Source organism: Lacticaseibacillus paracasei subsp. paracasei (assembly GCF_000829035.1).
Classification (GTDB): domain Bacteria; phylum Bacillota; class Bacilli; order Lactobacillales; family Lactobacillaceae; genus Lacticaseibacillus; species Lacticaseibacillus paracasei.
This window is the reverse complement of the sequence record NZ_AP012541.1, coordinates 1,614,479-1,845,164: the sequence shown is the minus strand read 5'-3', so window position 1 is coordinate 1,845,164 and position 230,686 is coordinate 1,614,479. Positions and strand designations below refer to the sequence as shown.

Below are 230,686 nucleotides of genomic sequence, written 5' to 3'. Positions count from 1 at the left end.
GACGCGAGTCGTTGCCTCAGGTGATTTAACCACAACCAACCTTGCCAAACTTGAAAAGCAGGCTCCTACCTTAGGTGCACAATTAGCCAAAGCTGCCGGAGTCAGTCAGGAGTCATTTGCCAAAATGGTTGCTGACGGGAAAATAAAGTCTGACGACTTCATGAACTTGGTTTATAAAGTTGGGACAACAAGCAAGAGCACATTTGACCAATTTGGGAAAACCAGTGAAGGCGCAATGGCTCAAATGTCAGGCGCTTGGACCACATTAAAAGCTAAAATGACCGCGCCACTCTTTGATGTTAAGAATAGCGGCATGCAATCTCTTTCAGGTATTCTAACTTCACCAGTTGTACAGCAAGCGGCTACCGATCTTGGTAAAGGCCTAGCTAATATTGCTAATCGAGCGAAAGACATTCTTGACTATGTTTCCGCACACAAAAAAGATGTTACTGGTATTGCCGGAGATATGTGGGACATTGCCAAAATTGCTGGCGAAGAAGTCTGGTCCCTGTTCAAAACTGCAATCAAAGACATTGCCGGGTGGCTAAACGTTGGTGGTACTAATGCAAAGACGATGAAAGACCCGCTAAAGGCTATCCATGATGTGCTAGATGATATTGTCAAAAACAAATCTGGTATTCAAACTACCGTCAAAGTGATTGCAGGGCTTTGGATGACAAAAAAAGCACTGGAATTTGCAGCAGGATTAGGTCATGTGTACAGCGGTCTGAAAGCTTTAAGCGAAACAAGTCTGTTCGCCAAAATTGCGTCTAATTTTTCACTGCTAAAAGGCTCTGGTAATTCATTAGCCACTGCAGAAAGTGGGGCGAGCGCGGCTGCAAGCACAGTCGAAAAAGCCAGTTTAGGTAGCCGAGTTGTAGGCGGCTTAGGCAAACTAGGCGGCATTGGTGCTGGAATTGATGTTGCGGGCAGTATTGTACAAGCACTTACTTCGAATAGCTCACAGGAAAAGATTAAGGCGGCTTCAAAAGGAACAGGAACAACAATTGGCGCTGGAATAGGTGCTGCTTTAGGCTCTGTTATACCGGGCGCCGGCACTGCTGCTGGTGCTGGTATCGGTGCAGCGATTGGTGATGCATTAGGATCAACTAAGACTGTGCAGGGATGGGCCAAGTCAATTAAGAAGGCCATGAATGATGCTAGCAAGGGCGTCACAGTTAGGGCTCCTAAACTTAGCTCTGATACCAAGGCCTTGGGAGATTCATTTGCCAAATACACCAAGGCTTTATCCAAGAAGCTGGTTGTTTCGTTTAGCACAGACCCTAAGTCCATTGCACAGGCACAAAAGTCTGTAAAAGATACCTACTCAAAGATGAGCAAGAGTGTTGACAGCTACTATGCCAAAAAAGAAAAGGCTTCCGCATCTGATTTAGCAAAACTGGTTAAAGAAGGCGTCTTAACTCAGAAACAAGCCGATGAGCAACTTGCTAAGACTAAAAAATCTGATCAAGCGGCAGCTAAGGCAAAGAAATCTGCTTATGCTCAAATGGCTAAAGATGCCAATGCCTACTACACGCAAACGCAAAATATTGCTAACGGCAATACTAAAAAGCTACAGCAAATTGCGCAAAAGTACGGAACTAATTCTAAGAAATATGAAAACGAAAAGAACAAGGAACTACTAGCGGCCTACAAATCCTACGCAAATCAATATGCAAAGGATCAACTTACCAACAATAGTAAAATTACAACTCTTGTTAAGAAGGGTGCAGACCAGCAAGAAAAACTGCTTAATGAATTTAACAAGAAAAAGAGCAGTATGAGTCTTGCTCAAATTGATAGCACCGCCAAAAATGCCAAGAAAGAATATGACGCTGCAGTCAAACCTGCACAGCATGCACGTGATGACATTATCAAGGCTGCTGATGATCGCTATAAGAGTACCAAATCAACGGCAGACCACGAGTACAAAGACTTGGGAACTATTAGCAAGTCTCAGTATGAAGACATCGTATCAAAGGCGAGACAGCAGCGAGATGACACTTCGGGCGCTGCTAAAGACCAATACAACAAAGTCACAAAGCACGCTACTAATCAGTATAAGGAGACAGTAAAAGCAACTGACAGTCAACGTGCCGAAGTGACTAGACTTTCTTCTCAGCAGCACGATTCGGTGAATGGCTATGCTTCAGATCAATCGCAAACGGTTGTTAGCCACATGACTAAGCAGGCCAACAGTTCAATGTCAGCTGCATCAAAACAAGCGAATGGCACTGGCGACATCTTCAGTGGATTAGCTGGTTGGTGGAACAAAATTGTTGGTTTCTTCGGTGGACACAAAATGCCAGCAGCCAAGCCAACTTATGGTTATTCACAGGTTCAGCAACTTGCATATGCAAATGGTGGTGCCGTTCAGAATGGCATGGCACTAGTTGGTGAAGCCGGCCCCGAACTTCAATACAAGCCTTATGCTGGTACGTATAAACTGTTGGGAGCTAACGGTCCCGAGCTGACGAAAGTACAGCAAGGTGACTACATCTTAAACGCACGCGATACTTCTAAGGTGTTGGCTGGAGAATTGGGACATGTTTTGCCTGGCTACGCCAATGGTTTAGGTGGCCTTGACGGCATTATTGACGGGATTAAGAAGACAGCATCAAAAGTATGGGACAAGGTAAGCTCAACAGTTGGCAATATTCTGACACAAGTTGGGAATCCATTGAAGTTTTTCACCAATTTAGCGGGGAAGATATTCAACGTTAATTCGGTTGCTGGCGCTGGTTCAATGGCTCAACACACCTCAGCTGCTTTACGTGATGAAGATGTAAAAGGCGTAGCAGGCTTCTTTGACCGCATTAAAAAGTTGGAAGAAGAAATGAGTGCGGCCAATCCCGGTGGCTCAGGCGTGCAACGTTGGAAGCCATATGTTATTCGAGCTTTAAAGGCTAATGGATTTGATGCCTCGGCATACCAAGTTGCTGCATGGATGCGAGTTATCCAGCGTGAATCAAATGGTAATCCTAAGGCAATTAACTTGTGGGATAGCAACGCCAGAGCCGGCATACCTTCAATGGGGCTTGTACAAACCATTGGGCCAACATTCAATGCGAACAAGTTTCCAGGTCACGGCGATGTCTATAACGGCTATGATGATCTGCTTGCCGGTATTCACTACATGAAATCAATTTATGGCTCTGGAAGTTCTGCCTTTGCTCGTGTAAGCGGCCGTGAAGGTTACGCCAATGGTGGCTTGATTACACAGCCAATCCATGCGCTTGTTGGCGAAGATGGTCCAGAAACAATCTTGCCATTAACTAAAACAAGCCGTGCTTGGCAGCTGTTGGGACAGGCTGTTACCAACATCAATCACAACTTGGGTAATGGTTCCGTTGCTGAAAGCGAAAGCGGCGATACAGATGGTTTAGGAAAGAAGCTGGACAACATTGCCGACCTTCTCACGAAACTTAGCTTTGTACTGCAAGTTGGTGACGATCAGTTTTATCCAAAAGTTGCGCCAAAAGTTAAGCAGTACAACGACAGAAAAGACAGGTTCAATGCTTATTGGAAAGGAGGAACCGTTTAATTGAAACAAGCAGGCGTGACCATCACATACGCTGGAGTAGATATTAGCAAGTATATGTATGTACAGATGGTCGAACGTGATGTAGGAACTAATCACGTCAACACAATGCAAAAGGTCGGGATTAGCGATGGTCAGATGTTGCAATACATGTCACGGGACGTCAAGACGATTTTGGTAACTGGGATCGTTATGAATGACGATTTGGTACCACTAAGGCGTTCCTTGGCCGCTGCTATTGATGCGGACGAACCACAGCAACTAATCTTTGGGGATGAACCGGATAAATATTATCTTGCCATCGTAGATAGTCAGCCTACCTTCACCGAAGGTTTCCGATCAGGGACAATCTCAATCAGCTTCGTCTGTCCCGATGGTGGCATTGCGCACTCTGTAGCCACGCAGACGGCTGACAACACGCCATACAAGGACGTGCCAGTTAACGTGCTGACAGATTCTGGCTTTGAATCTGGGAAAACCCCAGCAAACTTTGCGTGGGGTGACATAAAAATGAAGGATAGGATTTTCTCCGTAAATGCGGGACCTGATGGAACATTTCCACAACCAATGGGTAAATTTATGCTTGAAGTTGGAAACTTCAGCAAAGATTCATCAGTCGATCCAGATCAATATGTACAATATCAATTGGCTGAACCAGTTGCCATTAAAGCAGGAGAAACATGGACATACAGCTACTACTATGCAAGCGCATGGTCAGCTACTGGACAAGCGTCAGACTATTTGCTGATGAGTGATTATTCCCCAATTGGGGGTCTGTCAATGGGCCATGACCAACGGGAAACTTCTGGAGGTCGAACAACGTGGCATCGTTTTGTAAAAACGTGGACAGCGGATAAAGACGTTACTGTAACCGCTTTGCGATTTGGTTTTGTTAAAACATCAGCAAGTCCGGGCTGGATTTGTATTGATAATATCAAATTAGGAAAAGAGCCAATTGCTTCTCCTTGGTCGCCTAACCCAGCTGATCCTGAATATTATACCGACACCATCACGGTGCACAATGGCGGCACCTATCCTGTCGAGCCAGTTATTACGGCAACTATGCACGCTGATAATGGATTTCTAGGATTTGCCAATAGTCAGGGTGGCGCGCTTCAGTTTGGCAACCCTGAAGAAATTGATGGCTATACCAGCGAAGAAAGTGAAGTGGCCTTGAATTTGGCAGCCGTTCAAGGCTCGCATATGGATAATCAAGCAGCTTCCAATAATCTTTACTGGGGAGACAATCCAGCTACGCCGAATGAACAGATTGGCAATGCGATTTGGACACAGGACAGCTATGATGGCTGGAAGGTTGAGCCTAATTGGCCCAGCATTACTGGCGACCACAAGTATTGGAATGGGCCTTCAATCAAACACAACCTTGCTCAGACACATAACGGTAACTTCAAGAGCAATCTCACGTGGGATGTTATGACACGTTTTCAAACTGGGGTAGCAAAGGTAGGTGCACTCGAAACAACCTTAGAAAGTGACGGCAAGCCAATCTTTCAGATGATACTGAAAGACAATAGTGCACTGTCTGACCAAATATGGTGGATGTGTTACTACAAAGACCAGCTAGTTGTCAATGAACAGTTGGATCGCAATATTTTCACTAATGACAAGTTCATTCAGTTGGAATTGCAGAAATTTGGTAATTCAGTTGTTTTCCGAGTGTCACCATGGGTTGGCAATAGAGGGAGAGAGACGACTATTAACCGCCAGTTTACCTTTGCGGATGCTGCCAATGTTGAGACTAAGCAATTCTCAACATGGTTCATGCGTGACAAGACATGGGGCGAATCGACTATGTATCTAATTGCGTCTACCGTTAAATGGCAGAACGTCAATTGGTATACAGATATTAAGAATCGTTTCAGCAATGACGATGTAATTACAATTGATGTGGCTAGTACCAAAACTTATTTCAATGGCAGCGAGGATCGCACCTTGCATACATTAGGCAACCAGTGGGACAAGTTTCTTTTGCCACCTGGTGACACTACCATTCAGCTCATGCCATCATCATGGGCAAAACCGTTTGCATGTGAAGTTAATTTGAAGGAGGCGTGGCTGTAAATGGAATACTATTTCTCAGACCGCAAATTCAACGTCATGGGCGTTGCAAGGACTAATGGCAAAGGCGAATGGCTTGTTAGCGCGGATAGTGAAGTTAAAACAACTGATGACAGGCCTGCCATTGCCTTAACCTTGACAATACCATTTAAAACTGAGCAAGAGCAAGCTATTGATGAAATGGCGGCTGAAAACAACTTTGTCTTATATCAAGATGAGGAAGGCAATGGACATCAAATGGTCATTGCCAGTGTTACTCATGATGCATTAGCACATATTCATACAGTCGTTTGCACGGATGCGGGTAACGATTTGATGAATGAGGTGGTGGGTGCCTATAAAGCTGACAAAGCCCATACTATTGCTGATTACATCCTCATGTTTACAAATGATTCTGGCTGGGAGATCGGTATTAATGAATTTCCTACAGACGTCAGAACACTTACATGGACAGATGAAGACACTTCACTTAGCCGCATTAAATCAGTCGCAAAAGATTTTGATGCAGTGCTTAGCTTTGGCTTTGTTTTTGTAGGTACGACTGCCGTAAAACGTGTTATCAATATCAGACACGAGGACGCTTCCGACAGTTTAATTTCCTTTGAGATGAACAAAGACATCAACAATATTGTAAAGACAGTTGATATCTACGACATGGAAACATCGGTGAAGGCCTATGGTGCTACACCTGACGGTTCAAACGATCCAATTAATTTGATTGGGTATAGTTGGACTGATCCAACCGGACAGTTTGTGCTTGATCAGTACGGATTCTTGCACGATACCATTGCCGTACAGAAATATTCACGTTTGTTAAGCAACAGCAACCCTAACCCAACACATTCTGACTGGAATCGGGTTAAAACGTTTGATTCAAACTCGCAGGCAGCACTTTTGCAAGCGGCTTTGGCAGACTTGAAGAAGTATAACCACCCAAATGTCAACTATGAAGTTGATTTGGCAAATGCGCCCTATGTGCCATTGAATCAAACGGTACACATTGTTGACGAGAACCAGAATCTATTTCTTTCCGCGAAAGTGCTGTCGGTTGAACGCAGCCGCGCTGGTCATTATACCAAGCTCACTTTAGGGGATTACGCAAATGAGCAGCCTAACTTGTACTCTGCACTCAAAGATATGGCAGTTAAGATTGAAAATATTCCCAAGGCCATTCAGTTTTATCCATGGATTCGTTACGCCGATGACGATAAAGGCACTAACATGTCAGCACTACCAGCCGGAAAGAAGTACATGGCGATTGTTCCCAATGCCAAGTCATCCGTTCCAAGTGACAATCCGGCAGATTATGCTGGCAAGTGGGCATTGATTCAGGGCAAAGATGGTGCTGATGGTGTTCCCGGTGCAAAAGGCGCTGATGGCCGTACAAGCTATTTTCACACTGCTTGGGCGAATGATGTAAGCGGCCAAAGCGGGTTCACGGTATCCGGTGGCGATGGCAAAAAGTACATTGGCACGTACAGTGACTTCACAAAGGCAGACAGCACCCATCCGGCTGATTACAATTGGGCGCTTTTTAAAGGCGCAGACGGTGATGTGGGGCCCAAAGGTGATCAAGGTTTGCCAGGGAAACCGGGTGCTGATGGTCGTACTGCCTATGCTCACTTTGCTTATGCAAATAGTCAAGATGGGAAGACCGACTTTTCAACCACTGATCCTAACCGTAAGTACATTGGTTTCTACAGCGACTTCGTATCTGACGATAGCACCAATCCAAGCAACTATAGCTGGTCACTGATTAAAGGTGCAGATGGCGCGAATGGTAAAGATGGGGTGCCGGGGAAACCGGGTGCAGATGGCAAAACATCGTACTTCCATATTGCCTATGCTGACAGTAGTGATGGTAGAACAAATTTCTCATTGGACACTCCGGGTTCTAGAAAATACATCGGTAGTTACACAGACTTCACACAAGCTGACAGCACTAATCCGGCTGTTTATAGTTGGCAACTAGTGCAAGGACCACAGGGACCACAAGGTGATAGTGGTACCGACGGTAAACCGGGTAAGGATGGCGTAGGCATCAAATCAACGCTTATCCAATACGCATCAAATACCAGCGGTACAGTAGCTCCAACAACTGGCTGGACAACAACGATTCCTGCAGCTTCACCCGGCTATTATGTTTGGACTAAGTACACATGGGCGTACACCGACGGCACTACAGAAGCAGGATACTCAGTGGGCAAGATTGGTGAGACTGGCCAAACTGGACAGAAGGGTGATACTGGTCCGCGAGGTCCTCAAGGGCCACAGGGACCTCAAGGCCCTCAAGGTATTCCTGGAAGCAAGGATGTGCCATACACTTACATTCAACTTGGCACGCCTGCTAGTCCCAAGAAAGGCGACCTATGGTGGCATGGCACAACACTCAACGATGCCACAGCATTACAGTATTACAATGGATCAACTTGGATTGACCAAAGTATCCAGCAAGCGGTTCTAAATATTGAAAAACTTGTTGCAATTGAGGTTGACAGTGCAATCATTAATTCTCCTGACATTAATGCACCATTCAATCACACTGCTCTTAGTGATGCCAATTTAGGAAAGTTTAGCAGTGGCAACACCAGTATGCAATATGGTCACGTGAATATCACAGGCAACCTTGAAAATGATCAAGGAAAAGCAGACGGACACACGCTGATTAGCGACTTAGGACCATCAGGATTTATCAGTCGGGAACGAACACCTGACAATGCCGGAGATACCCAATACGCTAACCTTCAAGGCGGCAAGCTCAATCTTTCAACATTAATTAGCGCTGAAAATGCAGCCACAAAAAAATATATCCAATCTAAATTCACTTCGGCAGACAACGTGACATTTTTCTACGTCAATACAACCGCGCTAAGAAACATTGATATTGATTACGCATATATTTACTACACGCGACGTGGAAATTTGGTGACCGTCAACTTTCAAATTCACACAATAGCTAATCAGTACAATTATTTGAGGCTCGCAGATATTAGACCCGGTTATACACCTCTTTTGACAAACAAAATTGTTGCAAGCTGCTTGAGCTTTTCAGATCCCGGACAATCTACAGCTATGTATTCAAGCACGCCAAGCGGAGGAACGGTCGGCTGGTATAGCAACATTTCCAAAGCCTCTGGCAGTTATGGGGGATCTGTTTCTTATATAACAAAAGACGATTATCCAACGGGGGATTCATTTTTTGCGTAACTGGGAGATGACATTATGAAAATAAAAGTGTGGACGGATAGCAATAATAGACTGCTTAATTGGGCATATGCCGATGAAAACAGACCAGTAGGGCCAACCAATGAAGGATTCGAAGTTATTGAAGTTAATGAGGCCATTGGCTTGTATGAGAACCATGCAAGTATTGTTGACGGTCAAGTCGTTCCTGATGCTGATTATGACCCAGACGCTGACAGACCTAAACCTGATCCGTCTGCAGCTGACTTAGCAAATGCTGAAACTATGAAGATGGTTGCTAGTCTAACTATGTCAAACGCAGCTTTGATAAAGCAGGTGGCAACATTGACCAAGGAGGCAAAATCGTGAACGCATATAAACCATTAATTATCAGCTACTATCAGCAAGGAATCTACAGCAAGGATGATTTAGCCTTGTTCGTGAGTGTCGGCTGGATTAGCCAAGCAGAAGTAGATGAGCTTGTTAAGCAAGTCGCCAGCAAAATCTAGCGGCTATATTTGTGGAGGGAAGTGAGAAAGTGACATTTTTTGGATACACGATTGGTGACTGGGCGGAGTTCATATCAATCATAGGGGTGGGTGTAAGTGCGGGCAGCTGGCTGTTCAAAAAGATTGCCTTAGATCCATTGCGTTCTGATATTCAAGTGCTTTCAGGGACAATTAATCGTCAGCTAAAACTGCACGAACAATCGCTGGCAGACTTGAATGCTCATCTGAAAACACACGATGACGAGCTTGGCAGTCACTCGGTTAGGATTACTCGATTGGAAGACCATGTAGGCATTAAAGGAGATAATGATGATGAATAATTGGACAGAACTTTTGGTATCACTTGCAGTAGCAGCAATCCCAATCATTGGGGCTTGGATCTCAAAACAGTTGCTGGCTAACAAGCAAGCACTCACTTTGGTAAAGGTATTAGGCCCATTGGCAAATGCTGCGGTAACAGCGGCAGAACAGCTCGGTGTGACACAGGCTATTGACGGTGCGGTTAAGAAATCGACTGCCATTCAAGCTGTGAAAGACGGCTTAAAATCGCTTGGCTTCACCAGCACAGACGAGCAGACAATTGCCAACGCGGTTGAGAAAGCTTTTGCGGACTTGAAAGACAGCCTAGCAGAAACATATCCACAAAAAACAGTTGATCAGGAAGCATCTAATCAAGATAAGGTAGCTGCCGCAGCTCAGGCGGCCGCAGACGCAGTTAAGGCTCAGCTGGCACCAGAATCTGTTGCTCCACAGCAATAAGGAGGGCACCATGAAATTTAAAACTAAACTAATCACTTTGGTAGTCGCCTTCTTGGCGGCTATTTCTTTTGCCCTGCCATCGCAGGTCAATGCGGCAAATACCGACATGGTGGATACTTCTAATAACAACGGATTGATGACGTATGACAATTACTATGACATGTTGGTTCATTACGGAGTCAAGGCAGTTGTTCAAAAGGTTAGTGAGGGGACTACTTATGTAGACCCAACAGCTAAGTATAATTTGGCGAGTGCGAAGCAAGCCGGACTTTATCTTAACGGTTATCACTTTGCCCGTTACACCACAGTTGAGGGAGCACGTGCAGAAGCACGATTTGCCGTAGCCGCAGCTCAGTCTGCAGGCCTTCCAATTGGAGCTGTTCTAGCAACCGATGTGGAGGCAAGCGAGCAAGCTAATAATAGTTATGCAGCGAATACCGCAAACAACAAGGCATTTATGGAGGTTGTTCAAGCAGCTGGGTATCGGTCAACTATCTATACAATGGGTAGTTGGGTTGGTACAAAAATGTCTGTTGATAAAGGCTGGATTGCTGATTATCCATATAACACGAGTCGTGATCGATACACGAGCCATCATGCTTGGCAATTTCGGAGTGATCAACAATTCGCCGGTAGCTATGGTAATTTTGATGTCAGTCAGCTATATGATGATTTCTTTACTGCGAATCAGACACTCAGCCCGTCAACACATGTAACAACGGCACCAAGCCAGCCAGCAGAATTAAATGCAGCCAGCGATTCCGACTATGCGCAAACTGGTGTTTTCAAGCCTTCCACGGCTGTTAACATCCGCACTGGTGCTGGTACAGGATACACGGCAGTTGGCAGCTATGTGCCGGGTGAGAGCCTTGTGTATGATCATGTGTATATTCGCGGTTCATACGTCTGGGCACGGTACCTCAGCTATTCAGGCAGGTATCATTATGTTGCCTTGGGCGTAAATGGTGGTGAGAGCTATGGTTCGCGTTCGTCTGGATACACCTCACCGGTAAGCCACACGTCCTACACTGTCCGCTCTGGTGACAGTTTCTGGAGTATTGCCAGCAAGTACGGTATTAGCATGTACACACTGGCAGCCAATAATGGGAAATCAATCTACAGCCTGATCTACCCTGGCGAAAGTCTATACATCAGGTAGCAAAAATGCCTCCTACCAGCAATGGCGGGAGGCTTATTTTTGTGTTCTAAATCATCAGTCACTGTAAAGCCGTTGAAACACGATTTAATAACTTACTTCTGGATGCTTCTAGATTTGCCGGCAAAAGGGGACAAAAAGGGGACAAAAAGGGTGCAGGCACTGATGCATAGCAAACTATAATGCCTGCAGCCGGCATCTTTTCATGAGTGATTCTTCGTGGAACGTCACTCGTTGAACACGTTAGTCCTTCCAGTTATTAACTGGAAGGATTTTTTTGTTCAATGTGTAGCTTCATTCGAGCGACATGCCGCCATTAACTCAGCGTGAAGAGGTCAAAACTGATTCGTGACAGACGTTTGTCATCAACATTTCTTCGGTTAAGCACTGAACTAACCACCACGCTTTACATCTATCGCTCGCGCACTCATGCTACTTTCTATGATATCATCATACGGTAACTTAATTGTTTGAAGGGGTGCGGCATGCATAGACAGGAAACAAAATCGAAAAAGGGACTCATCTGGGGTATTGCCATCTTGGCCGTTGTGTTATTGGGCGGCGGTATTTGGTTTGGTGTTCATCAACAGGCACAAGCAAAGGCGGCGGCCGCCTCTGCTTCAAGCTCTAAAGCAGCGGTTCGCTCGCGAGCTTCGGCTAAAAAGATGCGGGAGGCAACACAAGCTTCTGAGAAGGCCAAAGATCCAGTTTATAAAGACTTTGCCGCTGACGGCCTCAGTTTTAATCAAGTGCAAGCGGCCAAGCAACTGGATGTGACAGCAGTGGGTGATTCGGTCATGCTGGGTAGCGAATATTTATACAAGGAACTTTTCCCGAAGATTTATTTTGATGCTGGTGTGAGTCGACAAATTTATGAAGCACCGGATTTGTTCAAATCATTAGCGGCTTCAGGCAAGCTTGCTGACACGGTGATTATCGGCTTGGGAAGCAATGGCACATTTACCGATGCTGAGTTCGCGTCAATTATGAATACTCTTGGCAGCAAGCGGCAGGTATATTGGATTAATGTCCATGCAGATACGACTTGGACAGATGAAGTTAATCGCGATCTTGTTTCAATGAGTCATCGTTATCAAAATCTGCACATTGTTGATTGGCACAAGGCGTCAGAAGGCCATGATGATTGGTTTGTAGCGGACAAAACGCATCCGACCACAGAGGGCCAGACGCATTATGTCGCAACCGTTGCAAAAGCGGTTTTGGCGAAAGTTAAATAAAGTCAATTGGAGTCACGATTGGCGTCTGTGCGCAGTACTTGAGACTGATCACAGACGCTTTTTCAAATCCTATGAGCAATGCCATGTATGCAAAAGTGGCCTGTCAGATTAGCATTTGTTTGATTTTTTTCCTTGCTCGTGCGAAAACATGCTATGCTACCAGTAGCACAAAATTGGTGACGAAAGCGGGATGAGCGCGATGCAGGCCTTGATAGATGTACGGGAATCGGGCGCTTACTTACTGATGAGCGTTGGTGGCAGTGGCGCTTTGCGGCGGCATCTTGCCGAAATGGGCTTAGTCGTGGGCAAAAAAGTGACCGTGGTTTAGCCTGCAAGCAAGTTGTCAGGCATGGTGATTTTTTTTCAAGGTCAGCGATTAGCAATTAGCGATGAAATTGCCTAGTTACTCGTGGTTCGACCGTTTGCCATGGATGCTGATACCCCTGCCATTGCCTTGGCTGATCTGCCATTGCGGCAGGCAGGCTTGATCCGCACGATTAAAGGGGATCCACCGTTGCGTCACCGCCTAATGGATATGGGTCTCACCAAAGGCACGTTGGTCAAAATTCATCAGATTGCGCCTTTGGGTGATCCGATTGAGCTAGCGGTCCGTGGTTACAAATTGAGCATTCGCAAGCAGGATGCGGCACATGTGCTGGTGACGGAGGTGACAAGCGATGGCGATACGTGAAACGTTAGCATTGGTAGGCAATCCTAACAGCGGGAAAACCACGTTGTTCAATGCCTTAACCGGCGCTAAGCAGCATATTGGTAACTGGCCAGGGGTGACAGTTGAGCGTAAATCTGGCCGGCTGAAAGCGGATAATGCCTTAGTCATTCAAGATCTTCCAGGTACCTATTCATTGTCACCTTATAGCAGTGAAGAAATCGTGACGCGCGACTTTTTACTAAATGATCAACCGGACTTGGTCTTGAATGTGGTGGATGCAACCAACCTTGAGCGCAATCTTTATTTGACGTTGCAAGTTATGGAAACCGGGCGGCCGTTAATTGTCGCTTTAAACATGATGGATGTGCTGGTCAAAACGGGCCATCGAACGATTAATTTAAAAAAGCTGAGTTATGCATTACAGGTGCCTGTCATTGCCACGACAGCAACTAAACCGGCTGCCTTACAGGAGTTGGTGCAAACCATTCAGGCGCCGCTACCAAAGCCTTATGCCTTTCCTGAGTATGATGCGCGACTCGAATCGGCGCTGACGATGCTTGAGGATGTGATTGACCAGAAGGTGCCTGCCGATCGGTTGCGGTGGTATGCCATTAAGGTTTTTGAAAAAGATCCGCAAGTGGTCAAGCAATTGGCCTTTTCTTCAGACGAGCAACATCAGATGAATGAAATTTTACGGACGGCGGAGCATGTGTTTGATGATACAACCGATAGCATTATTGTGAATGCCCGCTATGACTTCATTGCGCGCGTCATTGCGATGTGTGTGGTTGACAAAGATGACTTTGTGATGTTGATGAGCGACAAAATCGATCGCATTGTGACAGATCGGTATTTGGCTTTGCCAATATTCGTCTTGGTCATGTGGGCCGTTTATTATTTATCGATTCAAACCATTGGCACAATCGGCAGTGATTATCTCAATGACACGGTTTTTGGTGGCTGGCTGCCAAGTGTCGTCGGCGGCACCTTGAAAAGTTGGGCCGTTGCCCCATGGCTATCCGGTCTGATTGTCGATGGTCTGATTGGCGGTATTGGATCCGTATTGGGCTTCTTGCCGCAGATTATGATGCTTTTTCTATGTTTGGGTATTTTAGAAGACTGCGGCTATATGGCTCGCATTGCGTTCGTCATGGATCGGCTGTTTCATCGGTTTAATCTGAGCGGTAAAAGCTTCATTCCAATTTTAATAGCGACTGGTTGCGGGGTTCCTGGGATTATGGCGACGCGGACGATTGAAAGCGAAAAAGATCGGCGAATGAGTATCATGTTGACGACGTTTATGCCCTGTTCAGCTAAGTTGACGGTGATCGCGCTGGTCAGCGGCACGTTCTTTCCAAGCAACAGTTGGGTGGCACCATCCGCTTATTTCATGGGGATCATTGCCGTGATCTGTTCGGGGATTTTTCTTAAAAAAACAGCCTTATTTGCTGGTCCACCAGCGCCGTTTGTGATGGAGCTGCCAGCCTATCACTTGCCACGCCTAACCAACTTGTATCGCAGTGTCATGTCGCGGGCACGCGCTTTTGTGCAGAAAGCAGGGACTATTATCTTTCTGTCATGCGTGTTGCTGTGGTTCTTATCTAATTTCAATTTCGGTTTACAGATGGTTGACGAAAATGACAGTATGCTGCGCGCGTTAGGAACCATCATTGCACCGGTTTTTGCACCGCTGGGTTTTGGCGACTGGCATGCTACCGTGGCCACTTTAGCCGGTTTGATCGCGAAGGAAAATTGTGTCGGTACCTTACATATCAGTTTTGGGGCAGGCAGTGCTAGCGGCTTTGGTCAGGCTTTGCGCGCTACCTATCCGGCGATGGCAGGATATGCCTTTTTGGTTTTCAATCTGCTGGGTGCCCCATGTTTTGCGGCGATTGGTACGATGTACAAGGAGTTTGGTGATGCACGGTGGACATGGCGTGCCGTGGGCTATCAAACTGGCGTGGCTTATCTTCTCACGATGTTGATTTATCAAGGCAGTCTCGTGGTATCCGGCCAAGCCAGTGTCATGAGCATCGGGCTAGTTTTAGTCGCAATTTTGCTCATTGTTTATGGGCTGCTAATCAAACGGCCGGTTCCGGCAATTGCTGCAAGTTTTTAACTTGTCAACTCATTTAAAAAAGGGAGTCTTAGCTCATGGCAACATGGATTATTGGCGGTATCGTTGTTTTAATTATTGCGGTTGTAGCATACCGTACATTTTTCAAAAAAAATAAGGCTGGTTGTAGCCAATGTGAAGAAGTCGGATGCCCGCTGATCGATCATGCAAAAATGGTGCAGGCGAACAATCGGCGGAAGGCTTAACCCGCATGATTTTTTAACGTATCACAGCTAACAACGCGCGAGCCCAAACTAGTGAAGCAAATCGCTAGTTTGGGTTTTTTAAAACTCGCGTCCGCTGCTTCGTCTCGGTATAATTGAACCATGCAAATATTTTCATTTGACATCCATGTTGTTAAAAAGATAGTGCGTGATTCAGCGTGGGCTGAAGAGCACGTTCAAAGAGGGGGATTCAACCATGACAAGTAAGCAAAGTTTTTCAAGCAGTGACATCACCAGTCAGAGCGGCTATTTTTCAGCGCTTAAGGCCACGGTTGAAACAGCATTTTACGGGGAGAATGTGAAGCAGGTTACTACCATCGCCCAAGCCTATGCTTTAGCCAAAACAGCGCCGGGTGTGATTATCACGGATTTACCGATCAAACATACGGCTGAACTGGGATTGCCGCCAGATGCCAAGGTGTTAGTGGCTAATGACGGCCGTGTAGTTGGTCGGACGGCAGCTGCCCGCCAGATTATTGGTCAGCCTGACGTTGATGAGACTAAACTGGCGGCGATTGCTCGGGAAGCTGTCTTTTTAGGGAGTCGCAAGACTTTTCTCCGTGGGGATGTCACGGTTGGCTTGTCCTCTGATTTTGCTATCAAGGCGCATTTGATGCTGCCTGAGGCGTATGCAAATAATTTGTATACGTACTTGCTGAATTTTCAAATTGATACGCCACAACGCAATGCTGAATATGAACAATCGCGCCCACTTCCAGAAGATGACATTTATCTTTATGCCGATCCCGATTGGCATGATCCGGCGTATCCAAACGGTTTGGCCGTGTTTGATCCAACGCATAATGCCGCCATCGTGTTAGGCTTACGCTACTTTGGCGAGTTGAAAAAAGGCACGTTGACGCTTGCGTGGGCGACGGCGCATCGGAATGGTTTTGTCGCCTGTCATGGCGGTATGAAACAATATACGCGACAGGACGGCGATTTTACGATGGCAGCGTTTGGCTTGTCCGGTTCCGGCAAGTCAACGATCACGTTGGCCAGTCACGGCGATCAGTATCCCGTGAAGGTCTTACATGACGATGCCTTTGTGATTGATCGACAAACGGGTGCAACAACGGCGCTTGAGCCTTCATATTTTGATAAAACTCAGGATTATCCGTTGAGTGATCCGGGCATTCAGTATTTTCTGACGGTTCAAAATGTTGGAGTGACCCTAGATGCCGCTGGTAAGAAAACACTGGTGACGCAGGATATTCGCAACGGCAATGGACGAACCGTGAAGTCACGTTACGTCACGCCGAATCGCGTGGATCATCTTACGGAGAGTATCGATGCTATTTTCTGGATCATGAAGGATGATACCTTGCCGCCGGTGGTGAAACTGGAAGATCCTGATCTTGCCGCTGCTTTTGGCGTGACGCTGGCAACCAAACGCTCAACAGCGGAAAACGTTATCGGTGATGTTGATCGTGATCATCTTGTCATCGAACCGTTTGCGAACCCATTCCGCAGCTATCCGTTGGGGGAGGATTATCAAGATTTCCACCAACTCTTTGAACAACGCCAAACAGCTTGTTATATTTTGAATACTGGTTCTTACAACGGTCAAAATGTGAAACCAGCCGATACGTTAGGCGCGATTGCCAAGATTGTTGACGAAACAGCTGCCTTCAAACCATTTGGCCTGCTACCAAAGATGCGGTATCTGCCGTTATCCGGTTTTAATGTTGATTTTGGCGACAACGATTATCGCGCTCGTCTCCGTCAACGTTTGGAAGATAGGTTGGCGTTTATTGCGACTAAAGACGTTGACCATGATGGTTATGATCGTTTGCCTATTGATGCCAGCCGTGCGCTTGAAGACGTCATCGCTGCCCTTGACCAACAAGCCGCCGCAATGTGAGCAAGGTAGACCCACCCCCAAATTTTAGGATGGTAACCATCGTCATTTAACCCTGAACAAACCCATACGCATTGCATGAATGATTAAAATAGGGGATAGTAAAGCTAACCTCAATACACGCAGCCCATTGCACTAAAAAGATGGCAGCGTCATGCAAAGGAGTGCAGCGTATGGCGATTCATTTTGTGATTTATGAAAAGCCTAACTGCGAGTCATGCCGGCTCACCAAACGCTGGCTCGCAGAACACGGTCAACATTTTCGTACGACGAACCACCGAGGTGAATCAAACCTTGTTGATATTAACGCCAATGATCCGTTAAAACGGGCGTGGAGTCACCAAAAAATTGTAAAATTTCGTGAGGCCGGATATGATCGTTTTCCAGTTGTGCGCGTTCGCGACGATGCGACGGGTGATGTATTGGCAACATGGGGCGGTTTCCGACCTGAAGCGTTGGCTAGCTGGACAGCTATTAATCAACTTGGGTAAGGCTTCAGCTACTGACATGAAAAAGCACCTGACCGTTTTTGTGCGGTCAGGTGCTTTTTGATTTGCATGATCATGACGAGGAAACTGGGCATGATTTTAGATACGCCACTACCTATTGCTTAACTGTTGAAGAATGCTGAGCTGGGCAGATGGTATTTGGCCGTTCATATCCGGACCAACATTGAGTAAAAGTCGACCGCGTTTAGACCTAAGCTCTGCGATCAATTGCTTGATGTCATCTGCAGTAATATAGTCCTCTGGCCGACTGAGGCGGTTATAACCAAAACTTTTGTCCATGCCGCGTGTCATTTCGAAATAACGATTTGTTTGCGGCCAGTCAGTACGATATTCAAGGGTGCGGTAGTCATAGTACTTAACCTCGCTGAGATCGTCTGAGTGATGTTGGTCACGTTTAATGACCTGCGCCGCAACGAGATTGAAAATAGGTCGTATCCAACTGGTTCGCATCCAATCAGGAAATTGTTGCCAGCGGTCATTCACTAAACCTTCTGGGACTTGTTGATAATAATACTTGAACAGCGTTTCCAAGCGGTGATCATCTGGGTAGCCGATATCGCTCCAAAGCACATCTGGGTGATACCGATCAATCAATTCGTGCCACTGATGCCATACATAATCTTTGTAAGTTTGGCTTTTGTCGTTGCCCAATAGAAAGCTGCCGTAATCTTTGATTGGCAGATGCGGGAAAGTCCAGTCCAATAAAGATGAATAATAGGTTCCAAAACGCATTCCGTGGGCGCGAACAGCTTGGGCCAGTTCACCGACAAAGTCGAAGTTCAAATGATAGTCAGGTTCGTACGGGTTATTGGTGTGCGGATCAAACATGACAAAACCGTCGTGGTGCTTTGTAACGATCACGACATATTTGGCGCCAGCATTGGCAAATGCTGCGGCCCAGGCCTGCACATCGACATTCTGGGCGGTCTGTTTGAACGTTTTTGCGAAATCTGCATAAGAGGTGTTGCCATAATGCGTCCGGTGATAGGCTGCTACGGGGCTGTTTGGCAATAACATGCTGTTGCCATACCACTCCGCATAAGGTTGATGTTCAAACAAATAACCTAATGATTTGGTTTTGATTAAAGTGCCGTAATCAGGAATATTGACTGGCGCGTAAGCTGGCACACTATAGGGTCCCCAGTGAATGATGATACCGAAATCCGCTTGTTTAAACCAGTCTGGTGGATTAGTGCGATGAATATTAACAGCTGAAGGTCTGGTCATGAAGATCGTCTCCTTGAGAGCATGATACACGTCGAAAGCTGTCACTTCTGCTCAGGTCGAAAAAGTGTTGCCAGTTAAATGATTGATCGATGCATCATTTAGATTTTGATGACTGCGTATTCGTCACCCGTTTAGCAGCTAGAGCAGCGTACATCTCATCACGAGCGGCACCTTGCAATGGATAATGTCGGGCAATCAGATAGGCTAAAAAAGAAAACACAGCAGGAATAGCGAAAAGGACAACGCCTAAACTTTGCAACAAGTTGTCTGGCACATGCGTTGCCTTTTCAAGCGTTTGGGCGTTGTAACCAACGATCAGTAGTGCAGCACCGACGCCGATTGTGGCTAGTCCTGATTGTAGTTTTTGCAGAAACATATTCACGGCATTGATAGTCGCTTCCATACCAGCATTGAGTTTGAGTCGGTTGTAGTCCATTGTTTCCATAATGATTAAATTGGCAGGGACAAACTGTGCTCCGGCGATGGTCATGACAATACCGATGAGTAAGTAGAAGACCCACGGATTATCAATGACATGAATTTCATTAATGATAAACATGATGACTAGAAACGGTGCCATGGCCAGATAGCACCACTGAACACCGCGAATAGCCGAAATGTACTGCATTGCTTTTTGAGAAATAAGAGTGCCTGCGACCAGTGTGATCAAGGTTAGCAGGCCAAAATACATGGACTGTGTGCCGAGATTTTTCACCCCAAAGGCATACTTGATGTAATAAAGCGAGGTTGCGGTCAGTAATGCCCAAACAAACCCACCGACAAAGGTAAAGTACAAGTTGATACGGAAAGGGTGATTGATCTTGATCATCTGACCAATATCTCGCAATCTTGGCGGCTTAGCCTCCTCGGTAACCGGACCTTCTTTGACCATGACAATGCCGATCAACGACAAAATCAGAAATGGTATGACGATCAGATCGACGGTTAAGGGAATATTGGGGTTGCGCTTTGTTCCTAGATACGTTGCGATCGCCATGAAGAAGGCGAAAACCACCCCGACAATATTGCTGGTGATCCGTGGCCATGAAATTAACTTTGCACGCACTTCCTGGTCGGCTGACATGGTACTGGTCAACGGAACCGTCACAATAATCGTGGCAGCAAACATAAAGAGAAAATAAACGATATAGAGGTAAACCTCTTTACCGAAATTGGAGAAGTTTTGGGGAATGTGAAAAAGCATCATACCCAAAATACCGGCTAATAAACTGCCTATTAACACGTATGGTTTAAACTTTCCCCACCGGGTTCGCGGCGATATATCGATCAGATAGCCAGTCCAGAGGTCGTTAACAGCGTCCCATAACCGGCCAACAAATAACAGGGTCGTTGCCACAGCAGCGGCTTTGCCGGGTACACCCGAATAGATCCCTGAGTAGTCAGTTATGAACATCATCAGAACTGCCGTGTATAAATAATAAGCTGTTGTGCTCATTAACCCCATAGTGTTGATCCCAAATAAAGTCTGTCGATCAAGCGGATATTGCTTTGGATAACCTTTCATAACGTTCCTCCCAGATAGCCGTCTCGGTGCGCTTGCAAAAGCCAGAGTGCGTAACCCATGTTTGTATGGATAACACCGAACAGCTTGATTAAATTATAGGTGATGTTCTGCGAACTTGCGAGGAAACGTTGTTGAAAGGTTCTTTTAAATTGACTGAATTAACAACTAATGGCGCAAAATTCAAATTGCCAATCAGATCAAGCATCCGGAAGTCAAATATTAAGATATAAATTGTCAATATTTAAAAAATATTTTTGTTATCTTATTTTCAGTGCAACTGGCCATGAAACATGAAAATCACAATTAGTTGTCAGTCAAGACATGGGGGCACAACTCAAATAAAACAAGTTTTCATAATTGAATAGATTGCGTGCAATATCAAAGAAAAAGGTTTTCACAGACTGCTGTCATGTTTGCAAATCGTAATAATAATAGGCTTTTGGAGGGTTATATAACGTTAGGTATTTAAATATTAGACAATAATTATATTGATTATAAGACATTAGTGGGTATAATTAAGAGCGTAAGTTGATGAAGTCACAAGACTAGGGGGGACTATGAAATGCATACACGATGCCAAGAACCAAACTATGTTGAAGTTGTGAACCAGAACTTGGAACGACTGCTTGTTTTTGAAACCGTTTTTAAGGAATATGTGCACACGTGCAAAAACATCGAGAAAGGAAATTGCTATGCAAGTGAAAGTCTCGATCATTTGCGTTTGTACTTCACCAAGAATGTGATGAAATTTTGTACATTCGTTGACAGTGTGGATGCGGAAGCAGCACCTTGTAATTATGCGGCCTTCCACAAAGTACTGGTGAATGGTTTGCGCGGTATTCGTGGCGGTGTTTTGAACATGCTTCAAGCAATCGGCACTGACAAAGTAGATCATGACCGATTTGCCGCTGGTTTAGCCGAACAACAGGCTGCTCGAGCTGAGATCGATACAGCTTTCTCAAAAATCCTCGACCCAATTTTTTAAGCCGATCACCCGCTTCTTTGTGGCATAATAGAGGCAAAGCTAGAACTGGCGCGGTTAGAAACCGAAGTCTCAACGTGATTGAGATCGTGCCACGCAGGTTTCTGCGCCAGCGAGTGCGTTCAAAGAAGGGGATGACGGCATGGCAGTTTGGCGCATGATGTTTGCGCGGCCACAGTTTAAGCACAGACAAATTAAGCGCATGGTCGATGATCTCAATCGTGAAGGTAATTTTGGCGGCATGCCGATTCATCGCATCACGCTTACTCGACAAACCCGCGAACTCATTTATGTCGACTTGGAATTTCAGCTAACCACTGGGCTCACACAACCTTTATTTGAGCAGATGGCAAAGTATATTCTGGTCGCAGTCGCTGGGTTGGCTCACGCTCCGCAACCCATTTATCTTGCCGCAATGGCGAATCCTTTCGCAAAATTAAATATTAGTTATTACATCTATCCGGATCATAGTCTGGATTTGATTTATTGGCAGCCGTTACTGAGGAAGCCCACTTAATCAGTGCTGACATATGCATTCACCGAACCGCAAACCTGTTGAACAGGTAGCCCGGCTCGGTTTTTTCGTATCCACTTTTTGCTCATGACCGGTATCGACTCATCGTTGGTGTTTAAATGCAACGATAGTTAGCGGCATGATTAGTTTGCGTGTGACATCTCATTGAGAAACAGTAGCGCGTTTCTAGACTAGCGCACCAATTCAGACTATGGGCTGATTATCAAGTAGTTCATAAGTATGCTAAGATATGGCAAGTTATTTCATTCCAAAGTATAAACAGGCACCATTAATATAACGCGTGATTTGGCGTAGGCAGAAAAGTGCGATCAGTGATTAGCCGTTAACACCCGCTTGGGGATCGCGATTGCGAGCGAACGTTTCAACTATTTTCTATTTCAGAAAAGGCATTAAGGGGAGAACAACGATTGCTAGACTTAAAACATATTAAAAAATATTACCAGACAGGCGACTATACGACCAAAGCGCTTGACGATGTCTCAGTTCAATTCCGGGAACAAGAATTTGTCGCCATTTTGGGTCCCAGTGGTTCGGGGAAAACGACGTTACTGAATGTGATCGGTGGCCTTGATCGTTATGATTCCGGTGATTTGCTCTTACACGGGCGATCAACCAAAAATTTTAAAGAAGCCGATTGGGATGCCTATCGTAATAACTCGGTTGGGTTTATTTTTCAAAGCTACAATCTGATTATGCATCTGAGTATTTTGGAAAACGTTGAACTTGGTCTGACTTTGAGTGGTGTGTCAGCAGCAGACCGCCGTAAAAAGGCCGAGGCTGCTTTGACGAAGGTCGGTTTGAAGGCACATATGGGTAAGCAACCCAATCAACTTTCCGGCGGCCAGATGCAACGGGTGGCGATTGCGCGTGCAATTGTCTCGGAGCCGTCGATTCTATTGGCCGATGAGCCGACGGGAGCACTAGATACCGAAACTAGTGAAGAAATTATGCGCTTAATCGCTGATTTATCTCGCGAGCGGTTGGTAATCATGGTCACGCATAATCCTCAACTGGCGCATGAATATGCAGAACGGACGATTGAATTCAAGGATGGCAAAATTCTTTCTGACTCACGGCCATTCAAAGATGAAGAAAAAACTGCCAGCTTTGACCTGCATCGCACCAAAATGAGTTATTTCACGGCGCTTAAATTGTCATTTACTAATATTATGACCAAAAAAGGTCGCACTTTTTTGACGGCATTTGCTTCCAGTATTGGGATTATTGGCATTGCCGTGGTTTTAGCACTTTCCTCGGGCTTTCAAAAACAGATTGATAATACGCAAGCGGAGACTTTGGCGCAATTCCCGATTACGATCTCGACTAACGCCACTAGCTTAACAGCGGGAGCGGCGGACAATACAAAGACATCGACTTTTAAAACAACCTCAACAGTTGTGGCTAAGCAAAGTGCTAGTGATAAGGCGCAGCACACCAATAAGTTAAATCAAAAGTATATTGATTATGTGAATGGCATTAGCAAGAAACTAACCGACAACATTGGCTACACTTATGGCACTGGTATGAATCTGTTACGTGACGTGAATGGTACCATCAAGCCAGTCCAATTTTCGACAGCTAAGCCAAGCAGTAATCAAACTCAACGTGGCTTGGCAAGCGCTAGTTCATCAGTTTATCCGGTTGATCGCGAAGGCGGCACCAGTTATCTGAAGAAAAATTATGAGGTTGTTGCCGGTAGTTATCCGAAGCATGATGGGGATGTTATTCTGATTGTTGATCGGGACAACTCGACGAACATCAATGCTTTGAAGAACCTCGGTTTTGATGTTAAAGATGGTCAAAAAGTGAAATTTAACCAGATTGTTGGCACTAAGATCAAGGCAATCTCGAATAATGCCTATTACCAGAATGTTGCTGGCAATGTCTATGTCCCAACGAAAGATTACGCAAATGCTTATAAACAAAACGACAACCGCGAACTGACGGTTGCTGGTGTTCTGCGGACGCGCTCGAAAACAAGTGATGGCTTGCTTAGCCAAGGGTTTGCTTATTCTGATCGGTTAACAAAAGATCTTGTGGCATTGAACAAAGACTCTGATGTCGTCAAGGCACAACGAGCCAGTGACGTGAACATCTTTACCAATCAAAGTGTGGACAAAGCGACTAAGGATCAGTTGATCACGGCATTAGGCGGTTCGGAAACACCCACGCAGATTACGATTTATCCAACCAGTTTCAAGGATAAAGACAAGATTCTGAGTTATCTTGATAAATTCAATCGCGGTAAGAAAAAAGCCGATCAGGTTGTCTATACAGATTTAGCGGGGACAATTTCCAGCATGACCGGTGGCATTATGTCAGCCATTACTATCGTCCTAGTTGCCTTCGCTGGCATCTCACTGGTGACCTCGATGATCATGATTGCAATTCTGACGTATACTTCCGTGCTTGAACGGACGAAGGAAATTGGGGTGCTGAAGGCTTTGGGTGCACGGCGTAAGGATATCACGCGTGTGTTTGATGCTGAAACGATTATCCTTGGCGTTAGTTCCGGTATTCTAGGGATCATTATCGCGTGGTTATTGACCTTCCCAATCAATGCCATTCTTTATAGCATGACAGAGTTGCCGAATGTCGCTCAACTCAATCCGATTCATGCCGTGATCCTCATTCTTATTAGCACCATCCTGACTGTCCTCGGCGGTCATATTCCTGCCCGCATGGCAGCCAACAAAGACGCTGCGATTGCTTTACGCGCGGACTAACGCATAATTAGGTAAAAGAACTGAGCAACATATCTCGATGATTTGCGCCACACACCGTTTTTTGGCGGACAGGCGGTCATCTGGGAATGTTGACTCAGTTTTTTGCTTTGGTGCTGGTTTTTTAACTGGACCTGCCTACGCTTCACATAAACGTGTTCGCTGGCCCAGAAACCTACACATAAGGACCGCGGCAACTTTATGCTCCGGTTTATACTCGGACCAGCTCGCGCTCCTCATAAACGCGTTTGCTGGCCCAGAAACCTACACATAAGGACCTCGGGCGCAATGGCCAAAACCTGGCCATCACACCCAAGGCCGCTTATGCTCCGGTTTCTACCCGGTCCAGCTCACGCTCTTGCCTATTTGTCTTCACCAAAAAATACATCTATAATGATAGTTTATTGATTGGCATTTTGAGGGAAGTGCCATGAGAGCAGCTAGGGGATCATTTCCTAGTGAGAGGATGTATTTCAATTGAATAATTCAAAGGATCGCACGTTTATGGGGCATCCCCGGGGGCTATTAACCCTGTCGATGACTGAATTCTGGGAGCGGTTCAGTTACTATGGCATGCGGGCAATTCTGATCTATTACATGTATTACGCGGTGGAGAAGGGCGGCTTGGGTTTTGATCAGCCGACTGCGTTATCGATCATGTCGATTTATGGGTCACTGGTTTATTTAAGTGCTACAATCGGCGGCTTCATTAGTGATCGGTTGTTAGGCTCACGGCGAACCGTTTTTTGGGGCGGCGTGTTGATCATGCTAGGCCACATTGTTTTGTCATTGCCAATTGGGGCGACTGGACTGTTTGGTTCGATTGTTTTAATCGTTCTGGGCACGGGCTTATTAAAACCCAATGTGTCTGAAATGGTCGGTAGTCTCTATCCGGAAGATGACCTGCGACGCGATTCTGGCTTTAGTATCTTTGTCATGGGGATCAACTTCGGATCGCTCATTGCACCTATTTTTGTTCCGTGGATGGCGGATAAAGTCAATTTTCATGCTGGCTTTTCGCTAGCAGCCATTGGTATGTTTGTCGGCCTGATCTTTTACGTGATTGACGGGCGTAAATATATTAACCCAGCTGACAATACTGCTCCTGATCCGTTGAAGCCTGAAGATGTTCGCCCATTGGTGATCCGTGTGGTGGTAGCAATTGCGGCTGTTGGTGTCATTTTACTGGCGATGGCCGGGTTCAATGCGCTGACGATTGCCAACGTGATCAGCCTGATTACCTTAATCGCGATTGGCTTGCCGATTTGGTACTTTGTGCTCATGATTCGTAGTAAAAAAGTTACGAAGACTGAACGATCACGGGTGATTGCCTATATTCCGCTGTTTTTAGCAGCAATGATTTTTTGGGCCATTGAAGAACAAGGGTCTGTCGTGTTGGCGCTTTTTGCGGCCCAACAGACAAAGCTGGATTTTGGCTTTTTTAAAATTCTCCCTGGTAATTTTCAAACTTTAAATCCATTGTTTATTTTGCTTTATGGGCCGCTTTTTGCATGGTTATGGATGAAACTCGGTAAACGGCAACCGACATCGCCGAAAAAGTTTTATCTTGGTTTAATTTTTGCGGGTGCCTCTTATTTATGGATGGTTATCCCAGTGATGCTGTTTGGCAGCAGCGCCAAAGTTTCACCATTATGGCTGGTCATGAGTTGGGCGATTGTTGAAATCGGGGAAATGTTAATTTCTCCGGTTGGCTTGTCAGTCACAACCAAACTGGCACCGAAAGCTTATTCGTCACAAATGATGAGCATGTGGTTCTTAGCTGATGCCTCGGCACAAGCCGTGAATGCGCAGATTGTCCGGTTTTATACGCCAAATCACGAGGTGGCTTATTTCGCCATTGTGGGTTTGGTGTCCGTTGGCTTTGCGGTTGTCCTGGCCTTCTTCACACCACGGATCGAAAAATTAATGCAAGGTGTTAATTAGGCTTCGAAGCTTCAACGTCATTTGGTCCATGCTGCTGACAAAATTTGGTGGAGGTGCGCTGATGGTGAAAATTGCGTTCAGTGTTGACAACCATTTTGATGTGAATCGCGTCGATGGCTTTGAGATGCTGAAGAAGCAGGCCGCTTATCTGGTTGAACATGATTATCAGATCTATGTGAATGCCGGTGATACTTACAATGACTTCACCAAATCTTTGGCTTATTTTCGCGCACTGCAGGCAGAAGTTGGGTCTGCAGTCACCATTCGCTTTTTGGCAGGCAATCACGATATGGTGAATGGCGCAACGTACGATGAAATTCAATCAGCGGTTGATCCGCTGTATCTGCATGAAAAGATTTTGCCAGTGCCTGGCACCAATGCTGTCATTATTGGCAACAATGGCTGGTATGATTATTCGCTAGGACAGCTGGGCAATATGAAAACCGATGCGGAATATGCTCAATGGAAACGCGCCTTTTGGATTGATAGTGCCATTGACGCGCCTGTCACTGATGCTGCGCGAATGCAACGGGTTTTGACCACCACGAAGGCAGCGCTGCAAGCGAATCAGACGCACCAGATGATTTATGTGACGCATTTTGTGCCGATTCGTGAGGCAATGGAGTACACAGTTGATCGGCCGCCTTGGCAGATGGCAACGGCGCTAATGGGGTCGGCCAAACTCGGCGATTTGCTGACAGGTAGAGTGTCGGCAGTGGTGTTCGGCCATGAGCATTTTCGCGATGCGCCTAAGCTTTTAAGCGGTACTACGTATTATCATCAGCCGCTTGGATATGGCTTAAAACGATTATTCGAGTGGCAGAGTCAAGATTGGTGGACTGAATGGCGGCAGACGCTTGTGACATTAACCGTGCCAACGTTGTCTTGAACGCTATCACCTTTAAGAATACGAAAAATGCGGTCAAAAATCAGACAAATGCTGTTGATTTTTGAATCGCATTTTTGTATGCTATTTAAGTTGATTCGCAGCAATCACACGGAGGAGTAGCGAAGAGGCTAAACGCGGCGGACTGTAAATCCGCTCCTTCGGGTTCATAGGTTCGAATCCTATCTCCTCCATCCAGTATTAAAGTTCGATAGAAGACGTAAACGCATGGCGGAGGCCATGCGTTTTTTTTATTTCAAGCGGTCCAGCTAATTGACATGGTATAGCCCAACCGCTACGCTTAAAGCAATATGAGGAAGGGCGTGATCGTATGGCAATTAAAGCGACAGATCTTTTTAAATTGGTATCATTGTCGTATCCAAGTGCGACAGATGATGGCTACTTTGTTCAGGAAAATCGCATTTCGGAGGCCGATAATACTTATTATCAGCGCATTTGTTTCGTCAATCATCGTGGCGGCACTATCGCGTATGGCTTTGATCAAAAACATGATCGGCATCCGCTGCTTAGTCCAGATCAGCAGTGGTTGGCCTTTTTGAGTCAAGCATCCGATAAAACGACTCAAGTTTTCTTACAGGCGGTCAATGGCGGTACTGCCAAGCAATTTTCTGCTGAAAAAGAAGGCGTGTCCTACTTTGGTTGGCAAGCGGACAGTCAAGCACTGTTTATTCAGACGACAGTTGGCGCAAAGCCGAAAAAGACGGATAAGCAGTGGCCACAACCGGTGACGGTCTCACGTGTGCCCTATAAGTTAAATGGGGTCGGCTTATTACCAGAACATGTCGCTTATGAATTACGAGTCCAACGCCTGCGTCAAAAGACCAGTCGTTTGGTAATGGGCCGGGAGCATGAATTTGAAGTCGGGGCGATTTCTCCAGACGGACAGACCTTGGCATTTACTGCAGAGCGCCTGCCCGATGACCCAAATGATTTTAGCCAGGCAACTTATTTGTTAAATTTAGCTGATCAACAGGTAACCATGGTTAATGATCAGTTACCGCAAGCGGCCTTATCGCCAGAAGCATTTTCAGCAGATGGCAAGCAATTGCTGCTTGTGGGGTCGGACAATCATCTGCCAAATGTGTCGCAAAGTCACTTGTGGCATTATGATTTAGCGACCAAAACGTTGCAAGATGTCGCCGATGATATTGATTTTGATATTCCGGGACACGTTAATGGCGATTTTCAACAGGATTTATCTGAAAAAGTGGCTGATTTTGCCACCGCCGACTATTATCTGACGATTGGTTTTGACCATGGGAAAACGAGCTTGTATGCAGGCGGTCCCGACGAGCAGCTGACACCTTTGATTGGCGGACGTCGGCATGTAACTGATTACGCTTTAACGCCGGATCATCACGGGGTTGTTTTTACGGAAAGCACAATGACGGTTCCAAGCCGATTGAGCTACTTTGATTTGGCGACTGAAGAAGAACACGTGATTTATGATCCTAATCGTCGGGTAACACGCGATATGGGGTTGGTGACGCCACAAACATTTAACTTCCAGCGCGATGGTTTCGAGATCGAAGGTTGGTATTTCCCGCCACAGCAGGCGACAGCTTCTCATCCAGCCATTTTATATGTTCACGGCGGACCGGCAGTTGGTTATGGGTATACCTTCTTCCACGAAATGCAGTTCTTGGCTGCTCAAGGCTACGGCGTCATCTGCCCGAATCCGCGCGGTGGGTTAGGGTATGGCGAGGCCTTTACAGCGGCCGTGATTAAACATTACGGCCAAGGCGATTATGAGGATTGTATGGCATCAGTGGATGAAGCCTTGAAGTTGGATACCACCATTGATCCTGATCGTTTGTATGTGGCTGGCGGATCATACGGCGGCTTTATGACGAACTGGATTGTGACGCATACTCACCGATTTAAGGCTGCTGTTACCCAACGATCTATTGCTAACTGGTTGAGTATGTACGGTACAAGTGATATCGGCTACTTCTTCACACCTTGGGAACTCGAAGGAAAATGGACCGGTGATTTATCTGATGTGAAAAGCCTTTGGGATTTTTCACCGCTAGCCCATATCGACTTTGCCCAAACCCCGACGTTGGTCATGCACAGTGAAAATGATCAACGCTGTCCGATTGGCCAAGGCGAAGAATTTTATATTGGCTTGAAGTTGCATGGCGTTGATACTAAGTTCATGCGCTTTCCCAATGCCACGCATGAACTGTCTCGCAGCGGGCTACCGAATCTGCGACTAGCGCGATTAGCAGCCCTCGTCGATTGGTTCAAGACCCATTCAGCAACAGAAGAAAGTCATCAAGCATAAAGGAGGCAGGCCATGACAATTGGATTTATTGGTGCCGGCAATATGGCACGGGCGATCATCACTGGTTTGTTAGCTAAAAATGCGGTCACGCCTGAGGAAATTGTTCTGCATGGCGGGCAACCGATTCACTATGAACCGTATGCCGCCAAAATTGGCGCCAAAGCGGTCGCGAGCAATCAGGCAGTTGCAGACACTGCCGATATCGTTTTCCTAGCTGTTGCCCCCAAACTTGGTGTGCCGATTCTAAAGACAATCGGGCCAACGCTCAAACAACGGCAGGTACCGATTGTTTCGATGCTTACCGGTGTTTTACTGGCGACCCTTGAAGATGCCCTTGGCAGTCAAGATCAACCGATCCTGCGAATTATGCCTAATGTGAATGTGGCTATCAACGCGGGGATGACGGCTTACGCGGCTAATGATAGTGTTGCGGGTCAATTAGATGGCTTACTGGACTTATTGAACGTCTTAGGTAAAACTATGGCGTTACCTGAGGATCAATTTTCGACATTTGTCGCGTTGGCAGGGTCATCACCAGCTTTTGTTTACTTATTCATCGATAGCCTATCGCGGGCTGGCGTTAAGTATGGGTTAACTAAAAAACAGGCAACAGCCATTGCTGCTCAAGCAGTGATGGGGAGTGCCCAAAATGTTTTGGCCAGCGAGCAATCGCCATTTGATCTGATTGATCAAGTCTCAAGCCCAGGTGGTACAACAGTAGCTGGCTTGTTGGCGATGGAGCAAGCAGGGCTCATGTCTGCCGTTATCAAGGGAGTGGACGCAACCATTGCTAAGGATCGTCAAGGATAAGTATGACGTTGTACGACGAAGGTATAGCTTGTAATCTTGGTCTATACCAGTTATACTGGTATATGTTATCTGTCGAATGAAGCATTAAACAATTAGGAGTGGTATTGTGACGGTTACAGTATTGAAACACGCAACGATCTATACTGGATTAGAACGCATCGATGACGGCTATGTTCGTTTCGATGACAAAATTTTGGCAGTTGGCGACATGTTTGATTATCGCGCCCAATCTGGTGAACAGACTTTTGACCTTCAAGGGAAAACCTTGATTCCAGGGTTTATTGATGTTCACGCTCACGGCGGTTATGGCTTTGATGCCATGGACGGTGATGCAGATCAGATTGATGAAATGGCAACGAAAATGATGACGCACGAAGGGGTGACGACCCTTTTTGCAACGACCATGACGCAGTCAACTGAGAATATTGACAAAGCCATGCGTGGCGTTAAACAGGCGGCTGAACGCAACCACATTATTCAAGGCGTGCATCTTGAAGGCCCATTCATCAGTAAGGTCTTCAAGGGTGCCCAACCTGAAGAATATATCAAGAATCCTAATGTTGATTTAGTGAAACAGTGGCAGGAATTATCCGGTGGTCTGGTTAAGCTCATCACCTATGCGCCAGAAGACGAAGGGTCACAAGCATTTGAAGACTACTTGTTGGCGCACAACATTGTGCCTTCTGTTGGTCACAGTAACGCTACCCGCGAACAGATGCTGCATAGCAAAGCAACACATGTGACGCATCTCTACAATGCTCAACGCGGCCTGCGCCATCGCGAGCCTGGTGTTACCGGTCATGCGATGCTTGAAGACAACATGTATTGTGAATTAATCTGTGACGGCTTCCACATCGTGCCTGATATGCTCCGCCTCGCTTTTGACCAAAAAGGACCAGAACGAATCGAATTGGTTACCGACTCCATGCGTAGCAAAGGCATGCCAGAAGGTAAGAGTGAATTAGGCGGTCAAACAGTTTATGTCAAAGATAAGCAGGCAAGGCTTAAAGACGGCACACTTGCCGGCTCAGTTCTGATGTATAAAGATGCCTTTAAGAATGCGATGAGCTTCATGGATGCTTCCTTGTTTGATGCCGTTGAAATGTCATCGGTTAACCAAGCACGGGAATTCAACCTGACATCAAAAGGCACGCTTGAAGTCGGGAAAGATGCCGATATCAACGTTTTGGATCGCAATAACGATTTGGTTGCAACCTACAGCTATGGCGTTAAACACGACACCGAAGACTGAACCACGATTTGGAGGCGATCATTCATGGATGCACCAGTTTATATTCAAATTCATAACGCGATTCGGGCAGATATTGAAGCAGGCAAATGGCGCGTTGGCGACCGAATTCCTTCTGAGCGTGATTTAGCTGTCACGTTTAAAGTGTCACGGATGACGTTGCGCCAAGCCATTCAAACATTGGTCGATGAAGGCATTCTCGAACGGCGCGTCGGGTCCGGTACCTATGTTGCCAACCAGAAAGTCCAAGAGAAAATGTCTGGCGTCACAAGCTTTACGGATCTGATGCAAGCACAAGGCAAGGTGCCATCCAGTAAGACAGTCTCCTACCACGTGGCCCAGCCAACAAGTTCTGAAGTTGAAAAACTTAAACTTGAGCCTAAAGAACAAGTCTTGCGCATGGAACGGATTCGTTACGCGGATAAGATTCCGATTAGCTTTGAAACGGCGGCTGTTCCATACAACCTCGTCAAAAACTTTACCAAGAAAGAAATGACAGCCAGTTTTTACCATACCTTGGAGAAAAAAGGCGGTTATGTGCTTGGCGGTGCGCAACAGACTGTCAGTGCGATGCTGGCAAGCGAACGAATCTCAGAGTATCTGGACATCAAACGTGGCGAAGCGATCCTACGTTTGCGTCAGGTATCATTCTTGCAGGACGGTACGCCGTTTGAATACGTTCGAACGCAGTATGTTGGCGAAAGATTTGAATTTTATCTAGAACGGTAATGTTTGCTGCTTGGTTATAAACGCTAGGCATTTGGAAAGGTCAAAGAGCAAGATGGCATCTTGTTCTTTGGCTTTTTTCGTTGGTTTTGATGCTATTTGAAAGGGAATCTGAGCCTAAGCTATGCTGATTTCGAAATGCGCGAACAGGCGCAGAAACCTGCACATAAGGACCTCAAGCCTAAATGGCCAAAGCCCAGCCATTTTAGGCTTGAGGCCACTTATGCTCCGGTTTCTAACCGCGCCTGTTCGCGCTCTGTCCCATTTTCTCTGAATGGTATATAATGATGAACTATAAATTAAGCATCACTGCGCCTATACGAGCGCTTGTTTGTTGTTGCCACTTATCCGGAAGGGGAGCCATGATGACCACACAGTTGGGTGAAGGACTTACACTCCACACCGATTTTTACGAATTAAATATGATGAATACCTTTTTTGAACAGGGGATTAGCGAACGCAATGCCGTGTTTGAAGTCTTTTTTCGGGATTTACCGTTTGGTTCGGGGTTTGCTGTTTTTGCGGGATTGGAACATGTGATGGACTACCTGAATCATCTTAAGTTTTCTGAAGATGATTTAGCTTATCTGCAGTCGCAAACAGACTATTCGGATGCTTTTATTGATTATTTACGGCATCTTAAGTTCACTTGCACTGTTAAGTCCGCTTTAGAAGGCGACTTGGTATTCAACAACGAGCCGATTTGGCAAATTGAGGGACCATTGGCGCAAGCACAGCTGGTTGAGACAGCGGTTTTGAATATGATCAACTATCAAACATTGGTTGCGACCAAAGCCGCCCGTATTCGCAGCGTTGCTGGTGCGGACCCCCTGATGGAATTCGGCACACGGCGGGCACAGGAAACGGCGGCTGCTTTGTGGGGCACACGGGCCGCTTATATTGGCGGCTTCAATGCGACTAGTAATGTATTGGCGGGTAAGGAATTCGGTATTCCTATCAGTGGGACCCACGCTCATTCGCTGGTTCAGGCCTATGGCAATGATTACGATGCTTTTAAAGCATATGCCCGCAGCAATAAGGATGTTGTTTTCCTCGTTGATACATATGACACCTTGCGTTCTGGTGTGCCTGCAGCAATCAAAGTTGCGAATGAGTTTAAAGGCAAGATCAACTTTCTTGGTGTCCGGATCGATAGTGGTGACATGGCTTTCATCTCCAAGCGAGTTCGGCAACAATTGGACGATGCCGGTTATGAATCTGCTAAAATTTACGCCTCAAACGATCTTGACGAAAATACGATTCAGAACTTGAAGATGCAAGGTGCCAAAATCGATATTTGGGGTGTTGGGACACGTTTAATTACCGCCTATGATCAGCCGGCATTGGGCGCCGTGTTTAAGTTGGTATCAATTGAAGATGCAGCCGGCAAAATGCGCGACACGATCAAATTGTCGAACAATGCTGAGAAAGTTTCAACGCCGGGCAAAAAGCAGGTTTGGCGTATTACGCGTCAAGATGATGGCAAATCTGAAGGCGATTATGTTGCCTTGGCAGATGAAACCATTGATACACAACGAAGTCTTTATATGTTCCATCCGAACTTTCCGTACATCAATAAAACGGTTAAAAATTTTGAAGCCAAGCCACTTCTACAGACGATTTATGACAAAGGCCAGCAGGTTTATCACACACCACCGTTACAAGAAGTCCAAGCATATGCCACTCGGAGTACCAACGCATTATGGGATGAATATCGACGCATTCTGAACCCACAGGACTACCCGGTAGACTTGTCGCAACGGGTTTGGGACAACAAGATGGATCTGATCAAAGCAGTCAAATCAGCGGTGGCTGACCGCGAGGAATAATCTATGAGGGCATCGAAAAGGCGATCGCAGCATCGTTGGCTAATCCTTAGCTTACTAGTCGGTCTTGTAGTTGGAATAGCTGCTTATGCGAGTTACGATCATTTTTATTTGAAGCCACAGATTGAGGCTAAGGAAGAGCGGACTCGGCGTAAGTATGAAACAGAATTGAACCGACATCGGGCGGTTGAGCAACGCCTCCAAAATGAAACGCGAACAGCGACATCCGCGACTGACAAGCTCATGCAGCCAGTTAATCAGGCGGAGCCAAGCCGTTTATGAAAATATTGGAGGCTAATCATTTTAGTGGTACTGCGTTGATGATCAGACGTGGCAAAATTATTTTGAACACAGGACTTGGCTATGCCGATGCTGAATCTGGACGTTTAAATGGTCCGGAGACACTTTATCAAATTGGTTCGATTCAAAAAGGGTTGACTGCCGTGTTGCTTATGCGACTAGTTGAACAAGGCAAAGTGCATTTGTCTGACCCGATCAGTAAGTACTTGACTGGCATTAGGACAGGCAAGCAAGTTACCTTGCGCATGATGCTCAACATGCGTAGCGGCTTATCATTGACGCGTGCGCAGAGTGCTTCGCTTTCTGACGCTGGCATTGTCCGTTGGTCGATTGCCAACTTAAATTATGGAACGGTTCGTTATGATTACCAACCAGTGAATTATGTTTTGTTGGCTGGTGTGATTGAGAAAGTGACTGGCCGACTGTATGCCGATTTGATTCAACAGGAAATTTTCAAGAAGTTGAAATTGACTCACTCTGGGTTTATGCCAGAGTTGTTTCACGAGTCGAATCAGGCGTTTGGTTATAGTGGTCCCATTAATAATCCCTACGCAAAACGGTACACAGAGCCTTCTGTGAACTATAATCGGGAACTGGGTACTGGCAATATTTATACAAGTGCGGGTGATTTGTATCAGATCATCAAGGCGGTGAATCAGGGGAAAATCATTTCAACTGCTTCATTGAAGGCACTGCGGAATTTGGATAATGGTCAGTACACAGCGGGGGTTTATAATTTTGGAGGCTACACCTTAACGCACGGGGTGGTGGCTTCGCAATCTGCAGGTACCATGATTGATACCAGCGGCCAAAACGCGGTTGTCTTGCTTGCCAACACGGACAAGATAACCCAAAGTCTCATTAAAAATTTGTATCTGAATATGATTAAAGGAGTTTGACTATGCGTCCATTACAAGCAGAAATCATCAAAGCATTGGGTGTTCAAGCAACAATCGATCCGGAAACTGAAGTTCGTCGTAGTGTAGACTTTTTAAAAGCTTATTTGAAAAAGAACACTTTTTTAAAAACTTATGTCCTCGGCATTTCGGGCGGGCAAGATTCGAGTCTTGCTGGCGCTTTGACCGAAAAGGCCATGCAGGAAATGCGAGCAGAAACCGGCGACGATGCTTATCAATTTATTGCCGTTCGTCTGCCTTATGGTGAACAAGCCGATGAAGCCGATGCTATGGCTGCTATCGACTTTATGCACGCTGATGTTGTCAAGCGTGTGAATATTAAGCCGAGTGTTGATGCAATGGTCGCGGCGGTTGAGGCTGATGGGTCAAAGATTTCTGATTTCAACAAAGGCAACATCAAGGCTCGGATGCGGATGATCACGCAATATGCGATTGCTGGCAATAATGCCGGTGCGGTGATTGGCACAGATCATGCCGCTGAAGCCGTGACTGGCTTTTACACCAAATTTGGTGATGGTGGCGCTGATTTGACGCCATTGTATCGATTGGACAAACGACAAGGCGCCGCGCTTTTGAAGGTATTAGGCGCACCGGCACACCTGTATGAAAAGGCCCCTACAGCTGATCTTGAAGACAATCGCCCAGCGCTGCCTGATGAAGTTGCGTTAGGCGTCAAGTACAAAGACATTGATGATTATTTGGAAGGAAAAGACGTCACTGATCAAGCTGCTGAAACGATTGAAAAGTGGTACCAAAAAACCGCCCACAAGCGGCATTTACCAATCACGGTTTTCGATAATTTTTGGAAATAACGCTTAAAGACAGCCAAGGCATCACCGATAGCAATCAGTGATGCGACGGGCTGTCTTTTTGCTGGATAATGTGGTATTTTTGCGTCCAGAAAAGTTAAATTTGGAAGAGCGTGAGCTGAGCCGGTTTTCTGGGCCAGTGAGCGCGTTTAGATAAGAGCGTGAACTGAGCCGGTTTGAAACCGAAGTATAGGAGCGGCCATTTAGGTTTAAGGTCCTCACATAAAGGTTTTGCGCTCGTGAATGCATTTAAAGGAGTAGGTTTTAAGATGTCGGGGAAGCATCGTTATATTTGGTTGGGCGTCATGCTGATTTTATGTGCAGTCAGCATTGGTGCGGGAACGTACCTTTGGCAGCAAAACAGCCGATCCGCCGTGAATACGAAGTCAAAATCCGCAAAGACAGTCACAAAAGCGGTACGTCAGGATCGGGGTAAATCAAAAGAAGAAATATTGGCCATGACCTTGGATCGTGCCGCGACGACGACTGAAGGCCAACCACTTGAGCAAGAGTTGACCAATGACAAGTTTATTGGCAGTGCCCTGATCATTAAGCACGGCAAAGTCGTGTTTAACAATGGCGTTGGTGATGCCGATACGACGACACATCGCCGCAACGGTCCAACCACGCTGTTTCAGATTGGTTCAATTCAAAAAGCCGTGACTGCGGTTGCGCTTGCGCAATTGGCCGCTTCTGGCAAGCTCAGCTTGGATGATCCGGTTGGCAAATATCTAACTGGCATCAAAACCGGCGATCAAGTGACTTTGCGCATGATGGTGGCTATGCGCAGCGGCTTTAGTTTGCGTAAGTATCAACCAACTGTAATGGATGATGCTAATATTATTCAATGGTCGATTGCCAACTTAACCTATCTGCCGCAGGATAATTACGCTTATCAAGCAGTTAATTACGTGTTACTTGCTGGTGTGATAGAAAAAGTTGCTGGTCGTTCATACGAGCAGCAAGTCAAAAACAATATTTTCGATCGGCTCAACCTGAAGCACACAGGCTTTTTACCCGCAATGCTGACAGATCCTGAGCGAGCTATCACTTACACTGGCCCGGCTGCTAATCCTTATCAAACTGCGATTGGTGAACCAGCAGTTTGGTATAATCGAGAACTAGGCACGGGCAATGTCTATACTTCCACCGGTGACTTATACCGGCTGTTGCGTGGTATTGATACAGGGAAAGTATTACCACTTTCAACTCTAAAAACATTGCGTAACCGCAACGATGGTGTTTATAACGCTGGTATTTATAACCATGCTGACTTTTACTCAACCAACGGTGTCGTCGCCGGTCAGATGGCCTCAACCGCGATAAGTCATGATGGCCAAAATGCCGTCATTTTGCTCAGCAACTACAATTCGCATGCACTGAATCTGCATGACTTAGCGGTTCACCTATTTAGTGAGTTGGGCTGAATGGCTGCCTAATAAGGCCACTTATGCTGGTTTCTAACACGACTTGCACGCTCTGCTCTGATTAAACGCGTTTGCAGGCCCAGAAACCGGGCCTGTTCACGCTCTTCGCAAGTAAGCCTTGCGAAGCATGACCCGCACCTGATATACTTTAACCAACATAGGGGAGTAACTAGCAGAGTATTCTGCGACAACGTCACCAACAAGGCTATGTCTGGTGTTGTCTTAAATAGTGAGACTTATGGATCTACTGCTGGTAGTCCATAGGTCTCTTTTTGGCTACCGGCCCAAATACGAAGGAGGCACTACTTTGGCAAACAAACCGCCATATGCATTAAGCAGTGAGGCAGTCTTAAAGCAAGAACAGACTAGTCTAACCGGGTTAACGAAAGAAGCGGCACAAACACGGTTAAATGAGAATGGGCCAAATGAACTTGCGCAGGCAGAAAAGAAGGGCATGTTAGCCCGTTTCTTAGATCAGTTCAAGGATTTTATGATTATTGTCTTGTTGGTTGCCGCTTTGATTGCCGGCTTTTTACTCAGTGAGTGGGCGGATGCCGGGATCATCTTGGCCGTTGTCTTATTAAATGCGGTTTTCGGCGTTTTCCAAGAAAGTAAAGCTGAGGAAGCGATTGATGCGCTGAAGGAAATGTCGACCCCTAACGCCCATGTTCGTCGTGGTGATCAGGTGCTGACCATTCCTAGCAGCCAACTGGTTTTAGGGGACATCGTGTTACTTGAAGCTGGAGATGTCGTACCGGCAGATTTACGACTAGTTGAGAGTGCCAACCTTAAAATTGAAGAGAGTGCGTTAACAGGTGAAAGTGTGCCGGTCGATAAGACGACGGCGCCGTTGGATGCTGATGATGTCGGAATTGGCGATCGCACTAACATGGCATTCATGAACAGTAACATCACATACGGCCGTGGCGTCGGTGTTGTGATCGCTACAGGAATGCAAACTGAAGTCGGCCGCATTGCCGGGATGATTAATTCGGCCGAAGAAACCAACACGCCGTTGCAAGAGAACCTCAAAAGTCTCGGTAAAACGCTGACGGTCATGATTTTGGTGATTGCGGTGATTGTGTTTGCAGTCGGTATCTGGCGTCAAGCGGCAAGCTTGCCAGAAATGTTCCTGACAGCCGTTTCATTAGCTGTGGCGGCCATTCCTGAAGGGTTGCCAGCCATTGTCACCATCATTTTAGCATTGGGTACGCAGAAAATGGCCAAGCGCCATGCACTGGTTCGTAAATTGCCTGCTGTTGAAACCCTCGGCAGCACGGATATCATTGCGAGTGATAAAACTGGAACGCTTACTCAAAATAAGATGACGGTTGAAAAAGTTTATTACGACGGTCAGCTTAATGATGCAAGCGCTGGTATTCATGGCGGCAATCCATTAATGACCATCATGAACTTTGCCAACGACACACAGGTGCAAGACGATGGTAAGTTACTAGGCGATCCAACCGAAACTGCGCTTGTTGCTTATGGAAAAACCCAGAATTACGATGTTGCCAAAGCACTCACTGGCGAACCGCGGATCGCAGAAGTACCGTTTGACTCTGAACGAAAATTAATGACGACAGTTCATCGACGCGCAGATGGCAAGTTGCTAGTCGCCACAAAGGGTGCGCCTGATGAATTACTCAAGCGGGTGACTGACCTAGCAACTGGCGAAAATACGGCGCCGTTGTCAGACAGTGAACGCGATGCCATTTTGAAAGCCAATAAAGACATGGCGACACAGGCGTTGCGTGTGCTGGGGATGGCTTATAAGGTCATCGATACTTTACCGGAAAAAGTTGATTCCGATACGGTTGAAAATCACATGATTTTTGCTGGATTGGTCGGCATGATTGATCCCGAACGGCCAGAAGCGGAAGCTGCGGTGGCAGAGGCAAAAGCGGCTGGTATTCGCCCGATGATGATCACCGGCGATCACCGCGATACGGCTGAAGCAATTGCCGTTCGGTTGGGAATCATTGACCAAGGCGATGATGATGCTGTCATCACCGGTGCTGAGCTAGATCAGCAAAGTGATGATGAGTTTGCAAAGAACGTGGCAAAGTACAGTGTATACGCCCGTGTTGCGCCAGAGCACAAGGTACGGATCGTCAATGCTTGGCAGAAAAAAGGCAAGGTTGTGGCAATGACCGGCGACGGTGTGAACGATGCGCCTGCTTTGAAAGCTGCGGATATTGGGATCGGTATGGGCATCACTGGGACCGAAGTTTCCAAGGGTGCTTCTGATATGGTTTTGGCTGATGATAACTTTGCAACCATTGTTGTGGCGGTGGAAGAAGGCCGAAAAGTCTTTTCCAATATTCAAAAGGCAATTCAGTACCTGTTGTCGGCCAACCTTGGTGAAGTCTTGACCTTATTCATGATGACCATGCTAGGTTGGGATTTGCTGGCACCGGTGCATATTCTCTGGATTAACTTAGTGACAGATACGTTCCCAGCGATTGCACTGGGGGTTGAACCAACTGAACCAGGTATTATGAAGCAAAAGCCGCGCGGTCGGAAGTCAAACTTCTTCTCAGGCGGCGTTGGCCCCGCGGTTATCTGGCAAGGAATTCTCGAAGGTCTGCTGACGCTTGGCGTTTACTGGATTGCCATTACCTATCCAGTGCACAGCGGCTCAGCTGCGATTCACGCCGATGCTTTGACGATGGCCTATGCTACGCTGGGCTTGATTCAGCTGTTCCATGCCTTCAACGTGAAGAGTATCCATCAAAGTCTGTTCACGGTCGGCGCGTTCCGGAACAAGGCCTTTAACTGGGCGATTCTGGCTTCCTTCGTGTTGTTGGCAGTCACGATTTTAGTGCCAGGTTTCAATGGTCTGTTCCATGTGACATCGCTTGATTGGCATCAATGGATCACCGTTCTCGGGGCTGGTGTGGCGATGATCGTCATTGTTGAGATCGTTAAAGTTTTCGAACGTGCTCGACGCAAGCAACGCGCATAAGACACCACAAGATTGCTTAGAGTCAAAAAACAATAGGAATAGCCTTGACCGTGATGTCCGTGTTGTAACGGTCATGACAGTCAAGGCTTTTATGCGTTAATTACCGGCTAATGAGCCGATGAAAAGGATGAAGCACATGAATAAACAACAAATGAAGTTAGCAAACTATGGGACGACCATTAATGCGGTCGTTGAAGCCACACAAGACAACCAAGAGAAAATGGCGCCGTTGTTTGAACCGCTGCGCAAGGCGATTGATGAGAACAAGTTGGCCGATTACGACCTTGAGGCTTACCAACAAACGCAAACCGTGTTTAGCGAGGGGACAAGTAACTATGAAGCGTTGCTTGTCAAGTTGCAGCAAGTCGCGGCGCCAGTCAGATTGTTGGGGCCCCATCATACACTTGTACGTGATTTTGCCGCTTTCACAGAGGCATGTAAGGCGATGACCGCAAGTTTGCACGCGGATCGGCAAGTTGATGTGGCAGCTTTCAACGCAGCTGAAAAAGCTCAGGACGAGGCAATTCAAAAATTCACCAAGCAAATCCAAAAAATTTCAGTCATGTTGTCTTAAGCTGGTCAAAATTGTCAAAAAAAGTTTAAGCTTATACTTGACATGAGAACTTTACTCACGTATCTTTAATCTAACAACAAATCAATTAACTAGGACGGAGGAAACCGACATGACAGCATTGCTTACCTTTTCTGCTTGGCAAAGCCAACTTTAGGTAGGTTGCAGACGCAACCTGCCAGACGCGCAGGTTGTGTCTATGTTGGCTCTCTGTTCAATTTGTCCGCATAGATACCCCAAAAGTGGGACTATGCGGACTTTTTTTATTGCCGCGACGAGTCCTCACCTGTCGCGGCAATTTTTGTAAGCGTGAGCCAGCCCGTTTAGAAACCGGAACATAAGTGGCCTCAGACAGAAACGGCTGGGCTTTGGCCATTTCTGTCTGAGGTCCTTATGTTCCGGTTTCTGGGCTGACGAGCGCGTTATGAATCATAACTGATTAAGTCCAAGCGGGCACAGCATGAATTAATTTAAAACGGAGGCGGAAACATGAAACGAATGCTAGGGTTGATCTTCATTATGGCAGCATTCTTAGGGATTGCCTATTTTCAAACCGGCACGACAACACCACAGACACAGGCAACACCAACTGTGGGTATCCTGCAATTGACCACACATCCCGCATTAGATGCGATTCACAAGGGGATTATTGATGGCTTGAAGGAGAAGGGCTATGTTGCAGGGAAGAATGTGAAGATCGATTTTCAAAATGCCGAAAATGATCAAAGCAATCTGAAGTCCATGTCCGAACGCTTTACTGAGGAACATGCGGCGGCAACAGTTGGGATTGCTACGCCATCGGCTCAGGCACTTGCCAATGTCAATCAGAAAACACCGATCATTCTTGGCGCGATTACCGATCCAGTTGCGGCAAAGTTAGTAAAGAATGTTAAACGGCCAGGTGGCAATATCACGGGGGTATCTGATCAGGCACCGATTGCCGCGCAGCTGAAATTAATCCGGCAAATTATGCCGAATGCCAAAACTCTCGGTGTGATTGCAACGTCGAGTGATGATTCCGCTCAAACACAGGCTAAAATGGTCGAAAAACTTGGGCCAAAGCAAGGCTTCACGGTTAAGCGGTACGCGATCAGTTCAACAAATGACTTAAATCAGGTGGCCACACAAATGGTTAGTCAAGTAGATGCGATTTTTGTGCCGACTGACAACACTGTTGCCAGTGCTATGCAAACTTTGGTTGCGGTGGCTAATACGCGGAAGGTGCCAATTTTTCCAACAGTGGACACTATGGTTGAACAAGGCGGATTGGCAACGATTGGTCTTGACCAACATCATCTCGGCGTTTTAACTGGCCGGATGCTGGCAGACATCTTGAGTGGAAAGACAAAACCAGCAACGACGCCGATTCATTTTGAAACCACCGGTAAACTGATCTTGAACGAAAAACAAGCAAAACTGTTAGGCATCGACTTACCTAGCTCGTTAATCAAAACGGCAGAGGCGAAAGGAACGGTGATCAAATGAGTATTGGCGTATCAGCGATTGGTCAAGGTTTATTATATGGTTTAATCGGACTTGGCTTATTCTTAACATTTCGGGTATTGGATTTCCCGGATATGACGGTTGAAGGTACCTTTCCATTTGGCGCGGCAGTAGCCGTGAGTGCCATTACTCATGGCATTTCCCCGATTGTCGCAACGCTGTTGGCTACCGGTGCGGGGATGCTTGCTGGATTGGCGACTGGGTTGTTGACCACGAAAGGCAAAATTCCAGTTTTGTTGGCCGGTATTTTGGTGATGACCGGGTTGTTTTCAATCAACTTGCGGATTATGGGACGCGCCAATCTATCGCTGTTGCATCAAGCCAATCTTTTCCAGACAGCGTTCTTAAAAGATTTACCGCCATACTTCAATAGTGTGGTTATCGGCGTTATCGTTGCTGTTGTGGTGGTTGGCTTGCTAATGCTGTTTCTAAATAATCAGTTAGGCCAAGCGTTTATTGCGGCAGGGGACAATCCAAGTATGGCGCGCAGTCTCGGTATTGATCCTGATCATCAGATGGTACTTGGTCTGATGGTGGGTAATGGTCTCGTCGGTTTGGCTGGCGGTTTGCTGGCTCAAAACAATGGCTATGCTGATGTCAATATGGGCATTGGGATCATTGTCATTGGCCTCGCCGCGATTATCATCGGGGAAGTTGTATTTGGCGAATTAACACTCTCACAGCGTTTGGTTGCCGTGATTCTCGGTAGCATTCTTTATCGCTTCGTTTTGCTGGTTGTGCTTGCACTAGGGTTCAATGCCGACGACTTAAAACTGATCTCAGCGGTTGTTTTGGCTATCGCGATCATGGTGCCACAAATTGATCATCGCTTGAGATTACGGCGCGTGTTGCAGAAAGGGGTGCAAGCACATGGCTGAGCTAACCTTAACCAACGTTACGGTGAATATTCCCGTTGGTACAGAAGTGAAAACTTTGCTTCAGGACGTGAACCTCACCGTTGCTAAAGGTGAATTTGTAACGGTTTTGGGCAACAACGGGGCTGGTAAATCGACATTATTCAACGCGATTACAGGCGATATGCCAGTCAGCGGTGGCACCATTACGCTGGCTGATCAAACTTTGAATGGCAAACGACCGGAGCAACGTGCGCGGCATATTGCCAGAGTTTTCCAGGATCCTAAAATGGGGACAGCACCACGAATGACAGTTGCCGAAAACTTGCTCTTAGCTAGTCACCGCGGTCAGCGGCTAACGTTGCGATCACGCGGCATGACGGCTAGCAAAGCGGCGCTGAAGACCTTAGCAGCGAAGACGGGCAATGGCCTTGCTGATGCCCTTGACAAGCCGACTGAGCAGCTCTCTGGCGGCCAACGGCAAGCACTCAGCCTATTGATGGCAACTATGCGGAAACCGGATCTGTTGCTGTTAGATGAGCATACGGCGGCGCTTGATCCGCATACCAGTCAGGCGATCATGCAACTGACGAACGAAATCGTCTCCGATCAGCAGCTGACCTGCTTGATGATCACTCACCAGGTTGAAGACGCCTTACGTTATGGTAACCGCTTGATTGTGTTAGATGCTGGTAAAATTGTGGCTGATTTTGACCAAGCCAAAAAAGCGGCGATGAGCCGTGATGATGTTTTGGCCTTTTTCAGTTAAACTAAAAACGAGTCCTCGAGATGGCTATTTAGCCATTTCTCAGAGGACTCGTTTTTGATATTTTAAGACCATTTTGAGGAACCAAAATGTCATGATGCAACTACGGGTGACTTGGAGTAAACTATTGGCTCGGAGGTAGATATGACAGATCAAGAATTACAGGCCCGCGTTGAGACGATCTCGTTGAAAGCATTCCATCAACCTTTTCGCCATCACGCTGTTTTTAATAATCGGCTGAAAACGACGGGTGGCCGCTTTCATCCGGCTGATATGAACTTAGACTTCAACCCCAAGCTATTTGCGGTTTATCCTGCGAGTGTCACCGATGGCATTATTAAACATGAGCTGGTGCATTACCACCTATATGATCACCATCGCGGCTATCAGCATCGCGATCACGACTTTAAGCAGCTCTTGACTGCAGTTGGCGGGTCACGTTTTGCGCCACCGTTGCCAGTGAACGGCCATCAGTACGTGTATGTATGCACCCATTGCGGTCGCCAATTCGTTCGTCGCCGTCACATTGATGTTCGGCGGTACGCGTGTGGTGTCTGTCGCGGTAAATTGCGCCTGCAAAAGACGTTGGCTAGTTAAGCGGTTTTTGCAAAATCAGACTTACCGGTTCAAACCCAGCTTTGGCATAGACTTGTTGGGCAGTCTGATTGGCATTCAAAACGTTTAACTGAATGAAAGTGGCATCATGGCTTTTGGCAAAAGCCGTAACCGCGTCCATAAGCTGTTTAGCCAATCCCTGATGCCGTTGCGCAGGGATCACATAAAGATCGATCAGCTGGGCAAAATGTTGCGGAACAAATTCCGCATTGTCGCCAGTGCGAGCCAAAACGACAAGTGCAAACCCACTTAAAGTACCAGCCGTTTCGGTCACGAAAAGCCGAGCAAGGTCATTTTGCAAGTAGTCGGCAAAATATTGACGATTGTCGCTAGTTAATGGACGATAAGTTTCAGGGGCCATCGTCGCCATTTCAGCGGTTAGTTGTTGATAGAGGTGAACAATGGCACCGAGATCGATAAATTGAGCTTCGCGAAGCATAGAGAAACTCCTTTCAATGACTTGTGTGACATGATAATTGATTAAAACAGCTGCTAGAGAGCCTTGCCGGTAGTTAGAAAATCTAAGGTGGCAAAAAAGACCCGACCAACAAGATGTCCTGTTGGTCGGGTCTTTTGTGATGCGGGCAAGAAGACTCGAACTTCCATGAGCAATAATGCTCACAAGATCCTTAATCTTGCGCGTCTACCAATTCCGCCATGCCCGCATGGCTAATTAAGCACAAGAAATATTATAGGAAATTAGGGATTTAAAGTCAAACTTTATTTTTCAAGAGCGTTCGCCACCCCGGTTAGAAACCGGAGTGTAAGCGGACTTGACCGTGATGGCCTGGGTTTGGCCATTGCGGTCAAGGTCCTTACAGGCAGGTTTCTGGGGTGGCGAACGCGTTTAGAAACCGTAGTGTAAGTGGGATGGCCGCACAATGGCCATTGCGACCAAGGCCCTTACACGTTAGTTTCTGGGCTGGCTCACGTGTTTAGAAACCGGCGGATAAGTCAATGACCGATTTTCAGTCATTTATTTATGAGGTCTTTATGTGTAGTCTCCTCCAACTAGGAGCGTGTTTTGTGCAACGCCATCGCGGGAATTCTTTGACAGCCAACCTTTTCCCTAGCGTTTCCGGTAAAAGTCTTCCTCCCAGCATCACTTTCCTCGAACGTGTATAATTTGATAAAATCAAACTTAGACAATTTGGAGGTAGCAGCGCATGACGCAACGCGGAAAAGCTTATAATATTGCGATTATTGGTATTCTTGGTGCTTTGATTATTCTTCAGGCTTATATTCCAATGCTCGGATATGTGCAGATTTTTCCGGCTTGGCCTGCGATTTCAACGATTCATTTGACTGTCATCATTGGTGGTATTGTATTAGGCTATGGCGGCGGTGCCAGCCTTGGCTTATTATGGGGGTTAACCAGTCTGATTCGGGCGTATACATCAGCGACTGATCCAGTGACCCTGCTGCTGTTTAGAAATCCGATTATCGCCATCGTGCCGCGTGTCATGGTTGGTTTGGTGGCGGCATTTATTTTTCATCAATTGTTCAAGAAAAAACAAACACCGTTAGCGCAAACCGTTAAAATGGTTTTCGCCGGTGTTGTCGGTGCTTTGACGAACACCTTGCTGGTCATTGGGTTTACATGGTTGATGTTTGCCAGTAAAGCAGCGCAAATTGTGCCGGGTGCGGATGCGACCAACCTAGGATGGTTATTGATGACGGCTTTGGCGATTAACGCCGTAGCCGAGGCCTTGTTGGGCGGTATCGTGACGCCAATTTTGGGTCATGCATTATTACGATTCAGACGGAAATAAGCGTTAAATGTTGTGCTGAGCGGCTGTCCGAAGCCAAACAAAAGCAGAATACAAACGATCATAAGTGGAGGCCTTATCTTGACAGAAGAAGAACAAGTCGTTGATTTACTCAGTGCCATGGTAAAGATACCAAGTGTGGCAGCAAAAGAAGGTCAGGTAGCAGACCTGATTGAAACCTTTTTAGCCCCTGAGTTGAAAGCCGGATTGATTAAACGGGAACGCATCAGTTATGCGCCCGGTCGTGATAATTTGGTGCTGACGATCGGTAATCCTAATGCCCAGCGCTGGCTCGGTGTGGATGGCCATATGGATGTGGTTGACCCTGGGAACGTCAATAAATGGCAGTTTCCACCATTCTCAGCACATGTAGAAGATGGCAAGTTGTACGGTCGTGGTGCAACTGACATGAAGTCTGGACTGGCTGCAGCGGTTGTGGCATTCAAGCAAGCTGCCCATGAAAAATTGGATCATGGAATTCAGTTGATGGCGACAGTTGGTGAAGAAGTTGATAATGACGGCGCACGCCAACTGTCTGCCGCCGGTTACGGAGATCGTTTAACTGGACTGCTTGTGGCCGAACCCGGCAATAGCAATGTTGACGCTGCTGAACGCGGTATTATTGATTACACATTGACCGCGCACGGGAAAGCAGCACATTCGTCTCGGCCAGATTTAGGGGCAAATGCCATTCATGGGTTGTTTGCATTTGCGAATGCAGCGCTAACTGCAACAGCGCCGTTGCAGGCAAAAGAGGACCCCATTCTTGGTCATGCCACGCATAATATTGATATTATCCATGGTGGCAATCAGATCAACTCGATTCCGGAGTCCGCATATTTGCGCGGTAACATCCGGACAACCATGATTGCGGATAATGATGCGTTTATTGCGGCGTTGAAACAAGCAGCTAAAACGACAGTGCCTAAGGGTGTTCGGTTGAGTCTGTCAATTGATTCCGTTTTAGGGGCAGCTGCGGCTTCACCTGATAATGATTTGATTCAGTTGGTACAGACAGCCCGTCAACGTGCGGGGCTGAATCGTGGTCAAGTGGCCTATCGCACCGGCATCACGGATGCGGCGTTGTTCTATCATGACGGTCTTGATTTAGCTATTTATGGCCCGGGAAATGAAACGTCTCATGAGACGGATGAATACGTCACTTTAAAAGACGTCTTTGACAGTGTTAAAGTCTTCAAGGATGTTTTTATGAACTATTAATCATCAATGATTGGAAAAAAGGTTTGACCCCACAACAGATACCGTGGGGTCAAACCTTTTTAGTTTGCGTTGCTAGATAAGTGAAATTCCGCATGATGCCGCCAAGTTGCACCGGCTGGCAACACCCACGGCAGAGCGTCTTGGTTCATTTCCGGCGAAAAGCCGACTGCTACATTGGGTTGGCCGAGAATACCGTTAAAATTATTTTCGGAGTTGATGCCAGCGTAAGAATCAATTCTCGTGAATGAAGCATCGCTTAGATATGCCAACTGCCAATCGGCGGCCGCAAGGGAATAGCGTTGCGCAGTCTCACAGCGGGCAGTTTTAGGGACAGGGGTAACATGTTCATCGGCAGTCAACTTGGCTGAAAGCATTGTTTGGGCAGGGTCGGCAGTGAGCAGCCAAGGCAAATTGAGCCGGGGATGTATTTTCAAGTCGGCAGTGGTTGCCACCTGCATGTCAATCTGCCACAAATTGTCATTTGTCAATCGGTGGGTAATACTGAGTTCTCGCTGGCCTGGCTGACCGTCAGCATTTTCAGGTAATGTTAGGGTGAATGTGATGGCTAGATCGGTTTCTTGACTGGTTTTAACCGCCCAATTCCAGTTTTGCCATGAACCCGGGGCTAGCTCAGCGTCAGCTGCCTGTAAAGGGCCGGTAAAGGAGCCTAGGTAACCGGGTTGGTGTAAGTAGTCTTCCAGCGTGACGAACCCGAGCAGCAGATTAGGATCGTCACCTGCAGCATTTGGCAGGCGAACCTGTTGAACCCGAGCACCAAACGTTAAAAAACGTAGCGTCATCTGATGGTCATTGACTAAAGAATACTGGGTAATCCGTTCGCTACCGACTTTGGCAAAGATCTTGGCACTTAGTTGCATGACGAAAACGCTTCCTCTCTCAATCCCTTAAGCGTACAGAAAAATTGGCAGAGATTCAATGCAATTACGCGGTGAATCTGCTAGGCTTAAAGGGAAAGAGAGGGGTAGACCCATGAGAACGTTACTCAAAAAAGCCTATCAGCTGTTGTGGGGGCTCTTTATTTTGGGACTCGCTTACAGCTTTTGGGCCCGCAGTTTTCTGCCCCGCCAACTGCGGCAATATGGTGATCCGGCTAGTTTTGGAATCATCAGTCTTTTTGTTGTGATCAATGCCATCATGCTTTATCATCATCATTTTCGTTTTCGTGATTTGAAAATGGAAACTGTCGATATCATGGAGGGTGAAAAGTTTGAATCTTTTTGCGCGTATCTGTTGAAGCGCAATGGGTTTAATCACATTCAACTGACGCAGGCTTCAGGTGATCAAGGAATTGACATTATTGCCCGCAAAAAAGGTAAAACGATTGGCTTTCAGTGCAAGCGTTACACAGGTTTCGTTGGCAACAAGGCCGTGCAGGAAGTTTGGGCGGGCCATCATTTTTACCAGCTCGACGAAGCGGCGGTGATCACCAATAGCGAATTTTCTGATTCGGCGATCGCCTTGGCCGATGACTTGGGTGTGATGCTGATTGATCGTAAAAAGTTGAAACGTTTAATGCGCCGGTTGCCAAGTTAAAAAGACAACTGAAATTTGAAAGTACAAGTAGGAGCGCTTCGAAAGCGTAGCAGAAGCCGCTTAGAGCCTTGGTCAGCGATGCTTAACGTTCTTATGAGCAATTTTTGGGATCATGAGCGGGTTTTGAATTAAGGAGGAAAAGTGTACATGCTATTAGGCTTAAAGGCTAGTACAGATGAGCGGCAGATTCGTGATCGGCTGCAATATCATCCTGATGTATTCGAATTTCATCTCACCGAAAATGATTTTACCGAAGCTGGATGGTCGCATTTTGTACAGATGGCAGCATTAGTTCAGAGTCAGGTGCCAACGGTGGTTTTTCATCATCCGATGCGGTTTCGCGGCCAGCGTAATGAGCTTGCCATGAATCCGACGAAGTATCCTACACGCTATGACTTTTTAATGACAAGTTCGGTTAAACTCATGAACTTTGCCAAAAAAGCTAACGCCACGGCTTTGATTCACGGCGGATACCGCGTTGACACGCCTGGTGATTATGCTGGCTGGACAGATGTGGGCAAAGCACAAGACATTGCCTTGGCGCGCATGATTGCTTTTGCTCAGGAAGCACCGGGCCATGTCGTGTTTGAAAATTCCATGTCACCGATTTTCCGATATGGTGATCCCACCTTTGAAGACCGTTTGTTGCGCTGGCATTTACCTTTAGCCTATGATACCAGTCATACATTTATTGTGTTACATGGCGATAATGATCGGCTCATGGCCAGCCTAGCGCATCTGAAGCCGCTGATTCGGCACTATCATCTTGTTGATTCCATGGGGCAAACGCATGATAGTTTACCGCTTGGCCGCGGACGGATTGATTGGGCGCGGGTCTTGCCACTATTGAATCAAGATGCGAGTCGGATTTATGAAATTGGCTTAAAGGATCAGTTTGATTGTCGGGAAATGATTGAAAGTCATCATTATTTGGAAAGCGTTGCTAAACGGTTAGCTGCGACCAAACATCCAGCGTAATCAATTGAGCAGCAAGCCAATTTGCCGTTTAACAAATCCAAATAACGCACGCGGTTCATCAACATCAGCTAGATAAACGAATCGTTGCTGTAAATCAGGTTGGTTCAGTAAGAGTTGCAATTCCCAAACGCGCAATGCGGCTTTGCGCTCAGGATTAGGCTGAAAGACCAGTTGCGGTTGATCATTAACGGTTGTTAACTTAAAATCGTCAAAACGACTTGGTGTCGGCTTTGTGTCGAGTAACACCGAGGCGTTTTTATTTTGATCGGCTAGTAAAGCCAGCAAATCGGTGACACGCATGAGGTAGCCTTCTTTCGAAATGATTCATTAAGGATTGGTCAAGATGGTTGTTGCTTTGGGGAACAATCGCATACAATCTATTTAGTAAACGGAGATGAGTAGCGTTTTTAGGCGATCGCCAACCCAAAAGTCGGTGTAACCGGGTTGGCTCACGCTCTTATTATATCAGTGCGTCATCTGAACGACTGTGATAAACTGAAACGGTTTATCTCAGCATATGCTTGTCGAAACGCGTTCATAGCCACAGAAACCGGCACATCAGAACCACGAGAACAATGGCTCGGCCATTGCCCTCGTTCTTGATTATGCGCCGGTTGGCTGTTCACGCTCTTTAGGAGGTCATCATGGAAGAAGTTGTGATTCTAAGTGCCAAACGGACGCCGATTGGTAAGTTGGGTGGTGATTTGGCTGGCGCCAGTGCCGTTGATTTAGGGGTTGCGGCAGCGCAGGCGGCGATTAAGGCTGCACGAATTGACCCAGCGTTACTCAACCAGGCGATCTTTGGTAATGTCATGCAGGCTGGTTCTGGGCAGAATGTTGCCCGACAAATCGGATTAAAAAGCGGTATGGCCACTAGCAGCACGGCGATGACTGTCAATGAAGTCTGTGGCTCAGGCCTGAAGGCAGTGCGGCTTGGGCAAGCTGCCATTCAACTCGGCGAGGCTGACGCGGTGCTTGTGGGCGGTACCGAAAGCATGAGTCAAGTACCTTATTACGCCGAAGCGGTTCGTTCAGGCCACAAATTTGGCGATACAACGCTGGTTGACGGTTTGAGTCGCGATGGATTAAATGATGCCTTCAGTCAACAGCCAATGGGAATCACGGCGGAAAATGTGGCGACACAATTTAACGTCAGTCGTCAGGAGCAAGATGAGTTTGCTCTCCGTTCGCATTTACGCGCCGCGGCCGCCGCAGCTGAGGGTCGGTTTAAGAGTCAGATCGCCCCAGTGACGATTGCTGCCCGTCACGGGGATGTCATCGTAGATCGTGATTCAGCCATTCGGCCCGATACGTCATTGGCTAAATTAGCCCAATTACCGCCTGTTTTTGAAGTCGGCGGTACTGTTACAGCAGGTAACGCAAGCGGCATTAATGATGGCGCAGCCGCCTTGATCCTGATGGCAAAATCGAAAGCCGAACAACTGGGGCTCCATTATTTAGCGACGATCACTGGTTTTGCCGAGGTGGGTATTGATCCGGCAATTATGGGGTATGCGCCAAAACTGGCGATCGATAAAATACTGCAGGCAACCGGCGGCTCTATCGCGGCAATTGATCAAATTGAATTGAATGAAGCATTTGCCTCACAAAGCGTTGCTGTGGCTCGTGACCTTGGTTTAAAGGATGAACAATTCAATATCAATGGTGGCGCCTTAGCGTTGGGTCATCCATTGGGAGCTTCAGGTGCCCGAATTTTAATCTCATTATTGTACGATCTGGCTGAACGTAATCAACGCCAAGGCATTGCCGCATTGTGCGTTGGCGGTGGCATCGGTATCGCCATGCAAATCGCGATGCATGTCTGAGGGAGATCGTGATGAAATTTTACGAGTTGTCTCCAGAAAAACGGCGTGACCAATTGGTTCAAGAAGGGTGGTTAACAACACAGGATGCTGCGTTGTTAGCTGGTACGCATAGCTTGCCTGAAGTCACAGGAGCGCGTCTGATCGAAAATGCTATCGGCGAGTTTCCTTTACCCCTAGGCGTTGCTCGCAATTTGTTGGTCAATGGACAGCTACATCAAGTGCCTATAGCGGATGAGGAACCTTCTGTGATTGCAGCTGCCAGTAATGGGGCCAGGCTTGCGACTGCAAACGGCGGCGTTAGGACCCATGTAGCGGCGCATCGAGTGGTCGCTGAAGTAGTCCTGACTAACTTGACCGACTTAGTGCAAGCAAGGCAAACGATTTTGGCTCATCAGACTGATATTCAGAAAGTCATTGCGGTTGCGCATCCTTCGATGATTCAACGTGGCGGTGGTCTTGATCAGTTAACAGTCGAATCACTAGGAGCGCAGTTCTTGAAAATCCGTTTAACGCTCGATCCGCAACAGGCAATGGGGGCCAATTATGCGAATACAGTTGCCGAAGCGGTCGCAGCGGCGGTGACAAGCTGGGTAGACGGTGATGTGCTTGTCAGTATTCTAACCAACGCGCCAACAGAACTCGTGACGGCTGAGGTTTCGCTTGAGCCGGTTTCTTTAGCGACGAAAGCTGTTTCTGGAGATGTGATTGCTAAGAAAATTGTTCAGCTTAGCGATTTAGCCTTTGTCGATGCTGAGCGGGCAGTGACCCACAACAAGGGCATTCTTAACGGTATTATTGGTGCTGTATTGGCTACTGGCAATGATACCCGCGCTGTCGCAGCAAGTATCGGTGCATTTGCATGTGCGTCTGGCAGGTATCAGCCTTTATCGCGCTGGTATATGGATCAGGGCCATTTAGTTGGTCACTTACAGCTGCCCTTGCCGATGGGGGCAGTTGGCGGGGCGATCGGTGCTTTACCAATGGCGCAGGTTGTCCGTCGGCTCGGTGGGTATCAGAATTTAGCTATCATGCAGCAAGTTATTGCCGCCCTCGGGTTGGTGCAAAATCTTGCTGCGATGCGAGCATTGGCTGGACCGGGGATTCAAGCTGGTCACATGAAGTTGCAAGCTAATGCCCTCGCCATTGCTGCCGGGGCAACAGAAACAGAATTGCCGATGCTTGTGAACGCACTTCGTCAAGGTAGTATGGATTTAAAACATGCGCAACAATATTTAACAACCATTCGTTTAAACAAGAAAGTAGGCCAATCAAAAGATGAAAATCGGGATTGATGCAATCGCTATGGACACCCCAGATTTCTACGTTGATTTAGTAAAACTCGCGCAGGTTCGAGGTGATGATCCGGACAAATATACGATTGGCATTGGCCAAGACGAGCAAGCGGTACCACCTTCTAGCCAAGACATTGTCACGATGGGTGCGAATGCAGCGACAAAGTTGTTGACGCCAGCGATTCGCGCTAGCTTGGGCATGGTCTTGGTTGGTACTGAAAGTGGTGTTGATGCCAGTAAATCGTCTGCATTGTTTATTCATGATTTATTGGCACTCCCTGAGTGGGTGCGGGCCGTTGAGTTAAAGGAAGCTTGTTATGGCGGTACTGCCGCACTAATGATGGCGCGTGACTACATCGCCGCTCACCCAGATAAAACCGTTTTAGTCATTGCTGCGGATATCGCCCGGTACGGTTTGGCAACAGCAGGAGAAGTCACACAAGGTGCGGGCGCGGTTGCCATGTTAATCAAAGCAGAGCCGCACATCATGACCATTGAAGACGATTCGGTTTATCGGTCTGAATCTATTGACGATTTTTGGCGGCCGGTTTATCAAGACACAGCAATTGCACAAGGAAAGTATTCAACGGAACAATATTTAGCTTTTTTTCAAGCAATTTGGTCACGATACCAGACCCAACGCCATCACACAGCAAGTGATTTTGCTGCGATGACATTCCATTTACCGTATACCAAAATGGGCAAGAAAGCTTTAAAGCTTGTTCTGCCGGACACAGATGAAGCCACTGGCGAGCGACTGCAACGGCGCTTTGAGGCAAGCACTCGGTACTGCCGGCGAGTTGGCAATATTTATACCGGTTCTTTGTATTTGGGTCTGCTGTCGTTGTTGGACAATGATACTAGCTTGAAAGCGGGTGACCGGATCGGTTTATTCTCGTATGGCTCCGGGGCCGTGGCAGAATTTTTTAGCGGCATCTTGCAACCGGATTTTGCCGCACAACTGCATGCAGCCAATCACGCTAAAATGTTGGCTGATCGTCAGGAATTAACCGTTCCTGAATACGAAGCTGTTTTCAGCGATAAGGTGCCTTATGATCCAGAAGATTATCGTAGTGATCCGACTTATTATCATGGTCAGTTTGTTTTGACCGGTGTGATCGGTCAAGAACGTCAATATCAGCAGCGGTAATGCTTGACAGCTAATAAGATGATGAACAGGACCGTCCCTCGACGGTCCTGTTTTTTGATCCATGATCCTGATCATCATGAAGTTAATTTGTGAAAAAGATTTACCAAGCATGTTATGGCGTGGTGATGCTGTATTAGTTCACTTGTTTGACTGTTATGGTGTCGTCGCTTGCTAGTTTAAGCGTTTTATACGCTAAGGTCGCAATTTGGGCGTTAAGGTTGCTTAAACCAGATGAAAGGGCTTGCATTGTTATCAATAAATTGTTATACTCGTAATCGTAAAGAACTTACAAAATGTAAGTAATAATATTGGAGGCAAGTGTCATGACAGAAAAAATAAACGCCGCAGACGCAATGATCAAGGTGCTCGAAGACTGGGGTATCCATAATATTTATGGGTTACCGGGCGGTTCCTTTGATAGTACCATGAATGCGCTGTACAATCGCCGTCACACCATTAATTATGTTCAGGTTCGCCATGAAGAAGTAGGCGCATTGGCTGCTGCAGGTGAAGCTAAGGTAACGGGTCGAATCGGGGCGACGTTTGGTTCTGCCGGTCCTGGTGCTGTTCATCTTCTGAATGGGTTGTATGACGCACAGTATGATAATGTGCCAGTTTTGGCATTGGTAGGGCAAGTACCAACTGCTGCCATGAACACCAATTATTTCCAAGAAATGAACGAGAACCCAATGTTTGCTGATGTGTCTGTATACAACCGTACAGCCATGACTGCTGAGCAATTGCCTCATGTTGTTGACGAGGCGATTCGTCAGGCTTATAAGCATAACGGGGTTGCCGTTGTGACTATTCCAAAGGATTTAGGTTGGACCCAGATTGATGACAATTATGTATCATCAGCCAATCTGTACCAGAAGCCGCTTTTGCCTGATCCAGACCCGGATCAGGTTGCCGCAGCTTGGGATATCTTGAAAGATGCGAAGAAGCCAATCTTGTATGTTGGAAATGGCGCGCGGGGTGCGCGCGACGAGATCATCGCTTTCTCAGAAAAAACGCATATTCCGATCATCACGACTGCCTTGGCTAAGGGAATCGTGCCTGATGATTATAAGGCAAACATGGGCTCGGCCGGCCGTGTGGCTTCTAAACCTGGCGTTGAAGTTGCGCGCGGTGCTGACACCGTCTTGTTCTTGGGATCGGATTTCCCATTCCAGCCATACTTTATAGCACCAAATGCTAAATACATTCAGGTTGATATTGACGGTAGCAAGTTTGGCCGTCGTCACACGGTTGACTTAGCTGTTTTGGCCGATGCTAAGAAGTTCATCAAGGCACTGAGCGAAAAGGCTGATCAATTGCCAGAAAGCGCTTGGTATCGGGCTGCTCTGGCCAACAAGGAAAATTGGCGCGAGTGGATGACTTCATTTGAAGATGATGGCTCCACGCCACTGCGCGTTGAACCAATCTTCAAATTGATCAATGAGATGGCCGAAAAAGATGCCATTTTCCAAGTAGACGTTGGCAATGTTACCATCAATGGGATGCGTTATCTGAAGACCAATGATGATCAAGTGTTCACGACGTCTGGCTGGTATGCGACAATGGGTTATGCCTTGCCAGCAGCGATTGGTGCGCAAGCGGAATTCCCTGATCGGCAAGTTTGGTCAATTTCTGGTGATGGTGGATTTGCCATGGTCATGCAGGATATTCTGACACAGGTCAAATATCATATGCCAATCATCAACGTTGTTTTGACGAATGAGAGTTTGGGCTTTATTGAAGCTGAACAGGATGACACGCAACAGCCGCACTCCGGGGTTGATTTAATTGATGCCGATTATGGTAAGGCAGCTGAAGCGTTAGGTGCTCAAGGATTTGAAGTGCACAATCTGGACGAATTGAAAGCCGCATTTTCTAAGGCAAAAGATCGTAAGGGTCCGGTTGTCATTGATGTGAAGATTTCTGATCTTCGTCCAATTCCGGTTGAACAACTTGTTTTGGACAAGCAAACTCAGGATCCTGCTGCTGTGGATGCTTTTGTGAAGAAATATCATGCAGAAAGTCTGATTCCATTCCGACAGTTATTGGAAGATGCGGAGAAACCGGTAACAAATGCTTAACTGGTTGACTTAAAATATAAATTATAAAGCTTTCCAGCAATTAATATGCCTTGCTGGAAGGCTTTTTTTTGCTTATCGCTATTTGAAGTCTTCATTATCAGTTGCCGGCCTTTTGCGATAAGGCGTAGAGACAAAATTTCAAAAAGTTCAAGAAATCGTTTACAAGAAAGCGATTTCTTGGTATTATAAAAGTCGTTCGAACGAATAGTCATTCGAATGACTTCTGATATGGCTCGTTAAGCTAGCGAGTATGCTGATATTAAAAAGTCATTCTGTGGTGAACAATAACTTTGAAATTTTGAAAGCGAGGAAAAACTAATGGGTAAGAAGACAATTATGTTAGTTTGTGCAGCAGGTATGTCAACCAGTATGTTAGTCAAAAAAATGGAAGATGCAGCGACCAAAGATGGTATTGAAGCAAAAATCTTTGCTACTTCGGCTTCAGATGCCCATGACAAGTTAGATTCAGAAAAGCCAGATGTCCTGATGCTTGGACCACAAGTGCGTTATTTAGAGGGAGATTTCAAAAAGGATCTTAGTATCCCAGTTCAAGTGATCAATATGCAGGATTACGGCTTAATGAAAGGCGAAAATGTTCTAAAAACGGCGCTTAAGCTGATTGACGAGCAGTAGGAGGTCAGGATGAACGAGCAAGAGCAACTAGTGATCATGCAGCTAATTATGGCCGGAGGAAATGCAAAAGGATCTTCTTTTGAGGCAATTAAAGCTGCAAAAGTCGGTGATTTTTCTACCGCAGAAGCAAAACTGAAAGAGGCAGACAGCTTTCTGTCAGATGCACATAATGCACAAACAGGTATGTTAACCGAAGAAGCTCAAGGGAAAAAACATCCAGTATCATTATTGATGGTGCACGGACAGGATCATGTTATGAATGCAATCACATTTCGAGACTTAGCAGGGGAAATCGTTGACCTCTATAAAAAGTTAGCTACGAAATAAGTCTAAGCGAAAGGAATGTGACACGCATGTCAGACCAAAATAAAGCAAGATATGACAAGAGTCGGAGAGAATTAAGCTTAACTAGTATGTACTTTAATCGCTATTTATTAATCCGTTACGTGACCGCCGGTTTTTTCTTTGCAAATTTATATTGGTTTTTTCTTAGTTTGGGCACACAGGGCGCGATGAAATGGGTACCGTTTTGTTTGACCGTTATAAATGCAGTGGTAGCGGTTGAACAAGTAAGTAAGTACTGGCGAAGAGATAGCAAGTTACCATTTACTAAGTTCGGTTATGTAGTTCAGTTAATAAGCAATTTCCTGAGCTTATCCATAATTGTCGCTGGATCTGGGACAAAACTGTTTCCATTTTTAGGACAAAAGGGTTTATCTCTGGCAACGACTGTTCTGTTAATTGGTCTAGGCATATGTTTTTATCTCTTAGTGCGTATCCGTTTGATTGAAAAAAATCAGGATCGGTATTTACAACAAATAAATAAATTTGCTCAAAGCATACAATGAGCTCAAACAAGGAGACAAAACTATGGATTCAAGTAATAATAAATTGTTTAAATTTATGAACAATCATTTGATGGGACCAATGGGAAAACTTGCCTCGTTCAGAATCGTTCGCGGAGTCATGGCTGCCGGAATGGCATCCATTCCATTTACCATCGTTGGATCAATGTTTTTAATTATTAATGTTCTCCCCCAAAGTTTTCCGGCATTAGTCGGTATTTGGAAGGGTTCTTTTGATAAGGTTGCAAATTTGTATATGCTTGCCAATGGCGCGACCATGGGCATTTTAGCACTTTATTTCTGTTTAGTTTTTGGTTATGAATATACTCGCATTCAGGCTCAGGAAGAAAAAATTGATATTAATCCTCTAAATGGTGCATTGCTTTCTATGATGGCGTTTTTTATGTGTATACCTGAATTAGTCTTTAAAGGTGGGACAGCGACCTTGGTCACCGAAATCACCAAGGACAACAAGATTATAGATGGTTATGCCATCGCAGGTGGGGTAACTCGGCTGGGAACGACTGGTATCTTTACGGCCATTATCATGTCGATTATTGCAGTAAAACTTTATGCGTGGTTTGTTAAAAAGAATATTGTGGTCAGTATGCCGGATACCGTCCCAGCTGGTGTTTCACGTTCCTTTACAGCTTTGATTCCGACCGCTGCGATTGCCTTAACTGTCATTATCATTAATGGTATTTTGATGGCATTCAACACCGATATCTATAAGATTGTTGCTATTCCGTTTGGTTTTGTTACTAACCTGACCAGTACATGGGTAGGACTAATGGTCGTCTACTTTATCATGCATGCGCTTTGGATCGTTGGCATTCACGGCGCAACGATTGTGACCTCGTTCCTTACCCCAATTGTTCTCTCCAATATGCAGTTGAATCAGAAGGGGGCAAACATCCCATTTGCCGGAGAATTTAATAACTGTTTTGTGACTATAGGTGGATCAGGCGCTACGCTTGGAATGGTTATTTTTATCGCCTTCTTTGCAAAATCGGCACAGCTTGGTGCATTAGGCAAGGCATCTGTTGTTCCAGCTTTCTTCAACATTAACGAACCAATTCTTTTCGGTATGCCAGTTGTTTATAATCCATATACAGCGATTCCATTCTTCTTAGCACCGATGGCATCCATGAGTATGGCTTACTTCGCAATTTCAATGCATTGGGTTAAACCGATGATTGCACAGCCGGCATGGCCAACACCACTTGGTCTTTCAGGGTTCATCGGCACGGCAGGCGATTGGCGAGCAATTGTTTTAGCTTTCGTTTGTGCGCTTGTAGCCTTCCTGATTTGGTTCCCATTTATTAAGTTCTATGATGGCAAACTATATAAAGATGAGCAGGCAAAAGGTGCAGCGGAGGCGGCGGCTTAAGAAGCGGCAGACCAATTGTAAATGGTTCGAGGACTAAATAAGGAGGATTATTTTGACAGCATTTCCTAAAGGTTTCTTGTGGGGCGGCGCAGTCGCTGCTCATCAATTCGAAGGTGGGTGGCAAGCAGGCGGTAAAGGGGTCAGCATTGCTGATGTGATGACCGCAGGCGATAATGAAACTAAACGCAGAATTACAGACGGTGTTCAATCAGGCGAGAATTATCCCAATCATGATGCTATTGATTATTATCATCGCTATCATGAAGATGATCAGCTCTTTGCTGATTTAGGCTTGAACTGTTTTCGGACAAGCATAGCTTGGACTAGAATTTTCCCGAATGGTGATGAAGAACAGCCGAACGAAGCAGGGCTGAAATTTTATGATGACGTGTTTGATGATCTTTTATCGCATCAGATTGAACCAGTGATTACCTTGTCACATTTTGAAATGCCTTATCACCTTGTCAAAAAATATGGTGGTTGGCGTAGTCGTAAGGTGATTGATTTCTTCGTCAAATTTGCGACTGTTGTGTTTGATCGGTACAAAGACAAAGTTAAATATTGGATGACTTTTAACGAAATCAATAATCAGGTTGGCATGATGAATGAATGGTCTCTGTTCACCAATTCTGGGCTACTGATCAAGCCTGATGAAGATAAAGAAGCAGTCATGTTTCAAGCCGCTCATTATGAGGCCGTTGCAAGTGCCTTGGCAGTCCAAATTGGGCATCGGATTAACCCCGATTTTCAAATTGGCTGTATGGTTGCGATGGGTCCTGTTTATCCCGCAACACCGAATCCAAATGATGTGTTTAAAGCTGAGCGAACGATGCAGACTAATTATTATCTGGCAGATGTCCAAGTAAAGGGCAAGTATCCTGCATTTTTGGATCGTTATTTTGATCGACATGCGTTTAACTTGGACATCACACTTGAAGATCGTGATGTTTTATTAGCTGGGAAAGTCGATTATATTGGATTTTCTTACTATGCTTCCCATGTCACTGAAGCCTCACAAGATGAACCTACAGACTTTATTACCATGGGACACAATCGAGAGGTTAAGAATTCGACGCTTCAACGTTCAGACTGGGGTTGGGAGATTGATCCAGTCGGGTTGCGTTATGCACTCAACTGGTTTAGTGATCGATATGAGGTACCCTTATTTATTGTCGAAAACGGTTTTGGGGCATTTGATAAGATCAATCAGGATGGCCATATTCAAGACGACTATCGAATCGATTATTTACGTCAACATATTAATCAGATGCGACTTGCGGTTGAGGTCGATGGTGTCAAGCTGATGGGTTATACACCGTGGGGCATTATTGATTTGGTTTCGGCGGGAACCGGTCAAATGGAAAAACGTTATGGCGTGATTTATGTTGATAAAGATGATCAAGGTAAAGGCACACTTGCACGAAGCAAAAAAGCCTCTTTTGATTGGTTTCAAAAAGTGATTCGTAGTAACGGGGATGATCTCGCCTAGCATGAAAATGCATGTAGTCAAAAAAACGCCTTTCGAAGGGCGTTTTTTTTACTGGAGACGTGGAGCTAGTCCGGAACAGTAAATGGCGGTATAATAACATGAAATGACTGAGCTTGGAAGCAAAGTTGAAAGGCGGAAATAAATTGTCTCAGCGGGAAAGTAGCTATGATATTAAAACACTCGAGAATCAATTAATCAAGGCGATTCAACAAGGTGCTATTCAAGATGAAGATGGTCAACTACCTGCTGAGCCGGAATTGATGCGTCAATATCAAGTCACTCGTTACACGTTACGACAAGCCTTAAAAGATCTTGCCAATTTGGGCTACATTTATCAGGCACATGGTAGCGGCACTTTTGCTCGCCCACACCACGTTGAGGGGGCCATATCGCTTCAAAATAACGTTGGGTTGACGGAAGAAATGGCGAGACAGGGACGAGTTGTTAAAACAACGGCAATTCATCAACAAGTCATTACGCTAGATCAGGCAGATTTTTTGCCTGAAAGCCAGAAATTGCCGAATGAGACGACATTAATTTCGGTGACCCGGCAACGAACACTAGACGGTCAACCGTTCTTAGTAGAACACTCGTATTATTTAAGATCGATTGTGGACAACATTCCGAATAGTGCATTAAAGGGGTCCCTATTTGCTTTTATTGATCAAAAGCCTGGTCTGAAAGTTGGATTCATTGACTCTGTAATTGAGTGTGAAATGATTTCTGGCTTACCAGCCAAATTCTTTGGGATTGCAGACGGAAGTCCAAGTTTAGTTGTTCGTGACGATTCGTATCTAAGTTCTGGAAAATTATTTGCGTTTTCGAAAATCTTTTATGACTTTCGTAAAACCAAATTTTTTATGCTTAAGAAAATGCATTAATTTTCTTAATTCGGCTGATAGTGACATGTAAAAAAGCCTGCTAACATATTAGCAAGCTTTTTTACATGTCACTAGAATCGGATTTAAGCACGGGATTTGATACTGGCGATCAAGCTATCCTCATCAGTTAAAATGGCGCCGTTAAGTTTAATTAAACCAGTGGTATACAGATTGAGATAGTGAAACTGGTTTTCTGCAACTTGTTGCAAAGCACCGAGTTTTTGTTGATTGGCGGCGCCTAACCGTCGACTGTCCGTGTAAAGACCCAAAATAGGAATCTTAGCAGCATAGGCAACGCCGATTTCACTAGCGACCCCGTTATCGATCACGGGGCCATCGAGAATGGCAATCATCAAATCAGCTGACAGCAGCCGCTTGGTGTCGGCTTCGGCAATCATTTTCGAATCGGCGTATGCCTCTTTGTTGTTGATCGCGGCATTTTCTTGAGGCACATACATGTCAACATCTGGTAAGGCGCGGCGAATTTGGGCAGCGAGTTGCGCATTGTAATTAAAATCAGCATGACTGAACAAGGCGTTAGCAAAGTAAATTTTCATTTTTTAAGACCTCGTCTGTAGTTTGCGGGATTGTTGGTTTAGGTGGGGTGCCGTGAAGTGGTGGCCTGATGAAACGCGTTCACAGTCGCAAAATCTGACACATACAGACCTTGAAACTAAACGGCCGTATATGGCTCGGCTTCTAAACGCGGCTGTTCACGCTCTTTTTGAAACGCGTTCACAGCCGCAGAAACCTCCACATAAGGACCTCAAGCCGTAACCAGCCGGGCTTTGGCTGGTTACGGCTTGAGGCCGCTTATGTTACGGTTCCTAAACGCAGCTGTTCACGCTCTTGTAAATTTTACCACTGCTTCGCATCGTGCTGTTTGTGGAAACATGTCGATGCTTTGAATCCAGTCGACTTTGTAGCGTTTAGTGAGGAAAACGAGATCACGGGCCAAGGTGGAAGGGTTGCAGGAAATGTAGACAAATTTGGGTGGATCGAGTTCAAGGAGGGCGTCGATGAAGGCACGCTCTAGTCCAGCTCGTGGCGGGTCAACGATGACCGCGTCTGGTTTCATGCCTTCCTGAACCCATTTTGGAAAAATGTCTTCAGCCTTGCCCACTGAATAATGGGCATTGGTGAGGCCATTTGCTTTAGCATTTGCCTCGGCATCGGCAATGCCTTCCGCAATGGTGTCCATTCCGTAAATAGGTTGATTGCCTTTTGCTAAACTGATGCCGACTGTTCCGATCCCACAGTACGCATCAATTAAGGTGTCGTGCGGCCCTAAATCAAGTGCTTTTGCGGCCAATGTATAAAGTGTCTCTGTTTGTTTTGGGTTCAGTTGGAGAAATGCTTGTGGTGAGAGTTGAAAAGTCCGGCCTAACAGTGTTTCTTGGATATAAGGGAGACCTGCCAGCAGGCGACTTTCTTTGCCCCAAATTAAGGATGTTTCGCCAGGATTGATATTCTGGGCGATGCTGACCACCATGGGAAGCTGAGTGGCGATGCCATTGAGCAATTCGCCTTCGTGCGGTAATTTTGGACTGTTCGTGATGAACGTGACCTGGACTTCTTTCGTTGCAAATGATTCGCGAACAACCAATGTTTTGACAATTCCGGAGCGCTTTTTCTCGTTATAGATCGGGATCTGAAGCTGTTCGAGAATCTGACACAAGGTTGTCACGACTTTCATTGTCAGCGGTGCTTGGGTCAGAAACTTGGTTAAAGGGATGAGATGATGTGAGTTTGGAGCATAAAGACCTGCGCGTACGTGACCATCAATGACCCGAACAGGAAATTGGGCCTTGTTTCGATAGTGCGTTGGTTGTGCCATGCCAATCGTCGGCCGCAAATCATAATGGGTCCAGCCAGTCGGTTTAAATTTGGCAAGCGATTGTGCGACGACATCTCGCTTAAATCGCAATTGCGCCGGATAAGCGAGATGATTGAGTTCGACCCCGCCGATTTGTCCAAATAGCGGTTCTGCCGGGGTTACGCGATTTGGTGACGCCGTCCGAATTTTATGAACTTTGGCCTCAAGATAACGGTCGTGAATCCCAGTAACCTCTGCGACGACGACCTCTTGAGGTAGTGCACCGGTAACAAACGTAATTTTCCGTTGATAATAACCGATACCTGCGCCATTAATGTCTAGACGCTTGATGGTCAGGGGAAAACGCTGACCGATTTTGACAGTGACTGCCATGAAATGCTCCTTGCTTTGAGAAATGGTGACGAGGCTTAAGAATGTTTAGTATAATGAATCATCGGGAGGATTTAATGTGAAAATCAATTATTCGAATACGATGAGTAGAAAAATGACAGCAACGGTGTGGCAAAATGACACGCCGCATACGATACGAGTTGGCGAGACGCTAGACTTAAAGGTGCAACGCGGCGATAAGATTACTTATAAAGTTGGTCGGTTTAATGCGATCCACACGATTGACTATCAAAGTCCGGATGCCCAATTTGAAATTCAAATCAATCGCAGCCTACAAAATGCCTATTTTGTTGTGATGTTTGCGATGGTAGTCTTTCTTTGGTTTAATCGCAACTTCAGTCAAACGATTCTAATTGCAGCGGTCATTTTGGGACTTGCCGGGTATGAAGCCCTAGTCTACTTTGTCGGCTACACGGCAAAACCGATTCACTGACGAGTCTGATTCGTATCGGCTGCTGTTCGTTGCTCGCGCTGTAGGCGTTTTAAGCGTTGAAAAAGGTGAAAATAGTCTTGATCGCTGGGTTCCTTGGACCAAGTGATCAAGGGAACAGTTGGATCAAACGGGTGGCCCATGCAAGGGATCACCCGTTTTGGCTTTGTCAGCGTTGTAATGATCAAATCAGGATTGATTGCCTCGGTTGGAGGCACAACGCGAATAAAGCCTAAATCGTTTAAAAAGTTTAAGAGATCCCGTTTGACGAAAGAATCATGTTCAATCAAAACGTTAACGACCATTTGCATGTCACGATTGAGTTCAGGATAATTATCATTGACTAATATATAGAGACCATTAATAAATTGGCTTGTAAAGTCTGCGTAGATTGACTCAGGCGCCATTTTGGGAATTCGTTTCAAACAGTCGCGAATTTTGGCCGTCAATTGGCTTGTTCGTGCTTCGTCATGCAATGTCGAAGCAAAATCAAGCCTCTGACTAAAATGACCATTCAGCACATACTCGGTGAAACTTAATCGGTAAAGATTGGCTATCATGACTTGATTTTCGGCAATTAACTGACTTTTGGTTTCTTTTAATTGGTTATTCAAAGAAGTGACCAGATGTCGCACAAATCGATTCACTAAGTTATCTTTACTTTGAAAATGGGTCATGATCTGATAATCAATTTGATGTGGTTGCCGAGTGACGGTCATAAAATACATACGCGAAAAATAGTAATACTGTTTTTCTGCTTTTAATTCAGAAGCAGATAAATTGGGAAAGTAGTCTGGCGTAAAAATCAAATCTGGCAATTCAGTTTCACCGTCAAACAACAGCTGCATTCGCCGATTTGGTAAAAGGGCGTGCCCACAGTTGATTCGTAACATCTGAATGGCGAGAATCAGTAAAGCTTCTTTGGACATTGGTTGGATTGGTGACACCAAGAAAGCCTGTTTTGTTTGGTTGATTACCTTGAGAAGTGCTTTTGGTTCCCGCTCTTCTGCACTTGAAAATGGCCATCCTGCCCCGCGATAGGCTAATGTAAAGAAGGTGAACATGGCTAAGCGTATATGCAATTCATCGCCTTCAATGGCCCAAGTAGTACTATTTAGCGTGACACCATTGTCAGCTAAGTAGTCTCGAAACGGCGAAATTCGGCGCCGTAACGTTGAAATACTTGTTTGATGGTGCTGCTTGAAGGCGTGAAAGTCCGAATGCGGATTCTTGAAAACCCCATCGAAAAATTCAAATGGTAGACTGTTTTTTAATAGCGAGAACCGATAACGATCAATCGAAACATCAGGCAAAACTGCTGCGAAGCTTGATTCGTCAATCTTTTTGTCAGGTAAGATTTGGTTGAGCTGTGCTAAAACGGTCTGAAATGCCGTATAAGTCTGCGAATACGAAAGCCCAGTATTGCGGCTAAGCGTATTGATCGACATTGTCGTCTGTTGTAGGGTCTTCATTGCCCGGAATAGTTGATAATTAATTAAGCTGTGCCGGTCAAAGAAACTGGCTTCAAACATAACGAGCCTCCAAATTTATTTATAAAAAGTATAACATAGAATGGCAACGTGATTAGAGAGGTGACAGGGGTTCATGAGTGAAATTACAAAGATAACCGCCCAAAAAAGGCGTGGGCGCTATAATATTTTTATTGACGGGACTTACGCATTTCCGGTGAGTGAAACCACGCTGGTGGATTACCGCTTGGCCAAAGGAATGGTATTGACAGCAGAGACCATTGCCCAAATCAAGAGCAGTGAAGTCACCGCGATGGGACTAGAGATCGGGCTGACCTACATTAGCCACCAAAGTCGCACGAGCAAAGAGGTCAGTGATCGGTTAGCTAAAGAAGACTTACCGGCTGATGTGATTCAAAAGGTGCTGACGCGTCTGACCGATCTGGGCTTTTTGGATGATGCAGATTATGCGCATCGTTACATTGAAGAGCATCTGAAAATGGGTGAACTTGGGCCGCGAACGCTGCAACATAAGCTACAACAAAAAGGCCTCAAGCCAGACTTGTTGGCCAATGAGTTAGCTGCTATTCCAACAACAGCATGGCTAGATGCGGCTGTTCGCGCTGGTCAGAAGAATCTTCGGCACCACCAGCATCGCGCTTATAAAGACCAACTGCAACGTCTCAGAGTCGCTTTAATGCAAAAGGGATTCGATGACACTACTATCCAAACAGCTATCGCAACCATCGACCCGCAACCCGATCCTGAGGCAGAAAGCGACTTGCTTAAGCTGGAGGCAGCCAAACAATGGCGTCTAAAAGCGAAATATGGTGATCGGGAGCGCAAACAAAAAGTTAAAACAACTTTGTTTCGTAAAGGCTTTGATGTGGAAGCTATTGATGAAGTGCTAAACGACTTGGCGGAAAGTTGATCGTGGTTTTTTGGAAGATCAAGCTATCCTTTTGCATGCCCTTGTAAGCTGCCGACTCTTGCTGAAAAGCGTTCACTGCTGCAATAAGTCAACCTCAGGCACAAATGAACAAAGTCTGGCTATCACACATGAGGCTGGCTTATACACCGGATTTTTATCGGGCTGTTTCACACGCTTGCTAGTTTCTAAGCGCGCCTGTCCATGCTCTGCTATAATGAAGAACGAAATTTCCAAGAAAGCGGGTTTTGTATGCGGATCCCTAAAGAAGGCGACTCGTTCGCTATTCAAAGTTATAAACATGACGGTAGTCTGCATCGCACCTGGCGTGACACGATGGTCTTGAAAACCAGTGAAGATGCCCTGATCGGGTGCAATGATCACACCTTGGTGACGGAGTCGGACGGACGCCGTTGGCTGACGCGGGAACCGGCGATCATTTTCTTTCATAAGCATTACTGGTTCAATGTGATTGCGATGATCCGTGAAGGCGGCGTGTCGTATTACTGCAATCTGGCCACTCCGTACACGATGGATCAAGAAGCTTTAAAATATATTGACTATGACTTAGACGTCAAGGTGTTTGCCGATGGTGAAAAACGGTTGCTGGATGTGGATGAATACGAGGCCCATCGCAAACTTTGGCAGTATCCTGCAACCACTGATCGGATTTTAAAAACTAATGTGAAGGTGCTTGTCGATTGGATCAACCACGGCAAAGGACCCTTTTCACAAGCCTATGTCGATTTATGGTACCGTCGTTACATTCAGTTAGCGCACCGGATCTAGCCCAACCGGTCAAACTTGGAGGCAAAAATGAAACAAATTCCAAAACAACCTGCTCAACTTTTTGCGGGTCATGCCTATACCGTCGAAAACAGTGATCAGCTTGGTACATTTCAACCAGCGTGGCAAGACTTTGAGGCGCAACTTGGGTTTAAAACGCTCGATGATTTAGCCGAGATACCCAATCGATCGGCGATGGTTGTCTTTTCGCCATATGACACCTTTTTATATTGGATCGGCAGCTTGTTACCGGCTGATGCAGCGGTTCCCAAACCTTATGAAGCGTTTCGCCTACCTGAAGCAACGGCTGGTCAGGTCAGGCAGCCAGCTACAAGTGTGCTGTTGAAACAATTACCACTTGCAACAAGCTTTAATAAGGGTCTGCAAATCATTGAAAAGGCAGGGTATCCTTTGCCAGAAAGACTCGGGCAAACAGATCATCCTTATTATCTTGAAAGCTATCTGATTCAAGATGGCGCGGTTCATCAAGTGGCTTATCGTCTATATATTGATCCTCATCAGTTAAAAGGTGTGGATGAGTATGAGTAAGGTGCATGAAAAATAAAAACAAGCAGGGGATTAGCCTGCTTGTTGAATTGATGCGATCCCGATATCTTCGTGTTGGGATCGCATTTTTCTCACATACTCATGGTTTAATCAAGTGAAGCTGATAAATTTGAATGATCGTCAAGCCAGCTTGAGTATCATTTCACGGTGGCGGATGCCGGCATCAAGAAATTCAGGGCGATCGGTCAATTGAAAACCGAGGGCTTTGTAAAAGCCAATCGCCTGAACTTGCGCACCTAAGCGTAGCGCTTGAATTTGCTGGGCGCGGGCATAAGTCATGATTGCTTCAAACACCATCTTACCAAGGCCATGCTTGCGATAGGCTTTTTCGACTGCAACACGCTGAACGTGGTAGGCGTCGCCCTCAGGCAGAATGCGCGCCGTAGCAACAGGCACACCTGCATCGCAAATGACAAAATAGGTCGCCTTTGCTTCATCGGCGTCGACTTCGAGCTCTGGTGGCACATGTTGCTCTTCCACGAAAACGTGGGTGCGAATCTGGACGCTGTCTTGATGAATCTGTGAATCGAGGGTTGTTGTCGTTTTGACTTCCAAAAGTTGAACCTTCTTTCCGTTTTAATAAATTGTTTGCTATTATAGCACTAGTAAAATGCTGCTGGGGAGGTCGAATATGTTTGATAGGTTACGGCATTCAAAATTAATGTTTTGGTCCGTTGAAATTCTGATTTTGATTTTTGTGGTCATCGGGTTGACACAGGTTTCGTTCTTGTTTGCACCTGTGGCGACTTTTTTCTCAACGCTACTCATTCCGATTTTATCTGCTGGGTTTTTGTTCTATCTCTTCAATCCGATTGTTAAATTATTGCAGAAGTTCCACATCAGTCGCAATATTTCGATTTTATTGATTTTCTTGGTGGTCATCGGTGCCTTGGTTCTGGTATTCATGGCCGTACTGCCAAACTTGATCTATCAGGTCACTCAGTTTGTTACGAATATTCCGGATTTCTTAAAAGGCGTCCGGTTATTCATTAGTAAGGCGTCACACTATACTTGGTATCAGCGGCTAAATATTGGCAAATATGTTGCCAGTCTTCAAATTTCGCCAAGCAAGGTGTTGAGCAAAGTTCTGGGCGGTTTTTCCACCGGCTTGCCAACGGTTATCGGATCAGTAGCCAGCATGATGATCAGTATCATTACAATCCCGGTGATGCTATTTTACTTTCTCAAAGACGGTGAAAACTTTGTGCCAAGTATTCAAAAGATGTTGCCTCATCGGTATCACGAAGAGGTTGCAACTGTTTTTACGCGTTTAAACTCGACACTGTCTCACTATATTGGCGGGCAGGCCATTGAATGTTTATTCGTTGGCACTTTTACTTTTATTGGTTATCTGATTATTGGCATGCCGTATGCGTATCTCTTAGGCTTTATTGCGGGGATCGTTACCATTATTCCGTATTTGGGACCCTATATTGGTATTGCACCAGCTTTGGCAATTGCTGCCACTGAGGGATGGACAAAGATGCTACTCGTTGTTGTCGTTGTCGTCATTATCCAGATGACGGATGGTAATTTTATTTATCCGAATGTGATCGGCCGCTCACTGGACATTCATCCTTTAACCATCATTATTTTGCTGATGGTTGCAGGCAATCTATGGGGATTGTTAGGCACCATTCTAGCTGTACCGACATATGCTGTCATCAAAACAGTTGTGACATACTTATACGAGCTTTATCGTTTCCATCAGGAACATAAGCATGACGAGGATGCTGACAGTGATGAGGAAAATGCTGGAGAAGCTCATCAGATCAAGGATCAAGCCGATCCACAATTGAAAAATAAATAAAGACTTGGTATACTGAAATAATCGAACGAAGCGGGGATGATTCCCCGTTTTTTTTACGAAAGGTTGTGTTTTTGCATGGGCAGTGACCCAGACGGTCAGATATGGGGACAATTGATCCTCATTGTGATTTTGACCTTAATCAATGCAGGATTTGCCGCGGCGGAGATTGCCGTGGTTTCAAGTTCCCGTACTCGTATGAAGGCGCAGGCGGATAAAGGCGATCGTAAGGCCGCCAAGCTTGTGACCATCATGAAGGATTCGAGTAATTTTCTGGCAACAATCCAAGTCGGGATCACTTTTGCCGGTTTCTTTGCGTCTGCTTCGGCCGCAACAACGCTGGCAGATCGGGTTGCACCAATTTTTGGCGGCTGGTCATTTGCGCATGAGGCAGCGGTCATCTTAGTCACGCTGATCTTGTCTTATTTTTCGTTGGTTTTTGGCGAATTATATCCCAAACAGGTAGCGTTACAAATGACAGAGCGGGTTGCTAAAATGAGTGTGACCCCGATCAGTTGGCTAGCCAAAGTGATGCGTCCGTTTGTTTGGCTGCTTTCTGCTTCAACCAAGTTGTTAATGAAACTGACGCCGATGGAATTCAATCATGAAGGGGAAACCGTGACCCGTGACGAAATGGTTTCCATGATCGAAAGTGGTCGAAATTCTGGGGCGATTGATCCCGATGAGTATCAAATGTTTGAGGGAATTATATCGTTGTCCGATACGATGGCGCGCGAGGTCATGGTGCCGCGAACGGATGCTTTTATGGTTGATGCGCAAGAACCTGATCACACGGCGATTGACGCGATTTTGAACAATATCTATTCACGAATTCCGGTTTATGAAGAAGACAAAGATCACGTGGTTGGCATTGTTCACATCAAGAATCTGCTAAAGGAAGCACGCCGCGTCGGCTTTGATCATGTTAAAATCGAATCGGTCATGACCGCGCCGGTTTTTGTTCCCGAAACCATTACAGTCGATGATTTGTTGACTGAAATGCAAGTGAAGCAACAACAAATGGCGATCTTATTGGATGAATATGGTGGCGTTGTCGGCATCGTGACCATTGAAGACTTGCTTGAGGAAATCGTCGGTGAAATTGATGACGAATCGGATCAGGTTGAAAAATTGTTCACGAAACAAGGGGACCATGATTTCGTTGTCTCAGGGCGGATGCCGATTTCGGACTTCAATGATTTGTTTAAAACTGATTTGGATGCACCGGATGTTGACACGATTGCGGGTTATGTTCTGACGCAACTCGGTGCCATTCCTTCATCGCATCACAGCGAAAAAATGCAGCTGGCACCAGGTGTGTTATTGGCGACCGGCAAAGTTGAAGGGTCACGACTCGTCAATGTTCATGTTCATCTATCATCAGAACCAGAAGAAGCCTCCCACGAGGCCGATAGCTAGCGATGCAGTCTGTGTAAATAGGCAACGTTGTTAGCAAATTTTGTCAATTTTGGAAGGAAAGCACGATGAAACCACAGGAACTAGCAAAAGAAGTCGCAAAACGCCGCACATTTGCGATTATTTCACATCCAGATGCTGGGAAAACAACGATTACGGAACAGCTTTTATTGTTTGGCGGCGTGATCCGCGAGGCTGGAACAGTTAAAGGCCGAAAATCCGGACATTTTGCGAAATCGGACTGGATGGAAATCGAAAAGAAACGTGGTATTTCGGTTACCAGCTCTGTGATGCAATTCAATTATCAGGGCAAACGCATTAATATTCTGGACACCCCTGGGCATGAAGATTTTTCTGAAGATACCTATCGGACCTTGATGGCGGTTGATGCCGCAGTCATGGTCATCGACTCGGCAAAGGGGATTGAAGCTCAGACCAAGAAACTGTTCAAAGTTGTCAAACAACGTGGTATCCCGATTTTTACATTCATGAATAAGTTGGATCGTGATGGTCGCGAACCATTGGATTTGATTGCTGAACTTGAAGACTTGCTGGGTATCGAAGGCTATGCGATGAACTGGCCGATTGGTATGGGTAAGGGACTCAAGGGTCTCTACGATCGAGTGAATCAGCGAATCGAGCTTTATCGGCGTGAAGGTGATGATCGATTTTTGCCGTTGAATGACCAAGGTCAGCTTGATCCAAGTCAACCATTGACGCAGGATTCGATTTATACGCAAACATTAGATGATATCGAATTATTGAATGACGCGGGCAACCAGTTTAATTTGAAAAAGATCATGGCTGGTGAGCAAACACCAGTGTTCTTCGGGTCGGCGTTGACTAACTTTGGCGTTGAGACATTTTTGAATAGCTTCGTTCAATATGCACCCGAACCGGGACCGAAGAAAACAGAACAAGGCGGGGAAGTGAATCCGACTAACCCAGAGCTTTCCGCATTTGTCTTTAAGATTCAGGCAAACATGAACCCTGCTCATCGCGATCGCATCGCTTTTGTCCGAATTGTTTCAGGTGAATTTGAACGGGGGATGGATGTCATCCTTCATCGAACCGGCAAAACGATGCGACTGAATAACTCAACCGAATTTATGGCTGACACCCGTGAAACGGTTTCAACTGCGGTTGCCGGTGATATTGTTGGGTTGTATGATACCGGTAATTTTCAAATTGGCGATACCATTTATCAAGGCAAGGAACCGATTCAATTTGAAAAATTACCGCAGTTCACCCCTGAATTATTTGTTCGCGTTACGCCGAAGAATGTGATGAAGCAAAAATCATTTCATAAGGGGATGCAGCAGCTTGTCCAGGAAGGGGCAGTCCAGCTTTACAAGACCTATAACACGAATGATTATATTCTAGGAGCAGTCGGGCAACTTCAATTTGAAGTTTTCCAATTCCGGATGCTGCATGAATATCATTCAGAAGTGATTATGACCCCGATTGGCTCGCGAACGGCTCGCTGGATCAATCCAGATCAATTGGATGAAAAGATGAGCAGTTCCCGGAACTTATTGGTTCAGGATATCCACGGCGACCCGTTGTTCCTATTTGAGAATCAATACGCTGAACGCTGGTTTGCAGACAAGTATCCTGACGTTAAATTAACTGCCAAAATGTAATAGGGTGCTTGGGTATGAGTATCGTGGCACACAAAAAGCGGCTGAGCAATGTCAGTCGCTTTTTGTGTGCGCTTATTAATCTAGCAATGTGCAAAAATCGGCGCTACGATATTTGGAGTTGATAGGCAGCTTGCCTACCAGCTCCTTTTTCTATACCATTTCTATATTTGAACGCGCAAAAAGGACATTACACTTTCTGCTCGTTCACTGTCCCGACCAAAGAATAGAGAATAGGAGTTTGTGTAATGTCCCTTACAGGTAAGTCTATCCGAATGGTTCTAGAAATCAAGGACCCTAACATTATCTTTACGCAAGACGCTGTCATTGAAGAAATTCGGGGCGCTAAAGCCCTTGTCTTCTATGCCGAACTTAAACTCCAACCAGAGCATTGCCCTGCCTGTGGCTTTGCCAGCAAACTAGTTCGTTATGGGTTTGAACGTACCTGCGTACTTATGCCCAGTTACAGCTACCGTCCCACCTATATGAAGCTTAGCCGTCAGAGATTTCGTTGTGAGTTGTGCCGGTCGGTCTTTCAGAGTGAGACTGATTACGTCCGACCGCGTAGCACCATCAGCACCCCAGTCCGCCAGATGGTGCTATTTGAAGCCTTCAGCAACTGTTCATTAACCGACATTGCGCGACGCTTCCACGTGGCTGATAAGACCGTCCAGCGGATTATTGATGAAGAAGCGGCGAAGCATAACTACCATCAAAAGCTATGGCTCCCGAAGCATCTGGCTTTTGATGAGTTCAAAGCTACCAACAAAATGAGCTTCATCTGGGGTGATGGCGATCGACACCAGATTGGCGCAATTCTACCGAGCCGGACGGCATACGCAATAACGAAGTACTTTGAAGGCTTTCCACTCAGTGTCCGCCAGCAAGTGCAGACCGTGTCGTTAGACCTGAACGCCGGCTATATCAAGCTAGTTCCACGTTTGTTTCCAAACGCCAAGATAGTTGTGGATCGGTTCCATATCGTCCAGATGGTGTCGACCGCCCTCAACATGGTCCGTATCCAAGTAATGAAGGGTCTATCTAAGCGTAGCAAGGAATACCGATTCATGAAACGCGAGTGGAAAATCTTTCTTAAGGACTTCAACGAACTTGAAGCAATAAAACCCACGTATCACACCAGCGTCGGCTATTACGAAACAACTGTAAATCTGGTCGCCAAGTGCTTAGACCTGAGCCCGGAGTTCCGGGCAGCATATGAAGTCTACCAGGAGATTATAGGAGCGGTTAGAAAGCGTGATGCGTCAGCACTCGCAGCCGCACTAGAGAGCTATCGATCATTAGGAAACCGAATGGATCAGTCTATCAAAACGTTAAAGAAGTACAAGAGACAAGTCATCAATGCATTACGCTATGAGTACTCAAATGGCTTCCTTGAGGGTATTAACGGCATCATCAAGAAGATTAAGAACACTGCGTACGGCTATACGAATTGGAACAATTTCATCAATCGTATATTCCTGCAACGGGTTTGGTTCAGAACTAAGAGCAGCAAGGCAGCAGCATAATAAAAGCACCTAGACCAATTAAGGCCTAGATGCTTCACAAAAGATCTATCAACTCTACTTGACGAAGAGCCCAAAAATCTCATTGGTATTGGCAAGCATGGCACTATCCTTCTTCGGGTTACTCTGCTTGCCGCTCAAGCTTGGGAACAGTCACTTCTGCCAGATGATGACCCATAATCGGCGAAACATCGCCAATGTCCTTTTGCAAAAGCCGTTCGAGTGTGAAAGCAATTTCCGCACGCTGAATATTGCGGCGCTCATTGGTGAAAAGAAGTTCGATATGGGAAGGTGCCTCCGTATAAACAACTGTCGTTTGGCCAAGTGAGAAGACCTTGACCAGCCGGGCATCGGTACCACTCAATTGTTGGCTTACTAGATTTCTGAAACTGTTGGTCACGTTAATCAGTCGCATGCTCATGCCCTCCATTTCTCTCCCTCTGTTTTTATTATAAAACAGTTTAACGGAAAATAATAATATGTGAATTGAAAGCCCTCGAACGCAATGAAGTTCGAGGGCTTTCTTAAAACAAATTACTTTTTAGATTTTTGAGTGGTTTCAGCCTTGGCAGGTTCACCAACCGTAATCTCACCATTACTGATGCGGGCTTCAAGTTCCTTAGCCTTTGGATGGTCAAGGTAGAAGTCAGCAACGCGGTCTTCAATCTGTTCCTGAATGACTCGACGCAGCGGCCGAGCTCCCATGGCAGGATTGTAACCGAGATTAACCAGCTTTTCCTTAACCGGATCGGTAACATGAATCGTCAAGCCCTGATCCTTGATGTTATTGTTGGTATCTTGAATCATCAGTGACACAATCTTCAACAAGTCGTCTTTAGACAATGACTTGAATTCAACGATGTCATCAAAACGGTTCAGGAATTCAGGCTTGAAGTAATTACCAAGCTGATCCAGCACACTGTGCGTCTTACCGCTTAAAGCTGCGCCAAAACCAACGTTTGCTTCGGCATCGGTTGAGCCAGCATTGGATGTCATGATAATGATCGTGTCCTTGAAGGAAACGGTACGGCCTTGAGAATCAGTCAATCGGCCGTCATCCAAGATCTGCAAGAACATATTCATCACATCTGGATGGGCTTTTTCAATTTCATCTAACAAGATGAGGCTATAAGGATTTCGGCGAACTTTTTCAGTTAATTGACCGGCTTCCTCATAGCCGACATAGCCTGGCGGTGACCCGATAAGCTTGGAGACACTGAATTTCTCCATGTACTCCGACATATCAAACCGGATCATGGCGTCTTCAGAACCAAACAGCTCTTTGGCAAGCTGTTTAGCCAGTTCAGTTTTGCCGACACCTGTTGGGCCGACGAATAGGAAGGACCCAATCGGCCGACCGGACTTGTTAAAGCCGATCCGGTTACGACGAATAGCGCGAGCAACTTTATCAACTGCTTCATTCTGACCAATGACATGCTTTTCAAGGTCACCAGCCAGATTCTTCAGCTGTGCTTGCTCCTGCGCCTTCAGTTCACCAACTGGAATGTTGGTTTTTTCTTCAACAATCTGTTCCATATCTTTTTCGGTGACAGTCGGAATTTCATTTTCAGGCAGATTAGACTGTTTCTTAGCCATATCTTCTAACTTAGTAACTTGGTCACGATAGAAGGCAGCTTTTTCGTAATCCTCCTGCTTCAGAGCAGCTTGCTTTTGCTTCTCGGCGTCGTCAATCTTGGTCTTGATCGTTTCTGGATCGACAGTGGCAATGGTCAGATTCTTCCGGGAACCTGATTCATCCAGAAGGTCAATCGCTTTGTCAGGCAAGAAACGATCTTGAATGTAACGATTGCTCAAAGTTGCAGCTGCTTCAATGGCGGCATCTGTATATTTAACATGATGAAAATCTTGATACCGCGGCTGCAGGCCTTTTAGAATCTTAATCGTCTCTTCTACAGTTGGCTCCTCAACGAGGACTGGTTGCAGACGACGAGCAAGGGCTGAATCTTTTTCAATTTGACGATATTCATTGCTAGTAGTGGCACCAACGAGCTGCAACTCGCCACGTGCTAATGCTGGCTTCAGAACATTGCCGGCATCCATACCGCCTTCAGCATTGCCAGCGCCGACGATTTCATGGATTTCATCAATAAATAAGATAATGTTCTTATTCTTTTTAAGTTCGTCAATCAATTGTTGCATACGTTGTTCGAATTGACCGCGAATGCCAGTTCCTTGAACTAGTGAAACGACATCGAGTCGGATGACATGCCGATCTTGAAGTTTTGACGGAACATCGCCATTAGCGATCTTCAATGCCAAGCCCTCAACAACAGCAGTCTTGCCGACACCGGCTTCACCAATCAGGACTGGATTATTTTTTGTTCGGCGGTTTAAGATCTCGATCACCCGTGAAATTTCTTTGTCACGACCAATGACCGGATCAATTTGACCATTCCGTGCTTGTTCAGTCAGATCAACGCCGAATTGTCCCAGCAGTCCCTTGCCACGGTTGCCATTGCGGCCGTTATTACCATTGCCGCCACGGCCTGCCTGAGTTGGCGGGGTCTGAGCATTTGGTTGTTGCGGTTGATCCATTCCCTGATTCATCGCACGGAAAATATCATCTAAGCTGCCGAAACCAAATGGATCGGTTGCATCAGTTGGTCTCATATTTCCTCCTGCTTGGTTCTTGAGTAATTGATAACAGTTTTGGCAGAGATTAATTTCCTGTCGAGTGCCATTAACAACGGTTGAAAGATGAATAGTGGCTGGATTCTTATGACAGTTTTCACACAGCATTTTGTCACAACCTTCCTATCTGTTTAGGTGCCACGTGCAGTCAAAAAAGGTTTGACCTTTCTTGACCTATGGCAATAGTATACACCCACATTTCTGGAATGCAAGCACTCTGCCACTAAGAGTGCTAAAAAGTTGCAAAAATTTCAGTGACAGCAAGCACTTGCGCTTTTTCCTTACCAGCTTTTATGCTACTCTTATTAGGTGAGGTGAGGCAAATAGATGACTCAGGATTACGTCGCTTTAATAGATGAGTTAAAGACTGGTCAGCGGGACAAAATCACGGTGACGCCAGAAACGTTCATGGCGTTTCGCGCGGCATGGACGAATTATCCTGATCGTGAAGAGATCGTGGGAATGGCTAAACGTGATGGTGTCATTGAATACCATTATCGATCAGTTGATTCTCGTTAATATAGGCGCCAAATCTGATGTGGCGCTTGTGACAAGCTTCAAAAAATGGTAAGGTTTACATGAATTGTTTTGGGTACGAATGCGCACACAAACTATTCGGAAAAAAACTAGAAATCTAGTTAATACGAAGGAGCAGATCAGTCATGGAAAAACGCGAATTTAATATTATTGCAGAAACCGGGATCCACGCACGTCCGGCAACCTTGTTGGTACAGGCAGCAAGCAAGTTCAACTCAGATATCAACTTGGAATACAAGGGTAAGAGCGTTAACTTGAAGTCTATCATGGGCGTCATGAGTTTGGGTGTTGGCCAAGGTGCCGATGTTACCATTTCTGCTGAAGGTGCAGACGAGGCTGATGCTATCGCTGCTATTACAGACACAATGAAAAAGGAAGGCTTGGCTGAATAATGGCTGAACATTTGAAGGGAATCGCTGCTAGTGATGGGATCGCCACAGCGAAGGCCTATTTACTGGTTCAACCTGATTTGTCATTCCAAAAAAAGACGGTTGATGATCCTTCAAAGGAAATCGATCGCCTGAAGCAGTCACTTGATCAAAGTAATGATGAGTTAAAGGTTATTCGAGCAAAGGCCGCTGAATCGCTTGGCGAAGAAGAGGCTCAGGTTTTTGATGCGCACATGATGATTTTGGCTGATCCTGACTTTACTGGTCAGGTAGAGACTAAGATCAAGGATGAAAAAGTCAATGCTGAGCAGGCTTTGAAAGAAGTCTCCGAATTCTTTATTAAGACATTCGAAGGTATGACCGACAATCCATATATGCAGGAACGTGCGGCTGATGTCCGCGACGTGACAAAGCGGATCATGGCACACTTGCTCGGTCGCAATTTGCCAAATCCAGCATTAATTGATGAAGAAGTCGTTGTGGTTGCGCATGACCTGACCCCTTCGGATACCGCACAATTGAATAAGAAGTATGTCAAAGCATTTGTCACGGATATTGGCGGTCGGACTGCGCACAGTGCGATTATGGCACGTTCGTTGGAAATTCCGGCTGTTGTTGGGACAGATGACATTACCAAGAAGGCTAATAACGGTGATCTTATTTCCGTTGATGGCTTAACTGGTGAAGTTGTTGTTGATCCGACCGATGATGAAGTAGCTAAGTTCAAGCAGGATGCTGAAGCATTTGCTAAGCAAAAAGCTGAATGGGCTCTTTTGAAGACGGCCAAATCAATCACAGCTGATGGCAAACACTTTGATGTTGCTGCCAACATTGGCACGCCAAAGGATCTTGATGGTGTGCTGGCAAACGGTGCTGAAGGTATCGGTTTGTATCGGACAGAGTTCTTGTACATGGATTCTGCTGAATTACCAACTGAAGACGATCAATTCGAGGCCTACAAGAAGGTTGTCGAAACGATGAGTCCGAAGCCTGTTGTTGTTCGGACGATGGATATTGGTGGGGATAAACATCTGCCATATTTGCCGCTTCCTGAAGAACAGAACCCATTCTTGGGTTATCGTGCGATTCGGATCAGTCTTGATCGCCAAGATATCTTCCGGACACAGTTGCGCGCCTTGTTGCGTGCATCTGCCTTTGGCAATCTGCGGATCATGTTCCCTATGATTGCTACCATTGCTGAATTCAAGCAAGCAAAGCAGATTTTCACTGAAGAAAAAGATAAGTTAGTCAAGGATGGCGTCAAAGTATCTGATGATATCCAACTTGGCATTATGATCGAAATTCCTGCAGCTGCAGTTTTGGCTGATCAGTTTGCTAAGTATGTTGACTTCTTCTCCATTGGTACAAATGACTTGATCCAGTACTCTATGGCCGCTGATCGTGGGAACGAGCATGTTTCCTACCTGTATCAGCCATACAACCCATCCATCCTTCGCCTAATCAAGCATGTGATTGATTCGGCACATAAGGAAGGCAAGTGGGCCGGTATGTGTGGCGAAGCTGCTGGTGATCCAATCATGGTACCACTGTTGCTTGGTATGGGTCTTGACGAATACTCAATGTCCGCAACTTCTGTCCTTAAAGTACGCAGCTTGATGAAGAAGCTTTCGACAGCTGATATGGCTAAGATGGACGAAATTGCTCTGAACCAAAATATCACTAATGATGAAAACGCTGATCTGGTTAAGAAAACAACTGGTCAGAAATAAACTTTCATTATCAGAAAGAGGCTATTGACTGAATAAGTTGACGGCTTCTTTTTTTGACCAAAATTTGATTTTGATCGGGCTCGCTAGCATTGATTTTTCTGAAACCCGCTCGAAAATGGGACTTTATCTTTGCCATGCAAAAAGGTGATTGCGCGACTATTCGTCGGCATCTGAACAGTGACTGACTGCAGACTTTTCAGAAAAGTGTTAAGGTTATTATGTAAACTAAAAATTGAGTTACTGATTCATGGTATGACACTGTGAGCGGTGGTTCATTTGGACTTGTAGGGGGAATTGCATGTATCAATCAAAAACACACAATCATCGATTTACCGGTCACCTTGCGAGTGCGAAGACACGGTTGCGGCTAGTAGCTTTGATTTCAACGATGGGTGGCCTGCTTTTTGGCTATGACACTGGGGTGATCAATGGCGCATTGCCTTTTATTTCTTCGGAACTGAAACTTGCCCCTGGATCACAGGGTTGGGTCACCAGTAGTTTGACGCTGGGTGCTGCTTTTGGTGCCATCTTAGTCGGTCGTTTAAGTGATCGCTATGGGCGCAGGCGGCTCATCACCATGTTAGCGGGCTTATTTTTTCTGGCAACGGTAGCCTCGTCACTTTCCCCGAGTGCTGGCTGGCTGATTGGCGCACGACTGATCCTTGGATTAGCCGTTGGTGGCGTCTCTGTGCTGGTTCCGAGCTTTTTAGCAGAGATTGCCCCAACGAGTCATCGTGGGCGGTTAGTCACACAAAATGAGCTGATGGTCGTGACTGGCCAGTTACTTGCTTTTGTTCTCAATGCCTTTTTAGGAACTACTTTTGGTAACGTTCCTGGTATCTGGCGCTGGATGATTGTATTGGCAGTCATTCCGGCAATTATCTTAGGTATCGGGACTTATTTTGTTCCGGAATCTCCTCGTTGGTTAATGATGAAAGGACGGCCGGCAGCAGCACGGTCAAGTTTGGAAGTGTTGCGATCTGCTGCTGAAGTGCCAGCAGAGATTGACCATTTGAAACAGAATCTTGCCGAAGATACTAAACATAAGCAGGCGAGTGTTCGAGCATTGAAAACCAAATGGATTCGCCGACTGGTTCTGATTGGCATCGGCCTAGGCGTCATTCAGCAAATTGCTGGTATCAATGTCATGATGTATTATGGCACCTCAATTTTACAAATGACGGGTTTTGGGCGAGATAGTGCCTTGATCGCCAACATTGCCAATGGGGTTACTGCCGTTGCTGCAACGATTGTGACGTTGCAATTGTTGAAGCATGTTCCGCGGCGGCCAATGCTGATTGTGGGATTGATTGGCTCAACCGTGGCGATTACTGGTGTCACCTTCGCTAGTCGACTACCAGCGGGTTCGTCATTCCGGGCATTTGCGACAATCGGGATGATGATGCTGTTCTTGGCGTTCTTCCAAGGCGCTATCAGTCCAATGACTTGGCTGCTGATGTCTGAAATCTTCCCTGAACAGGTTCGGGGTATAGGGATGGGCGCTGCAACTTTCTGCTTGTGGTTAGCTAACTTTGGTGTTGGCGTTCTGTTCCCGGTTGGTCTGGCCCAAATAGGCATGTTCTGGACATTCGTTTGCTTCATCGGGACAAATTTGATTTCATTGCTGTTCGTTCTGATTTTTGTGCCGGAAACGGCTGGACGCTCCCTCGAAACTTTGCACCGAGAGGAGAAAGCCCGCTTAAATCATTAATGACAAGCGATTTGTTCAAGACCAAAAAGTTGCGCTTTACAAAAAGTTTGATACCATAAAGGTGTATCAACAATTCGATGAACCTTCACAAAGGGGAGCCATTGGCTGAGAACGGGGAAACCCGGACCCTTCGAACCTGTTCGTTAATGCGAGCGTAGGGATTTGTGAATGGTCGGAAGCGACCTTCTTTGTGAACGGGGACTCACTAGGAGGCTTTTTTTATGCAACAGCACAAGCAACTTGTTGTCATTTTGGAAACTGCGATCATTGCAGCTTTTGCGATGGCATTAACTTATATTCCACATACCACGGGTGTTTCGGCAATTGAACTGAATTATGGTCTGATTCCAATTGCTGTTTTGGCTATGCGGCGTGGGTTAGTTCCTGCAGCATGGGCAGGCTTTGTCTGGGGGATTTTGGATCTGATTTTGCGTGGTATTGGCGGTGGCAGTGTCTTGAATCCTTTACAAGGTATTCTTGAATATCCGATTGCGTTTACCTTGGTCGGTTTAATGGGGTTGACGTTTGCATCTTTCCAAAAGGCAGTGCGCGGTAGTGAAAAAGTGAAGGCGAGCGGCTATGCCTTTGCTGGTATTATTATCGGCACGTTTGCTAAATACTTTATCCATTTCATCGCTGGCGTTGTTTTCTGGGGTGCGTATGCGCCTAAAGGAACGAATGTCTGGGTATACTCGTTGATCGTCAATGGTGGATCAGCGTTATTCAGCACCGTCTTAACAATTGTTGTTGTTGGTGTATTGCTAACCGTTGCCCCGCAACTCTTTGTTGCTAAGGACGGCAAATCATTTTCAACGAAGGCTGCCTAAGTTTAAGACTTCAACAACGCATATCTGATGAACGCACATCGCTCTGTGATGTGCGTTTTTTTGTGCGCGGGCGGCAGTCTTTGGCGATGGCGACTGCAATAAGTTGTCAAAAGGAATATTAGCAACACAGATGTGATTTCAGACATTGAAAAGATGACGGGTTAAGATTTTAAAAGATAAACACGAACGATTATTAATATAACATTGAGAATTGTTCTCATTTTTATTGAATCTGTCGCGCTGACGTGCTATTCTCAAAACATCTTAAAGAAAGCGGGGAACGAGATGCAAAAAGTAGCAGTGGTCATGGGGTCAACCTCTGATTGGCCGACCATGCAGCAAGTGACGGCTCAGTTAACGTCATTGGCTATTCCTTATGAGAAGCGGGTTATTTCGGCTCATCGGATGCCAGACGAGCTGGCGGATTTTGGTAAACAGGCAGTGGCACTGGGGTTTGGTGCAATTATCGCCGGTGCAGGCGGCGCTGCTCATTTACCTGGAATGCTCGCCGCTAATACATTGCTGCCAGTTATCGGGGTTCCCATCAAAACACGAACATTAAATGGGGTTGATAGTCTCCTGTCAATCGTGCAAATGCCTGGCGGGGTCCCGGTTGGCACGATGGCCATCGGTGATGCCGGAGCTGTCAATGCGGCGTTGTTCGCTGCCGCTATTTTAGCGCTGAACGATTCAGAACTGGCTGACCGACTGCAAGCTTTTCGCGATGCTCAAACTAAGCGTGCCAAAGAAAGCGAGGCCGCGCTTCAATGATTGATGTAGTGACGTCCCCAGCAACAATTGGCATCATTGGCGGCGGTCAGTTGGGACGCATGCTGACACAAAGCGCCAAGTCGATGGGTTATCGCGTCGGTATTTTAGAGCCGACACCCAATTCGCCAGCCGGTCAGGTAGCGGATTTTCAAATCACTGCGCCCTATAACGATCAAGCCGCCTTAAAGCAACTGGCTGATGCGTCAGATGTGCTGACGTATGAGTTTGAAAACGTTGACTTAGCCGCGTTGGAGGCGGTTCGCAGCGAGACGCGGATTCCTCAAGGCACCGCCATTTTGGCGATAACCCGCGATCGGATCAAAGAAAAGACTTTTTTAAAGACACATGGGGTACCGGTGACGCCTTTTGCCGCTGTCAACCGTGCCGCTGAGTTGGCACAAGCAGTCGCGACCATCGGCTTGCCAAGCATCCTGAAGACGACCACTGGCGGTTATGATGGCCATGGTCAGCAAGATATCAATACACCAGATGATTTTCCCGCCGCCCGCGAACTTTTGACGCATGGTCCTTGCATTCTCGAAAAACGGCAGCAATTTGATCGTGAAGTCTCCGTTATGATGACACGTGATGGCCGCGATCAAGTGCGTGTTTTTCCGATCGTTGAGAATCGCCATCAGCACCATGTTTTGCATCTCACGCTTGCGCCTGCACCGAACATTTCGCCGGTGTTAGCCAAAAAGATTGATGATCTCGCGACTAAAATTGCGCTTGGCCTGGATCTTCGTGGTGTGTTGGGCGTTGAGCTCTTTATCGAAGGGGACAATGTGGTGGCCAATGAGTTGGCTCCGCGTCCGCACAATTCCGGACACTACTCGATTGAGGCATGCAACTTTTCACAATTCGATGCACATATTTTGAGTATTTGTGGCTTACCGATACCGCCGATTACATTGAAGCAGCCAGCGGTTATGCGCAACCTGCTCGGCGACGATTTAACCATTGCCAAGCAGAAATGGCCTCAGCATCCTGAATGGCACATGCATGATTATGGTAAAGCCGAGATTCGCTCCGGTCGCAAAATGGGTCATCTTACGGTAACTGATGATCGTAATGTGTTGGACATACTTAAACAAATGGAGGCAGCATGGTGAACAAAACAACATTATTGTATACCGGCAAGGCAAAACAGGTTTATGCAACCGATGATCCTGATGTGTTGTGGATGGCATACACCAATCAAGCCACAGCATTAAATGGCGAGAAAAAAGCCCAGATTGCCCACAAAGGCGAATTAAATCGAGCGATTTCGACGTTGCTATTTAAGGAATTGACAGCTGCCGGTATACCAACGCATTATCTTGATTCGCCGGACAGCACGACGATGATCGTCAAAAAAGCCGCGATGTTGCCGCTTGAAGTAGTTGTGCGTAATTATGCATCCGGTCATTTTGTCACCAAGTTCAATGTTAAGCCGATGATGAAGCTCGACCCGCCAATCCACGAATACTATTACAAGTCTGATGAACTTGGCGACCCGTTCATGAATGAAGCCCAAATTTTCGCCTTGCACGAAGCTACGCCTGAACAACTCAAGCAAGTGCACGCTTTAACTGATCGCATCAATACTTATTTGACGCAACGGTTTGCGGCGATTGGGATCACCTTAGTTGATTTCAAACTCGAATACGGCACGCTCAAGGATGGCACCTTGGTACTGGCTGATGAATTGTCTCCGGATAATTTTCGCTTAGTTGATCAACAAACCGGGGCATCGCTCGATAAAGATGTTTTCCGACAAAACCGTGGACCATTGACCCCGGTTTATGAAGAAGTCCTTTCACGCCTGCAAGAAAAAGGAGCTGCTCATGTTTAAAGCTAAAATTTACGTAACCTACAAACCTTCCGTGCTGGATCCCAAAGCCGAGGTCATTAAAACTGCTTTGGGACGAATGGCTTATCACAATGTTGAAGATGTATTGTATGGCAAATACTTTGAATTAACGTTAGCAGGCAGCGAAGCGGAAGTTCGCAAGCAAGTCGATACGATCTGCGACCAATTACTGGCTAATGTCAACATGGAAACTTATCGCTTTGAGCTAGAACCGATGGCGGAGGTTAACGCATGAAAGCGGCTGTGATTTCTTTTCCGGGCTCGAACTGTGATCTTGATTTGCAATGGGCGGTGCGTGCCATTGCTGGAGCCGAGTGTGACTTGATCAAGCCAACTCAAACCGACTTGACTGCTTATGATGTTGTGATGGTGCCAGGCGGTTTTTCCTATGGTGATTACTTACGCAGTGGTGCGATTGCACGCTTTTCACCAGTGATGGCTGCCCTAAAGCAGTTTGCTGCGGCTGGCGGCTATGTCATTGGCATTTGCAACGGTTTCCAGATTTTGACCGAAGCCGGTTTGCTTCCCGGCGCCTTGCAATGGAATCGCGACTTGAACTTCATCTGTGAACCAGTTGCATTGACGGTAGAAAATGCCGGGACGGCGTTTTCAAATCAATACCAAGTTGGTGAACATTTGACATTACCGATTGCTCATGGTGAAGGCAATTATTACGCAGATCCGGAAACGTTGGCGGCTCTGGAAACTAATGGCCAAGTGGTTTTCCGTTATGCAAATAACCCTAATGGCAGCATGCACGATATTGCCGGTGTGACCAATGAGACTGGTAATGTGTTAGGCATGATGCCCCATCCGGAACGGGCTGTTGAAGCACTGCTGGGCGGTACGGATGGCTTGGGCGTATTCCAATCGCTGATTAACCAAACGGAAGGAGCCGATGTACGTGGTGCACGTTGAGATGAGCCCCGAGGCTATTGCAACCCAGAAACCTTATTTAGACCTTGGGCTGACAGAGGCTGAATATGATCGTTTTGCAGAACTAATCGGCCATCAGCCAAACGATACCGAGATCGGGTTAGCTAGCGGGATGTGGAGCGAACACTGCGCTTACAAATATAGCAAGCCGGTGTTACGCCAATTTTGGACCAAAAATGAGCGCGTGTTAATGGGGCCAGGTGAAGGTGCTGGCGTGATTGATATCGGCGAAGGCAAAGCAGTGGTCTTCAAAGCCGAAAGTCATAATCATCCCTCGGCAGTTGAACCTTATGAAGGCGCAGCAACAGGTGTGGGCGGCATTATCCGCGACATTTTCTCAATTGGTGCCAAGCCGGTTGCGATGTTGGACTCGCTAGCTTTTGGCGACATTGAACAGCCACATACCCAACATTTGGTTGATCGGATCGTCGCGGGGATTGGCGGTTATGGCAATGCAATTGGCATTCCGACAGTTGGCGGCGAAACAAACTTTGACGGGAGCTATACCCGAAATCCGCTGGTCAATGCCATGTGCGTTGGCATCATGGACAAAGATCAAATTCAAAAAGGTAAAGCTGCTGGTGTTGGCAATGCTTTGATTTATGTCGGGGCCAAAACAGGGCGTGATGGTATTAACGGTGCGAGCTTTGCTTCTGGGGATTTTTCTGACGAAGAAGCAGCCGATCGCTCGGCGGTTCAAGTTGGCGATCCCTTCATGGAAAAGCTGTTGATGGATGCTTGTCTCGAAATTACCGGGCATCATCAGGAGGCGCTTGTTGGTATTCAAGATATGGGTGCAGCTGGATTGGTATCGTCAAGCGTGGAGATGGCTGGTAAGGCTAACAGCGGGATGGTGTTAGATCTCGACCTGATTCCGCAGCGTGAGACCGAAATGACGCCGTTTGAAATTATGTTGTCTGAGTCTCAGGAACGGATGCTGCTGTGCGTTCGGGCCGGCTTTGAGCAAGAAGTTTTGGCTGTTTTCGCTGATTATGATTTGGATGCGGCGATTGTTGGTCATGTGATTGCTGGTCATCAGTATCAGCTTTATCACCATGGCAAATTGGTTTGCGATGTGCCTGTGAGTTCGTTGACCGATGATGCGCCGATTTATCATCAACAAGGGAAAATGCCAAAACGACTGGCCCAACCGGCTGCGGATTTTGACCCTATCATCACTGATCCGGTGCAAATATGGACGGACATGATGGCGATGCCGACGATTGCTGACAAGTCATCTTTGTACAAGCGTTACGATGCGCAGGTGCAAACTAATACCGTCGTCTTGCCAGGCAGTGATGCAGCCGTGACTCGGATTCGCGGTACTCACCGAGCACTGGCGATGACCACCGATAGTAAGGGCCGTTACTTGTATCTTGATCCGCAGGTGGGTGCGGCAATGAGTGTGGCTGAAGCTGCGCGCAATTTGGTTGCTAGCGGGGCGGAACCGCTTGGGATCACCGATTGTCTCAATTTTGGCGACCCAACTAAGCCTGAGGCCTTCTACGAACTGGCTGAGGCGGCGAAGGGAATCATTGCGGCTACCAAAGCCTTTAACGCCCCAGTTATTTCAGGAAATGTGTCGCTGTATAACGAAACGAATGGTGAGGCGATCTATCCAACCCCAATGATTGGCATGGTTGGCTTGATTGAGGATTTGAGCACGATTACCACGGCGGCTTTCAAGCAAGCAGATGATCTGATTTATCTGGTGGGGGAGACTCATGGTGATTTTAACGGCAGCGAACTGCAGAAGCTGCAAACAGGAGAAGTCACTGGCAAGCTGTTCGATTTTGATTTAGAGGCTGAAAAGCAGCATCAGCACTTTGTTTTGAAGGCCATTCGTGAGCATCTAATTACTGCAGCGCACGATTTAAGCGATGGTGGGTTATTGGTCGCCTTGGCAGAGATGGGGTTTGATGCCCAACTTGGCGCCCAGATTAACGTCACATTGCCAACTGCTTGGGGATTTTCCGAGACGCAAGGCCGCTTCTTGCTCACGGTGGCCCCTGAAAATCAGGCAGCATTTGAAGCATTGCATGGTCCGGCCCAATTGATTGGTCGAGTTCAGGCCGCACCAGAATTTGAAGTCACAACCGTTAATCAACATTTTTCTGCATCGTTGCAACAGCTACAGACAGCATTCGAGGAGGCGCTCCCATGCCACATGAACCAAAAGGCTTAAATGAAGAATGCGGGGTTTTCGGTGTTTGGGGTAATCCTAATGCCGCCAGCATCACGCATCTTGGGTTACACACACTACAGCACCGCGGTCAAGAAGGCGCCGGTATTGTTGGGCTGACCAAAGACGGGATGCGGCGGCATTATGGGTTGGGGTTACTGAGCGAAGTTTTCACGAATACCGATCAATTGACGCCATTAATCGGACGCGCCGCCTTGGGCCACGTGCGCTACTCGACAGCAGGGGGACGCGTGCTGGAAAATATTCAGCCGTTGCTTTTCCGGTTTTCGGATGAAGCCATTGCCTTGGCGCATAATGGCAATCTGACCAATGCGATCAGTTTGCGGCGGCAGTTGGAAGATCAAGGCGCAATTTTTCAGTCCACCTCCGATACGGAAGTTTTGATGCATTTAATCCGACGGCAAGTTGGCCAGCCTTGGCTGACACAGTTGAAGACCGCTTTAAATGAAGTTCACGGTGGTTTTGCGTTTGTCTTACTGACGGAACATGGTTTATATGCCGCAGTTGATCCGTATGGCTTTCGGCCGATGGTTGTCGGGGTGTTGTCAGATGGCGGCTATATTGTGTGCAGCGAAACAGCGGCTTTGGACGCGGTTGGCGCTGAATTCGTCCGTGATGTCCAGCCAGGGGAATTAATCACAATTGATGATGCTGGTTTGCACATTGATCATTTCACCACGAATACCCAATTAGCAGTTTGTTCGATGGAATACATCTACTTTGCCCGCCCCGATTCGGATATTCACGGCATTAATGTCCATCAGGCCCGTGTACGGATGGGTGAACGGTTAGCAAAAGAACAACCGGCGGAAGCGGATATTGTCGTCGGCGTGCCAAATTCATCGCTGTCTGCTGCCATTGGTTACGCGAAGGCCAGTGGAATCCCTTATGAGATGGGTTTAATGAAAAGTCAGTATGTGGCGCGAACCTTTATCCAACCGACACAAGCATTGCGGGAAAAAAGCGTCAAAATGAAGCTCAGTGTGATCAAACCAGTTGTTGCCGGTAAGCGAATTGTTTTAGTCGATGATTCGATTGTTCGTGGAACGACTTCCAAACAAATCGTGAAGTTGTTGAAAGAGGCTGGCGCAGCTGAGGTCCATTTACGTATTGCCAGCCCACCGTTGCGCTTTCCTTGTTTTTACGGGATTGATTTTCAGACGACCAGCGAACTTTTTGCTGCGAATCATAGCGTTGCTGAAATGCGGGATCTTTTAGCGGTCGAGTCGCTTGGATTCCTTTCAACCCAGGGGCTGGAAGAGAGTGTCGGCTTATCGGCCACGGCACCTAATGGCGGTTTGTGTGTCGCTTATTTCACCGGCCAGTACCCAGCACCGTTAGATGATTATGCCTTTGCCTTGGATAAGGAAGTGGCATCCCTCAAAGTCAATGTTGAGGAGGTTAGTGCATGACTGATTATAAAGACGCCGGCGTGGATATTGAAGCTGGCGAAGCAGCTGTTCAACGAATCGCGGCGTTGGCAAAAGAAACAACGAATGCCAATGTGTTAGCCAGTGTTGGCGGGTTTGCCGCAGCTTATCGGTTGCCGGAGATTTCGGAGCCAACCTTGATCAGCGCCACGGATGGCGTTGGTACCAAGTTGCTGTTGGCATTGCAATGTGACGCGCATGAAACCGTTGGGATTGATTTAGTCGCCATGGTTGCGAACGATTTATTGGCGTCAGGCGCCCAGCCACTTTTTTTCCTTGATTATATGGCGGTGGATCATTTGGATGTTGACCGCACTGAAGCCGTTGTTCGCGGAATTGCTTATGGGTGTCAGCAGGCTCAGATGGCATTAATTGGTGGCGAAACAGCGGAAATGCCCGACATGTACCCACAACATCATTACGACTTGGCCGGTTTCGCAGTTGGTTTGGTTTCCGCTTCAAAACGCCTGCCGCAAAAAGTGGCGGCTGGCGATGTTTTGATTGGTCTGCCAAGTTCAGGTGTGCATAGCAATGGTTATTCACTGGTGCGTAAGCTGCTGGCAGAAACCGACTTAGGCAGTCAATCGCTTGATGACGGATCGGAAATGCTGAATGCGCTGATGCGGCCAACTCGGATTTATGTGAAGCAGGTGTTGCCGCTCATGCAGCAAGGATTGATTCACGCGGCTGCCCACATTACCGGCGGCGGCATCACTGAAAACTTGCCGCGGGTGATCCCTGACGGTTTGGTAGCAAACATTGATCCGCTAGCATGGCAACGGCCAGAGTTGTTCGATCGTTTGCAACATGCCGGACATTTAAGTGAAACAACGATGCGTAGTACCTTCAATCTTGGAATTGGCATGATCCTTGTCGTGCCAGAACAAGCGGTTAGTCTTGTTCAAGACGCGATTCCTAGTAGTAAAGTGATTGGCACGGTTGGCGAAGATCCTGTCGAAAAGCTGCACTGGCAGGTGAGTCGTCGATGAAAGATCTAGCTGTTTTTGCATCTGGTCATGGCACCAACTTTGAGGCGTTGGCAAATGCCGCTGATCAACCAGATAGCGGTTATCGCATCGCCGCACTGGTTTGTGATCAATCACAGGCGCCGGTGATTCAAAAGGCTGCCGCACGCAACATTTTGACGATCGTAGTTGATTTTAAAAGCTATCCTAATAAAACGGCGGCAGAGACGGCCATCTTAGAACAGTTACCGCCAGTATCTGCCTTGATTTTGGCCGGTTACATGCGTATCATCGGGCCAACCCTTTTAAGGGCATTCCCTAAAAAAATCATCAACTTGCATCCAGCTTTACTACCTAGTTTTCCAGGGCGCCAAGGTATTCAGGATGCTTTCGACTACGGGGTGAAAGTCACCGGCGTCACGGTGCATTTTGTGGATGCTGGCATTGACACCGGCGAGATTATCGCCCAAGTGCCAGTCAATATCACTGATGGTATGAGCTTAGCCGAGCTTGAGCAGGCGATCCATCGCCAAGAACATCAAATTTTCCCTGCAACTGTGAAGAACCTCATTCAAGAAGGAGCGATTTAAGTGAAGCGTGCATTGTTAAGTGTTTCGGATAAAACAGGTTTGGTCTCTTTTGCCAAAGGTTTGATTGATCGAGGATTTGAATTAGTCTCAACCGGCGGCACGCATCGCGAACTGGCTGCGGCCGGTATTGCGGTGACCAGCGTTGAAGAGGTGACTGGTTTTCCCGAGATGCTCGATGGTCGGGTGAAGACACTGCATCCAAAGATTCATGCTGGCATTCTTGCACGCCGCGATGATCCAGCCCATATGGAAGCGTTAGCTGACCACGACATTCAACCGGTCGATTTGGTTTGTGTCAATCTCTATCCGTTTGCCGCCACAATCAAACGCCCAGATGTTACAAGGGCAGAAGCTATCGAACAAATCGATATCGGTGGCCCTTCTGCCTTACGTGCAGCAGCTAAAAATAGCGACAGTGTCTGGGCAGTCGTTGATCCGGCCGATTACGAGGCTGTTTTAACCGGCCTTGACCAAGACGATGCTCATCTGCGTCAAAAGCTGGCTGCTAAGGTCTTTGCCATCACAGCGGCTTATGATGCTCAAATTGTGCATTATCTTGATCCTGAGCCATTTCCCGAGCACTTCACACCGACCTACACAAAGCGCCAAGATTTGCGCTATGGTGAAAATAGCCATCAGCAAGCTGCGTTTTACGTTGAACCTGATCCGAATCCAACTAGCCTTGCCGCTGCCAAACAGTTGCACGGTAAAGAACTGTCCTATAACAACATCAAAGATGCTGATGCTGCGCTAGCGATGCTTCGTGAATTTTCCGAGCCAGCGGTTGTGGCTGTCAAACATATGAATCCTTGTGGCATTGGTCTTGGAAAAACCATTGAAGGCGCTTGGGACAAAGCCTATGCTGCTGATCCGATGTCGATTTTTGGTGGCATCATCGCCTTGAATCGGCCTGTAGATCTAGCAACTGCCGAAAAAATGCACAAACTTTTTCTTGAAATCATTATGGCACCGGCATTTGATGATGATGCTTATGCTGTGTTGGCCAAAAAGAAAAACGTCCGGCTGCTTACAATCAATACAGCTGATACGCCGGCTGAATTAGGAACAGAGACGACAGCAATTTATGGCGGGTTACTGATTCAAACGCGGGACAATCAGACAGAAACACCGGCTGATTTGACTGTTGTGACAACGGTGAAACCCACAGACGAGCAGCTCAAGGCACTTGCTTTTGCGCAAACAGTCGTCAAACACGTGAAGAGTAACGCGATCGTTGTTGCCCAAGCTGATCAGACGTTAGGCATTGGGGCAGGACAAATGAATCGGATTGGTTCGGTTGAGTTAGCCCTCACCCAGGCCCAACAAAACGACAACTTTGCTGGCGCCGTCATGGCCAGTGATGCCTTCTTCCCAATGGACGACTGCGTTGATTACGCGGCTAAGCATGATATCAAAGCCATCATCCAACCAGGCGGCAGTATTCGGGACAAAGATTCTATAGAAAAGGCTAACCAGTACGGTATTGCGATGGTGACAACTGGTGTCCGTCATTTTAGACATTAAAAAGAAGAGCGTGAACAGGCGCGTTTAGAAACCGGAGCATAAGTGGTCTTGAGGTGAACTGGCTGGGTTTTGGCCAGATAGCTTCAAGGTTCTGATGTATAGGTTTCCGCGCCTATGAGCGCATTTAAGAGAAAAACAGGCGCGTTTATAAAGCTTCCCCACCAGCAAATACACTAGGAGGTTACGATGAAACAGGTTTTGATCATTGGCGGCGGCGCCCGGGAAAGTGCCCTTGCTTTAAAATTCAAACAGTCTCCGCAAGTTGATCATGTCTATGTGGCGCCAGGTAATCCGGCAATGACCTTGCTGGGAGTTGATCCGATCAACATTGATGACAATGACTTTACCAAGTTGATTGACTTTGCTGAGACCCACCAAATTGATCTGACTTTTGTGGGTCCCGAAGTGCCGTTAGCCGCTGGGATTGTCGATGCTTTTCAGGCAGCTGATCAACCGATTTTTGGCGTCACCAAGAAAGTTGCCCAGTTAGAGGCCAGCAAAACGTTTGCCAAGGATTTTATGGCGCGCCATCAGTTGCCGACTGCCGGCAGCAAGACGGTTCACAATGCTATTGATGCCCATGCCGAAGCCGCGACAATGGGCTTGCCACTAGTCTTGAAAAAGGACGGTTTGGCAGCCGGAAAAGGCGTCGCTATTGCCCAAGATGCTGAAACGCTGGATGAAACGATCGAAAAAATGTATGCCGATTCTCCAGATGCAACGGTGCTACTTGAGCAATATCTTGCGGGTGAAGAAGCCTCTGTCATGGCCTTGTTTAATGGCGAAAAGCGTGTCATTCTGCCGCTTTCTCAGGATCACAAGCGGCGTTTTGCCAATGATCGTGGTCCTAATACAGGCGGAATGGGGGCGATTAGTCCGTTACCGCAATTTAACGATGATCAAGTAGCCGCTGCCCATCAGCTTGTGGATGCAACGTTAAAGGGCATGCAGGCTGATGGCTTAGATGGTCAAGGGGTCATGTACATTGGACTGATCTTCACACCTGACGGACCGAAGATTTTGGAATATAACATGCGTTTTGGCGATCCAGAAACGCAAGTCCTGCTGCCGCAAATCACAAATGATTTTTATCAACTGATTAGCGACTTATTAGCAAACCGCCAACCTAGTTTGACGTTGAGCGATAAGGCCTATGCTTGCTTTGTTGCCGTTAATCCTGCGTACCCGAGCAGCGCGCTCAAGACAGTTCCCGTCATTGTGCCGACAGATTGGCCAGAGGGAACTTGGCTTCCAGCAGGAGTGGCGAAAAGTGACCACGGCTGGGAAAGTCATGCTGGTAGAATCTTCTCCGTAGTAGCTGGGGCGGAGTCTTTGCCGGATGCCGTTAAAGCGGCAAAAACAGCCATGGAGAAAATTCAAGGCGTTTTGGATTATCGCACTGATATTGGGTTCCACACACTGTAAAAGTGAATGAATACAATCGCGCCTCGGCTGGCTAGCCGGGGTATTTTTGTGCGCTCAAGAAACTGCGGTTGACTTTTATGGTTTACAGTTGTAAATTAAAGGTGTTGATAGATTACAGATGTAAACGGAGGCAAGCGATGGAAACACCGAAAGTTGAAATTTCCCAGTCTGAATGGGAGGTTATGCGAATTATCTGGACACTTGGTCCACTGACAAGTAGCACGCTTGCAACAATTCTTGCTGAAAAAATGGGCTGGAAAGTGGCAACGACCAAAACCTTTTTAGGACGGTTAGTCAAAAAAGGCGCCTTAACCACTGAAAAAAATGGACGTGAATTTCTTTATCACACTGCAGTGGGTGAACAAGAGTCTATGGATGCCGCCGTGGCGGAATTATTTAGCCACCTTTGTCAAATGAAAATCGGCACGGCCATCAATCACTTGATGACGAACGTCACCCTTTCGAAACATGATATTGAGATCTTGCAACAAACGCTTTTAGCGAAGCAGCACGATGCGCCGAAAACAGTTAGTTGTAATTGTTTACCAGAAGGTTGTAAGGAGGCTGCACATGAATGACGATGAAATGAAAGCGATGAACGATACGAAAAGATCACAGACTGACAAAAAAGATCAAATGAACCACGATCATATGGCGATGGGTCACCATGGCGATATGGACCACATGCACATGGATCACGACTCTGAAGAAGAGCATGCTGGCATGGCGAAGATGCAGATGGAACCGGGTTCAATGGATCATGCAGCAATGGATCAGATGCACATGAATCACGGCGCGATGGATCACATGCACATGCATATGGATCACGGCTCGATGGATCATGGCGGGGGTCACATGATGCATATGGGAAATCTCAAGCAAAAGTTTTGGGTGAGTTTGATCGTCATGATACCCGTGTTGTTGCTTTCGCAGTTCATGGGGATGGATATCCACCTCGGCGTTTTGCAATTGCCAATAGTTTTTCCTGGGTCTGATTGGCTTGTCCTGATTCTTTCGTCATTTCTATTCTTCTATGGCGGTTGGCCATTTTTGACCGGCGCTAAATCAGAGTTGCAAAGTCGCCAGCCCGCAATGATGACTTTGATTGCAATGGGGATCACCGTTGCGTACGGTTACTCGCTTTATGCTTTCGTCATGAATCACTTTATCGCGCCACATGCTATGGTGATGGACTTCTTCTGGGAACTGGCCACTTTAATTGTGATCATGTTGCTGGGTCACTGGATTGAAATGAATGCTGTGATGGCGGCTGGTAATGCGGTTGAAAAATTGGCTGCATTATTGCCAAATCAGGCGCATGTGGTTCATGGCGACAGTGTGATGGATATGCCATTGTCAGAGGTTCAGGTTGGCACGCGATTACGGGTTTTGGCTGGTGAACAAATGCCAGCTGATGGCGAAATCGTAAGCGGCAGCAGTAGTGTCAATGAATCGCTTGTCACAGGCGAAGCCAAGGCTGTTCGTAAGGCAGGCGGTGATAAAGTTATTGGTGGTTCCATCAACGGAGATGGGGTCATTGAAATCCAAGTGACAGGTACTGGTGAAAGCGGCTATTTAGCCCAAGTAATGAAGCTTGTACAAAGTGCGCAAGCAAATAAAAGTAAGGCCGAGGGCATGGCCGACAAAGTTGCCGGCTGGTTGTTCTATGCCGCGTTAGCTATTGGTATTCTGGCGTTTATTCTCTGGATGCCAAGCGGCCTGGCCACCGCTTTTGAACGGATGGTCACCGTCTTCATTATTGCTTGTCCACATGCATTAGGGTTGGCGATTCCGCTTGTCATTGCTCGGAGTACCAGTATTGGCGCCACGAATGGGTTGTTGATTCGCAATCGCCAAGCGCTTGAAACAGCCAAGCGAGCCAAGTACATGCTAATGGATAAGACAGGGACGCTGACTGAAGGCAAGTTTACGGTTGCCACAACGTTGCATTTTGCTGATCAGAGTCAGGAAGAAATTCTAGCAACCATGGCCGCCTTGGAAAGTCATTCCGAGCATCCGCTTGCAACTGGGATTAAAGCGGCAGCAATTGAGCAAAAGCTAACAGTGCCAGCTGCTGAAAATGTTCAGGTCATGAAGGGTGTCGGGCTGTCAGGCACAGTCGACGGCATTCAGTATGAGATTGTGAATGCCCGATATTTACAGGATCATCAGTTGACCTACGATAAAACCCAGGCTGATCAGTGGGCTGCTGCCGGAAATTCGTTAGCCTTTTTGCTGAAAGGTCAGCACGTTTTGGGCATGGTGGCTGAAGGCGATCAGTTGAAGTCTTCCAGTAAGGCATTTGTTGCCGAGTTGAAACAGCAGGGGATTACGCCTGTGATGCTGACTGGTGATAACCATGAAACTGCTAAGAAAGTGGCCGGTCAGCTTGGTCTGACGGAATTTCAGGCAGAGTTAAAACCTGAAGACAAAGTTGCGCAAGTGAAGGCTTATCAACAGCATGGCGTTGTCATGATGGTTGGTGACGGGGTCAACGATGCGCCTAGTTTGGCTCAAGCAGACATCGGTGTTGCAATTGGAGCTGGGACGGATGTCGCGATTGATACCGCCGATGTTGTCTTAGTTCATAGTGACCCGGCCGATATTCTCAACTTCTTGTCATTGGCAAAAGCAACTAACCGGAAAATGGTTCAAAACCTTTGGTGGGGTGCTGGTTACAATATTCTGGCGATTCCGCTTGCTGCAGGGATTCTTGCCCCCGTTGGCTTCATTCTCAGTCCTGCGGTCGGTGCTGCGATCATGTCGTTGTCAACGATTGTTGTGGCTTTGAATGCAATGACACTGCACTTAAAGCGCGCTTAATAAGTCACGTGTATGACGTATAGCATCAGAGAATGCCGGCCTGGCGTCAAGATATAGATGACAGGCCGGCATTTTGTGTACAACTGATACTACATCTTGGGGGTGAAACGTGATACGATGAAAAAAGTGGATTCACAAGACTAAACAGCTGGGTGCGTGACACCACGTGGGTTGGCACACCCTCAAGGAAGGCAGACATATGATCGAAAATAAATTACCCCAAAATCCCAAACCTAAAGAATGGCTTGCCAGTGAGCTTTCACAGCAACGCATCGCCGATTACAAACCGTTTAACTTTGTTGACGGCGAAGGGGTTCGGTGTAGTTTATATGTCTCCGGTTGCCGTTTCGCTTGCCCTGGTTGCTACAATCGGGTTGCACAAAATTTTCGTTATGGTAAACCTTATACACAAGAACTTGAGGATCAAATCATGACCGATCTTAGTCAAAGTTACGTACAGGGTCTGACGCTGTTAGGCGGCGAGCCTTTCCTAAACACGCAAGTCTGCATTCGCTTGTGCAAACGAATTCGTCAAGAATTCGGGCATGAGAAAGACATTTGGAGCTGGAGCGGCTATACGTATGATGAATTGATTCAGGATTCAGACGATAAACTTGAGTTGCTAAAATTGATCGATATTTTGGTTGACGGTCGCTTTTTGTTGGCGCAAAAGGATCTGACCTTACAGTTTCGTGGCAGTGCTAACCAGCGCATCATTGACGTACCAGCAACAATGGCGGCTGGCGAAGTCAAGTTGTGGAAAAATCTGATTCGTTAGTTCGTTCAGGCAATTCGAAGGACGATAAGATAATCTATTAAAAAATCGGCATCAGAGGCTGCTTGCCTCTGGTGCCGATTTGGTTGAATAGGTGGCTCTCAATTTTGAGATCTAGGGTTGATTCAACTACTTGATGCTATCTTATTCGTCAGCTGTCTGGATGTGACCTAGTCTGGGTTTGCACAGCAATCGCGTGGGATTCAGGATGGTGCACAGTTTGATCGGCCTCACCATAATAGCTCACGTAAGGAAAATGGATTGTGACCGTGGTACCTTGATTGATTACCGAGGTTAACGACAAGTGATGGCCAAGTTTTTCAGCTAACTTTTCAGCCAAGAACAAGCCTAATCCCGTTGACTTATGATTCGAAAGGCGCCCATTACTGCCCGTGAATCCCTTCTCAAAAACACGATGTTGCTCATCTTTGGGGATGCCGATACCGGTATCAGTAATCTGTAGTTGCGTTTCCTTCCCGGTGTTACGAATGAGAGCCGTGATTCGGCCTCCTTCTGGCGTATATTTGACCGCATTGGAGATGAGCTGAGCAAGAATAAAGCGAAGCCACTTGTTGTCTGTCAATACGATTTGATCGGTGCCATTCAGTCTGAAAGATAGTCGTTTATTGATAAAGCCGTTCCGCTGGTTGGCGACTACGTCATTGATGAGCGGGCGCAATGATGTCTCATGCAGCAAATAATCCTTTGAAAAGCTGTCGAGACGCGAGTAATACAAGACTTGCTCGACATAAAATTCGATTTGATCCAATTGCAGATTCAAATTATCCAGTTTGTCATCAGGTACTTGCCCCTCAAAACTTTCGGCCAGCAACGTCACTGCCGCGAGCGGTACTTTGATTTCGTGCACCCAAGAATCAATGAAGTCTTTTTGATCTTGCTGTTGTGCTAGCAGGGCAGTTACTTGTTGGCGATGCTGGGTCAAAATTTGATTGTACGTTTTCGTCACAAGTTGTTCGGTTGCGGATTCACCGCCAGGCAAGGGCCAATCTAACGCAGCCTCCTGAGCATCGATCCGTTCCTGAAGCCGAGCTGCGAACCGCCGTACGCGCCAATACCGTGCGATCAAAAAAGCGCTGGCCAATAGTGTCACTAACAACACAGCGTACCAAAGCGTCATGGCCTTAACGCGATGCTGCGGGTCAAGCCAGATGATCAAGGCCGCCAGACCAACACAAAGAATATAGCCACCAATCGGGCTTAAATGATCCTTTAAATAATCACGAAACCGCATCTGCCAGCCTCCTAAGGAACGATGTAACCTTGTCCAACCTTGGTTTGAATATAATCTTTCAACCCGGCTTCCTCGATTTTTTTGCGCAGGCGATTAATGTTGACGGTAAGTGTATTGTCATCAACAAATCGCTCGTCTTGCCATAAGTCCTTTAATAACCGGGAACGGCTGACGATTTGACCGTGTTGCCGGATCAAGATTTGTAACAGTTTATATTCATTTTTTGACAGGTTAATTTCGTTTTCGCCAATTTGTGCCGTACCGTTTTTGAGGTTCAACATCAAGCCGTTGTGTTCCAAAACATCGGTTCCTTGATCAGCATAATTGTAGGTTCGTCGAAGCAAGGCGTTGATTTTTGCGATCAACACTTCCATGGCAAACGGCTTATTCAAAAAGTCGTCAGCGCCCATATTCATTGCCATGACCATATCCATATTCGTGTTACGACTAGAAATGAAAATCACAGGGACCTTTGATACTTCACGGATTTTTTGAACCCAATAATAGCCGTCAAAAACTGGTAGATTAATATCCAATAAGACTAAATGGGGTTTTTCTTGCAAAAAGTCATCAAATACAGCATTAAAATCGGTTACCACAACTGGATCAAATTGCCATTTTTTTAAGTTATCAGCGATCAGCCCACTAATCGTCAGATCGTCCTCTACGATCATGATTTTAAACACGTGACCAACTCCATTTCTGCTCTAATGGTATAAGTTTTGGGAAGGAAGCACAAGCGCGAACAAGGTCAATAAGACCAGTTTTTATGAGCTGGGTTTGTCCGGCTTTTAGGAAGCCGCAATCTTCTAATAAATAAGTTTTCAGGATTTACTTTAAAATGTAAACTAAGAGCAACAAACCCGAGATTCTTTGTCTAACGGGAGTTGGCAGCACATGCATAACACGTTTTTGGTATGATAATGGCGGAGGTGCGCGATGGCAATTCTTGAAGTATCTAACTTGAGCAAGATTTTTGGACAACGGCATGATCGAGTTCGCGCTTTGAACGACCTTAGCTTTCAGGTCAACGCGGGTGAGTTCGTCGGCATTATGGGACCAAGTGGCGCCGGAAAGTCAACATTGCTCAATATTTTAGCAACGATTGAGACGCCAAGTACCGGAAAAGTCAATATTGCAGGGAACGATCTTGAGGCCCTTAATGAACGACAACAAGCGGCTTTTCGTCGAGATCATCTTGGTTTTGTGTTTCAAGACTTCAACTTATTGGATGATATGACGGTGACGCAAAATGTTTTGTTGCCGCTAACCTTGCAGCAAGAGCTTCAGCCTGATCGTGCTGAACGATTACAGACAGTCGCGAATCACCTTAACTTAACTCCCATTCTGCAGGCTTTTCCGGGGGAGTTAAGTATGGGACAACGACAACGCGTCGCGGCTGCTCGCGCTGTGATCACCCAACCCGATCTTTTGTTGGCAGATGAACCGACTGGCAGCCTCGATTCATTAGCAGCAACTGATTTTTTAAACTATCTGCGTCAATTAAACGAAAAAGAAAAAACCACGATATTGATGGTGACGCATGATCCCTTCACCGCGAGCTTCGCAAGTCGCATCATCTTCATCAAAGATGGGGCATTTTTTGCTGAAGTAACGCGTGGTAAGTCCCGCCAGCAGTTTTTTGACCGAATTATTGATATGGAAGCAACTGTCAGTGGAGGAGGCCATACCCGTGTGGCATCTGATTAAGACAAATTTACGGCGCCATCGTCACGAGGATGGCTTGCAGGTACTAGTGGCAGCATTGATCAGTGCCGTTATGTATGCCATTGGGGCGGTTGCGAATAATGAACCGATTTTGAGCGATGCCAGCAAGCGGCTTGGGGATCTGGATATTGTTCCGATTCTATTGATGATTGTGATGATGGTCTTAGCACTTTTTGCGATCAGTTTTTTGCTTTATTTCAACACTTTACTCATTGCTCGTCGTGATCGAGAAATTGGGCTATATCGTTTGCTTGGTTTGTCTGGGGCCAAATTAGGATTGTTAGTCTGTATTGAGAGTTTAATGATCGGTATATTCGGAATGGCTCTGGGTCTCTTACTCGGATTGATTATCTCACCTTTATTGGGCATGGTGCTGATTCGATTGATGGCCTTGCACACACCGATTAGTTTGATGCTCTCTTTCCCAGCTATGGTTGATGTCGTGATTTTAATGGGCGTTGTCTACCTATTAGTGGGCAGCATCAATGCCATTTATGTTCAAAACCCATTGCGTAATTTTATTCGCCAGCAGGATGTCTCGGCCGCTCCCAAACCGCAAACATGGTGGCGGTTTTCCCTTGGCATTGCTGGCGTCGTTTTGTTGGCTGGCAGTCTGTTTACGATGGTCCATTTGTTACCAGTTAGTGGCGTGTTGATGCATATACTGCCGCGAACTCAGGGGCGTTTGATTCCACCATTGTTAATGGGATTCATGCTAGTGGCTTTGTTGCTGGGACTTTTCCTCGTTTTTGAGGAGTTTCTGCCTGGCATAGTGGCTTGGTTCCAGCAACGAAGTCAAATGAAGACGCGCAATGCGCATGCCATCTCAAGACATTTGATCATTAAACGACTTCAAGGGAACGCGCATTCATTGTGGCTAACAACATTGCTGTGTGCGATTACGATTACGATGCTTGGCAGTTCTGCTATGTTGTTTCAATATAATCAGGATCTGGTTCAGCGCGAGATTCCGACGACTGTGGTTGCAGCAGGGGCAGGCGTGGATAATGTCACGAAAATTTTAGCAAAAGCTAAGGTCAAACCAACTCAAGCAATTATCCTATCTTCGAAACTTGTGTATGCCGAAATTCGACTAAGAGATCAGGCCGATCAGGTCCGAAAACAACCTGGTGTTTATAATGTGATTGCGATGCGGGATTATCAACGCGCTGCCCACTTACAGCACTATTTAGCTCCTGTTAGACTTCGTGGGAACGAAGCACTTCTAATGCTGCCAACGCGAACCAGTTTCCGACCAGTCGGTGCCCGCCGCAATCCTGATCGAGCCATCATATTGCCGGGTAGCGATGCGTCATTATTGTTAACACGAACAACCAATCTTTTCCCGACCGGCAGAAACAATTTTTTTGACCGGGGGTTGCTTGTCAGTGATCGGACGTTTGACATGCTTGAAGGAACGACTGATCGATTGTATATGGCTCGCTTACCTAAGTCCAAAGCAACCGCCGCTGCGTTGCGACAATTACAGCACTTGGAGAATAGTCAAAATCTTCAAGAGTATGTCAATATTGGCAGTTCTGAGCGGGATGGCAATGATTTGAGAGTGACAGATCGAGCCAGCACTACCTTGAACTTTTGGCGCAATCCGTTGGGAATTCAGTCCTTCCAGCAGGGAATTGTGAACACTTTGTATGGCTTTTTGTTCTTTCTGATTTTATTGCTCGGCGGCGTTTTTGTTGTGGCTACGGGTAGCATTTTACTTTTAAAACAGGTGATTGCAGCTCGCCAAGAGGCCCGACATTTTCAAATTTTAAAACATCTTGGTATGGATCCAAGGCAACTCCGTATAACGATTTATCGGCAAGCTGCGGTTGTCTTTGCGGTACCGTTTCTTTTCGGGACAACAATTGGGCTTTGTATGATTAGTGTTTTGACAACTTATCTTGATAATCCGCCTTCGCGTTATTTGGGTTTGATGATTTTGATCTATGCAATTATCGATTGGCTTTTTTATGAGGCAACTGTGCACATTACTGCCCGCATGGTAGATGAACCTGTTTCCCGTTGGGCGATTGATTAGCTACGGCGCTATCCGTGGGCTATCTGAATAATTACACAAGCGAGTGCATTCTTAAAAAGCGCATTAGGCGCCAATAAAAAATCCGAAGTGATTGACTTCGGATTTTTCATAGGCGTTAACAAGCCGTCTATGTAACTTATTTAGTTTTTCTGATGCGGATCAATCACCGCATAGCCAGCCTGATGGAAGCCGTTTGCGGAGGCCGCGCGACGAATGAACTCCTTGACTGCTGACAAGGCCGGCGTATTCTTAAACTCGTAGTAGTCGTTACTGGATTGCCAACCTGATACGACCACAAAGTCGTCTGGGTGTTTGACTTTCTGGGCGACTAAGACTTGAGTTTGACCAAGAAAAATATCATGCTTATCAATGAGATCCTTAATTTTGGCAAGGAAAACTTTCACGTCATCGCTACTCAAATTAAAGTACATGAAGTGAATATAACCATTGTCGGCGGGCGTACCTAAATCCGCAAGGGTTTCATATTGCAAGGGCGCGGAAAAGTGTGCTTTTCCGCTGGGGTCATAGATCATGTAATCCAAACCCTCTTCAGCTGGTTTCAACAGTTTCAATTGCGGGTCATGACGTTCGTCTAGCAGTTTGACAAGGAACGACTTGCTGCCGAAGACTGTTTGTATTGTGGACATTCTGACCACCTCCAAATCCATTATAAGCTTTTTGAATGGTTTCACATTGAAAGGAAGGAAAAACAAGATGAAATTGACAGTTTTAGGTTATCTTGGCGGCTACCCAGATGCGGGTCACGCGACCAGCACTTACCTTATTGAAAGTGGTGACTATCATTTATTGATGGATTTAGGTAGCGGCGGCTTGCTTTCACTAGAGCAGCAGTTTGATCCATTAAAATTAGATGCAGTTTTATTGACTCACTACCATCATGATCACATCGCGGATGTCGGTGTTTTGCAGTACTATTATCAATTGCGAAAAGGGGACAAAAAGTTGTCACCGTTGCCGATATATGGGCATACAAAAGACCCGTTGAACTTTGCTAGTTTAACGTTTGGCCCTTATACAACGGCTAAAGGCTATACGGCAGACAGCACTTTGCATCTCGGCCCTTTAACGTTAACTTTCCTTGAAACCCAACATCCGGTGCCAGCGTTTGCTGTTCGAATCGTTGAAGACGTCACTGGTAAAACACTTGTCAATACAAGTGATACGCGTTGTTTCCCGGCACTGGCACCGTTTTCTAAAGATGCGGATCTTTTGATGGCAGATACCAATTTTCTAGCAGATCAGCCACAACCGCGTTGGCATCTCACAGCACCAGAAGCGGGAAAACTAGCCAAAGACGCTCAAGTAAAGCGCTTATTATTGACACATTTGCCGCAACAGCTTGATCTTGTCACCTTGAAACAGCAAGCACAGACTGCTGCTGGGGGTATACCAATTCAATTGGCAGAGGATGACTTGACAATCTCAATCTGATACTCTTGATAAGCCTTACTTTAAAATGATAACAAGATGTGTAAATCGAGGTTATTATAACGTGTATTATTTATTGCAAATGAATAAGCATAATTGTTGATAAAATGGACAATAGTCAATATTCGTTAATATGGAATTTCAGCTTTTAAAAAATTATTTTTATAAATGTGATTGCTTAGCGCCGGTCCAATCTCTTATACTATACCTGTAGAGATGAAAAGTACCTCGTCACGAAAAAGGAGCGAGCGCTAATGGTTATTTTATATACATCCCCAAGTTGCACATCTTGTCGGAAGGCGCGCGCCTGGTTGAAGGAAAATAAAATTCCATTCGAGGAACGTAATATTTTTTCTGATCCATTGAACGTAGATGAAATCAAACGGTTACTGAGAATGACCGAAGATGGCACTGAAGAAATTATTTCAACACGTTCGAAAATCTTCCAGGAGCTGGGTATTAATATTGATGACTTGTCAACTGGTACGTTAATTAAGCTGGTTGCCAAGTATCCTGGCTTGCTACGTCGCCCGATTATGATGGACGATAAACGTCTGCAGGTTGGTTATAACGAGGATGAAATTCGGCGTTTCTTGCCGCGTTCTGTCCGAACAATGGAGCTGCAACAAGCACAACTACTTGCAGGTTTTTAAAAAACTAATTATAAATGAGCCAATCATTTGCAAAAACCGTACCTAATTTGGTGCGGTTTTTGCGTATGAAAGGCGCAAACGCGATGTTACTGCAGGTTGATAAAACAAGTGTTACTAGAGTGAAGGTTGAACCAAGTTTGAAGACCGCGCGCTTTACTTGATACTCACGCTAACCTGCGGTAGAATGCCTTGACGTACGAAATCTGCTATAATGTAGTAAGTGGTAATGTGATATTCACAGAAGCCAGGGTTCCGTGACTAAAGTGAGGTGCAGCAATCATGGAAATGGAACGGATTAACGCAAATACGATCCGGGTCATGTTAGGCAACGATGATCTAGCGCAGCGTGGGATCACGGTTTTGGATCTGTTAGGCAATCATAAACAGATTGAGAGCTTCTTCTATAGTATCCTCGATGAGGTCGATAAAGATCATACGTTTGCTACAAATGAGGCCGTGACGTTTCAGGTCATGCCGAGTCAGTCCGGACTCGAATTGCTGATCAGTAAAAGTGGTCAAAAAAACGATGATAGCGCAGCCGATCAGACTGATGACGAAGGTACGGATACCCAAGTGCCTGATTATATTCGTCAGCAACTGCAAGGACTTGATGCCAGTGATCAACAAGATCATCAGGCAGTTGATGAAGGCGGCTATATTGATGCCGACAAAGCACCACAGACTGAGCTTGTTTTGAAATTAAAGGACTTTGAAGATTTTATTAGTTTAGCAGATACATTGCGGCTCGAAGGCGGAAAGAGCGATCTTTATCGTTATAAGAACGCTTATTATCTGGTACTGACCTTTTATCCAAATGAGATTTCGTCTGACGAGGCGCACGATCAAATGGCCGTCGCGATGGAATTTGGCGATCGGTCACCGTTGTCATCAGCGGTGCTGTCTGAGTATGGCAAACGCTTGATGGAAACCAGCGCATTAGAAACAGCTAGGTATTACTTCAAGTAAATGACTAAAAAGACCATCAACGAATAAAAGTTGATGGCCTTTTTTGGTGCCTTTATTTGTAGATAGCTAGTTTTCAGCATCATCAGAAAAGCTCGTCAGATATTGCAAAATCTGATCAGCATAACTTGGATGGTGGTTCATTTGATATAGTGTTGTTTTTAATTCACCCAATTGATCTGTGATAATCCCATCCGCATCCATGAAAGCTACTTTTTCCATATCATCGCTGTCATTGACAGTCCAAGCATAGACTTTTTGATCACGATTATGCGCTTCGTCAATCACCCGCATGGCTAACGTGGTTGTTTCAAGTGTGTAACCACTAGCTGGTGTTTCAGGAAAGACGAGCGTATACGGCAAAATGAAAAAAGTTTTCAACTTTGGCACTTGTTTGCGCATGGTTGTGACAACTTGATAATCGAGCGAATGCAACTGATCATGATCGGCTAGAAGTCGTTGCCCGTATAGTTGAATAAAATGATTCATCATTTGTGGGCTGTCTTCAGGTGTGGTCTTAATTTCGATCAATAACTTTTGATGCAGTCGTTCCGCAGCCGCCAAATACTGGTCAAAACTAGCGACTTTGGCGGTGTGCCCATTCTCGCGAGCTGTCAGTTTGGTCATCTCTGATAAAGTCAGCTGATGTGGTTTGGCATCGACACCGGTTAGATCTTTCAGGTTCTCGTCATGCATGACGACAAATTGATGGTCTTTGGTTTCGTGCAAATCCATCTCAACATAATCCGGTTTTTCTTTAGCGGTGGCTTGTAACGCTGGGATTGTATTTTGGACTCCGTTACCATCATCAACCCCGCGGTGTGAGATAGTTAACGGCTGACTTGCCAGTGCACCAGTCAGATAAGCGTAGTAGAAAAGACTGCTGCCACCGATGACTAACGCAATTAAGCCAACGGCGCCAATTCGGAAAAGAAGATTGCGCCGACGTTTTGGGACTCGGGCAATCAAGTCTTGGTTGGGAATGAGTTGAAATGTCTCTGCCTGCGAGGTTCCCAATTGATAAAGCATAACGGTAAAGAACACTGTTAATAGCAGCATAACCACTTGCAACACACCAAGGTTGATGGTTGCTCCAAGTAAGGCCCAATGTTCCCAGTGACTGTCCAAGTATGACTGAAGTAAATATAGGCCAATGGTCAGCAAAGTGGTCAGAACAGCTACCGGTATGAAGATTAACAAGACTGCTAACAATGTGCGCCAAGTTTGGCCGCGCGTCATCCGCCAAGTTTTGGCAACCGCTTTTCGAGGAGGGGTTTCGCTCAAAATTAAAGCAGGTAATAACGGCAACAAGCGAACGGCGAGCCAGGTACCCATCATGTAAAGCGCTATGACCAGTAGGCCGAGATACCATCGGGCAAAAATAAAATCGACGATGAAATCGGGAATGGTTAATTTGGCCAGCAAGCTTGTTTTGAAAACAACGCTTGAAAATGGAAAGATTAAAACAAAGTAAGCGATTAAGACAGCGATGGTTGTCGGTGTTAGGCGGTGGGTTTTTTTCAAAGTCGCGATTGCTAATTGAAAGAAGCTTAAGCGAGTTTGCCGATGAATGTTTTGAATACCTAGAATCAAGAAGGTGAACTGCCAGTAAACGAATAACAGTAGTAGCAGCCCCAACAAGGTGAGAACTGCAGCAACTCCGGGATCATGAGTCAGAATTTGTCCGAGGTTCGTCAAGGTAATGTAAGGCACGTGACCAATTCGCAACGTTTGCTGAGCAGCAAAATTAAAAAACGGGATCACAGCTAACCCAATAAATAGATTAGTGACGCTGATGAGCATGATATACGCGCCCCAATGCCGGCTAAAGTCGCCAGCGTTGTGTTTAAAGTATGCCCAAACCTTCATTTTTTCGTTCGTCATTGGGTTTTCAATTGTCCTTTAAAGTCGCTAAGGTTGGTATATCCCTTGGTCTGCATGACAGCCTGAAGTTCACGGCTCAGGCGGGTGAATACGGCCGGTCCTTCTTCTTGAAGCAAGGTGCCAACTTGAACCAAACTCGCACCGGCGAGGATGAGATCATAGGCATCACGGCCATTGGTCACACCACCAGTGCCGATAAGCTGAATCTTCGGGTCCAGCCGCTGTGAAAAGGCACGGACATTGGCTAGTGCGATTGGTTTCGCATAGGCGCCGCCAATACCGCCAAAGCCGCCTTTTGGCTTAATTAACGCTGTGTCAGTTTCGGGATCGATCATGAGGCCGTTGCCGAGACTGTTAATAGAATTCACAAATTGCAACGGGAACTGATTTAAGATGGCAGCCATTTGGTCGAATTGCGCGAGGTCAAAATAAGGTGGCAATTTAACGCCTGCTGGTTTGGTAAAGAACGTGAAGAGGTTGGTAAGCACTTCCTTGGTTCGGTCAAAATCGTAACCGGTTTGGGGTTTACCCGGAACATTTGGGCAGCTCAGGTTAAACTCGACCAAGCCATTAAAATCGGAGTCTTCGATAGTGTGTGCCATGGCGAGATTTTCTTCCATTGTCAAGCCGGCAACTGACAGAAAAATCCATTGACCTGGATGCTTTTCCTGAAACTTCAAGGCGTAGTTGAGATAGTAATCGAGGCCCTCATTAGGTAAGCCCATCGAATTGATAGAGCCGAGTTCTAGTCGAGCATAGCGCGGGCTGGGATTGCCGAGGCGTTTTGCTTGGGTAGCACTTTTAGTGACAAAGGTCCCAGCATCACTTTGTGCCAACGCATCTAAGTCTTCCTCGGTGTAGCAGCGTACACCGCTTGCGTTCATGAACACATTATCAAATTGAAAGTCGCCAATACTTGTTTGCAGGTCAGTCATAAGCCCACTCCTTCATTATTTGCTGTTCCTATTTAAGCATAGAAATACAATAGAAACCAGTCAACGCCTCAGAGCGTGAGCTGAGGCGTTTAGAAACCGGCGTGTAAGCGGCCTTGGACGTGATGACCGGGCTTTGGTCATTGCTTCCAAGGTCCTTACACACCAGTTTCTGCGGCAGCGAACGCGTTTTTGAAGCAACAACGTTCAATTTTCATTCTCGATTTGATTGCACGACCATTCCGTGCAATCCCAAACAAAAAACACTCCCATCACTGGCAGTGCTCTTCTTGAAATGATGACTTAAGAATTATCGCTTAAATCAAAGTTGTTTACGTAAACGCGTTGACAATCAGCGCCGCAAGCGCCACTCCGCCGCTCAGCCAAGTCAGTCGCCGCATCGGTTTTGTTTCGCGGTGTCGCAATAGGGCAATCAACCAACTTACTAGGCCGATCAAAGCTAACCCAACGCCAACAAGAAAAATAACTAACAACAACATTCGAAAAGTTTGCATGTTGAATACCTAGTTACAAAGCCAAGTTATCATTTGGCGTCACTAATCCAGCCAGTTTAGCTGCTTTTTGTCGAATATCGGCAGGCGGTGTTTGTGGCAAGGTAAAATGTGTTTCCATTTTGTGCGGATCAAAGTCAGGCGTGACGCTCACCAATGAATAGAAAACATTGCTGGAAACCGTATCCGGAATATCGGAAAGCGTGTAGGCACGAATTTCCGCTTCTTGTTTTGGCAGATGGCTCAGGAAGTCAGCCAAGACCCGATATGAATAATAAACGGTCTCTTCGTATGTTGTCCCGACTGCCTCAGCGTTAGGAATATTTGGAAAACTAATGTGATAACCTGTTTTGGTTTTCTCGTTGCGCGCCACGAAATAATAGTGACGTCCCGTTTTTGCCATCTCGACCACTCCTTCTTTACTAATATTATAGCACGGTGAGAAACATTAACAAGAAAATTGCCGGTACTCATTTTTAAGATTTTTTCTCATCAAATTCATAGAAAAAGTCACCTTTGATGACCTTTGCAAAATGTAGCCCTCGTGATATACTTATATCCGTTGATTTGCGGTCGTAGTTTAGTGGTAAAACTCCAGCTTCCCAAGCTGGTGTCGCGAGTTCGATTCTCGTCGACCGCTGTATAAGGTTCTGTGAGAAAGAGGAAATAAGGTCAGTTGGCGGTTCTTAGTGAGATCGGATAGTGCAAACGATCACGTCGGACCTGATGGCGCGCTTTTGAGAATCAGTGCTTTGAGTGGACATATTGTCAAGCAGAGTGGTACCGCGGGCTAGGGCTCGTCTCTTCGAACAGGAGAGATGGGTCCTTTTTTCGTGGCATCATCATTTTAGGAGGAAGTTATGGATTTTAAAGAACTTGTTGTTAAGGCACTTGAACCAGCACTTGCCGGTCAATTAGACGCGGCTGCGATCAAGTCCTTGATTGAAACACCCAAATCATCAGACTTAGGAGATTATGCTTTTCCAACCTTTTCCTTGGCGAAGATCATGCATCGCGCACCAAAGATGATTGCGAGCGATTTGGTCGGTCAAATTGATGTGACCCCGTTTGAAAAAGTGAAGGCTGTTGGTGGCTATGTTAACTTTTATCTGGATAAAATCAGTTTTGCCCACGATGTGTTGAAAGTGATCGCGCAAGCTGGCGAGCATTATGGTGATGCTAATATCGGCAGCGGGAATGTACCGATCGACATGAGCAGCCCGAACATTGCTAAACCAATGTCCATGGGGCACTTACGCTCAACCGTGATTGGCAATGCCTTAGCCAACATTCTCAGCAAAATCGGGTATACACCGATTAAAATTAATCACCTTGGCGACTGGGGCACACAATTTGGTAAACTGATTGTGGCGTACAAGAAGTGGGGATCCGAGGACGCTGTCAAAGCCGATCCGATCAAAAATCTATTGCATTACTATGTGGAATTTCATGAGAAGGCCGAGGCAAATCCCGAGTTGGGCGATGAGGCCCGTGCTTGGTTTAAGCGGCTGGAAGATGGCGATGAAGAAGCCATTGCGCTTTGGCGCTGGTTCCGCACAGTTTCACTGGCTGAGTTCAATCGAATTTACAAAATTCTCGGTGTTGATTTTGATTCTTACAATGGCGAAGCCTTTTATAATGACAAAATGGCTGATGTGGTGAAGCGGCTTGAAGACAAGCATTTGCTGAAAACTAGTCAAGGTGCCGAAATTGTGGATTTGAGTGCGTATAACTTGAATCCAGCGCTGATCAAGAAGTCAGATGGCGCAACGCTGTATATGACGCGTGATCTCGCTGCTGCGATTTTCCGGAAAGAACATTATCATTTTGTTCAAAGCCTGTACGTTGTTGGTAATGAACAACGCGAACACTTCCAGCAGTTAAAAGCCGTCTTGTTAGAAATGGGTTACGACTGGGCGAATGATATTCACCACATTCCATTTGGGCTGATTACGGCGAATGGCAAGAAGTTGTCAACGCGTAAAGGCAACATTATCTTACTGGAAAATGTTTTGCGCGATGCTGTCGGTCTGGCGAAACAACAAATTGCTGAAAAGCATCCCGATTTACCAAATGCGGATAAAGTTGCGCATGAAGTCGGTGTCGGCGCCGTCATTTTCCATGACTTGAAGAACGAACGCTTAGACAACTTCGACTTCAACTTAGAAGAAGTCGTGCGTTTTGAAGGTGAAACTGGTCCATATGTACAGTACACGAACGCGCGGGCTAATAGCATTTTGCGGAAGGCTGCGATTGACCCGGCGCCTGAAGTGGCTTTAAGTGATCCAGCGGCTTGGGACGTTTTGCGCGCCCTTGGCGATTACCCAAGCATGGTCTTGCGTGCAGCCAAGGAATATGAACCTTCTGTGATTGCTAAGTATGCACTACGCTTGGCAAAAGCTTTCAATAAGTATTATGCCAATGTCAAAGTGCTGGTTGAGGACAGTGAGCTGCCAGCTCGATTGGCGATGGTTAAGGCGACGACACAAGTGCTAACAAATGCGCTGCAACTGTTGGGTGTCGGTGCGCCAGAAGAAATGTAACCTTGCGCGTCAGCAACCGGCAGTGACGATAACGCGCTCGTCAGTCCAGACACCTACGCATAAGGACTTTGGTCACAATGGTCAAAGTACGGCCATCACATCTAAGGCCGCTTACACGCCGATGTCTCTTGGACTGACTCCCGCGCAACAATAATGGTGGAGGCCATGTGATGAATAAAAGTGAACGCCAAGCGGCCTTAACACGAATCATTAATCAAAAGCCAATCGCCACGCAGGAAGAGTTATTGGCAGCATTAAAAGCGGCTGGTATTGATGCGACGCAAGCCACGATTTCGCGCGACATTCGCGAGATGAAGATCGTCAAATCGCAGGACGCAACCGGGACGTTACGTTATACCATTTTTCGCGGCTCTTCAGAGTCCCAGTTAGAACGGTTAGGTCGCTCAATTCGCGAAGTCGGGCTGTCAATTACTCGGGTGCATTTCATGAACGTGATCAAAACGTTACCGAGCAACGGCAATTTATTGGCAGCGATTATTGATGACATCGGTTTTGAGCAAGTTGTCGGCACCATCGCTGGTCATGACACGATTGTCGTGATTAGCCCGGATGAGAAGCAGGCAAAATGGTTTGAAGCGGCTTATCGGCAAGCCTTCAATTCGTAACCATCTGGCAACATCACAAGCAAAAGAGCTGGGCAACAAGGTCAACCTTGTCAAACCCAGCTCTTTTCGTTGTCACACAATTAGTGGCCCGCTGCTTGCCATGGTATGTGCCATTACTTTGGCTCAAAATTGTTCAAAAAGGCAGGGGACTGGTCACCGTCAACGTTGTGTCTGATAGCGGCTTTGTGAAGCGAACCTGAAAGGCGTGCAGATACATGCGCTGATAGGTTGTCTGATCAGGGGCATAAAGCGGATCACCTAGGATTGGATAGCCAATGCTAGCTAAATGTACCCGAATTTGATGGGTGCGGCCGGTTTCGAGTCTGAGCGCAACCGTCGCAGTTGTTGACGTTTCTGCGATCCGGCGAAAATGAGTAATGGCCGATGCCCCGTCCGGTCTAATCATGCGTTTACGCTGATCATCAGGATCATGCCCAATCGGAGCCGTTATGGTGCCACTGGCCGCAATTCCCTGCGGTACTAACGCTATATAATCCCGATGCATGGTTTTAAGAGCCAACTGTCGGTTAATGATGGCTTGCGTTAAAGGGTTCTTCGCGATGACCAATAAACCACTGGTCGCCATATCTAGCCGATGGGTAATTAACGCCGGAAAAGGGGCCAGATAAGCGGCTGCCTGGTTCATTAAGGTACCGGTTTCGCCTGGTAAGTTTGGGTGAGTTTTCATACCAGCCGGCTTATCGACAATGAGTAGATCATCATCTTCATAATGAATTGTGAGGGCCGGCGTTTCCGGAACGTAGGCAAGTGGCGTGGGTTCATCATAAGTCATCGTGATAACATCACTAGGCTGTACTTTTTCATTAAAATTACGATAATGACCATTAACTAAAATTGTTTTGGCAACGCGCAATTGGTGTTGCCGTTTACGTGGTATCAACCATGCTTGAAGTTGATCACGAAGGCTGGTGGGCAGCGTGGCGCGTGCAGAAGTTTGAAACAACAAGTGATTTCCTCAATTCATTTGACCATAAAGTTTGCTTAAAAAGATGTCGATGAAATTTTGGCGGTTGTCGCCTATGCTACAATAAACAAGATTCACATTAGGAGGACGGAAATGCAGTTCTTATCACGAATTTGGCAGGGAACACGGTGGTTTTTCCGCCGGTTTCAGGTGATTCGTTGGCTGATTTTAATTGGTCTGACAGTCATGCTCGGGTTCTCTGCTTGGTTTACTTATAAAGCCAAAACCGCCGATGTTGAAAACATCAAGAGTACCTTACAAACAAAAACCGTCATTTATGACGCTAACAACGAAGAAGCCGGCACACTGTACGGCCAAAAAGGGACCTACGTCGAGTTAAAGGCGATTAGTCCGCAAGTACAAAATGCCGTTATCTCGACGGAAGACCGTACGTTTTATACCAATGGCGGTTTTTCAATCAAAGGGATTCTTCGCTCTGCTTTGAATTATGTCATCCACCATGGCCAAATCATGGGTGGTGGTAGTACGATTACCCAACAATTGGCGAAGAATACCTTGCTGACGCAAAAGCAGACGGTGATGCGCAAGGCCCAAGAACTATTTATGGCCATCCAGTTGAATAAAGTTTACTCCAAACAAGACATTCTTGCGATGTACCTCAATAATGCTTATTTTGGCAATGGGGTCTGGGGGGTTCAAGATGCTGCTAAGCGGTATTTTGGCAAAGATGCCAGCCAGCTTGATGCGAGTGAAGGGGCAATTCTGGCGGGGATGTTACGGAATCCTAGCTACTATAACCCCGCTGATCACATGGACAATGCTTTGTCGCGCCGCAATGTCGTTTTGCAATTGATGGTGGACAATAAGAAGCTCACGCAGGCGCAGGCCAATGCGGCAAAAGCGCAGTCAGTGCAGGTTGTCGATACTTTTTCAACGGCCAACAGTCAAAAATATCCGTCTTATTTTGACTCCGTCATTGAAGAGGCGCGCAGTGAAGGTATTAGTGTCGATGATATTTTGAACAAAGGTTATAAAATTTATACCAATTTGGATCAAACTTATCAACGCAACCTTCAAAACAGCTTTGCTCAAGACTGGGCGTTTCCGGCAAATGCCGCAGATGGTAAGCAGGTTCAAGGGGCTTCCATCGTGCTTGATCCGAAAACAGGCGGTGTCAGGGCGGTCGTTGGTAATCGCGGTGAGCATACCTTCTTAGGGTTTAACTACGCAACACAACTTCGCAATTCGCCGGGTTCCACGATCAAGCCGTTGATGGTTTATACACCAGCACTTGAAAATGGTTATCATTATGATTCTGTCTTGAAGGACGAGAAACTTAGTTACGGTAAAAATAATTATACGCCGACCAATGCAACCGGCACCTATTTAGGTACTGTCCCGATGTATAAAGCGTTAGCCGATTCGATCAACGCGCCGGCTGTTTGGCTGCTTAATAAGATTGGTGTACAAAAAGGGGTCACTAGCTTAGATCGGTTTGGCATCCAACTAAAAGAAAGCGATCAGAATCTTGCTGCTGCACTTGGTGGCCTTAAAAATGGGGTTTCACCGCTGATGATGGCACGGGCCTATGCGGTGTTTGCGAATGGCGGTAAATTGCCAACGACTCACTTCATTCGCAAAATTGTTGATGCGTCAGGTCAAACGGTGGTCGACAACTCACATCCAACGATGCGTCAAATCATATCAAAAAAAGTGGCTCAGGAAATGACGAGCATGATGATCGGAACGTTTAACGAAGGGACCGGTCAAACTGCTAAACCAGCTGGCTACACAATCGCCGGGAAAACTGGCAGTACTGAGGTCCCAAGTAGTTGGGGCTATGGCACTAAGGATCAGTGGGTCATTGGCTATACGCCAGATATTGTAAATGCGACCTGGATTGGCTACCCGACAACTGACAGTCAGCATTTCCTTCAAGGCACCAGCACGTCTGGGGTGGCACCGTTATTTAAACTCGAAATGACGAACCTAATGCCGAATACGCCACAAACCGCGTTTGACACGAAAGATGCCGCACAAATGGCTAGCATCCAAACACCATCCAGTGGCGACAAAACATGGCAAGGAATTCAGGATAGTATCGAGAAAGGCATAGACAGTGCCAAGCAAACTGTGGGACAATGGTATGATAATATCAAGGGCTGGTTTAAATAGGCTCAAAAAGTGAGGTAAAGTATGGCAAATGTTTACGACACCGCTAATCAGATGGCGGCAGATATCAAGACAACACAGGAATTTCAGGATCTCAAGAAGGCGTTTGATCTCTTGAAGCTGGACGCCGTTGCTTACGGTTTGTTCCAACAATTCCAACAAAAGCAATATGAGATGCAGCAAAAGTCAATGCAGGGACAAGATTTCACGGATGATGAAGTTAAGTCATTGCAAGAACTTGGCGACAAGATGCGCGACATCCAGCCGATCCAAAATTTGATGGCAAAAGAACAAGGCCTATCTCAGATGATGGACGAATTGAACAAAATTATTTCCCAACCAATTATTGATGTCTATCAAGGCAAGTAATGACTGGTGATTGAAGGATTTCCGTTGATTGCGGAGATCCTTTTTCTTTGGAAATTCATGCGCATAGAGAAGGCTGAGCGTGTCGCGACAATGTTTGAACTAAACTTGCTGGCAAAAGGCAATTCATAGGTGGTGCATTTTCTTTTGCAGTATCCAACCATTATTTTTAAAAAGGGTTAGGTGCCAGCTCTTACCCGAGCGCTGACTCGTCCTTGGATGTGCCTAACATTTGTATGACAATGAAGCATGGTTTCTCATTCACTCAAGCACCAACCTTCCTTGTACTTTATCATTGATATCTGTATGATTTAAGTAGTGTGAAAATTCAAGGAAAAGGTGACGACCTTGGTAAAACGGCTTTTCGATTATCATAATGAAGAAGATGTTCGGCTTCCTGTGCTGATTAAATCAGCTGAAGTGCGTGTCGCAAAGAATGGCAAAAAATTTATTGCGATGATTTTTCAAGACAATTCAGGACATATTTCAGGTAAGTTCTGGGATGCTAGCGACAATGACATTGCTCAGTTTAAGGCTGGCGAAGTCGTCCAATTGTCGGGTAAGCGTGAATTATATCAAGGCAATCCGCAAATTAAGATTTTTTCATTGCGGTTGGCAACCCAAGAGGAAGGCAATGATCCTAAAGCCTTTGTTGAGCGGGCGCCAGAAGCACCCAGTGATATGGAAGAGGAACTGAACAGTTACATCTTCGAAATCACCAATGCTAACTGGAATCGAATTGTCCGTAAACTGATCAATGATCACAAGAAGGCATTTTTCAGTTATCCGGCCGCCAAGTCAAATCACCATGCTTTTGCTGGTGGTCTCGCTTTTCATACGCTAAGCATCTTGCGACTTGCTAAAAGTGTCGTTCAACAGTATTCGAGCTTGAACAAAAGTTTGCTATATGCAGGCGCAATTTTACATGATCTCGGTAAGACCATTGAGTTAAGCGGGCCAATCTCAACTGATTACACGGTTGAAGGCAACTTGATTGGTCACATCGTTCTCATTGACGAACAGATTGTCTTAGCAGCACAGCAACTTAAAATTGATATCAACGCTGAAGATATGCTCTTACTACGTCATGTCGTGCTTGCACATCACGGATTGCTTGAATACGGCTCGCCGGTGCGGCCAGAGCTGCTTGAAGCGCAAGTGTTGCATGATTTAGACGAATTGGACGCATCAATCAATATGATGACAACCGCCTACCAACATGTTGATCCTGGTACCTTCACAGAACGACTTTTCGGTATGGACAATCGTCGCTTCTATCGACCTAAAAATGGTCAAACTTTTCCGGATCCGCACTAGGCGAATTCAGTCAGTTTAGTTGTAGTCATGTGGTTGTCAAAAGGCTGATAAAGATGGGATAGCGCCCATCTTTATCAGCCTTTTTTGAGTCCTACAAACAATCACTTGCCATTCATTGCGTCATGTTTGCAACACAAATAAAAGCCTCGCAAAATTAATTGCGAGGCTTTCAAGTGCTAACACTGATTTAATTTTTAGTTTGAAGTACTGGTACTTGAGCTGGTGCTCAGATAGCTTGAAAGAACATCCTTCAAGTCGTTATCCTTAATGGAAACATTTTCCTTCTTAAGCACTTTGGTGATGATACCGTTCATCACGGTTTGGTCGCTCTGCCATGTTGTATAGAGCTGGTTTTCCAAATCTTTCTTGTGTTCCTTCATCGTGCCTTTTTTACCAACGGAGATAACGCGGATAACATGATAGCCATACTGCGTCTTAACCGGTGTTGTGGTGATATCGCCGGCCTTGGTTAACTTAAAGGCTGCTTTCTTGAAGGTTGAATCCAAGCTAGTATCGGTGTTGTCAAACGCCGTCAACTTACCGCCCTTATCTTTTGTTCCAGTATCGATTGAGTTCTTCTTGGCAAGGGCCTCAAAGTTCTTTTCGGTTGGGTCTTTTTGGTAGTCGGAAATGATTTGTTTAGCTTCATCTTCGGTCTTGACCAAGATATGTTGCACGGTGATCTTCGGTTGATACTTCTTCCACTGAGCAGCAATTTGTTTTTCTGTTGGCTTTTTGAGGGCCTTCAAGGCAACTTCTGAGTACAAGGTTGTCCGAATTTGATCCTTAAAACTTGATTCGGTATACCCATTTTGTTCAAGGGTTGTATCGAATGAAGAACCATATTGTTTCTTCAGTGTATTGAACTGACTGTTGACCTTCTTATCAGACACCTTATTCGGGTATTGTTGTTCCAATGCCTTCAAAACAATCATGTTACGCAATGTTGCTTGGCCAGTGGTGGTCTTCTTCATGGCGTCATAGTACTCGTCTTTGGTGACCTTGGCACCTTTCATGTTTGCAACCGTGCTGCTTGAACAACCAGCTAACGTCACTGCTACAAACAAACCAACAACGCCGAGAATCCATTTTTTCATGCAATCACACATCCTAATCTTAAAAGTTTCGGTTAACACTGCCGTCTACTATACCATAACTTACTGCCGCACGCGGATCTTCACATAAGTTTCACGAAACCGTCACGACTTAATTGATGGACATCGCCGGCAATTTTCAATGTTTTGGTAAAGGTTCACGCTGATCGGCAGTCGGCATAGCATCAAGATTGCTGACAGCATCATTGATATTTTCAACATGCTTTTGGATCGCATCAACGCGCGGGGCCGTTTCAAATTCAAAAGTCTCGACCCGATCTGTGATATCTTTCATGGCAGGTTTCAAAGTATTGTTGAGTTCGTCAGATAAATGGGTGAGGGATTGACTGAACTGAGCAACACTCTCACGCACCTGACCAACTCCGTCTGATAAGCCTTCAAAGTAGGCCGCGATCTCTTGTTGAAGTTGTGGACCGGTTTTTTTTGCAGTCAACAGCGCATAAACTGTTCCGGTCAGTGCTCCGAGTAAAAAGCCGTGTTTAAATTTCATGCTTAGGCCTCCAGCTGGGTACGAATTTTGTCAGCGACCGCTTCAAGTTTCTCTGTGTCATACTGTGCACTGTGATCGCCAAAGTGCATGCCAAAATCATCTTGATCGCTATAGCGAGGAATCAAATGGATATGTGAGTGAAAAACGCTTTGATAGGCGACCTTGCCGTTGTTATTCAAAATATTCATACCTTTAATTGCCGGGTCACTGGCCTTGATGGCGCGGGCAATTTTTGGCAGACGTTCAAAAACCGCTGCGGCAAGTTCAGTGTCATAAGCGAAAATATCTGGAATGTGAACTTTGGGGACTAATAAAGTATGTCCCGGTGTAACCTGCGTGATATCCAGAAAGGCTTTGACAACGTCATCTTCATATACGGTAACATTGGGGATTTCGTTACGGACAATTTTGCAAAAAATGCAATCATTCATGTTGCTGCCTCATTTCTGCTTGCGCTTTTTAAATAGAAACCTTGATTTCATGCTATCATATCACTAACTGAAATTATACAGATTGGGACTGGTAAGATGACTTTAACAATTGAAGGATTGACCGGTGGTTACGGCAATTTAACGGTCTTGAAAGATATCAACTTTACCGTACCGGCAGGCAAAATTGTCGGGTTAATTGGTTTGAATGGTGCGGGCAAGTCAACGACCATCAAACATATTATAGGATTGTTGACCCCACAAAGCGGGACGATTTCACTTGATGGCAAAACATTACACGATGATCCCACTGGTTTTCGAGCTGACCTCGCGTATGTGCCTGAGACACCGGTGCTTTATCCGGAATTGACGTTGCGGGAACATCTTGAAATGACCATCATGGCTTACGATCTTGATGCGACGGTTGCATGGCAAGATGCCGATAATATGCTGAAAATGTTCCGACTCGACAATAAGTTGGACTGGTTTCCAGCAAAATTCTCAAAAGGGATGCAGCAAAAGGTCATGATTGTGGCGGCGTTTATGACGCATGCACAGCTTTTTATCATCGACGAACCTTTTTCTGGACTTGATCCACTGGCCGTCCATGATCTGTTGGACTTGGTGACAGCAAAAAAGGAGCAAGGAGCGTCTATTTTGATGTCAACCCATATTTTGGCAACCGCTCAACAATATGCTGACGAATTCGTTTTGATCAAAGCAGGTAAAGTCAGAGCAACTGGTGATTTACCTTCTTTGAAGCAGCAATTTGATCTTCAGGATGGCAGCTTGGATGACATCTATATGAAAATGACGGAGGAACAGTAATGGTCGCGTTATGGCGAACTCGACTTCGACAACATGTCCAAGAACAGCAAAAATATTTGCGATTGGTGTTCAATGACCATTTTGTACTGGTCTTGCTAATACTTTTTGGTGGTGCCTTATATGCCTACAGTCTGCTAGTGAAAACATTGCAACCATCTTGGTGGTTAGCTTTGTGTCTGGCTGTCATTTTTACGGCTTTAATCGCGCTTGGCCAGTTAGCCACGTTGGCGCAGGCGCCCGATCAAGTCTTCTTACTGCCAAAAGCAGAGGCCTTCAGTGACTATTTGTTGAAGGCACGGCGATACAGCATGATGTTACCGGCAACTTTATTGGGTTTTGCGGCTTTGGCGATGTGGCCATTATTTGCACAATTGGGTCAAGATCCAATCAGTGCGACGGTGACGCTGCTACTAGCTGTGTGGTTATTCAAAGATCTCGACTTGTGGCTGCAATTGCTTCAGCGCTATCATCTGCCGATCAATTGGCGACATCCACGACTTGTACTGCTTGTCATCACATTCGCAGCTCTTTTTCTAGGTTTTTACTTGCATCCGGCTGTGGCCTTGTTAGTGGCGCTGACTCTGAATTTGGTCTTCAGATGGCTGCGAAGTTCCTTGTTGGCAGATGGGTTATTGAATTTTGAAGCTTTAATTGACCTCGAAGCAGATCGCATGGGTCGACTGTATCGATTTTATAATCTATTCACGGATGTGCCAGGTTTGGCCAATAGCGTCCATCGTCGCCGGTACCTCGATCCACTTTTGAAGTTGGTTAAGCCAAGCAAGACAGAGACGTGGGCATACTTGTATCTGCGCGGCTTTTTGCGTGGCGGTGAGTATCTTGGGTTGTACTTGCGGCTACTGGTGATCGGCGCGATTATCGTGGCGGTTTTGTCTCAGTGGTGGCTGTTGCTTGGCTTTACGATTCTATTCTTGTATATGGTTGGCTTTCAGCTGTTGCCATTCTTCTTCCAATATGATGAAATTGTCTTCACGCACTTGTATCCAGTAGCACCAAATCAAAAACTGGCGGCCTTTGAACGGCTTTTGATGACGTTGTTGCTGCTTGAAGTGGTTGTTTTCACACTGGTTGCGTTGATCCGACTGCAGTGGCTCGCCGCGTTGACAATATTTGTTGGCGGGACTGCATTTGTCTGGGGCTTCACGCGATGGTATGCACGTGTTCGGTTGAGGGTACATGATGCGATGCGTTGAATGACAGATGCGCCAGTTCGCACTCTGCCTAAACGCGCTCACAGGCGCAGAAACCTTCACATAAGGACCACAAGCACAATGGTCAAAGTACAGCCATCGCACTTGTGGCAGCTTATGCTCCGGTTTCTAACCGCGCCAGTTCACACTCTGCCTAAACGCGCAAACTGGCCCAGAAACCTACACATAAGGACCTTAAGCCTAAATGGCCAAAGACCGGCCGTTTAGGCTTAAGGCCGCTTATGTTCCGGTTTCTAAGCGGGCCAGTTTGCGCTCTGCTCTTGACGTGAATTTCGCAAGTTAGTAATATTGAGCGTGGACGCACGAGCGCCTGGGAGTGTCTTTTTGATGTTGTGAATCATTCCTGCGGCCAGAAGTAAGGAGTAGTGCCTATGGAGTTTGAATTAGATTCCGGGTGGTCCCTGCAGCCTGCAGGTGGATCCACCGGAAGTGCGTTTCTTGGGGTTTATGCCAATCAAAAATATTTCCTTAAGCGCAATGCCTCGCCGTTTCTTGCGGCACTATCAGTTGAACACATTACCCCGCGGCTGTTGTGGACGCGGCGGGTGAGTACGGGAGACGTGCTAACCGCTCAAGAGTGGCTGGACGGTGAAACGTTAACGCGGCAACAAATGATGTTGCCAGTCGTGGCCAAAATGTTGGCACAGGTGCACCACTCAAGTCTGTTAAAACGGTTATTACGTCAAGTAGGCGGTCAAGTCCTTGATCCTGAGCAATTACGAATCGCACTACTTCAGGATTTCCCAGTCGATGTGGCTGCGCAGCCTAAGATCAAAACGGCTCTGCACGATTTAAAGCAGTGGTTACCGCACACGGATGTGCAAACGGTTTGTCATGGCGATTTGAACCACAAGAATTGGTTACAGGCAGGCGGTCGGTTGTATTTAGTAGACTGGGAGCAGGTGGCGCTGGGCGATCCGGCTTATGATCTTGCGGATGTACTTGCCCACTATGGCAGTCCAGCCACAAGTCACCAGTTTTTGGATGCTTATGGCGCACGACTTGATGAGGATTTGAAACGCCGACTGTACTGGTACGGTGATCTGCATTTGCTTCATGATATTAAGGTAGCAGCCACGCATCAACGATTCGAAGAAGTTGCGCAAGTTTTGCATCAATTCGAATGTTTACAAGCGAGTCGGTAAGCTGTGCTGCAAACAAGCAAGGTCATTCATCAAAAAAGGCCTGAGGCAAAAAGTGATTTTGTCCCAGGCCTTTTGAGCGGTCACGGTGTACTTTGACCTAGCCAATGTTCAAGTTAAGGAGAAATTTTATGCGATTACGTAACAAACAGTGGGCGAAACCGCTAATCTTGGCTCATCCTGAGATGATTTTGGTTCGCCCAGAAAAGATGCAAGGTCACTGGCAATCGCGATTTGACCAAGCACGGCCATTGTATCTTGAGGTTGGCTCTGGAAAGGGCCAATTTATTGTCGAAATGGCCAAGACCCATCCAGATCGAAACTTTATTGCTTTAGAGTTACAGGAAGCCGCTGTAGCGATGATTCTGAAAAAACAGGTTGCCTTAAAATTGCCAAACTTGCAGCTTGTGCTGGGCGATGGTGCGGACTTAACCGATTATTTTAGTGAAGGTGAGATTGATGGCTTGTTTTTAAACTTTTCCGATCCGTGGCCAAAAACCCGTCACGAAAAAAGGCGGCTCACTTATCGTGACTTTTTGCGACAGTATCAAGCCATTATGAAGCCAGATGCTTTGCTGCAGTTTAAAACGGATAATCAAGGGTTGTTTGAATATTCCTTGGTCAGCATGAATCATTTTGGGATGACGTTCGATTTGGTTTCCTTGAACCTACATCACGACAAACGCGTCACGGATAACGTGCCCACTGAATACGAAGAGAAGTTCAGCGCTGATGGCGGTCGAATCTACGAACTTGTCGCGCATTTTAAGCATTAATCGGTTCGTGAAGTTGTTTTAATTGTCTTAAGGTACCATCGGGCTCAACAGCAAAGGCAAACTGATTGAGGCGGTCGCCTTCACGCACGGTCAACCCGCCAGTATACACGCGATAGCGATCACGGCCAGTCCCGCGTTCGGTTGGCTGCATGTTGATCCAGCTATTTTCGATGGTGCCGCGATTTGTAAAGTTGGTCTTGACGATGGACAAAATGCGATTAGGAATGGTTCGATAATACAGGCGCCGATAAACAATCGAAGCCATGCCGGCCGTCACCGCAGCAGCGGCTATCCAGACACGCCAATTCGACTTCTTTTTGAAAATTGCCAAATTTGTGACCCCCTTTAGTGATGAAGACGAACCTGTCCAACCTATTCCGGACGTTCTTTTAAAACTGATATAAAGGCGAGACATTGCTGACGTCTTCTGCTAATCTCTAACTGATCTGACGATGTGTGACTTGGCTTTTGTTGACCTGTTCAAGCTTTATCACCTTGAGTATAATGTAACACAGCACGAGCATCATTGATCTTAAGACGATTTCCTGTTATAGTTACTTATAAATAGTAAGCGAAAGGATGTTGGCTATGAAAGAATTAGGCTCTAATGCAGCAATTTTAAATGAGGTCAAGCAACCAGGTAAAAAAATGTTGTTCTTTTCTGCAGATTGGTGCTCGGATTGCCGTTTTATCAAACCAGCTATGCCTGAAATTGAGAAGGACTTTTCAGATTATGAATTCATCGCGGTTGATCGCGATAAGAATTTAGAAGTTGCTCAAGATATGGGTGTGTTTGGCATTCCGAGCTTTATTGCCTTTAACGATGGCAAGGAAACCGGTCGTTTTGTGAATAAAGATCGTAAGACGAAACAACAAGTCGAAGATTTCATTAACGGCTTGCATTAATTTTTGGAGGTTTATATGCTCATTACCAGTTATAATCAACCAGCGTTTGGCGACACCTTGCTTGCCATCACAGGTCAGGATACGGCAACACAAACAATTCAGCGACGTGGTGACATTGTTGCGATTCTCAATGATAAAGGCAACGTGATTGGCTACAACTTTTTCAACGTGACACAGTGGCTGGGTCAGTTAACTGGCCAAGGTCGCCTTGTGTTGACCGCAACACAAATTGCCGAGCTTAATCAGGCTATTCAGACGGCAGGGCTGCCGGGTAAACTAGCGGTCGATGAAACCCCTAAGTTTGTGATTGGCAAAATTGTTGATTTTAAGGATCATCCTGATGCTGATCATCTTCATGTGACGCAAGTTGATATTGGTAATGAACAGGTTCAAATCGTTTGCGGTGCACCAAATGCAGCACTCGGCCAAACGGTTGTTGTTGCTTTGCCAGGTGCCATGATGCCAGATGGCAAAATTATCTGGCCGGGCTCGTTGCGTGGTGTTGACTCTTACGGCATGATCAGCAGTGCTCGTGAGTTAGGCATTCCTGGCGCGCCACAACGTCGCGGTATCTTGGTGATGCCTGATAGTTTACCTGCAGGCACACCATTTGATGCTAAAAAAGCCGAGGCCGTTGTTGCTGTTCAAGCATCATAATTTGTGCCCATCTGAACAGCCGGTTGTAATTGTTTTGATCGCGAATAACGAAAAAATTTGACGTAAGCCTCGTGCTTACGTCTTTTCTTTTGTCTCCAATTGCAAAATCACTGGTCTTAACATGAATCTTTTTCCAATTGCTGGTGATATTTTTAGGGATCAAGGATTATTGGTTGCGGTGCTTATGCTAAAATAGAGGCACTGCTAGAAACATGAATAGAAGGGGATTCAATCATGGCGCATTATGATGGCCCGGCATTTCTACATCAAAATAAAGTGCCGGAACCCCAATCTGAGTTGAATACTTCGGACTGGACACAGGCGCAACACGAGGAACAATATCAGTTGCCACCGCAATTGGCGCACGAACCAAAGCCTGATGTGGATCCGCGCAAGGTCGCGGAGGCTCAGGCCGATTTGCGTGCCTTTGATTATCCGCAACGACCGCGGGGCCGCGATGAGTTGTCGCGCCTATCGACACCAAACAGCACAGCTCATCGGCGTCCCGTTGATCGTACCGATTACGCACAAATTGCTGAGATTTTGCGACCAGATTCGCAAACGGTTTATCTTTTTGCGGGCCATGGCATCGAAAATAAGATGGCCGTCAATCATGATATTTCGCTGACACCGTCTGATACGAATACAGCCAAATCGACGACGTCATTTATAGAAAAACAAGATGAAAATGAGGCTGACAGACGAGCGAACGCTTCTAAAGCACCGCAGGAAGATACCTTATTAGCAGAAAAATCGGATGAAGCCGGGACGCAGAACCAAAAGCCGCTTGATGAGACTTTGCCAGAAGCAACCGCACCGTCAGTTGCCGCCAAACCGGTAACACCAACCGACACGCACCAATTATCGTCTTCGACACCGGCAACATCTGCTGTTGAACCACAGGCTAAGTCAGCGGAGACCGAAAAAAAGACATTACTGACCGCTGTGACCGCTGATGAGGCAGAGGAGGCTCCAGCATCGGTTAACAAGCCGTTTGTTGATTCGTCCTCACAGTCTGTCATCAATAAGCCACATGCGCCTAACAGTCGCAAGGCAGCGAGAATTGAGGCGTTGCGGCGCAAACATGCGGCCAAAAAGCTACGGCGTGAATTAGCTGCCCAGAAGGCAAAGGCAAAGCAAGCTCAGGCAGAGATGCAAACATCACCAAAAACATCAGGGCCACCTTCAACGACGGCTGAAACACCATCAGCCAATGATGCCGACTATTCAACGTCAGCACTAACGCAATCACCGTCAACTGGTATTTTACCTTCATCAATGGCTGCGGCTGAGGACACAGGTTCCGCACCTACAGGGCCAATACCGGGGGTTAGCACACTGCCACCGCTCAAGCTACTTGCTTCGCCGGTCAAAGTTGATCAGGCTGCCCAAGAAGATTGGGTTGTGGCACAAAGCGATCGGTTGGATAAAACGTTGCAAGCCTTTAACGTGGATGCACACGTGGTCGCTCACACTGTTGGCCCGACTGTCACCCAATTTCAAGTCCGCCTGGCCAGTGGTGTTAAAGTCAATAAAATCACAAACCTCAATGATGACTTGAAATTGGCCTTAGCAGCCAAAGACATTCGGATTGAAGCACCGATTCCTGGCAAAAATACGGTTGGCATTGAAATACCAAATCTGAAACCGCGACCAGTGATGCTACGCGAAGTCCTAGATACCCCGGCTTTTCAGCAGGCAAAATCGCCACTGACGATTGCTTTAGGTGTGGATCTTTTTGGCCAGCCTGTGGTCACCAACTTGGCTAGGATGCCACATGGCTTGATCGCCGGAGCAACTGGTTCGGGAAAGTCTGTCTTCATCAACAGTCTGTTAGTATCCTTGCTCTATAAGGCTACACCGGAACAAGTGCGGTTATTACTGATTGATCCAAAAGCAGTGGAGCTTGCCGGTTATAATGGCTTGCCACATCTGGTATCGCCAGTTATTTCCGATCCCAAAGCTGCCAGTGCCGCTTTGAAGTGGGTCGTGTCAACAATGAATGATCGCTATAAGAAGTTGGCGGCGGCTGGTGTCCGTAATTTGGAACAGTTCAATGCAAAGGCCGAGCGTTTTCACGAATACGCACAAGTCCTGCCATACTTAGTGATTATCATTGACGAGTTGGCCGATCTGATGCTAGCTGCGGGCAGTGAGATTCAAGATGACATTGCGCGAATCACGGCGAAGGCCCGGGCGGCTGGGATTCATTTGTTGGTCGCCACTCAACGGCCAAGTGTGGATGTGATTACTGGTACCATCAAGAATAATATTCCGACGCGCATCGCCTTCATGACCGCCAGCCAAATTGATTCACGAACGATTATTGACACGGCAGGCGCAGAACGGCTGCTTGGTCGTGGTGATATGCTGTATCTGGGCAATGGCGCTAGTCAGCCGATCCGCCTGCAAGGAACCTTCGTGGATCGCGAAATTGATGCGATTGTTGATTATGTCAAAGCTCGGCGCGGACCACGTTATCTTTTTGATCCGGCTGGCTTGGTCAAATCGGCTGAAGCCAGCGTGTCACATGAAGACGAGTTGATGCCTGAAGTTCTAGACTATCTATCTGGTGAACGGCATATCTCGACTTCAAAGCTTCAACGGGTTTTTTCTATCGGTTACAACCGCGCGGCTAATTTGATTGATGCGCTTGAAGCGAAGCATCTCGTTTCGCCAGCTAAAGGCGCAAAGCCGCGGGAAGTTTATTACAGTCAAGCAAAGAAAGAGGAACAAACGTCATGACAGAGGCAACCTATTATTTTATTGGTATCAAGGGATCAGGTATGAGCGCATTGGCATTGGTGCTCCATGATTTAGGGCATCAGGTTTTGGGCAGTGATATTACTCAATATACGTTTACCCAAAAAGGACTTGCCGCTGCCGGCATTAAGATGCTGCCGTTTGATCCGGCTAACCTGAAACCGGGTTACACTGTCATTGCTGGCAATAGTTTTACGGACGATCATCCTGAAATCAAACGGGCCAAGGAATTGGGACTCACGATTTATCGTTATCACGAATTCTTGGGCAAGCTGATTGAAGGTTATACCAGTATTGGGGTTGCTGGTGCGCACGGAAAGACCAGTACAACCGGTTTGCTGGCCCATACCTTAAGCGGCGTTGCTAAAACCAGCTATTTGATCGGTGATGGCACAGGCAAGGGCATTCCCGACTCCAAATTCTTTGTATTTGAAGCTGATGAATATCGCCGGCATTTTCTGGCCTATCATCCTGACTACATGATTATGACCAATATCGATTTTGATCACCCTGATTACTACACTGGTTTTGAAGATGTATACGATGCTTTCGAAACTGAGGCCAATCAAGTTAAAAAAGCAATTGTAGCTTGGGGGGATGATCCTTGGCTGCGGAAGCTAAAGGCAAAGGTGCCGGTTTATTATTATGGGATTAGTGACCGTGATGATTTTCAGGCTCGCAACGTTGATCGCGATACGAAAGGCAGCAGCTTTGATGCTTACTTCCACGATCAACTGATCGGTCATTTCTTTGTGCCGCTGTTTGGTGAACACAGCGTCCTAAATGCACTGGCTGTGGTCGCGGTCGCTCACATGGAAAAGCTGGATGCAAAGTTGATTGCCCGCGAGCTCGGCAACTTCAGTGGCGTTAAGCGTCGGTTTGCCGAAAAGGATCTCAAGGACATGATCATCGTCGACGACTATGCTCATCATCCGAATGAAATCAAAGCAACCTTAGATGCTGCTCGTCAAAAGTATCCTGACAAGGCGATTATTGCTGTCTTTCAGCCGCACACCTTCAGCCGCACGCAGGCCTACGAGCCACAATATGTTCAGGTCCTAAGCCAAGCTGATCAAACATTCTTAACCCCGATTTTCAGTTCTGCTCGTGAGAAAACTGGTAAAATCCGATCCGAAGATATCACCGCGCAGATCAAAGGCGCTGCAGTGATTCATCAGGAAGACATGAAGCCTTTGCTGCAATATCATAATGCAGTGGTTGTCTTTATGGGGGCCGGTGATATTCAAAAGTATGAAAAAGCTTACGAAACCATATTGGCTGAAGAATAGACCGTGTGATCATGATTTGTTGGACATCGAAAACTGTGTCTAAAATGATCGAAAACTGCTCATAATAAAGATCGGTCTTTCGCCTGACTGACAAATATCATCATTCCGGTTATAATGGTCTTCAGATACTCGAAAGAGTTACTTGAAAGGAATGAACGCTATGCAAGAACGCCGTGTTGTAAACGAGGCCGGCTTGACACAGTTCTTCTCCCGCATCTATACCTTGATGGGGAGCGGGCTGGTCGTGACGGCGCTCGTCAGTTATTTGTTAGGATTTCCATTCAGAGCTGAGTACACCAGTTTTGTGAGTGGGCATCCGATTGTTTTTTGGATCATGGCTTTTATGCCGATCATTTTGTCATTTTTTGTGACAGGGCGTCGCGCACAGGCAAGTCCGGGGTATGCAACAGTGATGTTTTACCTCATGTCCGCTAGTTTTGGCTTCACGTTCGCTTCAGTTGCCATGGTTGCGGACGGTACTAACCTTGCCGTTGCTTTAGCTACGACAGCGGTTGTCTTTCTGGTCATGTCGATGGTTGGCCATTTTGGCAAGCGTGACTTGAGCAAAGCCGGCAGTATCGCGATGGTTGCCTTGTTTGGGATCATCATCATGTCATTTGTGAATATGTTCCTTGGCTCAAATGGGATGCAACTGCTGATTTCATACGGTGTCCTGATTATCTTCATTGTATTAACGGCGTGGGATACGCAGCGGCTGAAGAACCTGTATCTCACCACTGGCAATGATGGACAAGCTGCCGTTTCGGAAGGCTCGCTAGCGGTTCTCGGTGCGTTAATGCTCTATCTCGACTTCTTGAACCTGTTCACCGCAATCCTACAGATTCTCGGTGTTGGGAATAACAATAATTAACTAAAAATGTTCAAGAGAACTGGTATTTGCCAGTTCTCTTTTTGTTTTCTGCCAGTTTTCCCCTGACCAGCAAGTCACCGGTTAGCAGAATTTGGTACAATGACTATGACAACTAACTCAGGTCGCGGTGACAGCAGCGGCCGTAGAAAAGGAAGCCCACTTATGGCGAGCAAAACAAAATTATTATTAGTCGATGGTAACTCAGTCGCATTTCGTGCATTTTTTGCTTTATATAATCAATTAGACCGTTTTACGAACCAAGATGGCTTGCACACCAACGCCATTTATGCGTTTAACAACATGCTCGAGATTGTTTTAAAGGCAGTCCAACCAGATGCCGCTTTAGTAGCATTTGATGCAGGCAAGACGACTTTTCGCACAGCCAAATATGCTGATTACAAAAGTGGTCGCGCCAAGACACCGAGCGAATTGCTGGAACAATTGCCTTATATCAAGGAATTATTGGATGACATGGGCATCGCGCATTATGAATTAAAGGATTACGAAGCCGATGACATTATCGGCACAATGGCTAAGCGTGCGGATGAGGCCGGCTGGGAAACGACGATTGTCACGGGTGATCGCGATTTGACGCAGCTGACGACCGATCGGACCACAGTTCAAGTGACAGTGAAGGGTGTCAATGAGCTTGAAGCCTACACCCCAGCACATGTCAAAGAAAAGCTTGGCATCACACCGGCTCAAATTATTGATCTCAAAGGTTTGATGGGTGATACCTCGGACAACTATCCTGGGGTGACCAAGGTCGGTGAAAAAACAGCTCTGAAATTGCTCAATCAATACGGAAGCATGGAAAACCTCTATGCTAATGTGGATGACATGAAAAAGAGCAAGCTTAAAGAGAATTTGATCAACGATAAAGATAACGCTTTCTTAAGCAAACAGTTGGCAACGATCGATCGCGATGCACCGCTTACCGTGGACTTAGCGGATGTGACATACGCTGGACCGGATTTAGACAAACTCCGGGACTTCTATACAAAAATGAATATGAATTCGTTGCTCAAAAAAATTGGTGGTAGTGTCGCTAAACCTGTTCAGGCGGTTCATTTTTCCGTGCTGGATGAGCAATCGATTCTTGCACTCACCAAACTGACCGAACCTCTGACTTTTGAGATTGAAATGCTCGAGGATAATTATCATGTGGCCGAACAAATCGGTTTCTTTATTGGCACTAAGGAAGAAACTTATGTGAGTACCGATGTCACCTTGCTGACGCTGCCAGCGGTTAAACGGTGGCTGGAAGATGCCAAACGAGATCTGACAGTTTTTGATGGCAAACGAAACATCGTCGCCGCTAATCGACTCGGCGTGAAATTACCGGATATCGCTTTTGACGTGTTATTGGCGTCCTATTTGATTAATCCTGACGAAAACAGCAATGATTTGGGTAAAATCGCTGAAGATCACGATTATCATGACTTGCCGCGTGATGAGGATATTTATGGCAAAGGCGCCAAACGGCAAGTGCCAGAAGACGATAAGCTGTTTGGCCAGTTTGCTCGCAAGTCTGATGCTTTGTTCGCATTGCGGCCTGATTTGACTGGTGATTTGGAAAAACAGGAACAAACGGACTTATTCACAGATATGGAAATGCCGCTTTCTCGGGTTTTGGCAGAAATGGAAATTCAAGGGATTACCCTAAATGCTAAAACACTGAAGGCTATGGGCACTGAATTCTCACAAAGCATCAAGATTTTGGAAGAGAAAATCTATGCAGAAGCTGGCGTGAAGTTCAATTTGAACTCACCAAAGCAGCTCGGCGAAATTCTTTTTGAAAAATTGAATCTGCCTGTGATCAAGAAAACGAAGACCGGTTACTCGACAAGCGTTGACGTGTTGAACGAATTGAAATCGGCAAGTCCGATTGTGCAGGACATTTTGGATTATCGCGGCTGGGCTAAATTGAATTCGACTTATGTTGTCGGCTTGTTGAAGGCGCAATTGCCTGATCATAAGATTCATACCCGCTATTTGCAGACTTTGACGCAAACTGGCCGATTGAGCTCAGTTGATCCTAACATGCAGAATATTCCTGCTCGTGATGAAGGTAAGATTATCCGCAAGGCCTTTGTACCGTCACATGAAGGTTGGCAAATTTTTAGTTCTGACTATTCCCAAATTGAGTTGCGGGTGTTGTCGCATATTTCCGGGGATGAGAATATGCAGGAGGCGTTTAAACATGGCGTCGACATTCACGCCAACACTGCGATGAAGATTTTTGGCCTGAGTTCGCCAGATCAAGTCACACCTGATATGCGGCGGCAAGCCAAGGCAACTAACTTCGGCATTGTGTATGGCATTAGTGACTATGGTCTATCCCAAAACATTGGCATTTCCCGTAAACAGGCAAAAGCGTTCATTGATGGTTATTTTGATCAATATCCTAAGGTTCATGATTATATGGATGCGATGGTCAAGAAGGCGCGTGAAGACGGCTATGTCGAAACCCTGTTCCATCGGCGGCGCTATCTGCCACAAATTCACTCACGCAACTTCAATCTGCGTAAGTTTGCCGAGCGGACCGCTATGAATACGCCGATTCAGGGTAGCGCTGCGGATATTATCAAGGTAGCCATGATTCGCATGCAAAAGGCCTTGGATGAGGCCGGTTTGCAAGCTAAAATGCTTCTACAGGTTCACGATGAACTCATCTTCGAGGCACCTGAAGAAGAAATTGCCCAGCTTAGCGAGCTCGTGCCCAAAGTCATGGACTCAGCAGTTCACCTTGATGTGCCATTAAAGGTTGAAAGTCATTATGGACCAACTTGGTTCGACGCTAAATAAGGAGATTTCAATGCCTGAATTACCTGAAGTGGAAACAGTTCGCCGCTCGCTTCTGCCGTTAGTCAAAAATAAAGTCATTACCGCCATCAACACTAACTGGGAGAAAATCCTGATCAATGGGTTGGCGACTTTTCAAAAGGAAATTGTCAGCAGTGAGATCACGACCATTGATCGGCGCGGCAAGTATCTTTTGATGCGCCTCAGCAATGGTGAAACGATCATCAGCCATCTGCGTATGGAAGGGCGTTACTATGTTGTCAAAGATGCAAACACACCTTTTGACAAGCACGATCACGTTACGTTCACTTTTCAGGATGGCAGTCAGTTGCGCTATCGGGATCTGCGAAAGTTCGGGCGGATGCGGCTGATCAAAACCGGGCAGGAGGATCAGGTCACAGCACTTGCTAAACTTGGGCCGGAACCAACCCCAAGCACCTTTGACGAAGCGGACTTTGCCCAGCGTTTGAAACGTCATCATAAACCGATTAAGTCGGTTTTACTCGATCAAACCGTGGTCGCTGGTGTGGGCAATATTTACGCTGATGAGGTACTTTGGTTAAGTCGGCTCAATCCGCTGCAGCCAGCTGATACCTTGAAATCTAAAGAAATCAAAACACTGCATGACGCGATTATCCAAGAATTAAATGCAGCCATTGCGGCAGGTGGCACCAGCGCGCATACGTATGTTGATGCAGAAGGCAATCGCGGTTCTTTTCAAAATGCCTTGCACGTCTATGATCGGGAAGGTACCCCGTGCGATCGCTGCGGCACGACGATTGTCAAAATTAAGGTTGGTCAGCGCGGAACCCATTACTGCCCACACTGTCAGCCATTACATCAAAGGAGGCGGCCAGCGTGACTTATCTCTTGGGGTTAACCGGTGGCATTGCATCGGGGAAATCGACGGTGAGCCGCACTTTCAAAGCCGCTGGGTTTCCGGTGGTGGATGCTGATGTCATTGCCCGCCAGATTGTCGAGCCTGGGCAGCCTGTTCTTGCGCGCATTGCTCAAGCTTTCGGTCCTGAAGTGCTGCGCGCGGATGGCAGCCTAGATCGCGCCAAGCTGGCCGAGATTGTTTTTTCCCAGCCAGGCAGAATGGCAGCCTTGAATCAGATCAATCGGCCTTATTTGCGCGAGGCCATCAGTCAGGCACTTGCACAGGCAAAAGCCGGTGGGGCCGCCATCGTTGTCGGCGACATTCCTTTGTTGTATGAGGCCGATTATGCCGATGACTTTGATGGTGTTGCGGTTGTGAGCGTTGATCCCAATATCCAACTATCGCGTTTAATGGCACGAGACGGGCTCTCACAGGCTGACGCGGAGGCCCGAATTCAATCGCAAATGCCGTTAGCGCAAAAGGCAGCATTGGCAGATTTTGTGATTGATAATAATGGGACTCAAGAGGCAACCATTGCCCAAGCCAATGCCTTGATCCACCGGCTGCAACGGCTATCATAAGCGGCTTACGCGTGCTATAATAAGCTATCAAACTTTGATTAAGAGGGTGGAGTCTTGCAATGTCCCCATTGCCATCATAATAGTTCGCGAGTTGTCGATTCCCGACCAACAGACGGTGGCCGTGCGATTCGCCGCCGTCGCGAATGCGAAAATTGCGGGTTTCGGTTTACAACCTTTGAACGGGTTGAACAAACCCCGCTGTTAGTGATCAAAAAGAATGGTACACGTGAAGAATTTAATCGTGAGAAGATCCTAAAAGGACTTATTCGGGCTGCTGAAAAACGGCCGGTTACCATGGAACAAATGCAAAGTATTGTCGATTCTGTCGAAAATCAGTTGCGTGCGATTGGTGAAAACGAAGTCTCCAGTCAGGCGATCGGTGAGTTTGTCATGTCTAAACTAGCCGATGTCGATGATGTTGCCTATATCCGTTTTGCCAGCGTTTATCGACAGTTTAAAGATATGTCTGTCTTCATGCAGGAACTGCAGGACATGATGAAGAAAGAAAAGACCAAGAAGTAAAGATCATCGCAGCTGAAAATGGTAAACCGGACCTGAGGCAAATGTCTCAGGTCCGTTGTCTGAAAAGAGGTGAAAGTGCATGCAACGTCCTGATACATTTAGTCCACAGGCAGGGTTTGTGTTAACAAAAGCCGGTCATTTGAGTGATTTTGACGAAAAAGTAGCAATTTCACTCTATCAGCCGCTCATCGGGCCGATTGCGATGGCATTGTATCTGAGCCTGTGGCAGGAAGTTAAAGATCGCGCACTAGTGACTGATCGACGTCTGCAATTATGGCTGCTGGATTTGTTAGATATTGATATTGATCAATTATTCAATGCGCGTGTCAAACTGGAGGCGGTCGGGTTATTGCGCACTTATACGCAAGTCGACTCATTAGGGCGTTACTACGCTTATGAGTTGTATGCACCGGTGGCACCTGATGCCTTTTTCAAGGACGATCTTCTCGGGTTGCTCCTATACGACAAAGTTGGGGAAAAAAGATACGATGAGCTGGTTGGCCAATTTAGCCTCAAACCAGTCCGCAGACCTGAATGGCAGGAGATTACAGCCAGTTTTCTCGATGTGTTTCGGTTTGATCATGATTTGAGCAAGGAACCACCAGCAGTGGTGGCAGCTAAATCAGATATGACGCAAAAAGAAGCCACGCGGCCACGGCTTGGCACAGGCGGCGGCTATGATTGGGCATTAGTCAAAGCGATGCTGGCGAATAGTAATATTCAAGCGGGGCAACTCGCAACGCATCAGGAAGCGTTGTATCAAATCGCCGGTTTTTACGGGATTCAACCGCCGGATTTTGCTCGCTTGATTAGTCGCGCCACAGATGTCATGACCGGCAAGATTAATTTGAGTCAATTGCGGCGCTTAGCTGAACAAGGCTACACCCGAGCACAACCACATGCGCAGCCGACGACCACGACGGCGCCGCCAAAAGTGGCATCAGCTGACGAAGCTTTGTTGCAAAAAGCCAAAAGTATGCCACCGCGCCAATTCTTAACCGCCGCCAAGCAGGCAAAAAATGTCCGAATGTACCCGGCTAACAACGAGTTACGTGCCGTTCAGCAGCTGAGTGAGCGGAATGTGTTCGATGCGCCGACGATCAATATTTTGATTGATTATATTTTACGAACCAATGACAGTATTAATCAGGCATTGCTTGATGCAATTGCTAACAGTTGGCTGAAAGCTAATGTGAACAGTCCCGAGGCTGCTTTGAAACAGATAAGTGACTTTGAAAAACAGAAGGCCAGTGGCCAAAAACGGCGTCAAGGTAGCGCCAAAGGTCCGCGGCAGGAGAAGTTGCCAGATTGGGCACAAGAAGGTTACCAGCCTGAAAAGAAAAAGGTGAGCGATGCTGACCGCGAGAAACTAGCAGCCCAATTGGCGAAACTGCGTGAACTCGGTGATAAAGGAGGCGCGAACTGATGGAAGATATGCGGAAACGAATTGCCATGTTGATGGATTCTCGACAGTGGCGGGATCGTTATTTCAAGATGGTCAAAGAAGCCTTGCAGGACCCTGAAGTTCAGGCTTTTCTAAAACAACATACCGGCGAACTCGCCGATGATGCGATTGATCGCGGAACCGCGAAGATCTACGAATTTGTCAGCGAACGAAACAAAATTGCTCGTGGCGAATTACCATTGGCACCGGGTTATAAGCCGACCCTAGTGGCAGCTAACGGTTTGATTGACGTCGCTTATGAACCAACAGATGCCAAAATTGCGGCCGATGAGGAGGCTAAACAGGCTTCCTTAGTCACATCGGTTAACATGCCCAAGGACATTCGTGGGGCAAGCTTAACCAATTACGATCCGACTGATGAGCGGATGGATGCTTTGTTGGCGGCTAATCAATTCGTTCTCGCCGTTGTTGCCGATCCTAAGGCTTTTCATCAAGGACTATATTTGAGTGGTCCATTTGGAGTCGGCAAAACATATTTGCTTGGCGCGATCGCCAATGATCTTGCCGAAAAAGGCGGGATTGCCAGTACCTTGATTCATGTCCCAACATTTGTGGTTGAAATGAAAAATGCCATCGGGAACAACACCGTCTTGCCAAAGATTGATCGCATCAAACGCGCGCAAGTTCTGATTCTTGATGATATCGGTGCTGAAAGCATTAGCCCATGGGTTCGCGACGATGTTCTTGGCATCATTTTGCAGTATCGCATGCAGGAAAAAATGCCGACCTTGTTTAGCTCGAATAAAAGCATGGAAGATTTAACTGCCTCACTTGCCGGCACAGATCGCGGAAATTCAGAGATGCTCAAAGCCAAGCGCATCATGGAACGGATTCATTTTTTAGCTAAAGAAGTGCAGGTCGGCGGTGAAAATCGGCGCAATCCATTGGCAGATTGACGCTCAAAGTAGCGCTATTCAGTTGTAAACCGTTGGCGGATGATGTTATTTCCAGAATTAATTGTAGCCGTGCGGACGGAGCTAGTTCACGCTGTGGCTGAAACGCGCTCTCTGGCGCAGAAATCTGCACATAAGGACCTCAAGCCTAAATGGCCAAAGCCCCGCCATTGAGGCTTGAGGTCCTTATGTTCCGGTTCCTAAACGCGCCAGAGAGCGCTCTTTTTCAGAAAACCTCTTGCACCTGACTGCGCAATGTGTTTCAATGAAGCTATCGAAGACGGAAGCAACAAAGGATCATCCAATAGAGAGCGAGACCATGGCTGAAAGTCTTGCAAGATCTGATCCGAACCACTTCTCGAGATTGCCGCAAGGCCCTGTTACGCAGGTTACGCGTCAATTAAGTGGCCAACAGCCGGTGCTGTTGGCAAACTGGGTGGAACCGCGATCACTGATCGTCCCTGATATCTCTTAAGAGATGTCAGGGATTTTTTGGTTTCTTCGAAAAAACAATAAAGGAGTCTTACTCATGGCATTAGATATTACATTTCCTGATGGTAACGTCAAACAGTTTCCTGATGGCACCACAGTTAAGGCAATCACCGAGGGTATTAGTAATAGCTTGGCAAAGAAGGCTGTCGCTGGCAAGTTAGATGGCGATTTGATCGCTTATGACGAACCGATTGCGCATTCTGGTCAATTGCAAATTATGACCAAGGATGATGCAGAAGGTTTGACCGTTTTGCGGCAAACAGCAGCGTTTGTGCTGGCCGCTGCTTTGAAAGACTTATACCCGGATATTCATTTTGGTCAGGGTCAAGCAACGGAAGACGGTTTTTACTACGATACCGATCGTGCTGACGGTCAGGTGAGTGTTGATGATTTGCCAACCGTTCAAAAGAAAATGGAAGCGATTATCAAGGAAAACGCGGCACTTGAACCAGTTGTGTTGAGTCGCGCCGAAGCTTTCCAAGCCTTCAAAAATGATCCATTCAAGAAGCAGTTGGTTGAAGCTGCTGGCGATCCGATCAAAGGCTATAAGTTAGGCGACTTCGTTGATTTTGAAGAAAAAGTGTTGCTCCCAAGTCTCAAGGACTTGAAGCATCTGAAGCTGCTGTCAGTGGCTGGTGCTTACTGGCAAGGCAAGAGCAGCAACCCGATGCTGCAACGGATCTACGGCACGGCATATTGGAGCGAAAAGGGTCTGGAAGATGATGCCAAACGACGCCAAGAAGCTGCTGAACATGACCATCGGGTGATCGGCCGTGATTTGGATCTATTCTTCGTTGATCCTAAGGTTGGTGCAGGCTTGCCGTACTGGATGCCAAATGGTGCCACGATTCGTCGTGTTATCGAACGCTATATCATTGACAAGGAAATTGCTGATGGGTATGAACACGTCTACACACCTGTTTTAGCTAACTTGGATCTCTATAAGACGTCTGGTCATTGGGATCACTATCGCGAAGACATGTTCCCGCCAATGGACATGGGTGACGGCGAAATGTTGGAATTGCGGCCAATGAACTGCCCAAGCCATATTCAGATTTATAACCATCACATTCGCTCTTATCGTGAATTACCGTTGCGGATCGCAGAACTCGGCATGATGCACCGTTATGAAAAGTCAGGTGCCCTGTCCGGCCTGCAACGTGTCCGTGAAATGACGCTGAACGATGGTCATACTTTTGTTGCTTTAGACCAAGTTCAAGAAGAATTCAAAAAGATTCTGCGCTTGATCATGGATGTCTACGAAGACTTCAATATCACCGATTACAGTTTCCGGCTTTCATATCGTGACCCTAAGAACACCGAAAAATACTTCGATGATGACGAAATGTGGACCCGTAGCCAAAGCATGTTAAAAGGTGCCATGGACGACTTGAAACTGGATTATTACGAAGCCGAAGGTGAAGCTGCCTTCTATGGTCCAAAGTTGGATATCCAAACGAAGACCGCACTTGGCAATGACGAAACCATGTCAACCATTCAACTGGACTTTATGCTTCCGGAACGGTTTAATCTAACCTACGTCGGTAAAGACGGTGAAGAGCATCGGCCAGTCATGATTCACCGCGGGATTGTCGGCACGATGGAACGGTTCATTGCCTATCTGACGGAAATCTACAAGGGTGCCTTCCCAACTTGGCTAGCACCGACACAAGCTGTTTTGATTCCAGTCAACAATGATCTGCATCTGGATTACGTCAATCGCATTAAGAAACAAATGTTAGTCGCCGGTCTCCGCGTTAAAGTTGACGATCGGAACGAAAAGATGGGCTACAAGATTCGTGAAGCGCAAACCAAGAAGATTCCATACACCGTTGTTGTCGGCGATAAGGAATTGAATGATGCTGCGGTTTCGGTTCGCCGCTATGGGGATGAACACACCAAAGAAGAAGCAGGCAACATGTTCATCGATGCTTTAGTCGCTGAAGTGAAGAATTACAGCCGTGACGGCAAAACCAAGCCAGGCGAAGCGACCAAGGTTTTAGGTGATTAGTGTCATTTTCAATCAAATGGGGAAGGAACTTTTGAGACATTGTTCTCAAAGCTCCTTTTTCTTTTGATCAAAATCCCGAAAAGCGCCATCAGTTTTGGATTATTTTGAGGTTTGGAAACACTATTTTAGAACTTTAAATGTCTTTGATTTTGGTTCCCAGACAGCTAGGTGAACCATATTGCCTGCATGCATTTCGATACGGGTGACAGCGGCGTAACCAAGTTTCGAGAAAAAATGATAGCCGATACCGGGGATGGCCGCTTCGACAAGACTGCTTATCGCCGTGCCATGACTACCGACAGCGACGAATGCCGAACTTGGCAGTCCATATAAAAATGAAAGGTAACGTTCTTGAACTTGATGAATAGATTCACCAGGTTTTTCAAAGAATGTTAAATCTTGCCACTGCTGATTAACATAGTCAGAAAAATTTGGCAGCCATGCAGGCATTTTTCGCTCCACCAATAGTTCGTTTTTTTGAACGGGTAAGCCGTGATCATCTGCAATCGGTGTGATCGTATCAACAGCACGTTTGAGTGGGCTTGAAAAAAAGGCCGTGTACGGATATTGATGCAAACTGTCAACCAACTGCTGAGTTTGCCGCTGACCAGCGCTGGTCAGTGGCCGCAAAAAATCATCATGAATCGTGATGTCTGGTTCAGCATGCCTCACTAAGTCAATTGTTGCCATGGTGATTTCTCCATTCATTCATAATTTTGTTGTTAGTATCTTTAGGAACAGGTTTGTTCTCGCCAAATTTAGCACATCCGCCATTTGTTTTCAGCATGTATGATAAACTGGACACATTTACGACACACGTCAAAAGAAAGGGTGAATCGGTGTTTATCGCATTATGGGCTTCATGGCTCGTCTTATTCGTGGTCACAAAGATCCTCGCTGCCGTTTTGTATTTGGTGGTTTTGTTCGCTTACATGAAGCTGCCATGGCGGACCCCGAATCAGCGCGGTTACTGGTTAATTGCCCATCGCGGCCGTGGCCTGTTAGTGATCATGGGCATTGTGATGTTGCTAACTGTTGTTGGTGCTTATGGCATCGCAACTTGGTGGTTTGCTAAAATTGAATTTCAACCTCAAGGTGTGGCTGTTTTCGGCAGTGTTGGCATTGTGTTACTCTCATGGCTGGTTGGCCTACCAAAAAAATTACGCAGGTTTCGTGGCAAAGTGAGTGCCGATCAGAAACGAGATAAAGGGGAAAACGATGATGACTGATGAACCAATTGTTCAAAATCCACAACTTATTCATTTGATTCAGTTATTACGGGCTGATCAGAATGAGGAGACCCAAGCCGCTTTTTACGCTGCTTTAAAGACTGCTAAATTCATATTGCCTGTTGGGACAACGAGAGATGGTGATCCGACAATCGTCATGATTACGGATGATCAAGGACAGGACTTCTTACCAATTTTTACCGACCAGGCTAATTTCGGTAAAAGCCCAGATCATGATCAATACGCTGTTGCCACCATCAATGACTGTGCCAACTTTTTATACGAAGATCACGATATACAAGGTGTCGCCATCAATCCATACGGCGAAAATATGCTGCTATCACGCGCCAACTTGTTTTACGTGGCTAAACCTGATAGTGCTAAAAATGGTGAGGCTGTGCGGATCGGTGAACCGCCGCGTGAAACCGCCACATTAGTTAAGCACTTGCGCGACTACTTGGCGAAGCTGAGAACTGTTCATGCAGCCTATTTGACCACCATGATCCGCGCTGATGATACCCAAAGCCTGTTGCTGGTCGTAGATGCAGATAAAGGAACAGACCTACACGCCGTTGTTGCTTTTGCAGAAGCTTATTTACCAGAAACGACCCAATTCCACGTAAGTCCTAATGACAATGAATTAGGACGCTATGTGAGCGGTGAGTTTGCGCCATTTTATCAGCGGTAAAATCGCTAAAAGCTGAAACTTGACGTCGCCTGAATGTTCCTGTATAGTTATATCCGTTGAGAAAAAGCAGAAGTTCCCGCTTCTCGCCTAAGTCCTTGGACCGCTAGGCTCATTAGTTCGGTATTTAATGAACAGCGGGGTCTTTGTGGCCACGCTGCTTTTGTTTTTTCTCTGAAATTCACACGGAGGTGAACAACCATAGCAAGAGATCTGATAGTCAATGACAGTATTCGCGCACGTGAAGTTCGATTGATCTCCCAGACCGGTGAACAGCTCGGCGTTAAGAGTACGCGTGACGCCTTGGCCATTGCCGAGGATGCAAATTTAGATGTTGTCCTAGTATCGCCTAATGCCAAGCCACCGGTTGCCCGTATTATGGATTACGGGAAATTCCGGTTTGAGCTTCAAAAGAAAGAGCGCGATGCTCGGAAGAAACAAAAGACTGTCACCATCAAGGAGATCCGCCTAAGCCCAACCATCGGTGAAGCAGATTTCAATACTCGACTCAAGAACGCCACCAAGTTCCTTGAAAAAGGTGACAAGGTTAAAGTCAGCGTTCGGTTCCGTGGTCGGGCAATCACGCATAAGGACCTTGGTCGCAAAGTCCTTGAGCAGATGGCGGATGCCGTTAAGGAAATTGCTGCTGTTGAAACGCATCCTAAGATGGACGGCCGCAGCATGTTCTTGATGCTTGCACCGCGTGCCGAGAAGTAGTTTTCGGCAAGATCGTATAAAAAGCGCAAGCTGGTGAACTTCACCAGCAACACGCTGATGTTTACAGGAGGAAAAAGTCATGCCAAAATTCAAGACCCACCGTGCTTCCGCAAAGCGTTTTAAGAAAACCGCATCAGGTGCACTGAAGCGCGGTCATGCTTATACGTCTCACCGTTTCCACGGCAAGACCAAGAAACAACGCCGTCAATTGCGTAAGTCAGCATTGGTATCCCACTCAGATATGAAGCGGATCCGCCAGATGCTCAGCCAGATGAAATAATAATCTATCGGATTTGATTTGAGGAGGAATTCTAATGCCACGTGTTAAAGGTGGAACAGTTACTCGTAAGCGTCGTAAGAAGGTACTGAAGCTCGCTAAGGGCTATCGTGGTGCCAAGCATTTGCTGTTTAAGGCAGCTAATGCCCAAGTCATGGTGTCATACCGTTATGCTTTCCGCGATCGTCGCGCTAAGAAGCGTGATTTCCGTCGTCTTTGGATTGCACGGATCAACGCCGCGGCACGCATGAACGATATTTCCTACAGCAAGCTAATGCATGGCTTGAAGGTTGCAAATGTCGACATGAACCGTAAAATGCTCGCTGACCTTGCTGTTAGCGATCCAGATGGCTTCAAGGCTGTGGCTGACACAGCTAAAAAAGCTTTGGCTTAATGCCAATTTAAAAGAGCATGTCACAACTCGCCTTGACGAGCTGACATGCTCTTTTTGCGTATATAAGTGAAAAACATGGGGTCACATTTAAAAAAAGAGGCTGAGCCATAATTTCCTTGCAAGACTTGTGATTCATTAAATTCCGAATAATCGTAGAAAGTTGCTAGGCTAAAACTTTCTTGCCGTGCCAAACTCCGCAATCTCCGGCCAGATGGGGCTGGAACGCTGTGACGGCGCTTCGAGCCCAAAAACCGGTCTCGAAGTCGCCTAACAACATCAGCGACAAAGCCCGGTCGCTGTGTTGTTTCCACGGCTGAGCCCCATCTGGCCTACGATTGCTCCGCCTTGGCACTACGGTTTTTTAAGTAAATAATCCATGAGCAGGCAAAAAGGAACAATTTTTCCATAGTGAAAAATCGTTCCTTTTTGTTGACCGACTGAGAATAATATCTCAACCTGTTTAATGATATTGCCGAACCCCCAACGGTTGATAGTTGGCAATGAACGTACTGATGGCGGTTAGATCATCCGAGAATATCACGTTATCGAACGCATCCTGATCAAAGAAACCTTGGTCAACTGCGGTTTGATACATCTGTTTCAAAGGTTGGTAATACCCATTTTGATCAAACAGGATCGTTGGGCTTGCGTTAAGGCCAATTCGGGAGAAGGAAATTGCTTCGGTGATTTCTTCCAAAGTGCCAGGACCGCCGGGAAGGGCAAGGTCGGCATCTGCCATCTCGATCATTTTGGCTTTTCGCGTTCCCATGTCAGCAACGACTTCTAAATGCGTCAAGGCTGGCATGGCTAAGCCGCGATCAGCGAGCACTTGCGGCATGATGCCGATGACGTCACCGCCATGGTCAAGGGCACTTTGCGCAACTGCGCCCATTAGTCCGAGTTTACCGCCGCCATAAATCAGCGTATCGCCACGTGCCGCAATCCATGCGCCAACTTTGCTTGCTGCCTGTAGAAATGCTGGATCCGCGCCACTATTGGCGCCACAATAAACTGCAATTTTCATGTTGTCCCGCCTTTCGTTCACCCGTTTATCATACGGCGTGAAAACAAGCGGGACAAGGCGTTAACCCAATTTTTGTTTAAAGTTGATTGATGTCTTTACGAACCGGATGGGTGACATGACGATCTTGCATCACAATCAACTTGCCCGGGGCGTGGTGTGTTTCCAACATTTCATGCGCAGCAATGACGCCATCCACGGTAAAAGCAAATGATTGCGCTACACGAACTTGCAGACCCCATTTTTGGGCGACATCAACTAAATAGGCAAAGCCATCATGAACAGAATAGTCCTTCGATGGGTTCAATTGCAGGTGGGTTGTGCCGGGCTTGCTGCTAACATCAACGTCAGCATAAGCGGTCGTCACATATTGACCGCCAGCTTTGACAAGCTTTAGCGAGGCACCGTGGTCTGCAGCGCCAAAAACGGCGTTGACCACAGCATCAGCACGGCTGTCAGGTAAATCATCTGTATAGCTGTAAATCTGATCGGCCCCGAGTTGTTGCAAATAGTCGTGGTGTTGGGCACCTGCAACGGCAATGACATTTAATTTTTCAAACTTGGCGAGCTGCACCAAGATAGCACCAACACCGCCGCTTGCGCCAATGACTGCCAAAGTTTGGCCAGGCTTAAGTGACAGCATATAGTGCAAAATGTTAAAAGCAGCTAAGCCAACTTGCGGTAGTGCAGCAGCGTCCAAAAAGCTTAAGGCAGTCGGTTTTTTGTAAATTTTTGAAGTTGAGGCGGTGACATACTCGCTGTAACCGCCAATTGGTCGATAATTCAAGACAAGATCACCAATAGCAAAGTCAGTCACCCCTTCGCCGAGTTTGGTAATTCGCCCAAGAACATCTGTGCCGGGGACAACTGGGAACTTAACTTTTCGAAAAGCCGCTTGTTCACCACGACGCAGTGAAGCATCGTAGGGATTCAAGCCAAAGCCAAGAACCTGCAATTGTACTTGACCAGTTTTTGGTTCGGGAATCGGCGCCTCAATGGTTTCAAAAACGCTCGGATCACCATACTGTTCAAAACCAAAACGTTGCATAGTCTTTCACCTCCGTCGCCAATCAGCTAACCGACCACTCTTTGCCAGCCAGCTTTTGGCGTTTGTCAATTCTTCTTCATTCAAATTGTGACTTTGCCCATGACGGAAAATCGTGACATCGGCACCTTGCTCTTCAAGGTACGTATCGAGCACTTTGAAGTTTTGTGCTGGCACAATCGGATCTTGATCGCCATGTGACATCCAGACTTTGACATCGCTAAGATCTTGTTTTGAATCGACTGTCGAAAGTGCCATCGGGTGAAAGAAAATGCCTGTGTGGAATGTATCACTTCGCGTCAATAGCGCCCGTGCAGCAACGTTAGCGCCGTTAGAATAGCCGATCACGATAAATCGCTCATAGTCGATGTCAAATTTCCGGCAAAGGTCATTTAACACTGAAAATAGCCAAGTGGTCTCCTGTTCAAGATCGTTTAAATCAAAGCCGCCATTTTCCGTGTGCTTGAAGTAGCGGTTCATGCCTTGTTCTTGCACGCGACCGCGAATCGACAACATGGGACTATTTGGCGAGAGGTACTTGCCAATTGGCAGTAAGTCATTTTCATCGCCGCCTTGGCCATGCAGTAATAGTAATGGTGAGACAGTTGGATCACCTTTAACAAATGCGTAGTTTACTTTATCTTCTGCCATCGCAACCTCCAATCATTAACGTCCGCGCCAGTCGGTTTTGACTGGGGTTAATTGCTTTTCAATTTCTTCGCGTTTGCTTTCCAAGAATGGTGGCAACTCTAAGTGAATGCCGGCTTCATCATAAGTTTCATCCTGTAAGAAGCCTGGGCCGGTGGTTGCAAGTTCAAACAAAATTTGCGGTGCCGCGCGGAAATACTCGGATTTGAAGTAGAAGCGGTCAACGTAACCTGATTGCGGCAAACGATACTGCTTGATGCGATCAATCCACGTACCTAAGGTTTCTCGATTCTCAGTCGAGAAAGCCGCGTGGTGAATGTTGCCAAAGCCCTCCTCGGCAATCGGCAGATCTTCTCGATGCTCAAGAATCACTTGGGCGCCATGACCGCCTTCGCCAACCTCGTAAAGTGACCAGTTGCCATCTTCAGCAATTTGCTTATAACCCATAATCTCGGTCAGTACATATTGCATATGACCTAAGTTGAAAATGGTAACGGTCACTGGTCCAAGGCCAGTAATCGCGAATTCCTCAGGTACGTCATTGTGTTTCCATGGCGTCCCACCGGCAACCCCATGATCGTTTTCATCGGATACAAGCTGATACTGTTGATCATCTTGATCATGGAAGTTAATAATCTTGGTACCGAATTGATTGCTAATACCTTCATTAGCAACCCCTTTTTCAGCAAATCGCTTGAGCCAATAATCTAACGCTGCATCACTAGGCACACGAAAACTTGCGCGGGAGATCATGTTCGTGCCTTTTTTACCTTTAGGCTGGTTAGGGAAGGTGAAGAATGTCATGTCAGTTCCGGCAGTACCTTGATCATCAGTGAAATAAAAATGGTACGTATCCAACGCATCTTGGTTAACTGTCTTCTTAATAAGATGCAATCCCAGCGTTTTGCTCATGAAGTCAAAAATCGCTTGAGGATCGCTGGCCATGGCTGTGACGTGGTTCATACCTAATAATGTGTGTTCAATCATGGAAATCCACTCCTTTGGTTTTAAAATACGTTTCAATGGCTTGACGTTGTGCCTCGAACTTCGGCGGCAGTCCGAGACCTTCGCCGAGGTGGGCAAGCGGCTCATCTAACGCAAAGCCGGGTTCCTTAGTGGCAAATTCAATCCGATTATCGGCAGGATCGCGAACATATAGGCTCTTAAACCAGCCGCGATCAGCAAACTCCTCAACTTCATAGCCATGTTGTGCGGCAATTGTCCCCAGTCGCGGCAGTGCTTCTTCATGGTCAACGGTTAACGCAAAATGATCCATGCTTCCGCGGCCAAATCGTTTGATGCTATCAGTGAGGCTAGGCTTAAGGGTCAAGGTGTTACCGGCCTCAAGCTTGAATTGATTATTTTCGGGGGTCACACCCAGCATGGTTTGAAAGAAGGTCTTTTCAGCTTCATGATCGGCCACTGGGAGATCGACATTAATTAATCCGGTAATCTGGTTTTCGCCCGGAACATCGTTTGGCACGACAAGTTGCGTTGGTAACGTTTGATCGGTCACCAACAGTCTGACCGGCGTATCAGCCGGATCAACCAAAGTTAAACTGGTCAGCGTGGCTGTCACCACACAACCTGCCATCCGCAGACGCTGTTCCCAAAATGCCAATGACCCAGTTGGAATGGCAAGATCAATCCCACCCAATTGATTTTGCCCATCGTAGCGATGCCCCAATCGATCAATCGCAAAAAAGGTAACCACACTGCCAGGAGTTCCTTGGTAATCACCGAAAAACAGATGTCGAACATGAACGTTCTCCTGATTGACGGTATTTTTGACCAGACGTAAACCTAAAACCTTTGTATAAAACTGAATTGTCGCTGGTGCATCACCGGTCAACAGCGACACATGATGCAAACGGGTCATGACATTGCCTCCTCCTTGATACACTTACTAAAAATAAGTATAACAGTCTTATTCGCTGAATGCGAGTCGCTGCTATCAACCTAATCGTACCTTGTTTTGACATATAAGGCGATGATTTCGTCTTTAAAAAGATAACGGTTTCATTCAAGCTTGACGCTTGTTTGGAAAAATAGCAATTTTTATAATTGCTGAAGGATTTTGCTGTTGGAAGAAAACAGAGTAGCTTAACTAGCTTCTTTAATTTTAATGGCAAGCAGAGAGCTCGCGGAACCATCCCGGACAAAGGCGTACACCTTTGGATCAATAGGATTGGAGCTCGCCACGCCTGTCAATGAAGCTGACTCGCGCTCGGCACGCTTTTCGGCTATAATATAAGGATATGAAAACCGGAGAGGGGACAAGATTTGTGGCAGTTTTTGAGCCGACTTGGCTGGTAACGAATATTTTCAGTTTGACACCTGCCAGCTTGAAACAACAAGGGATTAAGGCGGTCTTGACGGATCTAGATAATACGTTGATGGCGTGGGATCATCCCGAAGGCACTGAAACACTGACTCGCTGGCTGACGGACTTGCGCAATAGCGGGATTAAAGTGGTGGTCGTCTCGAATAACAATGCAAATCGAATCCACAAGGCAATGGCCAAGCTGGGTGTGGCATATGTTGCTCGTGCTTTGAAGCCGCTTCCTGTGGGTATCACGAAAGCGCGCAAACAATTAGGGCTTAAGCGATCTGAAGTGGTGATGGTTGGCGACCAATTGCTGACCGATATTTGGGCAGGCAATCTTGCTGGTGTGCGAACCGTTTTAACCCAGCCACTTGTTCAAAGTGATGCGTGGAACACCAGAATTAATCGTTACTTTGAAGGTTACGTTTTTAAAGCACTCGCTAAGAAACGGCATTTGGATTATCAGGAGGATATTCATGGATACCACGAACACTGAAACAGAGCGCCGTTGCATAGGCTGCGGCGCTATTTTGCAGACAACTGATCCCAAAAAGCCGGGATACTTGCCAAAAGCCACTTTAAGCAAGGCCGATCCTGATGACGAGATTTATTGCCAGCGCTGTTTTCGGTTGCGGCACTACAACGAAATTGCGCCGGTGACGTTGACGGACGATGATTTTTTACGCTTGTTGAATGCCATCGGTGAAAGTAATGCGTTGATTGTCAACGTCATCGATATTTTTGATTTCAATGGCAGTGTCATCCCTGGACTGCATCGTTTTGTGGGTGACAACCCAGTCATTCTTGTCGGGAACAAAGCCGATGTGTTGCCGAAGTCGCTTAACCCGAATCGATTGAAGAATTGGTTACAGCAGCAGGCAAAGGCACAAGGGTTGCGTCCGGTAGTCACGATGCTGGCCAGCGCTAAAAAAGGTTTTGGCGTTGATGAGCTGTTGGATGCCATTGAAAAATATCGTGATCATCGAGACGTTTATGTGGTAGGCGTGACGAATACTGGTAAATCTACTTTGATCAATCGAATTATAAAAGAATTGACTGGCGTTGAGGATTTGATTACCACGTCGCGTTTTCCGGGAACGACGTTGGATCGCATTATGATCCCGCTGGATGATGGCCAATCATTGATTGATACACCAGGGATCATTCATCGGCATCAGATGGCACACTTTGTCGGCCCTAAAGACTTAAAATTAGTCTCACCGACTTCCGTCATCAAGCCAGCAACCTATCAATTGAATGAAGGCCAAACTATTTTTCTTGGCGGTTTAGCGCGATTTGATTACCTTCGCGGAGGTCGCAACAGTTTCGTTATTTACACTGATAATCAGTTGACACTGCATCGCACCAAGTTAGAAAATGCGGATGATTTCTATCAGAAGCATGTGGGCGGTTTACTGTCACCACCACAGGCGGATGAAGTGCCAGACTTTCCGCCATTGGTTCGGTTTGAATTCACCCCAAAGGAAAAAGCCGACTTAGTTTTCGCCGGGTTAGGCTGGATCACTGTGCCTGCTGGTGTTACGGTTGCCGGCTATGCGCCAAAAGGTGTGGATGTTTTGTTACGGCGTGCGTTCATTTAGAAAAACTATCTTTCGTATCATAATTAATCATGTCGAAGTAAAACGTGTACGGCGGTAAGTATCCATGACCACAACGAGGCACTCAGCCAGTTGTGTTTAAAGAGCTATGCCTGCCGACACGGTTAGAGGAGCGTTATTGATGTTAACAGGGAAACAGAAACGATATTTACGCAGTTTGGCGATGACCACGAAGCCGTTAATCAATGTTGGTAAGAACGGTTTAGGTGACACGTTTGTGGCTGGGGTGAAAGATGCCCTCGAAGCGCGGGAACTAGTTAAAATCAGTTTACTGCCGGCTGCCGATGATACACCGCAAGAGGTAGCCGATACCTTACAGGCGGCCATTCAAGGTGTGGAGATCGCCCAAATCATTGGTCACACGGTTGTTGTCTATAAGCAGGCTGAGAAGAAAGATCATCGAAAAATTAGCCTGGAAGTTAACGCACGCTAAGAGGATCACTATGGAGAAGACGCAGAGTGTCACATTGACCCAGCCCGTGATCTCCGTTGAAATGCGCGAGCAGATTCTTGGCCAGCATCGGCGAAAACAGATTGGCCTATTTGGTGGGACTTTTAATCCGATTCACAACGGTCATTTAATCATGGCCGAAGCAGCTGGCACGGAGTTGGGATTAGAAAAAGTTTATTTTATGCCCGATAATCAACCACCGCATGTCGACACTAAAACTGCCATTTCAGCGCGGCATCGTGTGAATATGGTGCAACTAGCTATCGCGGACAATCCGCTTTTTGGATTGGAAGGGATTGAAATCCGACGAGGCGGTGTCAGCTACACTTATGAGACGATATTGGAGCTGCACCGGTTACATCCAGACACCGATTATTATTTCATTATTGGAGCCGATATGGTGGATTATCTGCCAAAGTGGTCGCACATTGACGAACTTGTCAAATTGGTGACATTTGTCGGTGTTAAACGGCGTGGGTATACGCCAGCTAGTCGTTATCCAATTCTGTGGGTGGATGCGCCTTTGATTGATATCAGCTCAACTGATGTGCGTGATCGGGTCGAAAATGGCCGAAGTTTGAAGTATCTGGTACCTGATTCAGTAATTGATTATATTCAAAAAGAGGGATTATATCGTGAGTGAACATCAATATCCGGCAAGTCTGACACATGGCTTAAGTCGTGAGGAAATTTTAAATCGGCTGCACAATCGGCTCGATGAACCGCGTTATGAGCATTGTTTGCGGGTCGAAGCGACTGCCATTGAATTGGCCAAGCGTTTTGATCAAGACGTTGATCGCGCAGGCTTAGCAGGTTTACTGCACGATTATGGTAAAGAGATTCCAGTTGAGACCTATAAACGCGTGATTATTGAAGATGGTTTCGATCCGGATTTGTTGCAATATGGCCGCGGCGTTTGGCATGGTGTTGTCGGCGTTCATTTCATTCAAACAGAGGTCGGCATTACTGATAAGCAAGTATTGACTGCCATTGCGCGGCACACGACAGGTGATCCGGAAATGACCAAGCTTGATGAAATCATTTTTGTTGGTGATTTTATCGAACCGGCGCGATCTTTGCCGGTTGAAGCAAAGGCGCGTAAGGCAGCGGAAACGAACTTGGAAGAAGCTAGTCGAATTGAATTGGAGAATACCTTGACTTATCTCATTGGTGCGCGCAAACTCGTTTTTCCAAAGACACTATTAACTTATAACGCATTCTTAACAAAGGAGTAATTTATGATTGATTCAAAAACGATGTTGGAAGTTGCTGTCAAAGCAGGTGATTCTAAGCGTGCTGAAGACATTGTGGCGCTAGATATGCGCGGTGTCAGTTTATTAGCTGACTACTTTGTCATTATGAGCGGTACTTCAGATCGACAAGTGCAAGCGATTGTCGATGAAATTGAGGATAAAGAAGAAGAAGCCGGCGTTACGATTCGTCGTATTGAAGGCCAAAAAGGATCGAAATGGATGCTGATTGACATGAACGATGTTGTCGTGCACGTCTTCATGCCAGAAGAACGCCAATTCTACAACCTTGAAAAGTTATGGCAGGAAGCACCGCTGGTTGAAGTAGATCAGTGGGTTGAAGCATGATTTATCAAACGTTTGCCGAAGTTTACGACAAACTGATGGATCAATCACTCTATTCGCAGTGGCGGGATTATGTCACGAAGCGGATTGCACCAGCTGGTCAGCCTATCTTGGAGTTGGCAGGCGGTTCGGGTTTCTTGGCTGTGTTGTTGGCGCAAGCCGGCTATCAGGTGACCGACTTTGATTTATCGGACGAAATGTTGTCGCTGGCGGCAGAAAAGGCTGAGGAAGCCGATGCCCAACTGGCTCTTATTCAAGGCGACATGCGTGATTTGAGTGATTTACCACCGTTTCCGGTCGTGACATGTTTTGACGATTCCATTTGTTATATGGCGAATCTTGAAGAAGTTCAGCAAGTCTTCACTCAGGTAGCATCTTTGTTGCCGCCGGGCGGGGACTTTCTTTTCGATGCGCACTCGCTATATCAAATGGATCAGATTTTTCCTGGTTATATGTACAATTATCAGACCGATGATTTTGCCTTTTTATGGCACAGTTTCGTAGGTGAGGTGCCGCATAGTGTTGAGCATGATTTAACGTTCTTTCTTTATGATGAAGGCCTGGATGCCTATAAACCGCTTACGGAAACCCATAAAGAACGAACTTATCCGATTAACGACTATCTCGATGCCTTAACCGCAAGTGGGTTTGAAAAAATTGAAGTGACAGCTGATTTTGGCCGTCAGCCAATTCAGGCGGACAGCACACGCTGGTTTTTTCATGCGAAGAAAAAATGAATGACCATGATGATCTTGCAGTTTAGGAGGCGGCCATGCAGACAGTTGGGATGATTGCTGAATTTAATCCATTTCATACGGGTCATGCATATGCCTTGGCACAAGCGCGAAAGCTGGCGCAAGCAGATGTTGTCGTTGTCGTGATGTCTGGTAACTATGTACAACGCGGGGAGCCGGCTATTTTTGATAAATGGGTTCGGGCGCAGGCGGCTTTGCAGCATGGTGCAGACATTGTCGTTGAGTTGCCGGTGACCGGAGCCGTTCAGGCCGCTGACCAGTTTGCTGAAGCCGGTGTGACCGCGTTGGCCGCCATGGGTGTCAACACTTTAGCCTTTGGTACTGAGCATCCTGAAGTTGCTTATGCGGATTTAGCTGAAAAACTGGCGACAGCAGCGTTAACTGAGGATGGATTTCGCGATTATACGCAGACATACGCCACGCAACTCAACGCTGTTTATGCAAAAGCGGCTGGGATCACCCAAACTGATCCTAATTTTATGCTGGGCTTGAGTTATGCCAAGGCTAATTTAGCGTTGAAGAGGCCGATGACATTGTTACCATTTGCGCGTCGTGGGATTGGTCATGATGAAGTAGGCATTCAAGCCAACATCGCCAGCGCCTCGACAGTGCGTGAGTATTTACGTGCTGATCAATCGGTTGAAGCCATCGTGCCTACTGAGCTTGTCGATTTTTATGCTAAGCAACAACAGTATAGCTGGGCACAATTTTTCCCGTGGTTGAAATATCGCGTGCAAACAGCCGAGCTCAATGAACTGCGGCTGGTCGCAACCATGGCAGAAGGGTTAGAGTATCGCTTCACCCAAAAAATTGATGACGCGCAAGACATGACTGCTTTTTTGAAGCAGGTAAAATCGAAACGCTATACCTATGCGCGGTTGCGACGGCTAGCGTTGGCCATTACTTTGAATATGACGGCTACGGCGGTTAATCAGGCACGGCAACACCCGCAGTTGCATGTTTTAGGGTTCACGCCAACTGGGCGGCAGTATCTCAATAGTGTCAAGCATGATCTTGACTGGCCCTTGCTCACAAAGGTCAGTGCTGATATGCTTGCACCGGATGGCGTCCTCGCGATGACCCATCGCGCGGATCGATTAATCACAACGATTGGTGGCGTTGAGCAGAACTATGGCCGACGACCACTGATGTGAAGAGCGCGAACTGGCGCGCTTAGTAACCGGAGCATAAGCGTCCTCACGTGTGATGACCGAACTTGGATCATTGCGCCTGAGGTCCTTACACGCAGGTTTCTGCGCCAGTGAGCGCGTTTATGAGCAGAGCGTGAGTAGGCGCGTTTAGAAACCGGAACATAAGTGGCCTCAAGCCTCAATGGCTGGTCCTTGGCCATTGAGGCTTGAGGCTCTTATGTGCAGGTTTCTGCGCCTACGAACGCGTTTAAAGGAGGTAAACCACATGTTGAAATGGACCGTTCAGGAGTTAATAAAACACGATCAGGAGCCGTTGCATTTTAGCACCACGTTAGATGTTAAAACGGATTTACAGGATCGCGATCCCGAGGTTCTTGACGTGAGTCCCATTCAGGTAAGCGGCGATATTGTCTATGATCGTGGTGACTTTTTGGTCAGTGTTAATCTAAAGGGTAATTTGGTTGTGCCGTCAACGCGCAGTTTGACGCCGGTCACACTGCCGCAAGATTTTACGTTCAGCGAAATTTATTTAACGGACGCTGGTCATGCTGACCAATATGAGGACGGCGAAATTCTTATGCCGCTCGAAGATGCTGAACTGGATCTGTTGCCAGCAATTGAGGACCATCTGTTGTTGAGCATTCCAATGCAGGTCCTGACACCAGAAGAAGTCGCAAGCGGTGATATGCCCTCAGGCGATGACTGGGAAGTTTTAGCTGAAGAGGATTTTGATAAAGCTGTTAAAAAAGAAAAACAGGCGGACAATCCCTTTACGAAATTAAAGGGAATGTTCCCTGATGACGATCAATCGTGATCAATAAGGTCTTCAGGCTCACGGTAAGGCGATTTGATCTATTGACAAATGGCACCTTCGTAATTGTATTGCGAGGATGCCATTTTCTTTTGTAGTAGCGAAAACGGTTTTTATGAGAAAGTCTTGTTGGGTTCATGACTCAAAAACAGTTGATAAGGGAGCGGACTCAAAAAATAAAGCTCGCTGCGGTGAATATAAAAATGATTTCTGATAATCAGTTACTGAGAAACTTAGACAAATTGCACACTACAAAACTAGGGCGCATCCGGATTGAACACAATCTTTCACTTACTAATCGGGACGTCATTGCATTTTGCAAAGAGAAAATTCTGAATCCTGAAGCAATCATGAATCGAAAGGGTAAAAATTGGTACGTCAAGATTGATCACATCATCGTGACAATTAATGCTAACAGTTTCACCGTGATAACAGCTCACACAGAGGGATAGCATTTTAAAATAGTTGAAACAAAGCTGATTCTGTCTGTTTGCCTGAGGCGGCGTCTTCTTTTTCAAAGAAAATAAGCGAAGAAAAATTGACCGCTTCTAAACTAGCTGTTGACTGTTAAACCCAAGCTGTTTCTGCTAACATAAAAGGAGTAAATGACGAAATGAATGAGGAGGTCCATGTTCATGGATAAACCACAAATTGGTGTTGTCGGCATGGCAGTTATGGGCAAGAATCTTGCCCTGAATATTGAAAGCCGCGGCAATACCGTTGCTATCTTCAATCGCACTGGCAGCAAAACAAAGGCGGTTGTTGAAGAGCATCCGGATAAAAAGTTGGTACCAAGTTACAAAATTGAAGATTTTGTCGCATCACTTGAGAAACCACGCCGAATTATCATGATGGTTAAGGCTGGCGCTGGTACAGATGCTGTTATTAAGGAACTACTCCCGTTATTAGATAAAGGCGATGTGCTGATTGATGGCGGTAATACTTTCTTTGAAGATACCATGCGTCGCAGTGCTGAGCTCGACAAGTCAGGCATTAACTTTATCGGCATGGGTGTTTCCGGTGGCGAGTTAGGCGCTTTGCATGGCCCTTCATTGATGCCAGGCGGCCAAAAAGAAGCCTATGACCTGGTCGCACCAATTCTGGAAGCCATCTCCGCTAAGGCTGAAGACGGCGCACCTTGTGTCACGTATATCGGACCAAACGGAGCAGGCCACTATGTCAAGATGGTGCATAATGGCATTGAATACGGCGATATGGAACTGATCGCTGAAAGCTACAACTTAATGCGCAATCTTCTTGGCCTTGATGTCAAAGAAATGGCTGATATTTTCAGTGAATGGAACAAAGGCGAACTGGATTCTTACCTGATTGACATCACTGCTGACATTTTGACTCGCAAGGATGATCTCGGCAGTGACAAACCGATTGTTGACATGATCCTTGATCGTGCCGGCAATAAAGGCACAGGCAAGTGGTCCTCCCAGTCAGCACTTGAATTAGGGGTACCGCAGAGTGTCATTACTGAATCAGTCTACGCTCGTTATATCAGTGCCATGAAACAAGAACGGGTTGAGGCCAGCAAGGTATTGCCGAAGCCGGTTGCCAATGTTTCTGTTGACAAAAAAGAAGCCATTGAAATGATTCGCAAGGCTCTGTACTTCAGTAAGCTCATGTCGTATGCCCAAGGGTTCGAACAATTGCGCTTTGCTTCAGAGAAGTACGATTGGAAGCTGCAATATGGGGACTTGGCCAAGATCTGGCGCGCTGGCTGCATCATCCGCGCTCGTTTCCTGCAAAACATCACTGATGCGTATAATAAGAAGCCCGATTTGCAGAACTTATTGCTGGATGACTACTTCTTGAATATCGCCAAGAATTATCAGGAAAGTGTCCGCGACTTAGTTGGTGTTGCTGTCAAGGCTGGTGTACCAGTTCCAGGCTTCTCAGCCGCTATCAGTTATTACGATTCCTACCGTTCAGCCGTCTTGCCTGCTAACCTCACGCAGGCACAACGTGATTACTTCGGTGCGCACACTTACGAACGAACCGATCGCGACGGCATCTACCACTATTCATGGTATACCGAAGCTTAATAACTTCATATTTATAAAAATGAAGACCAATCTCACAAACATATTTATTGTTTGAAGGATTGGTCTTTTTATGAGAATTTACCAGTTTTGAAAAATGAGAAAGTCTCCGAACAAAGATTTCTTGTGTTTGTCGAGCCCCATCGTTGCGCGGCTGATAGTCAAAATGAGAAAACTGTGCTAAACTGTCGTAGCATATGTTTTTATGAGAAAAAACAAATGGATTCAGTCTGTGAGTGCGTCAGAGACGAATAAGTATAAGGAGACCATTGATGAGTAAAATATTAATTATTGAAGATGAAAAAAATTTAGCGCGGTTTGTCGAACTGGAATTAAAACACGAGGGCTATGAGACCGAAGTGCATTTTAACGGTCGAACCGGGTTGGAAGCGGCTTTGGCAGAGGACTGGGATGCCATCTTGCTTGACTTGATGTTGCCAGAATTAAACGGCCTTGAAGTTTGCCGGCGCGTTCGTCAGGTGAAGAATACACCGATCATTATGATGACCGCGCGGGATTCTGTCATTGATCGCGTCAGTGGCTTGGATCATGGCGCTGATGACTACATTGTGAAGCCATTTGCCATTGAAGAATTACTCGCGCGCTTGCGTGCTTTGTTGCGCCGAATCAGTATTGAAGGCGAAAACAACACCGCTAAGCAGACAACCATCAAATATCGTGATTTAGTGATTGAAAAAGAAAATCGCGTTGTTCGGCGCGGCGACGACATTATTGAATTAACCAAACGTGAGTACGAATTATTGCTGACGCTTATGGAAAATGTCAATGTTGTTTTGGCTCGTGACGTTTTGCTCTCAAAGGTTTGGGGTTACAACTCTGACGTGGAAACGAATGTTGTTGACGTCTATGTCCGTTATATTCGTAATAAAATCGATCGACCGGGTGAACCGAGTTATATTCAAACGGTTCGGGGAACCGGCTATGTTATGCGTTCGTAATGATTCCGAAGAAACAAACGCTTGAGCAAACTAGAAAAAGTCCCCGCATCTCGTTAAAGGTTAAATGGGCCTTAACAGTAGGTGTCGGGATTTTTGTGACCTTTGTGACCTTTTCAATGATCCTTTATGGCGCGATGCGGCAGATTTTAGTGAATCAGGAACGCCGAACCGTGACGGACACCCTTAACACCGTCGTCCAACGACTTTCCCCAGTCAGTGGTGACTTAACGATGGCGCAGGTCGTGCCGCGATTGGAAGGTGCAATGCCGAGTGGACAAACCTCTATTCCAGTGCCAAGTGAATCGCAAAATCGTATTTTCTCCGATTCCGTGATTCAAAAACTAGCGCAAGCGGATGTGAGCGTCTCTGTTTTTTCACCTGATCGGACAAATATTTTTCAATCGCGCGATACGCCGATTACATTAGGCAAGGTTCATGGCGTGGAAGTTCAAGAAGCCAATATTGATGATTTTCATGGCTTGGTCGGTACGGCACCGATTTATTCTGCAACTAGTTCGGATTTGATCGGCTATGTGCAGGTTACGGATAAACTGACGGCATTTCATGCGACCATGCATGAGATTACGTTACTCATTATGGGACTGTCATTTGCGGCTATTCTTATTTCTATTCTCATTGGCTATGCTTTGGCGACGCGCTTTCTCAAGCCGATTAAGCTTATTACGAATGCTATTGATGTTGTCAATGAGGAACCGCAGAGTACGGTTCGAATACCAGCCTTGAAGCGCAACGACGAGCTTGGCGATTTAGTGCTGGAATTTAATGGTATGTTGGATCGGATTCAACGCTACATTGATCAGCAAGGTGAGTTTGTTCAGGATGTTTCCCACGAATTGCGCACCCCTGTGGCGATTCTCGAAGGGCATTTGCAGCTTTTAAATCGCTGGGGAAAAGATGATCCGGAAGTTTTGGCGGAATCTTTAACGGCCTCATTGCAGGAAGTGACTCGCATGAAGAGTCTGATTCAAGAAATGCTAGATCTTACTCGCGCTGATCAAGTGGATATCCAATTTCCAAATGCGGTTGTTGATGTGCACCAGACTGTGCAACAAGTCGTTGGTGATTTTCGGATGATTCATCCGGAATTCACGTTTACATTAGATGACGACTTGGAACAGAAAACGTTTGTGCGTATGTATCGCAATCATTTGGAACAGGTCATGATTATTTTATTGGACAATGCGGTCAAGTATTCCACTGATCGCAAGGAGATTCACGTATCAATGGCTGAAAACAGCGTTTCCGGTGTCGCCGTTGCGGTGCAAGACTTTGGTGAAGGTATTGCCGAAGCGGATCGTCGACGCATCTTTAATCGTTTTTATCGAGTTGATAAGGCTCGTAGTCGTGAAAAAGGCGGCAACGGACTAGGTTTATCAATCGCGCAACAGTTAGTTGAGAGTTATCACGGTCAAATTGAAGTTGACTCCGCTTTAGGTCATGGATCCATTTTCCGAATTGATTTGCCAACCATCACGGAAGCTAAAGCCCAAGCACTGGCTGCACAGGAAACCACTAAGCGCGCAGAAGCAGGCAAAACTGATACCCATATCAAGAGTAATCTTTAATCGTTTTATACCTCAGACGAGCTATTTGTCTGAGGTTTTTTGTTTTCAAGCGCAGGGTGAGTTCATATGAGCGTGTCATCAAGCAACCCACACTGTATGAGGCGAACAAACAGGGGGACATCAAATACTTTTGGCTTCAGATCCTGTCGCGTACACAAATAGCCCTGATCGCTAATTTTGCGATCAGGGCTATTTCATGACTTGATGATTATTTCCGGGGACGTTGTTGCTTACCGGCGTTACGCCGACGTAATTTGCCATGATCAATGGCGTCTGGATCAGCAGGTTTGCTGCTACCTGTTGTACCAGCTGCACCAGTGGCACCAGCAGTTGCCGTATCCCAGTTATCAAAAGTATGTTCGTCAACAACGATAACCGGTGGATTTTCTTCCATTTCAGCATCCATTCGCTTCCGGATGTTCGGCGTAACAACATAGGTTACGATCGCTTGTTGAATAATCAGAATGATCCCGCCAGCACCGAAGTAGAGGCCTAATCCGGCGTTGTACATCATACAAAAGACAAATGTCATGATCGGATTCAGAAAGGCAGTTGTCTGCATGGCTTTACGTTGTTCTGGCGGTACGCCTTGCAGCATGATCAAGCTGACGACAATGTATGGCAGAGTTGCTAAAATCGTGACAATAAAATTGGAATGCCCCAACTGAATGCCAAAAAAAGTGGCTTCAGAAATTTCTGGGGAGTAAGCGATGGCTTGATACAAACCAGAGAAAATTGGCAGTTGAATCAGCATTGGTAGGCAGCCCATGGAAGGAATCATGCTTGTGCCATTGGCTGAGTATATTTTCCGCATGTAACCGTTCATTGCCATCTGCTGTTCAGGTGTCTTGGCGCGCTTAGTAGCCTCTTGAACGATCTTTAGTTGTGGCTGGATGATCTTCTGCTTCTCTTGATAAGCCGTCATCGTTCGTTGTTGCCGCAGCATCAGTGGCAGGACAATCAGACGAACTAGCAGGGTGATCACGATGATGGCGATCCCATAACTGCTGGCAGTGCCAACCAGACTGGCGATCCACTCCATCAAATGTTGCAGTGGCAGTCCGATCACTTTATAAAAAGTGCCAAAAAACGGATCCGTCGGCGGCTTCATGGTTGTGCCTTTTTTAGTGGTTTGCGCGCATGCTGCTAAAATCAACGGCAGCAAGCTCACCAACCCAAGTGTGACAAATTTTTTCGACTTGTGCATGAATGTTTTCCCTTCAAAATGTAATCGGGTTTAACTATACTGTATGGACTGGTTGGATTCAACCGGTAACTTGAAAACCGCGGAAGTTTGGCACGTCTTCAAGCGGCTGTTCTTCGTAGGTCGACACGTTTGCATATGGGTTTGGACCGGCCTTAACCTTCGCCACAAATTTGGCAAGGTTTAACGGTTCACCTGCAGCCTGAATAAAGACAGAGCCATCAGACCGATTCTCAATCGTGCCGCTAATATCAAGATTGTCGGCGATCATCTTCGTGGCCCAGCGGAAACCGACGCCTTGCACCCGTCCGCGGACGACGATTTGTTTAGCAAGTTTGACCAAAAAGACACTTCCTTTCTTAATTGGAGATGCTGTCAAGCAGCATTTGCTCATCTTAGCTTTCTCCACAGTCCATACTAGTGTAGCATAAGGCTTATAGTAGAAACGACAACAGACTTAAGTTGGATTTTGTCTTGCAAGAAGAAAACCCGCCAAACGGCATCAAGCAAACAAAGTACCATTTAAAAATAAGGAGAACTTCATGGAATATATTTCATCACCTAAGAATGACAGAATCAAAACAGCCAAGAAACTCACGGTTAAAAAACATCAAAAGGATGCTGGCCGCTACTTATTAGAAGGCCGTCACTTGGTCCAAGAAGCACTTGCCAGTGGCCAGACCCCTTATGATATTTATGCGACCGAAAAGTATGTTGAAGATCGTGCGCTCAAGCCATTTTATGACAAAATCACACAGATTTCTGAATCCGTTTCTGAGCATTTAAGCGACACTCAGACCCCGCAAGGCATTTTTGCTGTGATGCCGCGCCGCGCAGAACAATTGCCAGAGCCATTGAGTGGTCAGTTCTTATTGTTGGATGCGATTCAGGACCCGGGTAACGTTGGGACCTTGGTGCGAACTGCAGATGCAGCTGGGATTCAAACGGTGGTCTTCGGTAATGGGACAGCGGATGCGTTCGGTCCAAAAGTATTACGTGCGATGCAAGGCAGTCAATTCCATGTGCGCATTGTCTCCGCTAAATTAATGCCAATTATCAAAGCCTTACACCGTGGCGGCATCCCAGTTTATGGCTCAGAATTAAATGAAAAAGCTAAAAGTTATCATAGCATTCAACCGAGCGAACGATTTGCCTTAATTGTGGGCAATGAAGGCAATGGCATGGATCCAGTTTTGTTACAAAATACCGATACGAACCTTTACATTCCGATCCGGGGCAAAGCTGAATCATTGAATGTGGCGGTTGCTGCAGCAGTCATGATGTTTCATTTAGTCGGGGATTAAGAATCCCTTACAAACGTGACCTTTCTGGTTAGAACCTGTTATACTATAAGTGTGTTCATCAAACCACAAAAGGAGCAGATGTCTTGAGCAAAAAACGCGATTGGCAATCGGATGCTGAGTACGTTGGGTATGTGGCGGATCTTTTAGCCAAACCCGAAGTCCAGCGACTGGCAGAACACCCGCAACATCATTATTCTAACCGATTGGAACACTCGATCAGTGTTTCTTATCAGAGTTATCTGATTGGGAAACGGCTGCACTTGAATGTTCGTGCGATCGCCCGGGCAGGCTTGTTGCACGACCTGTTTTACTACGATTGGCGTAAAACCAAGTTTGACTTGGGGACTCATGCCTTCATCCATCCACGGATTGCTTTGCGGAATGCTGAAAAGCTGACTGAATTGTCACCGATGGAAAAAGACATTATCGTCAAACACATGTGGGGCGCAACGGTTGGCTTACCAAAGTATAAGGAAAGTTTCGTTGTTTCACTTGTCGATGATTATGCCGCCATGGATGAAGTCGTTGTACCATGGATGCACAAGCTCCGGCATCCGATCCACACTCACTTAAAGGCTTTAAATTAGGATCGCAAAGTTTTAGCAGCTATTTGGCTGTGAAGGACGATTGGAACCACGGATGAATGCCGTGGTTCTTTTTCTGGAAAGTTTTGCCATATTTTTCAACGTTTCTCGAGGACTGGCTTGTAATATTTTCACATTGTGGTATTCTAGCACTATATAAATGTAAGTGAATGGGAATTATGAGGTGAGTAGAGTGGATGCAACAGTAACCAGTACAGCCGATTGTCAAAGCCAGCAGGTCGCTCTTTGTCCAAAATTTCAACATACGTTTGAGATCTTAGGAAAGAAATGGAACGGACTGATTTTGGAAGTTTTATTAAACAATGGCAATTCCCGTTTTAAGGACATTGCGCAATTAATCCCGCGGTGTTCCGATCGGGTCTTGGTCGAACGCTTAAAGGAACTCGAAGGCGAAGGCCTTGTGGATCGCTTGACCCACAAAGACTCAGCTTTGATTGAATACGCGTTAACTGACAAAGGCCGCGGCCTCAATTCAGTTATGGCCGCTGCACACGCATGGGGCGATGCATGGGTCACAGATGCTGAATGCCACGCTAACGAGAAGTAGGGATTCAGCATAATCCAAAAGTATCAAATGCAGACGAATGGTTTTCCAAATGCGGAAAATTATTCGTCTTTCGTTTCTCATAGACAATTTGATACAGGATTTCAAAATTTCAGTGCTAAGGCGGAGCAATCGTAGGCCAGATGGGGCTCAGCCGTGCAAACAACACAGCGACCGGTCTTGTCGCTGATGTTGTTAGGCGACTTCGAGACCGCGGGCTTTGCGGGCTCGAAGCGCCGTCACAGCGTTCCAGCCCCGTCTGGCCGGAGATTGCGGAGTTTGGCACGGCCGAGGTTAGGGACTGCATCGTCTAGTTCCTTTCAAAGCTTACTCGGAGTCTAGCAAACGACAAGTCATAGGGAGCGTGATGACACCACATTTTTTATTAACTAGCGCGAATCACCACTTGACGTTGGCGCTGAATTTGCTAAGCTTAGTTTATCTAAAAAGACGTAAAAACGATGACGAAAGCCCAAACAGGCTGACGAGATAGGGAATGACGTTCATACGACTGCAAGACGTCTATCGTCAAAGTGTTTGTCTTCACTTTCTGAGTTGACTTTTGAAGTGGCAACACTTAGAAAGCTCCGGCCTAGCCGTTACCTTGTTGAGTGCATGGTTATTTCGTGACCATGAACAAGGGTGGTACCGCGATGCTTCGTCCCTTTTTCGAGAGGGACTTTTTTTATGCCTTCAAATGCATCAGAAAGTTGTATCAACCCTCACGTCAGCAACCAAGGAGGAAGAACATGGATCTTCAAACCAAGCTTGAACAATTGTTCCAACAAAACAACGACACCATTAAAAAGGTTAAGTCGTTAGATGAATTAAATCAGATTCGCGTCCAATTATTGGGCAAGAAGGGCCCGATTACCGGTGTTTTGCGCGGCATGAAAGATTTGTCCGCTGAAGAACGGCCAAAAGTCGGCGCGTTCGCCAACAAAATTCGCGACGATCTCAGTGCAGTGATCGAAGCCCGCAAAGCCCAGCTCGAACAGGCGGTGATCAATGCGAAATTAGCATCAGAGACCGTTGATGTGACCTTGCCTGGTGATCCGGTTGAGGCTGGCACACCACATATTATCACGCAAATTATGGACGATCTTGAAGGCTTTTTTATGGGCATGGGTTACCAAGTTTTGACCGGTCCAGAAGTTGAAGAAGATCACTATAACTTTGAGATGATGAACATCCCTAAGGATCATCCTGCTCGTGATATGCAAGAGACTTTTTACATTACCAATGAGTTACTCATGCGCTCGCAGACAAGTCCAATGCAGGCGCGGACAATGGAAAAGCACGACTTTACCAAAGGACCGCTGAAAATGATTAGCCCTGGGGTGGTTTATCGACGTGATGACGACGATGCTACTCATAGCCATCAGTTTCACCAGATGGAAGGACTCGTCATTGACAAGCATATAACCATGGCTGATCTAAAGGGAACCTTGTTGGCCATGTGCCAACACGTTTTTGGTAAAGATCGGACAATTCGCTTGCGGCCAAGTTATTTTCCATTTACGGAGCCATCCGTTGAAGTTGATGTTTCCTGTTTTCGTTGCGGCGGTAAAGGTTGCCCGGTTTGCAAATATACCGGTTGGATTGAAGTGTTAGGTGCCGGCATGGTGCATCCCAATGTGTTACGGGCAGCGAACATTGATGCTGACGTTTACGGCGGTTTTGCTTTTGGCCTTGGTCCTGATCGGTTCGCGATGCTGAAATACGGGATTGACGACATTCGCAGTTTCTACACAGACGACTTGCGCTTCTTAACGCAATTCAGCCAGGAGGGTTAAGATGGACGTCTCATATGAATGGTTAAAAGAATTAGTTGACGTGCCGGTTTCACCAGAAGAACTGGCCGATAAAGTGTCACGAACAGGGATTGAAGTTGATGGCGTGAAGCATCCAGACGCCGGCTTGAAAAAGATTGTCGTCGGTAAAGTGGTAAGTGCTACGCCACATCCGAACTCTGATCATTTACATCTTTGTCAAGTTGATGTCGGTGAAGAAACGCCGCGCCAAATTGTCTGCGGTGCGCCAAATGTTGCTGCCGGTCAGACTGTCATTGTGGCGCTGCCAGGCGCGCGCATTGCGGATAACGTAAAAATTAAAAAAGGCAAAATGCGCGGTGAAGAAAGCCTTGGCATGATTTGTGCCTTACAGGAAATTGGTTTTAGTGAAAACGTCGTGCCGAAACCATATTTGAATGGTATCTATGTCTTTAACGAGCCATTAGAGCCCGGCAGTGATGCCTTAGCTGCGTTAGGCATGCATGACGCCGTTTTGGACTTTGAGATCACGCCTAATCGCGCTGATGCACTTGGCATGCGGGGCGTAGCCTGGGAAGTTGGCGCTACTTATGCAGAAAAACCCCATTTTGAAGAAAAGCCATTAACTGAAGGTGATCGTCCGGTCGGCGACTTTTTGAGTGCCGAGGTCAAGGATGCCAAAGACGCTCCGAGTTATCAACTGCGTGTCATTGATCATGTGAAGGTTCAAGAAAGTCCTTTGTGGTTGCAAAAACGCCTGTGGTTAGCAGGTATTCGTCCAATTAATAATATTGTTGATGTGACCAATCTTATTATGCTGGCTTATGGGCAACCGCTGCACGCTTTTGACTATGCCAAGTTAGGCAGCCAGCAGATTGTGGTGCGGCGCGCTAAAAATGGCGAACCTTTGACCACGCTGGATGGCAATGAACATGAATTAGATGATCAAGATATTGTGATTACGAATGGGCAGGTACCAGTTGCTTTGGCTGGCGTCATGGGCGGCTTGAATTCTGAAATTACGCCAGAAACGACTACCGTTGTGATTGAGTCTGCTAGTTTTAATCCAGTCAATGTCCGTAAAACAGCCCTTAAGTACAATTTACGGTCTGAAGCCTCTTCCCGATTTGAAAAAGGGACGAACTTGGCTGATATCAATCGTGCTTTAGATGCTGCAGTTGCTTGGATGGCTGAATTAAGCGAGGGCCAGGTTGCAGAGGGAACGGTTAGCCCGACTTCAGTTTCTGCAGAAGATGTTGTCGTCGATATTTCGCTTGATCATATCAACCATGTTTTAGGTACCGATTTAACGCAGCAACAAGTGACGCAGATTTTTGAACAACTCGGTTTTGATGTGACCGAATCTGATGGCTTGTTTGCCGTCGCTGTACCGCCGCGCCGGTGGGATATTCATATCAAAGCGGACTTGGTGGAAGAAGTTGCGCGAATCTATGGGTTTGACAATTTGCCAAGTACGTTACCAACGACAACCATGACTATTGGCGAGTACACCTCGCAACAAAAACGGATCCGACGTACACGTCATCTATTAGAAGGATTGGGTCTGACCCAAGTCATCACCTATGCGTTGACAAGTGCCGAGGCTGCCGAGCAATTCAAGCTGCAACCTGGGCTCCCAACCAAAGTCGATTCACCGATGACGACCGATCATGCTGTTTTGCGGATGAACATGATTAGTGGTTTGCTAAATGTCATCAAGTATAATCAAGCGCGGAAGGAAACCGATGTTGCGATTTATGAACAAGGTCGGATCTTTACCAAAACAGGCGATCAGGTGCGGCCAACCGAAATTGAATATTTGGGTGGTGCCATCACTGGCAATGTTGTCGCAAAAGATTGGCATCAATCTGCGAAAGCCGTTGATTTCTTTTACGCTAAGGGCATTGTGACACATTTGCTGGGTGATTATTCGCTGGCCGATCCGATTCGCTTTGAAGCAACGCAAGCTGTTGCTGAACTCCATCCTGGTCAGGCCGCAAACATTTTTGTCGGCGATCAACTTGTTGGCATTTTGGGGCGCTTGCATCCTGCCTTTGAACATGCAGAGCACCTGCCAGCCACCTTTGTTTTTGAATTAGATTTGGATGCGCTATTTGCCGCGCCACGACAGGAAAAAATCGCGCAACCCGCACCGAAGTTCCCGGCAGTAACCCGTGATATTGCTTTGCAAGTTGACGAGCAAGTAACGAACGATCAAGTCATGGCTATTTTCCATGAACACGGCGGTGCCTTCTTGCAGGATGTGACGTTGTTTGATGTTTATGCAGGCGATCACATTGCCGCGGGTCAGAAGAGTTTGGCGTATACGCTAACTTATCGTCGAGACGATCAGACGTTGACTGAAGACGAAGTGACGCAGGCGTTTGATAAAGTGAAGGCGGCGTTACAGACAGGAATCGGGGCTGCCATTCGCTAGATGCAGTCGCATTTTTGTCGCTGGTTGGGTATAATATTTGCTGATTCAGATTTATTGTTCAGAATAGTTAAGTAGAGCGGGCACAGGCACGTTTAGAAACCGTCACATAGGCAGCCTTGGGCACGATGGCCGGTACTTTGGCCATTGTGGACAAGGTCCTTAAGTGCAGATTTCTGTGCCAGTGACCGTGTTAACCTTAGAGGAGGCAACATTTTTGGATAGACGGTCATCAGATCGACAAGACAAGCGGCGCCAGCGTTCTAGTGAAAAGAAAGCAGCCAACAAGATCGTTGCTTGGGTTATTGGAATTGTATTGGCGGTCCTAGTGATCGTTGGTTTGATGGGCTACCGCTATGTCCGTTCAGCGCTTGAGCCGGTTGATCCAAATGGCAAGACGTCGATTAGTGTGACGGTGCCAGCGGGTTCGTCAACGAAACAGATTGCCGCGCAGCTGGAAGCCAAACATGTCATTAAGAGCGCCACTGTTTTTAGTTACTATGTGAAATTCCACAATATCGCCGACTTTCAGGCGGGCCAGTACAAGTTGACACAACGCGCCAATATGAGCACGGTGATTCAAGCCTTGCGCGCGGGTGGCAGTGCCACCACTGCTGCGGGCCAATTGCTAGTTAAAGAAGGCACAACGATCGAACAAATCGCGACGTCGATGGATAAGTTAACGAAAAGTAACAAAAATCTGACCGGAAAGAAATTTCTGGCATTGATGAAAGATCAAACCTTCTTTAATCAATTGGCTAAGAAATATCCGCAATTGCTGAGTTCAGCGGCCAATGCAAAAGGAGTTCGCTATCGATTGGAAGGCTATCTTTTCCCTGCGACTTATAACGTTGGCGCTGGTGAAACAGTCAAGGACCTTGTGGATGCGATGGTTGCCAAGACAGACAGTGTGATGCAGAGTTACTACAAGAGCATTAAGAAGCAGCAATACACCGTTCAAGAAGTCATGACGCTTGCATCGTTAGTTGAGCGTGAAGGGGTCACCCAAGATGATCGTCGCAAAATAGCTGGCGTCTTCTTGAACCGAATTGATGCGGGGATGCCACTACAATCGGATATCTCTGTTATGTATGCATTGAACACGCATAAAACGCATCTGACTAACAAGGATACTAGCGTTGATTCACCGTACAACTTATACGTCCACACCGGCTATGGACCGGGACCGTTTGACTCGCCAAGTGAGCAAAGTATCACAGCGGTTCTCAGCCCTGATGCACGTGACAAGGACTACTTGTACTTTGTTGCTAACCTTAAAACTGGTGAAGTACTTTACGCGACAACACGGGAACAACATGATGCCAATACGGCTAAGTTTGCCAGCGATAATGCAGCGGCAGATAAGTAACCTAATTGGACTTTGGCCGCATAAGGACCTTGGTCATTGTGACCAGGGTCCTTATGCGGTTGTTTCTGGGCTGAAGGATGAGTTTTGAGGAGGGCTTTCAAGGTGCAGCAGAAAAAACCGATTGTGATTGGCGTGACAGGTGGTTCTGCCAGCGGCAAGACAAGTGTGAGTCGAGCGATTTTTGATCATTTTTCGGGGCACTCATTGCTTTTATTAGCGCAAGATGCTTATTACAAGAAAAGTGACATGCCGTTTTCAGAACGAAAAAAGATTAACTATGACCATCCTCTGGCATTTGATACACCATTGTTAAAGGATCACTTAAATCGGTTGATCCATCGGCAAGCTGTCGATCAACCGGTGTATGATTACACGATTCATAATCGCTCTGACCGAACCGTTCATCTGGCGCCAAAAGATGTGATTATTCTTGAAGGTATTCTGATTCTTGATGACGCAGAATTACGCGACATGATGGATATTAAGGTGTTTGTCGATACTGATGATGATATTCGGGTCATCCGCCGCATCAAGCGGGACATGGTATCGCGTGGGCGTTCACTGGATTCGATTATTAATCAATATTTAAAAACGGTAAAACCGATGTATCATCAGTTTGTCGAACCATCGAAGCGTTACGCTGACTTGATTGTGCCTGAAGGTGGCCAAAATCAAGTCGCCATTGATTTACTGGTTACTAAGATCAAAGCCATTCTGGCCGAACGCGGTTTGCAAGAGTAATCATTGACAAATGCGGCTGGTCTTAATACAGTGACTAAGGAAAATAAGAAGTGAGGTAAGAATTTTATGGCAGACAAAAGCTATCCAATGACAGCGGAAGGCAAAAAGAAACTCGAAGACGAGTTGGAGGAACTGAAGACAAAGAAGCGTCCAGAAGTTATCGACCGGATCAAGGTTGCTCGCGGTTTTGGTGATCTTTCAGAGAACTCTGAATATGAAGCAGCTAAGGATGAACAATCCACCTTGGAAAATCGGATCGTGACCATTCAAACAATGCTTCGTTACGCTGAAATTATTGATTCAAAAGCGGTTGCTAAGAACGAAGTATCACTTGGTAAGAAAGTCACATTTGAAGAAGACGGTGATGAAGAAACATATGAAATCGTCGGCGCTGCTGAGGCAGACGCCTTCAACGGTAAAATTAGCAACGAAAGCCCGATCGCTCAAGGTCTGATTGGCCGTAAAGTGGGCGATAAGGTCACGATCAGTACCCCTGGTGGTGAGATGAAGATCAAGATCACCAAAGTTGAAGGCTGATCAGCACATAACGCTTTGTCAACTTGCGCCAAAAGCAATCAACGGCAAATGTCTTTTCCGGTCATCAAGGAGAAGACGTTTGTCGTTTTTTGTGGCTTTAAAAAAGTGAAAAGGCGATTGAGCCACATCTTGGGTTGCAAATTCAGCCTTACGCCCTAAGTCAAAGGCAACGAAATTCGTTATAATTAATTGAAATGAATCGACATCGAGTCAATGTATACGCTAAAAAGTAGACAAGGAGGGATCGTCGTGCGCCGCTGGCAATTATTTTTAGGCATCGAGTTAGCTTTAACCCTGTGGCTGTTTTTCCAGATCATCACGAATCCTATGGCACTGACAACGATCCTAGTGGGCGTGTTTTTTCTTTTCCTCGGTGCGCGATGGCATCGGTTGCGCTCGTTCAATGTGGCTTTTGGTGGGATTTTGTTAGTCTTGGGAATTTTTATCAATCCGGCCATTTGGCTCATTCTAATGATCGCGGGTGTGTTCATAATCATGGTCGTTACGAAACCAGGTATGGGGTTTTCGGCTTGGGATCGCAAACAGTATGTAGCGCCAGTGACTCAGGAGCCCAGTGAAAAAGCCGGTAAGCGCACGATTAACTCGTGGACTGATCGGCATACGATTTCGCCAACCTATGATTGGGATGACATTAATATGGTTGTGCCAGCTGGCGATACCATTATTGATTTAGGGGATACGTTTCTACCTAAAGGCGATAGTGTGATCATGATTCGCAAAGGTTTTGGCAAAACGCGAATTCTGGTGCCGATTGGCGTTGGTGTTGCGGTTGAACACGCTGCCTTTTATGGTACCTTGCATTTTGAAAATAAAGATTCGATGCTGCATAGCCAAAGTGTCACGGCATATTCAAAGGACTATGATGATGCACCGCGCCGCATTCACATCATTACGAGTGTGGGTGTCGGCGATTTGGAGGTGCTGGCTGTATGAGAAGACGGATGCTGGTTGGCTTTTTTATGGCATTACTGGTCTGGGCGCTTTTGGTCGAGGCCTGTTTGGTTTTCATGCTAGCTAAAGTAACCGAACATGATTTTTTGCAGGTGTTATTGACCACCGTCCTGTCCGCACCAGTTTTGGTTTATCTGGTAATCGGCGCTTTGTTGATCAGTACCGGTGCGACGGTTATTGTCATGTGGCGGCAGCGAGTCATGCACAGTCAGTTGGACAGCCGATTGGCACAATTAAATGCTGGACAATATCAGGCACCTATTTTTAGTCGCTCGCAGCAGGCAGTCGGCGCTTTGGGTAAGCAACCGGCAGCCTTGCTTGAAGAGTTGCGGCAAAAAATGATACGCTTACAACGTGAGATTGAACGGTATAGCAACACGCCGGTTCGATTTTCCGGTGAAACAAAAGAAGCCATTTTAACCGGTGAACGGCATCGGCTTGCTCGTGAACTGCACGACTCTGTCTCACAACAGTTGTTTGCTGCGATGATGATGTTATCTGCACTGCGTAGTGTGGCTGATCGTGACCCTGCGCAGGCTGAACTGAGCAAACAACTGGATACGATCCAAAAGGTGATCAATGAGGCACAGGCGGAAATGCGCGCATTGCTGCTGCATTTGCGGCCGACTAATCTTGAAGGCAAATCTTTGAAACAAGGGATTATTCAATTGTTGAAAGAATTGCAAACCAAGATTACAATCGAAATCACGTGGCAGTTGGATGATATTAAATTGAATCCAGCGGCCGAAGATAATCTTTTTAGAATTGTTCAAGAACTTTTAAGTAACACGTTACGACACGCCAAGGCATCGAGCCTTGAAGTTTATCTGAAACAGCTGCAGGATATGGTGGTGTTGCGGATGGTCGATGACGGTGTCGGATTTGATGCGAAACAAGCCAGCAGTAATGGTAATTATGGGCTTGCAAATATCAAGGAACGTGCCGCGGCCATGGGCGGAACTGCGAAAGTGGTGAGCGTGGTCGGACAGGGAACCAGTGTTGAAGTCAGGGTGCCATTATCAAAGGATGTTGCGCATGATTAAAGTATTGATTGTTGATGATCACGAAATGGTTCGGTTGGGGTTGGCAACTTACATAGGGGTCCAACCTGATTTGGAAGTGGTTGATCAGGCCGAAAACGGTCAAGAGGGTGTCGATATGGCACTTAAAGATCGGCCTGATATTATTTTGATGGATCTCGTGATGCCGGTGAAAGACGGGATCACGGCAACCAAGGAGATTCTGAAGGCATGGCCGCAAGCACGAATTATTATTTTGACGAGTTTTATTGATGATGCCAAGGTGTATCCAGCCATGGAGGCGGGGGCGGCCAGTTACATTCTCAAGACAGCCACAGCCGAGGAAATTGCCAAGGCGATTCGGCAAACAGCTAAAGGTGAGCGAGTTTTGGAGCCGCAAGTCACGACTAAAATGATGAATCGCATGAATCATCCGCAACCACAGTATGATGAGTTAACGAATCGTGAACGTGAGGTATTGCAATTGATCGCGCAAGGTAAGTCGAATCAAGAAATTGCGACAGAACTTTTTATCACGCTAAAAACCGTTAAGACGCATGTGTCCAACATTTTGGCGAAACTGGATGTGGAGGACCGAACGCAGGCAGCTATTTATGCACTTAAACATGGACTCGTAAAAAATGATCAAGGAGATGATGGGGTTGCAACTCGCGATCACTGATGAAGCAAGTCGTTGGTTTCACCGTGAATTAAGTTTGCCAGACAAGGGTGCTGGTATCCGTTTTTTTGGGAAGGCATATGGTAAGACTCAGGTTCATGATGGCTTTAGTGTTGGCATGACACGTGATGATCATCCTGACCAGCCAATCATGGCAGTAGAAAAAGACGGCGTCACTTATTTTGTTGATCCAACCGATGCATGGTTCTTTGAAAATCTTGCCATGACAGTCGACTATGATGCGCACTTAGATGAGCCGAAGTATGAATTTAAAGAAGAATAAGCGTGCTTTCGGCAAGCTTTAATGCCCAGCGCGTCTTTTATGGCTCGGCTATAGTGGCATTAGGCATGCTGAGAAAGTGTTGTAGGCAAGCATGAATTAGCGCATTTAAAAAGCCAGTATACCTGCGTTTTTGATTGTAACGGCCAATCAATTGGCTACGATCAAAGACGTGCGGATACTGGCTTTTGGGTTGCAATGGTCGGTCAAATAACTTCGGATATCTCACCGTCGCGAAACAAGGTGTCGCGAGAAGCGCCGCTTATCAACGACATACCAACAAGCCGTTAAGCATAGGCCAGTCACCGTTATCACAGCACCCCACCCTAATAATGGCGGGACGTAACGCATGGTAATCACGTGTTGCCCAGGTTTTAGCGGCACGGCCATGAAAATGCCTAAACTTTTTTTGACGGTGACAGGTCGATTGTCAATTTTCACGTGCCAACCAGGGGCGGTCGGGATCGTGGTTTGCAGCATTTGGTGGTCGTGCAAAACGTTGATCGTCGCTTCAACGGTGGTAGCCGTGTGTTGTATCACATGCCAAGATCCTGTTTGCAGTTTTTTAAGATCGTGGATAACTTGCTTGGCGTCAGCTTGATATAAGTCAAAATTTTCAAACCAGGCGTCTTTTTTATTCAGGCGAAACCGCAAAACTTGTTCAGCTTTAGGATTACGGGGGGTGACATTGACCGTAATGGTATCGTTAAAACTATCTGGCAAGGTGACAGTTTGCCCATTTTGATTGAGTGTCACTAAATGGTCAGCGAACTGGCTGCCGAGGGTTAACACATAGATTTTACCTGGTATTGGCTTAAATCGATAAGTGACATCGTGGGGACCGTGACCAACCTTAGCATAAGTGGGTGCGCTGCCAGTTGAGACTCGGCGCACACCGGTGAGTTGCGGTGCCTCTAATGCTGTTGGCGTAAAATAAGGATTGCCCGACTTGCCGAGGGCTGATTGCAGGATTAAGGACTGATTGGCAAGCGGGGTTTCACTATAGAGTGGTTGTTTGAGCAAATCAGTATCGGCTACAAAGCCCAGACTTTGGGCAAAAGGTGATCGCAGGATTTGCCAAGTAGGCGTCGTTTTGATTGGCCGATACCACTTTAGATCTGGTCGTTGACCGGCATCTGGCAGTTTTTTTGCCGCACGTTTGGTTGGCGTCAGATAATATTTCATACCTAGTAGACTGTCCGTAATTAAAGTGCCATTTGTGTAGGCCACCGAACCATCGTCTTCAGGTTGTCCTAACTGACCGAAGAATTTGGGGACAGCCGGCTCTAACATGGAGTTAAATTGGTCTGCGCCGAGATAATTGGCCGTCATGGGGTCATTACGGGTACGAATGGTGGTTTTTCCAACTCGAAACAAGCCGGGATCATGTTGCTGGATGGTCTGTGTCCCGCGAATCAAGGCGGCGGTATAATCGTGGTAATCACTGTGATTCAAATAGGCTAGTTGATTAAGCGTCAGGATTAAACTGCCACTTAAGTCAATTAACACGATCGCAAAACCGAACCAGACTGGCCGGCGATTGTCCAAACTAAACCAGACAAAAGTCAGCAGCAGACAGCCTGCGCCAAAAAGCAAGTGGCCCACGGTCAGAAAGCTGAAGTGTTTGAGGTTGGCAGCGACATCAATGTAAATAGCGCCGAACACAAGCAGCAGAACGCCTAACCATTGCAAAGGAATGCCAATTTGTAAATGCGGCAGGACAGCGATACCCAGAATCAAAAACCAGAAGCACAATACAAATGTAAACCGGTATGGATACCAAACCGGAAACTGAAAGCCGTGCCACAGTAAGTCAAGCGGTTCTAGCATGCACGATAGGATTAACACAATTGTCACGCCAGCCGCTGCCAATTTTTGGCGCCAAGGATGACTTTTGGATAGGAAAAAGAGGACAACCAGTACAAATCCTAAAGCACCAATGTAATAGTTGGGATAACCGGATGGCATTTGGTCAAAGTTAAAACTGCCTGGCAGCATTTTACTCAAAAACCTTGTTGGCGCATATTCAAAGCGCCAACGTATCGTCGCCACGGTGTATGTGCCTTTTGACTGGGACAGTTGAAACCAGGTGGGCAATAGCACAACCGCACTGATCATCCCAGCTAACCCGCTGGCGCCGATAAACCGCAGTCCAGATCGCCAAAAATGCTGCCATGTTGAGGTATGGGCAATGAGCCAGTAAATGGCATACAGGATTAAAAACAAGGCAATCATATAGCCGGTATAAAAATTAATGATGAGAGCCGCGGCGAGCCAGCCAATATAGGCCATAACGCGGCCGCCTTTGAATAGTATTTCAACACTGTCAATAATGAGCGGCAGTAGCATTGCAGCATCCAGCCACATCAAATTAAAGCTGTTGGCCAACAGCCAGCCACTCAAAGCATAGGCTAACCCAAACGCCGGAATCATCATGCCGTGGATGGCGTGACGTTTAGCGTACCAACCCATGGTGAAGCCGATGGTGCTGATTTTCAACACCGTGATTAAGAAGGCAGCGACATCCAGCATATCTGCTGGAAACAACACAACTAGCCAGTTGAATGGGCTAAGCAAATAGTAGGCAAAGACCCCGTACATGTCACCGCCAAGTGCTTTATTGAAGGCATAAAAAAGTTGGCCAGGATGGCCGAGCAAGGTTTGCCGCAAGTAAGCGAAGAAATCGATATATTGCTGTCCCAAATCCACTGTCAACACACTGCTTGATCCAAATGGAAAGGTGCCACGGATTGCAAAATAAAGGCCGACGAGCAGTCCCGGTAAAAGAAAACTGAGGATCAGCGGATAATTTTTCAACCAACGTTGTCGCACAAGTGTCCACCAACTTCTAAAATAAGATTAATTCCGGCATTTTAGGTGTCGTCTTCCGTATCTCAAGCATATCATAAGACACGTGTCATGGCGTTTTGACTGGTTCTTTGCTACACTTTATAAGATAGAAATTCTGAAGGAGCAATTTTAGGTGAAGTACATTCGTACACCGCAACCCAAACGGAACAAGAGTCAAATTCCGTTTCGCTTAAATTTATTATTTTTTATTGCGTTTCTCCTGCTGGCAGCCTTAGTTGCACAGCTGGCTTATTTGCAGATTTTAAATGGCCCGCGGTTGGCTGCTGAAGTCGATCGCACCAACAAAACAGTGGTCACCGGCAATGTGCCTCGTGGGCTTATTTTTGATAGCAAGGGCCGTGCTCTAGTGACGAATAAGGCGAATAATGCCATCACTTACACTAAGAGTGTTGGGGCTAAATCGCAGCAGATGTATGACATTGCTAATCAGCTTGCCAAGCTTATTGACAAGCCTGAAGACAATCTTACCAAGCGCGATTATATTGACTACTATTTGGCACCAACGAAAGTTTCAAAACAGATTGTTTCCAAACTGCCAAAGAAAATTCAAGATCTGCCGACAGACAAAGCTGACGAATTGTACAAGTATGAGGTCGCTTACGTGCGTCAACACATGCCAACCTTTACGGCGACTCAAAAAGAAGCAGCCGGCCTTTACAAAATTATGAATGGCGCCACTCAGCTATCGACTGTCTACCTTAAGAATCAGGACGTGACGGCACATGAAGTCGCGGTTGTCGGTGAGCGCTTGACGCAGATGCCTGGGGTGAACCTTGGGACTGACTGGGAGCGATCTTATCCGAACGGTGACTCTATGACGTCAATCATTGGACAAGTTTCCAACGAAAAGTCAGGGTTGCCAGCTGACCAACTACAGGCATATTTGGCAAATGGCTATGCTCGGAATGACCGGGTCGGCACCAGTTACCTTGAAAAGGCATATGAAAATGTTCTGAAGGGTTCCAAGAGTCAAACGCAGGTTGAAATCGGGAATAACAACCAGATTATTCAATCTGTTTCCAAGTTCAAGGGGCAACAAGGCGCCAATTTGAATCTGACGATCGATTCGGATTATCAGAAGAAAGTCGAAAAGTCTTTGAGTGACACCTTCAGTTCGATTCGATCTGCTGGTGCGGGCAGCTTGTCAGACGGTGCTTACGCGGTTGCGATGGATCCAAATACGGGTCGTATCCTCGCCATGGCGGGTCAGCATCAGGATGTTCAGACACATAAGGTTGAAGATGATGCACTTGGCGTTATCAACCGCGCATTTGTTGTTGGGTCAGCGGTTAAGGGTGCCACGGTGCTAGGCGCCTTGCAAGACGGCGTGATTACCGTCAATTCTAATACTCAAGCTGATACACCGATTTACTTGCCTGGTACACCAGTCAAGAAATCTGTTTACCCGGTCGGTACCTTCAGTTCATTGGATGCAGCCTCTGCGCTGGAAGTTTCCAGTAACATTTACATGATGTGGCTGGCCATGAAAGAAGGCCACTATGCATACTCGCCAAATAATTATCTGAAATTGAATTCGGATATTTTTAGCAAAATGCGCGGCTACTTTAACCAATTCGGATTAGGTCTCAAAACCGGGATTGACTTGCCCGGTGAGATTGCAGGGTTAGAAGGCAATACGCATGATTCATCAGGCAATTTGCTTGTCGGTTCGGCGTTGGATTTGTCTTACGGGAACTATGATAACTACACACTTATTCAGATGCTGCAGTATATCAGCGCCATTGCCAACAACGGTTATCGGATGAAACCATTCTTAGTGAACAGTATTAGCCAAACACTGAGCGATGGCAGTAGCGGTCCGGTGTTAACCTCAACTCAGCCTTCCGTTACTTCAAAAATCGACAATACGCAAGATCAGATTAACCTAGTTAAGCAAGGAATGTGGCAGGTTGTGCATGGCACAAACGGTTGGACTACAGCGACTTCGCTGAATACCTTGAATCCGGGCGTTGCCGGGAAAACCGGGACTGCTCAAGGGTTTGCTCGTGAGTCCAAAGATTCAGCGCTCACTGAAACCATCACGGAAAGTTTCGTTGGGTATGCACCAGCGAAGGATCCAAAGATTGCGATTGCAGTGATTATCCCGAATCTGAAGGCTGAAACCACCACGCCTTATCAACTGCAGATTGCCAAAGAAATGTTTACTGACTTCTATCAGATGAACAACATCAAAGAAGATAAGGATTATTCGATTCATCAGAAGACAGTTAACGGCTGATCGTGTTGGCAGCGTGTGCAAAAAATGCTAAACTACTACAAGAACATGGCCGCCAAGTGTTTGGCCAACGCTTCTGACGGTGCGAAAAACAACAGGCGGACCTGTTGTTTTTTTAGCGGATTGGTGCGGCAGGCTCGGCATACGGCAAGCAGTTCCTGTCTGCTTGGCAGATGGGTTAGAAAGGAAACTATGAATTATTCAAACTGGCGCTCTCGGCTGCAAAATTCAGCTTATGTGACCAATGCTATTTTAGCGGTTACCATTTTGGTCTTCCTTTTGGAGACTTTCTCTGGTGGCAGTACCAATAATAGCGTGTTGGTTTTCTACGGCGCGCGGCTGAATCCTTTGATTTTGTATGGTCAGTGGTGGCGATTGATGACACCAGTATTTGTCCACATCGGCTTAATGCACATTCTGGTTAACGGTTTCTCATTGTATTATTTGGGACAAATGACGGAACAACTATTTGGCCATTGGCGATTCTTTCTGTTGTACTTTATTTCGGGTTTTGCCGGTAATGTCGCGAGTTTTGCCTTTAGTCCCAACACACTTGCGGCAGGTGCCAGCACAGCAATTTTCGGTTTGCTCGGTGCTTGCTTGATGCTCGGCGACAGCTTCAAAGAAAATCCAGTGATTCGTCAGTTGGCGCGCCAATTCTTACTGTTGGTTGGCTTGAACTTACTGTTTAATCTGTTTTCCAGCGGCATTGATATTTTTGGTCACATTGGCGGTTTGCTTGGTGGCTTTCTTGCAGCAGGCATGTTGGGTGCTCCGGCACTTGGTCGCATGGGGACACCGCGGCGGATTGCTTCAGCTGTCACCTTGCTCTTCGGACTGGGCGCGTTGCTTTTCTTAGGATTTAACGCAGGCTAGTATGAAAACTTACTATGATGTTCTGCAATTATTAAAGGGGTTTGGTACGTTCATTCATGTTGGCAAGCGTGAGTGGGATATCGAACTGGCTGCACTTGAATTAGATCGGCTGCACAAAGCGCAGCTCATTGATGACAAGGTTTACCTGAATGCAAAAGTCGTGCTGCGGCATGCACACGCGCAAGAAGAGGCACATCCTTTAAATCATGAGCTGCCACTGCCCGCCGAAAAACGGAGGAATGACAAAAATGAATGACAAAAAATTAATTGGTGTCGATTTGGGCGGCACAACGGTTAAATTCGCGATCTTAACCACTGATGGTGAGATTCAACAGCGCTGGAGTATCGATACTAATATTTTGGATGAAGGCAGTCACATCTTGCCGGATATCATTGATTCGATCAACGAACATCTCAAACTCTACAACATGACACCGAATGATTTTGTCGGTATCGGTATGGGCTCACCTGGTTCAGTTGATATTGAAGCAGGCACGGTAATTGGCGCTTACAACTTGAATTGGAAAACCTTGCAGCAGGCTAAGAAGGATATTGAGGCTGGTACTGGGATTCCCTTTAGTATTGATAACGACGCCAATGTGGCTGCCTTGGGCGAACGTTGGAAAGGCGCTGGCGAAAATGACGCCAATGTAACTTTCGTAACGCTTGGCACAGGCGTTGGCGGCGGCATTATTGCCGATGGTAACTTATTGCATGGTGTTGCAGGCTCAGCAGGCGAACTCGGACACGTGACTGTTGATCCGGTGAATGGTTATCTCTGTACTTGCGGCAAACGCGGTTGTCTCGAAACTGTAGCCAGTGCGACTGGCGTTGTCCGGGTGGCCCGGGATATGGCTGAAGAATTCGCTGGCGACTCCAAATTGAAGCAGACGTTAGATGATGGCGATGAGATTTCTAGCAAAATTGTTTTTGATCTTGCCAAAACCGGCGACAAACTTGCGTTGATGATTGTTGACCGGGTTAGCTACTTTCTTGGCTTGGCATTGGCAAATGTCGGCAATCTGCTGAATCCGAAATTCATCGTCATTGGTGGCGGCGTTTCAGCAGCAGGCGACTTTTTGCTGAAGCGAGTTGATAAGTATTTCAAGGAAAATACGTTCCCGAATGTTCGGGAAACAACAAGTCTGCGTCTGGCAACGCTAGGTAACACTGCTGGCGTTATCGGAGCTGCCAGCCTTGCACTTAAGTAAGCGGAAGAAGGAGTCATACACGTGTTAACTTATCTGTTAATTTTTGTTGGATTGTTTCTGATTTATTGGGGTTTCAACTGGTTGTGGAGTTACTATCAAAAATCACGGTTTAAGGCTATCGGCGGCGAGATCACGCCGGATGACTTTGAACATACCATGCGTAAAGCACAGATTATTGACTTACGCGAGCGTAACGAATTCAAAGCGGGCCATATTCTCGGTGCCCGCGATATTCCTTATACGCAGTTGCGTGAACGGATGGGTGAAATGCGTCAAGATCTGCCGGTTTATCTCTATGACAAAACTGGCGTGCTCTCCTTGCGTGCTGCTCGGCGTTTACGCAAGAATGGTTTCGAAAAAATCAGTTGGCTAAAAGGCGGCTATGATAACTGGTCAGGCAAAACAAAAAAGAGCCCGACTAACTATTAGCCGCTACATAAGCGCAAGAAAAAAGCAATCGAACTTGTCGATTGCTTTTTTGCTGATAGCGGCGCTCATTATGAACATACCGCTATTAACAGCTGGTGTTGCTTAACCTTGATGAGCTGAGAAACGCTTACGGTTAGCTTTACGCCGGTTATCGTTAATTTCATCGACCTTAGTTTCCACAGGTTCGATATAGTTTTTCTTAAAGGCAAAAACGCTACCGGCAATTGCGCCAAGGGTCATTAGCGTGCCAACAAAAAAGCCACGAGCAAATTTATGTTTCATGAAAATCCCCCCTGATTAATGATCTATGATACTGTTTTTATTATACTATACTATCGGAGCTTAATGAAATGGATAAACCAGCCAAACGGATTGTCATGATTGTCGGACCGACAGCTGTTGGAAAAAGTGACCTCGGCGTTTATTTAGCCCAGCAGCTACACGGTGAAGTGATTAACGGCGACGCCTATCAGATTTATCGCCACATGGACATTGGAACGGCGAAAATCACGCCAAAAGAGATGCAAGGGGTGCCACACCATTTATTGGATATCGCTGACCCTACCGTCGCATACTCGGTCGCCAAGTTTAAAAAGGCAGCGACGGCCATGATTGATACGGTGGCTGATCGGCAACAATTACCGATTCTGGTAGGCGGTACCGGTTTTTATCTTAATAGTTTGCGCTTAAATCTGCCTTTAGGCGGGAAGGCGCCGCCGACAGCTATTCGGCAGCGCTGGCAGGTGGCGCTAGCAACAAACGGTCAATCATGGTTGTGGCAGCAATTGGCACAGCGCGACCCAGATGCTGCGCAACAAATTGCGCCGGCCAATACGCGGCGGGTGATTCGTGCCTTAGAAGTCGGTGAATTAACCGGACGGCGCTTTTCTGACCAGCCACAACCAGAGCCGTTGTTCTCGACCTTGGTCATTGGCTTAACCACGGACCGAACCGTTTTGTATGATCGAATTAATGCACGGGTGGATGCGATGATGCAGGCCGGGTTACTCGCTGAAGTTGAGCAGCTATTAAAAACCGTGCCAGCAGATGCACAGGCCATGCAGGCTATCGGCTACAAAGAGCTAGTGCCATATCTTCACGGTCAGGCTGAATTGGCGAATTGTGTTGCACTGATTAAGCAACATTCCCGGCATTTTGCTAAACGGCAGCTGACCTATTTTCGCAATCAGATGCCGACCCATTGGTTTGATCTGGTCGCGCATCCGGAAGACAAAAATGCCATTGTTACGTTGGTGCAACAGTGGCTTAAACAACGTTAACGCGAATACAGTCGTATCAATTTGGATATGAAGGCCGTCAACCAGATTGGCTAGGTTCAGTTTCGAGCAAATCTGGTTGACGCCCATCTATGCGCCGATTTCTAAACGCGCCTGTTCGCGCTCACTTAAAGGAGAAAAGTATCATGAGTTGGATGGATAAGTTTGATCCAAAATTACAGACAATGGTTAAAGAAGTTGACGCACAGATCGCGCCACAACTGGCAAAAATTGATGCGCGCATCTTGGAGAATCAGAATAAGGTTTTAACAAGTTTTCAAAACCATCATGTGGCAGAAAGTTATCTAACCGGATCAACCGGTTATGGTCATAATGATGAAGGCCGCGATGTCTTGGAGGCCATCTACGCCGATGTTTTGGGCGGCGAAGATGCACTGGTGCGGCCGCAATTTGTTTCTGGTACGCATGCAATTGGCGTTGCCTTATTAGGCTTGGTTCGGCCAGGTGACGATATTGTGTACATCACCGGTAAGCCGTACGATACCCTGCAGGAAGTACTAGGCTTAGCTGGCAACGGGATTGGCGCGCCGCAAGAATATGGCATTGGTGTTGATTATGTTGACCTGCTGCCAAACGGGGCGGTAGACGATGATGCTGTCAAAGCGCGGTTGAACGATAAGACCAAAGTGGTTGCCATTCAGCGATCTCGCGGTTATGCAACCCGCGATTCTTTCACCGTCGATCAGATCGCTGCGATGATCAAGGTTGTTCGCAGTGTTTTGCCGAATGTCTGGATCTTTGTCGATAATGCCTATGGCGAGTTCTCGGAAACCAAGGAACCATTGGAAGTCGGTGCTGATGTCATGGCCGGCTCGTTGTTTAAAAACGCAGGCGGTGGCATGGCCAAAACTGGCGGTTATATTGTCGGTAAAAAGGATCTGATTGACCGCATCAGTTATCGGTTCACGGTACCGGGTCTTGGCGGGGCTGAAGGGGCCACAGTCGGTGCGTTGGCTGACATGTATCAAGGCTTCTTCATTTCGCCGCAAACCACAGGGAATGCCATTAAAGGCGCCATTTTCGAAGCAGCCTTATTTGCTAAACTGGGGCTGGACGTCTCACCTGCTTGGGATGCACCGCGAACCGATTTGATTCAAACAGTCAACTTCGGCAATGCCGATGACATGGTGAAATTTGCTAAGGCTGTTCAAGCAAACTCGCCAGTTGACAGCTTTGTGACGCCGATTCCGGAAAAAATGGCCGGTTATGAGGATCAAGTCATTATGGCAGGCGGCACATTCGTTGCTGGCTCAACGATTGAATTTTCCGGTGATGGCCCGTTGCGCCCGCCATATACGTTATACCTGCAAGGCGGGCTAACCTATGCGCATATTAAATTGGCGACCATGGGAGCCGCGCAGTCCACTTTCTTTGATAACTAGAATAGGCTAAGCAAAAAAACGCGATCAAGCTAATTGATCGCGTTTTTTGACGGCTATGAAAGTTGTTCATGCACAACATGAACATATGGCTGACCACCTGCACGAGCGATAACGCCTTGGATTTCTGGGGTAAAGCCGGGGAAGTGCCGTATACCTTCAAAAAGTGTTTGAAAGTAACTGATCGCTTCCGGTCGCCAGCGTTCGCCAGGGACAACCACAAAGATTCCGGGCGGATAGGGCAGCGCGCCGTCGACTGCGATACGGCCCGTGGCTTGCTCCAGAGGGATGGTGTCAATTTGACCGCGAACAAAATAACGATCGGCGGCTTGCGGGGTCATGGCAGTGGGGATGGCGTTGGTGTTGGTAAACAAGTCACGTTGTTGCTCAGTTAGGTGCGCTTCTCGGAAAAAGTCCGACATGGTCTGACTTAGTTCGCGTAATGTTTGATGTGCATACGCCTCGCCAGTTTCAGCGACTAATTTTGGCAAACTTTCAGCAACGGTTTTATTTACAAAATAATCGGTTTCAAACTGGGCTAACACTTGGCGCAATCGTTGCCAGTCTGTTCGAGCGGTTCCCGGCGTCACTAAAAAAAGCAGGCTATTTAGGTCGGCTTTTTCCGGAATAATGCCGTGGTCAAGTAAATAACGATCTACTAACCAACCGCTGATGCCAAATGCGGCTGTGTCAGGTAATAGCACGGTCACTTTACCTGGATCAAGAAATGCTTGATCAGGTTGAAGGCCTGCGAGTTGATGCCATGCAGCTTGTGGCGTCATGGACCAAGCCTCAGCAGTCTGAATGGCCTGATCAGCAGGCAAAGTTGTCAACTCAGGCGGTTCGTAAGCAGAAAAGAGTCGCGAATCGTTGAGCGAGCGGCGAAAGCCGAGTGCTGCTCGAATGGCATCTTGCCAGATTTTTTGTCCGCGAGCACCTTGATTAATGGCAGTGTTGGCGACTAATGACGCGTAAAGCGGATAATTGTAGCTGGTCGTAACATGTTTTAAGTACGCGTGGTTGAACTGTTCGTGACCGACATATCGCGCTTGTCCCTTAATATGGGCATCTTTTTTATGAATCTGTGATGCCTGGCCAAACCCGGATTGCTGTTTGTGGACACTTTGGGTGACGATGATACCAGGGTCAGTCGGCGCAAGCGGTACCTGCAGGGGATCCATGGGCGTCATTGCTGGAATAAACGGCTCATAACCACCCCAAGCAGCATCGAAAGCAATGTAGTCGGTTAAAGGCCCAAAAAGATCGATTAACTGACGGACATTTGGCACAATGCCATCAAAGGTTTCTAGTTCAAGAATTGTCAGTCGAAATGGCCGCGATTGATGTGCCTTTTCGGGAGCCACCGCTACCGCCATTTGTCGCAAACTTTCATGGGTTAGATTCTGTAAATCGATCGGACCAATCAACCCACGTTTCGTTCGAAGTGTATCCAAATAAACCGGGCGGGCATCATTTTGGACAAGTGCCGCGTTATAAAAAGATTTGTGGTTATTCCGATCGAATAAAACCAAATCGCCTGGCGTGAGCAATGCACTGGCCACAATGTTATTCGATCCAGTCGTGCCGTTGGTCACAAAATAAGTTTCATCGGCATGATATAACTGCGCGGTCGCTTCTTCGGCAGCTAGCGGGGTGCCCCCATGTGTTAACATATCGCCCAAAGAAGTGACGACATCGCTGGTATCGCTAGCGAAGAAAGTTGGGCCGTAAGCCTGATGAAGTAAGTAACCTGCTGGTGCTAAGTCGTCGTAGTGACCGCTGTGGTGGCCAGGAGTCGCAAAGCTGGTTGGGTCCGCCTTCGCATAGTCCAGTAAGTCGCGAATGAATGCTGGTACCATGGTTTGCTCATAAGCTTGTGCAGCAGCAGTAATCTGAGCCATTGTTGCGGTATTAAGTGTATCGATGTTGGTGACTGTCAGCTGACCAGTGTGACTGATTGGTATCTGGCCGATGATAAAAGTTGGTAAGGGTAATTGGCTGGCCACAAGCTGAGTGAGCGTTGCAGTGTCAGAAGCATCGATGATTGCTGCGCCAAAGGCAGCTAACGGTGCCGCAGTTAAACAACGCCAATTGGTGGGCAGTATCCTTGCTGCTACTTTTTCTGAGTAGCCGATATATAAGTGCATGCCTGCGAGTTCCTTTCAAAATAGATTCAGTTGATTTTAACATAATGTTAAACGGAAAATTTTTAGAGTGACTTCAAAGACTGTGTCTTCGATGCCTTCTATTCGTGCCAACAGTCTGAGCCGGCAGTGTGATGATGTGATTGGTGGTGGGATGATAGCGACATAGCGGTTGGAAACGGTTGCGCTTTACCAGAGATGATGACCGTCTTTTTATTTATTGGTCTATGGCATCTTCATTTTGAAAACAAAAAAAGGGTATCTTTTTATTTGAATGTCAGAAAAGCTTACATCTGCCGTTGACACGCCTTATATGGTTTGATAACCTGACATTGTTGTAAAGGAGGATGCCTATGGCTGAGATCGCTGATCTGAGAACGCGATCGGTTCTGCCGATTGGTACAGTCATGTTATTGACTGATTTAACCGCGCGCCAGATTCGTTATTATGAAGCGCAAGGGTTGGTTCAACCTGCACGAAACGCTGGTAATCATCGGACATACTCGCTGAATAATGTTAATGAATTGCTTGAGATTCGCAGTCAAATGGCAGACGGTTTCACGCTTGCCGACGTAAAGCGACTCAAGCATCCCCGACATCATGAAGACAGCGATGCCGAAGTGCGGCAAGTACTGCGAGACGAGTTGTTAAACCAGAGTCGACTGAACCAGAGTCCCGATCCCGGTCCAGCCATAGGTTTCCGCCAATCACACTAAAGATAGGAGTTCACGTATATGGCAAGAAAAACAATTACCGCTGATGAGATTCGTCAGACTGTTAAGGATGAAAATGTTTTGTTCCTGCGCCTGATGTTCACTGACATTAACGGAATCGTTAAGAACGTTGAGGTCCCAATTTCTCAATTGGAGAAGGTCCTCAATAACAAGATCACCTTTGATGGCTCCTCGATTGATGGCTTTGTCCGGATCGAAGAAAGTGATATGCTACTGTTTCCGGATCTCGACACATGGTTATTGTTCCCTTGGGAAAACGATCACGGTAAGATTGCGCGTTTGATCTGCTCCGTTCATCGTCCTGATGGCAGTCCTTTTGCTGGTGATCCACGGAATAACTTGATTCGGGTCGTGAACGAAATGAAGGAGGCTGGTTTTACTTCATTTAATATTGGACCAGAACCAGAATTCTTCCTGTTTAAGATGGATGAAAATGGCAATCCGACGACTCAGTTGAACGACAAGGGCTCCTACTTTGATTTTGCACCATTAGATTTAGGCGAAAACTGTCGGCGTGATATCGTCCTTGAACTCGAAAAAATGGGCTTTGAAGTCGAAGCTTCTCACCATGAAGTTGCGCCAGGCCAGCATGAAATTGACTTCAAGTATGCTGATGCCTTAGAAGCTGCTGACAACATTCAAACCTTTAAACTTGTGGTTAAAACGATTGCCCGCAAGCATGGGCTTTATGCAACCTTCATGCCAAAACCACTCCACGGTATTAACGGTAGTGGGATGCATATCAACATGAGTCTTTTCCATGACAAGGGCAATGCTTTCTTCGATGCCAATACGGATGACCAGTTGAGCGAAACTGCCATGCATTTTCTCGCCGGGGTTCTGCGTCACGCTTATGCTTTAACCGCTATTAATAACCCAACTGTGAACTCCTACAAGCGTTTGGTTCCTGGTTTTGAAGCGCCAGTTTATGTTGCTTGGTCAGGCAAGAACCGGTCACCGTTGATTCGTGTGCCACAATCTCGTGGATTGTCCACGCGACTGGAACTGCGGTCAGTTGATCCAACCGCTAATCCATACTTAGCCATCGCCGGGATTCTCCAAGCCGGTTTAGATGGTGTGACTAAGAAATTGAAGCCGGAAGAAGCCGTTGATCGCAACATTTATCGGATGCAAGACGATGAACGGAAAGCAAATCATATTCAAGACCTCCCATCAACTTTGCACAATGCTTTGAAGGCATTAGCGGCTGATGATGTGGTCAAGGCTGCCCTGGGTAAACATTTGTATCAAAGTTTCATGGACTCAAAGAACCTCGAATGGTCCGCTTATCGTCAGCAGGTTTCTGAATGGGAACGGCAACAATATCTGGAGCTTTACTAAACCAGACAACCCAAAAGCTGTTGCTGTCACCGTTGAAGCAAGTTGATTGAACAGTTAAGTAAGAAAAAAGGAGATGTCAGGCCGACTCGGCGCTTGATATCTCCTTTTTTGATGCATCATGCATGAAAAAACTGGTGAGCATCCTATTAAGTTAAATGCGGTAAGGGAGCGTGATGCTGCTATTAGCCAAATCAATTTGATAATGAGTTGTTTTGATCGGGCGAATGGTTTGGGCCATATCTGCCCCATGAATGACCAAAGCGAGTTGACGACCAGCTGGCAGATGATAGTGGGTGGGTTGGAGATCCAAACTGATATGGAACGGTTGGCCGGGCGTAATCCTTTGCACTTCGTAAGCATTTTTTGGATTTTGCAGGTTGATATGGCCAAGCGAGATCAACTTGCTTGGTGTCGGTTTAGCCGTTGGTTTGAATTCGAGAATGTCTGTTGTTTTATAATCAAAACCAAGTTGAAGACCGTTTAAGGCCACCGTTGCCGCGGTTTCACCGAATCGCTTGGCCATTCCTAAATCAATGAGGCGAACACTGAGAATACCTGTTGGGGCATCAATGGCCAGCGTCAGCTCTAAGTGCGGAATGCCTTCCAGTGTTTGGTCGCGCTCAAGTGGCGGCTGCGTGAGCCACAAGCGGCTATTGGCATAAGCACTGTTAGGGGTGATGATGGCAGTCTCGAAACTGGCACTGGTATCATGCTGGGCATTAAAAGTTGCTGTTGCGTGATCGGTAAATTGATCCGTGGCCGCCTCGAAATCCGTTTTTAGATTGCGAGTGTTGGTCACATGCTCTGCTGCTGGGCTGGCAAAATTCTGATAGGCCGACCAAGTCTGAACAGCAACATTATCTTGCACAACAACATTTGGTAATACATCTTCGGCGCCATTCGCCTCACCAAGCAATTCATGTGTGAGCCACAAATTCATCATATCTAGAAAATCTAATGAGCGAACATTGTGGACGTAAACGTGCTGGCCTTGATGCAAAACCAGTTTCTTTTGAATTGGCAGGTCTGCGATGGCCTCCCAAAACTTGATGGCGTTTGTAGGTTTTACGTTCCAATCATTAAGACCATGGATCAACACCACATCTGCCCTGACCTTGTTAGCGTTTTTCCGGTAGTTGCGCGCATCCCACCATGTGTTGTAAGCGCCAGTTGTTCGATCCTGATCGTGAGTGATCGTAGCAAGATGCTTTTCCCAAGCTTGTTTGATGTTGATCAGGTCGCCGCCGGACTTTTGCCGGGAGAAGGTATCCACAGCCAGAACATCCGCATCTTCACCCTGGAAACCACCAGGGGCCACTACGAGACCATTTTCACGGTAGTAGTCATACCAGCTGGAAATGCCAGCGTCGGCTACAATTGTCTTGAGACCGTCAACCCCAGTGGTGGCCGCCGCCATGGCTAATGTAGCCAGGTAGGATTTGCCGGTCATAGCGACAAGACCGGTTGACCACCAAGCTTTGATGGTAATACCATCTGTCCGGTTCGTAAAAGCGCGGCGTTTACCGGTCAGCCACTCGATGACAGCAACAGCACCATCGGTTTCTTCTGGGCCACCGGTTGTCCGGAAGCCGTCGGAATAGCGAGTGCCAACACCTGCCGAATAAACCACAGCAAAGCCACGGGCGAGAAAATAATCGTTAAAGGCATACATACTGTTTTCTTCGGCATAAGCTTCGGCCTGTGTCGCCTCGCCATTAACTGGATGATGAGGCAAGTTGGCAGGCTCTTCAGGATTTGCCGTAACTTCAGCTTTCGAGGCTCCGTGTGTTTTAACAGCTAAGGTCGTTTCCGGCACGTGCGTCACTGCAGTCACATCGTTGGTTCCATGAAAATACGGATTTGCAGTAAATAACACGGGCACTTTAAGCCCTTGATCTGTGGCTTTCGGGCGGTAAATAGTCGCTTCGAGCAAGTCGCGTTGGCCATCGTGATCGGTATCCATATCCGATTCGATCCAAACAACTTCACGAACCGCCTGCCGCGCATCAAAAACTTGTTGGACTTTGCCGTTAAAAAGAAGGTGGGTCGGTTTTTTCTGTTTTTTCTGGAAGTCCTTTAAAAAACCGCGATTAGCTAGATCATCCAAATAACTAACCAGATGCTTGGTTCGCGTATTTAACAATAGATAAACAGCCTTGAGCAAATCAGCGGTGCTCGTTAGATCGTGATCGAGGCTTGGTAACTTGGTTGCAGTCATCATTTTAAAGGGATCATTCAGGTCAAAGTCAGTGAAAGCTTCGAAGCCAAGTAGTTGTAGCGCCACATTATAAAAGTCACGGCGCGTCATTTTGGATGGTTTTTTCGCCAACCATGCTGCTAGTGTTTGGTCCATGTTGACTGCTACTTGGGCGAGCTTATCTTCCTTTGCGGCTAAAGTATAAGCCTCTGGAAAAAAGGCATTGAAAAGGTCGGTCGCACTTTGACTAAAAGCGTCATCAGGATCGGCTTGCAGGCCAATCTGCTTAAGCTCCGCTACTTGCACCTTGAAGTCAGGTGTCAAACGGGCAAATTGATTTAATTTCATCAGCATTGTCTTCCTTTATGAGAAAATTGTGATAAATTCAGTGTAGCGGTCTCATTGACTGCTTTCAACTATATCCGTCTAACTTGCGTATCGGATGATCTTCCTCATAGAACCCGTTGACGGCCTGTCGCGCTTCTCGTATACTTAATAACGATTTGTACCAGTAGCTCAGTTGGATAGAGCAACGGTCTTCTAAACCGTTTGTCCCGGGTTCGAATCCCGGCTGGTACATAAAACTTACAAATGCCATGAAGCATTGCTGTGACGACGGGCTATCCGTGACTAAGCAGGAGGACAATGCATCAGGCTTTTTTTGTATCTACGAGTTGTTAGTTCGAAATGTTGACATGAGTCACGACAATGAAGGTGTTTATTGATGGAAATGGGTCCAGTTTCAGAGTGGGGTGCGGGTTTATCTGAATTTCTTACCGTTTGTGTTGCCTTATTATCACAAGCGTAAAAAAGAACAGAGAAAAGTCCGAAATTTGAAAACGGCCATTAAAAAGTTAGGTGCAGAGGTAATCGCAGGCGATCAGGATGCCACCAAAGTCTTAAACATCTACTTAATTGTTTCTTTTTTGAGTGATACAAATGCTGATATTGAAGCGTTAGTCATTCAAGGCCGCGAATTGCTTGATCAAATCAGAAAGTTACCGGCCAAGACCGATGGCACGTACGACGAGGCCATGACCAAGGCTAAATTGCTTTTAAATCAGATTAGTTAAAGCCGGTTTGAGCGTTGCTATCTTGATTTATCCCGTCAAAAGCAAGTCAGTTAGCAATCGTTGTGTTTTTTAATGCTTGACATACTAACAAAAAGTGAGTAGTATAGCCTTCATCGCTACCTGAGACCATTCAAACTATTTTTTAAAGAATGGAGGGATTACGATGTCATATCGAATCCAACTCAACATGAAGACGCAAGAATTTATCGCTATTGACTCAAGCAATGCTAAACACATTGGAAAAGGCAACACGATCGAAAAAGCGTTACAACAATTGAAGAAGTAACTAAAGGCTGCTGAACTGAACAATCAGCGGCTTTTTTTTGTGCCGTCGTTTCAAAGGCTTACGAGTCAAAATATTTGGAAGCTTTTCCTACAACAAACCATTTCTTTTCAGCAATCGTGTTTTAAGTGATAGCGTAAGGGGTTGTTGGCTACAATGCGGCCGCCAAAATTCAAAAATTCAGTAAAATAATTGCGGGCATCTATGGTATATTAAAGGTCCTTGGCAGGGGCAGGCTCGGAGATCTTTTCTGAGCCTTTTTCTTTTGCCGTTCTGCTCAATTAAACGATTTCTTGTTGAAAGAAGATGGCTCGTATATAATTCTTCAAGGAGGTGACAGCTTATCATTATATTACTTAACCTTTTAATTCTTCTCGTGACCGGTGCTTTGCTGATCGTTGTGACCACACAATTGGCTCAACCGGTCAATTGGATTGTGGATGCTATTCTAGTCATTAGTTTACTGTTAATTAATGCCGCACTTGGTGGTTGGATGACCATCTTTACGATGATATACATCCTTTACATGCTGGCAGTCATTGCTGGTGTCTGGCTTTTTCGAAAAAGGCACAGTTGATGGTTTCTAGATTAAAACGTGATTACTGAAGGCGGTGCCGTGGCTTTCAACTTTTGATTGAAACGCGTTCGCTAGCCCAGAAGCACACATATGAGAGTCTTGAAGGTGGCATGTTTAAAAAGCAGCACGGTTTGTGACATACCGGTTTCTAAACGCACGAATCTACGCGCTTGTTGTTTGTCTTGCAACTTGACGTCGTCTCTGGTAATATTAGTCCGTTGTATTTGGCACCCCTCCTATGCAACCGCACAATGTTGGGTTTTTAAGCGTAAGCACCCAACTTGGCGAGTCTTCAGGGGAAAAGCCGAAAGGCAAAACAGGAGGTGCACACAGTGTACGCAATTATCAAAACCGGCGGCAAGCAATACAAGGCAGAGGTTGGCGAAGCCATCTATGTCGAAAAACTCGACGCTGACGAAGGCAAACAAGTTACTTTTGATGAAGTCATCATGGTTGCAGGCGAAGGTGACGCCAAGATTGGCACACCAACCGTCAAAGGCGCGACCGTAACTGGCAAGGTCGAAAAACAAGGGCGCGAGAAAAAGGTTGTTACTTACAAGTACAAGCCTAAGAAGCACTCTCATCAAAAGAAGGGTCACCGTCAACCATACACGAAGGTCGTTATTGACGCGATCAACGCTTAAGAGGTCAGCATAGTTATGATCAAGGCAATTTTTCATCGAGATGAACATGGTGATATCGTCAGCTTCTCGTTGACGGGTCATGCCGATGCCGGTAAAACCGGTAAGGATATTGTATGTGCCGCTGTTTCTGCGGTGAGCATTGGTGCCGTTAACGGCATTGAAGGCTTAGCAGGGTTTGAACCTGATGTCATTGCGGATGAAGTCCATGGTGGGCATCTCCAGATGGCAATTAAAACCGCCATTACCGGCGAACAGCTACACATCAGTCAGATTCTGTTGGAAAATTTATTGCTCGAATTACAGAGCATCCAAGACCAATATCCTGATCGTTTGACGATTACTACTAAACAACTTGAACAAAATTAATCCTCGGAGGTGTACGTTATGTTAAAGATGAATCTGCAATTCTTCTCTCACCATAAAGGTGGCGGCTCAACATCCAACGGTCGTAATTCTGCTGGCCGGCGTTTGGGCAGCAAGCGTGCCGATGGCCAATTCGTTAAGGCAGGCAATATCTTGTATCGTCAGCGCGGTACCAAGATTCACCCTGGCGAAAACGTTGGTCGCGGCGGCGATGATACCTTGTTCGCGACTGCTGACGGCGTTGTAAAATTTGAACGCTTCGGCCGTGACAAGAAGAAGGTTTCAGTTTATCCGGCAGCAGCTGCTGAATAAAGACTAGACGTCCCGGTAACGGGGCGTCTTTTTTTCAGAGAAAACAAAGCATGAGTCAGTAAAGGAGCGATTTGGATGGATCGAATGACAGCATTGCAGGCGCGAATTCAGGATAAAAAACTGGATGGCTTTTTTGTTACCGATACGAAGAACGTGACTTATTTGACCGGCTTTACAGGTGAAGAAAGCACCTTGCTTGTAACCCCGCAAAAGGCTTATTTTGTGACTGATTCGCGATTTACCGAACAGTTTAAGCAGCAAGTACATAATGCTGAAATGATTTTGCATCAGGACAGCATGTTTAAGGCCGTTGGCAAGCTGGCCAATCGCTTACAATTGACTAGAATCGGTTTTGAAGCAGTTCACTTAAATTATGCCGATTATGAAGCATTTGATTTGCTCACACAAGGAACTTTAGTACCAACCCGTGACTTTGTCGAAACGCAACGCGAGATCAAGGATGCCAATGAATTGGCGTCAATCACACAAGCTATCGCTATTGCCGAAAAGGGCTATCAACATGTCATTGCTACGATCAAACCAGGCATGCGTGAAATTGATGTCGCCAATGACTTAGATTTCTTCATGCGCGGACTTGGCGCCAGCAATGTTTCTTTTGAAACGATTGTCGCTTCCGGGACGCGCTCAGCGATGCCCCATGGTGCGGCAACAGAGAAGAAAATTGAAAAAGGCGATATTGTCACGCTTGACTGGGGGTGTATCTACCACGGATACATGTCTGATTTAACCCGCACGTTTGCGGTGGGCGAACCAGATCCTAGGCTGAAGACCATTTATCAAATTGTCTATCAAACGAATCAAAAAGTGCAAAAAGCTTTAAAACCAGGTGTTCTTGGCCGAGTCATCAATGACTTAGCTCACAACACAATCAATGATGCTGGTTATGGGAAGTACTTTGGCCACGGAACAGGCCATGGCATCGGTTTATCAATTCATGAAGGGCCCGGCGCTTGGGGACCGTATCTAGACGTGCCGGCTGCTAAGGGCAATGTTGTCACGGATGAGCCTGGTATTTATGTACCGGATCTTGGCGGCGTTCGGATTGAGGACGATTTATTAGTGACTGCTGCGGGTAGTCAAAGCTTGAGTCAACCAGCACCTAGTGAGTTGTTGGTGCTGTAAGTTACGTGCCAGAAGCTGACTTGTGAGTCAAATCGGTTAGCTTATTGATTTTTGGCTAAAACGCGTTCGCAGGTGCAGAAACCTGCACATAAGGGCCCCAAGCCTAATTGACCAAAGCCCAGCCAATTAGGCTTGAGGCCGCTTATGCTCCGGTTTCTAACCGCGCCTGCTCACGCTCTGCTGTTGCAAGCATTCGCAGTGCTTGCTAGAATAGGTTTAGTTTACGACTGAATGTATGGAGGAAGTTCATGATATCTGTTAATGATTTTAAAAATGGTTTGACGATTGAGGTCGACGGTGACCTTTGGCGAATTGTCGAGTTTCAGCATGTTAAGCCAGGTAAGGGTTCAGCTTTCGTGCGTTCAACCCTTAAGAACCTGCGTACAGGTGCTGTTCAAGAAAAAACGTTCCGCTCAACTGAAAAAGTTGAAAAGGCGCAAATTGACAGCAAGAACATGCAATACTTGTATGCCGATGGGGACAATTATGTCTTCATGGATACCGATACTTATGACCAATTGACGCTTCCCGGCGACGAGATCCGCGATCAATTGAATTATTTGAAAGAAAATATGAATGTCAAAATTATCATGCATGGTAATGAAACGCTTGGAATTGAGTTGCCAAAGACTGTTGATTTAGTGGTTAAAGAAACAGAACCTGGCATTCGTGGCAACACAAGTAGCGGTGGTTCTAAACCAGCAACGATGGAAACAGGGTTGGTCGTGCAGGTACCGTTTTTCATCAATGTTGACGATGTTTTAACGATCAATACTGATGATGGCACCTACATTTCACGCGCCAACAACTAGGGCTTAGGAGGTTCTCACGATGGCTGAAGAAACAAATATCATATTAGCGAATCGCACCGATGCACAGGGGACTATTGAGATTGTTCCTGAAGTTTTGGAAGTCATCTTGGGCATCGCGGCTAGTCAAGTAGATGGTGTGTATCAAATGCGCGGCTCACTGGGTGCTTCAATTAACGCCTGGTTCGGCCGGGCTAATCATGGCAAAGGCGTCAGTGTGACGGTGACGGATGATCAGATTGCCGCTGACGTTTATGTGTATCTAGACTATGGCGTCTCGGTTCCTAAAGTGGCACTGACGATGCAGGAACGGTTACGGGAACAGCTTTTGTTCATGACAGATTTGACGCTCAGCGAGGTTAATGTCCACGTTGTTGGCATCATTCCAGAAAAAGCTGAAAAAGTTGACCCTGATAATCTGTTCAACGACGATGATACCGACACTGACGATGCAGAAAGCGCTAGCGGCAAGGATGACGAATAAGATGGAATCACGACATGCGATCCGTGAGGCTGCTTTTCAGGCGCTGTTTGCCTTGGCAACCAATCCGGAAGCTGATAAAGATGCGGTGTATGCCGAAGTTTTACCTCAAGATACCGAGGTACCGGCTTATTTAACCACGCTGGTTGAGGGTGTTTTGAGTAAACAGGCTGATTTGGATGCTGCCTTGACGCCGCAATTAAAAAAAGGCTGGACCCTCAGTCGCTTGACGAAGCCGGATTTAATCATCCTGCGATTAGGTCTATACGAAATTCGTTATGAAGAAGCGATGCCGGAAGCTGCGGCGATTAATGAGGCCATCAATTTGGCAAAGCGTTACAGCGATGATCAATCAGCCAAGTTTGTGAATGGCATTTTGGCGAACTTCATCCAAGCAACGCCGCAAGCATAAGTCAACCGGTCAAAGGCATTTGCTTTGACCGGTTTTGATTTATCTTGCTTTGGTCGTACTATGTTCGCATATTGATAAGTGACGATTGCGCGCAACAAGCGCCGATAAAATGAGGAGTGAAGCTCTTGGCAACCCGACTAGATGGCAGAGCAGTTTCAAAGAAAATACTGGCAGACCTTAAGCAAACCATTGCTCAATTGGCACAACACGATGTGACGCCGACATTGGCAGTTGTTTTGGTGGGATCAAATCCGGCCAGTGAGGTTTATGTACGTAATAAACAGCGCCGTGCAGAAGATATTGGCGTTCGTTCTTTAATGTTTCGAATGCCTGAAGCGACAACGCAGGCGGACTTGCTGGCGAAGGTTGCCGAGTTGAATCATGATCCGGATATTGATGCTATTTTGGTTCAGTTGCCGTTACCAGCAGGACTTGATGAACAGGCGGTGATTGATGCTATCGATCCTGATAAAGATGTTGACGGGTTTAGTCCGGTTAGTGTAGGGCGGTTATGGGCCAATGAACCAACTGTTGTGGCGTCCACGCCTTATGGCATCATGGCGTTGTTGGATGCTTATGATATTGATGTTGCGGGCAAACGGGTTGTGATCATTGGCCGTTCAAACATTGTCGGTCGGCCGCTGGCTGGTTTAATGGTCAATCACGATGCCACCGTCACAATTGCGCATAGTAAAACCCGTGATCTTAAACAGCTGGCAAAAGAAGCTGATATTTTGGTGGTTGCTGTTGGGGTGCCGCATTTTATTGGTGCCGATGCGGTGAAACCAGGGGCAGTGGTCATTGACGTTGGTATTTCGCGTGGAGCTGACGGTAAGGTACTTGGGGATGTTGACGAAGCCGCGGTGGCGCCGATTGCCAGCGCCATCACGCCAGTACCAGGTGGTGTGGGGCCAATGACAATTGCTTCGCTCATGGCCCAGACAGTGACCTTGGCTAAGAGGCGAGCAAATGGTTGATGCCAGTCAATATTTAAGCGTCACGGCACTCACTCAATATCTCAAACGCAAATTTGATGCGGACCCTTACCTTGCCAAAGTCTATCTGACGGGTGAAATTTCCAATTATCGCAAACGTGTAGGTAATCAGTATTTCTCACTCAAAGACGATCACGCTAAAATCGGTGCGCTGATGTTTCGTAATGCCTTCAGCAAGGTTCAATTTGACCTTGAGGAAGGTATGAAAGTCCTAGTTGTTGGGCGAGTCAGTTTATATGAACCCAGCGGCGAATATCGTTTAATTGTCGAACATCTCGAACCAGATGGTGTGGGTGCGCTTTATCAAGCTTTTGAGCAACTGAAGAAAAAGTTGGCGGCTGAAGGGCTATTTGACCGCAACCAACGACCACTGCCACTCTTTCCCAAACGGGTGGCAGTTGTGACCAGCCCAAGTGGTGCCGTCATTCAAGATATCATGACGACGGTCGCACGCCGCTATCCGATTTTGCAATTAACGCTGTTCCCGGCAGTTGTCCAAGGCGATCAAGCCGCCGATTCACTGGTGAAACGATTAAACCAGATTAAAACAATAGGTGGATTCGATGCTGTGATCATTGGCCGCGGTGGTGGTTCAATTGAAGATCTTTGGCCTTTTAACGAGGAAAAAGTTGCGCGCGCATTGGTCGACATGCCGATGCCGGTTGTCAGCTCAGTGGGGCATGAAACCGATACAACCATTACCGATTTTATTGCCGATCGACGGGCGGCAACGCCAACTGCTGCGGCGGAAATTGTAACGCCCGTGACATTGATTGATGCGCTTAATCGAATTTCTGAAGATCGGGTGCGACTGGTCAATGCCATGCATAATCGGCTCAAAAATGCCGCGATTCGAGTGCAGCGTTCTGCACAAAGTGTTGTGTTGACGCAACCGGATCGACTTTATGATCAATACGTTCAGCGAGTCGATCAATTTCAACAACGGCTACAACAGAGTATGCATAATCGCCTGCGCGATGCTGATCATCGTTTGGCAATGGCAACTTCCCAATTGGATGGCCGGCAACTGTTTATCCGATTGGTCAATTTGCAGCGGCAAGTGACTGGGGATCGTCATCGCTTGGATCAAGCGATGCGCGGTTTGGTGAAAACTAAGCGTCAGGCATTTGCTAGTGCCGTGAGTGGCCTTGATCACCTAAGTCCGTTAAAAATCTTGGGCCGCGGATTTGCTTACGTGACCGATAAACAAGGTCAGATGCTGAAAAGTCTAAGTGACTACGAGCTAGATCAAGATATTCATATTCACGTGGCTGATGGACAAGTCGGCGCACACGTCACCACAAAGGAGAAAACACATGGCTGAACCTACTTTTGAAGAGAAACTTGCACAATTGGAAAACATCGTGAATCAGCTTGAGCAGGGCGATGTACCGCTGGAAAAGGCATTAGATCAATTTAAAGCCGGTGTTAAATTGAGTCAGGACCTTGAGAAAACATTAAAAACTGCAGAAAAAACCGTTACCGAAATGGTCAGTGACGATGGGACGACGCAACCATTTTCGCCAAAGGATGATCAGCAATGAGCCCTATGTTAGCAGGATGGCGCACAGCCGTTGAACAGACGTTGGACGAGCAATTAGCTGCTGTTGCTAACCCGCATTTGCGAGCGGCAATGGTTTATTCCGTGGAGGCAGGTGGCAAGCGCCTGCGACCATTGTTGTTGTTGAGTGTCGTGGCGATGTATGACGGTGTGATTGCTGATGCATTGCCGGCTGCTGCTGCTTTGGAATATGTGCATACTTATTCATTGATTCACGATGATCTGCCGGCAATGGACGACGATGATCTGCGCCGCGGGAAGCCGACCAATCATAAGCAGTTTGGCGAAGCCTTAGCGATTTTGGCTGGGGACGCCTTATTGACCGATGCGTTTGCCATCTTGAGCCGCGAGTATCCTGAAAAAGGCGCCGCATGTGTGCAGATTCTGGCCGAAGCCGCTGGCAGCAACGGTATGGTTGGTGGCCAAGTGCTCGATATGGACGGTGAAAACGAGCAGTACCATCTCGAAACTTTGAAACGCATGCATGAAGCTAAGACTGGGGCCTTGATCCAAGCCGCAATCGCGATGGGCGGGCTGTTTGTGACCATTCCGGAGACTGACCAAACAGCACTGGCTGATTTTTCGGCCGCTTTTGGCTTAGGATTTCAAATTAAAGATGATATTAACGATGTGACCAAAACAACGGCTGAACTCGGAAAAACGGCTGACAAAGATGTCATTGAGCATAAGAACACTTTTCCCGAGTTATTGGGGTTGGACGGTGCTATCCAAGCTTTGCAGGTAGAAATTGCAAAAGCAGAGACGGCGTTAAACGAATTGACAGTTGACGCGGCGCCATTGGCTGAGATTTTGGCGGTGTTGAAAGCATGACAAAAATCAAAAAAGAACGCGTTGATGTTTTGCTAGTTGAACAAGGTTTATTTGAATCTCGTGAGCAAGCAAAGCGATCAGTGATGGCTGGTGAAGTCTATGATCAGAACAATCAGCGACTCGACAAACCAGGCGTAAAAATTGCTGGCGATGCTATTTTGCATGTGAAAGGCAAAAAAATGCCTTATGTCAGTCGCGGTGGGTTGAAGTTAGCGAAAGCCTTGAAAGTCTTCAATATTGACTTGAAGGACAAAACCGTTTTGGATATCGGGGCCTCGACCGGCGGCTTCACAGACGTTGCCTTACAAAACGGCGCCAAGATGAGTTATGCATTAGACGTTGGCTATAATCAATTGGCGTGGAAACTGCGTGAAGATCCTCGGGTCAAAGTAATGGAGCGGGTTAACTTTCGGTATAGTAAGCCGGAAGACTTCACTGATGGTCCAGTTGAGTTTGCCATGACGGATGTCAGCTTTATTTCATTAAAGCTTATTTTGCCGCCGTTAAAAGCAATTCTGATTCCCGGTGGTCATGCGGTTGCCCTCATTAAGCCGCAATTTGAGGCGGGGCCTGCTAATGTTGGCAAACACGGGATTGTTCGCGATCCGCAGGTCCACCGAGACGTGCTGAAAATGATCGTTGATTTCGCACTTGAGGCTGGATACGATGTCTTGGGATTGGATTACAGTCCGATCAAAGGCGGCGAAGGTAATATTGAATTTTTAATTCATCTGCAAAATAGTGCGCAAACGCCTGGAAAAATGGCGCCTGATGTCGATATTGAAGAAACTTTGACTGCCGCTTATGGTGATTTACATCGGCCATAATGAATATTTATGCAAAAACTTGGTATCTGTCTAGTTCGTGCGCTATGCTATTGGTAAAGCTTTTGTTTGACTAGTTTTGATCGAACAAAGCCATCTATGACAGAGGTGAGCACATGCGCAAGCGCGAACGACAGGCAACCATTCAACGATTGATTCAAGATGAACCAATCGAACGTCAGGAAGACTTGGTTGCGCGATTGAATGAGCTGCATATTCCGGTCACGCAAGCAACCATTTCGCGTGATATTAAGGACATGCAGTTGATCAAAGTGCCTGCTGGTGAAGGCCATTATCGTTACAGTATGCCGGCAGAAAAACAATTGCCAGCCACTGATAAATTGCGGCGAACGCTCATCACCGCGATGAAGTGGGGTGAGGCCATGGATAATTTTATTCATTTGGCCTTATTGCCTGGGACAGCGGCAGCAGTTGAGACTTTAATTGAACAACTGGATGATCAGCGTATTTTTGCGACCATCAGCGGGGATGCGTCTATTTTGATCATCTGCCGGTCTGCAAAATATGCAACGGCAGTGTTGGCTGAACTTGAAGCAATGGTGGGGTGAAGCGATGTTACAAGAGTTAGCGATTCATGATTTCGCCATCATTGATCATCTGGCGCTGAGTTTTCAGCCCGGTATGACCGCTTTGACAGGGGAAACAGGTGCCGGTAAGTCGATCATTATCGATGCAGTTGGCTTGTTGGCAGGTGGCCGCGGCTCAGTCGATTTTATTCGTACCGGCACCACTAAGGCCAGTTTAGAAGGTCTCTTTGATGCGCAAGAAAATCCGGCAACAGAGGCTAAGCTGCAAGCATATGGGGTCATGGATCCAGATCAAAATGACACCGTACTGTTGCAGCGCGAGATTTTTCGCACTGGCCGTAATGTTTGTCGTGTGAACGGGCATCTGGTCAATACAACGACCTTGAAGGCGATCGGCGAAACGCTGGTTGATATTCACGGGCAAAATGAACACCAACAGCTCATGCATCCAGAAACGCATCTAGGGTTATTGGATTCGTTTGCCGGCGATGACTTGCTGAAATTGCGGCAACAATACGCTGATGTTTATCACGATTATCAACGGACCTTGCGTGCCGTGAAGCAAAAACAGGCAAATGAGCAAGAATGGGCACAACGCTTGGATATGTTGAAATTTCAGGTGGGTGAGATTCAAAGTGCCAATCTGCAGCCGCATGAAGATACGGATCTTACTGCAGAACGTGAAAGGCTTGCCAATTTTCAAAAGATTAATTCAGCATTGCAGGAGAGCTATGCTTTATTGAGTGATGAAGAAGTGAATGCGCTTGATCAAATCGGTCAGGCCATGTCGAGTATGCAAAGTATTGCTGATCTTGATACGAATTTTGCTGCCATTGCTGACAATTTGCAAAGCGCCTATTACAGCTTGCAAGATGTCCAAAATGACTTGTCGAAGGAATTGGATGATCAGGAATTTGACGAAGGTCGGCTGGATGAAGTCGAAAAGCGGCTTGATCTATTTAATCAGTTAAAGCGCAAATATGGGGAATCGCTTGATGAAGTGATCGCCTATGGCAAGCGGGCCGCGACTGAATTGAACCAAATGGAACAAGCAGAAACTTCGGTTGAAGATCTTGATACGACATTGAAGGCATCCCAGAATCAGTTGCAGAAGCTGGGAACGGCTTTGTCAAAACGCCGCCATGCCGCCGCTAAGCAATTGACGAAAGCGATTCACGAGCAGTTAGCATCATTGTATATGGAAAAAACAGTTTTTTCGGTGCATTTTGCTAAGGCAAAGGATTTTCGGGCTGATGGACTGGATGAGGTTGAATTTTATATTCAAACAAATCCTGGTGAGTCAGCTAAACCGTTAGCTAAAATTGCCTCTGGCGGTGAATTGTCGCGGTTGATGTTAGCGATGAAGACGATTTTTGCGAAAACAGAAGGTGTGACGGCTATCATTTTTGATGAGGTCGATACCGGCGTTTCCGGTCGAGTTGCGCAGGCGATTGCCAATAAGATTAGCTTGATTGCTAAGTCTTCGCAGGTGTTGTGCATCACCCATTTGCCTCAGGTGGCGGCGATGGCTGATCATGAATATGTCATCAGTAAGGCGGTTCATAATGGCCGCACTACGACGCAAGTTCTGAAATTAACCGATCAGGCCCGCGTTGATGAGATTGCGCGAATGCTAGCTGGGGAGAAAATCACTAAGCTGACAGTTGAACATGCGGAAGAATTGTTGAAAATGGCAGACGAATTCAAACATGGACGCATGAGTTAAGTGACTGAATTGTCTACGACAGTACATCTGGTCAATGATTTCTTTGCTTTGCCGGTATCAGTTTTAGTTTCCAATAAGTGATCTATGCCAAACGAAAGACGCCTGATTTTCCATATTTAGGAAAATCAGGCGTCTTTATATAGCAGCTAGAAAGAAACCCTAGTGTCGTTTTAGTTGGTGGTGATGAATCCCATCTGAATTAAATGCCATTCATGCAAGCCCAAAAATTCGGATTCGATGATCAGCAGCCTGCGATGAATGGCATGATGGTAGCGCGCGACACTGCGCAACCGGCCAACACCGATCATTTAAATCGTTTAATGTAGGATACCTCCGCTTCGGTGATGATCCGATAGACGTTACTATGGTATGCTTTGACCAGATACCGTTTCTCACCCAATGGCCGAGTAATGCGACCGATAAATGGCGGCCGATCTTGATCAAAGAACAGCGCCACTTGATACTGGCGATGCATGGCCTGATCAAGGAAAAGATCAAGCTGATGGGAAGGCATTTTTGCATTTGGTGCCGCCAAATCGAAGAATTCACGATAAGATGCGACGAGATGACGGGTAACGGTTTGCAGTGCAGATGATTTGTTTTCCATGATCAAGCCTCCGAACATTTGTTTGTAATTTCATTATACGAACAAGCGTTCAAAGTTGCAACTAGTTTTTTTAAATCAGTGGATCACGCCGTTTGGGGGGAACAAGCGATGGCAACAATAGCAGTTGTTTTTGGCGGCGGTGCTGCCCACGGCGCATACCAAGCCGGTGTGTGGGCCGTATTGGGGCCGCGATTACGTCCGACATTTGTGATTGGGTCGTCAATTGGCGCCATCAATGCTGCCGGAACCGCCCGTATGCTGCCCGAGCAAGTACCACAATGGTGGCAGCATTTTTCCGAAGCAAAAGTGAATGGACCGATCTTTTTGCGGCGTCATTTTGTGCCAGTATTAGATCGAATGCTGCAAGCCCCCAAACTCGATTCGCGGGCGGTGTTAGCAGTGACAACCAGTGTCCCGGATTTTCAAGCACATGTGACCCGACTGGATGTGTTGACTGCACCTGAGGCGCGGGAGTGGTTGCTTGCTTCAAGCGCCATGCCAGGCGTTTTTTCGCCAGTTGAGCGGGCCGGGGTGAGTTATGTTGATGGCGGGGTTGTTAATGACTTGCCTGTTGACATTGCGCGGCAAATTGGTGCTGATTATGTCATCGCGATTAGCGGCGAAGGAATTGGCCGCATTGGCTCTGATCATGGCGATCTCTATCTTAAACCCAGTGAGCGGCTGCCTGGACTGTTTAATTTTCGGCCTGAAGCCATCGCTAATATGATTGCTTTGGGGCGCCGTGATGCTCAGATTGCCCTCAAACGGGCGCACTTTTCACCATTTCACCGGTGATGCAGTTGAAATCAGCCTCGAAAAAGTGCAAAATGTTCAGTAATACTTAACGAAAGAGGTTCACACATGCACGAGCGGGGAATGCTAATTGTTTTGTCCGGGCCCAGTGGTGTCGGTAAGGGAACGGTTCGGCAAGCAATGCTGGATGGTAATTATCGAGATTTTCAATATTCAATTTCAATGACGACACGGCAAATGCGGCCTGGTGAGGTTGATGGTGTCGATTATTACTTTAGGACGAAAGCCCAGTTTGAGCACGAAATTGCGACAGGTGGTATGCTGGAGTATGCGAAATATGTTGAGAATTACTACGGCACACCGTTAAAATATGTGAACGAAACTTTGGATGCCGGCCGCGATGTTCTACTGGAGATCGAGGTTAACGGTGCCATGCAGGTTCGCAAAAAATGTCCAAACGGTGTCTTCATCTTCTTGACACCACCAGATCTTAGCGAGTTGCGCCACCGGTTGAAAGGACGCGGCACGGATGATGATGTGACCATTGATAAACGGATTCGCAAAGCAGCTTCGGAAATCACCATGATGGAAAATTATGATTATGCCGTGGTGAATGATAAAGTTGATTTAGCAGTTAAGCGCATCGAACGTATTATTGAAAGCGAGCACTTGCGGGTGCCACGCGTCATTGATCGTTACAAGGGCATGTTAGCAAGTGCAGATTTGGCAAGATAGTTGTCTGTGGCTGGCTCGCATAGCGCGGGGTTCATGCCCATCTATTAGAAAAAGGAGTTTCATCTCATGATTATTTATCCTTCGATTGATAAACTATTGGAAAAGGTGCCGTCCCGTTATTCGCTAGCCGTATTGGCGGCAAAACGTGCCCATGAATTAGAATCTGGTGATTTGAAGATGTTGTCAGATTATAAGTCTGATAAAAGTGTTGGCAAAGCGCTTGAAGAAATTGCGGCTGGCGATGTCATCATTGATCCTAAGTCTAAAATGCTTGAGCGTGATGCAGAAAAATTGGATCGCAAGGATCAGGAATAAGCGATCGATCGTTCTGGCTGTCTGATGACAATGGCGTTTAAAGACGGCTGGCAATACAGGAGGCAGTGGCGCTTAAAAGTGCTCCTGCCTCTTTTTAGTGTGCGTTTGGTATAATGGTCCTAGCTTGAAGTGCGAAAGGAGTCGACATGAAGAAGCAACATATTGCCTTGTTTGTCACTGGCGGGATTGCCGCTTATAAAGTGCCATTACTGGTCCGAGCCTTAATCAAAGCAGGCCATGATGTACGGGTTGAGATGACCAAAAGTGCGGAACGATTTGTCACGCCGGAGACGTTGGCTATCGTCAGCAAGGCGGCTGTATTGACAGACGGGCATGAATTTGATCATCCTGAACATGTTGCCCATGTGGCATTGGCACATTGGGCGGATCTTGGTGTTGTGGTACCGGCAACGGCCAATACGTTGGCTAAACTGGCGAACGGCCTTGCTGATAATGTTGTGACGACGACACTGCTGGCAATGCAGGCACCAAAGTTGTTGGTCCCGGCCATGAACGACCAGATGTGGCAAAATCCGCAGACGCAAAAGAATATTGCTAGTTTGATGACTGAACAAAATTATCTCGTGCTTCCACCTGAAACTGGCTTGTTAGCGGAAGGCTATGCCGGTATCGGGAGAATGCCTGAGCCAGAACGGATTGCCTTATTCATCGAAAGTTTAGATGACCCGCGGTTACGTGGTCGCCGTATCATCGTTTCTGCCGGCGGAACCAAAGAACGACTTGATCCTGTCCGCTACCTTACAAACGACTCTTCAGGTAAGATGGGCACGGCGATTGCCAATGCCGCGGCCGGAGCTGGTGCCGAAGTGACGCTGGTCACAACGCGACAGTTACCAGTTGTTCCCGGTGTGACAGTCAAACAAGTCGAAAGTGCCCAATCCATGGCAGACACAATTGATGCCGAATTTACCGAAGCAGACGCGGTTATCATGGCAGCGGCAGTTGCTGATTATCGGTTGCCAACCGTCAGTGATCACAAGTTAAAGAAGACTGATGCGACTTCTGGACTGACGCTGAATTTGGTTCAGAATCCGGACATTTTGGCATCACTTGGCCGTAAAAAAACGCATCAGATATTGATTGGGTTTGCGGCTGAGACCAATGATCTTTTGAAAAATGCGCAACTTAAATTAACTAAGAAAAATGCTGATATGATTGTGGCCAATCACGTTGATGCGACTCACGGATTCAACACTGATACGAATGCTGTGACGTTATTGCGGCCAGAACAGGCACCAGTGACCTTGCCGGAAATGCCCAAGCCAAAAGTCGCTGCTGCTTTGATTGAGCAACTTGCAACGATGTTAGCAAAACAAAAGGGGTGAGCGCTTGGCAATTGTTGCCAAGGTGATCGTGGATGTGCCCACGATGCAAACAGATCGACCGTTTGATTATCTTGTACCTGCGCGCTTAGAAGACGCTTTGCAGGCGGGAATGCGGGTCTGGGTCCAGTTTGGCAAAGGTGCGCGAAAAGTGAGCGGCATGGTCGTGTCAGTCTCCGACCAAAGCGACTATGACGGTCAATTGAAACCATTGTTAGATGTCCTTGATCCGGCCCCGGTTTTGGATCACGAATTATTAAAGCTATCGAAGTGGTTGGCGCAAACAACGTATTCTTTTTGGATTGCGTGCATGCAGACAATGTTGCCAACTATGTTGAAAATCGATGCGGTAAAAGTTGCTGAACCGGTTAAGCTGACGGCTGATGAACAACAAAAATATTTTGGAACGGCTGACAGTCTGGCGATCGGTAGCTTGAACGCTGAACAGCAAGTTGCAGTGATGAAATTGGCGCAAGCAGGTAAAGTTGCTATTTCATATTTAAAAAAGGATCGTGCTCGGGTTAAAAAAATCTTTTACTTGATCCCGCAATTATCACTGGAGCAAGCGGCTGCCGAGCGTGAACACGTGCGTAAAAACGCCGCCAAGCAACTTAAACTGTTAACTTTAATTGGTGAATGGGCTGCTAACAATCAGCATCCTGCTTTGATGACCGTTGAACATCAATATGGCCTGACAAAGCCGGTGATTAATCAGGCAGTCGAAAAAGGCTGGCTGAAGCTTGAAGGCCACGAGACTTACCGCGATCCTTATCCGGAACTGCAGCATCAACCGTTGACGAAGCCGTTGCCGCTCACGCCAGAACAACAGACGATTGTGACGCAAATTAACGCTGCCGTTGCCGAAAGGGATCCTAAAACATTTTTGTTAGAAGGGGTCACCGGCTCTGGCAAAACAGAAATCTATTTGCAGGTGATTGCACGAGTTTTAGCCGCGGGACAGACAGCTTTGATGCTTGTGCCGGAAATTGCGTTGACGCCGCAAATGGTCAATCGCGTAAAAGGCCGTTTTGGGACGCATGTTGCCGTGATGCACTCTGGCTTGTCTGATGGCGAAAAGTATGATGAATGGCGCCGAATTGCGCGCGGCGAGGCTCAGGTCGTTGTCGGCGCACGATCGGCAGCATTTGCGCCGTTAAAAAACATCGGCGTTTTCATCATGGATGAAGAGCACGAGACCAGCTACAAACAAGATTCGGCGCCACGCTATCACGCCCGTGACGTTTTGTTAAAACGGGCACAGATTCACCATGCACCGGTTGTGTTGGGCTCAGCAACACCTTCATTGGAGTCGCGCGCTCGAGCGGAAAAGGGCGTTTATACACTGCTGCGGCTGCCGCATCGGATTAACGATCAACCATTACCGCCAGTGCATATTGTTGATATGCGGGAAGCCTTTGCGCACGGCGCGCAAGAGGACTTTTCGGGCCCGCTGCTTGACGCCTTGAGAATTCGACTACAGCGACAGGAACAAAGTGTGTTGCTCTTGAATCGGCGCGGTTATTCAAGTTTTGTGATGTGTCGCGATTGCGGCTATGTGGCAAAATGTCCGAACTGTGACATTAGTCTGACGCTGCACATGGACACACACACCTTGAAATGTCATTATTGCGGCCATGAGGAACCGATTCCACATCGTTGCCCAAACTGCGGTTCTGATAAAATTCGCTATTACGGTACTGGCACCCAAAAGGTCGAGGCGAAGTTGCAGCAGTTGCTGCCAGATGCCCGAATCTTGCGAATGGATGTTGATACCACTCGGCGCAAAGGTGGCCATGCGCGGATCTTAGATGCGTTTGGTGACCATCAGGCCGATATCTTACTGGGTACGCAAATGATCGCAAAGGGACTGGATTTTCCCGATGTGACTTTAGTTGGTGTCATTAATGCGGACACAGCGCTCGGCCTGCCGGATTTTCGGGCGAGTGAGAAGACCTTTCAGTTGCTCACACAGGTGAGTGGCCGGGCTGGTCGGGCGGACAAACCCGGTGAAGTCTTCGTTCAGACCTTCAATCCAGATCATTATGCCATTCAATACGCCAAACGGCAGGACTACGAAGGCTTTTTCCGGCAAGAGATGGCCATTCGGCATCGCGGCAATTATCCACCATATTTTTATTCAACGAAAATCGCTGTGAGCCATGTTGATGAAACACAGGCGGCTAAGGCTATCTTTTCTTTGGCAAAAGAATTACGTGAGCATCTATCCGATCAGGTCATCATGCTTGGCCCGACACCAGGACCGATTGCTCGTTTGAAAAATCGCTATATTTACCAAATCGTTCTAAAATATAAACACGAGCCGGCGTTAGCGGCAACCCTGCAGCATATTTTGGAAGAGACCCAGCAAAGCAGTCGTCACGGCTTTTTAGTCGCGATTGATCCAGAACCGTTGGCATTTGTTTAAACGTCTTAACCTGTTCCATGGCAAAATAGGCACCAACCTACCAGCAACTCATCGTTTGGAGGAAAAAATGACTTCAGTAATTTTTTTAGGTACACCCGAATTTGCTGTCCCGATTCTTGAAGGACTGATTGCCCAGCATTACGACATTCTTGCCGTGATGACGCAACCCGATCGTAAAGTTGGCCGCAAGCAGCGGCTGGCGGCTAGCCCAGTTAAACAGGCGGCGCAGAAACATGATATCCCGGTTTTGCAACCGGAAAAATTGAGTGGCAGCCCAGAGCTGGCGCAAGCCATCGCCATGGCACCAGACTTGATTGTCACGGCGGCATATGGCCAATTTTTACCAACAAAATTTTTAGAAGCAGCCAAAATTATCGCTGTGAATGTGCACGGTTCGCTGTTGCCAAAATATCGCGGTGGCGCACCGATTCAGTACAGCATTATGAATGGCGATTCAGAAACTGGCGTCACGATTATCGAAATGGTGAAGAAAATGGATGCTGGTGATATGTTTGCGCAGGCAAAACTGCCATTGACGCGTGCTGATGATACGGGAACCGTTTTTGCCAAATTGTCATTGCTCGGTCGCGATTTGTTACTAGAAACGTTGCCGAAGATCATTGCTGGCACGGCTACCCGGACCCCTCAAGATCCAGATAAAGTGACCTTTTCGCCGACTATTACCAAAGAGCAAGAGCATCTTAATATTCATCTGCCAGCCAAGGCCCTTGATCAATGGATTCGGGCGTTGCGTCCCGATGTCGGCGGGTATGTTTATTTAAATGGTCAACGGACGAAGTTGTGGGCGATTACGCCGCTATCAGCAGGATCAACGCTTCCTGCTGGCAGTATTGTTGAACGGGATAAGCATCGTTTGGTGATGGTTGCCGGCCAACAAACCACTTTCCAAGTGGATGAACTACAACCGGCTGGCAAGGCTAAACAATCAATTGCCGACTTTTTGAATGGACCGGGCCAACAATTGGTCTCAGGACAGCAGGTGATTACTGATGACCCCGAATAATCCGCGTTTATTAGCTGTTGAAACCCTGTCGCGAGTCACTGGGCAAGGTGGCTATTCAAATCTGACATTGGATCACGTGATTAATAGTCACAAGTTGACGCCGCGTGATGCTGGCTTGCTGACAAACATCGTTTATGGTGTGATCCAGCATCAGCTGACGTTGGATTTTTATCTGGCACCTTTCATCAAAGGCCGGAAACTCGACAATTGGATTCGGTGTTTGCTTGATACAGCCGTTTATCAACTGCAGTATCTTGATAAAGTACCAGCACGCGCGGTTTTTTTTGATAGTACAGAAATTGCCAAGAAACTTGGACATCAAGGAATCGCCAAATTTGTGACTGGGGTTTTGCGAAATGCTCAGCGAACTGGTTTTCCTGACCCAGCCGCAATCGCTGATCCTGTGAAGCGATTGTCAATCGAAAGCAGTACGCCGGTGTGGCTTGTTGAAAAATTGACGGCACAACTGGGTGAACCGAAAACCCGTGCCATTTTGAATGTCATCAATGTCCCAGCGCATGCTTCACTGCGCGTCAACACGACGAAAATCACCCCAGCTGCCTTGCTTGCTTCTTTAAAGCCGGAATTCCCCGATTTGAAGGAAAGTCCTTTGACCCCAATTGGCCTCATTGCACCTAGTGGCCACTTAGCAGGGACATCCGCATTTGTCAAAGGTGAGTATACGATGCAAGATGAAAGTTCGATGCTGGTGGCCCCAAGTCTAGACATCCAGCCTGGGGATGTTGTTTTGGATGCTTGTGCCGCTCCTGGCGGTAAAACCACCCACATTGCTCAGTATCTTGATCCAAAACAAGGCGGACAAGTGACGGCGCTTGATCTGCACGCCAACAAAGTGCGTTTGATCAATAAAAACGCTAAACGCTTGGGCTTGACGGACCGCATTCATGCACAGGTGCTGGATGCACGTAAGGTTGCGACAACATTTCCTGCCAATTCTTTTGACAAAATTTTGGTGGATGCCCCTTGTTCCGGATTAGGTTTAATTCGACGTAAACCGGAAATCAAGTACACAAAAACGCCTGAAGATCCGGCGCATTTACAACAAATTCAGCTAGCAATCTTAAATAGTGTGGCACCAACCTTAAAAATCGGTGGTCGCCTGACGTATAGTACATGTACAATGGTGAAAGAAGAGAATCAAGATGTGGTTGCACAATTTTTGGCGGCTCATCCTGAGTTCGAGCAAGTTTCAGTACCAACCTTGAAGCCATTGCACAAGGCGCATAACGCACCAGCGCTGCAACTGTTTCCAGATGATTATGATACAGACGGATTTTTCATTGCCAGTTTGATTCGTCGCAAATGAGGGGTATGTATGGAGTTCGCTTATCGCACTGATATTGGTCGTCGGCGACCAAATAATCAAGACTATGTCGGTATTTTTAAAAATCAATCCGAAGCGACGTTGGCCTTGGTGGCGGATGGCATGGGCGGCCATCGTGGTGGTGATGTTGCTAGTGAAATGGCAGTATCGCATTTAGGTTATGCTTTTGAGAAAACAGATACTGCCGAGATCGAGTCCATCGTCCGTTGGCTCATTTTTGAGTTGCAGCAGGAAAATGATGTGATTTTGCAAAAAGCGAAACAATATACAGATCTTTCTGGGATGGGCACAACGGTTGTGGCTGTGATTATCAGCGGTACACGATTCGTGGTGGCAAATATTGGTGATTCACGTGGCTACCTCTATCGCAATGGCCATTTAGTTCAAATTACTGAGGATCATAGTTTGGTCAATGAGTTGGTCAAACATGGGGAACTAACCCCTGAGGAAGCCAAACGCTTTCCGCAGCGTAACGTGATCACGCGCTCGCTTGGTGTCAGCAGTGATGTTGATGCTGATGTGACGATTTACGATATGGAATATGACGACTATTTGTTGTTGTGTTCTGATGGCCTCACCAACATGGTTGACAATGAAGATATCGCGGCAGTGTTGCGTCAGGACATGCCGATTGGCAGCAAGGCTCAAGAATTGATCCTCAAAGCAAATGCTGCTGGCGGACCTGACAACATCAGTGCCTTGATCATTCATCAGGATCGGAGGGAGCCGCAATGATTGAGCCGGGGACGATTTTAAATGAGCGCTACAAGCTTATCAAAACATTAGGCGAAGGCGGTATGGCCAACGTCTATTTGGCACGCGACCTGATTCTTGATCGCGATGTGGCGGTTAAGGTTCTCCGGCTTGATTTGCAAAATGACCCCGATACAGTTCGCCGCTTTCAACGAGAAGCCATGGCGACCAGTGAGCTGGTTCATCCAAATATTGTGTCGATTTATGACGTTGGTGAAAGTCAAGGTCAGCAATTTCTGGTCATGGAGTATGTCAAAGGCTCTGATTTAAAGCACTACATTGTCGAGCATTTCCCCATTCCATATCAGCGCGTGGTCGACATGATGGAACAGATCCTTTCTGCCGTTCAGACGGCGCATGATCACAATATCATTCACCGTGATTTGAAACCGCAGAATATTTTGATTGATCCGGATGGCAATGCTAAGATCACCGATTTTGGGATTGCAGTCGCGTTATCGGAGAATTCGATGACGATGACCAACTCATTATTGGGGTCGGTGCACTATCTATCACCGGAACAGGCGCGCGGCAGTATGCCAACCCGTCAAAGTGATATTTATGCGTTAGGCATTATTCTTTTTGAAATGCTGACTGGTTCTGTACCATTCGAAGGTGATTCGGCAGTTACGATTGCGTTAAAGCATTTTCAAGAAGAAATTCCGTCGGTGCGCGCGTTTGATCCGCATATCCCGCAGGCACTGGAGAATGTTGTTTTTAAGGCTACAGCCAAAAATCCGGCTAATCGCTATACCAGTGCGGATGCCATGGCTAGCGACCTCAAGACAGCGCTGAGTCCGGCACGAGCACATGAAGCAAAGTATGTGGTTCCTAAAGATGATCTGGATGAGACACGAATCATGCCAGTCATCCCCAACGGTCCCAAACCGCCGCATGACGAAGGAGGAGATGCTGACAGTCCAGCGAGTCAGCCAAGTCCGAAAGCACGACCTAAGAAAAAAAGTCGCCGTTGGTGGATTATTGGCATCGGGATACTTGTCGCCATGCTGCTGATGATTGGTATCGGCGCAGTTTTTGCCAATCAGAAAAGGGATGTGGACGTCCCCGATCTACGGGGCATGACCACAACCCAGGCAAAAACTGCCTTGACCAGCGCAGGCTTAAAAGTTGGGTCATACAAGTACACTTATTCCACGAAAGTTAGCAAGGATTTGGTGATCGATTCAGATCCAAAACGGCAGGTGAGTGTTAAGGAAGGCTCGACGGTCAAGCTGATTTTAAGCCGCGGTCAGCCGCAATTTACGCTAGAGAATTATGTTGGGCAAGATTACACAGACGTGAAGTCAGACTTGCAAAAACGCGGCGTAACCGTCAAAGAAAAACAGGTCAGCGCCAATGACGAACCGTCAGGCAAGATCGTGTCACAAAGCATTAAAGCAGGCAAAAAGGTCATTGCGGACAAAACGACGATCACATTTGGTGTTTCCGTTGCAATCAAGCCAAATACTTTTGCGCTTCGTGATTTGACGGGTTATACCGAAAAAAGTTTGCGAGATTACGCCAATGAAGTCGGACTTAAGATTGTGATTTCTCAAGCGCACTCTGATACCGTCGATACAGGCATGGTAATCAGTCAAACGCCAGCTGCTGGGACACAGGTTAAACCAGGCGACACAGTCAATGTTTCGGTCTCTCAAGGCCCAGATCCTGAAGAGACCAAAACTTGGTCGAAAACAATTTCAATTCCCTATCAAGCACCGGCCAGTTCGAGTACCGCAAGTGCCAGCAATAGCAGTGGCAGCACTAGTAGCAGTAGTAGTGCTGCGCCCGCACCCAACGGTATTCAGGTCTTCTTCGCAGATAAGACACATAACATTAGTACCATTAATCGGTCCTTTAACATCACGGCTGATGATCAAATCACCATCACGTTGCAAGTTAGCACGAAATACCCAGGCAGCTATCGGATTGTCCGGGACGGTACCGTGATTGCGCAGGAGGATAACATTACTCAATGAGTGAAGACTTAACTGGAAGAATTATTAAACAGATCAGCGGGTATTACGACATCGCTGTGAATGGGACAACTTACCGAACTCGCGGGCGCGGCAGTTTGCGCAACGACAAAATTACGCCGCTGGTGGGCGACATTGCTGCTTTTCAACCGGGAGAAGGGGATGATGAAGGCTATTTGCTGAAGGTATTACCGCGTCATAATGCGTTGGTGCGCCCACCGGTTGCCAACGTTGATCAAGCCGTTTTGATCACTTCCGCCGTGGAGCCGGACTTTTCTAAGAACCTATTGGATCGTTTTCTGGTTTATCTTGAGGGCCACGATATTCACGCGGAGATTTATCTGACCAAGACCGACTTAACAAAGCCTCAGCGATTAACGAAGATTCGTCAAGATTTAGCCGGCTATACAAAAATAGGCTATCCGGTTTTTGCACCTGACAAGCCCTTTGATCCGACAATCCTCGCGCAAGTACAAGCGAGCTTTGCCGATAAATTGACCATTTTCACTGGACAAACCGGTGCTGGTAAGTCTACTTTGTTGAATCATCTTGTGCCAGGATTGGACTTGGCAACAGCGGCCATTAGTCATGCGTTAAATCGTGGCCGGCACACGACCCGCACCACTGATCTTTATCCGATTCACGGTGGCTTAGTTGCTGATACACCTGGTTTTTCATCGCTTGGTTTACTGGACGTCACCTTAGATGATTTGCGTGACCGTTTTCCTGAGTTTGCGGCGTTAGCACCCAATTGCAAATTCCGCGGCTGTCAGCACGTTAGCGAGCCACATTGTGCCGTTAAGGCGGCACTGGCGGCTGGCGATATCATGCAAAGCCGTTATGATAACTACTTACAGTTTCGTGAAGAGTTAAGCGGCAAGCGCCCAGTTTACAAGAAGAAGTAACTTAGATTAGACAAAATGCGGACGTCAAGCTGATTAATGGCCGGATGAACGCAATATATGGAGGAGATCGTTATGAAAATTGCCCCATCGATTTTAAGTGCTGATTTTGCTCATCTTGCGCGGGATGTCGAAAAAGTTGAAAAAGCCGGTGCTGATTTACTGCATGTTGATGTTATGGACGGTCATTTTGTATCAAATCTGACTTTCGGTCCGCTGGTCGTCCAAGCATTACGTCCGGTTACCAGTCTGCCATTGGAGGTTCACTTGATGGTCAGTGACCCAGCGGCTTGGGTGGCAGATTTTGCTGAAGCTGGGGCGGATACGATTTTGGTTCACGAAGAAGCCACGGATCATCTTTATGGCGTTTTGCAGCATGTGATCGAGAAAGGCGTTCGCGCTGGGGTTGTGATCAATCCGGGCACACCATTGAGCAGTCTTGAAGAAGTTCTCCCGTTGGTTGATCAAGTGCTGGTTATGACGGTTAATCCCGGTTTTGGTGGTCAAAAATTTTTGACGCCGATGGTGGACAAGGTTGATCGATTATATCAGCTGCGTAAAGCTCGGAAACTGCATTTTGACATTGAAGTCGATGGCGGTATCAACAATCAAACCGTGAAGGCGGCAGCTGATGCCGGGACAGATATTTTTGTTGCAGGTTCGTATGTTTTTGGGTCCAAAAATGTCGGTGACGCGATGAATAGCTTGCGTGAGGCTGTTAAATGACGCACGTCAACATCATGGCAGGTGGTCCACAGGCATGCTTGCCAGCCGCTTGGGAACAATTGCCCGGTGTATGGATCGGCGTTGATCGCGGCACATTGCGACTCGTACGTGCAGGGATTCATCCTGAACTGGCAGTGGGCGACTTTGATTCCTTAACGCTTGAAGAATTGCGGCTAGTTCGTGGGCATGTCCAGAAGCTACAACAGGTGCCTTCTGAAAAAGATGACACGGATACAGAGTTGGCTGTTAAAGCGGCACTTCAGGCATCTTCATCCGGCGATGTCACCTTGGTTGGCGGGACTGGTGGACGACTAGATCATTTTTTGTCTAATCTTTTCTTACCGCTTCAACCGCGCTTTTTAGCAGATGTTGAACGCCTTCATTTATTTGATGTGCAAAATTGGGTTGATTATTACAGCCCCGGTGAGCATGAAATTAAACCGCTGCCAGGTTATCGGTACGTTGCAGTTGTCAATCTCACCCCAGTTGCCGATTTGACCATTGTCGGAGCGAAATATCCATTAAAACCATGGCGAGCGGGCTATCCTTATGTGTGGGCTTCCAATGAGTTTCTTGGCAAGCAGCCCTTCACCGTGAGTTGGACGACTGGTCAGGTGGCAATTATTTATAGTCGTGATCGGCGCGGGCAAAAATTGGATAATTAGGCATTGTTTTCTTCCTGATTTGCTTTAATGAACTACCGATCTGAGAAGTCAGCATATCAAGATCCTGAAAAAGTGCGTACCAGTCCCAACTGGCCGGAGATTGCGGCGTTTGGCATGGCAAGGAAATTTTAGCCCAAGGTTTTCCCAAATTAGTTGGCGTCCAACGAATCACCGATTGTATGAGGGATATTAGGCCAACCGCTTAAAATCCGCGTACGTTCCGGTTTCTAGGCACTCCTGCTCGCGTTTTGTCATAACGCGCTCGCAGTCGCAGAAACTTACTCGTAAGGACCTTGGGCGTAATGGCCAAAAGTCGGTCACCACACCCAAGGCCACTTACGCTCCGGTTTCTAATCGCTCCTGCTCGCGCTCAACAAAAAAAGGTCCTGACAATGAAGGATGCATCACATTCATTGTCAGGACCTTTTTAAATGTTATGGGATCAAACCCGGGTCAGTTTACCTGATTTAAGGGCACGTGCAGAAACCCATACCCGCTTTGGTTTACCATCGACAAGGATACGAACCTTGTGCAGGTTGGCTTTCCATTGGCGCCGGCTTGAATTCAAAGCGTGAGAACGCTTGTTGCCAAACGTGGTATGACGACCAGTAATAATATCTTTAGCCACAATATGACCTCCTTTTTTTCAAGGTCACCCTCGAATTTTTCACTCAACTAACTTATCATAGGCCCGCGGTTAATGCAAGAATTTTTGCAAAGTAAAATTACTTGACAGGTCAAAATAAACGCGTGATCAGACTCTAAGAAAATTGGGTGGGTAAGTACAAATAGTCCGATATTCTTTGAAAAATGTTACTGTTAACGATTGTCTCATAAAGGTAGCGACAAGACCAGAAACTGACACATAGGCACCTCAGGTTTAAGTGATCAAAATTTAGGTATTTGTGAGCTTGGAGGTTCGGAAACGCGTGAACAGGCCCAGAAACCTACGTGTAAGGACCTTGGATGCAATGGCCAAAAACCGGCCATCACAACCAAGGCCGCTTACACTTCGGTTTCTAATCGGGCTGATTCACGCTCTGCTCGCAGTCATCGCTTAGCTATGCTAAACTAGCTGGTAGAATTGTACGCGATGTGAAAATCATCGCGAATGGCTTAGGAGGAAACAGCATGGCGGTCAAAATCAAAACCAAATACGGAATCATCGACATTTCCAACAGTGTCATTGCGACGGTGGTTGGCGGTGCGGCGACGTCCATCTATGGTATCGTCGGCATGGCTAGCCGTAATCAGATTCGCGATAATCTCAATGACATTTTGAAACGCGAAAATTATTCGCGCGGTGTTGTCGTTCGTCAGACAGATAATGGCGTGAAAATCGAAGTCAACATTATCGTCAGTTATGGCACTAAAATTTCAGAAGTTTGCCGAAATGTCCAAGACAAAGTAAAATACAACCTCGAAACGATGTTGGGGGTCACGACTGATGAAGTGACCGTCATCGTCCAAGGCGTCAAGGTATTAGGCGACTGACGTACACGCACCGGTTGTTAACGGTGTGACATATTGAAGTTCTTCGAGGAGGATGTTCCGTGGCAGTAACCGAAATTACCGCGACTAAATTCCAGGATATGATCCGGGTAGCCGCACATCGCATCAATAAAAATGCTGATTTTGTGAATTCATTAAACGTTTTTCCAGTTCCGGATGGTGATACTGGCACTAATATGAACCTGACTTTTCAAACTGGCGCAAAAGCGGTGTTGGAGTCTAATGATGAGTCAGTTGGTGACTTAGCCAAGCATCTTGGCAAAGGTTTGCTGATGGGCGCGCGAGGCAATTCTGGCGTCATTAGCTCGCAACTTTTCCGTGGCTTTGCAAAAAGCGTGGCGCATAAGAAAAGTCTGACGGCTCAGGACCTAGCCGATGCGTTTGCACATGGCGTCGAGACGGCCTATAAAGCCGTCATGAAGCCGGTTGAAGGCACGATCCTGACAGTCGCCCGTGAAGCGGCTAAAGCTGGCTTAAAAGCGGCTAATGGCTCTGATGATGCTTTAGTTGTTATGCAGGCAGTTGTGAAAGGTGCTAAACGTGCCTTAGCCAAAACGCCTGATCTTTTGGCCGTCTTGAAAGAAGTCGGCGTGGTTGATTCTGGTGGACAAGGACTTGTTTTTATTTACGAGGGTTTCCAAGAAGGCTTGTCCGGTAAAATTAGTTCAGATGTTCATGACGTCACTGACGAAGAAATGAACGAAATGATTAATGCTGTGCATCATCAAAGTGCGCAAGTACAGCTTGATCCAGCCGATATCGTATACGGCTACTGTACCGAAATGATGGTCGAACTTGGTGATGGCCAAAACCTCAAACATTTTGACTACGAACCGTTCCGTAACTATTTGAATACACTCGGTGACTCGACCTTGGTTATTTCTGATGAAGAAGTGGTCAAGGTGCACGTTCATACTGAGCATCCGGGGACTGTTTTCCGTTATGGTCAGCAATTTGGTTCATTGATGAAAATCAAAGTTGATAACATGCGCTTGCAACAGGAGAGCATTATTGAACGTGAAGGCGCATTGGATCAACAAGTGGCCCAAAAGCCGTTAGCTGAAATGGGTGTCGTTGCGATTGCGGCTGGTCAAGGACTCGGAGAACTCTTCAAGAGCCTTGGCGTGACGCATGTGCTCAATGGCGGTCAGACCATGAATCCAAGCACAAACGATATTTTGGATGCGGTTAAAGCAGCGCATGCCAAGCACGTGATCGTCTTGCCTAACAATGGCAATATCTTCATGGCCGCGGAAGCAGCGGCAAAAGCGGCGACTGACGTTGAAGTTGCAGTGGTCAAAAGTAAGACGATCAACCAAGGAATGACCGCGATGCTAGGGTACAGTCCTGATGCAGATCTAGCCACTAATCAAAGTGAAATGACTGCCCAACTACCGAATGTGATCAGCGGGTCAATCACCCGAGCCATCCGTGATACGACGATCAACGGATTGGCGATCAGAGATCACGACTGGATGGGGATTATCGACGGTACGATCACAGTGACTGATAAGGATCGCGAAGCAGCAGGGATTGCGATGATTGATAAAATGATCAATGACGATAGTGAAATTGTGACCATCATCGTGGGTGCGGATGCTAATCAAACGGAAGCAAAGGCGATTGCCGATGCTGTCGGTAAGCAATATCCGGATTTGGAATTTGAAATCCATCAAGGTGATCAACCGGTTTATCCTTATTTCGTCTCAGTTGAGTAGGCTTAAACAGCTATCGCGTACAGGTGTCCCGCATGCGGGGCACCTTTTTGCGAAATTTATATAAAAGCGTGCGATTGGCGTCATTAGGCCAGATGGTCAGTAACACACTCATTAGTGGTTTGCTATATTTTGAAAAAGGAGGTGCCTTGATGGCTTTGACTGATCCCGTTACTGTTCTACCTGGTGTTGGTCCGAAACGTGAAGCTGGGCTGGCAAGCCTTGGTATTCACACCATTAGAGATCTCCTATTTTATTTTCCTTACCGCTACGATGATTTGAAAGTGAAGGATCTTGCCGAGGCAGCCGATCAGGAAAAATTGACGGTCAAGGGGATCGTTGTGACCGATCCGGTTATTAGTCGATTTGGGCCGCATCGTAGTCGCGTTAACGTGAAGCTCCAAATTGAACGTAGCGTGATTCTGGTGACGTTTTTTAATCAACCATGGTTAAAAGATCGTTTTCAGATGGGTGATGAAGCAGCAATCTTTGGAAAATGGGATGCCAAGCGTCGTAGTCTGACCGGCATGAAAATTCTCGCGACACAGTCGCAGGATCAACCGTCGATGGCGGCGATTTACACCGTCAACAAAAATGTCCGCATGGGGACATTACTCGACTTGATCAAAGCTGCCTGGGAACGCGATCAGCAAAATATCAACGATTTGGTACCTGCCAGCATTCGCGAGCATTATCGCTTAATGAGTGATGCTCAGTTGGTTCATGGCATGCATTTTCCTGATACGCCAGCAGAAGCAAAGGCGGCTCGCCGTACTGGGGTTTTCCGGGAGTTTTTCCTTTTCCAATTGCAAATTCAGGCGTTAAAACAACTGAATGCCAACAGCAGCAACGGGTTGGCGATTCCTTATGACAATCAGGCCTTGCGCGCGCTAATAGCGACATTGCCGTTTGCGCTCACGAATGCTCAAAAACGCGTGGTAAACGAAATTTGTGCCGATATGCGGCGGCCAAATCATATGAATCGACTGCTACAAGGCGATGTTGGGAGCGGTAAAACGGTTGTTGCCGCCATTGTTCTGTATGCGGCGGTGACCGCTGGTTTTCAGGCGGCTTTAATGGTGCCGACTGAAGTGTTAGCTGAGCAACATTTTGCCAAATTGACAAAGTTATTCAAAGATTTTCCAGTCAAATTAGGGTTGTTGACTGGCTCGACGTCAACCAAAAAGCGTCGCGAGCTCCTAAGTGAGTTGCGTGATGGCCGCCTGAATCTCATCATCGGCACGCACGCGTTGATTCAAAAAGGGGTCGACTTTCATGCGCTCGGTCTGGTTGTTATTGATGAACAGCATCGATTTGGGGTTAATCAGCGCAAGATCCTTCAAGAAAAAGGACAAAAGCCGGATTTGTTGTCAATGACAGCGACGCCTATTCCCCGAACACTGGCCATTACAGCCTATGGGGAAATGGATGTCTCCACGATTGATGAATTACCTGCGGGCCGCAAGCCGATCGCGACCATGTGGCTGCGCAAAAATCAGATTGACCAAGTTTATCGAATCATTCGTGAGCAGGTGCAGTCAGGCAGTCAGGTGTTTGCGATCACCCCTTTGATTGCCGAATCCGAAAAAATTGATTTGCAAAATGCCGAGCAGCTTTTTGTTGATATGCAAAAAGCGGTCGGCAATCTTGGCCCTGTTGCGTTATTGCATGGACAGATGAAGCCGGACGAGAAGGATCAGATTATGCGTGCTTTTAGCGATGGGAAGATCGCGGTTCTGGTTTCGACCACCGTCGTTGAAGTTGGAGTGGACATACCTAATGCCACTGTCATGGCAATTTTTGATGCTGATCGCTTTGGACTTTCTCAATTGCATCAGTTGCGCGGGCGTGTCGGACGTGGGCAAAAGGCAGCACAGTGTCTGCTTATCGCTGATCCCAAAAATGAGCAAGGAATTGCCCGCATGGAAATTATGACCAAGACCAACGACGGGTTCTTACTTGCCCAAAAAGATTTGGAAATGCGGGGTTCAGGTGATATTTTTGGAGATAAGCAATCTGGTTTACCAGAGTTCAAAGTCGCTGATCCAGTGGGCGATTTTCCAACCCTAGAAGCTGCGCAAAAGATTGTGGCCCAGATTTTTAAAACCGATCCACATTTGCTGCAGTCTGACCATCAGCCGCTTGCCGCTTACTTGGCGGAAAGCCGGCAGATGCTCGGTAGTTTGGATTAAAACTTGAAAGGAACGAATTGAATGAAAATTGCGATTGATGCCATGGGTGGCGACAACGCCCCAGAAGTTGTCATTGCCGGGGTCGAAAAAGCTAGAGATGCCAACAAAGAATTGACATTTCTTTTGTACGGGGATGAAGCAAAAATTAAACCGCTTATTCATCATGATGAACGGTTAACAATCATTCATACTCCGGAAAAAATTAACAGCGACGATGAACCCGTTCGTGCTATCCGCCGCAAAAAACAGGCTTCCATGGTCTTAGCCGCTCAAGCCGTTAAACAAGGCGAGGCAGACGCGATGGTTTCACTCGGCTCAACTGGAGCTTTGTTGGCGGCAGGCTTGTTTATTATCGGCCGCATTCGTGCCATTGAACGCCCCGGTTTGTTACCAACCTTGCCGACAGTTGACGGCAAAGGCTTTGTGATGCTGGACGTCGGTGCCAACGCTGAAAATCGTCCGTATCATCTGTTACAATATGCCATCATGGGCAGTTACTATGCTAAAGATGTTCGCAACGTTGAAAATCCACGAGTTGGTTTGCTGAACAATGGCACTGAAGCCAACAAAGGCGACAAAATGCATCAAGAGGCTCATGATTTATTAGCCGCGGCTCCGGGGATTAATTTTGTTGGTAACGTTGAGTCTAGTGATATCCTAAACGGTCCTGCCGATGTTGTGGTGACGGACGGTTTCACCGGTAACGCAACGCTCAAGGCAATTGAAGGCACTGTGCGTACGGTCATGCACATGCTGAAGGGAGCCATCTATGAAGGGGGCCTTTCCGGCAAATTAGGCGGTTTGTTCCTGAAGGGTAATCTCAAGTCGATGGCCTCAACCTTTGATATTTCGTCATACGGCGGCGCGGTCTTGCTGGGGCTCAAAGCACCTTTAATCAAGGCTCATGGTGCGGCAGATGCAGAGACCGTTTATTATACTTTGCTGCAAACCGCCAAAATGGTTCAAAATGGCACCGTTACGAAAGTTGCCGATTATTTTGATGCCCATCCAGAAGTTGCCGAAGCGAAAACCGCTGAGAAAGCGTAGACATTCCAGTGGCAAACAAGTACACTAAATTGGCAGATGAATGGAGGAGCAACATGAGTGAAGACGAAATTTATCAAAAAATTGCCGGCCTAATTCAGGACCATTTTCAACTGAGTCCCGATAAAATCAGCCCGACACTTAACTTTCAAAAGGATCTTGATGCGGATTCAATTGACATCGTTGAATTTGTTTTAGAGTTAGAAGATGCCTTCGGAGCAGAAATCCCCGATGACGACGCCGAAAACATCAAAACAGTTCAAGATGCCGTTGATTACATCAACGCCCATCAGAAGTGACAAAAAGCCGACCAGAGATGGACGGCTTTTTTTAAGAGTTTGCTTGGCTAGAAACCATCGTGTAATAGACCTTGATCTGGAGCGTGATGAGCGCACTTGGGCACTGTCCCTGAGACGCTGACGGATAAGGCCTTGGGGATGGCGTTTGTCTTTCAGCGAACCGAAGATGTTGGCCACAGATAAGAAGTTGCAACGTTCGACACATCAAAAGATTATTCTTTTCGAAATATTCGCTGCTACGAACTCATTGAGCGCCCACAGTTCGCTAAATTTCGGCGACCAGGGCCCAAAATGATGCCATCAAATTTTCGCTTTTGACATGGCAAAACAGCTTTAGAACGCATTTTTCGCTTGCATAACCGCTATAATTTCTTTATACTTAGAGACAATTATTTCAAAAATCTCATCTTGTTTTAATCTTGCGTCGAGGACGCAAAGGAGGAGTTCGCTTGGATAAACCTGAAGATTTGCTGCTGGATGTGCAACATCTGCACACGGGATTCAGACTCGGAGACGACTATTATGATGCGGTCGATGATGTCAGCATCACGTTACGAAAAGATGAGATCTTAGCTATTGTTGGCGAATCGGGTTCTGGTAAAAGTACTTTGGCAACCAGTATTATCGGCCTTCATGATCCGCGCAATACGAAGGTCACTGGCGATATTTTGTACAACAATCTTAATCTTGTTGGCTTGAATGAGGCCCTTTTTGACCGAATTCGTGGCAAAGATATTGGCATGATCTTTCAAGATCCATTGGCTGCTTTGAACCCATTGATGCGGATTGGTGAGCAGATTGAAGAAACACTGGTCTATCACACTAAGATGAACAAAGAAGAGCGTGAAAGTCGCGTCTTGGAATTACTGAACCAAGTTGGTATTCCCAACCCTGAGCGAACGGCACGTTCATATCCGCACGAATTGTCAGGCGGTATGCGGCAGCGGATTGTGATTGCCATTGCGATTGCCTGCAAACCACCGATTATCATCGCTGACGAACCAACAACTGCTTTGGATGTGACGATTCAGGCCCAAATCCTGGATCTGTTGGAAGACATCCAACGGGAAATGCATTCTGGCATTATTTTAATTACGCATGATCTTGGTGTTGTTGCTGAAACGGCCGATCGTGTGGCAGTTATGTATGCGGGCCAAATTGTTGAAAGTGGTTCGGTAATGGATGTTTTCAAGCATCCAACGCACCCATACACGCGCAGTTTACTTCGCTCCATGCCACAGACAGATTCAGATGACGACGAATTACATGTCATTCAAGGCGTTGTGCCATCATTGAAGAATATGCAGATAGAAGGTTGTCGGTTTGCGGCTCGGATTCCTTGGATTCCTGCATCAGCCCATGAAGAGCATCCGATCATGCACGAAGTTGGCCCTGATCACTTTGTTCAGTGTACCTGCTACAAGGACTTCTATTTCCCGGATGACGAACAAGCAGCTGAAAAAGGTGAGTAAATTATGGCAATGATTGAGGTTAGAAATCTAAAAATTCATTATCCGATTCGCTCGGGGTTTTTTAATCGGGTGACGGATCATGTTTTGGCAGTCGATGGGATCGACTTTGATATTGAACAAGGCGAAACATATGGGTTAATTGGCGAATCCGGTTCAGGAAAATCCACCGCAGGCAAAGCAATCGTGGGTTTGGAACCGGTCACGTCCGGCTCGATTATGTATCAAGGGCAGGATATTACCAAACGCAGCGTTCGGAAACATATGCAGTACAACAAAGACGTTCAAATGATTTTTCAGGACTCTTTATCTAGTTTGAATCCACGAAAGCGAATTGAGGATATTATTGCTGAACCAATTCGCAATTTTCAGAATCTTACTGGGGATGAAGAACGTCGGCGCGTCCAAGAATTGCTCGATATTGTTGGTATGCCAAGCGATGCTTTGTACAAGTATCCGCATGAGTTTTCCGGCGGCCAGCGTCAGCGAATTGGGGTTGCCCGTGCTATGGCAACGAACCCGAAGCTCATTATCGCTGACGAACCGGTCTCTGCGTTGGACTTGTCAGTTCAGGCGCAGGTGCTGAACTTCATGAAGCGGATTCAAGAGGAATACAATATTTCTTATCTGTTTATTTCCCATGACTTAGGTGTTGTGAAGCACATGTGTAAGAACATGGCGATCATGCATCGCGGCCGCTTTGTTGAAATCGGCTCGCGTGAAGATATCTACAACCATCCACAGCACATCTACACGCAACGACTGCTTTCTGCGATTCCTGACATCAACCCTGATGATCGGAAGAAGAATAAAGAGCATCGTCGTGAAGTCGAACGTGTTTTTAAAGAAGAAGAATCAAAATATTATTCTAAAGAAGGCCGCGTTTTGGATCTCCAGAAGATTTCCGACACACATTTTGTTGCGCTGCCAGATTCAACGATGAAGGGAGTGCATGATTAATGTGGAAAACAATTCTGCGACGGGTCTTAATCATGATCCCGCAATTGATCTTGTTAAGCGTCCTGGTTTTCATGCTATCAAAGATGATGCCCGGGGATCCATTGACTGGTAATTTCTCGCAAGGTCAAAGTGCTGCGCAGATGGCAGCATTACGCCAGCAATATGGTTTGAATGATCCTTGGTATATTCAGTACTTCAAATGGGTTGGCAATATGTTCCACGGTGATTTAGGACAAAGCTTCGTTTATAAACGTTCTGTTACCGGTCTGATTGGCGAACGCGCCGTGAACACCTTCTGGTTGGCCTTGATGTCAACGGTTATTCTGTACGTTATCGCTATTCCAGCCGGTGTTATTGCCGGCCGTTACGAAGGCACCAAGCGGGATTCAGCTATCTCTGTTGGCTCTTTCATTTTGATGGCGGTACCGCCATTCGTCTTTTATCTATTGGGTTTAATTTTCTTCGGGTTCTTTCTGCAGTGGTTCCCAACCGGTGGTAGTGTGTCATCCACTTATAATCCGGGCACGTTAGGGTATGTCTGGGACCGTATTTATCACATGATTCTGCCAGCCTTGGTTGCTGGGATTATCACCACACCAAGCACGATTCAGTATTTGCGAACTGGCGTTATTGATAATACGAGACAAGATTTTGTCCGGACTGCCCGTTCAAAAGGGGTGCCGGATCGCGTCATCTTCAACAAACATATTTTGCGTAATTCCTTATTGCCGATTGCGGCGTTTATGGGGAACCAAATTACCATGTTACTGGGTGGATCGGTTATTCTGGAAACAGTGTTCAGTTATCCCGGAATGGGCCAACTGTTTGTTTCTTCTATGACCAGTCGTGACTATCCAGTTGTCATCTCGCTGGTGTTGCTATTTGGTTTCTTGACGTTGTTAGGGAATTTGCTGTCAGATATCATCATGAGTATCGTGGATCCGCGGATCCGGATCGAGTAGAAGGTGGGGAAAACTTATGCAAAATAATGCAAATGAGGTGGCGGCAACCACCAAAGTTGAACAATCACCTTCTAACTTCAAGGTGATTTTGAATGAATTTCGCAAAGATAAAGTTGCTGTTGTGTCCTTATTCTTGGCTGTGTTCATTATCCTCGCTGCGTTCATCGGTTCACTGATGTTCAATGTCGGCGGTGCGACGCAAGTTAATATTTTGGATCGCTATATGGCGCCCGGAACCGGCGGCTATATCCTTGGTACAGATGAGGGTGGCCGTGACATGTTCAAGTATCTGTTTTTTGCAGCCCGAAATTCGATTACCATTGGGATTTCCGTTGCGTTGATCATTGAATTTGTAGGTGTCGTACTGGGTACAATCTCAGGCTACTTCGGCGGCTTGATTGATGCCGTGATCATGCGACTGGTCGATTTCTGGATGATCATTCCATCATTGCTGGTGATCATTGTCTTGGTCACGATTATTCCGCAGTACAACGTCATCACCATTATCTTAATTATGGCGGCGTTCTATTGGATGACGACCACTCGACTGATGCGCTCGCTGGTGCTCTCTGAAGCGCGCAGTGAGTATGTCATGGCGTCGAAAACGTCGGGAACCTCTAATTTCAAGATCATGTTCACCGGCGTCTTGCCTAACATCAGTTCCTTAATCATCACTGATTTGACCTTAACCATCGCCAGTTCCATTGGGATTGAAACCGCTCTGTCATTCTTAGGCTTTGGGTTGCCAATGGAGACGCCTAGTTTAGGGACGCTGATCGGCTATGCCTCCAACCCCGACCTGATCTTTGATCGTTGGTGGGTTTGGTTCCCAGCCGTGTTGGTCTTGCTGACACTATCCCTGTCGATCAACTTTGTGGGTCAAGCACTGCGTCGTGCAGCGGATTCACGCCAGCGTCGCGGATGAGGTTGACTTTCATTTTCTGAAAATCACTGGAGAGACACTTAGAGAAATCGAAGTGTCTCTCCTTTTTTGAAGAAAAAAAGTAAAAAATGTGCCCAAAAGTTGGTTTTTCTGTTCTAATTATGCTATCATTTAACTCACATGAAGCGTTGCTTCGTTTACATATTGCGATGACGACGCGGAAGGGGGAAAAAGTATGAAGAAGCGTTCTGTGTTCGGAATGATCACGCTCGCTACCGCTTTATCGATCACCTTGGTAGCCTGTGGCAGTAAGAGCTCGAACTCCAGCTCAAGTACAGCTAATAAAGCTGTGAAGTTCCCGGTTTCTTACAACAACTCCGCAAAGGCGATCAAAGGCGGTAATGTCAATGTGGCGGTGGTTAATGATTCACCATTTAAGGGGGTCTTTAACGAAGAGCTGTACACCGACAATTATGACAATCAATATATGAGCCCGGCAGCAGAGTCTTTATTTGCTTACAACAGCAAATTTAAGTTCAACAACACCGGAGCTGCGACCTTGAAGCAGGACAATAGTGCCAAGACGATTACCGTGACTGTGAAACCAAATGTTAAATGGTCTGATGGTCAACCAGTCGTTGCCCGTGATTTGGTTTATGCGTATGAAATCATGGCTAACAAAGCTACTAAGAGCCAACGGTATTACTGAATCCCTTCAGAACATCGAAGGCTTGACCGAATACCATGATGGTAAAGCTGATTCAATTTCTGGATTGACCATGCCCAAGGGTGATAATGGCGATACAATGGTCATTCACTTCAAGCAGATGAAGCCTTCGTTTGGTACTTCAGGGAACGGCTATTTCCTTGAAAACGCGGCTCCATATCACTATCTACATGACGTTGCTTTTGACAAGCTAGAGTCAAGCGACAAAGTTCGTAAACAGCCGCTCTTCTTTGGTCCTTATAAGATGAGCAAGATTGTTGCCGGTCAAAGTATTGAATATACGCCTAACCAGTACTATTGGAAAGGCAAGCCAACATTGGACAAGATCACTTTTGAAAATGTTTCAACTGCCTCTATTACATCAGCATTGAAGAATCATAAGTACGATGTTGTTTATAACATGCCAGCTGATAGCTACAATGATTGGAAGAGTATCGGCGGTTATGACAATCTTGGACGACAGAGCTTGGCCTATAACTATATTGGCTTTAAGTTAGGTAAATGGGACCATAGCAAGAGCGAAAACATCTATAATCCTAAGGCTAAGATGGCTAACAAGAGTTTGCGTCAGGCAATGGGTTACGCAATGAACAACGATCAAGTGGCTGCTAAGTTCTATAACGGCACGCGTTCTCGCGCAACAACCTTGATTCCGCCAGTCTTTGGTAAAGATGTTCATGCCGATATTGATGGTTATAACTTGAATATCAAGAAGGCCAACAGTTTGCTTGATAAGGCAGGTTATAAGAAGGGCAAGGATGGTTATCGAACCGATCCTGATGGCAAGAAGTTGACAATCAACTTTGCAACTATGGCTGGTGGCTCAACCGCTCAACCAATGGCACAAAACTACATCCAGCAATGGAAGAAGATTGGTCTGCGCGTCAAGTTGACAACAGGTCGTCCGATCGAATTTAACTCTTTCTACGACAAAGTTCAAAAGGATGACAAGGACGTTGATGTTTACGCAGCGGCTTGGAGTCTTTCTTCGGATCCTTCACCAATGGATCTGTACTCTCAAAAAGCACCATTCAACTACAGTCGGTTTGTTTCCGCAAAGAACACCGAATTGTTGAACGACATTGATGGCCAGAAGGCATTAAGTGCTAGCTATCGTGCCAAGGCTTTGAAAGATTGGCAGAAGTATGCGAATGACGAAGCATTTGTCATCCCGACTCTGTACCGTCAAGAAATCTATCCGGTTAACAAGCGCGTCAAGAACGCGAGTGTTGACTATGCATCAACCGCTAACTTGAATTGGGCTAAGATGACTGTTACAAGCAGCAGCCGTGCTTCTAAGTAAAAGTTAGATCTTACAGGGCACCTGCAATCGCAGGTGTCTTTTTTTGTGCGCTCTTGTATAATTAGAAGGTAATAAAAAAAGAGCGCGTGAATGCGTCCGGTTTAGCAATGGCGTGTCAGCTGCTTAGAAGTGATAGCCAGCCTCTGATAGGTACTTCTAAACTTATGACCCAAGCCGTTCACGAGCTCATGCGTGCATTTTCGAGGAGGATTTTTAATGGTTGCCTCAGAGTTTGTGAGTGAATTGCGTCAACGTTATGGGATCGAATTTCATGACCTCAGTCTATTGGATGAGGCGTTTACGCATTCCTCATATGTGAATGAACATAAAGAATTAGGTTTAAAAGACAATGAACGATTGGAATTTTTAGGCGATGCTGTCTTGGAATTGACAGTTTCAGATTATTTGTATCGCAAGTTTCCCGACAAACCCGAAGGCGATCTCACCCGAATTCGGGCAGCGGCTGTTCAGACAGCGGCCTTCTCGGCTTTTTCAAAAGAAGCGCACTTTGACCGGTATATTAAACTTGGCAAAGGTGAGGAAAAAGCTGGGGCGCGGAAACGCTTAACGTTGCTAGAAGATTTATTTGAGGCCTTCAATGGCGCCTTATACCTTGATCAAGGACGCGATGCCAACATTCGGTTTGCTCAGCAGATTATTTTCCCGAAAATTGACGCGGGTGAGTTTTCAGCCGATCAAGACCACAAAACGGCTTTACAGGAAGTTTTGCAGCAAAATGGTGATGTGGCGATTGTTTATCACTTATTAGATGAGCAGGGACCAGCCCATGAGCGGCAGTTCCACGTTGATGTCGAAGTCGATGGCCGGGTTTTGGGTACCGGTTTTGGCAAGAATAAGAAAGCGGCTGAGCAAGCTGCTGCAAAAGCTGCATTAGCCAGCTTGAAGCGGTAAGTAGAATTGGGGTCATCATGCAATTAAAGCGTTTAATCATTAATGGCTTCAAATCATTTGCAGACAAAACTGAGATTGATTTTGTGTCGGGTTTAACTGGGATTGTCGGACCTAATGGCAGTGGCAAAAGTAATATCACTGAGGCCATCCGCTGGGCCTTAGGCGAACAAAGTGCTAAAAGCTTGCGCGGCGAACGGATGGGCGATGTGATTTTTGCAGGCACTGATACGCGACCAGCGCTTAATCGTGCATCTGTCACGATGACTTTTGATAATCATGATGGTTATCTGAAAAATCAACCTGATGAAGTTTCTGTCACTCGGCGACTTTATCGAGATGGGACATCTGAATTTTTATTAAATGGTCAAGATGTTCGGCTGAAAGATATCGTGGATTTGTTCATGGATTCCGGCTTAGGGCGTGAAAGCTTTTCGTTCATTTCCCAAGGGCGGGTTGAAGCCATATTTAATAGTAAACCAGAAGAACGCCGGGGCATTATTGAAGAAGCCGCTGGCGTTTATAAATATAAACAACAGAAAACCAAGGCAGAACGAGAACTCGCCAATAACGATGATAATCTGGCGCGGATCAACGATATTATCGTGGAATTGAAGCATCAGGTGGAACCATTACGTGAGCAGGCTTCGTTGGCTAAGGACTATCAACAACAATCCGGCGAGTATCATCAGATTCATCAAACCTTATTAGCCTTAGAGATCGAACAACTAGCGACTGAACAGGAGAAAACCCAAGGTGAGGCTAAGGTCACCAAGGAAACCATCGCCGCTTTGACGGCGAAGGTTAAAGATTTGGAAGATCAGTCGGAGCGGTTAAGTGCCGTAGATCGACAGTTTGAGAACCAGCTTAATCAGTTGAATGACCAGGTCTTGAGCCGGTCGATGAAGCTTGAGAATCTTAGCGGAGAAGCCAACCTATCTAGTGAACGTTCTGCTAATGCTGAAACCACGTTGGCCGATTTAAAGGAACGACTGGCGCGTGCTCAACAAGCGTTAACAGAAGCAAATCAGCGATTGAAGGAACTTAAGACAAAAACAACTGCTGCCGCCGAAAAAGAGCAAGCAATTAAGCAAGAATTGGCTCAGCAGAAACAGGCAAACCAGGATCCAGCCAAACTGAATCAACAAGTGGAAGTAGCCCAGAATCATTATATTGATC

215 protein-coding genes, 4 tRNA genes, 3 pseudogenes, 1 riboswitch and 1 other annotated feature (2 of these 224 cut by a window edge) are annotated in these 230,686 nt (G+C 46.6%); of the genes and pseudogenes, 184 read left to right on the top strand and 38 right to left on the bottom strand.

Annotation, left to right across the window (positions count from 1 at the left end; genetic code table 11):
* The 14 genes and pseudogenes from LBPC_RS09025 to LBPC_RS08965 form a co-directional block, all read left to right on the top strand.
* Positions 1 to 3,544: the 3' portion of a tape measure protein gene (locus LBPC_RS09025; RefSeq protein WP_003660525.1), read on the top strand. 1,142 nt of this gene lie to the left of the window's left edge; 3,544 of the gene's 4,686 nt are visible here — the last part of the coding sequence; the start codon falls outside the window, past its left edge; it ends in the stop codon at positions 3,542 to 3,544.
* Positions 3,545 to 5,623, top strand: coding sequence for a distal tail protein Dit (locus LBPC_RS09020; RefSeq protein ID WP_003660527.1), 2,079 nt, complete (start codon positions 3,545 to 3,547; stop codon positions 5,621 to 5,623).
* The gene (locus tag LBPC_RS09015) at positions 5,624 to 8,827 is read left to right on the top strand and encodes a phage tail spike protein (protein ID WP_041091530.1); all 3,204 of its coding nucleotides are present in this window, start codon (positions 5,624 to 5,626) and stop codon (positions 8,825 to 8,827) included.
* A 15-nt stretch (positions 8,828 to 8,842) separates the two neighbouring features.
* Positions 8,843 to 9,172, top strand: coding sequence for a hypothetical protein (locus LBPC_RS09010; protein ID WP_003660530.1), 330 nt, complete (start codon positions 8,843 to 8,845; stop codon positions 9,170 to 9,172).
* On the top strand, positions 9,169 to 9,312 hold the full coding sequence (locus tag LBPC_RS15625) for an XkdX family protein (protein ID WP_003660531.1): 144 nt from the start codon (positions 9,169 to 9,171) through the stop codon (positions 9,310 to 9,312). Before LBPC_RS09010 ends, LBPC_RS15625 begins: the two co-directional genes overlap by 4 nt.
* Positions 9,313 to 9,341: 29 nt before the next feature.
* Positions 9,342 to 9,632 (top strand): hypothetical protein, encoded by a 291-nt coding sequence (locus tag LBPC_RS09005; protein WP_032780911.1) that lies wholly within the window; start codon positions 9,342 to 9,344, stop codon positions 9,630 to 9,632.
* Entirely contained in the window at positions 9,625 to 10,071 is a 447-nt protein-coding gene (locus LBPC_RS09000) for a phage holin (protein ID WP_032780913.1), read from the top strand. The genes LBPC_RS09005 and LBPC_RS09000 overlap by 8 nt, the downstream gene beginning before the upstream one ends.
* Positions 10,072 to 10,081: 10 nt before the next feature.
* The gene (locus tag LBPC_RS08995; RefSeq protein WP_003660534.1) at positions 10,082 to 11,230 is read left to right on the top strand and encodes a GH25 family lysozyme; all 1,149 of its coding nucleotides are present in this window, start codon (positions 10,082 to 10,084) and stop codon (positions 11,228 to 11,230) included.
* A 482-nt stretch (positions 11,231 to 11,712) separates the two neighbouring features.
* Complete coding sequence (locus LBPC_RS08990) at positions 11,713 to 12,465, top strand: SGNH/GDSL hydrolase family protein (RefSeq protein ID WP_003660535.1); 753 nt, start codon at positions 11,713 to 11,715, stop codon at positions 12,463 to 12,465.
* 199 nt (positions 12,466 to 12,664) lie between these two features.
* Positions 12,665 to 13,156: pseudogene (locus LBPC_RS16510) on the top strand (FeoA family protein).
* Entirely contained in the window at positions 13,143 to 15,254 is a 2,112-nt protein-coding gene (feoB, locus tag LBPC_RS08975) for a ferrous iron transport protein B (RefSeq protein ID WP_003660538.1), read from the top strand. The pseudogene LBPC_RS16510 and the gene feoB overlap by 14 nt, the downstream one beginning before the upstream one ends.
* A gap of 35 nt (positions 15,255 to 15,289) precedes the next feature.
* Complete coding sequence (locus LBPC_RS15620) at positions 15,290 to 15,457, top strand: FeoB-associated Cys-rich membrane protein (RefSeq protein ID WP_003566823.1); 168 nt, start codon at positions 15,290 to 15,292, stop codon at positions 15,455 to 15,457.
* A 214-nt stretch (positions 15,458 to 15,671) separates the two neighbouring features.
* Positions 15,672 to 17,339, top strand: a complete 1,668-nt coding sequence (locus LBPC_RS08970) for a phosphoenolpyruvate carboxykinase (ATP) (protein WP_003594979.1) — start codon at positions 15,672 to 15,674, stop codon at positions 17,337 to 17,339.
* A 170-nt stretch (positions 17,340 to 17,509) separates the two neighbouring features.
* Positions 17,510 to 17,827, top strand: a complete 318-nt coding sequence (locus LBPC_RS08965) for a thioredoxin domain-containing protein (protein WP_003594977.1) — start codon at positions 17,510 to 17,512, stop codon at positions 17,825 to 17,827.
* A gap of 108 nt (positions 17,828 to 17,935) precedes the next feature.
* Here LBPC_RS08965 and LBPC_RS08960 read toward each other — a convergent pair whose 3' ends face one another.
* Both LBPC_RS08960 and LBPC_RS08955 read right to left on the bottom strand, forming a co-directional pair.
* The gene (locus LBPC_RS08960; protein ID WP_011674607.1) at positions 17,936 to 19,072 is read right to left on the bottom strand and encodes an alpha-L-fucosidase; all 1,137 of its coding nucleotides are present in this window, start codon (positions 19,070 to 19,072) and stop codon (positions 17,936 to 17,938) included.
* Positions 19,073 to 19,166: 94 nt separating this feature from the next.
* Positions 19,167 to 20,597 carry an MFS transporter gene (locus LBPC_RS08955; protein ID WP_003591108.1) on the bottom strand — a complete coding sequence of 477 codons (1,431 nt, stop codon included), beginning with the start codon at positions 20,595 to 20,597 and terminating at the stop codon, positions 19,167 to 19,169.
* Positions 20,598 to 21,159: 562 nt separating this feature from the next.
* On the opposite strand from LBPC_RS08955, the gene LBPC_RS08950 reads away from it, so the two are divergent.
* The 20 genes and pseudogenes from LBPC_RS08950 to LBPC_RS08855 all read left to right on the top strand — a co-directional run bounded on the left by LBPC_RS08950 (position 21,160) and on the right by LBPC_RS08855 (position 45,298).
* Entirely contained in the window at positions 21,160 to 21,582 is a 423-nt protein-coding gene (locus tag LBPC_RS08950) for a hypothetical protein (protein ID WP_003566828.1), read from the top strand.
* A 139-nt stretch (positions 21,583 to 21,721) separates the two neighbouring features.
* On the top strand, positions 21,722 to 22,096 hold the full coding sequence (locus LBPC_RS08945) for a hypothetical protein (protein ID WP_003594971.1): 375 nt from the start codon (positions 21,722 to 21,724) through the stop codon (positions 22,094 to 22,096).
* 425 nt (positions 22,097 to 22,521) lie between these two features.
* A complete protein-coding gene (locus tag LBPC_RS08940) occupies positions 22,522 to 24,840 on the top strand; it encodes an ABC transporter ATP-binding protein/permease (protein WP_003591104.1) in 2,319 nt (772 codons plus the stop codon).
* Between the two features lie 474 nt (positions 24,841 to 25,314).
* Positions 25,315 to 26,781: a peptide MFS transporter gene (locus LBPC_RS08935; protein WP_003566109.1), complete on the top strand. Its 1,467-nt coding sequence runs from the start codon at positions 25,315 to 25,317 to the stop codon at positions 26,779 to 26,781.
* Between the two features lie 61 nt (positions 26,782 to 26,842).
* On the top strand, positions 26,843 to 27,670 hold the full coding sequence (locus LBPC_RS08930; protein ID WP_011674606.1) for a metallophosphoesterase: 828 nt from the start codon (positions 26,843 to 26,845) through the stop codon (positions 27,668 to 27,670).
* Positions 27,671 to 27,780: 110 nt separating this feature from the next.
* Positions 27,781 to 27,861 (top strand) — tRNA-Tyr (locus tag LBPC_RS08925).
* A gap of 137 nt (positions 27,862 to 27,998) precedes the next feature.
* A complete protein-coding gene (locus LBPC_RS08920) occupies positions 27,999 to 29,975 on the top strand; it encodes a S9 family peptidase (RefSeq protein WP_003594964.1) in 1,977 nt (658 codons plus the stop codon).
* 12 nt (positions 29,976 to 29,987) lie between these two features.
* Positions 29,988 to 30,785, top strand: a complete 798-nt coding sequence (proC, locus tag LBPC_RS08915) for a pyrroline-5-carboxylate reductase (protein WP_003594962.1) — start codon at positions 29,988 to 29,990, stop codon at positions 30,783 to 30,785.
* A gap of 106 nt (positions 30,786 to 30,891) precedes the next feature.
* Positions 30,892 to 32,037 (top strand): N-acetylglucosamine-6-phosphate deacetylase, encoded by a 1,146-nt coding sequence (gene nagA / locus LBPC_RS08910; RefSeq protein WP_003575514.1) that lies wholly within the window; start codon positions 30,892 to 30,894, stop codon positions 32,035 to 32,037.
* A 24-nt stretch (positions 32,038 to 32,061) separates the two neighbouring features.
* Positions 32,062 to 32,763 (top strand): GntR family transcriptional regulator, encoded by a 702-nt coding sequence (locus LBPC_RS08905; protein WP_003566099.1) that lies wholly within the window; start codon positions 32,062 to 32,064, stop codon positions 32,761 to 32,763.
* A gap of 362 nt (positions 32,764 to 33,125) precedes the next feature.
* Positions 33,126 to 34,589, top strand: coding sequence for a nicotinate phosphoribosyltransferase (locus LBPC_RS08900; RefSeq protein ID WP_003566087.1), 1,464 nt, complete (start codon positions 33,126 to 33,128; stop codon positions 34,587 to 34,589).
* A gap of 3 nt (positions 34,590 to 34,592) precedes the next feature.
* Positions 34,593 to 35,785, top strand: a pseudogene (locus LBPC_RS08895) (serine hydrolase domain-containing protein).
* 2 nt (positions 35,786 to 35,787) lie between these two features.
* Entirely contained in the window at positions 35,788 to 36,615 is an 828-nt protein-coding gene (gene nadE, locus LBPC_RS08890; protein ID WP_041091527.1) for an ammonia-dependent NAD(+) synthetase, read from the top strand.
* Between the two features lie 266 nt (positions 36,616 to 36,881).
* Positions 36,882 to 38,039: a serine hydrolase domain-containing protein gene (locus LBPC_RS08885; RefSeq protein WP_011674604.1), complete on the top strand. Its 1,158-nt coding sequence runs from the start codon at positions 36,882 to 36,884 to the stop codon at positions 38,037 to 38,039.
* Positions 38,040 to 38,346: 307 nt separating this feature from the next.
* The gene (locus tag LBPC_RS08880) at positions 38,347 to 41,007 is read left to right on the top strand and encodes a cation-translocating P-type ATPase (protein ID WP_003566079.1); all 2,661 of its coding nucleotides are present in this window, start codon (positions 38,347 to 38,349) and stop codon (positions 41,005 to 41,007) included.
* 136 nt (positions 41,008 to 41,143) lie between these two features.
* Positions 41,144 to 41,581, top strand: coding sequence for a hypothetical protein (locus LBPC_RS08875; RefSeq protein ID WP_003594949.1), 438 nt, complete (start codon positions 41,144 to 41,146; stop codon positions 41,579 to 41,581).
* A 486-nt stretch (positions 41,582 to 42,067) separates the two neighbouring features.
* Complete coding sequence (gene trpX / locus LBPC_RS08870) at positions 42,068 to 43,063, top strand: tryptophan ABC transporter substrate-binding protein (protein WP_003566076.1); 996 nt, start codon at positions 42,068 to 42,070, stop codon at positions 43,061 to 43,063.
* Positions 43,060 to 43,959 carry an ABC transporter permease gene (locus tag LBPC_RS08865; RefSeq protein ID WP_003660558.1) on the top strand — a complete coding sequence of 300 codons (900 nt, stop codon included), beginning with the start codon at positions 43,060 to 43,062 and terminating at the stop codon, positions 43,957 to 43,959. The genes trpX and LBPC_RS08865 overlap by 4 nt, the downstream gene beginning before the upstream one ends.
* A complete protein-coding gene (locus LBPC_RS08860; RefSeq protein ID WP_003579766.1) occupies positions 43,952 to 44,704 on the top strand; it encodes an ABC transporter ATP-binding protein in 753 nt (250 codons plus the stop codon). The genes LBPC_RS08865 and LBPC_RS08860 overlap by 8 nt, the downstream gene beginning before the upstream one ends.
* Before the next feature lie 141 nt (positions 44,705 to 44,845).
* On the top strand, positions 44,846 to 45,298 hold the full coding sequence (locus LBPC_RS08855; RefSeq protein ID WP_003594944.1) for a SprT family protein: 453 nt from the start codon (positions 44,846 to 44,848) through the stop codon (positions 45,296 to 45,298).
* Here the strand turns inward: LBPC_RS08855 and LBPC_RS08850 are convergent.
* Both LBPC_RS08850 and LBPC_RS08845 read right to left on the bottom strand, forming a co-directional pair.
* Positions 45,291 to 45,755, bottom strand: coding sequence for a GNAT family N-acetyltransferase (locus LBPC_RS08850; RefSeq protein ID WP_003594941.1), 465 nt, complete (start codon positions 45,753 to 45,755; stop codon positions 45,291 to 45,293). The two genes, LBPC_RS08855 and LBPC_RS08850, sit on opposite strands and share 8 nt — an antisense overlap.
* A 140-nt stretch (positions 45,756 to 45,895) precedes the next feature.
* Positions 45,896 to 45,981, bottom strand: a tRNA-Leu gene (locus LBPC_RS08845).
* Positions 45,982 to 46,482: 501 nt separating this feature from the next.
* On the opposite strand from LBPC_RS08845, the gene LBPC_RS08840 reads away from it, so the two are divergent.
* Positions 46,483 to 47,088 (top strand): ECF transporter S component, encoded by a 606-nt coding sequence (locus LBPC_RS08840; RefSeq protein WP_003660559.1) that lies wholly within the window; start codon positions 46,483 to 46,485, stop codon positions 47,086 to 47,088.
* 78 nt (positions 47,089 to 47,166) lie between these two features.
* Positions 47,167 to 48,306: a M20 family metallopeptidase gene (locus LBPC_RS08835; protein ID WP_003566065.1), complete on the top strand. Its 1,140-nt coding sequence runs from the start codon at positions 47,167 to 47,169 to the stop codon at positions 48,304 to 48,306.
* A 59-nt stretch (positions 48,307 to 48,365) separates the two neighbouring features.
* Here LBPC_RS08835 and LBPC_RS08830 read toward each other — a convergent pair whose 3' ends face one another.
* A complete protein-coding gene (locus tag LBPC_RS08830; protein ID WP_003660562.1) occupies positions 48,366 to 49,184 on the bottom strand; it encodes an aldose epimerase family protein in 819 nt (272 codons plus the stop codon).
* 112 nt (positions 49,185 to 49,296) lie between these two features.
* Between LBPC_RS08830 and LBPC_RS08825 the strand changes: the two genes are divergently transcribed.
* Both LBPC_RS08825 and LBPC_RS08820 read left to right on the top strand, forming a co-directional pair.
* Positions 49,297 to 49,860, top strand: coding sequence for a restriction endonuclease (locus LBPC_RS08825; RefSeq protein ID WP_003575983.1), 564 nt, complete (start codon positions 49,297 to 49,299; stop codon positions 49,858 to 49,860).
* A 147-nt stretch (positions 49,861 to 50,007) separates the two neighbouring features.
* On the top strand, positions 50,008 to 50,838 hold the full coding sequence (locus LBPC_RS08820; protein WP_003660564.1) for a TIM barrel protein: 831 nt from the start codon (positions 50,008 to 50,010) through the stop codon (positions 50,836 to 50,838).
* Here LBPC_RS08820 and LBPC_RS08815 read toward each other — a convergent pair whose 3' ends face one another.
* Complete coding sequence (locus tag LBPC_RS08815) at positions 50,839 to 51,138, bottom strand: hypothetical protein (RefSeq protein WP_003566056.1); 300 nt, start codon at positions 51,136 to 51,138, stop codon at positions 50,839 to 50,841.
* 344 nt (positions 51,139 to 51,482) lie between these two features.
* Here LBPC_RS08815 and LBPC_RS08810 point away from each other — a divergent pair, with 344 nt between their 5' ends.
* The 10 genes from LBPC_RS08810 (at position 51,483) to LBPC_RS08760 (ending at position 62,422) form a co-directional block, all read left to right on the top strand.
* Complete coding sequence (locus LBPC_RS08810; protein ID WP_003575992.1) at positions 51,483 to 52,664, top strand: thiolase family protein; 1,182 nt, start codon at positions 51,483 to 51,485, stop codon at positions 52,662 to 52,664.
* Positions 52,665 to 52,675: 11 nt separating this feature from the next.
* Positions 52,676 to 53,956 carry a hydroxymethylglutaryl-CoA reductase, degradative gene (locus LBPC_RS08805; RefSeq protein WP_003575994.1) on the top strand — a complete coding sequence of 427 codons (1,281 nt, stop codon included), beginning with the start codon at positions 52,676 to 52,678 and terminating at the stop codon, positions 53,954 to 53,956.
* On the top strand, positions 53,940 to 55,106 hold the full coding sequence (locus tag LBPC_RS08800) for a hydroxymethylglutaryl-CoA synthase (RefSeq protein ID WP_003594933.1): 1,167 nt from the start codon (positions 53,940 to 53,942) through the stop codon (positions 55,104 to 55,106). Before LBPC_RS08805 ends, LBPC_RS08800 begins: the two co-directional genes overlap by 17 nt.
* Positions 55,107 to 55,429: 323 nt before the next feature.
* Complete coding sequence (spxB, locus tag LBPC_RS08795) at positions 55,430 to 57,184, top strand: pyruvate oxidase (protein WP_003660565.1); 1,755 nt, start codon at positions 55,430 to 55,432, stop codon at positions 57,182 to 57,184.
* A 318-nt stretch (positions 57,185 to 57,502) separates the two neighbouring features.
* On the top strand, positions 57,503 to 57,817 hold the full coding sequence (locus LBPC_RS08785; protein WP_003566047.1) for a PTS sugar transporter subunit IIB: 315 nt from the start codon (positions 57,503 to 57,505) through the stop codon (positions 57,815 to 57,817).
* 9 nt (positions 57,818 to 57,826) lie between these two features.
* Positions 57,827 to 58,144, top strand: coding sequence for a PTS lactose/cellobiose transporter subunit IIA (locus LBPC_RS08780; protein ID WP_003566045.1), 318 nt, complete (start codon positions 57,827 to 57,829; stop codon positions 58,142 to 58,144).
* Positions 58,145 to 58,170: 26 nt separating this feature from the next.
* Positions 58,171 to 58,665, top strand: a complete 495-nt coding sequence (locus LBPC_RS08775) for a hypothetical protein (RefSeq protein WP_003566043.1) — start codon at positions 58,171 to 58,173, stop codon at positions 58,663 to 58,665.
* A 22-nt stretch (positions 58,666 to 58,687) separates the two neighbouring features.
* On the top strand, positions 58,688 to 60,052 hold the full coding sequence (celB, locus tag LBPC_RS08770) for a PTS cellobiose transporter subunit IIC (RefSeq protein ID WP_003566041.1): 1,365 nt from the start codon (positions 58,688 to 58,690) through the stop codon (positions 60,050 to 60,052).
* A gap of 52 nt (positions 60,053 to 60,104) precedes the next feature.
* The gene (locus tag LBPC_RS08765; RefSeq protein WP_003566039.1) at positions 60,105 to 61,541 is read left to right on the top strand and encodes a 6-phospho-beta-glucosidase; all 1,437 of its coding nucleotides are present in this window, start codon (positions 60,105 to 60,107) and stop codon (positions 61,539 to 61,541) included.
* 143 nt (positions 61,542 to 61,684) lie between these two features.
* Positions 61,685 to 62,422 carry a GntR family transcriptional regulator gene (locus LBPC_RS08760; RefSeq protein WP_003566037.1) on the top strand — a complete coding sequence of 246 codons (738 nt, stop codon included), beginning with the start codon at positions 61,685 to 61,687 and terminating at the stop codon, positions 62,420 to 62,422.
* 83 nt (positions 62,423 to 62,505) lie between these two features.
* Here the strand turns inward: LBPC_RS08760 and LBPC_RS08755 are convergent, their stop codons facing one another.
* Positions 62,506 to 62,979, bottom strand: a complete 474-nt coding sequence (locus tag LBPC_RS08755; protein WP_003566035.1) for a nucleoside 2-deoxyribosyltransferase — start codon at positions 62,977 to 62,979, stop codon at positions 62,506 to 62,508.
* 284 nt (positions 62,980 to 63,263) lie between these two features.
* Complete coding sequence (gene rlmD, locus LBPC_RS08750; RefSeq protein WP_003660571.1) at positions 63,264 to 64,631, bottom strand: 23S rRNA (uracil(1939)-C(5))-methyltransferase RlmD; 1,368 nt, start codon at positions 64,629 to 64,631, stop codon at positions 63,264 to 63,266.
* A 76-nt stretch (positions 64,632 to 64,707) separates the two neighbouring features.
* On the opposite strand from rlmD, the gene LBPC_RS08745 reads away from it, so the two are divergent.
* Positions 64,708 to 65,082, top strand: a complete 375-nt coding sequence (locus LBPC_RS08745; RefSeq protein WP_003566031.1) for a hypothetical protein — start codon at positions 64,708 to 64,710, stop codon at positions 65,080 to 65,082.
* Here LBPC_RS08745 and LBPC_RS08740 read toward each other — a convergent pair.
* Positions 65,076 to 66,611: a helix-turn-helix domain-containing protein gene (locus tag LBPC_RS08740; RefSeq protein WP_003594908.1), complete on the bottom strand. Its 1,536-nt coding sequence runs from the start codon at positions 66,609 to 66,611 to the stop codon at positions 65,076 to 65,078. The genes LBPC_RS08745 and LBPC_RS08740 overlap by 7 nt on opposite strands.
* A 73-nt stretch (positions 66,612 to 66,684) precedes the next feature.
* Here LBPC_RS08740 and recX point away from each other — a divergent pair, with 73 nt between their 5' ends.
* The 3 genes from recX to LBPC_RS08725 all read left to right on the top strand — a co-directional run bounded on the left by recX (position 66,685) and on the right by LBPC_RS08725 (position 68,811).
* The gene (gene recX, locus LBPC_RS08735; protein ID WP_003594905.1) at positions 66,685 to 67,479 is read left to right on the top strand and encodes a recombination regulator RecX; all 795 of its coding nucleotides are present in this window, start codon (positions 66,685 to 66,687) and stop codon (positions 67,477 to 67,479) included.
* Positions 67,480 to 67,728: 249 nt separating this feature from the next.
* Positions 67,729 to 68,265, top strand: a complete 537-nt coding sequence (ntdP, locus tag LBPC_RS08730; RefSeq protein ID WP_003594904.1) for a nucleoside tri-diphosphate phosphatase — start codon at positions 67,729 to 67,731, stop codon at positions 68,263 to 68,265.
* 27 nt (positions 68,266 to 68,292) lie between these two features.
* Positions 68,293 to 68,811 carry a hypothetical protein gene (locus LBPC_RS08725; protein ID WP_003594902.1) on the top strand — a complete coding sequence of 173 codons (519 nt, stop codon included), beginning with the start codon at positions 68,293 to 68,295 and terminating at the stop codon, positions 68,809 to 68,811.
* A gap of 138 nt (positions 68,812 to 68,949) precedes the next feature.
* Here the strand turns inward: LBPC_RS08725 and LBPC_RS08720 are convergent, their stop codons facing one another.
* Positions 68,950 to 69,384, bottom strand: coding sequence for a GNAT family N-acetyltransferase (locus tag LBPC_RS08720; RefSeq protein WP_003660574.1), 435 nt, complete (start codon positions 69,382 to 69,384; stop codon positions 68,950 to 68,952).
* Between the two features lie 76 nt (positions 69,385 to 69,460).
* Between LBPC_RS08720 and LBPC_RS08715 the strand changes: the two genes are divergently transcribed.
* From LBPC_RS08715 to LBPC_RS15590, 4 genes are all read left to right on the top strand, one after another.
* Entirely contained in the window at positions 69,461 to 70,639 is a 1,179-nt protein-coding gene (locus LBPC_RS08715; protein WP_003594900.1) for an AI-2E family transporter, read from the top strand.
* A gap of 75 nt (positions 70,640 to 70,714) precedes the next feature.
* A complete protein-coding gene (locus tag LBPC_RS08710) occupies positions 70,715 to 72,055 on the top strand; it encodes a hemolysin family protein (RefSeq protein ID WP_003594898.1) in 1,341 nt (446 codons plus the stop codon).
* Between the two features lie 65 nt (positions 72,056 to 72,120).
* Entirely contained in the window at positions 72,121 to 73,695 is a 1,575-nt protein-coding gene (locus tag LBPC_RS08705; RefSeq protein WP_003594896.1) for a peptide chain release factor 3, read from the top strand.
* Positions 73,696 to 73,940: 245 nt separating this feature from the next.
* The gene (locus tag LBPC_RS15590; protein ID WP_003660576.1) at positions 73,941 to 75,218 is read left to right on the top strand and encodes an ISL3 family transposase; all 1,278 of its coding nucleotides are present in this window, start codon (positions 73,941 to 73,943) and stop codon (positions 75,216 to 75,218) included.
* 118 nt (positions 75,219 to 75,336) lie between these two features.
* Here LBPC_RS15590 and LBPC_RS08695 read toward each other — a convergent pair whose 3' ends face one another.
* Together LBPC_RS08695 and LBPC_RS08690 are read right to left on the bottom strand one after the other, a co-directional pair.
* Positions 75,337 to 75,630, bottom strand: a complete 294-nt coding sequence (locus tag LBPC_RS08695) for a DUF1827 family protein (RefSeq protein ID WP_003570563.1) — start codon at positions 75,628 to 75,630, stop codon at positions 75,337 to 75,339.
* 119 nt (positions 75,631 to 75,749) lie between these two features.
* Entirely contained in the window at positions 75,750 to 77,975 is a 2,226-nt protein-coding gene (locus LBPC_RS08690; protein ID WP_003566010.1) for an ATP-dependent Clp protease ATP-binding subunit, read from the bottom strand.
* 219 nt (positions 77,976 to 78,194) lie between these two features.
* On the opposite strand from LBPC_RS08690, the gene LBPC_RS08685 reads away from it, so the two are divergent.
* From LBPC_RS08685 to nrdG, 19 genes are all read left to right on the top strand, one after another.
* Positions 78,195 to 78,386: a hypothetical protein gene (locus tag LBPC_RS08685; RefSeq protein WP_003566008.1), complete on the top strand. Its 192-nt coding sequence runs from the start codon at positions 78,195 to 78,197 to the stop codon at positions 78,384 to 78,386.
* Between the two features lie 143 nt (positions 78,387 to 78,529).
* Positions 78,530 to 78,796 (top strand): phosphocarrier protein HPr, encoded by a 267-nt coding sequence (locus LBPC_RS08680; protein WP_003566007.1) that lies wholly within the window; start codon positions 78,530 to 78,532, stop codon positions 78,794 to 78,796.
* Positions 78,796 to 80,523, top strand: coding sequence for a phosphoenolpyruvate--protein phosphotransferase (gene ptsP / locus LBPC_RS08675; RefSeq protein WP_003565999.1), 1,728 nt, complete (start codon positions 78,796 to 78,798; stop codon positions 80,521 to 80,523). Before LBPC_RS08680 ends, ptsP begins: the two co-directional genes overlap by 1 nt.
* A gap of 298 nt (positions 80,524 to 80,821) precedes the next feature.
* Positions 80,822 to 82,234: a sugar porter family MFS transporter gene (locus LBPC_RS08670; RefSeq protein ID WP_016368865.1), complete on the top strand. Its 1,413-nt coding sequence runs from the start codon at positions 80,822 to 80,824 to the stop codon at positions 82,232 to 82,234.
* A gap of 81 nt (positions 82,235 to 82,315) precedes the next feature.
* A riboswitch (TPP riboswitch) is annotated at positions 82,316 to 82,413 on the top strand.
* A gap of 42 nt (positions 82,414 to 82,455) precedes the next feature.
* Positions 82,456 to 83,061: an energy-coupled thiamine transporter ThiT gene (gene thiT, locus LBPC_RS08665; RefSeq protein ID WP_003576020.1), complete on the top strand. Its 606-nt coding sequence runs from the start codon at positions 82,456 to 82,458 to the stop codon at positions 83,059 to 83,061.
* Positions 83,062 to 83,346: 285 nt separating this feature from the next.
* Positions 83,347 to 83,832 carry a 5-(carboxyamino)imidazole ribonucleotide mutase gene (gene purE / locus LBPC_RS08660; RefSeq protein ID WP_003565990.1) on the top strand — a complete coding sequence of 162 codons (486 nt, stop codon included), beginning with the start codon at positions 83,347 to 83,349 and terminating at the stop codon, positions 83,830 to 83,832.
* Complete coding sequence (gene purK / locus LBPC_RS08655) at positions 83,829 to 84,944, top strand: 5-(carboxyamino)imidazole ribonucleotide synthase (RefSeq protein ID WP_003594887.1); 1,116 nt, start codon at positions 83,829 to 83,831, stop codon at positions 84,942 to 84,944. Before purE ends, purK begins: the two co-directional genes overlap by 4 nt.
* Positions 84,938 to 85,666: a phosphoribosylaminoimidazolesuccinocarboxamide synthase gene (purC, locus tag LBPC_RS08650; RefSeq protein ID WP_003594886.1), complete on the top strand. Its 729-nt coding sequence runs from the start codon at positions 84,938 to 84,940 to the stop codon at positions 85,664 to 85,666. The genes purK and purC overlap by 7 nt, the downstream gene beginning before the upstream one ends.
* Positions 85,659 to 85,919 (top strand): phosphoribosylformylglycinamidine synthase subunit PurS, encoded by a 261-nt coding sequence (gene purS / locus LBPC_RS08645; protein ID WP_003594884.1) that lies wholly within the window; start codon positions 85,659 to 85,661, stop codon positions 85,917 to 85,919. Before purC ends, purS begins: the two co-directional genes overlap by 8 nt.
* Positions 85,916 to 86,602: a phosphoribosylformylglycinamidine synthase subunit PurQ gene (gene purQ, locus LBPC_RS08640; protein ID WP_003594882.1), complete on the top strand. Its 687-nt coding sequence runs from the start codon at positions 85,916 to 85,918 to the stop codon at positions 86,600 to 86,602. Before purS ends, purQ begins: the two co-directional genes overlap by 4 nt.
* Positions 86,589 to 88,805 (top strand): phosphoribosylformylglycinamidine synthase subunit PurL, encoded by a 2,217-nt coding sequence (gene purL, locus LBPC_RS08635; RefSeq protein ID WP_011674596.1) that lies wholly within the window; start codon positions 86,589 to 86,591, stop codon positions 88,803 to 88,805. Before purQ ends, purL begins: the two co-directional genes overlap by 14 nt.
* Positions 88,781 to 90,235: an amidophosphoribosyltransferase gene (gene purF / locus LBPC_RS08630; RefSeq protein ID WP_032780988.1), complete on the top strand. Its 1,455-nt coding sequence runs from the start codon at positions 88,781 to 88,783 to the stop codon at positions 90,233 to 90,235. The genes purL and purF overlap by 25 nt, the downstream gene beginning before the upstream one ends.
* Positions 90,232 to 91,242, top strand: a complete 1,011-nt coding sequence (gene purM / locus LBPC_RS08625) for a phosphoribosylformylglycinamidine cyclo-ligase (RefSeq protein ID WP_003660582.1) — start codon at positions 90,232 to 90,234, stop codon at positions 91,240 to 91,242. Before purF ends, purM begins: the two co-directional genes overlap by 4 nt.
* Positions 91,239 to 91,808: a phosphoribosylglycinamide formyltransferase gene (purN, locus tag LBPC_RS08620; protein ID WP_003565971.1), complete on the top strand. Its 570-nt coding sequence runs from the start codon at positions 91,239 to 91,241 to the stop codon at positions 91,806 to 91,808. Before purM ends, purN begins: the two co-directional genes overlap by 4 nt.
* The gene (purH, locus tag LBPC_RS08615; RefSeq protein ID WP_003594868.1) at positions 91,809 to 93,332 is read left to right on the top strand and encodes a bifunctional phosphoribosylaminoimidazolecarboxamide formyltransferase/IMP cyclohydrolase; all 1,524 of its coding nucleotides are present in this window, start codon (positions 91,809 to 91,811) and stop codon (positions 93,330 to 93,332) included.
* Between the two features lie 186 nt (positions 93,333 to 93,518).
* The gene (purD, locus tag LBPC_RS08610) at positions 93,519 to 94,757 is read left to right on the top strand and encodes a phosphoribosylamine--glycine ligase (protein ID WP_003660583.1); all 1,239 of its coding nucleotides are present in this window, start codon (positions 93,519 to 93,521) and stop codon (positions 94,755 to 94,757) included.
* A 137-nt stretch (positions 94,758 to 94,894) separates the two neighbouring features.
* A complete protein-coding gene (locus LBPC_RS08605; protein WP_003594864.1) occupies positions 94,895 to 95,335 on the top strand; it encodes a CopY/TcrY family copper transport repressor in 441 nt (146 codons plus the stop codon).
* A complete protein-coding gene (locus LBPC_RS08600; protein ID WP_003594862.1) occupies positions 95,328 to 97,580 on the top strand; it encodes a heavy metal translocating P-type ATPase in 2,253 nt (750 codons plus the stop codon). The genes LBPC_RS08605 and LBPC_RS08600 overlap by 8 nt, the downstream gene beginning before the upstream one ends.
* Before the next feature lie 199 nt (positions 97,581 to 97,779).
* Entirely contained in the window at positions 97,780 to 98,358 is a 579-nt protein-coding gene (gene nrdG / locus LBPC_RS08595; protein WP_003576044.1) for an anaerobic ribonucleoside-triphosphate reductase activating protein, read from the top strand.
* A 148-nt stretch (positions 98,359 to 98,506) separates the two neighbouring features.
* On the opposite strand, the gene LBPC_RS08590 is transcribed toward nrdG, so the two are convergent.
* Both LBPC_RS08590 and LBPC_RS08585 read right to left on the bottom strand, forming a co-directional pair.
* Entirely contained in the window at positions 98,507 to 99,607 is a 1,101-nt protein-coding gene (locus tag LBPC_RS08590; RefSeq protein ID WP_003594860.1) for a sensor histidine kinase, read from the bottom strand.
* Between the two features lie 11 nt (positions 99,608 to 99,618).
* Positions 99,619 to 100,293: a response regulator transcription factor gene (locus LBPC_RS08585; protein WP_003660585.1), complete on the bottom strand. Its 675-nt coding sequence runs from the start codon at positions 100,291 to 100,293 to the stop codon at positions 99,619 to 99,621.
* A gap of 253 nt (positions 100,294 to 100,546) precedes the next feature.
* Here LBPC_RS08585 and LBPC_RS08580 point away from each other — a divergent pair, with 253 nt between their 5' ends.
* Both LBPC_RS08580 and LBPC_RS08575 read left to right on the top strand, forming a co-directional pair.
* On the top strand, positions 100,547 to 101,317 hold the full coding sequence (locus LBPC_RS08580) for an ABC transporter ATP-binding protein (RefSeq protein WP_003660586.1): 771 nt from the start codon (positions 100,547 to 100,549) through the stop codon (positions 101,315 to 101,317).
* Positions 101,301 to 103,376 (top strand): FtsX-like permease family protein, encoded by a 2,076-nt coding sequence (locus tag LBPC_RS08575; RefSeq protein WP_003579680.1) that lies wholly within the window; start codon positions 101,301 to 101,303, stop codon positions 103,374 to 103,376. Before LBPC_RS08580 ends, LBPC_RS08575 begins: the two co-directional genes overlap by 17 nt.
* Positions 103,377 to 103,516: 140 nt before the next feature.
* Here LBPC_RS08575 and LBPC_RS08570 read toward each other — a convergent pair whose 3' ends face one another.
* A complete protein-coding gene (locus LBPC_RS08570) occupies positions 103,517 to 104,023 on the bottom strand; it encodes a monooxygenase (protein ID WP_003575469.1) in 507 nt (168 codons plus the stop codon).
* 67 nt (positions 104,024 to 104,090) lie between these two features.
* On the opposite strand from LBPC_RS08570, the gene LBPC_RS08565 reads away from it, so the two are divergent.
* The 4 genes from LBPC_RS08565 to LBPC_RS08550 all read left to right on the top strand — a co-directional run bounded on the left by LBPC_RS08565 (position 104,091) and on the right by LBPC_RS08550 (position 106,444).
* A complete protein-coding gene (locus LBPC_RS08565) occupies positions 104,091 to 104,828 on the top strand; it encodes an MBL fold metallo-hydrolase (protein ID WP_003660588.1) in 738 nt (245 codons plus the stop codon).
* 251 nt (positions 104,829 to 105,079) lie between these two features.
* Complete coding sequence (gene spxA, locus LBPC_RS08560) at positions 105,080 to 105,478, top strand: transcriptional regulator SpxA (protein ID WP_003565949.1); 399 nt, start codon at positions 105,080 to 105,082, stop codon at positions 105,476 to 105,478.
* A 14-nt stretch (positions 105,479 to 105,492) separates the two neighbouring features.
* On the top strand, positions 105,493 to 105,639 hold the full coding sequence (locus tag LBPC_RS17270) for a hypothetical protein (protein ID WP_014566562.1): 147 nt from the start codon (positions 105,493 to 105,495) through the stop codon (positions 105,637 to 105,639).
* 118 nt (positions 105,640 to 105,757) lie between these two features.
* On the top strand, positions 105,758 to 106,444 hold the full coding sequence (locus LBPC_RS08550; protein WP_003579619.1) for an adaptor protein MecA: 687 nt from the start codon (positions 105,758 to 105,760) through the stop codon (positions 106,442 to 106,444).
* A gap of 66 nt (positions 106,445 to 106,510) precedes the next feature.
* Here LBPC_RS08550 and LBPC_RS08545 read toward each other — a convergent pair whose 3' ends face one another.
* The 4 genes from LBPC_RS08545 to LBPC_RS08530 form a co-directional block, all read right to left on the bottom strand.
* Positions 106,511 to 108,325 (bottom strand): glycerophosphoryl diester phosphodiesterase membrane domain-containing protein, encoded by a 1,815-nt coding sequence (locus LBPC_RS08545; RefSeq protein WP_003594852.1) that lies wholly within the window; start codon positions 108,323 to 108,325, stop codon positions 106,511 to 106,513.
* Positions 108,322 to 109,260, bottom strand: a complete 939-nt coding sequence (locus LBPC_RS08540; protein ID WP_003579616.1) for a dihydroorotate oxidase — start codon at positions 109,258 to 109,260, stop codon at positions 108,322 to 108,324. The genes LBPC_RS08545 and LBPC_RS08540 overlap by 4 nt, the downstream gene beginning before the upstream one ends.
* Positions 109,261 to 109,589: 329 nt before the next feature.
* Positions 109,590 to 109,772: a hypothetical protein gene (locus tag LBPC_RS08535; protein ID WP_003565939.1), complete on the bottom strand. Its 183-nt coding sequence runs from the start codon at positions 109,770 to 109,772 to the stop codon at positions 109,590 to 109,592.
* A gap of 13 nt (positions 109,773 to 109,785) precedes the next feature.
* Positions 109,786 to 110,172 (bottom strand): hypothetical protein, encoded by a 387-nt coding sequence (locus LBPC_RS08530; protein WP_003565937.1) that lies wholly within the window; start codon positions 110,170 to 110,172, stop codon positions 109,786 to 109,788.
* 166 nt (positions 110,173 to 110,338) lie between these two features.
* On the opposite strand from LBPC_RS08530, the gene LBPC_RS08525 reads away from it, so the two are divergent.
* The 3 genes from LBPC_RS08525 (at position 110,339) to LBPC_RS08515 (ending at position 112,938) form a co-directional block, all read left to right on the top strand.
* Positions 110,339 to 110,409, top strand: a tRNA-Gly gene (locus tag LBPC_RS08525).
* 220 nt (positions 110,410 to 110,629) lie between these two features.
* Positions 110,630 to 112,312 carry an arginine--tRNA ligase gene (gene argS, locus LBPC_RS08520; protein ID WP_003660592.1) on the top strand — a complete coding sequence of 561 codons (1,683 nt, stop codon included), beginning with the start codon at positions 110,630 to 110,632 and terminating at the stop codon, positions 112,310 to 112,312.
* Between the two features lie 170 nt (positions 112,313 to 112,482).
* A complete protein-coding gene (locus LBPC_RS08515) occupies positions 112,483 to 112,938 on the top strand; it encodes an arginine repressor (protein WP_003565933.1) in 456 nt (151 codons plus the stop codon).
* A gap of 133 nt (positions 112,939 to 113,071) precedes the next feature.
* Here LBPC_RS08515 and LBPC_RS08510 read toward each other — a convergent pair whose 3' ends face one another.
* A complete protein-coding gene (locus tag LBPC_RS08510; protein WP_003594847.1) occupies positions 113,072 to 113,905 on the bottom strand; it encodes an RluA family pseudouridine synthase in 834 nt (277 codons plus the stop codon).
* Between the two features lie 111 nt (positions 113,906 to 114,016).
* Here LBPC_RS08510 and LBPC_RS08505 point away from each other — a divergent pair, with 111 nt between their 5' ends.
* The 3 genes from LBPC_RS08505 to LBPC_RS08495 all read left to right on the top strand — a co-directional run bounded on the left by LBPC_RS08505 (position 114,017) and on the right by LBPC_RS08495 (position 117,739).
* Positions 114,017 to 116,059: a PBP1A family penicillin-binding protein gene (locus tag LBPC_RS08505; protein WP_003565928.1), complete on the top strand. Its 2,043-nt coding sequence runs from the start codon at positions 114,017 to 114,019 to the stop codon at positions 116,057 to 116,059.
* A 21-nt stretch (positions 116,060 to 116,080) separates the two neighbouring features.
* Complete coding sequence (locus LBPC_RS08500) at positions 116,081 to 116,425, top strand: YlbF family regulator (RefSeq protein ID WP_003594846.1); 345 nt, start codon at positions 116,081 to 116,083, stop codon at positions 116,423 to 116,425.
* Between the two features lie 345 nt (positions 116,426 to 116,770).
* Positions 116,771 to 117,739 carry a 3'-5' exoribonuclease YhaM family protein gene (locus LBPC_RS08495; RefSeq protein ID WP_003606851.1) on the top strand — a complete coding sequence of 323 codons (969 nt, stop codon included), beginning with the start codon at positions 116,771 to 116,773 and terminating at the stop codon, positions 117,737 to 117,739.
* A gap of 194 nt (positions 117,740 to 117,933) precedes the next feature.
* Here LBPC_RS08495 and LBPC_RS08490 read toward each other — a convergent pair whose 3' ends face one another.
* The 3 genes from LBPC_RS08490 to LBPC_RS08480 all read right to left on the bottom strand — a co-directional run bounded on the left by LBPC_RS08490 (position 117,934) and on the right by LBPC_RS08480 (position 119,775).
* A complete protein-coding gene (locus LBPC_RS08490) occupies positions 117,934 to 118,836 on the bottom strand; it encodes a peptidylprolyl isomerase (protein ID WP_003565921.1) in 903 nt (300 codons plus the stop codon).
* 136 nt (positions 118,837 to 118,972) lie between these two features.
* Positions 118,973 to 119,344 carry a YtxH domain-containing protein gene (locus tag LBPC_RS08485; protein WP_003565918.1) on the bottom strand — a complete coding sequence of 124 codons (372 nt, stop codon included), beginning with the start codon at positions 119,342 to 119,344 and terminating at the stop codon, positions 118,973 to 118,975.
* A 2-nt stretch (positions 119,345 to 119,346) separates the two neighbouring features.
* Positions 119,347 to 119,775, bottom strand: a complete 429-nt coding sequence (locus tag LBPC_RS08480) for an HIT family protein (RefSeq protein ID WP_003579608.1) — start codon at positions 119,773 to 119,775, stop codon at positions 119,347 to 119,349.
* A 96-nt stretch (positions 119,776 to 119,871) separates the two neighbouring features.
* Between LBPC_RS08480 and LBPC_RS08475 the strand changes: the two genes are divergently transcribed.
* The 4 genes from LBPC_RS08475 (at position 119,872) to trmB (ending at position 123,750) form a co-directional block, all read left to right on the top strand.
* On the top strand, positions 119,872 to 120,600 hold the full coding sequence (locus LBPC_RS08475; RefSeq protein ID WP_003660598.1) for an ABC transporter ATP-binding protein: 729 nt from the start codon (positions 119,872 to 119,874) through the stop codon (positions 120,598 to 120,600).
* The gene (locus LBPC_RS08470) at positions 120,600 to 121,814 is read left to right on the top strand and encodes an ABC transporter permease (protein WP_003594836.1); all 1,215 of its coding nucleotides are present in this window, start codon (positions 120,600 to 120,602) and stop codon (positions 121,812 to 121,814) included. The genes LBPC_RS08475 and LBPC_RS08470 overlap by 1 nt, the downstream gene beginning before the upstream one ends.
* Before the next feature lie 389 nt (positions 121,815 to 122,203).
* Positions 122,204 to 122,977: a phosphotransferase family protein gene (locus tag LBPC_RS08465; RefSeq protein WP_003575439.1), complete on the top strand. Its 774-nt coding sequence runs from the start codon at positions 122,204 to 122,206 to the stop codon at positions 122,975 to 122,977.
* 128 nt (positions 122,978 to 123,105) lie between these two features.
* On the top strand, positions 123,106 to 123,750 hold the full coding sequence (gene trmB / locus LBPC_RS08460; RefSeq protein WP_003565908.1) for a tRNA (guanosine(46)-N7)-methyltransferase TrmB: 645 nt from the start codon (positions 123,106 to 123,108) through the stop codon (positions 123,748 to 123,750).
* Here the strand turns inward: trmB and LBPC_RS08455 are convergent.
* Positions 123,740 to 124,081: a hypothetical protein gene (locus LBPC_RS08455; RefSeq protein WP_003565906.1), complete on the bottom strand. Its 342-nt coding sequence runs from the start codon at positions 124,079 to 124,081 to the stop codon at positions 123,740 to 123,742. The two genes, trmB and LBPC_RS08455, sit on opposite strands and share 11 nt — an antisense overlap.
* 257 nt (positions 124,082 to 124,338) lie before the next feature.
* On the opposite strand from LBPC_RS08455, the gene LBPC_RS08450 reads away from it, so the two are divergent.
* The 12 genes from LBPC_RS08450 to thrS all read left to right on the top strand — a co-directional run bounded on the left by LBPC_RS08450 (position 124,339) and on the right by thrS (position 139,885).
* Positions 124,339 to 124,656, top strand: a complete 318-nt coding sequence (locus tag LBPC_RS08450; RefSeq protein ID WP_003565903.1) for a thioredoxin family protein — start codon at positions 124,339 to 124,341, stop codon at positions 124,654 to 124,656.
* A gap of 15 nt (positions 124,657 to 124,671) precedes the next feature.
* Positions 124,672 to 125,313, top strand: coding sequence for a YtpR family tRNA-binding protein (gene ytpR, locus LBPC_RS08445; RefSeq protein WP_003565901.1), 642 nt, complete (start codon positions 124,672 to 124,674; stop codon positions 125,311 to 125,313).
* Between the two features lie 234 nt (positions 125,314 to 125,547).
* Positions 125,548 to 128,058, top strand: coding sequence for a DNA translocase FtsK (locus tag LBPC_RS08440; protein ID WP_003660608.1), 2,511 nt, complete (start codon positions 125,548 to 125,550; stop codon positions 128,056 to 128,058).
* Positions 128,055 to 129,365 (top strand): UDP-N-acetylmuramate--L-alanine ligase, encoded by a 1,311-nt coding sequence (gene murC, locus LBPC_RS08435; RefSeq protein WP_003565897.1) that lies wholly within the window; start codon positions 128,055 to 128,057, stop codon positions 129,363 to 129,365. Before LBPC_RS08440 ends, murC begins: the two co-directional genes overlap by 4 nt.
* 160 nt (positions 129,366 to 129,525) lie before the next feature.
* On the top strand, positions 129,526 to 130,236 hold the full coding sequence (locus tag LBPC_RS08430; RefSeq protein ID WP_003570523.1) for a Bax inhibitor-1/YccA family protein: 711 nt from the start codon (positions 129,526 to 129,528) through the stop codon (positions 130,234 to 130,236).
* 162 nt (positions 130,237 to 130,398) lie between these two features.
* Positions 130,399 to 133,044, top strand: a complete 2,646-nt coding sequence (polA, locus tag LBPC_RS08425; RefSeq protein WP_003594830.1) for a DNA polymerase I — start codon at positions 130,399 to 130,401, stop codon at positions 133,042 to 133,044.
* A gap of 10 nt (positions 133,045 to 133,054) precedes the next feature.
* Positions 133,055 to 133,903, top strand: coding sequence for a DNA-formamidopyrimidine glycosylase (gene mutM / locus LBPC_RS08420; RefSeq protein ID WP_003594829.1), 849 nt, complete (start codon positions 133,055 to 133,057; stop codon positions 133,901 to 133,903).
* On the top strand, positions 133,900 to 134,502 hold the full coding sequence (coaE, locus tag LBPC_RS08415; RefSeq protein WP_003579584.1) for a dephospho-CoA kinase: 603 nt from the start codon (positions 133,900 to 133,902) through the stop codon (positions 134,500 to 134,502). Before mutM ends, coaE begins: the two co-directional genes overlap by 4 nt.
* A 54-nt stretch (positions 134,503 to 134,556) precedes the next feature.
* A complete protein-coding gene (nrdR, locus tag LBPC_RS08410; RefSeq protein ID WP_003565887.1) occupies positions 134,557 to 135,024 on the top strand; it encodes a transcriptional regulator NrdR in 468 nt (155 codons plus the stop codon).
* A 79-nt stretch (positions 135,025 to 135,103) separates the two neighbouring features.
* Positions 135,104 to 136,450 (top strand): replication initiation and membrane attachment family protein, encoded by a 1,347-nt coding sequence (locus LBPC_RS08405; RefSeq protein ID WP_003579580.1) that lies wholly within the window; start codon positions 135,104 to 135,106, stop codon positions 136,448 to 136,450.
* On the top strand, positions 136,450 to 137,385 hold the full coding sequence (gene dnaI / locus LBPC_RS08400) for a primosomal protein DnaI (RefSeq protein WP_003570519.1): 936 nt from the start codon (positions 136,450 to 136,452) through the stop codon (positions 137,383 to 137,385). The genes LBPC_RS08405 and dnaI overlap by 1 nt, the downstream gene beginning before the upstream one ends.
* A 526-nt stretch (positions 137,386 to 137,911) precedes the next feature.
* Entirely contained in the window at positions 137,912 to 139,885 is a 1,974-nt protein-coding gene (thrS, locus tag LBPC_RS08395; protein ID WP_032780915.1) for a threonine--tRNA ligase, read from the top strand.
* A gap of 120 nt (positions 139,886 to 140,005) precedes the next feature.
* Here thrS and LBPC_RS08390 read toward each other — a convergent pair whose 3' ends face one another.
* Positions 140,006 to 140,575, bottom strand: a complete 570-nt coding sequence (locus LBPC_RS08390) for a histidine phosphatase family protein (RefSeq protein WP_003579561.1) — start codon at positions 140,573 to 140,575, stop codon at positions 140,006 to 140,008.
* A gap of 149 nt (positions 140,576 to 140,724) precedes the next feature.
* On the opposite strand from LBPC_RS08390, the gene LBPC_RS08385 reads away from it, so the two are divergent.
* From LBPC_RS08385 to rplT, 5 genes are all read left to right on the top strand, one after another.
* Positions 140,725 to 141,114 (top strand): hypothetical protein, encoded by a 390-nt coding sequence (locus LBPC_RS08385; RefSeq protein WP_003588070.1) that lies wholly within the window; start codon positions 140,725 to 140,727, stop codon positions 141,112 to 141,114.
* On the top strand, positions 141,107 to 141,802 hold the full coding sequence (locus LBPC_RS08380) for an enhanced serine sensitivity protein SseB C-terminal domain-containing protein (RefSeq protein ID WP_003595838.1): 696 nt from the start codon (positions 141,107 to 141,109) through the stop codon (positions 141,800 to 141,802). The genes LBPC_RS08385 and LBPC_RS08380 overlap by 8 nt, the downstream gene beginning before the upstream one ends.
* Before the next feature lie 198 nt (positions 141,803 to 142,000).
* A complete protein-coding gene (gene infC / locus LBPC_RS08375; RefSeq protein WP_014952023.1) occupies positions 142,001 to 142,516 on the top strand; it encodes a translation initiation factor IF-3 in 516 nt (171 codons plus the stop codon).
* A 79-nt stretch (positions 142,517 to 142,595) separates the two neighbouring features.
* Positions 142,596 to 142,796 carry a 50S ribosomal protein L35 gene (gene rpmI / locus LBPC_RS08370; protein WP_003565872.1) on the top strand — a complete coding sequence of 67 codons (201 nt, stop codon included), beginning with the start codon at positions 142,596 to 142,598 and terminating at the stop codon, positions 142,794 to 142,796.
* Between the two features lie 34 nt (positions 142,797 to 142,830).
* A complete protein-coding gene (gene rplT / locus LBPC_RS08365) occupies positions 142,831 to 143,187 on the top strand; it encodes a 50S ribosomal protein L20 (RefSeq protein ID WP_003565866.1) in 357 nt (118 codons plus the stop codon).
* 460 nt (positions 143,188 to 143,647) lie between these two features.
* Here the strand turns inward: rplT and LBPC_RS08360 are convergent, their stop codons facing one another.
* From LBPC_RS08360 to LBPC_RS08340, 5 genes are all read right to left on the bottom strand, one after another.
* Positions 143,648 to 144,211, bottom strand: a complete 564-nt coding sequence (locus LBPC_RS08360; protein ID WP_003660631.1) for an LOG family protein — start codon at positions 144,209 to 144,211, stop codon at positions 143,648 to 143,650.
* 76 nt (positions 144,212 to 144,287) lie between these two features.
* Positions 144,288 to 145,256, bottom strand: coding sequence for an NADP-dependent oxidoreductase (locus LBPC_RS08355; protein ID WP_003660632.1), 969 nt, complete (start codon positions 145,254 to 145,256; stop codon positions 144,288 to 144,290).
* Between the two features lie 6 nt (positions 145,257 to 145,262).
* Positions 145,263 to 145,904 (bottom strand): alpha/beta hydrolase, encoded by a 642-nt coding sequence (locus LBPC_RS08350; protein ID WP_003565860.1) that lies wholly within the window; start codon positions 145,902 to 145,904, stop codon positions 145,263 to 145,265.
* 15 nt (positions 145,905 to 145,919) lie between these two features.
* Positions 145,920 to 146,888, bottom strand: a complete 969-nt coding sequence (locus LBPC_RS08345; RefSeq protein ID WP_003565858.1) for a ring-cleaving dioxygenase — start codon at positions 146,886 to 146,888, stop codon at positions 145,920 to 145,922.
* Positions 146,881 to 147,780 (bottom strand): VOC family protein, encoded by a 900-nt coding sequence (locus LBPC_RS08340; RefSeq protein WP_003575408.1) that lies wholly within the window; start codon positions 147,778 to 147,780, stop codon positions 146,881 to 146,883. Before LBPC_RS08340 ends, LBPC_RS08345 begins: the two co-directional genes overlap by 8 nt.
* Positions 147,781 to 148,186: 406 nt before the next feature.
* Between LBPC_RS08340 and LBPC_RS08335 the strand changes: the two genes are divergently transcribed.
* The 13 genes from LBPC_RS08335 (at position 148,187) to LBPC_RS08275 (ending at position 159,205) form a co-directional block, all read left to right on the top strand.
* Positions 148,187 to 148,723: a YqeG family HAD IIIA-type phosphatase gene (locus LBPC_RS08335; RefSeq protein ID WP_003565854.1), complete on the top strand. Its 537-nt coding sequence runs from the start codon at positions 148,187 to 148,189 to the stop codon at positions 148,721 to 148,723.
* A complete protein-coding gene (yqeH, locus tag LBPC_RS08330; protein ID WP_003594812.1) occupies positions 148,704 to 149,828 on the top strand; it encodes a ribosome biogenesis GTPase YqeH in 1,125 nt (374 codons plus the stop codon). The genes LBPC_RS08335 and yqeH overlap by 20 nt, the downstream gene beginning before the upstream one ends.
* 139 nt (positions 149,829 to 149,967) lie before the next feature.
* Entirely contained in the window at positions 149,968 to 150,279 is a 312-nt protein-coding gene (yhbY, locus tag LBPC_RS08325) for a ribosome assembly RNA-binding protein YhbY (RefSeq protein WP_003565850.1), read from the top strand.
* Positions 150,280 to 150,289: 10 nt separating this feature from the next.
* Positions 150,290 to 150,940, top strand: a complete 651-nt coding sequence (locus tag LBPC_RS08320) for a nicotinate-nucleotide adenylyltransferase (RefSeq protein WP_003660637.1) — start codon at positions 150,290 to 150,292, stop codon at positions 150,938 to 150,940.
* Positions 150,933 to 151,532: a bis(5'-nucleosyl)-tetraphosphatase (symmetrical) YqeK gene (gene yqeK, locus LBPC_RS08315; RefSeq protein ID WP_003565845.1), complete on the top strand. Its 600-nt coding sequence runs from the start codon at positions 150,933 to 150,935 to the stop codon at positions 151,530 to 151,532. Before LBPC_RS08320 ends, yqeK begins: the two co-directional genes overlap by 8 nt.
* A 3-nt stretch (positions 151,533 to 151,535) precedes the next feature.
* Positions 151,536 to 151,895 (top strand): ribosome silencing factor, encoded by a 360-nt coding sequence (gene rsfS, locus LBPC_RS08310; protein ID WP_003565844.1) that lies wholly within the window; start codon positions 151,536 to 151,538, stop codon positions 151,893 to 151,895.
* The gene (locus LBPC_RS08305; protein ID WP_003660639.1) at positions 151,892 to 152,629 is read left to right on the top strand and encodes a class I SAM-dependent DNA methyltransferase; all 738 of its coding nucleotides are present in this window, start codon (positions 151,892 to 151,894) and stop codon (positions 152,627 to 152,629) included. The genes rsfS and LBPC_RS08305 overlap by 4 nt, the downstream gene beginning before the upstream one ends.
* A 35-nt stretch (positions 152,630 to 152,664) precedes the next feature.
* Positions 152,665 to 153,801, top strand: coding sequence for a nucleotidyltransferase (locus tag LBPC_RS08300; RefSeq protein WP_003660642.1), 1,137 nt, complete (start codon positions 152,665 to 152,667; stop codon positions 153,799 to 153,801).
* Positions 153,802 to 154,063: 262 nt separating this feature from the next.
* Positions 154,064 to 154,612, top strand: a complete 549-nt coding sequence (locus LBPC_RS08295) for a YceD family protein (RefSeq protein ID WP_016368938.1) — start codon at positions 154,064 to 154,066, stop codon at positions 154,610 to 154,612.
* Between the two features lie 134 nt (positions 154,613 to 154,746).
* The gene (locus LBPC_RS08290) at positions 154,747 to 155,061 is read left to right on the top strand and encodes a DUF3781 domain-containing protein (RefSeq protein ID WP_003660646.1); all 315 of its coding nucleotides are present in this window, start codon (positions 154,747 to 154,749) and stop codon (positions 155,059 to 155,061) included.
* A gap of 183 nt (positions 155,062 to 155,244) precedes the next feature.
* On the top strand, positions 155,245 to 156,663 hold the full coding sequence (gndA, locus tag LBPC_RS08285) for an NADP-dependent phosphogluconate dehydrogenase (RefSeq protein ID WP_003575396.1): 1,419 nt from the start codon (positions 155,245 to 155,247) through the stop codon (positions 156,661 to 156,663).
* A 269-nt stretch (positions 156,664 to 156,932) separates the two neighbouring features.
* Complete coding sequence (locus LBPC_RS08280; RefSeq protein ID WP_003565833.1) at positions 156,933 to 157,619, top strand: response regulator transcription factor; 687 nt, start codon at positions 156,933 to 156,935, stop codon at positions 157,617 to 157,619.
* Complete coding sequence (locus LBPC_RS08275; RefSeq protein ID WP_041091517.1) at positions 157,619 to 159,205, top strand: HAMP domain-containing sensor histidine kinase; 1,587 nt, start codon at positions 157,619 to 157,621, stop codon at positions 159,203 to 159,205. Before LBPC_RS08280 ends, LBPC_RS08275 begins: the two co-directional genes overlap by 1 nt.
* Before the next feature lie 208 nt (positions 159,206 to 159,413).
* Here LBPC_RS08275 and yidC read toward each other — a convergent pair whose 3' ends face one another.
* Both yidC and LBPC_RS08265 read right to left on the bottom strand, forming a co-directional pair.
* Entirely contained in the window at positions 159,414 to 160,412 is a 999-nt protein-coding gene (gene yidC, locus LBPC_RS08270) for a membrane protein insertase YidC (protein ID WP_003564567.1), read from the bottom strand.
* Positions 160,413 to 160,470: 58 nt separating this feature from the next.
* Complete coding sequence (locus LBPC_RS08265; protein ID WP_003564577.1) at positions 160,471 to 160,752, bottom strand: acylphosphatase; 282 nt, start codon at positions 160,750 to 160,752, stop codon at positions 160,471 to 160,473.
* 199 nt (positions 160,753 to 160,951) lie between these two features.
* Here LBPC_RS08265 and LBPC_RS08260 point away from each other — a divergent pair, with 199 nt between their 5' ends.
* The 12 genes from LBPC_RS08260 (at position 160,952) to LBPC_RS08205 (ending at position 172,668) form a co-directional block, all read left to right on the top strand.
* Positions 160,952 to 161,713: a TrmH family RNA methyltransferase gene (locus tag LBPC_RS08260; RefSeq protein ID WP_003564581.1), complete on the top strand. Its 762-nt coding sequence runs from the start codon at positions 160,952 to 160,954 to the stop codon at positions 161,711 to 161,713.
* A gap of 83 nt (positions 161,714 to 161,796) precedes the next feature.
* Positions 161,797 to 162,300, top strand: coding sequence for an HD domain-containing protein (locus tag LBPC_RS08255; RefSeq protein WP_003564583.1), 504 nt, complete (start codon positions 161,797 to 161,799; stop codon positions 162,298 to 162,300).
* A 190-nt stretch (positions 162,301 to 162,490) separates the two neighbouring features.
* Positions 162,491 to 162,865 carry a winged helix-turn-helix transcriptional regulator gene (locus LBPC_RS08250; RefSeq protein ID WP_003564585.1) on the top strand — a complete coding sequence of 125 codons (375 nt, stop codon included), beginning with the start codon at positions 162,491 to 162,493 and terminating at the stop codon, positions 162,863 to 162,865.
* A 746-nt stretch (positions 162,866 to 163,611) separates the two neighbouring features.
* Complete coding sequence (pheS, locus tag LBPC_RS08245; RefSeq protein ID WP_003564587.1) at positions 163,612 to 164,658, top strand: phenylalanine--tRNA ligase subunit alpha; 1,047 nt, start codon at positions 163,612 to 163,614, stop codon at positions 164,656 to 164,658.
* A gap of 1 nt (position 164,659) precedes the next feature.
* On the top strand, positions 164,660 to 167,071 hold the full coding sequence (gene pheT / locus LBPC_RS08240) for a phenylalanine--tRNA ligase subunit beta (protein ID WP_003660656.1): 2,412 nt from the start codon (positions 164,660 to 164,662) through the stop codon (positions 167,069 to 167,071).
* A 214-nt stretch (positions 167,072 to 167,285) separates the two neighbouring features.
* Positions 167,286 to 168,437, top strand: a complete 1,152-nt coding sequence (mltG, locus tag LBPC_RS08235; RefSeq protein WP_003594791.1) for an endolytic transglycosylase MltG — start codon at positions 167,286 to 167,288, stop codon at positions 168,435 to 168,437.
* 102 nt (positions 168,438 to 168,539) lie between these two features.
* The gene (gene udk, locus LBPC_RS08230; RefSeq protein ID WP_003575382.1) at positions 168,540 to 169,178 is read left to right on the top strand and encodes a uridine kinase; all 639 of its coding nucleotides are present in this window, start codon (positions 168,540 to 168,542) and stop codon (positions 169,176 to 169,178) included.
* Between the two features lie 66 nt (positions 169,179 to 169,244).
* The gene (gene greA, locus LBPC_RS08225) at positions 169,245 to 169,715 is read left to right on the top strand and encodes a transcription elongation factor GreA (RefSeq protein WP_003564597.1); all 471 of its coding nucleotides are present in this window, start codon (positions 169,245 to 169,247) and stop codon (positions 169,713 to 169,715) included.
* 249 nt (positions 169,716 to 169,964) lie between these two features.
* The gene (gene liaF, locus LBPC_RS08220) at positions 169,965 to 170,669 is read left to right on the top strand and encodes a cell wall-active antibiotics response protein LiaF (protein WP_003564600.1); all 705 of its coding nucleotides are present in this window, start codon (positions 169,965 to 169,967) and stop codon (positions 170,667 to 170,669) included.
* Positions 170,666 to 171,730 (top strand): sensor histidine kinase, encoded by a 1,065-nt coding sequence (locus LBPC_RS08215; RefSeq protein ID WP_003575379.1) that lies wholly within the window; start codon positions 170,666 to 170,668, stop codon positions 171,728 to 171,730. Before liaF ends, LBPC_RS08215 begins: the two co-directional genes overlap by 4 nt.
* Positions 171,723 to 172,388 carry a response regulator gene (locus LBPC_RS08210; RefSeq protein ID WP_003564604.1) on the top strand — a complete coding sequence of 222 codons (666 nt, stop codon included), beginning with the start codon at positions 171,723 to 171,725 and terminating at the stop codon, positions 172,386 to 172,388. Before LBPC_RS08215 ends, LBPC_RS08210 begins: the two co-directional genes overlap by 8 nt.
* Positions 172,369 to 172,668: a HesB/YadR/YfhF family protein gene (locus tag LBPC_RS08205; RefSeq protein WP_003564606.1), complete on the top strand. Its 300-nt coding sequence runs from the start codon at positions 172,369 to 172,371 to the stop codon at positions 172,666 to 172,668. The genes LBPC_RS08210 and LBPC_RS08205 overlap by 20 nt, the downstream gene beginning before the upstream one ends.
* Before the next feature lie 222 nt (positions 172,669 to 172,890).
* Here LBPC_RS08205 and LBPC_RS08200 read toward each other — a convergent pair whose 3' ends face one another.
* Positions 172,891 to 175,497 (bottom strand): YfhO family protein, encoded by a 2,607-nt coding sequence (locus LBPC_RS08200; protein WP_003660665.1) that lies wholly within the window; start codon positions 175,495 to 175,497, stop codon positions 172,891 to 172,893.
* 151 nt (positions 175,498 to 175,648) lie between these two features.
* Between LBPC_RS08200 and LBPC_RS08195 the strand changes: the two genes are divergently transcribed.
* The 5 genes from LBPC_RS08195 (at position 175,649) to LBPC_RS08175 (ending at position 180,288) form a co-directional block, all read left to right on the top strand.
* Positions 175,649 to 177,775, top strand: coding sequence for a peptidoglycan D,D-transpeptidase FtsI family protein (locus LBPC_RS08195; RefSeq protein ID WP_003564611.1), 2,127 nt, complete (start codon positions 175,649 to 175,651; stop codon positions 177,773 to 177,775).
* Between the two features lie 189 nt (positions 177,776 to 177,964).
* Positions 177,965 to 178,648, top strand: a complete 684-nt coding sequence (locus tag LBPC_RS08190) for a rhomboid family intramembrane serine protease (protein WP_003564613.1) — start codon at positions 177,965 to 177,967, stop codon at positions 178,646 to 178,648.
* Between the two features lies 1 nt (position 178,649).
* Positions 178,650 to 178,904, top strand: a complete 255-nt coding sequence (locus LBPC_RS08185) for a YqgQ family protein (RefSeq protein ID WP_003594744.1) — start codon at positions 178,650 to 178,652, stop codon at positions 178,902 to 178,904.
* Positions 178,897 to 179,859, top strand: a complete 963-nt coding sequence (locus LBPC_RS08180; protein WP_003564617.1) for an ROK family glucokinase — start codon at positions 178,897 to 178,899, stop codon at positions 179,857 to 179,859. The genes LBPC_RS08185 and LBPC_RS08180 overlap by 8 nt, the downstream gene beginning before the upstream one ends.
* A 21-nt stretch (positions 179,860 to 179,880) precedes the next feature.
* On the top strand, positions 179,881 to 180,288 hold the full coding sequence (locus tag LBPC_RS08175) for a rhodanese-like domain-containing protein (protein WP_003579508.1): 408 nt from the start codon (positions 179,881 to 179,883) through the stop codon (positions 180,286 to 180,288).
* 102 nt (positions 180,289 to 180,390) lie between these two features.
* Here the strand turns inward: LBPC_RS08175 and LBPC_RS08170 are convergent, their stop codons facing one another.
* Positions 180,391 to 180,570 carry a DUF3042 family protein gene (locus LBPC_RS08170; RefSeq protein WP_003564621.1) on the bottom strand — a complete coding sequence of 60 codons (180 nt, stop codon included), beginning with the start codon at positions 180,568 to 180,570 and terminating at the stop codon, positions 180,391 to 180,393.
* A 68-nt stretch (positions 180,571 to 180,638) separates the two neighbouring features.
* On the opposite strand from LBPC_RS08170, the gene miaA reads away from it, so the two are divergent.
* Together miaA and LBPC_RS08160 are read left to right on the top strand one after the other, a co-directional pair.
* Complete coding sequence (gene miaA / locus LBPC_RS08165; RefSeq protein ID WP_003594741.1) at positions 180,639 to 181,568, top strand: tRNA (adenosine(37)-N6)-dimethylallyltransferase MiaA; 930 nt, start codon at positions 180,639 to 180,641, stop codon at positions 181,566 to 181,568.
* A gap of 143 nt (positions 181,569 to 181,711) precedes the next feature.
* Positions 181,712 to 182,968, top strand: coding sequence for a methionine gamma-lyase family protein (locus LBPC_RS08160; protein ID WP_003579504.1), 1,257 nt, complete (start codon positions 181,712 to 181,714; stop codon positions 182,966 to 182,968).
* Between the two features lie 53 nt (positions 182,969 to 183,021).
* On the opposite strand, the gene LBPC_RS08155 is transcribed toward LBPC_RS08160, so the two are convergent.
* On the bottom strand, positions 183,022 to 185,112 hold the full coding sequence (locus LBPC_RS08155; protein ID WP_003660671.1) for an Orn/Lys/Arg family decarboxylase: 2,091 nt from the start codon (positions 185,110 to 185,112) through the stop codon (positions 183,022 to 183,024).
* Positions 185,113 to 185,462: 350 nt separating this feature from the next.
* Between LBPC_RS08155 and LBPC_RS08150 the strand changes: the two genes are divergently transcribed.
* Positions 185,463 to 185,825, top strand: a complete 363-nt coding sequence (locus LBPC_RS08150) for a MerR family transcriptional regulator (protein WP_003564630.1) — start codon at positions 185,463 to 185,465, stop codon at positions 185,823 to 185,825.
* 18 nt (positions 185,826 to 185,843) lie between these two features.
* On the top strand, positions 185,844 to 187,184 hold the full coding sequence (gene glnA / locus LBPC_RS08145; RefSeq protein ID WP_003564632.1) for a type I glutamate--ammonia ligase: 1,341 nt from the start codon (positions 185,844 to 185,846) through the stop codon (positions 187,182 to 187,184).
* 151 nt (positions 187,185 to 187,335) lie between these two features.
* Here the strand turns inward: glnA and LBPC_RS08140 are convergent, their stop codons facing one another.
* On the bottom strand, positions 187,336 to 189,729 hold the full coding sequence (locus LBPC_RS08140) for a Xaa-Pro dipeptidyl-peptidase (RefSeq protein ID WP_032780917.1): 2,394 nt from the start codon (positions 189,727 to 189,729) through the stop codon (positions 187,336 to 187,338).
* A gap of 157 nt (positions 189,730 to 189,886) precedes the next feature.
* On the opposite strand from LBPC_RS08140, the gene LBPC_RS08135 reads away from it, so the two are divergent.
* The 18 genes from LBPC_RS08135 to recN all read left to right on the top strand — a co-directional run bounded on the left by LBPC_RS08135 (position 189,887) and on the right by recN (position 201,963).
* Positions 189,887 to 189,960, top strand: a tRNA-Arg gene (locus tag LBPC_RS08135).
* 173 nt (positions 189,961 to 190,133) lie between these two features.
* Positions 190,134 to 190,454 carry a hypothetical protein gene (locus LBPC_RS08130; RefSeq protein ID WP_003594724.1) on the top strand — a complete coding sequence of 107 codons (321 nt, stop codon included), beginning with the start codon at positions 190,134 to 190,136 and terminating at the stop codon, positions 190,452 to 190,454.
* 163 nt (positions 190,455 to 190,617) lie between these two features.
* Positions 190,618 to 190,740, top strand: a complete 123-nt coding sequence (locus tag LBPC_RS17390) for a hypothetical protein (protein WP_003564638.1) — start codon at positions 190,618 to 190,620, stop codon at positions 190,738 to 190,740.
* Between the two features lie 373 nt (positions 190,741 to 191,113).
* Positions 191,114 to 191,314 (top strand): hypothetical protein, encoded by a 201-nt coding sequence (locus LBPC_RS08120; protein ID WP_003564640.1) that lies wholly within the window; start codon positions 191,114 to 191,116, stop codon positions 191,312 to 191,314.
* A 232-nt stretch (positions 191,315 to 191,546) separates the two neighbouring features.
* Positions 191,547 to 191,616, top strand: a sequence feature (ribosomal protein L21 leader region).
* A 30-nt stretch (positions 191,617 to 191,646) separates the two neighbouring features.
* Positions 191,647 to 191,958 (top strand): 50S ribosomal protein L21, encoded by a 312-nt coding sequence (gene rplU / locus LBPC_RS08115; protein ID WP_003564642.1) that lies wholly within the window; start codon positions 191,647 to 191,649, stop codon positions 191,956 to 191,958.
* A 15-nt stretch (positions 191,959 to 191,973) separates the two neighbouring features.
* Complete coding sequence (locus LBPC_RS08110) at positions 191,974 to 192,324, top strand: ribosomal-processing cysteine protease Prp (protein WP_003564644.1); 351 nt, start codon at positions 191,974 to 191,976, stop codon at positions 192,322 to 192,324.
* A gap of 18 nt (positions 192,325 to 192,342) precedes the next feature.
* Positions 192,343 to 192,633, top strand: a complete 291-nt coding sequence (gene rpmA / locus LBPC_RS08105; protein ID WP_003564659.1) for a 50S ribosomal protein L27 — start codon at positions 192,343 to 192,345, stop codon at positions 192,631 to 192,633.
* Positions 192,634 to 192,708: 75 nt separating this feature from the next.
* On the top strand, positions 192,709 to 193,776 hold the full coding sequence (locus tag LBPC_RS08100; RefSeq protein WP_003660679.1) for a M24 family metallopeptidase: 1,068 nt from the start codon (positions 192,709 to 192,711) through the stop codon (positions 193,774 to 193,776).
* A gap of 248 nt (positions 193,777 to 194,024) precedes the next feature.
* Complete coding sequence (efp, locus tag LBPC_RS08095) at positions 194,025 to 194,588, top strand: elongation factor P (protein ID WP_003564662.1); 564 nt, start codon at positions 194,025 to 194,027, stop codon at positions 194,586 to 194,588.
* Positions 194,589 to 194,607: 19 nt separating this feature from the next.
* Positions 194,608 to 195,069, top strand: coding sequence for an Asp23/Gls24 family envelope stress response protein (locus tag LBPC_RS08090; protein WP_003564665.1), 462 nt, complete (start codon positions 194,608 to 194,610; stop codon positions 195,067 to 195,069).
* A 1-nt stretch (position 195,070) separates the two neighbouring features.
* Positions 195,071 to 195,478 carry a transcription antitermination factor NusB gene (gene nusB / locus LBPC_RS08085; protein WP_003579493.1) on the top strand — a complete coding sequence of 136 codons (408 nt, stop codon included), beginning with the start codon at positions 195,071 to 195,073 and terminating at the stop codon, positions 195,476 to 195,478.
* A gap of 125 nt (positions 195,479 to 195,603) precedes the next feature.
* Positions 195,604 to 196,455, top strand: a complete 852-nt coding sequence (folD, locus tag LBPC_RS08080; RefSeq protein ID WP_011674555.1) for a bifunctional methylenetetrahydrofolate dehydrogenase/methenyltetrahydrofolate cyclohydrolase FolD — start codon at positions 195,604 to 195,606, stop codon at positions 196,453 to 196,455.
* Entirely contained in the window at positions 196,448 to 197,797 is a 1,350-nt protein-coding gene (xseA, locus tag LBPC_RS08075; RefSeq protein ID WP_003660684.1) for an exodeoxyribonuclease VII large subunit, read from the top strand. The genes folD and xseA overlap by 8 nt, the downstream gene beginning before the upstream one ends.
* Positions 197,790 to 198,017 carry an exodeoxyribonuclease VII small subunit gene (locus LBPC_RS08070; protein ID WP_003564675.1) on the top strand — a complete coding sequence of 76 codons (228 nt, stop codon included), beginning with the start codon at positions 197,790 to 197,792 and terminating at the stop codon, positions 198,015 to 198,017. Before xseA ends, LBPC_RS08070 begins: the two co-directional genes overlap by 8 nt.
* On the top strand, positions 198,014 to 198,865 hold the full coding sequence (locus LBPC_RS08065) for a polyprenyl synthetase family protein (protein ID WP_003660686.1): 852 nt from the start codon (positions 198,014 to 198,016) through the stop codon (positions 198,863 to 198,865). Before LBPC_RS08070 ends, LBPC_RS08065 begins: the two co-directional genes overlap by 4 nt.
* Positions 198,862 to 199,692: a TlyA family rRNA (cytidine-2'-O)-methyltransferase gene (locus LBPC_RS08060; RefSeq protein ID WP_003564679.1), complete on the top strand. Its 831-nt coding sequence runs from the start codon at positions 198,862 to 198,864 to the stop codon at positions 199,690 to 199,692. The genes LBPC_RS08065 and LBPC_RS08060 overlap by 4 nt, the downstream gene beginning before the upstream one ends.
* Positions 199,693 to 199,805: 113 nt before the next feature.
* Positions 199,806 to 200,258, top strand: a complete 453-nt coding sequence (locus tag LBPC_RS08055) for an arginine repressor (protein WP_003570467.1) — start codon at positions 199,806 to 199,808, stop codon at positions 200,256 to 200,258.
* 4 nt (positions 200,259 to 200,262) lie between these two features.
* Positions 200,263 to 201,963, top strand: coding sequence for a DNA repair protein RecN (gene recN, locus LBPC_RS08050; RefSeq protein WP_003660689.1), 1,701 nt, complete (start codon positions 200,263 to 200,265; stop codon positions 201,961 to 201,963).
* Between the two features lie 304 nt (positions 201,964 to 202,267).
* On the opposite strand, the gene LBPC_RS08045 is transcribed toward recN, so the two are convergent.
* Positions 202,268 to 202,570, bottom strand: a complete 303-nt coding sequence (locus LBPC_RS08045) for a hypothetical protein (RefSeq protein ID WP_003564687.1) — start codon at positions 202,568 to 202,570, stop codon at positions 202,268 to 202,270.
* 108 nt (positions 202,571 to 202,678) lie between these two features.
* On the opposite strand from LBPC_RS08045, the gene LBPC_RS08040 reads away from it, so the two are divergent.
* The 12 genes from LBPC_RS08040 (at position 202,679) to LBPC_RS07985 (ending at position 215,532) form a co-directional block, all read left to right on the top strand.
* Complete coding sequence (locus LBPC_RS08040; RefSeq protein ID WP_011674554.1) at positions 202,679 to 203,365, top strand: patatin-like phospholipase family protein; 687 nt, start codon at positions 202,679 to 202,681, stop codon at positions 203,363 to 203,365.
* 66 nt (positions 203,366 to 203,431) lie between these two features.
* On the top strand, positions 203,432 to 204,058 hold the full coding sequence (gene gmk, locus LBPC_RS08035) for a guanylate kinase (RefSeq protein ID WP_003564691.1): 627 nt from the start codon (positions 203,432 to 203,434) through the stop codon (positions 204,056 to 204,058).
* 66 nt (positions 204,059 to 204,124) lie between these two features.
* Entirely contained in the window at positions 204,125 to 204,373 is a 249-nt protein-coding gene (rpoZ, locus tag LBPC_RS08030) for a DNA-directed RNA polymerase subunit omega (RefSeq protein ID WP_003564692.1), read from the top strand.
* A gap of 146 nt (positions 204,374 to 204,519) precedes the next feature.
* The gene (gene coaBC, locus LBPC_RS08025; protein WP_003660695.1) at positions 204,520 to 205,719 is read left to right on the top strand and encodes a bifunctional phosphopantothenoylcysteine decarboxylase/phosphopantothenate--cysteine ligase CoaBC; all 1,200 of its coding nucleotides are present in this window, start codon (positions 204,520 to 204,522) and stop codon (positions 205,717 to 205,719) included.
* A gap of 4 nt (positions 205,720 to 205,723) precedes the next feature.
* A complete protein-coding gene (gene priA / locus LBPC_RS08020) occupies positions 205,724 to 208,141 on the top strand; it encodes a primosomal protein N' (RefSeq protein WP_003660697.1) in 2,418 nt (805 codons plus the stop codon).
* Positions 208,142 to 208,208: 67 nt separating this feature from the next.
* Entirely contained in the window at positions 208,209 to 209,165 is a 957-nt protein-coding gene (gene fmt / locus LBPC_RS08015) for a methionyl-tRNA formyltransferase (protein ID WP_003594697.1), read from the top strand.
* On the top strand, positions 209,152 to 210,492 hold the full coding sequence (gene rsmB, locus LBPC_RS08010; RefSeq protein WP_003660700.1) for a 16S rRNA (cytosine(967)-C(5))-methyltransferase RsmB: 1,341 nt from the start codon (positions 209,152 to 209,154) through the stop codon (positions 210,490 to 210,492). The genes fmt and rsmB overlap by 14 nt, the downstream gene beginning before the upstream one ends.
* A 9-nt stretch (positions 210,493 to 210,501) precedes the next feature.
* Entirely contained in the window at positions 210,502 to 211,245 is a 744-nt protein-coding gene (locus LBPC_RS08005) for a Stp1/IreP family PP2C-type Ser/Thr phosphatase (RefSeq protein ID WP_003564704.1), read from the top strand.
* On the top strand, positions 211,242 to 213,242 hold the full coding sequence (pknB, locus tag LBPC_RS08000) for a Stk1 family PASTA domain-containing Ser/Thr kinase (RefSeq protein WP_003660703.1): 2,001 nt from the start codon (positions 211,242 to 211,244) through the stop codon (positions 213,240 to 213,242). Before LBPC_RS08005 ends, pknB begins: the two co-directional genes overlap by 4 nt.
* Positions 213,239 to 214,144: a ribosome small subunit-dependent GTPase A gene (gene rsgA, locus LBPC_RS07995; protein ID WP_003660704.1), complete on the top strand. Its 906-nt coding sequence runs from the start codon at positions 213,239 to 213,241 to the stop codon at positions 214,142 to 214,144. Before pknB ends, rsgA begins: the two co-directional genes overlap by 4 nt.
* Before the next feature lie 72 nt (positions 214,145 to 214,216).
* Complete coding sequence (gene rpe / locus LBPC_RS07990; RefSeq protein ID WP_003564711.1) at positions 214,217 to 214,867, top strand: ribulose-phosphate 3-epimerase; 651 nt, start codon at positions 214,217 to 214,219, stop codon at positions 214,865 to 214,867.
* Positions 214,864 to 215,532, top strand: a complete 669-nt coding sequence (locus LBPC_RS07985) for a thiamine diphosphokinase (RefSeq protein WP_003660707.1) — start codon at positions 214,864 to 214,866, stop codon at positions 215,530 to 215,532. Before rpe ends, LBPC_RS07985 begins: the two co-directional genes overlap by 4 nt.
* Positions 215,533 to 215,974: 442 nt before the next feature.
* On the opposite strand, the gene rpmB is transcribed toward LBPC_RS07985, so the two are convergent.
* Positions 215,975 to 216,160: a 50S ribosomal protein L28 gene (gene rpmB, locus LBPC_RS07980; RefSeq protein WP_003564715.1), complete on the bottom strand. Its 186-nt coding sequence runs from the start codon at positions 216,158 to 216,160 to the stop codon at positions 215,975 to 215,977.
* 503 nt (positions 216,161 to 216,663) lie between these two features.
* On the opposite strand from rpmB, the gene LBPC_RS07975 reads away from it, so the two are divergent.
* From LBPC_RS07975 to smc, 12 genes and pseudogenes are all read left to right on the top strand, one after another.
* Positions 216,664 to 217,026 (top strand): Asp23/Gls24 family envelope stress response protein, encoded by a 363-nt coding sequence (locus tag LBPC_RS07975; RefSeq protein ID WP_003564719.1) that lies wholly within the window; start codon positions 216,664 to 216,666, stop codon positions 217,024 to 217,026.
* 59 nt (positions 217,027 to 217,085) lie between these two features.
* Entirely contained in the window at positions 217,086 to 218,762 is a 1,677-nt protein-coding gene (locus tag LBPC_RS07970) for a DAK2 domain-containing protein (protein WP_003660710.1), read from the top strand.
* Positions 218,763 to 218,911: 149 nt separating this feature from the next.
* Complete coding sequence (gene recG, locus LBPC_RS07965) at positions 218,912 to 220,951, top strand: ATP-dependent DNA helicase RecG (RefSeq protein WP_012491645.1); 2,040 nt, start codon at positions 218,912 to 218,914, stop codon at positions 220,949 to 220,951.
* Positions 220,952 to 220,972: 21 nt separating this feature from the next.
* Positions 220,973 to 221,998, top strand: a complete 1,026-nt coding sequence (gene plsX, locus LBPC_RS07960; RefSeq protein ID WP_003660716.1) for a phosphate acyltransferase PlsX — start codon at positions 220,973 to 220,975, stop codon at positions 221,996 to 221,998.
* A 53-nt stretch (positions 221,999 to 222,051) separates the two neighbouring features.
* Positions 222,052 to 222,294 (top strand): acyl carrier protein, encoded by a 243-nt coding sequence (acpP, locus tag LBPC_RS07955; protein ID WP_003564726.1) that lies wholly within the window; start codon positions 222,052 to 222,054, stop codon positions 222,292 to 222,294.
* 449 nt (positions 222,295 to 222,743) lie between these two features.
* Positions 222,744 to 223,766, top strand: coding sequence for an ABC transporter ATP-binding protein (locus LBPC_RS07950; RefSeq protein WP_003564728.1), 1,023 nt, complete (start codon positions 222,744 to 222,746; stop codon positions 223,764 to 223,766).
* 3 nt (positions 223,767 to 223,769) lie between these two features.
* Positions 223,770 to 224,723 carry an ABC transporter ATP-binding protein gene (locus LBPC_RS07945; protein ID WP_003660720.1) on the top strand — a complete coding sequence of 318 codons (954 nt, stop codon included), beginning with the start codon at positions 223,770 to 223,772 and terminating at the stop codon, positions 224,721 to 224,723.
* Entirely contained in the window at positions 224,723 to 225,685 is a 963-nt protein-coding gene (gene opp4B / locus LBPC_RS07940; protein ID WP_003564732.1) for an oligopeptide ABC transporter permease, read from the top strand. Before LBPC_RS07945 ends, opp4B begins: the two co-directional genes overlap by 1 nt.
* A gap of 16 nt (positions 225,686 to 225,701) precedes the next feature.
* Entirely contained in the window at positions 225,702 to 226,610 is a 909-nt protein-coding gene (locus LBPC_RS07935; protein WP_003660723.1) for an ABC transporter permease, read from the top strand.
* 193 nt (positions 226,611 to 226,803) lie between these two features.
* Positions 226,804 to 228,598 (top strand): annotated as a pseudogene (locus tag LBPC_RS07930) (oligopeptide ABC transporter substrate-binding protein).
* Positions 228,599 to 228,814: 216 nt separating this feature from the next.
* Positions 228,815 to 229,510, top strand: a complete 696-nt coding sequence (gene rnc / locus LBPC_RS07925; RefSeq protein WP_003575305.1) for a ribonuclease III — start codon at positions 228,815 to 228,817, stop codon at positions 229,508 to 229,510.
* A gap of 17 nt (positions 229,511 to 229,527) precedes the next feature.
* A protein-coding gene (smc, locus tag LBPC_RS07920) for a chromosome segregation protein SMC (RefSeq protein WP_003660728.1) crosses the window boundary here: on the top strand, positions 229,528 to 230,686 show its 5' portion. The gene runs 2,396 nt beyond the window's last position; only the first 1,159 of its 3,555 coding nucleotides appear in the window; the start codon lies at positions 229,528 to 229,530; its stop codon lies off the right edge, out of view.

Coding starts and splice junctions, on each gene's coding strand:
- LBPC_RS09015 (WP_041091530.1), top strand. CDS start 5,624: ATGGAATACTATTTCTCAGACCGCAAATTCAACGTCATGGGCGTTGCA.
- LBPC_RS09010 (WP_003660530.1), top strand. CDS start 8,843: ATGAAAATAAAAGTGTGGACGGATAGCAATAATAGACTGCTTAATTGG.
- LBPC_RS09000 (WP_032780913.1), top strand. CDS start 9,625: ATGAATAATTGGACAGAACTTTTGGTATCACTTGCAGTAGCAGCAATC.
- LBPC_RS08995 (WP_003660534.1), top strand. CDS start 10,082: ATGAAATTTAAAACTAAACTAATCACTTTGGTAGTCGCCTTCTTGGCG.
- LBPC_RS08990 (WP_003660535.1), top strand. CDS start 11,713: ATGCATAGACAGGAAACAAAATCGAAAAAGGGACTCATCTGGGGTATT.
- feoB (WP_003660538.1), top strand. CDS start 13,143: ATGGCGATACGTGAAACGTTAGCATTGGTAGGCAATCCTAACAGCGGG.
- LBPC_RS15620 (WP_003566823.1), top strand. CDS start 15,290: ATGGCAACATGGATTATTGGCGGTATCGTTGTTTTAATTATTGCGGTT.
- LBPC_RS08970 (WP_003594979.1), top strand. CDS start 15,672: ATGACAAGTAAGCAAAGTTTTTCAAGCAGTGACATCACCAGTCAGAGC.
- LBPC_RS08965 (WP_003594977.1), top strand. CDS start 17,510: ATGGCGATTCATTTTGTGATTTATGAAAAGCCTAACTGCGAGTCATGC.
- LBPC_RS08960 (WP_011674607.1), bottom strand. CDS start 19,072: ATGACCAGACCTTCAGCTGTTAATATTCATCGCACTAATCCACCAGAC.
- LBPC_RS08955 (WP_003591108.1), bottom strand. CDS start 20,597: ATGAAAGGTTATCCAAAGCAATATCCGCTTGATCGACAGACTTTATTT.
- LBPC_RS08950 (WP_003566828.1), top strand. CDS start 21,160: ATGCATACACGATGCCAAGAACCAAACTATGTTGAAGTTGTGAACCAG.
- LBPC_RS08945 (WP_003594971.1), top strand. CDS start 21,722: ATGGCAGTTTGGCGCATGATGTTTGCGCGGCCACAGTTTAAGCACAGA.
- LBPC_RS08930 (WP_011674606.1), top strand. CDS start 26,843: ATGGTGAAAATTGCGTTCAGTGTTGACAACCATTTTGATGTGAATCGC.
- LBPC_RS08920 (WP_003594964.1), top strand. CDS start 27,999: ATGGCAATTAAAGCGACAGATCTTTTTAAATTGGTATCATTGTCGTAT.
- proC (WP_003594962.1), top strand. CDS start 29,988: ATGACAATTGGATTTATTGGTGCCGGCAATATGGCACGGGCGATCATC.
- LBPC_RS08905 (WP_003566099.1), top strand. CDS start 32,062: ATGGATGCACCAGTTTATATTCAAATTCATAACGCGATTCGGGCAGAT.
- LBPC_RS08900 (WP_003566087.1), top strand. CDS start 33,126: ATGACCACACAGTTGGGTGAAGGACTTACACTCCACACCGATTTTTAC.
- nadE (WP_041091527.1), top strand. CDS start 35,788: ATGCGTCCATTACAAGCAGAAATCATCAAAGCATTGGGTGTTCAAGCA.
- LBPC_RS08885 (WP_011674604.1), top strand. CDS start 36,882: ATGTCGGGGAAGCATCGTTATATTTGGTTGGGCGTCATGCTGATTTTA.
- LBPC_RS08875 (WP_003594949.1), top strand. CDS start 41,144: ATGAATAAACAACAAATGAAGTTAGCAAACTATGGGACGACCATTAAT.
- trpX (WP_003566076.1), top strand. CDS start 42,068: ATGAAACGAATGCTAGGGTTGATCTTCATTATGGCAGCATTCTTAGGG.
- LBPC_RS08865 (WP_003660558.1), top strand. CDS start 43,060: ATGAGTATTGGCGTATCAGCGATTGGTCAAGGTTTATTATATGGTTTA.
- LBPC_RS08860 (WP_003579766.1), top strand. CDS start 43,952: ATGGCTGAGCTAACCTTAACCAACGTTACGGTGAATATTCCCGTTGGT.
- LBPC_RS08855 (WP_003594944.1), top strand. CDS start 44,846: ATGACAGATCAAGAATTACAGGCCCGCGTTGAGACGATCTCGTTGAAA.
- LBPC_RS08850 (WP_003594941.1), bottom strand. CDS start 45,755: ATGCTTCGCGAAGCTCAATTTATCGATCTCGGTGCCATTGTTCACCTC.
- LBPC_RS08840 (WP_003660559.1), top strand. CDS start 46,483: ATGACGCAACGCGGAAAAGCTTATAATATTGCGATTATTGGTATTCTT.
- LBPC_RS08830 (WP_003660562.1), bottom strand. CDS start 49,184: ATGCAACTAAGTGCCAAGATCTTTGCCAAAGTCGGTAGCGAACGGATT.
- LBPC_RS08825 (WP_003575983.1), top strand. CDS start 49,297: ATGAGAACGTTACTCAAAAAAGCCTATCAGCTGTTGTGGGGGCTCTTT.
- LBPC_RS08820 (WP_003660564.1), top strand. CDS start 50,008: ATGCTATTAGGCTTAAAGGCTAGTACAGATGAGCGGCAGATTCGTGAT.
- LBPC_RS08815 (WP_003566056.1), bottom strand. CDS start 51,138: ATGCGTGTCACCGATTTGCTGGCTTTACTAGCCGATCAAAATAAAAAC.
- LBPC_RS08810 (WP_003575992.1), top strand. CDS start 51,483: ATGGAAGAAGTTGTGATTCTAAGTGCCAAACGGACGCCGATTGGTAAG.
- LBPC_RS08805 (WP_003575994.1), top strand. CDS start 52,676: ATGAAATTTTACGAGTTGTCTCCAGAAAAACGGCGTGACCAATTGGTT.
- LBPC_RS08800 (WP_003594933.1), top strand. CDS start 53,940: ATGAAAATCGGGATTGATGCAATCGCTATGGACACCCCAGATTTCTAC.
- spxB (WP_003660565.1), top strand. CDS start 55,430: ATGACAGAAAAAATAAACGCCGCAGACGCAATGATCAAGGTGCTCGAA.
- LBPC_RS08785 (WP_003566047.1), top strand. CDS start 57,503: ATGGGTAAGAAGACAATTATGTTAGTTTGTGCAGCAGGTATGTCAACC.
- LBPC_RS08780 (WP_003566045.1), top strand. CDS start 57,827: ATGAACGAGCAAGAGCAACTAGTGATCATGCAGCTAATTATGGCCGGA.
- LBPC_RS08775 (WP_003566043.1), top strand. CDS start 58,171: ATGTCAGACCAAAATAAAGCAAGATATGACAAGAGTCGGAGAGAATTA.
- celB (WP_003566041.1), top strand. CDS start 58,688: ATGGATTCAAGTAATAATAAATTGTTTAAATTTATGAACAATCATTTG.
- LBPC_RS08755 (WP_003566035.1), bottom strand. CDS start 62,979: ATGAAAATTTACTTTGCTAACGCCTTGTTCAGTCATGCTGATTTTAAT.
- rlmD (WP_003660571.1), bottom strand. CDS start 64,631: ATGGCAGTCACTGTCAAAATCGGTCAGCGTTTTCCCCTGACCATCAAG.
- LBPC_RS08740 (WP_003594908.1), bottom strand. CDS start 66,611: ATGTTTGAAGCCAGTTTCTTTGACCGGCACAGCTTAATTAATTATCAA.
- recX (WP_003594905.1), top strand. CDS start 66,685: ATGAGTGAAATTACAAAGATAACCGCCCAAAAAAGGCGTGGGCGCTAT.
- ntdP (WP_003594904.1), top strand. CDS start 67,729: ATGCGGATCCCTAAAGAAGGCGACTCGTTCGCTATTCAAAGTTATAAA.
- LBPC_RS08725 (WP_003594902.1), top strand. CDS start 68,293: ATGAAACAAATTCCAAAACAACCTGCTCAACTTTTTGCGGGTCATGCC.
- LBPC_RS08715 (WP_003594900.1), top strand. CDS start 69,461: ATGTTTGATAGGTTACGGCATTCAAAATTAATGTTTTGGTCCGTTGAA.
- LBPC_RS08710 (WP_003594898.1), top strand. CDS start 70,715: ATGGGCAGTGACCCAGACGGTCAGATATGGGGACAATTGATCCTCATT.
- LBPC_RS08705 (WP_003594896.1), top strand. CDS start 72,121: ATGAAACCACAGGAACTAGCAAAAGAAGTCGCAAAACGCCGCACATTT.
- LBPC_RS15590 (WP_003660576.1), top strand. CDS start 73,941: ATGTCCCTTACAGGTAAGTCTATCCGAATGGTTCTAGAAATCAAGGAC.
- LBPC_RS08695 (WP_003570563.1), bottom strand. CDS start 75,630: ATGCGACTGATTAACGTGACCAACAGTTTCAGAAATCTAGTAAGCCAA.
- LBPC_RS08690 (WP_003566010.1), bottom strand. CDS start 77,975: ATGCTGTGTGAAAACTGTCATAAGAATCCAGCCACTATTCATCTTTCA.
- LBPC_RS08685 (WP_003566008.1), top strand. CDS start 78,195: ATGACTCAGGATTACGTCGCTTTAATAGATGAGTTAAAGACTGGTCAG.
- LBPC_RS08680 (WP_003566007.1), top strand. CDS start 78,530: ATGGAAAAACGCGAATTTAATATTATTGCAGAAACCGGGATCCACGCA.
- ptsP (WP_003565999.1), top strand. CDS start 78,796: ATGGCTGAACATTTGAAGGGAATCGCTGCTAGTGATGGGATCGCCACA.
- LBPC_RS08670 (WP_016368865.1), top strand. CDS start 80,822: ATGTATCAATCAAAAACACACAATCATCGATTTACCGGTCACCTTGCG.
- thiT (WP_003576020.1), top strand. CDS start 82,456: ATGCAACAGCACAAGCAACTTGTTGTCATTTTGGAAACTGCGATCATT.
- purE (WP_003565990.1), top strand. CDS start 83,347: ATGCAAAAAGTAGCAGTGGTCATGGGGTCAACCTCTGATTGGCCGACC.
- purK (WP_003594887.1), top strand. CDS start 83,829: ATGATTGATGTAGTGACGTCCCCAGCAACAATTGGCATCATTGGCGGC.
- purC (WP_003594886.1), top strand. CDS start 84,938: ATGGTGAACAAAACAACATTATTGTATACCGGCAAGGCAAAACAGGTT.
- purS (WP_003594884.1), top strand. CDS start 85,659: ATGTTTAAAGCTAAAATTTACGTAACCTACAAACCTTCCGTGCTGGAT.
- purQ (WP_003594882.1), top strand. CDS start 85,916: ATGAAAGCGGCTGTGATTTCTTTTCCGGGCTCGAACTGTGATCTTGAT.
- purF (WP_032780988.1), top strand. CDS start 88,781: ATGCCACATGAACCAAAAGGCTTAAATGAAGAATGCGGGGTTTTCGGT.
- purM (WP_003660582.1), top strand. CDS start 90,232: ATGACTGATTATAAAGACGCCGGCGTGGATATTGAAGCTGGCGAAGCA.
- purN (WP_003565971.1), top strand. CDS start 91,239: ATGAAAGATCTAGCTGTTTTTGCATCTGGTCATGGCACCAACTTTGAG.
- purD (WP_003660583.1), top strand. CDS start 93,519: ATGAAACAGGTTTTGATCATTGGCGGCGGCGCCCGGGAAAGTGCCCTT.
- LBPC_RS08605 (WP_003594864.1), top strand. CDS start 94,895: ATGGAAACACCGAAAGTTGAAATTTCCCAGTCTGAATGGGAGGTTATG.
- LBPC_RS08600 (WP_003594862.1), top strand. CDS start 95,328: ATGAATGACGATGAAATGAAAGCGATGAACGATACGAAAAGATCACAG.
- nrdG (WP_003576044.1), top strand. CDS start 97,780: ATGATCGAAAATAAATTACCCCAAAATCCCAAACCTAAAGAATGGCTT.
- LBPC_RS08590 (WP_003594860.1), bottom strand. CDS start 99,607: ATGCGGTTTCGTGATTATTTAAAGGATCATTTAAGCCCGATTGGTGGC.
- LBPC_RS08580 (WP_003660586.1), top strand. CDS start 100,547: ATGGCAATTCTTGAAGTATCTAACTTGAGCAAGATTTTTGGACAACGG.
- LBPC_RS08570 (WP_003575469.1), bottom strand. CDS start 104,023: ATGTCCACAATACAAACAGTCTTCGGCAGCAAGTCGTTCCTTGTCAAA.
- LBPC_RS08565 (WP_003660588.1), top strand. CDS start 104,091: ATGAAATTGACAGTTTTAGGTTATCTTGGCGGCTACCCAGATGCGGGT.
- spxA (WP_003565949.1), top strand. CDS start 105,080: ATGGTTATTTTATATACATCCCCAAGTTGCACATCTTGTCGGAAGGCG.
- LBPC_RS17270 (WP_014566562.1), top strand. CDS start 105,493: ATGAGCCAATCATTTGCAAAAACCGTACCTAATTTGGTGCGGTTTTTG.
- LBPC_RS08550 (WP_003579619.1), top strand. CDS start 105,758: ATGGAAATGGAACGGATTAACGCAAATACGATCCGGGTCATGTTAGGC.
- LBPC_RS08545 (WP_003594852.1), bottom strand. CDS start 108,325: ATGACGAACGAAAAAATGAAGGTTTGGGCATACTTTAAACACAACGCT.
- LBPC_RS08540 (WP_003579616.1), bottom strand. CDS start 109,260: ATGACTGACCTGCAAACAAGTATTGGCGACTTTCAATTTGATAATGTG.
- LBPC_RS08535 (WP_003565939.1), bottom strand. CDS start 109,772: ATGCAAACTTTTCGAATGTTGTTGTTAGTTATTTTTCTTGTTGGCGTT.
- LBPC_RS08530 (WP_003565937.1), bottom strand. CDS start 110,172: ATGGCAAAAACGGGACGTCACTATTATTTCGTGGCGCGCAACGAGAAA.
- argS (WP_003660592.1), top strand. CDS start 110,630: ATGGATTTTAAAGAACTTGTTGTTAAGGCACTTGAACCAGCACTTGCC.
- LBPC_RS08515 (WP_003565933.1), top strand. CDS start 112,483: ATGAATAAAAGTGAACGCCAAGCGGCCTTAACACGAATCATTAATCAA.
- LBPC_RS08505 (WP_003565928.1), top strand. CDS start 114,017: ATGCAGTTCTTATCACGAATTTGGCAGGGAACACGGTGGTTTTTCCGC.
- LBPC_RS08500 (WP_003594846.1), top strand. CDS start 116,081: ATGGCAAATGTTTACGACACCGCTAATCAGATGGCGGCAGATATCAAG.
- LBPC_RS08490 (WP_003565921.1), bottom strand. CDS start 118,836: ATGAAAAAATGGATTCTCGGCGTTGTTGGTTTGTTTGTAGCAGTGACG.
- LBPC_RS08485 (WP_003565918.1), bottom strand. CDS start 119,344: ATGAAATTTAAACACGGCTTTTTACTCGGAGCACTGACCGGAACAGTT.
- LBPC_RS08480 (WP_003579608.1), bottom strand. CDS start 119,775: ATGAATGATTGCATTTTTTGCAAAATTGTCCGTAACGAAATCCCCAAT.
- LBPC_RS08475 (WP_003660598.1), top strand. CDS start 119,872: ATGACTTTAACAATTGAAGGATTGACCGGTGGTTACGGCAATTTAACG.
- LBPC_RS08470 (WP_003594836.1), top strand. CDS start 120,600: ATGGTCGCGTTATGGCGAACTCGACTTCGACAACATGTCCAAGAACAG.
- LBPC_RS08465 (WP_003575439.1), top strand. CDS start 122,204: ATGGAGTTTGAATTAGATTCCGGGTGGTCCCTGCAGCCTGCAGGTGGA.
- trmB (WP_003565908.1), top strand. CDS start 123,106: ATGCGATTACGTAACAAACAGTGGGCGAAACCGCTAATCTTGGCTCAT.
- LBPC_RS08450 (WP_003565903.1), top strand. CDS start 124,339: ATGAAAGAATTAGGCTCTAATGCAGCAATTTTAAATGAGGTCAAGCAA.
- ytpR (WP_003565901.1), top strand. CDS start 124,672: ATGCTCATTACCAGTTATAATCAACCAGCGTTTGGCGACACCTTGCTT.
- LBPC_RS08440 (WP_003660608.1), top strand. CDS start 125,548: ATGGCGCATTATGATGGCCCGGCATTTCTACATCAAAATAAAGTGCCG.
- murC (WP_003565897.1), top strand. CDS start 128,055: ATGACAGAGGCAACCTATTATTTTATTGGTATCAAGGGATCAGGTATG.
- LBPC_RS08430 (WP_003570523.1), top strand. CDS start 129,526: ATGCAAGAACGCCGTGTTGTAAACGAGGCCGGCTTGACACAGTTCTTC.
- polA (WP_003594830.1), top strand. CDS start 130,399: ATGGCGAGCAAAACAAAATTATTATTAGTCGATGGTAACTCAGTCGCA.
- mutM (WP_003594829.1), top strand. CDS start 133,055: ATGCCTGAATTACCTGAAGTGGAAACAGTTCGCCGCTCGCTTCTGCCG.
- LBPC_RS08405 (WP_003579580.1), top strand. CDS start 135,104: ATGCAACGTCCTGATACATTTAGTCCACAGGCAGGGTTTGTGTTAACA.
- dnaI (WP_003570519.1), top strand. CDS start 136,450: ATGGAAGATATGCGGAAACGAATTGCCATGTTGATGGATTCTCGACAG.
- thrS (WP_032780915.1), top strand. CDS start 137,912: ATGGCATTAGATATTACATTTCCTGATGGTAACGTCAAACAGTTTCCT.
- LBPC_RS08390 (WP_003579561.1), bottom strand. CDS start 140,575: ATGGCAACAATTGACTTAGTGAGGCATGCTGAACCAGACATCACGATT.
- LBPC_RS08380 (WP_003595838.1), top strand. CDS start 141,107: ATGACTGATGAACCAATTGTTCAAAATCCACAACTTATTCATTTGATT.
- rpmI (WP_003565872.1), top strand. CDS start 142,596: ATGCCAAAATTCAAGACCCACCGTGCTTCCGCAAAGCGTTTTAAGAAA.
- rplT (WP_003565866.1), top strand. CDS start 142,831: ATGCCACGTGTTAAAGGTGGAACAGTTACTCGTAAGCGTCGTAAGAAG.
- LBPC_RS08360 (WP_003660631.1), bottom strand. CDS start 144,211: ATGAAAATTGCAGTTTATTGTGGCGCCAATAGTGGCGCGGATCCAGCA.
- LBPC_RS08355 (WP_003660632.1), bottom strand. CDS start 145,256: ATGCAACGTTTTGGTTTTGAACAGTATGGTGATCCGAGCGTTTTTGAA.
- LBPC_RS08350 (WP_003565860.1), bottom strand. CDS start 145,904: ATGGCAGAAGATAAAGTAAACTACGCATTTGTTAAAGGTGATCCAACT.
- LBPC_RS08345 (WP_003565858.1), bottom strand. CDS start 146,888: ATGATTGAACACACATTATTAGGTATGAACCACGTCACAGCCATGGCC.
- LBPC_RS08340 (WP_003575408.1), bottom strand. CDS start 147,780: ATGACCCGTTTGCATCATGTGTCGCTGTTGACCGGTGATGCACCAGCG.
- yqeH (WP_003594812.1), top strand. CDS start 148,704: ATGGATACCACGAACACTGAAACAGAGCGCCGTTGCATAGGCTGCGGC.
- yhbY (WP_003565850.1), top strand. CDS start 149,968: ATGTTAACAGGGAAACAGAAACGATATTTACGCAGTTTGGCGATGACC.
- LBPC_RS08320 (WP_003660637.1), top strand. CDS start 150,290: ATGGAGAAGACGCAGAGTGTCACATTGACCCAGCCCGTGATCTCCGTT.
- rsfS (WP_003565844.1), top strand. CDS start 151,536: ATGATTGATTCAAAAACGATGTTGGAAGTTGCTGTCAAAGCAGGTGAT.
- LBPC_RS08305 (WP_003660639.1), top strand. CDS start 151,892: ATGATTTATCAAACGTTTGCCGAAGTTTACGACAAACTGATGGATCAA.
- LBPC_RS08300 (WP_003660642.1), top strand. CDS start 152,665: ATGCAGACAGTTGGGATGATTGCTGAATTTAATCCATTTCATACGGGT.
- LBPC_RS08295 (WP_016368938.1), top strand. CDS start 154,064: ATGTTGAAATGGACCGTTCAGGAGTTAATAAAACACGATCAGGAGCCG.
- LBPC_RS08290 (WP_003660646.1), top strand. CDS start 154,747: ATGACTCAAAAACAGTTGATAAGGGAGCGGACTCAAAAAATAAAGCTC.
- gndA (WP_003575396.1), top strand. CDS start 155,245: ATGGATAAACCACAAATTGGTGTTGTCGGCATGGCAGTTATGGGCAAG.
- LBPC_RS08280 (WP_003565833.1), top strand. CDS start 156,933: ATGAGTAAAATATTAATTATTGAAGATGAAAAAAATTTAGCGCGGTTT.
- LBPC_RS08275 (WP_041091517.1), top strand. CDS start 157,619: ATGATTCCGAAGAAACAAACGCTTGAGCAAACTAGAAAAAGTCCCCGC.
- yidC (WP_003564567.1), bottom strand. CDS start 160,412: ATGCACAAGTCGAAAAAATTTGTCACACTTGGGTTGGTGAGCTTGCTG.
- LBPC_RS08260 (WP_003564581.1), top strand. CDS start 160,952: ATGGAATATATTTCATCACCTAAGAATGACAGAATCAAAACAGCCAAG.
- pheS (WP_003564587.1), top strand. CDS start 163,612: ATGGATCTTCAAACCAAGCTTGAACAATTGTTCCAACAAAACAACGAC.
- pheT (WP_003660656.1), top strand. CDS start 164,660: ATGGACGTCTCATATGAATGGTTAAAAGAATTAGTTGACGTGCCGGTT.
- greA (WP_003564597.1), top strand. CDS start 169,245: ATGGCAGACAAAAGCTATCCAATGACAGCGGAAGGCAAAAAGAAACTC.
- LBPC_RS08215 (WP_003575379.1), top strand. CDS start 170,666: ATGAGAAGACGGATGCTGGTTGGCTTTTTTATGGCATTACTGGTCTGG.
- LBPC_RS08210 (WP_003564604.1), top strand. CDS start 171,723: ATGATTAAAGTATTGATTGTTGATGATCACGAAATGGTTCGGTTGGGG.
- LBPC_RS08190 (WP_003564613.1), top strand. CDS start 177,965: ATGAATTATTCAAACTGGCGCTCTCGGCTGCAAAATTCAGCTTATGTG.
- LBPC_RS08185 (WP_003594744.1), top strand. CDS start 178,650: ATGAAAACTTACTATGATGTTCTGCAATTATTAAAGGGGTTTGGTACG.
- LBPC_RS08180 (WP_003564617.1), top strand. CDS start 178,897: ATGAATGACAAAAAATTAATTGGTGTCGATTTGGGCGGCACAACGGTT.
- LBPC_RS08170 (WP_003564621.1), bottom strand. CDS start 180,570: ATGAAACATAAATTTGCTCGTGGCTTTTTTGTTGGCACGCTAATGACC.
- miaA (WP_003594741.1), top strand. CDS start 180,639: ATGGATAAACCAGCCAAACGGATTGTCATGATTGTCGGACCGACAGCT.
- LBPC_RS08160 (WP_003579504.1), top strand. CDS start 181,712: ATGAGTTGGATGGATAAGTTTGATCCAAAATTACAGACAATGGTTAAA.
- LBPC_RS08155 (WP_003660671.1), bottom strand. CDS start 185,112: ATGCACTTATATATCGGCTACTCAGAAAAAGTAGCAGCAAGGATACTG.
- LBPC_RS08150 (WP_003564630.1), top strand. CDS start 185,463: ATGGCTGAGATCGCTGATCTGAGAACGCGATCGGTTCTGCCGATTGGT.
- glnA (WP_003564632.1), top strand. CDS start 185,844: ATGGCAAGAAAAACAATTACCGCTGATGAGATTCGTCAGACTGTTAAG.
- LBPC_RS08140 (WP_032780917.1), bottom strand. CDS start 189,729: ATGAAATTAAATCAATTTGCCCGTTTGACACCTGACTTCAAGGTGCAA.
- LBPC_RS17390 (WP_003564638.1), top strand. CDS start 190,618: ATGTCATATCGAATCCAACTCAACATGAAGACGCAAGAATTTATCGCT.
- LBPC_RS08110 (WP_003564644.1), top strand. CDS start 191,974: ATGATCAAGGCAATTTTTCATCGAGATGAACATGGTGATATCGTCAGC.
- rpmA (WP_003564659.1), top strand. CDS start 192,343: ATGTTAAAGATGAATCTGCAATTCTTCTCTCACCATAAAGGTGGCGGC.
- LBPC_RS08100 (WP_003660679.1), top strand. CDS start 192,709: ATGGATCGAATGACAGCATTGCAGGCGCGAATTCAGGATAAAAAACTG.
- efp (WP_003564662.1), top strand. CDS start 194,025: ATGATATCTGTTAATGATTTTAAAAATGGTTTGACGATTGAGGTCGAC.
- LBPC_RS08090 (WP_003564665.1), top strand. CDS start 194,608: ATGGCTGAAGAAACAAATATCATATTAGCGAATCGCACCGATGCACAG.
- nusB (WP_003579493.1), top strand. CDS start 195,071: ATGGAATCACGACATGCGATCCGTGAGGCTGCTTTTCAGGCGCTGTTT.
- xseA (WP_003660684.1), top strand. CDS start 196,448: ATGGTTGATGCCAGTCAATATTTAAGCGTCACGGCACTCACTCAATAT.
- LBPC_RS08070 (WP_003564675.1), top strand. CDS start 197,790: ATGGCTGAACCTACTTTTGAAGAGAAACTTGCACAATTGGAAAACATC.
- LBPC_RS08065 (WP_003660686.1), top strand. CDS start 198,014: ATGAGCCCTATGTTAGCAGGATGGCGCACAGCCGTTGAACAGACGTTG.
- LBPC_RS08060 (WP_003564679.1), top strand. CDS start 198,862: ATGACAAAAATCAAAAAAGAACGCGTTGATGTTTTGCTAGTTGAACAA.
- LBPC_RS08055 (WP_003570467.1), top strand. CDS start 199,806: ATGCGCAAGCGCGAACGACAGGCAACCATTCAACGATTGATTCAAGAT.
- recN (WP_003660689.1), top strand. CDS start 200,263: ATGTTACAAGAGTTAGCGATTCATGATTTCGCCATCATTGATCATCTG.
- LBPC_RS08045 (WP_003564687.1), bottom strand. CDS start 202,570: ATGGAAAACAAATCATCTGCACTGCAAACCGTTACCCGTCATCTCGTC.
- LBPC_RS08040 (WP_011674554.1), top strand. CDS start 202,679: ATGGCAACAATAGCAGTTGTTTTTGGCGGCGGTGCTGCCCACGGCGCA.
- gmk (WP_003564691.1), top strand. CDS start 203,432: ATGCACGAGCGGGGAATGCTAATTGTTTTGTCCGGGCCCAGTGGTGTC.
- rpoZ (WP_003564692.1), top strand. CDS start 204,125: ATGATTATTTATCCTTCGATTGATAAACTATTGGAAAAGGTGCCGTCC.
- coaBC (WP_003660695.1), top strand. CDS start 204,520: ATGAAGAAGCAACATATTGCCTTGTTTGTCACTGGCGGGATTGCCGCT.
- fmt (WP_003594697.1), top strand. CDS start 208,209: ATGACTTCAGTAATTTTTTTAGGTACACCCGAATTTGCTGTCCCGATT.
- rsmB (WP_003660700.1), top strand. CDS start 209,152: ATGACCCCGAATAATCCGCGTTTATTAGCTGTTGAAACCCTGTCGCGA.
- LBPC_RS08005 (WP_003564704.1), top strand. CDS start 210,502: ATGGAGTTCGCTTATCGCACTGATATTGGTCGTCGGCGACCAAATAAT.
- pknB (WP_003660703.1), top strand. CDS start 211,242: ATGATTGAGCCGGGGACGATTTTAAATGAGCGCTACAAGCTTATCAAA.
- rsgA (WP_003660704.1), top strand. CDS start 213,239: ATGAGTGAAGACTTAACTGGAAGAATTATTAAACAGATCAGCGGGTAT.
- rpe (WP_003564711.1), top strand. CDS start 214,217: ATGAAAATTGCCCCATCGATTTTAAGTGCTGATTTTGCTCATCTTGCG.
- LBPC_RS07985 (WP_003660707.1), top strand. CDS start 214,864: ATGACGCACGTCAACATCATGGCAGGTGGTCCACAGGCATGCTTGCCA.
- LBPC_RS07975 (WP_003564719.1), top strand. CDS start 216,664: ATGGCGGTCAAAATCAAAACCAAATACGGAATCATCGACATTTCCAAC.
- recG (WP_012491645.1), top strand. CDS start 218,912: ATGGCTTTGACTGATCCCGTTACTGTTCTACCTGGTGTTGGTCCGAAA.
- plsX (WP_003660716.1), top strand. CDS start 220,973: ATGAAAATTGCGATTGATGCCATGGGTGGCGACAACGCCCCAGAAGTT.
- acpP (WP_003564726.1), top strand. CDS start 222,052: ATGAGTGAAGACGAAATTTATCAAAAAATTGCCGGCCTAATTCAGGAC.
- LBPC_RS07945 (WP_003660720.1), top strand. CDS start 223,770: ATGGCAATGATTGAGGTTAGAAATCTAAAAATTCATTATCCGATTCGC.
- opp4B (WP_003564732.1), top strand. CDS start 224,723: ATGTGGAAAACAATTCTGCGACGGGTCTTAATCATGATCCCGCAATTG.
- LBPC_RS07935 (WP_003660723.1), top strand. CDS start 225,702: ATGCAAAATAATGCAAATGAGGTGGCGGCAACCACCAAAGTTGAACAA.
- rnc (WP_003575305.1), top strand. CDS start 228,815: ATGGTTGCCTCAGAGTTTGTGAGTGAATTGCGTCAACGTTATGGGATC.